Origin of the sequence: Pseudomonas sp. LA5 (assembly GCF_028640825.1) — a bacterium.
GTDB classification, from domain to species: Bacteria; Pseudomonadota; Gammaproteobacteria; order Pseudomonadales; family Pseudomonadaceae; genus Chryseomonas; species Chryseomonas aestiva.
Genome location: NZ_JAQYZY010000051.1, coordinates 164,520 through 343,141, shown reverse-complemented (window position 1 = coordinate 343,141; position 178,622 = coordinate 164,520). Strand labels below are relative to the sequence as shown.

The 178,622-nt window shown below is 67.6% G+C and carries 151 protein-coding genes, 2 tRNA genes and 3 pseudogenes (1 of these 156 only partly in view); 72 read left to right on the top strand and 84 right to left on the bottom strand.

The features are described 5' to 3' along the window. From PVZ72_RS19315 to PVZ72_RS19290, 6 genes are all read left to right on the top strand, one after another. Nucleotides 1-308, top strand: a 308-nt coding sequence (locus PVZ72_RS19315) for a hypothetical protein (RefSeq protein ID WP_273862502.1), incomplete at its 5' end; no start/stop codon positions are given. After that, on the top strand, nucleotides 290-790 hold the full coding sequence (locus tag PVZ72_RS19310) for a hypothetical protein (RefSeq protein WP_273862746.1): 501 nt from the start codon (nucleotides 290-292) through the stop codon (nucleotides 788-790). The genes PVZ72_RS19315 and PVZ72_RS19310, both read left to right, overlap by 19 nt. A 125-nt stretch (nucleotides 791-915) precedes the next feature. After that, nucleotides 916-1,560, top strand: coding sequence for a glycoside hydrolase family 19 protein (locus PVZ72_RS19305; RefSeq protein ID WP_273862745.1), 645 nt, complete (start codon nucleotides 916-918; stop codon nucleotides 1,558-1,560). 43 nt (nucleotides 1,561-1,603) lie between these two features. Then, a complete protein-coding gene (locus tag PVZ72_RS19300) occupies nucleotides 1,604-2,911 on the top strand; it encodes a hypothetical protein (RefSeq protein WP_273862744.1) in 1,308 nt (435 codons plus the stop codon). Continuing rightward, nucleotides 2,911-3,321 carry a hypothetical protein gene (locus PVZ72_RS19295; protein WP_273862743.1) on the top strand — a complete coding sequence of 137 codons (411 nt, stop codon included), beginning with the start codon at nucleotides 2,911-2,913 and terminating at the stop codon, nucleotides 3,319-3,321. Before PVZ72_RS19300 ends, PVZ72_RS19295 begins: the two co-directional genes overlap by 1 nt. Beyond that, a complete protein-coding gene (locus PVZ72_RS19290; RefSeq protein WP_273862742.1) occupies nucleotides 3,318-3,584 on the top strand; it encodes a hypothetical protein in 267 nt (88 codons plus the stop codon). The genes PVZ72_RS19295 and PVZ72_RS19290 overlap by 4 nt, the downstream gene beginning before the upstream one ends. On the opposite strand, the gene PVZ72_RS19285 is transcribed toward PVZ72_RS19290, so the two are convergent. Then, nucleotides 3,571-3,882, bottom strand: coding sequence for a hypothetical protein (locus tag PVZ72_RS19285; protein ID WP_273862741.1), 312 nt, complete (start codon nucleotides 3,880-3,882; stop codon nucleotides 3,571-3,573). The genes PVZ72_RS19290 and PVZ72_RS19285 overlap by 14 nt on opposite strands. Before the next feature lie 137 nt (nucleotides 3,883-4,019). Here PVZ72_RS19285 and PVZ72_RS19280 point away from each other — a divergent pair, with 137 nt between their 5' ends. After that, nucleotides 4,020-4,457 carry a hypothetical protein gene (locus PVZ72_RS19280; protein ID WP_273862740.1) on the top strand — a complete coding sequence of 146 codons (438 nt, stop codon included), beginning with the start codon at nucleotides 4,020-4,022 and terminating at the stop codon, nucleotides 4,455-4,457. 286 nt (nucleotides 4,458-4,743) lie between these two features. On the opposite strand, the gene PVZ72_RS19275 is transcribed toward PVZ72_RS19280, so the two are convergent. From PVZ72_RS19275 to PVZ72_RS19265, 3 genes are all read right to left on the bottom strand, one after another. Continuing rightward, entirely contained in the window at nucleotides 4,744-5,763 is a 1,020-nt protein-coding gene (locus PVZ72_RS19275) for a hypothetical protein (RefSeq protein ID WP_273862739.1), read from the bottom strand. A gap of 158 nt (nucleotides 5,764-5,921) precedes the next feature. Continuing rightward, on the bottom strand, nucleotides 5,922-7,187 hold the full coding sequence (locus tag PVZ72_RS19270) for a tyrosine-type recombinase/integrase (protein WP_273862738.1): 1,266 nt from the start codon (nucleotides 7,185-7,187) through the stop codon (nucleotides 5,922-5,924). Nucleotides 7,188-7,356: 169 nt separating this feature from the next. After that, nucleotides 7,357-7,441: transfer RNA gene (locus PVZ72_RS19265), tRNA-Leu, on the bottom strand. A 106-nt stretch (nucleotides 7,442-7,547) separates the two neighbouring features. On the opposite strand from PVZ72_RS19265, the gene queA reads away from it, so the two are divergent. From queA to PVZ72_RS19235, 6 genes are all read left to right on the top strand, one after another. Next, nucleotides 7,548-8,591, top strand: a complete 1,044-nt coding sequence (gene queA, locus PVZ72_RS19260; protein WP_273862737.1) for a tRNA preQ1(34) S-adenosylmethionine ribosyltransferase-isomerase QueA — start codon at nucleotides 7,548-7,550, stop codon at nucleotides 8,589-8,591. Nucleotides 8,592-8,601: 10 nt separating this feature from the next. Beyond that, entirely contained in the window at nucleotides 8,602-9,720 is a 1,119-nt protein-coding gene (tgt, locus tag PVZ72_RS19255; protein ID WP_051226203.1) for a tRNA guanosine(34) transglycosylase Tgt, read from the top strand. Nucleotides 9,721-9,867: 147 nt separating this feature from the next. Continuing rightward, nucleotides 9,868-10,212: a preprotein translocase subunit YajC gene (gene yajC / locus PVZ72_RS19250; RefSeq protein WP_007162951.1), complete on the top strand. Its 345-nt coding sequence runs from the start codon at nucleotides 9,868-9,870 to the stop codon at nucleotides 10,210-10,212. Between the two features lie 64 nt (nucleotides 10,213-10,276). Then, nucleotides 10,277-12,145 (top strand): protein translocase subunit SecD, encoded by a 1,869-nt coding sequence (gene secD, locus PVZ72_RS19245; RefSeq protein ID WP_187978577.1) that lies wholly within the window; start codon nucleotides 10,277-10,279, stop codon nucleotides 12,143-12,145. A gap of 10 nt (nucleotides 12,146-12,155) precedes the next feature. Next, nucleotides 12,156-13,061: a protein translocase subunit SecF gene (gene secF / locus PVZ72_RS19240; protein ID WP_187978578.1), complete on the top strand. Its 906-nt coding sequence runs from the start codon at nucleotides 12,156-12,158 to the stop codon at nucleotides 13,059-13,061. 59 nt (nucleotides 13,062-13,120) lie between these two features. Next, nucleotides 13,121-13,648, top strand: coding sequence for a glycine zipper 2TM domain-containing protein (locus PVZ72_RS19235; RefSeq protein ID WP_133863139.1), 528 nt, complete (start codon nucleotides 13,121-13,123; stop codon nucleotides 13,646-13,648). Between the two features lie 152 nt (nucleotides 13,649-13,800). On the opposite strand, the gene PVZ72_RS19230 is transcribed toward PVZ72_RS19235, so the two are convergent. From PVZ72_RS19230 to PVZ72_RS19200, 7 genes are all read right to left on the bottom strand, one after another. Beyond that, nucleotides 13,801-14,841: an acyltransferase family protein gene (locus PVZ72_RS19230; protein ID WP_133863140.1), complete on the bottom strand. Its 1,041-nt coding sequence runs from the start codon at nucleotides 14,839-14,841 to the stop codon at nucleotides 13,801-13,803. 286 nt (nucleotides 14,842-15,127) lie between these two features. Beyond that, a complete protein-coding gene (locus PVZ72_RS19225; protein ID WP_273862736.1) occupies nucleotides 15,128-15,673 on the bottom strand; it encodes a hypothetical protein in 546 nt (181 codons plus the stop codon). A 120-nt stretch (nucleotides 15,674-15,793) separates the two neighbouring features. Then, nucleotides 15,794-15,931: a hypothetical protein gene (locus tag PVZ72_RS19220; RefSeq protein ID WP_007159685.1), complete on the bottom strand. Its 138-nt coding sequence runs from the start codon at nucleotides 15,929-15,931 to the stop codon at nucleotides 15,794-15,796. Between the two features lie 64 nt (nucleotides 15,932-15,995). Then, nucleotides 15,996-17,351 (bottom strand): MATE family efflux transporter, encoded by a 1,356-nt coding sequence (locus PVZ72_RS19215; RefSeq protein ID WP_273862735.1) that lies wholly within the window; start codon nucleotides 17,349-17,351, stop codon nucleotides 15,996-15,998. 79 nt (nucleotides 17,352-17,430) lie between these two features. Continuing rightward, a complete protein-coding gene (pcp, locus tag PVZ72_RS19210; RefSeq protein WP_187978581.1) occupies nucleotides 17,431-18,069 on the bottom strand; it encodes a pyroglutamyl-peptidase I in 639 nt (212 codons plus the stop codon). A 6-nt stretch (nucleotides 18,070-18,075) separates the two neighbouring features. Further along, nucleotides 18,076-19,026, bottom strand: a complete 951-nt coding sequence (locus tag PVZ72_RS19205) for a DUF979 domain-containing protein (protein ID WP_133863144.1) — start codon at nucleotides 19,024-19,026, stop codon at nucleotides 18,076-18,078. Beyond that, nucleotides 19,023-19,730: a DUF969 domain-containing protein gene (locus tag PVZ72_RS19200; RefSeq protein ID WP_273862734.1), complete on the bottom strand. Its 708-nt coding sequence runs from the start codon at nucleotides 19,728-19,730 to the stop codon at nucleotides 19,023-19,025. The genes PVZ72_RS19205 and PVZ72_RS19200 overlap by 4 nt, the downstream gene beginning before the upstream one ends. 272 nt (nucleotides 19,731-20,002) lie before the next feature. Here PVZ72_RS19200 and PVZ72_RS19195 point away from each other — a divergent pair, with 272 nt between their 5' ends. The 6 genes from PVZ72_RS19195 (at nucleotide 20,003) to bfr (ending at nucleotide 25,037) form a co-directional block, all read left to right on the top strand. Next, nucleotides 20,003-20,923: a LysR family transcriptional regulator gene (locus PVZ72_RS19195; RefSeq protein ID WP_027597217.1), complete on the top strand. Its 921-nt coding sequence runs from the start codon at nucleotides 20,003-20,005 to the stop codon at nucleotides 20,921-20,923. A 105-nt stretch (nucleotides 20,924-21,028) separates the two neighbouring features. Beyond that, entirely contained in the window at nucleotides 21,029-21,775 is a 747-nt protein-coding gene (locus tag PVZ72_RS19190; protein ID WP_273862733.1) for a 5-oxoprolinase subunit PxpA, read from the top strand. Then, nucleotides 21,772-22,449 (top strand): 5-oxoprolinase subunit PxpB, encoded by a 678-nt coding sequence (gene pxpB / locus PVZ72_RS19185; protein WP_273862732.1) that lies wholly within the window; start codon nucleotides 21,772-21,774, stop codon nucleotides 22,447-22,449. The genes PVZ72_RS19190 and pxpB overlap by 4 nt, the downstream gene beginning before the upstream one ends. Continuing rightward, the gene (locus PVZ72_RS19180; protein WP_187978585.1) at nucleotides 22,446-23,378 is read left to right on the top strand and encodes a biotin-dependent carboxyltransferase family protein; all 933 of its coding nucleotides are present in this window, start codon (nucleotides 22,446-22,448) and stop codon (nucleotides 23,376-23,378) included. Before pxpB ends, PVZ72_RS19180 begins: the two co-directional genes overlap by 4 nt. 150 nt (nucleotides 23,379-23,528) lie before the next feature. Next, on the top strand, nucleotides 23,529-24,419 hold the full coding sequence (locus PVZ72_RS19175; RefSeq protein ID WP_017642530.1) for a PA4780 family RIO1-like protein kinase: 891 nt from the start codon (nucleotides 23,529-23,531) through the stop codon (nucleotides 24,417-24,419). A gap of 120 nt (nucleotides 24,420-24,539) precedes the next feature. Continuing rightward, nucleotides 24,540-25,037 (top strand): bacterioferritin, encoded by a 498-nt coding sequence (gene bfr, locus PVZ72_RS19170; RefSeq protein WP_007159675.1) that lies wholly within the window; start codon nucleotides 24,540-24,542, stop codon nucleotides 25,035-25,037. A 30-nt stretch (nucleotides 25,038-25,067) separates the two neighbouring features. On the opposite strand, the gene PVZ72_RS19165 is transcribed toward bfr, so the two are convergent. The 11 genes from PVZ72_RS19165 to PVZ72_RS19115 all read right to left on the bottom strand — a co-directional run bounded on the left by PVZ72_RS19165 (nucleotide 25,068) and on the right by PVZ72_RS19115 (nucleotide 45,705). Then, nucleotides 25,068-27,635, bottom strand: a complete 2,568-nt coding sequence (locus PVZ72_RS19165) for an ATP-binding protein (RefSeq protein ID WP_273862731.1) — start codon at nucleotides 27,633-27,635, stop codon at nucleotides 25,068-25,070. A 101-nt stretch (nucleotides 27,636-27,736) separates the two neighbouring features. Next, complete coding sequence (locus PVZ72_RS19160) at nucleotides 27,737-29,065, bottom strand: bifunctional DedA family/phosphatase PAP2 family protein (RefSeq protein WP_273862730.1); 1,329 nt, start codon at nucleotides 29,063-29,065, stop codon at nucleotides 27,737-27,739. A gap of 61 nt (nucleotides 29,066-29,126) precedes the next feature. Continuing rightward, nucleotides 29,127-30,272 (bottom strand): alginate O-acetyltransferase AlgX-related protein, encoded by a 1,146-nt coding sequence (locus PVZ72_RS19155; protein WP_273862729.1) that lies wholly within the window; start codon nucleotides 30,270-30,272, stop codon nucleotides 29,127-29,129. Nucleotides 30,273-30,282: 10 nt separating this feature from the next. After that, nucleotides 30,283-31,698, bottom strand: a complete 1,416-nt coding sequence (locus PVZ72_RS19150) for an MBOAT family O-acyltransferase (RefSeq protein WP_273862728.1) — start codon at nucleotides 31,696-31,698, stop codon at nucleotides 30,283-30,285. A gap of 13 nt (nucleotides 31,699-31,711) precedes the next feature. Then, nucleotides 31,712-32,362: an alginate O-acetyltransferase AlgF gene (locus tag PVZ72_RS19145; protein ID WP_273862727.1), complete on the bottom strand. Its 651-nt coding sequence runs from the start codon at nucleotides 32,360-32,362 to the stop codon at nucleotides 31,712-31,714. Then, nucleotides 32,359-33,024 (bottom strand): SGNH/GDSL hydrolase family protein, encoded by a 666-nt coding sequence (locus PVZ72_RS19140; protein WP_273862726.1) that lies wholly within the window; start codon nucleotides 33,022-33,024, stop codon nucleotides 32,359-32,361. Before PVZ72_RS19140 ends, PVZ72_RS19145 begins: the two co-directional genes overlap by 4 nt. 14 nt (nucleotides 33,025-33,038) lie before the next feature. Then, nucleotides 33,039-36,821, bottom strand: coding sequence for a cellulose biosynthesis protein BcsC (locus PVZ72_RS19135; protein WP_273862725.1), 3,783 nt, complete (start codon nucleotides 36,819-36,821; stop codon nucleotides 33,039-33,041). A gap of 3 nt (nucleotides 36,822-36,824) precedes the next feature. Next, nucleotides 36,825-39,059 (bottom strand): cellulose biosynthesis cyclic di-GMP-binding regulatory protein BcsB, encoded by a 2,235-nt coding sequence (gene bcsB, locus PVZ72_RS19130; protein WP_273862724.1) that lies wholly within the window; start codon nucleotides 39,057-39,059, stop codon nucleotides 36,825-36,827. Beyond that, nucleotides 39,056-41,254: a UDP-forming cellulose synthase catalytic subunit gene (bcsA, locus tag PVZ72_RS19125; protein WP_273862723.1), complete on the bottom strand. Its 2,199-nt coding sequence runs from the start codon at nucleotides 41,252-41,254 to the stop codon at nucleotides 39,056-39,058. Before bcsA ends, bcsB begins: the two co-directional genes overlap by 4 nt. Nucleotides 41,255-41,256: 2 nt before the next feature. Continuing rightward, nucleotides 41,257-42,324 (bottom strand): cellulose synthase operon protein YhjQ/BcsQ, encoded by a 1,068-nt coding sequence (locus tag PVZ72_RS19120; RefSeq protein WP_273862722.1) that lies wholly within the window; start codon nucleotides 42,322-42,324, stop codon nucleotides 41,257-41,259. A gap of 363 nt (nucleotides 42,325-42,687) precedes the next feature. After that, the gene (locus PVZ72_RS19115) at nucleotides 42,688-45,705 is read right to left on the bottom strand and encodes a cellulose biosynthesis protein BcsC (protein ID WP_187978589.1); all 3,018 of its coding nucleotides are present in this window, start codon (nucleotides 45,703-45,705) and stop codon (nucleotides 42,688-42,690) included. A gap of 251 nt (nucleotides 45,706-45,956) precedes the next feature. On the opposite strand from PVZ72_RS19115, the gene PVZ72_RS19110 reads away from it, so the two are divergent. The 12 genes from PVZ72_RS19110 to lipA all read left to right on the top strand — a co-directional run bounded on the left by PVZ72_RS19110 (nucleotide 45,957) and on the right by lipA (nucleotide 57,108). Beyond that, nucleotides 45,957-47,216, top strand: a complete 1,260-nt coding sequence (locus tag PVZ72_RS19110; RefSeq protein WP_273862721.1) for a glutamate-5-semialdehyde dehydrogenase — start codon at nucleotides 45,957-45,959, stop codon at nucleotides 47,214-47,216. Then, nucleotides 47,216-47,878, top strand: a complete 663-nt coding sequence (gene nadD / locus PVZ72_RS19105; RefSeq protein ID WP_017642517.1) for a nicotinate-nucleotide adenylyltransferase — start codon at nucleotides 47,216-47,218, stop codon at nucleotides 47,876-47,878. Before PVZ72_RS19110 ends, nadD begins: the two co-directional genes overlap by 1 nt. A 10-nt stretch (nucleotides 47,879-47,888) precedes the next feature. Next, nucleotides 47,889-48,239: a ribosome silencing factor gene (rsfS, locus tag PVZ72_RS19100; protein WP_007159669.1), complete on the top strand. Its 351-nt coding sequence runs from the start codon at nucleotides 47,889-47,891 to the stop codon at nucleotides 48,237-48,239. Nucleotides 48,240-48,244: 5 nt separating this feature from the next. Then, nucleotides 48,245-48,712 carry a 23S rRNA (pseudouridine(1915)-N(3))-methyltransferase RlmH gene (gene rlmH, locus PVZ72_RS19095; RefSeq protein ID WP_007159668.1) on the top strand — a complete coding sequence of 156 codons (468 nt, stop codon included), beginning with the start codon at nucleotides 48,245-48,247 and terminating at the stop codon, nucleotides 48,710-48,712. A 12-nt stretch (nucleotides 48,713-48,724) separates the two neighbouring features. Further along, nucleotides 48,725-50,632: a penicillin-binding protein 2 gene (mrdA, locus tag PVZ72_RS19090; protein WP_273862720.1), complete on the top strand. Its 1,908-nt coding sequence runs from the start codon at nucleotides 48,725-48,727 to the stop codon at nucleotides 50,630-50,632. A gap of 44 nt (nucleotides 50,633-50,676) precedes the next feature. Then, complete coding sequence (gene rodA / locus PVZ72_RS19085; RefSeq protein WP_133863160.1) at nucleotides 50,677-51,780, top strand: rod shape-determining protein RodA; 1,104 nt, start codon at nucleotides 50,677-50,679, stop codon at nucleotides 51,778-51,780. Nucleotides 51,781-51,819: 39 nt separating this feature from the next. After that, complete coding sequence (gene mltB / locus PVZ72_RS19080; RefSeq protein WP_443218257.1) at nucleotides 51,820-52,824, top strand: lytic murein transglycosylase B; 1,005 nt, start codon at nucleotides 51,820-51,822, stop codon at nucleotides 52,822-52,824. Beyond that, entirely contained in the window at nucleotides 52,824-53,813 is a 990-nt protein-coding gene (locus PVZ72_RS19075; protein ID WP_133863161.1) for a septal ring lytic transglycosylase RlpA family protein, read from the top strand. The genes mltB and PVZ72_RS19075 overlap by 1 nt, the downstream gene beginning before the upstream one ends. Before the next feature lie 126 nt (nucleotides 53,814-53,939). Next, nucleotides 53,940-55,100 carry a D-alanyl-D-alanine carboxypeptidase family protein gene (locus tag PVZ72_RS19070; protein WP_133863156.1) on the top strand — a complete coding sequence of 387 codons (1,161 nt, stop codon included), beginning with the start codon at nucleotides 53,940-53,942 and terminating at the stop codon, nucleotides 55,098-55,100. A gap of 73 nt (nucleotides 55,101-55,173) precedes the next feature. Continuing rightward, the gene (locus PVZ72_RS19065; protein ID WP_133863157.1) at nucleotides 55,174-55,449 is read left to right on the top strand and encodes a DUF493 domain-containing protein; all 276 of its coding nucleotides are present in this window, start codon (nucleotides 55,174-55,176) and stop codon (nucleotides 55,447-55,449) included. Beyond that, nucleotides 55,449-56,105, top strand: a complete 657-nt coding sequence (gene lipB / locus PVZ72_RS19060) for a lipoyl(octanoyl) transferase LipB (protein WP_183631280.1) — start codon at nucleotides 55,449-55,451, stop codon at nucleotides 56,103-56,105. The genes PVZ72_RS19065 and lipB overlap by 1 nt, the downstream gene beginning before the upstream one ends. Before the next feature lies 1 nt (nucleotide 56,106). Further along, nucleotides 56,107-57,108, top strand: coding sequence for a lipoyl synthase (gene lipA / locus PVZ72_RS19055; protein ID WP_187978593.1), 1,002 nt, complete (start codon nucleotides 56,107-56,109; stop codon nucleotides 57,106-57,108). Nucleotides 57,109-57,236: 128 nt separating this feature from the next. Here the strand turns inward: lipA and pgm are convergent, their stop codons facing one another. Both pgm and PVZ72_RS19045 read right to left on the bottom strand, forming a co-directional pair. Then, nucleotides 57,237-58,901: a phosphoglucomutase (alpha-D-glucose-1,6-bisphosphate-dependent) gene (pgm, locus tag PVZ72_RS19050; protein WP_133859970.1), complete on the bottom strand. Its 1,665-nt coding sequence runs from the start codon at nucleotides 58,899-58,901 to the stop codon at nucleotides 57,237-57,239. A 158-nt stretch (nucleotides 58,902-59,059) separates the two neighbouring features. After that, complete coding sequence (locus tag PVZ72_RS19045; RefSeq protein WP_273862718.1) at nucleotides 59,060-59,809, bottom strand: sulfite exporter TauE/SafE family protein; 750 nt, start codon at nucleotides 59,807-59,809, stop codon at nucleotides 59,060-59,062. A gap of 103 nt (nucleotides 59,810-59,912) precedes the next feature. Here PVZ72_RS19045 and PVZ72_RS19040 point away from each other — a divergent pair, with 103 nt between their 5' ends. Beyond that, entirely contained in the window at nucleotides 59,913-60,824 is a 912-nt protein-coding gene (locus tag PVZ72_RS19040) for a LysR family transcriptional regulator (RefSeq protein WP_273862717.1), read from the top strand. Nucleotides 60,825-60,867: 43 nt separating this feature from the next. Here PVZ72_RS19040 and PVZ72_RS19035 read toward each other — a convergent pair whose 3' ends face one another. The 5 genes from PVZ72_RS19035 to leuS all read right to left on the bottom strand — a co-directional run bounded on the left by PVZ72_RS19035 (nucleotide 60,868) and on the right by leuS (nucleotide 66,913). Then, nucleotides 60,868-62,190 (bottom strand): lytic murein transglycosylase, encoded by a 1,323-nt coding sequence (locus PVZ72_RS19035; RefSeq protein ID WP_273862716.1) that lies wholly within the window; start codon nucleotides 62,188-62,190, stop codon nucleotides 60,868-60,870. Nucleotides 62,191-62,274: 84 nt separating this feature from the next. Beyond that, the gene (gene arfA, locus PVZ72_RS19030) at nucleotides 62,275-62,436 is read right to left on the bottom strand and encodes an alternative ribosome rescue factor ArfA (protein WP_007159657.1); all 162 of its coding nucleotides are present in this window, start codon (nucleotides 62,434-62,436) and stop codon (nucleotides 62,275-62,277) included. Nucleotides 62,437-62,523: 87 nt separating this feature from the next. Next, the gene (gene holA / locus PVZ72_RS19025; RefSeq protein ID WP_187978598.1) at nucleotides 62,524-63,561 is read right to left on the bottom strand and encodes a DNA polymerase III subunit delta; all 1,038 of its coding nucleotides are present in this window, start codon (nucleotides 63,559-63,561) and stop codon (nucleotides 62,524-62,526) included. Between the two features lie 48 nt (nucleotides 63,562-63,609). Further along, the gene (locus tag PVZ72_RS19020) at nucleotides 63,610-64,224 is read right to left on the bottom strand and encodes an LPS-assembly lipoprotein LptE (protein ID WP_133859965.1); all 615 of its coding nucleotides are present in this window, start codon (nucleotides 64,222-64,224) and stop codon (nucleotides 63,610-63,612) included. Between the two features lie 25 nt (nucleotides 64,225-64,249). Further along, nucleotides 64,250-66,913: a leucine--tRNA ligase gene (gene leuS / locus PVZ72_RS19015; RefSeq protein WP_273862715.1), complete on the bottom strand. Its 2,664-nt coding sequence runs from the start codon at nucleotides 66,911-66,913 to the stop codon at nucleotides 64,250-64,252. A gap of 177 nt (nucleotides 66,914-67,090) precedes the next feature. Between leuS and PVZ72_RS19010 the strand changes: the two genes are divergently transcribed. After that, on the top strand, nucleotides 67,091-67,414 hold the full coding sequence (locus PVZ72_RS19010) for a hypothetical protein (RefSeq protein WP_273862714.1): 324 nt from the start codon (nucleotides 67,091-67,093) through the stop codon (nucleotides 67,412-67,414). A gap of 41 nt (nucleotides 67,415-67,455) precedes the next feature. Beyond that, nucleotides 67,456-68,217, top strand: coding sequence for a YdcF family protein (locus PVZ72_RS19005; RefSeq protein WP_187978601.1), 762 nt, complete (start codon nucleotides 67,456-67,458; stop codon nucleotides 68,215-68,217). Here PVZ72_RS19005 and lnt read toward each other — a convergent pair. From lnt to PVZ72_RS18975, 6 genes are all read right to left on the bottom strand, one after another. Beyond that, complete coding sequence (gene lnt / locus PVZ72_RS19000) at nucleotides 68,208-69,755, bottom strand: apolipoprotein N-acyltransferase (protein ID WP_273862713.1); 1,548 nt, start codon at nucleotides 69,753-69,755, stop codon at nucleotides 68,208-68,210. The genes PVZ72_RS19005 and lnt overlap by 10 nt on opposite strands. Before the next feature lie 294 nt (nucleotides 69,756-70,049). Then, nucleotides 70,050-70,886 (bottom strand): HlyC/CorC family transporter, encoded by an 837-nt coding sequence (locus PVZ72_RS18995; RefSeq protein WP_133859960.1) that lies wholly within the window; start codon nucleotides 70,884-70,886, stop codon nucleotides 70,050-70,052. A gap of 7 nt (nucleotides 70,887-70,893) precedes the next feature. Beyond that, the gene (gene ybeY / locus PVZ72_RS18990; RefSeq protein ID WP_158896205.1) at nucleotides 70,894-71,349 is read right to left on the bottom strand and encodes an rRNA maturation RNase YbeY; all 456 of its coding nucleotides are present in this window, start codon (nucleotides 71,347-71,349) and stop codon (nucleotides 70,894-70,896) included. Then, nucleotides 71,339-72,355, bottom strand: a complete 1,017-nt coding sequence (locus tag PVZ72_RS18985; RefSeq protein WP_273862712.1) for a PhoH family protein — start codon at nucleotides 72,353-72,355, stop codon at nucleotides 71,339-71,341. Before PVZ72_RS18985 ends, ybeY begins: the two co-directional genes overlap by 11 nt. 100 nt (nucleotides 72,356-72,455) lie before the next feature. Next, the gene (miaB, locus tag PVZ72_RS18980) at nucleotides 72,456-73,829 is read right to left on the bottom strand and encodes a tRNA (N6-isopentenyl adenosine(37)-C2)-methylthiotransferase MiaB (protein WP_093251001.1); all 1,374 of its coding nucleotides are present in this window, start codon (nucleotides 73,827-73,829) and stop codon (nucleotides 72,456-72,458) included. A gap of 86 nt (nucleotides 73,830-73,915) precedes the next feature. Further along, nucleotides 73,916-74,323, bottom strand: a complete 408-nt coding sequence (locus tag PVZ72_RS18975; RefSeq protein WP_273862753.1) for a Rid family hydrolase — start codon at nucleotides 74,321-74,323, stop codon at nucleotides 73,916-73,918. A 116-nt stretch (nucleotides 74,324-74,439) separates the two neighbouring features. Between PVZ72_RS18975 and PVZ72_RS18970 the strand changes: the two genes are divergently transcribed. Then, nucleotides 74,440-75,363, top strand: a complete 924-nt coding sequence (locus PVZ72_RS18970; RefSeq protein ID WP_273862711.1) for a LysR family transcriptional regulator — start codon at nucleotides 74,440-74,442, stop codon at nucleotides 75,361-75,363. Nucleotides 75,364-75,427: 64 nt separating this feature from the next. After that, entirely contained in the window at nucleotides 75,428-75,763 is a 336-nt protein-coding gene (locus PVZ72_RS18965) for a DUF1820 family protein (protein WP_007159644.1), read from the top strand. Between the two features lie 154 nt (nucleotides 75,764-75,917). Here PVZ72_RS18965 and PVZ72_RS18960 read toward each other — a convergent pair whose 3' ends face one another. The 4 genes from PVZ72_RS18960 to PVZ72_RS18945 form a co-directional block, all read right to left on the bottom strand. Further along, the gene (locus PVZ72_RS18960) at nucleotides 75,918-76,463 is read right to left on the bottom strand and encodes a tetratricopeptide repeat protein (protein ID WP_027597185.1); all 546 of its coding nucleotides are present in this window, start codon (nucleotides 76,461-76,463) and stop codon (nucleotides 75,918-75,920) included. Nucleotides 76,464-76,802: 339 nt separating this feature from the next. Beyond that, the gene (gene hemL / locus PVZ72_RS18955) at nucleotides 76,803-78,089 is read right to left on the bottom strand and encodes a glutamate-1-semialdehyde 2,1-aminomutase (protein WP_273862710.1); all 1,287 of its coding nucleotides are present in this window, start codon (nucleotides 78,087-78,089) and stop codon (nucleotides 76,803-76,805) included. A 20-nt stretch (nucleotides 78,090-78,109) separates the two neighbouring features. Next, entirely contained in the window at nucleotides 78,110-78,739 is a 630-nt protein-coding gene (gene thiE, locus PVZ72_RS18950) for a thiamine phosphate synthase (protein ID WP_273862709.1), read from the bottom strand. Further along, nucleotides 78,736-79,533 carry a hydroxymethylpyrimidine/phosphomethylpyrimidine kinase gene (locus PVZ72_RS18945; RefSeq protein WP_273862708.1) on the bottom strand — a complete coding sequence of 266 codons (798 nt, stop codon included), beginning with the start codon at nucleotides 79,531-79,533 and terminating at the stop codon, nucleotides 78,736-78,738. Before PVZ72_RS18945 ends, thiE begins: the two co-directional genes overlap by 4 nt. Before the next feature lie 180 nt (nucleotides 79,534-79,713). Between PVZ72_RS18945 and PVZ72_RS18940 the strand changes: the two genes are divergently transcribed. The 7 genes from PVZ72_RS18940 (at nucleotide 79,714) to PVZ72_RS18910 (ending at nucleotide 92,120) form a co-directional block, all read left to right on the top strand. Further along, complete coding sequence (locus PVZ72_RS18940) at nucleotides 79,714-81,447, top strand: ABC transporter ATP-binding protein (protein WP_133859952.1); 1,734 nt, start codon at nucleotides 79,714-79,716, stop codon at nucleotides 81,445-81,447. Beyond that, on the top strand, nucleotides 81,444-83,189 hold the full coding sequence (locus PVZ72_RS18935; protein WP_273862707.1) for an ABC transporter ATP-binding protein: 1,746 nt from the start codon (nucleotides 81,444-81,446) through the stop codon (nucleotides 83,187-83,189). The genes PVZ72_RS18940 and PVZ72_RS18935 overlap by 4 nt, the downstream gene beginning before the upstream one ends. Before the next feature lie 72 nt (nucleotides 83,190-83,261). Beyond that, complete coding sequence (amn, locus tag PVZ72_RS18930) at nucleotides 83,262-84,734, top strand: AMP nucleosidase (RefSeq protein ID WP_273862706.1); 1,473 nt, start codon at nucleotides 83,262-83,264, stop codon at nucleotides 84,732-84,734. A gap of 590 nt (nucleotides 84,735-85,324) precedes the next feature. Then, complete coding sequence (locus tag PVZ72_RS18925; RefSeq protein WP_158896225.1) at nucleotides 85,325-86,488, top strand: type III PLP-dependent enzyme; 1,164 nt, start codon at nucleotides 85,325-85,327, stop codon at nucleotides 86,486-86,488. Between the two features lie 181 nt (nucleotides 86,489-86,669). Continuing rightward, a complete protein-coding gene (locus PVZ72_RS18920; protein WP_273862705.1) occupies nucleotides 86,670-88,886 on the top strand; it encodes a TonB-dependent receptor in 2,217 nt (738 codons plus the stop codon). 61 nt (nucleotides 88,887-88,947) lie between these two features. After that, a complete protein-coding gene (locus tag PVZ72_RS18915; RefSeq protein ID WP_273862704.1) occupies nucleotides 88,948-89,631 on the top strand; it encodes a Fe2+-dependent dioxygenase in 684 nt (227 codons plus the stop codon). Continuing rightward, nucleotides 89,616-92,120, top strand: a complete 2,505-nt coding sequence (locus PVZ72_RS18910; protein WP_273862703.1) for a sulfite reductase flavoprotein subunit alpha — start codon at nucleotides 89,616-89,618, stop codon at nucleotides 92,118-92,120. Before PVZ72_RS18915 ends, PVZ72_RS18910 begins: the two co-directional genes overlap by 16 nt. An 8-nt stretch (nucleotides 92,121-92,128) precedes the next feature. Here the strand turns inward: PVZ72_RS18910 and PVZ72_RS18905 are convergent, their stop codons facing one another. The 3 genes from PVZ72_RS18905 to zapE form a co-directional block, all read right to left on the bottom strand. Beyond that, nucleotides 92,129-92,578, bottom strand: a complete 450-nt coding sequence (locus PVZ72_RS18905) for a DMT family transporter (RefSeq protein WP_241495391.1) — start codon at nucleotides 92,576-92,578, stop codon at nucleotides 92,129-92,131. 193 nt (nucleotides 92,579-92,771) lie between these two features. Then, nucleotides 92,772-93,635, bottom strand: coding sequence for an MBL fold metallo-hydrolase (locus PVZ72_RS18900; protein WP_273862702.1), 864 nt, complete (start codon nucleotides 93,633-93,635; stop codon nucleotides 92,772-92,774). Nucleotides 93,636-93,726: 91 nt separating this feature from the next. Beyond that, nucleotides 93,727-94,827 carry a cell division protein ZapE gene (zapE, locus tag PVZ72_RS18895; RefSeq protein WP_273862701.1) on the bottom strand — a complete coding sequence of 367 codons (1,101 nt, stop codon included), beginning with the start codon at nucleotides 94,825-94,827 and terminating at the stop codon, nucleotides 93,727-93,729. A 160-nt stretch (nucleotides 94,828-94,987) separates the two neighbouring features. Between zapE and PVZ72_RS18890 the strand changes: the two genes are divergently transcribed. Further along, nucleotides 94,988-96,208 carry a pyridoxal phosphate-dependent aminotransferase gene (locus PVZ72_RS18890; RefSeq protein ID WP_273862700.1) on the top strand — a complete coding sequence of 407 codons (1,221 nt, stop codon included), beginning with the start codon at nucleotides 94,988-94,990 and terminating at the stop codon, nucleotides 96,206-96,208. On the opposite strand, the gene PVZ72_RS18885 is transcribed toward PVZ72_RS18890, so the two are convergent. From PVZ72_RS18885 to PVZ72_RS18860, 6 genes are all read right to left on the bottom strand, one after another. Beyond that, nucleotides 96,209-96,991: a hypothetical protein gene (locus PVZ72_RS18885; protein WP_273862699.1), complete on the bottom strand. Its 783-nt coding sequence runs from the start codon at nucleotides 96,989-96,991 to the stop codon at nucleotides 96,209-96,211. Nucleotides 96,992-97,144: 153 nt separating this feature from the next. Further along, nucleotides 97,145-98,476, bottom strand: coding sequence for a sigma-54-dependent transcriptional regulator (locus PVZ72_RS18880; protein ID WP_273862698.1), 1,332 nt, complete (start codon nucleotides 98,474-98,476; stop codon nucleotides 97,145-97,147). After that, nucleotides 98,461-99,906: a sensor histidine kinase gene (locus PVZ72_RS18875; RefSeq protein WP_273862697.1), complete on the bottom strand. Its 1,446-nt coding sequence runs from the start codon at nucleotides 99,904-99,906 to the stop codon at nucleotides 98,461-98,463. Before PVZ72_RS18875 ends, PVZ72_RS18880 begins: the two co-directional genes overlap by 16 nt. A gap of 72 nt (nucleotides 99,907-99,978) precedes the next feature. Continuing rightward, nucleotides 99,979-101,130 (bottom strand): L-talarate/galactarate dehydratase, encoded by a 1,152-nt coding sequence (locus PVZ72_RS18870; protein ID WP_273862696.1) that lies wholly within the window; start codon nucleotides 101,128-101,130, stop codon nucleotides 99,979-99,981. A 22-nt stretch (nucleotides 101,131-101,152) separates the two neighbouring features. Next, a complete protein-coding gene (locus PVZ72_RS18865; protein ID WP_273862695.1) occupies nucleotides 101,153-102,508 on the bottom strand; it encodes an MFS transporter in 1,356 nt (451 codons plus the stop codon). 87 nt (nucleotides 102,509-102,595) lie between these two features. Further along, nucleotides 102,596-103,630 carry a LacI family DNA-binding transcriptional regulator gene (locus PVZ72_RS18860; protein ID WP_273862694.1) on the bottom strand — a complete coding sequence of 345 codons (1,035 nt, stop codon included), beginning with the start codon at nucleotides 103,628-103,630 and terminating at the stop codon, nucleotides 102,596-102,598. A 174-nt stretch (nucleotides 103,631-103,804) separates the two neighbouring features. Between PVZ72_RS18860 and PVZ72_RS18855 the strand changes: the two genes are divergently transcribed. Together PVZ72_RS18855 and PVZ72_RS18850 are read left to right on the top strand one after the other, a co-directional pair. Beyond that, the gene (locus tag PVZ72_RS18855; protein ID WP_273862752.1) at nucleotides 103,805-104,242 is read left to right on the top strand and encodes a LysE family translocator; all 438 of its coding nucleotides are present in this window, start codon (nucleotides 103,805-103,807) and stop codon (nucleotides 104,240-104,242) included. Beyond that, a pseudogene (locus PVZ72_RS18850) lies at nucleotides 104,128-104,682 on the top strand (choline transporter); the annotation flags it as partial. The gene PVZ72_RS18855 and the pseudogene PVZ72_RS18850, both read left to right, overlap by 115 nt. 194 nt (nucleotides 104,683-104,876) lie before the next feature. Here PVZ72_RS18850 and PVZ72_RS24320 read toward each other — a convergent pair. The 3 genes and pseudogenes from PVZ72_RS24320 to PVZ72_RS18840 all read right to left on the bottom strand — a co-directional run. After that, nucleotides 104,877-105,461: pseudogene (locus tag PVZ72_RS24320) on the bottom strand (methyl-accepting chemotaxis protein); the annotation flags it as partial. Nucleotides 105,462-105,737: 276 nt separating this feature from the next. After that, nucleotides 105,738-106,877 (bottom strand): annotated as a pseudogene (locus PVZ72_RS24315) (cache domain-containing protein); the annotation flags it as partial. 198 nt (nucleotides 106,878-107,075) lie between these two features. Then, the gene (locus tag PVZ72_RS18840; protein WP_273862693.1) at nucleotides 107,076-107,825 is read right to left on the bottom strand and encodes a carbon-nitrogen hydrolase family protein; all 750 of its coding nucleotides are present in this window, start codon (nucleotides 107,823-107,825) and stop codon (nucleotides 107,076-107,078) included. Between the two features lie 214 nt (nucleotides 107,826-108,039). On the opposite strand from PVZ72_RS18840, the gene PVZ72_RS18835 reads away from it, so the two are divergent. From PVZ72_RS18835 to dld, 3 genes are all read left to right on the top strand, one after another. Continuing rightward, complete coding sequence (locus PVZ72_RS18835; RefSeq protein WP_273862692.1) at nucleotides 108,040-109,176, top strand: iron-containing alcohol dehydrogenase; 1,137 nt, start codon at nucleotides 108,040-108,042, stop codon at nucleotides 109,174-109,176. Nucleotides 109,177-109,336: 160 nt separating this feature from the next. Continuing rightward, nucleotides 109,337-110,680 (top strand): MFS transporter, encoded by a 1,344-nt coding sequence (locus tag PVZ72_RS18830; protein WP_273862691.1) that lies wholly within the window; start codon nucleotides 109,337-109,339, stop codon nucleotides 110,678-110,680. A gap of 80 nt (nucleotides 110,681-110,760) precedes the next feature. Next, nucleotides 110,761-112,530 carry a D-lactate dehydrogenase gene (gene dld, locus PVZ72_RS18825; RefSeq protein WP_273862690.1) on the top strand — a complete coding sequence of 590 codons (1,770 nt, stop codon included), beginning with the start codon at nucleotides 110,761-110,763 and terminating at the stop codon, nucleotides 112,528-112,530. Nucleotides 112,531-112,548: 18 nt separating this feature from the next. On the opposite strand, the gene PVZ72_RS18820 is transcribed toward dld, so the two are convergent. The 3 genes from PVZ72_RS18820 to PVZ72_RS18810 form a co-directional block, all read right to left on the bottom strand. Continuing rightward, entirely contained in the window at nucleotides 112,549-113,487 is a 939-nt protein-coding gene (locus tag PVZ72_RS18820; RefSeq protein WP_273862689.1) for a LysR family transcriptional regulator, read from the bottom strand. Between the two features lie 456 nt (nucleotides 113,488-113,943). Further along, entirely contained in the window at nucleotides 113,944-116,223 is a 2,280-nt protein-coding gene (gene bglX / locus PVZ72_RS18815; RefSeq protein WP_187978629.1) for a beta-glucosidase BglX, read from the bottom strand. Between the two features lie 147 nt (nucleotides 116,224-116,370). After that, nucleotides 116,371-117,648 (bottom strand): glucarate dehydratase family protein, encoded by a 1,278-nt coding sequence (locus PVZ72_RS18810; RefSeq protein WP_273862688.1) that lies wholly within the window; start codon nucleotides 117,646-117,648, stop codon nucleotides 116,371-116,373. Nucleotides 117,649-117,830: 182 nt separating this feature from the next. Here PVZ72_RS18810 and PVZ72_RS18805 point away from each other — a divergent pair, with 182 nt between their 5' ends. Both PVZ72_RS18805 and PVZ72_RS18800 read left to right on the top strand, forming a co-directional pair. After that, nucleotides 117,831-119,492, top strand: a complete 1,662-nt coding sequence (locus PVZ72_RS18805; protein WP_273862687.1) for a VRR-NUC domain-containing protein — start codon at nucleotides 117,831-117,833, stop codon at nucleotides 119,490-119,492. Further along, entirely contained in the window at nucleotides 119,489-121,762 is a 2,274-nt protein-coding gene (locus tag PVZ72_RS18800) for an ATP-dependent DNA helicase (RefSeq protein ID WP_273862686.1), read from the top strand. Before PVZ72_RS18805 ends, PVZ72_RS18800 begins: the two co-directional genes overlap by 4 nt. Before the next feature lie 317 nt (nucleotides 121,763-122,079). Here the strand turns inward: PVZ72_RS18800 and PVZ72_RS18795 are convergent, their stop codons facing one another. Then, nucleotides 122,080-122,463: a glyoxalase superfamily protein gene (locus PVZ72_RS18795; protein WP_273862685.1), complete on the bottom strand. Its 384-nt coding sequence runs from the start codon at nucleotides 122,461-122,463 to the stop codon at nucleotides 122,080-122,082. A gap of 229 nt (nucleotides 122,464-122,692) precedes the next feature. On the opposite strand from PVZ72_RS18795, the gene PVZ72_RS18790 reads away from it, so the two are divergent. Continuing rightward, on the top strand, nucleotides 122,693-124,327 hold the full coding sequence (locus PVZ72_RS18790) for a glucan biosynthesis protein D (protein WP_187978633.1): 1,635 nt from the start codon (nucleotides 122,693-122,695) through the stop codon (nucleotides 124,325-124,327). 91 nt (nucleotides 124,328-124,418) lie between these two features. Here PVZ72_RS18790 and PVZ72_RS18785 read toward each other — a convergent pair whose 3' ends face one another. The 5 genes from PVZ72_RS18785 to PVZ72_RS18765 form a co-directional block, all read right to left on the bottom strand. Further along, on the bottom strand, nucleotides 124,419-125,153 hold the full coding sequence (locus PVZ72_RS18785; protein ID WP_133859920.1) for a GGDEF domain-containing protein: 735 nt from the start codon (nucleotides 125,151-125,153) through the stop codon (nucleotides 124,419-124,421). After that, nucleotides 125,150-125,539, bottom strand: coding sequence for a DUF1987 domain-containing protein (locus PVZ72_RS18780; protein WP_273862684.1), 390 nt, complete (start codon nucleotides 125,537-125,539; stop codon nucleotides 125,150-125,152). Before PVZ72_RS18780 ends, PVZ72_RS18785 begins: the two co-directional genes overlap by 4 nt. Nucleotides 125,540-125,558: 19 nt before the next feature. Further along, a complete protein-coding gene (locus PVZ72_RS18775; protein ID WP_273862683.1) occupies nucleotides 125,559-126,122 on the bottom strand; it encodes a SiaB family protein kinase in 564 nt (187 codons plus the stop codon). Between the two features lie 5 nt (nucleotides 126,123-126,127). Continuing rightward, complete coding sequence (locus tag PVZ72_RS18770; protein ID WP_187978636.1) at nucleotides 126,128-127,354, bottom strand: SpoIIE family protein phosphatase; 1,227 nt, start codon at nucleotides 127,352-127,354, stop codon at nucleotides 126,128-126,130. Nucleotides 127,355-127,468: 114 nt separating this feature from the next. Then, nucleotides 127,469-129,613, bottom strand: coding sequence for a polysaccharide biosynthesis tyrosine autokinase (locus PVZ72_RS18765; protein ID WP_273862682.1), 2,145 nt, complete (start codon nucleotides 129,611-129,613; stop codon nucleotides 127,469-127,471). A gap of 576 nt (nucleotides 129,614-130,189) precedes the next feature. Here PVZ72_RS18765 and PVZ72_RS18760 point away from each other — a divergent pair. Both PVZ72_RS18760 and PVZ72_RS18755 read left to right on the top strand, forming a co-directional pair. Then, the gene (locus tag PVZ72_RS18760; protein WP_273862681.1) at nucleotides 130,190-131,767 is read left to right on the top strand and encodes a hypothetical protein; all 1,578 of its coding nucleotides are present in this window, start codon (nucleotides 130,190-130,192) and stop codon (nucleotides 131,765-131,767) included. A gap of 37 nt (nucleotides 131,768-131,804) precedes the next feature. After that, a complete protein-coding gene (locus PVZ72_RS18755) occupies nucleotides 131,805-133,076 on the top strand; it encodes a hypothetical protein (protein ID WP_187978639.1) in 1,272 nt (423 codons plus the stop codon). Here PVZ72_RS18755 and PVZ72_RS18750 read toward each other — a convergent pair. Next, nucleotides 133,073-134,284, bottom strand: coding sequence for a YeeE/YedE family protein (locus PVZ72_RS18750; protein WP_443218256.1), 1,212 nt, complete (start codon nucleotides 134,282-134,284; stop codon nucleotides 133,073-133,075). The genes PVZ72_RS18755 and PVZ72_RS18750 overlap by 4 nt on opposite strands. Nucleotides 134,285-134,505: 221 nt before the next feature. Here PVZ72_RS18750 and PVZ72_RS18745 point away from each other — a divergent pair, with 221 nt between their 5' ends. Together PVZ72_RS18745 and PVZ72_RS18740 are read left to right on the top strand one after the other, a co-directional pair. Beyond that, nucleotides 134,506-135,609 (top strand): DUF1615 domain-containing protein, encoded by a 1,104-nt coding sequence (locus PVZ72_RS18745; protein ID WP_273862750.1) that lies wholly within the window; start codon nucleotides 134,506-134,508, stop codon nucleotides 135,607-135,609. A gap of 139 nt (nucleotides 135,610-135,748) precedes the next feature. After that, entirely contained in the window at nucleotides 135,749-136,102 is a 354-nt protein-coding gene (locus PVZ72_RS18740; RefSeq protein WP_133859912.1) for a hypothetical protein, read from the top strand. A 3-nt stretch (nucleotides 136,103-136,105) separates the two neighbouring features. On the opposite strand, the gene PVZ72_RS18735 is transcribed toward PVZ72_RS18740, so the two are convergent. The 4 genes from PVZ72_RS18735 to PVZ72_RS18720 form a co-directional block, all read right to left on the bottom strand. After that, nucleotides 136,106-137,185 carry an SMP-30/gluconolactonase/LRE family protein gene (locus PVZ72_RS18735; RefSeq protein ID WP_273862680.1) on the bottom strand — a complete coding sequence of 360 codons (1,080 nt, stop codon included), beginning with the start codon at nucleotides 137,183-137,185 and terminating at the stop codon, nucleotides 136,106-136,108. A 117-nt stretch (nucleotides 137,186-137,302) separates the two neighbouring features. Beyond that, complete coding sequence (locus PVZ72_RS18730; RefSeq protein WP_187978641.1) at nucleotides 137,303-138,550, bottom strand: GGDEF domain-containing response regulator; 1,248 nt, start codon at nucleotides 138,548-138,550, stop codon at nucleotides 137,303-137,305. Nucleotides 138,551-138,671: 121 nt separating this feature from the next. Continuing rightward, nucleotides 138,672-139,925, bottom strand: a complete 1,254-nt coding sequence (locus PVZ72_RS18725; protein WP_187978642.1) for a sensor domain-containing phosphodiesterase — start codon at nucleotides 139,923-139,925, stop codon at nucleotides 138,672-138,674. 83 nt (nucleotides 139,926-140,008) lie between these two features. Next, a complete protein-coding gene (locus PVZ72_RS18720; RefSeq protein ID WP_273862679.1) occupies nucleotides 140,009-141,766 on the bottom strand; it encodes a putative bifunctional diguanylate cyclase/phosphodiesterase in 1,758 nt (585 codons plus the stop codon). Nucleotides 141,767-141,999: 233 nt separating this feature from the next. Between PVZ72_RS18720 and PVZ72_RS18715 the strand changes: the two genes are divergently transcribed. Both PVZ72_RS18715 and PVZ72_RS18710 read left to right on the top strand, forming a co-directional pair. Then, complete coding sequence (locus tag PVZ72_RS18715) at nucleotides 142,000-142,737, top strand: haloacid dehalogenase type II (protein WP_273862678.1); 738 nt, start codon at nucleotides 142,000-142,002, stop codon at nucleotides 142,735-142,737. 13 nt (nucleotides 142,738-142,750) lie between these two features. After that, complete coding sequence (locus tag PVZ72_RS18710) at nucleotides 142,751-144,055, top strand: leucine-rich repeat-containing protein kinase family protein (protein ID WP_187978644.1); 1,305 nt, start codon at nucleotides 142,751-142,753, stop codon at nucleotides 144,053-144,055. On the opposite strand, the gene PVZ72_RS18705 is transcribed toward PVZ72_RS18710, so the two are convergent. The 3 genes from PVZ72_RS18705 to PVZ72_RS18695 all read right to left on the bottom strand — a co-directional run bounded on the left by PVZ72_RS18705 (nucleotide 144,052) and on the right by PVZ72_RS18695 (nucleotide 145,556). Then, nucleotides 144,052-144,756, bottom strand: a complete 705-nt coding sequence (locus PVZ72_RS18705; RefSeq protein ID WP_187978645.1) for an aspartate/glutamate racemase family protein — start codon at nucleotides 144,754-144,756, stop codon at nucleotides 144,052-144,054. The genes PVZ72_RS18710 and PVZ72_RS18705 overlap by 4 nt on opposite strands. Nucleotides 144,757-145,030: 274 nt before the next feature. After that, entirely contained in the window at nucleotides 145,031-145,303 is a 273-nt protein-coding gene (locus PVZ72_RS18700) for a BrnA antitoxin family protein (RefSeq protein WP_133859905.1), read from the bottom strand. After that, nucleotides 145,281-145,556 (bottom strand): BrnT family toxin, encoded by a 276-nt coding sequence (locus PVZ72_RS18695; protein WP_133859904.1) that lies wholly within the window; start codon nucleotides 145,554-145,556, stop codon nucleotides 145,281-145,283. The genes PVZ72_RS18700 and PVZ72_RS18695 overlap by 23 nt, the downstream gene beginning before the upstream one ends. A gap of 249 nt (nucleotides 145,557-145,805) precedes the next feature. On the opposite strand from PVZ72_RS18695, the gene PVZ72_RS18690 reads away from it, so the two are divergent. Next, entirely contained in the window at nucleotides 145,806-145,997 is a 192-nt protein-coding gene (locus PVZ72_RS18690) for a hypothetical protein (RefSeq protein ID WP_133859903.1), read from the top strand. 92 nt (nucleotides 145,998-146,089) lie between these two features. Here the strand turns inward: PVZ72_RS18690 and PVZ72_RS18685 are convergent, their stop codons facing one another. Next, nucleotides 146,090-146,896 carry an SDR family NAD(P)-dependent oxidoreductase gene (locus PVZ72_RS18685; RefSeq protein ID WP_187978646.1) on the bottom strand — a complete coding sequence of 269 codons (807 nt, stop codon included), beginning with the start codon at nucleotides 146,894-146,896 and terminating at the stop codon, nucleotides 146,090-146,092. A gap of 122 nt (nucleotides 146,897-147,018) precedes the next feature. Here PVZ72_RS18685 and PVZ72_RS18680 point away from each other — a divergent pair, with 122 nt between their 5' ends. Next, nucleotides 147,019-147,234, top strand: coding sequence for a DUF3820 family protein (locus tag PVZ72_RS18680; RefSeq protein WP_158892131.1), 216 nt, complete (start codon nucleotides 147,019-147,021; stop codon nucleotides 147,232-147,234). Here the strand turns inward: PVZ72_RS18680 and PVZ72_RS18675 are convergent. Together PVZ72_RS18675 and PVZ72_RS18670 are read right to left on the bottom strand one after the other, a co-directional pair. Continuing rightward, nucleotides 147,231-147,683 carry a GNAT family N-acetyltransferase gene (locus PVZ72_RS18675; protein WP_273862677.1) on the bottom strand — a complete coding sequence of 151 codons (453 nt, stop codon included), beginning with the start codon at nucleotides 147,681-147,683 and terminating at the stop codon, nucleotides 147,231-147,233. The genes PVZ72_RS18680 and PVZ72_RS18675 overlap by 4 nt on opposite strands. 2 nt (nucleotides 147,684-147,685) lie before the next feature. Further along, a complete protein-coding gene (locus PVZ72_RS18670) occupies nucleotides 147,686-147,910 on the bottom strand; it encodes a hypothetical protein (RefSeq protein WP_133859899.1) in 225 nt (74 codons plus the stop codon). 123 nt (nucleotides 147,911-148,033) lie between these two features. Here PVZ72_RS18670 and PVZ72_RS18665 point away from each other — a divergent pair, with 123 nt between their 5' ends. After that, a complete protein-coding gene (locus PVZ72_RS18665; protein WP_273862676.1) occupies nucleotides 148,034-148,447 on the top strand; it encodes a VOC family protein in 414 nt (137 codons plus the stop codon). A 31-nt stretch (nucleotides 148,448-148,478) separates the two neighbouring features. Here PVZ72_RS18665 and PVZ72_RS18660 read toward each other — a convergent pair whose 3' ends face one another. Further along, nucleotides 148,479-148,829: a 4a-hydroxytetrahydrobiopterin dehydratase gene (locus PVZ72_RS18660; protein ID WP_187978649.1), complete on the bottom strand. Its 351-nt coding sequence runs from the start codon at nucleotides 148,827-148,829 to the stop codon at nucleotides 148,479-148,481. Nucleotides 148,830-148,991: 162 nt separating this feature from the next. Between PVZ72_RS18660 and acs the strand changes: the two genes are divergently transcribed. Both acs and PVZ72_RS18650 read left to right on the top strand, forming a co-directional pair. Then, nucleotides 148,992-150,950 (top strand): acetate--CoA ligase, encoded by a 1,959-nt coding sequence (acs, locus tag PVZ72_RS18655; RefSeq protein ID WP_133859896.1) that lies wholly within the window; start codon nucleotides 148,992-148,994, stop codon nucleotides 150,948-150,950. A gap of 284 nt (nucleotides 150,951-151,234) precedes the next feature. Continuing rightward, entirely contained in the window at nucleotides 151,235-152,197 is a 963-nt protein-coding gene (locus tag PVZ72_RS18650; protein ID WP_133859895.1) for a GlxA family transcriptional regulator, read from the top strand. 19 nt (nucleotides 152,198-152,216) lie between these two features. On the opposite strand, the gene PVZ72_RS18645 is transcribed toward PVZ72_RS18650, so the two are convergent. The 3 genes from PVZ72_RS18645 to PVZ72_RS18635 form a co-directional block, all read right to left on the bottom strand. After that, on the bottom strand, nucleotides 152,217-154,781 hold the full coding sequence (locus tag PVZ72_RS18645) for a bifunctional diguanylate cyclase/phosphodiesterase (RefSeq protein ID WP_273862675.1): 2,565 nt from the start codon (nucleotides 154,779-154,781) through the stop codon (nucleotides 152,217-152,219). 176 nt (nucleotides 154,782-154,957) lie between these two features. Further along, complete coding sequence (locus PVZ72_RS18640) at nucleotides 154,958-155,638, bottom strand: hypothetical protein (RefSeq protein WP_133859893.1); 681 nt, start codon at nucleotides 155,636-155,638, stop codon at nucleotides 154,958-154,960. A gap of 59 nt (nucleotides 155,639-155,697) precedes the next feature. After that, nucleotides 155,698-156,297: a short chain dehydrogenase gene (locus tag PVZ72_RS18635; protein ID WP_273862674.1), complete on the bottom strand. Its 600-nt coding sequence runs from the start codon at nucleotides 156,295-156,297 to the stop codon at nucleotides 155,698-155,700. 97 nt (nucleotides 156,298-156,394) lie between these two features. Between PVZ72_RS18635 and PVZ72_RS18630 the strand changes: the two genes are divergently transcribed. Next, complete coding sequence (locus PVZ72_RS18630) at nucleotides 156,395-157,306, top strand: LysR family transcriptional regulator (protein WP_273862673.1); 912 nt, start codon at nucleotides 156,395-156,397, stop codon at nucleotides 157,304-157,306. A 445-nt stretch (nucleotides 157,307-157,751) separates the two neighbouring features. On the opposite strand, the gene PVZ72_RS18625 is transcribed toward PVZ72_RS18630, so the two are convergent. The 5 genes from PVZ72_RS18625 to PVZ72_RS18605 form a co-directional block, all read right to left on the bottom strand. Next, nucleotides 157,752-158,453: an ABC transporter ATP-binding protein gene (locus PVZ72_RS18625; protein ID WP_007159574.1), complete on the bottom strand. Its 702-nt coding sequence runs from the start codon at nucleotides 158,451-158,453 to the stop codon at nucleotides 157,752-157,754. An 11-nt stretch (nucleotides 158,454-158,464) separates the two neighbouring features. Then, nucleotides 158,465-159,232, bottom strand: coding sequence for a high-affinity branched-chain amino acid ABC transporter ATP-binding protein LivG (gene livG / locus PVZ72_RS18620; protein ID WP_133859890.1), 768 nt, complete (start codon nucleotides 159,230-159,232; stop codon nucleotides 158,465-158,467). Continuing rightward, nucleotides 159,229-160,485 (bottom strand): high-affinity branched-chain amino acid ABC transporter permease LivM, encoded by a 1,257-nt coding sequence (locus PVZ72_RS18615; RefSeq protein ID WP_187978653.1) that lies wholly within the window; start codon nucleotides 160,483-160,485, stop codon nucleotides 159,229-159,231. Before PVZ72_RS18615 ends, livG begins: the two co-directional genes overlap by 4 nt. Beyond that, nucleotides 160,482-161,405: a high-affinity branched-chain amino acid ABC transporter permease LivH gene (gene livH, locus PVZ72_RS18610; protein ID WP_007159571.1), complete on the bottom strand. Its 924-nt coding sequence runs from the start codon at nucleotides 161,403-161,405 to the stop codon at nucleotides 160,482-160,484. Before livH ends, PVZ72_RS18615 begins: the two co-directional genes overlap by 4 nt. A 114-nt stretch (nucleotides 161,406-161,519) precedes the next feature. Next, nucleotides 161,520-162,641, bottom strand: a complete 1,122-nt coding sequence (locus tag PVZ72_RS18605) for a branched-chain amino acid ABC transporter substrate-binding protein (protein ID WP_187978654.1) — start codon at nucleotides 162,639-162,641, stop codon at nucleotides 161,520-161,522. Between the two features lie 214 nt (nucleotides 162,642-162,855). Between PVZ72_RS18605 and PVZ72_RS18600 the strand changes: the two genes are divergently transcribed. Next, complete coding sequence (locus PVZ72_RS18600; protein WP_273862672.1) at nucleotides 162,856-163,164, top strand: DUF2288 domain-containing protein; 309 nt, start codon at nucleotides 162,856-162,858, stop codon at nucleotides 163,162-163,164. A 44-nt stretch (nucleotides 163,165-163,208) separates the two neighbouring features. Here PVZ72_RS18600 and PVZ72_RS18595 read toward each other — a convergent pair whose 3' ends face one another. Continuing rightward, nucleotides 163,209-164,195, bottom strand: coding sequence for an aldo/keto reductase (locus tag PVZ72_RS18595; protein ID WP_273862671.1), 987 nt, complete (start codon nucleotides 164,193-164,195; stop codon nucleotides 163,209-163,211). Between the two features lie 110 nt (nucleotides 164,196-164,305). Between PVZ72_RS18595 and PVZ72_RS18590 the strand changes: the two genes are divergently transcribed. The 3 genes from PVZ72_RS18590 (at nucleotide 164,306) to PVZ72_RS18580 (ending at nucleotide 167,301) form a co-directional block, all read left to right on the top strand. Beyond that, nucleotides 164,306-165,193, top strand: a complete 888-nt coding sequence (locus PVZ72_RS18590) for a LysR family transcriptional regulator (RefSeq protein WP_158892160.1) — start codon at nucleotides 164,306-164,308, stop codon at nucleotides 165,191-165,193. Nucleotides 165,194-165,282: 89 nt separating this feature from the next. After that, nucleotides 165,283-167,196: a selenocysteine-specific translation elongation factor gene (gene selB / locus PVZ72_RS18585; protein WP_273862670.1), complete on the top strand. Its 1,914-nt coding sequence runs from the start codon at nucleotides 165,283-165,285 to the stop codon at nucleotides 167,194-167,196. 9 nt (nucleotides 167,197-167,205) lie between these two features. Next, nucleotides 167,206-167,301, top strand: a tRNA-Sec gene (locus tag PVZ72_RS18580). A gap of 10 nt (nucleotides 167,302-167,311) precedes the next feature. Here PVZ72_RS18580 and PVZ72_RS18575 read toward each other — a convergent pair. After that, nucleotides 167,312-168,322, bottom strand: a complete 1,011-nt coding sequence (locus PVZ72_RS18575; RefSeq protein WP_187978659.1) for a hypothetical protein — start codon at nucleotides 168,320-168,322, stop codon at nucleotides 167,312-167,314. Between the two features lie 144 nt (nucleotides 168,323-168,466). Here PVZ72_RS18575 and PVZ72_RS18570 point away from each other — a divergent pair, with 144 nt between their 5' ends. Then, entirely contained in the window at nucleotides 168,467-169,075 is a 609-nt protein-coding gene (locus tag PVZ72_RS18570; protein ID WP_273862669.1) for a TetR/AcrR family transcriptional regulator, read from the top strand. A gap of 9 nt (nucleotides 169,076-169,084) precedes the next feature. On the opposite strand, the gene PVZ72_RS18565 is transcribed toward PVZ72_RS18570, so the two are convergent. Continuing rightward, entirely contained in the window at nucleotides 169,085-173,116 is a 4,032-nt protein-coding gene (locus tag PVZ72_RS18565) for a bifunctional nitrate reductase/sulfite reductase flavoprotein subunit alpha (protein ID WP_273862668.1), read from the bottom strand. Between the two features lie 582 nt (nucleotides 173,117-173,698). Between PVZ72_RS18565 and nirB the strand changes: the two genes are divergently transcribed. The 3 genes from nirB to PVZ72_RS18550 all read left to right on the top strand — a co-directional run bounded on the left by nirB (nucleotide 173,699) and on the right by PVZ72_RS18550 (nucleotide 177,098). Next, the gene (gene nirB / locus PVZ72_RS18560; RefSeq protein ID WP_273862667.1) at nucleotides 173,699-176,248 is read left to right on the top strand and encodes a nitrite reductase large subunit NirB; all 2,550 of its coding nucleotides are present in this window, start codon (nucleotides 173,699-173,701) and stop codon (nucleotides 176,246-176,248) included. A 2-nt stretch (nucleotides 176,249-176,250) separates the two neighbouring features. Beyond that, the gene (nirD, locus tag PVZ72_RS18555) at nucleotides 176,251-176,607 is read left to right on the top strand and encodes a nitrite reductase small subunit NirD (RefSeq protein ID WP_273862666.1); all 357 of its coding nucleotides are present in this window, start codon (nucleotides 176,251-176,253) and stop codon (nucleotides 176,605-176,607) included. Nucleotides 176,608-176,888: 281 nt separating this feature from the next. Continuing rightward, nucleotides 176,889-177,098 (top strand): hypothetical protein, encoded by a 210-nt coding sequence (locus PVZ72_RS18550; protein ID WP_133859878.1) that lies wholly within the window; start codon nucleotides 176,889-176,891, stop codon nucleotides 177,096-177,098. 4 nt (nucleotides 177,099-177,102) lie between these two features. Here the strand turns inward: PVZ72_RS18550 and PVZ72_RS18545 are convergent, their stop codons facing one another. Then, nucleotides 177,103-178,622: the 3' portion of a bifunctional diguanylate cyclase/phosphodiesterase gene (locus PVZ72_RS18545; protein WP_273862665.1), read on the bottom strand. The gene runs 1,015 nt beyond the window's last position; the window shows 1,520 of its 2,535 coding nt (coding positions 1,016-2,535); its start codon lies off the right edge, out of view — the gene reads right to left on this strand; its stop codon occupies nucleotides 177,103-177,105.

Sequence of the window (178,622 nt, the reverse complement as noted above, 5' to 3'; positions counted from 1 at the left end):
CGGTGGTGCAGAGCTACAACCCGACGTTCGAGATATCGACCTGGGACCGGCAGATGACCGAGGCCGAGAACTGGAGCAGGGCGCCGGCGGATGCCAAGCCCGCCACCCCATTCCTGACCTCAATGCACGAGCAGCGCCAGGCCTACGGCATCGGCGGCACCTTCGCCGACCTAGTGCAGGTGGTGCTGGAGTCCGGCCAGCTCTACTGCGGCAAGGCGGGGAAGGTGCTGGGCATCTGGCAGGGCGCGCGCTACGCCATCAGCGTCTCGGAGCATCCGGAGGACGTGGCATGGCAGTTCCCGAACTGATCCCTGAGGTAGGCAAGTTCGACCGGTACCCGCTGATGCGGCAGACGTCGCGCTGGGAGTGGGTGGTGGAGGAGGTGTTCTCCTTCCACGACCCGGTGGTGGGCGTGATCACCTGCCCGGCGCCATCGCCCACCGACCTGGCCAGCATTCGCTTCCTCAGGGAGGTGTTCCGCTGGGGCGCGATCATCGCCGTGGTGTTCGCCATCTTCAGCGCCGCGTTCGGCCTGCCGCTGGTGCTGGCCATCGTCGCCGCGGTGATCGCCCTGGTGGCGGTCCTGCTGTACGCCTATATCGCCGGCTACGGTAACCGCATGAGCGCCATGCACGACTTCCTGTACCGCTCCAAGCGCTTCCCGAAAGCGGTGTGCGACCAGATCCTATGGCGCATGGCCCGGACCGGGGAGGGCATGGCGCGCCCACGTGCGGCCGTCTTCTACCTGGGCCCGGTCCTGGGTGGCCAGCGGCGCTACGGCCGGCGCTAAATCCTCACGCTCGCGCGGAATGCCCCGCCGGATAGCGCCGCAATGACCTAAATCCTCGCGATCGTGAGGACACCTAATCCTATCAGCCCGCCACTGCGCGGGCTTTTTTATGCCTGGAGTTTCCCATGCTCATCACCGAGCACCAGCTGGTCGCCATCCTGCCCGGCGCGGCCAAGGTGGCGACCGTCTTCGTCCCGGCGCTGAACGCCGCCATGAATCGCTACGCCATCGAGCAAAACGCGCTGCGCATCTCTGCCTTCCTCGGCCAGTGCGGCCACGAGTCCGGCGAGCTGACCCGCCTGGTCGAGAACCTGAATTACAGCGCCCAGGGCCTGGCCAACACCTGGCCGAGCCGGTACGCCATCGACCCGCGCGCCAAGGAGCTGAAGCCGAACGAACTCGCCGCCCGCCTGGCCCGTCGCCCCGAGGCTATCGCGAACAACGCCTATGCCAACCGCAACGGCAACGGCCCGGAGTCCTCCGGCGACGGCTGGACCTATCGGGGCCGCGGCCTGGTGCAGGTCACCGGCCGGGCCAACTACGTCGCTGCCGGCACCGCCCTGGCGCTGGATCTCGTCCGCCGACCCGAGCTGCTGGAGCTGCCCTGGAACGCCTGCATGTCCGCTGCGCACTTCTGGTCGGCCAACGGCTTGAACCAGTTGGCCGACGCCCGGGACACGCTGGCCATCACCAAGAAGATCAACGGCGGTACCAAGGGCCTGGCCGAGCGAGCCGCGCTCACCGCCCGCGCCCTGGCCGTCCTCAGCTGATCCACCCACCCCGCTGCACCCACCGACAACAAGGACACGGACCATGCCCTATCCCCGCCGCTTGCCGCGTATTCTCGACCCGCTGTACGACCAGATGGAGGAGCGTGACAAGCTCGCCGGCTTGGCCACCACCGGTACCAACGTTCTCACCCGGGGCCTGTTCGGGCGCCTGCGGCAGCAGACCCTGACCGCCGTCACTACCTTCAACCTGCAGATCGAGCTGGAAGGCGAGTTCATGTCCTTCCGCGTAGGCATCCCCAATGTGTCCGCGACTCCCGTCACCGGCGTGAAGGTGTGCGTCGGTGTCTCCGCGGCGGTGCCGGCCGCCACCCACCTGGTGGCCATCGCGCCCGAGCAGGGCGAGTGGATCGATCTCACCTTCAACGGCGCGGCCACTGTGGACCTGGCGGCGCGCTCGGCTGAGGAAGTCTGGAGCGTCACCTGGTCCGATCCGGTGTTCCTGCCCAGCGTGGTGCGCACTGATGCCACCACCGGCCGCCCCCTGGTGCTGGTGCGCATGGAATACCCGGCCAACTCGGTCGCCTCGATGCCCTACAACAACCTCTACAACTGGCGCAGCACCGGCCCGCGCGTGTGCCGCTGCTCGAACCAGGAGGTGCAGGGCGTCACCAACAAGCCCGCCTTCACCCAGGCCAACGTCTACAGCAGCGGCGGCGATGAGAAGGCGGTGATTCCGCTGATCCAGTACATCACGGTCGCGCGTGGCCACCAGGTGCTGATCGGCGGCGACAGCATCCCCGAGGGCCTGGGCGGCAGCGTCCGCGACATGGGCGCCGTCCAGCGTGCCGTGCTGGCGCTGTCGACGCCTGACCGCCCCATCGAGTACGTGAACGCCGGGCTGCATGCCCAGGTGCCGGACGTCTACAGCCGCCTGGTGGTGTCCCTGCTGGCGGCGGTGCGGCCGACGATCCTGGCCTATGCGCCCTGGTCCATCAACGACGTGCCCAACGGCGGCATGACCGGAGCGGGCCTGCGCCGGCTGCGGGGATCCTTCGGGCGTGTCATGGATGGGCTGCGCACCACCGGCTTGCGGCCGATCATCTTCCTGCCCGAGGCTACCCCGGCCAACAGCGACAAGCGCCCGCATGGCGCCGGCGACCAGGCGCGCCGCGACTACAACGCGAACTGGCTGCCGCGCTGCACGGGCGCCATCGTGGTGAAGGGTACCGCCGCGGTGGTCACCGGCACCCGGGACGCCTCTGGCCAGGACCAGATCAAGGCTGGTATGACCGATCCGAACGATGGGGTGCACCTGCTCGACGCGGGCTACGACGCCCAGGCCGAGTTGTGGAAGCCCTACCTGTCCCTGGTGCAGGAGCGCCTGCAGTAATGGTCGTGCTCGAGCAGTACAGGGCGGCCGTGATCGCGGTCGTCGTTGTCGTCCTGCTCGGCCTGGGCGTAGTGATCGGCGGCGGGGTGGCCTACTGGCTCACCGCCGGCCACTACCGGCCCATCGTCGAAGGCCTGCGGGATGACGTGAAGACCTCTTCCAGCACTCTGGCGTCCTGCCGGACCACCAGCAGCACGCTGGAAGGGCAGGTAGGCCAGCAGAACCAGGCCCTGGCCGATCTGCGCCTGGCCGCCGAGATGCGCGCAAAGGACGCCGAGCCGATTCAGCAGCAGGCTGCCAAGGCCGCCGGCGAGGACTACCAGGCAGCCAATCGCCTGCAGCAGGAGCGCACCGGGGGCGACCCGGCAGCGGCCGCCGCGGCCATCATCGATAAGGAGCTGGGCCTATGAGGTGGATCATCGTCGGGATACTGGTCGCGCTGGCGGGGTGCGGCGCCCAGCCCGTTGCCGAGCCAGAGCCGCGCGTGGTGCGCGTAGATGTGCCGGTCCAGGTGCCGTGCCGAGTGAAGGCGCCGGCGGTACCGGCCTGGGCGGCGGAGGGGCTGCGCAAGGAGGACAGCCTGGAGGTGAAGGTTCGGGCGCTGCTGGCTGAGCGTCGGCAGCGGATCGGCTACGAGCGGGAGCTGGTGGCAGCAGTTGTCAGCTGCCAGTAGCTGGTTCTGGCCGCTCACCGAACTTGATTTCAAAGAGGCCGAGGTCGTCACCCTCAAGATGCACCAGGTCTCCGGAAAAACTACGTCCGCCCGCGTCAAGATGCACATAGCCTGGCAATTCTCGCCAGCCGATAGGCCCGGATTTCTCTATCGGGCTGCGCACCGAAACCGTATAGCCCTTGACGTCTGGCGCTCTGCTCAGGACGCCGTCGAACGTCAGGTAGATGGTAGAGCTCGGGCCAGACACCGAGCAGCGCTTGAGCTGCACGCTAATCTTGCCGGTATAGGGAAGCTGCATGGAAGCGATCCTCTAAGGCGTGTGAGCTGATGCTATCAATGATAGGCAGGGATGGGCGTCATACCGTTCGTCGGTGTCAAGCTTGCTGGAGCCATCTCGCCTAACTACTGTATGGAAAACCAGTATCGGGCTATGCCATGGAACAAGTCGACGAGTTCGGCAGCTTCGGGGGTGACGACTTCGACCCGGACTGCCTGGAGATGATCAGGAACCAGCGCGACCTCTACGTCGAGGAGATCGCGATCATGCGCGGTATCATGGGCCGCCTGCGGCAGAACCTGCTCACGGTGCTGGCTGAGCGCGATCAGCTGTGGACCGAGGTCCGCATCGTCCGGGGATTCAGTCAGCTCAGCGTCCAGAAGTGGATGGCCGGCGGCGGCGAGGGTGCCCCCGCGAGAGCCCTGCAGGAGATCGACGTGAAGTATCACGAGCTGCTGCTGGCGGTGAACGTCACCCAGAAGGAGAGCGAGCACCTGCGCCAGGAGCTGGCCACGGCCAGGGCGATGGCCATCGACGAGAAGATGGACGCCGATCGGCTGCGCAGCCAGGTCAGCTGGCTGCAGGGGAAAAGATAGAAATGAGATGGCTTGTGTAGCCGCTAGTGTCAGTGCAGAAAATGAAGGCATAAAAAAGCCGGCGCTAGGCCGGCTTTTTTATGACCGCGATCAGTGAATCTCGACAAGTCCATTTCGGTACGTCAAGACTCGCTCACCAGCGCTGGCAGAGGACTGACAATCCCGTTTCGTATCCTGAAACGAAGGAATCGAGCCACTTCGCTCAGCATAGGATGGGCTTTGTTGCACTCGGCCATCACGATCACGCTGGCTCTGGGAACCGATCTGACCCGAGGATTCGCGGTAGCTATAAGTCATGGGAGTAACCTGTGTGGTTATGAACCAGTTTAGGCTCGTTGAGCATGGTGAATTTTTCACCCCTCTTGAGCACCCCTACGTGGGTTCTTCCACCAACGGTTGCAACGCCGTTGGCGAATCTTTGCATTCCTGACTGCAAATTCACAAGAAGCTCTACCAAGTCGACCGCGTACTGGGTCGGTAAATTCCCGAAATCGATGCTGGCTTGTTGGTCCCCCCAAGGGAGATTGAGCGCAAGATCGGGGACTTGGGATGTGAAGCCTTCGGGAATAATTACACCCTGTGCTGCAAGCTCTTCAAGTAAATTTTGCGTTACGTTTCGTGTGTAAGCCGCGGATTGAGCCCTCATAACCCTTTCCACGGTCTGAGCCAGCTGCCCGTCAACCCCTACCAGCAAGCGCTCGACAAAATTGGACTGACCACCAAAGCACGTGCCTGAACGAGTGGGCCAGTTGAACTGCTCCTCAATCGTCGAGGTTTTGACGTAAACCTTGAATACCTGGCTTTTAGCATCTTCTGTGCCATAGCCACCAATGATGAAGTGTACATCGGCTTGGAATGGCATCTCGTCCGGGGTGATCTTGTCGAACTGGACCTGTTCTTCCCACAGCACCCGAACGTGGGCCAAAAAAGCCTCTGCGACAGCTCGAACGGTGCCGAAGGTTCTGTTCTCCGACGTGCAGAGCTTGCGGAACCTAGATGCTACCCCGGCGATTGTGACGCCTGAGAGGGTGGCCAAGCCGGCGGTGACAGCTGCTACCGAGGTGTCTTCGTCTTCATAAAGGCAGAACATTTTCTGTGCGCCGCCAAAGACGTTTGTTACCAGCGGCTCGATGTGAGCAGTCGAGACCACCTTGTGACCCATGGCATCGACCAGCTCATTGCCGTCTGCGTCACGCGCGAAACCAACGTTAGGCCGCAAGAAAATGGCCGGCTCTACCTGGCTGGACAGGCTGTCACAGCCAAGGACGATGGCGTCGAATGTAGCAATTGCGATGTTGATGGTCATTTCAGATCCAACTCTAGCCGACTTAGCATCCCTTCTATCGACCGATCGCAGCGTATGTTTAGCATTCGCGCGAGGGCGGCGAAGATTACACCAGCTGATTTTCTTTCGTGTGACTGAGCGCTGAACGGTCTGAAGAAGGGGATATGCAGGCGAGGCCGTTAAGCTCGCTGAAGGCTAACCCTCCTCGCAAAATCCTCGCGAAGCTCCGTGGTAGTGCCCTCAGCTAGCGAGTCGAGATAGTCGCTGTACCACTGCATCATCTCGCGGCGCTGCCGCAGGTACTGGGCCTTGTTGTAGACCCCAGAGACCCCTTCCTCCTTGTGCGCGAGCTGGACTTCCACGAAATCCTTGTGCCACTCGTGCTCTCTCAGCAGCGTACTGGCGGTGTGGCGCGTGCCATGGCCGACCAGCCTTCCTTTATATCCCACCAGGGCGAAGACGTTGCCGATGGTGTTCTCGCTGATCACCGGTGTCTTGGGGCCGACGCCAGGGAACAGGTAGCGCCCGTCGCCGGTGAAGCGCTGCAGCTCCTGCAACTGGGCGACCAGCTGGGTGCTGAGCGGCACCACGAAGTCCCGGCGCATTTTCATCTTGGCCGCCGGCACCGTCCATTCAGCCTTCGCCAGGTCCAGCTCTGTCCATTCCGCATAGCGCACCATGCCCGGGCGGCTGGCAGTCCGGATCGCCATCCAGGCGGCAGTCAGTGCGATGGTCCGGCTTCTGGATCCGCGCATGGCGTGCAGGAAGTCCGGCAGCTCGTGCTCCAGCAGGTGAGGGTATTGCTGGGTTTCCGGCGCCGGCGCGGCGATGACCAGCAGCTCGCTGGCCGGGTTGTTCTCGCACAGGCCCCGGGCAATTGCGTGACTGAATATCCGCTGAAGCCACCCGCGGACCTTCTTCGCGACGTTGTGGGCGTCCCGGGCTTCGATGCCGGCCTGTAGCCGGGCGCAGTCCTTCCGAGTCACCTCGTCGACCTGCAGGTGTCCCAGCGCTGGCAGGATGTCCTTGTCGAGGTAGGTGCGCATCTTCTCCAAGGTCGAAGCGGACAGGCCCTCGCGGGTCTTCTGCTCGTACCAGGTTTCTGCTGCCGTCCGGAACAAGTTCTGCTTCGCCTTCGCCTCGGCCGCCGCGGCTGTCGCCTTCTGGCCGACCGGGTCGATGCCCTGGTCGATCAGGTCAATGGCATCCCGGGCTTTCTCGCGGGCGCGCTTCGCCGACACCTCGGGGTAGCCGCCGAGGCCCATCCACGACCAGGCGCCGGTCTGCTTCTTGAACCTGAGCTCCCAGCGCTTCCGGCCGTTCGGCGAGACGACGAAGTAGAGGCGGTCAGTACCGTAGTTTTCCCGATACTCCTTGGCCTCCGGATCGAGCGAAGAGAGCACCGTGTCGGCCAGCGGCCGGCGCTTGATGTCCGTGCGTTTCATGTCGTCCTTGTATGGATTAGTTCGAGCAAAAACGGACCATACACAAGGCCATACAGCGCGACAAGATTCGTGCTGGTTTGAGGTGGTGCATGTTGGGATGTCAAAGCCGCTGGAGGTAGCGTCTTTGCTAGATTCGCGGACCATGCTGGCGCATGTGGAATCATTGGAATGGTGCCCCGGGGGAGACTCGAACTCCCACTCCTTTCGGAAACGGATTTTGAATCCGCCGCGTCTACCGGTTCCGCCACCGGGGCAATGGCGGCGGAGTATAGGGACGCGGGCAGGCCCGGTCAATCCAAAGTGCTTTGGTGAAAAAGGTCGCTTCCGGTAAGCTGTGCGGCCTTTCGAGATCTACCTGCCATGCACGTCGCCGACTTCCATTTCGACCTCCCCGAATCCCTCATCGCCCGTCATCCGCTGGCCGAGCGCCGCGGCAGTCGATTGCTGGTGCTCGACGGCCCCAGCGGTGAGCTGAGTCATCGCCACTTCGCCGATCTGCTGGGTTATCTGCGACCCGGCGACCTGATGGTGTTCAACGACACCCGGGTGATACCCGCGCGGCTGTTCGGCCAGAAGGCCAGCGGCGGCAAGCTGGAGGTCCTGGTGGAGCGGGTGCTGGACGAAGAGCGGGTGCTGGCCCATGTGCGCTCCAGCAAGTCGCCCAAGCCGGGCAGCCGCATCCTGATCGACGGCGGCGCCGAGGCCGAGATGGTGGCGCGCCACGAGGCGCTGTTCGAATTGAAATTCGCCGAGCCGGTGCTGCCGCTGCTGGAGCGGGTCGGCCACATGCCGCTGCCGCCCTATATCGACCGGCCCGACGAAGCCGAGGATCGCGAGCGCTACCAGACCGTCTATGCGCGCAATGCCGGCGCCGTGGCCGCGCCTACCGCCGGACTGCACTTCGACGAGCCGCTGCTGGACGCCATCCGCGCCAAGGGCGTGACGACCGCCTTCGTCACCCTACACGTCGGTGCCGGTACCTTCCAGCCGGTGCGGGTGGAAAAGATCGAAGACCACCACATGCACCGCGAGTGGCTGCAGGTCGACCAGGCCGTGGTGGATGCCGTGGCCGCCTGCCGCGCCCGTGGCGGCCGGGTGGTCGCGGTCGGCACCACCAGCGTGCGTTCGCTGGAGAGCGCCGCCCGTGACGGCGAGCTCAAGGCCTTCGCTGGCGAGACGGACATCTTTCTCTATCCCGGCCGGCCCTTCCACGTGGTCGATGCGCTGGTGACCAACTTCCACCTGCCCGAGTCGACCCTGCTGATGCTGGTGTCGGCCTTCGCCGGTTACCGCGAGACCATGGCCGCCTATGCCACGGCCGTGGCCGAGGGCTATCGCTTCTTCAGTTATGGCGACGCCATGTTCATCACCCGCAATCCCGGGGCCCAGGGCCCGGAGAGCTGATATGAGTTTCATGAATTTCGAATTGCTGGCCACCGAGGGCAAGGCCCGTCGCGGTCGCCTGACCTTTCCCCGCGGCGTGGTCGAGACCCCGGCCTTCATGCCGGTCGGTACCTACGGCACGGTCAAGGGCATGCTGCCCGACAGCGTCGCCGATATCGGTGCCCAGATCATCCTCGGCAACACCTTCCATCTCTGGCTACGGCCTGGGACCGAGGTGATCCAGCGCCATGGCGACCTGCACGACTTCATGCAGTGGCAGGGGCCGATCCTCACCGATTCCGGCGGCTTCCAGGTGTTCAGCCTGGGCGCGCTGCGCAAGATCAAGGAGGAGGGCGTCTACTTCGCCTCGCCGGTGGACGGCGCCAAGGTCTTCATGGGCCCCGAGGAATCCATGGCGGTGCAACGCGCCCTGGGCTCGGACATCGTGATGATCTTCGACGAGTGCACGCCCTATCCGGCGGACTTCGACACCGCGCGTCGTTCCATGGAACTGTCGCTGCGCTGGGCCAAGCGCTCCCGCGAAGCCCATGGCGACAATCCCTCGGCGCTGTTCGGCATCGTCCAGGGCGGCATGCACGAAGAACTGCGCCTGAGATCCCTGGAGGGGCTGGAAGGCATCGGCTTCGACGGCTATGCCATCGGCGGCCTGTCGGTGGGCGAGCCCAAGGAAGAGATGATCCGGGTGCTGGACTTCCTGCCACCGCACCTGCCGGCGGACAAGCCGCGCTACCTGATGGGCGTGGGCAAGCCGGAAGACCTGGTGGAAGGCGTACGCCGCGGCGTCGACATGTTCGACTGCGTGATGCCCACCCGCAACGCCCGCAACGGCCATCTGTTCATCGATACCGGCGTGCTCAAGCTGCGCAACGCCGTGCACCGTCACGACGAGACGCCGCTGGATCCCACCTGCGACTGTTACACCTGCAAACATTTCTCCCGGGCCTATCTGCACCATCTGGATAAATGCGGGGAAATGCTGGGGAGTATGCTGAATACGATCCACAACCTGCGGTATTACCAGCGCGTGATGGCCGGTTTGCGCCAGGCTATCCAAGAGGGTAAATTGGCCGACTTTGTGGACGCCTTCTATGCACGGCGCGGCCTGCCTACGCCGCCGCTCGACCGCTGAAAGCCCCTGTCCGATCGTCCAGGCGAAACGGCGCTCGCGCGTCCTTCGCCGGGTGCGTGACCGGGGTCCCGAGGCGGTCGGAACGGCTGCGAGCGACCCCCGGCATCTCTTCTTTTTCCGTCATCCAACTCTGCAAGGAGTAGTGCAATGAGTTTTCTGATTTCCACGGCCCAGGCCCAGGAAGCTGCCGCGCCGGCCGCCAACGCTGCACCGGGAGGTGAATACATTCAGTTCATCTTCCTGATCGGCTTCGTGGTGATCTTCTATTTCCTGATCTGGCGTCCCCAGGCCAAGCGCACCAAGGATCACAAGAACCTGATCGGCGGCCTGCAGAAGGGTGACGAAGTGGTGACCACCGGTGGTATCGCCGGCCGCATCAACAAGGTCACCGACGAGTTCGTGGTGCTGGAAGTGTCCGACAACGTCGAACTGAAATTCCAGAAGGGCGCCATCGCCGCGACCCTGCCGAAAGGCACCCTGAAGGCGCTCTGAGCCTTCCTCAATCTAGCTAACACCGGGGCGCGCAAGGCGCCCCGCCTTTATCTCGGGCGGTGTCATGCTCAACAAATATCCCCTCTGGAAGTACCTGCTGATCCTGGCCGTACTGGTCGTGGGCGCCATCTATTCGGTTCCTAATCTGTACCCCGACGATCCGGCCCTGCAGATCAGCGCTTCCAGCACCGAACGCGCGGTGACCCCCGCCGAGGTCCAGCGTGTAGACGCGGCCCTGGCGCAGGCGAAGCTCGCCGTGAAGTCCAGTGATCTCAACGCCAATGGCAGCCGGGTGCTGATCCGCCTGACGCGCGCCGATGATCAGCTGCCGGCCCAGGAAGTGGTCCGTCGTACCCTCGGCGACGACTTCGTGGTCGCCCTGAACCTGGCTCCTACCACGCCGCAGTGGCTGCGCAAGCTGGGCGCCAGCCCCATGAAGCTCGGCCTGGACCTGTCCGGCGGTGTGCACTTCCTGCTGGCGGTTGACATGGACAAGGCCGTGGATGCGCGCCTGAAGGTCTATGACAACGAGGTCAAGACCCTGCTGCGTCGCGAGAAGGTGCGCTATCGCAGCATGCCCGACCAGAACGGTGCCCTGCAGCTGGGCTTTACCGACGCCGCCGACCTGCAGCAGGCGCAGAGCCTGATCCGCAAGAACTACGCTGATTTCGAGCTGACCACCGATACCCGGGGCGACCTGCAGGTGCTGCGTCTGCAGCTGACCGAGGCCAAGTTGCGCGAGATCCGCAACTATGCCGTCACCCAGAACCTGACCACGGTGCGCAACCGGGTCAACGAACTGGGCGTGGCCGAGCCGCTGGTGCAGCGTCAGGGCGCCGACCGCATCGTGGTCGAGCTGCCGGGCGTGCAGGACACCGCCGAAGCCAAGCGCATCCTCGGCAAGACCGCCAACCTGGAATTCCGCCTGGCCGCCACCGCGGACACCCCGCGGGCCTCCACCGAGAGCTTCGAATTCCGCGAGCCCGGTCGCCCGGCGGTGCCGCTGGAGCGTAACGTCATCATCACCGGTGACCAGGTCACCGACGCCTCGGCCAGCTTCGACGAAAACGGCCGGCCCCAGGTCAACATCCGTCTGGATGGCCATGGCGGCGATCTGATCAACCGCGCTACTCGCAGCAACGTCGGCCGCAGCATGGCCGTGGTGTTCATCGAGCAGCGTCCGGTCACTCGCTACACCACCCAGACCGTGGATGGCGTGCAGAAGGAAGTGGCGGTGCCCGGCTTCGAGGAAGAGCGGCGCATCATCAGCCTGGCGACCATCCAGTCGGCCCTGGGCAACAGCTTCCGCATCACCGGCCTGAACGGTTCGGGCGAGGCCTCGGAACTGGCGCTGCTGCTGCGTGCCGGTGGCCTGGCCGCACCCATGTACTTCGCTGAAGAACGCACCCTCGGCCCGAGCCTGGGCGCCGACAACATCGAGAAGGGCATCGATGCCTCGCTGTGGGGCATGGTCTTCGTCTCGCTGTTCCTGATCGCCATCTACCGCTTCTTCGGGCTGCTGGCGACCATCGCCCTGGGCTTCAACATGGTCTTGCTGATGGCCTTGATGTCCATCCTGCATGCCACCCTGACCCTGCCGGGTATCGCCGGTATCGTCCTGACCATGGGCCAGGCGGTGGACGCCAACGTGCTGATCTTCTCGCGGATCCGCGAAGAGATCGCCAACGGCATGCCGATCCAGCGCGCTATCCATGAGGGCTTCAGTCGCGCCTTCACGGCGATCCTGGACTCCAACCTGACGACCCTGCTGGTGGGCGCCATCCTGTTCGCCATGGGCACCGGGCCGGTCAAGGGCTTCGCCGTGACCATGTCGCTGGGTATCTTCACCTCCCTGTTCACCGCCATCTTCGTGACCCGTGCCATGGTCAACCTGATTTATGGCGGCCGGAACGTCAAGAAGCTGTGGATTTGAGGACGCGGCGATGAAAAAGACCATCAACTTCATGGGCGTACGCAATATCGCGTTCGCCATCACCGCGCTCCTGACCGTTCTGGCGTTGTTCAGCTGGTTCTACAAGGGGCTGAACTTCGGCCTGGATTTCACCGGCGGTACCCTGATCGAGCTGCGCTACGAGCAGCCCGCCGACCTCGGCAAGATCCGTCAGGAATTGCAGGGCGCCGGCTTCGGAGAAGCCGTGGTGCAGAGTTTCGGCGCCACCACCGATGTGCTGGTACGGATGCCGGGTGACAACCCGCAGCTGGGTCAGCAGGTGACCGGCGCGCTGCAGAAGGCGAGCACCGAGCGCTTTTCCCTGACCCGCACCGAGTTCGTCGGTCCGCAGGTGGGCGCGGAGCTACGTGACCAGGGCGGCCTGGGCATGCTGCTGGCCCTGGGCGGGGTGCTGCTCTACGTGGCCTTCCGCTTCCAGTGGAAGTTCGCCGTGGGCGCCATCATTTCGCTGGTGCACGACGTGGTGGTGACCCTGGGTCTGTTGTCGTTCTTCCAGATCACCTTCGACCTGACGGTGCTGGCAGCGGTCCTGGCCATCATCGGCTACTCGCTCAATGACACCATCGTGGTGTTCGACCGGGTGCGGGAAAACTTCCGGGTGCTGCGCAAGGCCAGTCTGATCGAGAACATCAACGTCTCGACCACCCAGACCCTGCTGCGTACCCTGGCGACCTCGATCTCGACCCTGCTGGCCGTGGCGGCGCTGCTGTTCTTTGGCGGCGACAACCTGTTCGGCTTCTCGCTGGCGCTGTTCATCGGCGTGCTGGCCGGTACCTACTCGTCGATCTATATCGCCAACGTGGTGCTGATCTGGCTGGACCTGAAGAGCGAAGACCTGATCCCGCCGCAAGCCAAGGAACTCGACGAGCGCCCCTGATGTCCCAGGCATGGCAAAGGGCCAGGTGCCCGCTATGACAGAGTAGTCAGGAGGTTGTAGTGAACAAGTCGATGCTCGTAGGTACGGTTCTGGGAGCCATCGTCGCCACCGCAGGTGGCGCCGTGGCGTACAGTTTCGTCGACCGCGGGCCTCAGTACGCCGAGGTCGTCGCCGTCCAGCCGGTCAAGGAAACGGTCAAGACCCCGCGCGAGGTCTGCAAGGAGGTCGCGGTAACTCACCGTCGGCCGGTTCAGGACCAGCACCAGATCGCCGGGACCGCCGTAGGCGCGGTCGTCGGCGGTCTGCTGGGCAACCAGGTCGGCAACGGCAGCGGCAAGACCCTGGCGACCATCGCCGGTGCCGTTGGCGGTGGTTACGCCGGCAACAAGGGTCAGGAATACATGCAGAACCGCGACACCTACACCACCAGCCAGACCCGCTGCAGCACGGTCAATGATAGCAAGGACCAGGTGGTCGGCTATGACGTTAAGTACCTGCTGGATGGCAAGATCGGCCAGGTCCGCATGGACCACGAGCCGGGCAAGCAGCTGGAAGTGAAGAACGGCCAGGTGCTGGCCAGCCAGTGATCCGCGCCAGCGGCTGAAGTCCTCAGGGCTTCAGGCACAAAAAACCCGCTACCAGGCAACTGGTAGCGGGTTTTTTGTTGGCGCTCGCGCGGTGATTCGAGAGGGCTGTCGCTCCGGCCGGGCGCGCCGGGCGCCCTGGCCGGTGCCATCACTCAGACGGCGGGGCGGGGGGTTTCTGCTTTGGGCCGAAGCCACCGCCGGGCGGAGATCCACGCCGGCGCCTCGAACAGACCGTTGATGCCGCGCGCTTCCAGCAGCTTGGCGATGGCCACCGGCACCAGGATGCCGAAGGCGCAGCCGGCGACGATATGCAGCAGGCCGTCGTTGATATGCAGGCCCTTGCTCAGGATGATGCGGGCGCCGCTGCCGCTCAGTACGTGCATCACGTAGATCGGCATGGACAGCGCGCCCAGGGTGAGTACCCATTGCAGCGGCCGCTGCGCCAGCACCATGCAGGTGGCGCTGACGAAGACGATGCCGTTCAGCGCCAGCACCAGGGTGGCCAGGCCGCGATCGGTGTAGACCAGGCCCAGCAGGCCGTGGAACCAGTATTCGAGCACCACGAACAGCAGACCCGAACCCAGCATCACGCGGCCGGCCTGCTCCTCGATGGCCTGCTTGAAGTTGTTGAACCAGACACCGAAGGCGAAGAACACGAAGTTCTGCGCGGTGAAGGTGAAGAAGAAGTCTTCCGGGCCGGCGTTCTGGAACAGATAGACCAGGGCGCCAAAGGCGAACACGGCGAAGAAGGCCAGCGGCTTGGCCCAGCGATAGGCGAGCATGGCCAGGCAGAACACCAGGAACAGCGCATAGAGGAACCAGAACTGCTGGCGTGGCTCCCAGACCGTCAGAACTTCGCTGAAGCTCACGCCGCCGTTGGTGTAGCGCGACATCAGCGCCTCCACCGAACCCTGCAGCAGCGACCACACCAGGAAGGGATAGACGATGGTGTCGATCTTGTTCACCAGCAGGCCGCCGGTGCCGCGCTTGACGAAGGAGTTGTAGAAGAACAGGCCGGACAGGAAGAAGAACAGCGGCATGTGGAAGCTGTAGATGACGCTGTCCACCAGGCCGTGGAATTCGGCGTCCTGCAGGATGCCGGCGTTGAGCAGGCCGCGGACGACATGGCCATAGACGACCAGCACGATGCCTATGGCTTTCGCATAGTCGACCCAGAGATTGCGAGTGTTCATTGAATGATCCTTTTCAAAAGAGAACCTGTGCAGCTGAGGCCAAAGCACTGGGGCAAACGAAAGCAGGGACGCTGCGGCGCCAGGGCGCGCGTGGCGACAGGTTCGGTCATGGTAGGACTCCCGAAGGAACGACGTCCGTAAGTAGCCGGTTACAGGAAGGGGCTCCTTGCCCGCGTTCTGACCGTGGCTATCTGCCATTGTTCATGGCCTGTTTCCGGCGATGCGTGACCGGGACGACACTTTGGCCGCCCGAGGGGCAATTGTCCGACGAGCTGTAACCGGATGTTTAAAGGGAATCTTTGACGAACTGCAGCTGCTTCTCCTTGAGCAGGGGCTCGTAGCGCGGCGAGGTATAGATCAGCAGGACCTGCTTCTTGCGCGCCGCCTGGGCGCTGAACTTGTAGACGACGGTGTCGTGATCGAAGGCCAGATAGGCCTGGGCGTCGTCGTCCTGGTTCAGACGCTCGAAGGCGGCGGCCGACGACTGGGAGGAGGGTTTGCCGTACTTCTGGGTGAGGCCTTCGGCAATCAGGAAGGACTGCGCCAGGGGCGTGACGATGGACAGGCGCAGGAAGCGGCCATCGATGAAGAAGGCGCCGGCCTCGACCTTTTCACCGGCGAAGCCGAGGTCAGTGCATTCGAAATACTCGACGCCGACCACATCGATCTTGCGCGGCTGGAAGGTGCAGAGCTTTTTCGCCAGAAAGGCCTTCTGGTCAGTGCCGAAGGCAATGCCGGCGTAGCCGTCCACGGCCCTGGCCGGCGCGGGGACGAGCACCAGCAGCGCCAACAGGGGCGCAAGGAGAGGCGACAGGTAGGACCTGACGGTCATGGTGATCTGGATTCCCTTCACGAAGGCCCGCAGGCCCACTCAACCCGACGGATGCTAAGAGCTCCGCCGGGGCTTTGCCACCGCTGTCGACGGCTTTTGTCGAGGGGTTCAGGGTTGGCGTCAGGCGATGCCGGGCGGAATCTGATCCTTGCCGTAGTCCTTGAGCTTTTCCAGATTTTCCGGCTTCTGGTGCTCGGGGACGTCGTCGCCGTCGGCGGGGGTGTCCAGGGGTTCCTGATCGCGGGTGTCTTCGCTCATGGCAGCGCTCTCGGCAGGGGATGTCCGACTTTGAGGGGAGCGCCGCCCCGGCGGTTCCGCAGGATCAGCCGCCGCCGCCGTCGTCGCTGAGCCAGCCTTCGCGGCGGGCCAGGCGCCAGGCGAGCAGCGCGGAGATCAGGCCACGCAGCGCCATGAAAGCGAGAAAGGCCAGCCACAGGCCGTGATTGCCGAGGCCGCGCAGCAGGCCGCCGAGCGGCAGCGCCAGTAGCAGGGCCAGCAGCATCGAGTTGCGCATCTCCCGGGCGCGGGTGGCGCCGATGAAGAGGCCGTCCAGCAGGTAGCTGACCATGGCGATCAGCGGCAGCACGGCCAGATAGGGCAGGTAGGCGTGGGCCGCCTGGCGCACCTCGGCGATGTCGCTCTGCAGGGCGACGAACAGATCGCCGCCGAGGGCGAAAGCCAGGGCGAAGCCGAGGCTGGCCAGCAGCGACCAGCCGCCGGCGATCACCAGCACCCGGCGCAGAGTGGCGCCTTCGCGGGCGCCGAGGGCATGACCGGCCAGGGCCTCCACCGCATGGGCGAGGCCGTCGAGGGCGAAGGCGGTGACCAGCAGGCCATTGAGCAGCAGGGCGTTGACCGCCACCGTGGTCTCGCCCAGCTGGGCGCCCTGGGCGGCGAACAGCAGGAATACCGCCTGCAGCGCCAGGGAGCGAATGAAGATGTCGCGATTGACCGCCAGCAGCGGCCGCCAGCTGGCGAGGCGACGCAGCGCCAGGCGGTCGATCCGGCCGGGCCACAGCCGCAGACGGCGCAGCACCAGCCAGAGGCCGAGCAGCATGCCGCTCCATTCCGCCAGGACCGAAGCCAGCGCGATGCCCTGTACCCCGGCGCCGAGGCCGAGCACGAAGCCGGTCACCAGCAGCAGATTCAGGGCATTGGTGGTGAGCAGCAGCACCAGCGGCGTGCGCGCATCCTGGGTGCCGAGCAGCCAGCCGATCACCGCGTAGCTGAGCAGCGCGGCAGGCAGGCCGAGCAGGCGCAGGTGCAGGAAGCGCGCGGCCAGGTCGGCGAAGGCGGGATCCAGGCCGAGCCAGCCGAACAGCGGTTCCAGCGCCAGGCTGGCGGCCAGCAGCAGGAGCAGCGACAGGCCCAGCCCGAGAAGGCCGGCCTGCAGGAGAATCTGGCGCAGGGCGGCGCCATCGCGCCGCCCGCTGGCCTGGGCGGCGAAACCGGTGGTGCCCATGCGCAGGAAGCCGAGGATGCCGAGCAGGGCGGTGTAGAAGGCGCCGCCCATGGCCACCGCGGCGAGCTGGCGGGCTTCGGGCAGATGGCCGGCGATGGCGCTGTCGACCAGGGTCACCAGCGGCACGCTGAGATTGGACAGGATCATCGGCGCGGCCAGGGCCCAGACGCGACGGTGCAGCAGGGGATGACGCCAGTCGGCAAGCAGGGTGGACATGGGCTAATCGCAGCGGCGGCGGAGGGCGCATTGTAGGCCAGCCGGACCGGGTGGTCCTCCGCCGCCGCGCCTGCGGGTGTCAGTCCAGTTGCCCGCCACCTTCGCGCAGGTCCGCCTGGGTGGTCGCCGCGCAGGTCAGCGCCAGGCGCAGGCCGGCGACCAGGGTCTCCAGGGCCATGGACGGCGCCCCGGGCTGGTGTGCGGCCTGGGCCGGCAGGTAGGGGATGTGGATGAAGCCACCGCGTACCCCGCTGCCCTGCAGGCGATGCTGCAGGCCGTAGAAGACGTGGTTGCAGACGAAGGTGCCGGCGGTCTGGGACACCGCTGCGGGGATGCCGGCGTCGCGCAGGACCCGGGTCATGGCCTTGATCGGCAGGGTGCTGAAGTAGGCCGCGGGGCCGCCGGCCACCACCGGCTCGTCGATCGGCTGGCGCCCGGCATTGTCGGGAATGCGGGCATCGTCGACATTGATGGCGATGCGTTCCAGCGACAGCTCGGCTCGCCCGCCGGCCTGGCCGACCGCCACCACCAGGGTCGGGCGATGGCGGTCGAGCAGCTCATCCAGGACCCGGAGCGCCGCGCCGAATGCGGTCGGCAGCTGCGCCGCGACCACCGGTAGATCGCCGAGACATTCGCCATCCAGGCGGCGCACGGCTTCCCAGGAGGGGTTGAGGGCCTCGCCGCCAAAGGGGGCGAAACCGGTGAGCAACAGGGTCATGGGACCTCACATCAGCAGATAGAGCAGCACCACGTTGCAGGCCAGCACCGCCAGGGCGGTGGGGACCTGGGCCTTGATCACGGCGTTTTTGTCGTCCAGTTCCAGCAGGGCCGCCGGGACGATGTTGAAGTTGGCCGCCATGGGCGTCATCAGGGTGCCGCAGTAGCCGGAGAACATGCCGATGGCGGCCATCACCGCCGGATCGGCATGGTAGACACCCACCAGCACCGGCACGCCGATGCCGCCGGTCATCACCGGGAAGGCGGCGAAGCCGTTGCCCATGATGACGGTGAAGGCGGCCATGCCCACCACATAGACCACCACCGCCACCAGGCGCAGATCGAGGGCCACGTAGGCGGTGGCCAGATGCGCCACCGCCTTGCCGACGCCGGCATCGGTGAAGACCAGGCCGAGCATGGCCAGGGCCTGGGGCAGCACCAGCGACCAGCCCAGGGCATCGGTCAGGCGGCGCGACTCGCGCATCGCCTGGATCGGGGTGTCACGGGTCAGCCAGCAGGCCAGCGCCAGGGCCACCAGGGCGCCCAGGCCGAGGGAGACGAAGGTGACGTTCTTGGGATCGAGCAGTGGCAGGCCGGCGATCTGCACGTCCTTGAGCAGCACGCTGCCGATCACCGTCACCACGGGAATCGCCAGGGCCGGAATGAACAGGCGATTGCCCAGGCGGCCGGCGCTGGCACGGGTCTCGCGTTCCGGGCGCGTCACGTGGTGACCACTGCCCACCGCGCCGCAGCCGGCCAGCACCGCCATCAGCAGCACCCCGGCGCCCACCCAGGCCGGCGGCAGGCGATCGCCGATCAGGAAGACCAGGCTGAACAGGCTCCAGAACAGGCCGCTGGTCCAGCGCTTGGGATGCTGACGATCGGCCAGGGTCATGACCGCGGTCAGCGCCAGGATGGCGCCGGCCAGCCAGAACAGATACTGGATCGACAGGATCATGGCTGCACCTCCTTGCGCGCGGTCAGCTCGCGGTAGAGCTGGCGATCGAAGCGGTGCAGGCGCAGGGCATGGATGAAAAAGGCGCAGAGCGCCGTGGGAATGCCCCAGAGGGCAATGTGCAGGGGTTCGACATCGAGTCCGGCGCCGAGCAGAAAGGTGTGCATCAGGGCGATGGCGCCAAAGGCGACAAAGATGTCCTCGCCAAAGAACAGCCCGATGTTGTCGGTAGCGGCGCAAAAGGCCAGCAGCCGCTGGCGCAGGGCCTCGGGCAGGCGGCCGTGGATCTTTTCGGCGGTGCCTTCGGCCATGGGCGCCAGCAGCGGCCGCACCATCTGCGGATGGCCGCCGAGGCTGGTCAGCCCCAGGGCGGCGGTGGTCTCGCGGACGAAGAGATAGAAGATCAGCAGGCGGCCGACGGTGGCGTTGCGAAAACGCGCGATCCAGTTCTGCGCATGCAGGCGCAGGCCGTGGCGTTCGAGCAGGCCGATCACCGCCAGTGGCAGCAGGATGATCAGCGGCAGGGCGCGCGCCTTGATGAAGCCGGTGCCGATGGCGGCGAGCAGCGCCTCGGGGCTGAACTGGGCGGCGATCCCGGTGGCCACGGCGGCCAGGGCCACCACCAGCAGCGGATTGAATCTCAGCAGGAAGCCGACCACGATGACCAGCACGCCCAGCAGCGGCCAGAGGTTGACGGTGGTTTGCATGGGTGGATGTCTCCAGCGGGTCCACCGCGCTCCGGGCAGACGGTGCGGCGGACGGTAGGAAGCCGCGGACGGCTTCGGCTGATCCAGGCAGTGCCCCAGGCACGGCTCGTTATTGTTGTCAGGCGTCATGTGGCATAACGCCGGCTGGCATCTTTCGCCGCCGGTGGAGGTGGCGTCCAGCAAATAAAACTGTTCGCCGCCGATAGGGAAAAGCGGGGCAGACAAGGCCGCTGGTGGGGGTAAAGTGGCGGGATAGCCTTGTCGAGGTCCCCATGAACCTGCGCTTTCTCGATACCTTCGTCTGGGTCGCCCGGCTGGGCAGTTTCCGTCTGACGGCGGAAAAGCTGTCCACCACCCAGGCTGCCATCTCCAGTCGCATCGCCGTGCTGGAGAGCGAACTGGGCGTGCAGCTGTTCCTGCGCGATTCCCGCGGTGTGAGCCTGACCGCCGAGGGTCATCGGGTACTGGGCTACGCCGAGCGGATGCTGGCCACCCAGCGCGAGCTGCACGAGGCCCTGGGCCATGGCCAGACCCTGGAGGGCCGCCTGCGCATCGGCGTGATGGATACGGTGATCCACAGCTGGCTGGATCAGCTGATCGCCGCCGTCACCCAGACCTATCCGGCCATCGAGCTGGAACTGACCGCGGACACGGCGCTGAATCTGGCCGAGCAACTGGCGCGCGGGCAGCTCGACCTGATCTTCCAGACCGATCTGCTGCGCGCCGAGGGCATCCGCAATCTGCACCTCGCCAGCTATCCGGTGCGCTGGCTGGTGGCCAGTGACAGTCATCTGGCGCGACCCTACGCCAATCTGGCCGAACTGGCTGGCGAGCGCCTGATCACCTTTTCCCGCCATTCGCGACCGCACCAGGACATCCTCGGCCTCTTGCAGCGCGAGGGCATCGCCGAACCACGGGTCTGCTGCATCAACTCGGTGGCGGCCATCATCAAGCTGATGGGCGAGGGCTTCGGCATCGGCGCCCTGCCGCCGGCCCTGGTGATCGAGGAATTGGCCCGTGGCAGCCTGATGCCCTTGCCACTGGCCGGGCCGCCGCCCTTCGATGTCCAGGCCAGCTGGCATGGCGGCGCTGGCCTGGCGCTGAGCGAGGCGGTGGTGGCCCTGAGCCAGACGGTGGTAGCCGACTGGTGTACGCGGCTGGGCCCGGAGCGCGCCTTGCCGGTGCTGGTCTAGCCCGGGTGTTTCAACGGCTTCTTATCGCCAGCGCCCGGAATCTTTTGTTGGACAGCGGCGCCCCGGCTTTCCGACACTCCAGCTACTTCCTCAGAGGATCCTGTCATGTCCGCTCGCCTGCTCCTCAATTGCGATTCCGGTGAAAGCTACGGTGCCTGGTCCATGGGCGACGACGCCCATGCCATTCCCCTGGTCGACCAGGCCAACCTGGCCTGCGGCTTCCACGCCGCCGATCCCCTGACCATGCAGCGCGCCGTGACCCTGGCGGTGGCCAATGACGTGCAGATCGGCGCCCATCCGGCCTATCCCGATCTGGTGGGTTTCGGTCGGCGGCCCATGGCCTGCACCCCGGCCGAGGTGGAAGCCATGATCCTCTACCAGATCGGCGCCCTGGACGCCTTCTGTCGCGCCGCAGGCGTGCGCGTCGAGTACGTGAAGCCCCATGGCGCCCTCTACAACGCCCTGGTCAAGGATGATGCCCTGCTCACCGCCGCGCTCGCTGCCTGCGCCCGCTATCGCCAGGGGCTGCCGCTGATGGTGCTGGCCAAGGCCGACAATGACCGCGAGCGCCGACTGGCCGAAGCCGCCGGGGTGCCGTTGCTGCTGGAAGCCTTCGCCGATCGCGCCTATCTGGCCGACGGTTCCCTGGCGCCGCGTGGCCAGGTTGGCGCCGTTCACCATGACCCCGAGCGCATCCTGGCCCAGGCCGTCGCCATCGCCCGGGGTGAGGACTTTCCCGGCTTCAATGGCCAGCCCATGCGGCTGCAGGCCGACAGCCTCTGCGTGCATGGCGACAATGCCGAATCCCTGGCAGTGCTGCGTCGGCTGCGCGCCGCACTGGATGCCCTATGATCGTCGGCAAACCCTTTGGCGTCGCGGCGCTGCTGCTCGAGCTGGCCGAGCATCCCGACGCCGAGCTGCCCCCGCGTATCGCCCGCCTGGGCGAACGGATTCGCCAGCGCTTCGGCCTGGCGGTGACCGATCTGGTGGCGGGCTGGACCAGCCTGCTGGTGCACTACGATCCCCTGCAACTGACCCTGGTCGAGCTGCAGGCCGGCCTCGCCCCCCTGCTGGCCGACTGGCCGGGCGCCGCGCAGGCGGGCGAGGGCGGGCGTCTGCACCAGGTGCCGACGCTCTATGCCGGACCCGATCTGGCCGAGGTGGCCGAGCGCTGTGGCCTGAGCGCGGCCGAGGTCATTGGCCTCCACAGTGGGCGTGACTATCAGGTGGGCGCCATCGGCTTCATGCCGGGCTTCGCCTTTCTCGGCGAGCTGGACGAGCGCCTGGCGCTGCCCCGGCGCAGCACGCCGCGTACCAGCGTGCCCGCCGGCAGTCTGGCCATCGCCGAGCGCCAGACCGCGGTCTATCCGCAGGCCTCGCCGGGCGGCTGGAATCTCATCGGCCGCTGCCTGTGGACGGTCTTCGATGCCCAGGCCGAACCGCCGTGCCTGCTGGCGCCCGGGGATCGGGTGCGCTTCGTCCCGGTGGACGAAGCCGCCTTTCGCGCCCAGGGAGGTCAGCCATGAGCGGTCTCAAGGTCATCAAGTCCGGTCCCCTGACCCTGTTGCAGGACCTGGGGCGCCAGGGCTGGCAACACCTGGGCGTGGCGCCCTCGGGGCCCATGGACGGCCATGCCGCGCGCTGGGCCAATCGGCTGGTGGGCAATCCGGTAACGGCGCCGCTGCTGGAGATCGCCCTGGGCGGTGCCGAATTCGAAAGCGAGACCGACACCTGGCTGGCGCTGACCGGTGCGCCGCTGGACGCCCGGCTGGATGGCGAGCCGCTGCCGGCCTGGTCGTGCTTTCCGGTACAGGCCGGCGCGCGCTTGCGCCTGGGCTTCGCCCAGGCCGGACAGCGCGCCTACCTGGCCGCCGCCGGTGGCGGTTTCCAGGCGCCGGCGACCCTGGGCAGCGTGGCCAGCAATCGCCGCGAAGGCCTGGGCGGGCTGGAGGGCAGGGGCGCGCCGCTCGCGGCCGGTCAGCGGCTGACCTGTGCGGCGGTGAGCGAGCTGCATAGCCACGGCTGCGGTCCGGCTGCGCGCTTCGTGCCGGACTATCGCCAGGTGCCGACGTTGAGGGTGATCCTTGGCGGCGACGCCGAGGCCTTCGGACCGGCGCAGCAGCAGGCGCTGTTCACGCAACCCTGGCGGATCAGTCCGCAATCCGATCGCATGGGTATCCGCCTGGCTGGCGACGTACCCCTGGCGCCGCCCCGCCGCCAGTGGTCGTTGGGGGTGGTGACCGGTGCCATCCAGGTACCGCCCGACGGCCAGCCCATCGTGCTCATGGCCGATCGCCAGACCATGGGCGGCTATCCGCTGCTGGGCTTCATCCATCCACTGGACCTGGCGCGCCTGGCCCAGTGCCCGGCCCATCACGAGGTTCGCTTCGCCCCGGTGGAACTGGCCGTGGCCCAGGCCGAGTGGCGGCGTTTCCTGGCCTTCTTCGGGGGTTGAACACGCAGTCGGTCACGGCTGAGGAATCTTGTCCGCTTCGATGAGTCGCACGCTCAGGGGCGACGCCGACTTCCCTTTCTCGGCGTCTGGCTTGAAACTTGCCTCACACGTCCCCCTGTGACGACCGACAAGAAGGAGCTGGAACCGGCGATGAAAACTCCCAAACGCATCGAGCCGTTGATCGAGGACGGCTTGGTCGATGAGGTGATACGGCCCCTGATGAGTGGCAAGGAGGCGGCGGTCTACGTGGTGCGCTGCGGCAGCCAGGTGCGCTGCGCCAAGGTCTACAAGGAGGCCGACAAGCGCAGCTTCCGCCAGGCCGCCGAGTACCAGGAGGGGCGCAAGGTGCGTGGCAGTCGGGAAAACCGCGCCATGGCCAAGGGCTCCAAGTTCGGTCGGCGCGAGCGCGAGGACAACTGGCAGAACGCCGAGGTGACGGCGCTCTATCGCCTGGCCGACGCCGGGGTACGGGTACCCAAGCCCCACGACTTCCTCGACGGTGTGCTGCTGATGGACCTGGTCACCGACGGCAATGGCGAGGCCGCGCCGCGACTCAACGACGTGACCCTCACCGCCGAGGAAGCACTGCGCTATCACGAGCTGATGATCGGCCAGATCGTGCGCATGCTCTGCGCCGGACTGGTCCACGGTGACCTTTCCGAATTCAACGTGCTGCTGGCCGAGGACGGCCCGGTCATCATCGACCTGCCCCAGGCGGTGGACGCGGCCGGCAACAACCACGCCTTCCGCCTGCTGGCGCGGGATGTGGAGAACATGGCGCTCTACTTTGGCCGCTTCGCGCCTGAGTTGCGCACGACCCGCTATGCGCCGGAGATGTGGGCGCTGTTCGAGAAGGGCGAGTTGTTCGCCAATACCCGCCTGACCGGCGAGTTCGCCGAGCGCGAAGACCAGGCCGATGTCCATGCGGTGATGCGCGAGATCGAGGCGGCGCGGCGTGACGAGGAACGACGGCAGGCGGCGCGTCGCGAACAGGATGAGCCCAGTGTGCGCGAAGAGCCGCCACCGCCGTGGCTAAGCTGATCGTGAAGCAGAACGATTAGCGCTGCGATGAGACGAACGGCCCCAGTGGTCGGGCGATGAACGGCGTTCTCTGGGCGCCAGCGCGCTAAACTGGGCACTGAACAGCACAGGACTCTTTTCATGCAAGGCCATCCGGACGTCATCAACTACCTCAACCAGCTGCTGCGCGGCGAGCTGGCGGCACGCGACCAGTACTTCATCCATTCGCGGATGTACGAGGACTGGGGCCTGATGCGCCTGTATGAGCGGATCGGCCACGAGATGGAAGAGGAAACCCAGCACGCCGATGCGCTGCTGCGCCGCATCCTGTTCCTCGAAGGCACGCCGGACATGCGTCCCAATGCCATCACCGTCGGCCAGACCGTACCGGAAATGCTGCGCGCCGACCTGGCGCTGGAATACGAGGTACGGGAAGCCCTGGCCCAGGGCGTGGCCCTGTGCAACCAGCACAAGGACTTCGTCACCCGCGAGATCCTGGTGGTGCAGCTGGAAGACACCGAGGAAGATCATGCCTACTGGCTGGAGCAGCAGCTGGGCCTGATCGACAAGATCGGCCTGCAGAACTACCTGCAATCGCAGATGAAGGGCGGCACCACGCCCCATGGTGCCGGCCTCTAGCATCGGCTGAGCGACGCCGCCAGGCGTCGCTCAGGACGTGCGGGCGTCGCCCTCCGGTGCTCGCGGCAGATAGAGCGAGATGCAGGTCCCTATGCCAGGCGTGGTATCGACCTGGATCTGGCCACCCGACTGGTGCACGAAGCCATGCACCATGGACAGGCCCAATCCGGTGCCTTGACCCGGTGGCTTGGTGGTAAAGAAGGGATCGAAGATCCGTTCCAGGATCTCCGGCACGATGCCGCTACCGGTGTCGCTTACCTTGACCCGCACATAGTCTCCGGCAGGCAGATCGTCCGGTCGCTCGGGCGCGTCCTCGGGCAGATTGGCCGTGGACAACCGCAGCTGTCCTCCCTGGGGCATGGCATCCCGGGCATTGATCGCCAGGTTGAGCAGGGCGCTTTCCAGTTGCACCGCATCGATCACCGTGGACCACAGCGGTTCCGCTGGCTCGGCCTGGACGTCGATCGCCGGGCCGACGCTGCGGCGGATCAATTCCTCCATGGCCAGCATCAGCTCGTTGACGTCGGTGGGCTTGGGTTCCAGGGTCTGCCGCCGGGAAAAGGCCAGCAGCCGCTGGGTCAGGGAGGCGGCGCGTGCGGCATAGGCCTGGGCGCCACCGAGCAGCCGGTCGAGCTGGTCGGTACGCTGCTGCTGCAGACGGCGCTCGATCAGTTCCAGGCTGCCGATGATGCCGGCCAGCAGGTTGTTGAAGTCATGGGCGATGCCACCGGTCAACTGGCCGATGGCTTCCATCTTTTGCGCCTGATGCAGCGCCTGCTGCGCCTGGGTCAGCTCGGCGGTGCGCTCGATGACGCGCTGTTCGAGGGTCTCGTTGGCGGTACGCACCGCCTGGAACAACTGGGCCTGCTCGATGGCGATGGCCGCGCGAGCGGCCAGGGCCGCCATCAGTCGTTCGTGGCGAAGGCTGAAACGCCCTGGTTCGGCATGGCCGAAGAAGAGTCCACCCAGCACCGTCCCGTCACGGGCCACTACGGAGACGGCCAGATAGCTGCGCACCGGCGGGTGTCCGGGCGGCAGGCCCCGGTGCGGTGCGGACTGGCCATAGCGCGGATCGGTAGCCACATCGTCGGCTCGCACCACGCCCGCGTTCTCCAGGGTGGGGGCGAACATGGCCGTGGCGCCGGGCTCGCCAAGGCACTCGAAATCGACGCGCTCGGCACCGGATAGGGTGAAGAGACGCAGGGAGCCGCCGTCCTCGGCGGCCTGATGACTGAAATAGGCGCCGAAGCGGGCGCCCGTCAATTCCACCCCGGCATCGGTCACGGTCTGCACCAGATGCGCCAGATCCAGCTCGCTGGCCAGTTCCGTGTCGATGCGCTTGAGGGCTTCCAGGGTGCGGGTTTCCTCGCGCAACTCGGCTTCGGCCCGCTTGCGGTCGCTGATGTCGACCAGGAATTCGAAGGCGCTGCCATCAGGCAGGCGCTTGGCGGCCACGAGAGCCCAGCCGGTCGAGTCGTCGCGGCGTCGATAGCAACGCTCCTCGGGCGGCGCCTGAGCATCGGCGCGTGGCAGTCTCGGTGCCGGCCAGGCGATGCGCCCGGCAGCCAGGTCCGCGCGGTCATGGCCGCTCATGCGCAGGAAGGCGTCATTGGCATCGATCAGCCGCCCTTCGGCATCGAAGCAGAGGGCGCCCACCGTCTCGATTTCCAGGGCGGTGCGAAAGCGTCGTTCGCTGGCTTCCAGGGCAGCCCGGGCCAGATGGGCCTCGGTGACGTCCTGCCCCTGGCAGAAGATGCCGATCACCTGACCGGTTTCGTCGGTCAGGGGTTCGTAGATGAAATCCAGATACAGTGTGCGGACCGGCTCGCCCACGGTCTCCAGGCGCAGGGGCTGGTGCTCGGCGACAAAGCGGCGTCCGCTGCGATAGACCTGTTCGAGCCACTCGAGGTAGCCCTGACTCTGCAATTCGGGAAAGACTTCGCGCACCGTGAGGCCTTCGCGGGGCCGGCCATCGAACAGGCGGCTGTAGGCGACATTGACGAAGTCGAAGACGTGGTCCGGCCCGCGCACGATGGCGACGAAGCCGGGCGCCTGCTCGAACATCCGCCGCTGGCGCGCGGCCTCGGCGGCGCGCCGGCGCTCGTCGAGGATGCGCTGGGTGGTCTCGTGGCCCTGGTTGAAGATCCCGGCGATCTCGCCGCCCTCACCGCGAATCGCCGTGAAGCTGTAGTTCCAGTAGGTCTCGCTGGCCACGCCCTGGCGCACCATCGGCAGCAACTGGTCGAAGACCGAAAAGCCCTGGCCGCTGCTCAGGACCTGCTCGAACTGCGGTCCGACCACCGGCCAGATGTCCTGCCAGACCTCTTGGGCGGGACGTCCGAAGGCCCAGGGGTGGCGTTCCGCGGGAATCGGTACCCAGGCATCGTTGTAGAGCAGCAGCAGGTCGGGGCCCCAGTAGATGGCGGTGGGAAAGCTGGAGTTCAGGCAGATGCTCAGTGCCGAGCGCAGCGATTGCGGCCACTGCGACGGCGGGCCCAGGGGCGAATCCGACCAGTCGTGGGTGCGCAAGCGGGCACCCATCTCGCCGCCGCCGGCGAGAAAGTCCAGTTCGTTCCAGTCGGCAATCTGCGCTGCCATCTATCGAGCCTCCCCCGGCCACCTCTGCAATTCCAGGCGTTCAGACCACAAGAGAGGCGAAACTGCAGGACCCTGAGCGGATTTTTTGGCTAGCGGCGGCCTTACAGTCGGGGCGCATAGCGCTCGATGGCCGCTGGCAGGGCCCAGCCGGCGGCGAAGGCCAGCACCAGCACCACCAGTGGCAGCAGCACCCACCAGGTCCGCGTCGGAATCGGCTCCAGGCGATTGCCGCCGGTCTTCTGCAGCAGCGCCAGGCTCAGGCCGCAGAAGCCCCCGGCGAGCAGGGCACCGGCGAGGACGTCGGTGGGCCAGTGCACGCCCAGGTAGACGCGGCTGAGGGCGATGAGTACCGCTGGCAGGGCGGCGATCACCAGCCAGGCGAGGCGCCCGCGCGGACCGTAGCGGCGCCCGACGATGATGCCCAGGGTCAGGAAGAAGGCGAAGGAGGCCGAGCTGTGGCCGCTGGGCAGGCTGTAGGTGGTCAGCGGCTCGGCGAGCACGTCGGGGCGGGCGCGGGCCAGCAGGTTCTTCAACTGGCCGTTGGCCAGGGCGGTCCCCAGGGTGGTGCCCAGGGCGAACAGCAGCGGGCGCCACTGGCGGTAGGCGGCCAGCACCAGGATCAGCACGGCGGCCAGGATCAGCTGGGTGCGGAAATCGCCCATGCGGGTGATGACCACGGCGACCAGGTTGAGCCAGCCTTCGCGATGCTCCTGAACCAGCGCCATCAGGCCTTCGTCGAAGGCGCGCAGGTGGTGCCAGCCGAACAGCAGCGCCAGCAGCCCGGCCAGGCAGAGGGCGCCGCTGATCAGCGTGGTGCCGGCGCGCTCGCGCCAGGCGCCATGGGCCACCACCGTCAGCAGCACCGCCGCACCACCGAAGACGATGCCGGCCTGTTGCCAGAAGCCCTCCGGCAGCGGCAGGCGGAAGGCCGCGCCGGTCACCCAGCCCGGGCCGAGATAGGCGATGGACCAGCCGGCGGCGGCCACCAGGCTGACGCTGACGAATTTGACCAGGGGCATGTCGAGCATGCCGGCGATCAGCGGCAGCAGCGGGCGCAGCGGACCGATGAAACGACCCACCAGCAGACTGGCCACGCCGTATCTGTGGATGAAGCCCTCGGCCGAGCCGATCCATTCCGGATGGGTGCGCAGTCCGGGCAGGCGGCGGATGCCTTCATGGAAGCGCCGACCGATGAAATAGGACACCGCGTCGCCGAGGATGCCGCCGAGAAAGCCCAGCAGCAGGGTATCGAAGAGGTTGAGCGCGCCATTGCCGGCGGCGATGGCCACGGCGAACAGGATCACCGTGCCGGGTACCACCAGCCCGGCCAGGGCCAGGCACTCGAGAAAGGAGATGATGAAGATGGCCACGCCCAGCCACTGGTGGTGCTGGTTGATCCACTGGGTCAGGCCGTCTAGCAGTTCCGTCATCGAAAGGCTTCCTGGGGCTGGGGGTTGCGTCCTCAGACCCATTGGGAAAGCCTTGGTTGCCTCAAGGACGCGGATCGAGACGCAACGCCTCGGGGCCGGGGGATTGTAAATCGCGCTCGGGAATTTCCCAGACCAATAACTGTGGCGGGGTTTGTCGGAAGGCGGGACTGGCGAAGTAGTCGCGCGCCGCGCCGGCGAAATGCCCGCCGTCCTTGGCGAAGCGCCCGACGCTGGCGCCCAGGGCCTGCTCCAGGAACGGCAGGAAATTGGAATTGCGCGAGAAGGAAGTGCCGATCACCGCGACGTTGGGCAGGTCGCCATCGCCGAACAGGTCATCGCTGGCCTCGGCCGGGGCGCGGCTGTCGACCTGGGTCAGGCGCAGCACCTCGGGGGCGGTTTGCAGGCGTGGCGGCAGCCAGTCCAGGCCGGCCAGGCGCACCAGGTCTCCGGGGCGCGGTGCCGGCGCCAGCAGCGTGCGAGCGAATGTCCGTGCCGGGCTGGCCTGGAAGGGCAGCGCCTGGATGCGCAGCGCCAGGGCGCGGGCCGCGGCCTCGGCACCGGCCTCGTTCCAGTGGGTATCGGTGCGCAGGAAGGCGGCGCTGCCCAGGGGCGTGAGTGCCGTGGTCAGGTCGAGCACCGGCACGCGCGCGGCACTCAGCATCCGCGTCCAGTCGGCGACCCGGTTGGCGAAGGCAGCGGGGCGTCGCAGTCCGCACCGCTGGTCGGCGGCGATGCGACTCTTGTCCGGCACCACGGCGACCAGCAGCTGGATGTCCCGGGCGGCCAGTTGCTGGCGTAGCTCGATCACCGTCTGGGCGCGGGCCCGGGCATTGGCGTCGGCGTGGCGCGGGACCTCGAGTTCTTCGGCGAGAAACAGCCACCCGGGGCAACCCTGGCGCACCCGCGGTCCGCTGTCGCCCAGCAGCAGCCAGCTGGCGCCGCGTTCCAGGCGGGCGGCCGCTTCCGGCAGCGGCGCCTTGGCCAGCTCCTTGGCGATGTGGTGGGTGAGCTCGCCTTCGAGCAGGGCATGGCGATCCACCTGTTCCGGCCAGAGCGAGAGGCGATCGGTCAGCAGCGCCCAGGCGCAGGACAGCAGGCCGATCGCCAGGAACAGGGCGAAGACCACCCCGGCGAGCGGGGCCAGTCGCACGCTGCTGGCGCTGGGCGGCTGGGGTGCGGGTGAGGACGGCAGGGCGGGAGCGCTCATGGCGGCGGCCTCAGAACTGGAAGTAGAGGAAGGGCACGGCTTCGCGGCTGGCGATCAGCGCGAAACAGAGCAGGAAGCCGGCTACCGGCCAAAGGGCACCGACACCGCGCAGCAGGGCGCTACCGGGCAGACGCGCCTCGATGCGCGCCTGCCACAGCGGGGCCAGGACGCAGGCCACGCCCAGGGCGGCGGCCAGGCCGTGCACCGGTCTCAGGGTCACGGCCAGGGCATCGCCCAGGGCGAAGCCGTGCAGGCCGAACTGGCCGGCGTACATGGACAGCGCCGTGGCGAAGTCCGGCGCGCGGAACAGCGTCCAGGCCAGGGCCACGAACAGCAGGGTCAGGCCATGGGCCAGGAGCCGCGGCAGCGGGCGGCCGCCGAGTTCGTCCCAGAGGCGATCCAGGCACAGCGCCAGGCCGTGCAGCATGCCCCAGAGCAGGTAGTTCCAGCTGTCGCCGCCGTGCCAGAGACCGGCGATGGCCATGGTCACAAAGAGGTTGCGATAGGTGCGCCAGCGACCGCCGCGGTTGCCGCCCAGGGAGATGTAGAGGTAGTCGCGCAGCCAGCTGGACAGCGACAGGTGCCAGCGCCGCCAGAAGTCCTGGATGCTGCGGGCGAGATAGGGCCGGTTGAAGTTTTCCGGGAAGTGGAAACCCAGCATCAGGCCCAGGCCGATGGCCATGGCGCTGTAGCCGGCGAAGTCGAAGAACAGTTGCAGCGAATAGGCCAGGCAGCCGATCCAGGCGTCGGCGAAGGACGGCTGGTCAACGTGGAAGGCCACATCCACCAGTGGCGACAGGGTGTCGGCCACCAGCACCTTCATGCACATGCCGATCATGAAACGGCGCGCGCCGAGGGCGAAATTCTCGCGATTGAACCAGCGCTGGTTGAGTTCGCGGCGCACCCAGTCGTAGCGGATGATCGGCCCGGCGATGGAATGGCCGAACATGGAGATGTAGGTAGCGTAGTTGACGAAGCTGCGCTCCACCGGGACCACGTGACGATGGACATCCACCAGGTAGGAGATGGCCTGCAGCACGATGAAGGACAGTCCGGCCGGCAAGGCCACCTTCTGCCAGTCCAGCGGCAGGGCGCCGGCGCTCACCAGCACCTGGCTCCAGGTGGCGGCGACGATGTTGGCGTACTTGTACCAGCAGAGCACCGCCAGGTTGATCACGATCAGCCCGGCGAGCAGCCGCAGCCTTGCTCGCGAGCCTTCGCGCGCGCCATCCACCAGCAACCCGCCGACCCAGGCCAGCAAGGCCAGGGCCATGTGCAGCAGCAGGAACAGGGGACTCAGCCAGCCATAGAACAGCCAGCTGCCCACCAGCAGCACCCCGTTGCGCCCGCCGGGCCGCGCCAGGGCATAGACCAGCAGGAACAGCGGCAGGAAGAGGGTGAGGAATTCCAGCGAGGCGAAGACCATCGAGCGGCTGTCCTTAGTGGGCGATAGCGTCCTGGGTGGCGAGCAGCCGCGGACCGCTGGCGCCGGGCAGCAGCAGCACGCTGTAGCGCTCGCCGGCCTTGAGTTCGCCCAGGTCCAGCGCCTCGCCCGTGGCCTGGCCGGCACAGGTCAGCTGCACCTTGAGCGCCACGGCGTTGAGGCTGCGGCGCTGCAGGGTGCCGTCGACCACGTTCTTGAAGATCTCGGCATTGCGCCCGACCGCCTGCAGACCCGGGCTCGCGCACTGCGGATCCAGGCTGTAGAAGGCCAGCGAGGCCTTGAGGGCGTTGAAGTCGTCGGGTTGCTCGCGCACCAGGCGTTGCGCCAGCGGCGTGCCGGGCAGGACCACCAGGGTGGCGAATTCACCGGCGGCCACGGTCAGCTCAAGCGGCGCCTTGGCCGCGCCCTGGACCAGTTCGCCCTTGATCGTCTTGGTCGCCGGCACGGTCAGGTAGTCGGAGACCGGCTTGCCGGCCTCCAGCTGCAGCCGCGCGGCGGAGCCGGAGGCCTGCAGCGCCAGGGGCTGGCTGCCGGCGTTGACGAAGCGGAGGAAGGCCGAGTCTTCGCTGGGACCGGTGGGGTAGAGGGACACCTCGGCCTGGGCGATCCCGCCCACCAGCAGGCCGAGCAGCAGCAGGGCCTTCACTGGGCGGCTCCCTTGAGCTTGTCGGCGGGCAGCTTGTTGAGGGCGTCGACGATGGCCGAACTCCAGGACTTGTAGCCCGGACCGGTCAGGTGCTGGCCGTCGATGGTCGCCCATTGGCCGGGCTTGGCGAAGCTCAGCGAGTCGATGTAGCTGCAGGGCGCGACGTTGTTGGCGAGGAAGCCGGACATCAGCTTGACCCGATCGAAGGTCTTGCCGTACTTGCCGCCCTCGGTGCCCCAGGTCGGGCCGACCCAGGCGCAATGGGTCTTGGTCGCGGCGATGGCCTTGGTCAGGCTGGTGGTCTGCTGCCAGACCCAGGTCTTGGGAAAGCTGGGATTGGTGTAGCTGGCCATGGTGTCACCCATGACGATCAGTACCAGGTCGGGCTTGTCGGTGGCGATGAGTTCGTTGATCGGCTGGGTGGCGGCCTTGCCGCCGAGCACCACGGCCTTGTCGCCGTTGCGCCGCTCGGCGCCGCCACAGGTGCCGGGGGTGACCTTGAGCCAGTCGCCGGCGTTGCTCCCGCAGATACCCAGGGTATGCACCTTGGCGCCTTGCTGCACCAGGCTGTCCTGCAGCGCGCCGATCAGGTAGTCGGGGGTGGCCAGGTGGCTGTCGCCGATCATGAGAATGGTAAGGCCGGTAAGGAGGCTGGCTGCCATGGGAGCTCCGTGAATCAGTTGTCGTAGGGGGAACGATAGGGACTGACCGGCAGGGCGAGTGCACGGTCCTGGGGTTCCAGCGCATAGCGCAGATAGACGGCGCCATTGAGCTGTTGGAAATCGCGGCCGTTGTCGACGCCGAGGTTGCCGCCGACGAACAGCTGGCGCCCGAGCTGGTACTCGGTGGCGCCATGGAGGCTGTAGCCGAGACTGGTCTTGCTCTGGCCGCCATAGGCCGCCGGGGCGCCGAGCGCCTGGCTCGCCGCGGCCTGCAGCCGGGCGTCGGTCGGATAGAAATCGGCGCCGTCCTGCACGATGCGCTGCACGCCCACCGCGCCACGTAGCTGCCAGGTCCAGCGATCGGTACGCTGCGACCAGGTCAGGGGTACGCCCAGGGCGTAGAAGCGCTGGGGGCTGAAGTAGCCGCCATGGCCATAGGTGAAGAAGGCCTGGTTGTTGTCATAGGCGATGCCAGTGAGGGACAGACCCAGCGTCAGGCGGCTGTCTTCGCTGTTGATCAGATAGCGGTACAGCCCGGCACCCAGTTCGCCGCGGCTGTTGTCGGCGACATGATTGCCCAGCAGCCGGTACCAGGAGGCATAGGCATAGGCACCGAACTGGCTGTCGTCGTAGCCGAGCTGGCCGCGTACGCCATTGGCGGTCACGCCGCCCCATTGCTGGCCGGTACGGGTGTCTTCGCTGCCGGCGAAGGAGGTCAGGCTGTCGATCACCGCGCGGCGCGAGGCCGAGAGGGTATAGCGGCTGTTATCGGTCAGCGGCCGGTCCAGGCTCACCCCACCCACTGGCGTCGAATAGCGAAAGCCCAGTGGCGTGGTGCCGGCGTCGGCCTTGAGGCCGAGCTGCGGATCGCTGTAGGCCACCGCCAGGCCGACGCCGCTGTCGCTCTGGCTGCCCGGTGAACCCTCCGGCGCGGCCTGGGTGGCGGCCGGACCGCCCCCGAAGCGACTGCGGGCATCGCGGCCGACGCTGCCAGCGTTCAGGCTGACCGGGGTCACCCGCACGGCCAGGCGCACGTCGCCCAGCGGGAAGTCGATCTCCAGTGGCGCTTCCACGTCGGTGAGCTTGCCGAGGCCGCGCTCGTTATCGTTGCTGCGCACGGTCAGGCCCTGGGTGATCCGCGCGCTGCGCGTCTGCAGCAGGTCGTCGAGGGCGCGTTCGGCGGCGCTGTCGCGCGGGGCCTCGGCTACGTCCGCTGGCGGGGCGGTCTTGGCCGCCACCAGCAACTGGTCGGCGGTCGGCGGAATGGCCTGGCTGGCGAGCGTGGCGCTACCGCGTCGTGGACCGAAGGGATTGGCGGGTGCATCCGCCAGGGGGCGTGCGGTTTCGGCATCCCGGCGCTGCACGGCAACCACCTGACGCAGCAACTCGGTGGCCCGGCCTTCCCGGCCCAGCTGGCGATAGAGGCGGGCGGCATCGGTCAGCACCGCCACGTCGTCGGCGCCCAGGGCGACAGCGCGATCCAGGGCGCGTTCGGCAAAGGCGGTGTCTCGTGCGCGCACGGCGGCATCGGCCGCGCCCAGTTGCAGGCGGGGATTGTCGGGCGCGCGGCGCAGTAGCGGTTCATAGAGCCGTAGCGCCTTGTCGGCGTCGCCATTGGCGAGGTAGAGCCGCGCCAGGGCGGTGTTGACCAGATCGTCGTCCGGGCGCTGGGCAAGGGCCGGCGCCAGGGTGTCGTAGGCGGTCACCAGATCGCCACGCTCGCGCAGCTGGTCGGCCTGACGCACCCGGTAGCGATAGAGCAGGTCTTCATAGCCCTGGCGCTGGGCGGCGCTCAGGCGCTGACCCTGGAGCTCGTGCAGCAGGGCGTTGACCTCGTCGTCTGCGCCACTGCGCAGCAGCACCTCGCCATATTGCAGGCGCAAGGCGGGATCGGGCGTGTGCTCGCGGGCCAGGACATCGCGCAGCAGGCGCAGACCGCGCTCGACGTCGCCTGCTTCGGCATAGGCCGCCGCCAGGCCGCCCAGGGCCGCGGCGCGTTCGCCGGCCTGCGGTTCCAGGGTTGCCAGCTGGCGGCGCGCGGCTTGCTGCTGGCCGCGGCGGGCCAGGTCGCGGGCGGCGCTGACCTTGGCGTCGAAGTCGAGATCGGCGGCCAGGCCGTTCATGGCCGGGCTGCGCTGGGCAGACGGGATGCGACCGAGCAGCTCGCGCGCCGCCGCGGGATCGTTCTGCTCCAAGGCGAACAGGGCGCGTACATAGAGCGCCTCGGGACGCTGGGGATCCTTGGCCAGGCCGCTGTCCAGGGTCTGGCGGGCAGCCTGGGCCTGGCCCTGACGCAGCTGCAGACGGGCCAGGGCGAGCAGGGTCCAGACGTCGTCCGGATCGGCGCGCCGGGCGTCTTCCAGGGCGCGACGGGCGCCCTGGAGATCGCCACGGCCTTCGGCCAGCTTGGCTTCCTGCAGCGCCTGGGTGGCCTTTAGCCGATCCAGGTTGCCGAGCTTGGCGAGTTCAGCCGGAGTCAGGGTGTCGAGCAGGCGCAGGGCCTCGGCCGGACGCTCGCTCTCGGCCAGCAGGTCGATCAGGCCCCGGCGGGCTTCCAGATTGCGCGGATCCTGCTGCAGGATCCGCCGATAGCCGGCCTCGGCGGCGTCCAGCTGCCCGGTCTGGGCCTGCAGCCCGGCCAGGGCCAGCGGTGCTTCCGGACGCTTGGCGTCCAGTCGCAGCGCCTGCTCCACCCGGGCGCGAGCGGTAGTGAAGTCGTTGGCCTGCTGGGCCTGACGGGCCTGGACGAGCAGCGCCCAGTAGCGCACCTCGGCCAGCGGCGCCTGCCAGCGCGCACCGCCCGGTTGGCGGCTGGCGCGGCCCAAGAGGTCCTCTGCGTCGCTGAAGCGCTCCTGGCGCTGGCGGACGATACCCAGTCCGCCCAGGGCGTTGGCATCGTTGGGGGCCGTCTTGAGGCGTGCCTGGAAGGCGCTTTCGGCCGCGCCCAGTTCATTGCGCCGCAAGGCCTCGATGCCGCGCGCCAGTTGCGGATCAAGGCCGCCGCTGCGACTCAGGGTACGGCCCTTTTCCAGCTGGGCGCGCAACTCGGCGTCATCCGGATGCTGGCGCAGGTAGGCCTCGAACAGCGGTGCCTCGGCCGGATCGGGCGGACCGCTCCAGACCAGCGCCTGGCGCCAGTATTCGGCGGCTTCGCCACCGATGTCCTTGCGCGTGCTCAGCTCCGCCAGGGCCTGGATGCCACGGCTGCGACTGGCCGGAAAGCGCGCCAGGTGCTTGGCCTGGATCAGCATCAGCGCCGGATCGCTGGGTTGCAGCTTGCGCAGGCGCTCAATGCCCGGACCGGCTTCCTGCCAGCCATTGGGGGTGTAGGCGAGGATGTCGTAGTACTCGCGCGCCAGATCGCCCTGGGGCAGCCGACCGCCAAACAGCTGGCGATAGAGCGCCAGCGCCTGCACGGGTTTGTCTTCGCTGACGAGCTGGCGGGCATCCGCCAGGCGCTGGGGATTGTCGCCACTGGCCAGGGCGATGTCCTGCTCCAGTTGCAAGGCCTGCTGGGGCAAGGGTTTGAGGGCCTGCAGGCGGCGCAGATAGGCCTGGGCCGCAGGCAGCCGGTCAGCCTGCACCTCGATCAGCCCCAGGCCGTACAGCGCCTCGGGCTGCTGCGCATCCAGTTCAAGCAGCTTGTTCCAAGTCTCCTGGGCGCGGGGCGCGTTCTTGCGCGCCTGCCAGAAGTGACCCTGCTCGATGAGCAGCGCTTCGGGGGTGCCGGCCGCCAGGACCAGCGGTGGCAGCAGCAGACCGGTCAGCAGGGTAGCCAGCAGCGGTGCACGGGTCATGGTCTAGCGCTCCAGCCGCTGACGGGCACGGGCGCGCAGCGCCGCATACAGCAGGCCGGCCAGCAGGGCCACGCCCAGGGCGCTCAGGCCCAGCATCAACAGGGGATGACGCGCCAGCTGCCAGCGGACATAGAGCAGCGGCCCCAGGCTGCCGACGTGATAGGTCTCGTCGGCTACCAGGCTCTCCACCTGCTGGCCACGCACCATGGCCAGGCTGCCCTGCAACCCCTGGGCATAGTCCTCCCGGGTGGTGAGGGCGCGGCTGATGTCGGCCAGGCCCTCCGGGCGGGCGGCGACCAGGGCCACCACGCTGCGACCGCTCTTCAGCGGTGACTCGAAGCCGGCCACGAAGGCGCCACCGGCACCACCACTGGCGCTCAGCGCCGCGCGGCTGCGCTCCAGACTGATCTCGTTGTCACTGCTGAACCACTGGCGCACCTTGAACGCCAGGTCGGAAACCTCGAAGCGCTGGCCGTTGCCGGCGAAGCCGGCCGGCAACTGGGCGGCCCAGCGTTGCAGCAGCGGCTGGTCGGCGCCGCTGGCGATCAGCAGCAGGTCCTTGTCGGCCAGGCCCTCGACCTCGCCAGCGCGGGCCACCGTCACCGCGGCGGCGGGATAGCCGGTGGAACTGCCGAAGCGGCCGAGCACGTTCAGGTAGCTGTCGATCTCCGCCGCACTGGGCGCATCGGGCAGGATCACCGCGGTTTCGCTCAGATCCGCCAGGCGGGTGAAGGGAAAGCCGCTGTCCTTGAACACGCCCAGGTTGGGCAGGGCGATGAAGTGCCGATAGCCGGACAGGTCCAGGGTCGAGTCCGGTTCCAGGGTGCCGCGCATGTTGTCGATGATGACGTCGCGGCATTCACCCTGCTTGAGGTAGTCGTACATGAAGCGGAATTGCAGGCGGGCCTGCAGCGCCTCGCCCTCCAGTGGCAACCGCACCTCGGCCTCGCGGGGCAACTCCTCGTCCTTGATCAGACCCAGCAGCCCCTGGTCCAGGTGCTCCTGGGACGGCAGGGGGATGGACTGCACGAAGCGGTCGTTGAAGCTCACCAGCAGCGAGGAATTGGTCGCCACCGGCTGCGGGGTATAGCGGTATCTGAGGTGCAGCGGCAGCCCCTGGTTGCGCCAGAGGAACAGGTCCGGGGGCAGTCGCAGCGGCACGGTCACCGTCCCCGGAGCGTAACCGGAGACGCCGAGTTCCTTGGGCGTCGCCAGCTCGCCCAGACGCACCGGCCGGTCGCTCGGCAGCCAGTTGGGCGCATCGTAGGGCTTGCGCGGTTGCAGCGCCTGCAGGGTGTCGATGGTCATGCCCTGGCCGGACAGGGTCTGGTGACCCAGCGCCACGGCGCTCGCGGCGCGCTTGAGTTCGTTGGCATCACGCCCGGAGATCACCAGCAGCTGGCCCTGGGGATCGAAGGGGTTGACCAGGATGTCGACCCGGGCCGCCGCCGGTGCGGGCAGACTCAGGCCCAGGGTCTTGGCGCGCTCCTCGCTGGTGACCAGCACCACCGCGTTGCCCTTGGCCGGCAGGGCGCTCTGGCTGCTGGGGAAGCGGGCGCCGCGATAGCTCGCGAGGGCGCCGAACCAGGAGGTCAGGGTGCCGGCGGCCTCCAGGGTGCCGTTGTCCGCCGCACCGGCGATGACGAAGGGCAGCTCCAGCTGCCGGGCATCGCGGCGATCGAAGAAGGGCTGCGGCAGGCGCGCCAGGTCCGGTGCCAGGTCCAGGCGGCTGACCTGGATGTCCAGGCGGCTGCCATTGCTCACCTTGGCCCAGAGGCTGGAGTGCAGCGGGTCTTCGCACTGCATGGTGTAGTGGCCGATCAGCTGGATGCTCAGCCGGTTGAATTCGGTGATCAGGCGCGGCGGGATGTCCACCACCCGGGTCTGGGGCGTACCGGCGCCTTCCTTGGGCAGCGGAATGCTGGCGGCGACCTCGTCGTTGACCAGCACATTGAGCTGGGACAGCTCCGGCAGCAGCGCCGGGGAATAGGTGTAGTTCAGCGTCACCTTGGCGGCGCTGACGATCTCGTCGGCGCGGATGTCGAAGCCGACCCCGTCGCGGCTGTCGATGCCGCGCAGGTTGAAGGGATAGACCGCGCCGAGCTGCTTGAAGCTGTTGTCGTAGCCGCTGCCGGCCAGGGCTACGGCCACCGGGAGGGCGCTCTGGGCCAGGGCGATGGCGGGCGCGGTAGCCAGGGTGGCGAGCAGGAGCGGAGCGAGACGAAGCGACACGGTCATGGGCGGTCCAGGGAGGCGGAAGAGGAGGGCGCCGTGCGCCGGGAGGGTCGGCTCAGGCGCCAGACATTGCGATTGAGATCGGCGATGCCGCGCAGGCCGATCAGACTGACCTCGCGCAGCGAGCCCAGCAGGGAATCCGGGCGGTGATTGCCCCAGGCCTCGGCCCAGAGATCGGCGCGGGAAAAGGTCATGCGCACCAGCTCGCGCTGCTCGGTGACGCTGAGTTCGGCGAAGCGGGTGCCCACCGCGCCGGCGCGGCTGAAGGCCACGGTGGCCGGGAAGCGGCGGCTGCGACCGTTGCGGCTGAGTTCCACCTCCACCGCGCTGCCCTCGGGCAGGTGCAGGCCCGCGGGCAACTTCAGGCCGATGCCGCTCTGGGAGAAGTCCAGGGTGCTGCACTCCAGGCGGCTGCCATCGGCGAGGACCAGTCCGGCCGGCAGCGTGGCGGCCACCCGGGGTTCGGCGCGCACCTGGCGCGTCTCGCTCGCCACGGCTACCGCGGCACTGGCGATCACCAGGTTGTAGAGGGTCCAGACCAGGTTGATGGCGACCGTGGTCACCGCCTCGGGATCGCCGAAGAACAGCCGGCCGATGCCCACGCCCAGGCCGAGCAGATTGAGCGCCAGCAGCACGATGTAGGGGCGCGCCAGCTCCCAGTCGAAGTAGTCGCTGGCGATGATGCCGCCCTTGTCGGTGACGTTGAACTTGCCCAGCCGCGGGTTGATCAGCGCCAGCAGCGTGGGCCGGAGGATGTACCAGGCCAGCACCGTCTCGTAGACCTCGTTCCAGAAGGAGTGACGGAATTCGCCCTGGATACGCGAGTTGGTCAGGTTCGAGTGCAGCACATGGGGCAGCACGTAGCAGGTGATCAGCAGCGCCGAGGCGTGAAAGATCTGCGCACTGAACAGCAGATAGGCCAGCGGTGCGGTAAGGAACACCAGCCGCGGCAGGCCATAGAAGAAGTGCAGCATGGCGTTGAGGTAGCAGAGCCGCTGGCCGAGGGCGAGACCCTTGCCCAGCAGCGGATTGTCCATGCGAAAGATCTGCGCCATGCCGCGGGCCCAGCGGATGCGCTGGGCGATGTGGCGCGACAGGCTTTCGGTGGCCAGACCGGCGGCCTGGGGAATGCCCAGGTAGGCGGTGTTGTAGCCGAGCCGGTTGAGCTTGAGCGCGGTGTGGGCGTCCTCGGTCACCGTCTCGGTGGCCACGCCGCCGACCTCTTCCAGCATGGTGCGGCGGATCACCGCGCAGGAGCCGCAGAAGAAGGTGGCGTTCCACAGGTCGTTGCCATCCTGCACCAGGCCGTAGAACAGCTCGCCCTCGTTGGGCACGGTGCGAAAGGTCTTGAGATTCTTCTCGAAGGGATCCGGGGAAAAGAAGAAGTGCGGGGTCTGCAGCATGGCCAGCTGCGGGTCCTTGAGGAACCAGCCCAGGCAGACCTGCAGGAAGGAACGCGTCGGCACGTGGTCGGCATCGAAGATGGCGATGTATTCGCCGTCGGTGACCTTCAGCGCCGCATTGAGATTGCCGGCCTTGGCATGCTCGTTGTTCTCGCGCACCAGGTAGGAGACGCCGGCGGTCGCGCAGAAGTGGCGGAAGTCCTCGCGACGGCCGTCGTCGAGCACGTGCACCCGCAGCTTGTCGCGTGGCCAGTCGATGGCCTGGGCCGCCAGGATCGACAGCTTCACGATGCTCAGGGCTTCGTTGTAGGTGGGGATGAAAACGTCCACGGTGGGCCAGGTGGCCGGATCAGCCGGCAGCGGGACCGGGGTGCGGCGCAGCGGCCAGATGGTCTGCAGATAGCCGAACACCAGCACCGCCAGGGCATAGAGTTCGGCGGCCACCAGTCCGTAGCCGAGCACCATCTCCAGCGGCGTCTCGAAGCCCAGGGTGCTGGTCAGGCGCCAGTAGAGGTAGCGCAGTGACGCCAGCAGCGACAAGAGCACCAGCGCGATCACCGGCAGCCGCCCGGGCAGGCGGCGCAGCAGCAGGGCCGCGCCGAAGCAGCCGATGGCGAACAGGGCCTGCTCTTCCAGTGCCAGGGGCACGCTCACCAGCAGAACGCCCAGCAACGCGGCGGCTGTCCAGGCCAGCAGTTGCAGCCACAAAGGCGCCGCTGGCGGGGTGGACGTTGCCTCGGCAGCACGCGCCGCGCGGCGCTGGCGAACCTGTTCCAGGCGGTCGAGAACGCTCATGGCTAGGCGCGCGCGGCGTGCAGCGCGGGCGAGCGGCGATCGCCCAGCAATTCCTCGCCCAGCTCGGCCAGGCCGCGTGCCCAGGCATCCTGGACGCTGGCCAGGCCCTGGCCCAGCGCCAGGGCCTGTTCCAGGTCGGGGCTTTCCGGCAGAACACCCAGCAGGCGTTCGCCCCAGGAGTGCGCCACGATGGCGGCGATATCCTGGCTCAGGGGCCGGGCGGGATCGACCCGGTTGAGCAGGTGCAGCGGAGTGACCTGACCGCTGCAGCGCTGCCACTGGCGTTCGAGGCGCGGCAGACTGGCGTAGCCGGTCGCATCCGCGGTCGTTACCCCCAGGATCCGGGTGGCCAGGGCCATGGCCTGACGACTCAGAGGCGTCGAGCCGGTGGGGCAATCGAGGATCACCAGGGTATCGGCCGGGACGTCCAGCGCCTGCAGGCGTCGGGTCAGCCACTGGGTGTCGGTGGCCAGGGCCTGTTCCAGGGCCTGGAGATCCAGCTCGTCGGGAGCACCGAAGGGCACCAGGCGCAGGCGGTCGTCCACCGACAGACAGACGGAGAGCGGCGCCCTGATCGAGCCGGTGGTGGACGAAGCTTCCTGCAGCAACAGCGAAGACAGCACGTTCTGGCTATCCAGCTCTACCAGCAGCACCGGTTGACCGCTGCGGCTCAGCGTCTGGGCCAGCCCCGCGGCGATGACCGTCTTGCCCGTGCCGCCGCGCGCCGACATCAACGCCAGGACCGGATTGGCCAGTGGCGGCAGCGCGCGACTCAGCGCCTGATCCAGGGCGACGACCGCCTGGCTGGCCTGGCGGCTGCTATGCAGCTGCGCCAGCTCTCGCGACAGCGGAGGCAGGGCGCCCGGTTCCGCCTGGCTGGCCGCCTCGGCCATCGTGATGACCGGTTCGCCCTGGGCGCTCGGCACGATCTGTGGCTGCGGCTGTGGCTGCGACGCGGCCGGCGGGGTCGCTTCGTGCAGCGCCGGCTCGGCTGTTTCGAACTCATGGTAACGCTGGGGATCACCGCCGAAGGAGCGGAACAGATTGGCAATATCCAGCGAACGGACCATGGCGGATTCCGAAAAGGTGAAGGGTCTGGGCAGGTGCTTGACGTCAAAATTATGGCTAAAAGCCATCAGGTGTCATTTTTTGCGGATACTGTCACGCGGAGTTCGTGACGCACCAATTGAAAATGCGTATGCGGGCATTGAAGCGGAGCGAACGGATAGTCTCGCTTTTTAGCGCCGGTTCACTTCAATGTTTAGATCACCTCAAGCAGCCGTCAACGTCACGCCTGGCGCCGTGCGGACGAAAGGCGTGGCCCGGGGACGGGGCGGTCGCGGGGGCGACGAGCGTGGGGACGAGCGGTTGTTTCGGCGGCAACGGACCGCGTGCCGAGGCAAAAAAAGGCCCGCGGGTGCGGGCCTTTTTCCTTATTCCTCGTTGCGCGAGCGGTAGGGCTGCGGCCGCGAGAGTTGCGGTCGGCCTTCCTGCTCTTCGAAGAAGTAGCGCAGATAGAGGTTGCCGTTGACGTCGCGCTCGTCCTGGGAATTGTCCATGCCCAGGCGACCGCCCAGGGCGAACTGCCCGCTGAGGCGGTATTCGCCATTGGCGGAGAGGCTGTAGGCCACGCCGGTCTTGCTCTTGCTGCCGTATTGGCCTTCGCCGGCGGCTTCCGCGGCCGCCTGCAGGGCAGCGTCGTCCGGATAGCGATCCGCGGCGTCCTGGCGAATGGTCTGCACGCCCAGCATGCCCTGCACCTGATAGGCCCAGAGATCGCCCCGCTGTGCCCACACCAGGGGTACGCCGATGGCGAAGTAGCGCTGCGGGCTGAAGTAGCCGCCATGACCGTAGGTCAGGTGGTTCTGGTTGTTGTCATAGCCGATCGCGGTGGCCGAGAGGCCCACGGTGAACAGGCTGTCCGGGCCATTGCGCAGGTAGTAGTAGACGCCGGTGCCGATCTCGAAGCGGTCGTTGTCCTTGACGTCATGACCGGTCAGACGATGGGCCGCGCCGTAGATGTAGGAGCCGTAACGACCATCGTCGTATCTCAGCCGCGCCAGGCCGCCATTGGCGGTGACGCCGCCCCACTCCTGGCCGGTACGCGGATCGCGGATGCCGCCGTAGGACGCCAGGGAATCGGTCACCGAACGCCGCGACACGCTCAGGGCATAGAGCAGGTTCTCGCTGAGGCTGCTCAGCGGACGTTCCAGGGTCGCGCCGCCGACCACGGTGCTGTATCTCAGGCCCACCGGCGAGACGCCGATGTCGCCCTTGAGCCCGCGTCCGGCATCTTCCACGGCGATGGACGCCGCCACGCCGTTTTCCTTCTGGCTGCCATCGCTGCTGCTGTCGTTGATGCGGGTCGGGGTGACGCGCACGGCCAGGCGCTGGTCGCCGGCGGGGAAGGAAATCTCCAGCGGTGCGCTGACGGTGGTCTGGCGCGAACTGCCGCTGGGATCGTAGCTGCGTACGCTCAGACCCTGGGTGATGCGGATGCTGCGCTCGCGCTGCAGCTGGCCGAGGATCTGCTCGGTGGCCAGGCTGCTCGACAGGCTGCTGGTAGGTACCACGGACAGGTCGTTGAAGGGGTTGTTGGCAGCCTTCTGCGCCTGCAGCGGATCGCTCCAGGCGTAGTCGCCGCCGGCGGCGTTGCCACCCGCGGCGGCCGGAACGGCGGCCAGGGCGTCATCGCTGCGGGTCTGCCCGGGCAGGGTGGCGAAGGGATTGTCACTGGCGCCGGCGGCGCGGGCCGCGGACTCGCGATCCTTGCGCTCCACCTGCACCACTTGCTCCAGCAGGCCGGTCGCGGTGCCGGCCATGCCGATGTCGCGGTAGAGCAGGGCGGCGCGGCGCAGCACCAGGGGATCGCTCTGGCCGAGTTTGACCGCCTGGTCCAAGTACTGGCGGGCGGTGACGCTGTCCTGGGACTTGGCGGCGATTTCGGCGGCGCCCAGATAGAGCTCGGCGTCCTTCGGCTGGTCGCTGAGCACGTCGCGATAGAGCTGGCGGGCCTTCTGGGTGTCGCCGCTGGCCAGGTACATGCGTGCCAGGGCGGCCTGGGCGGCCTTGTCGTCGGGACGGGCCTTGAGCGCCGGCGCCAGGGTGTCGTAGGCGGCAGCCAGCTTGCCCTGGTCGGTGAGGCGATCGGCCTGACGAATGCGGTAGCGGGCGAGGAGGTCGTCGTACTGCTGCTTCTCGCCGCTGTCGAGCACCACCCCCTGCAGGTCGCGCAGGACATTGCCCACGGTCTGGTCCTGGTTCAGCTGCAGCTGGATGCTGGCGTAGTGCAGCTGCATGGCGGGTGCCGGGCGGGTATCGCCGGTGATCATCGGCTTGAGCAGGGCCAGGCCGTGCTCGGGATCGCCGGCGGTGGCGAAGGCTTCGGCCAGGTCGCCGATCAGATCCGGATTGCGGCCGGCGCGGGCTTCCAGGCGCTGCATCAGGCTGCGCGCTTCCTCGCGGCGACCCTGCTTGGCCAGGGCCACGGTTTCGGCCAGTTGTTCGTTGAAGGTGATGCGCGCGGCCAGGGCGTTCATGTCCGGCGAACGCTGCGCCTGGGGAATGCGCATCAGGGTCTGCATGGCGCGCGGGTATTCACCCAGCTCGTTGGACAGCAGGGCGCTGGCATAGAGCACCTCGGGGCGCTGGGCGCCATCCTTGACCAGGCTGTCCACCAGATCGCGGGCGGCGCGCGGCCGGCCCTGACGAACCTCCAGGCGGGCCTGGGCCAGGCGCAGCCAGGGATCTTCCGGGGCTTCCTTGCGCGCCTGTTCGAGCAGCCGCGAGGCGCCCTGCAGATCGCCCCGCGCTTCGGCGGCTTCGGCTTCCTGCATGGCTTGGCCGGCGCGCAGGCGATCCAGGCCCTTGATCGGGCTCTTGGCGCTCGGCTGCAGATTCTTGGTGAGTTGCAGGGCTTCTTCGGTGCGGCCCAGCTCGTTGAGCGCGGCGATGCGCCCATAGTAGGCGTCGACGTTGGCCGGCTCGCGCATCAGCACCTGGCGGTAGGTGGCCTCGGCCAGTTCCCATTGGCGTTTCTGGCTCTGGATGCCGGCGAGGAACAGCTGCGCCTCGACCGCTTCGGGCTTCAGCCGGATGGCTTCCACGCTGAGATCCCGCGCCTGGTCCAGCTCGCGTTTGTTCTCGGCCGCGTGGGCGCGTTCCAGCAGGTGATGGTAGCGCGCCTCGTCCAGCGCCGGCTGCCAGGTCTTGCCCCCTTTCTGCACGGCCTGGGTCAGCAACTGCTCGGCATCGGTCCAGCGCTGCTGCGCCAGGCGGGCACTGCCCAGCTTGCCCAGGGCATCCGGATCCTGGGGCGTCTTCTTCAGCTGGGCTTCCAGCGCCTGGACGGCGGCCGCGGTCGGCGCGGCGTCGGCAGCGGCGGCCCAGGTCGCGTCGGCATGGATCAGCAGGGCGAGCAGACCAAGGGACAAGGTGAGGTGCTTGGGCATGGTTCTTTCCGTGAAGGCTGGTAGGCGTCGCTGCAGCACCTGGCGCAGAGCTGGAACGATTTCGGCTATTAGGGAATAGCTGAACGCAAGCTGAACGGCAAATACAGCCGGGGATGATTCCCGACAGGCCGTGGCGAGTCAACCAAATAGCGCAGACGAATGCCACCGCCAGGCCCCCCGGCGCTGGCCGCGCAGGGCCCGGCGACGCTATACTCTGCGGCTTTCCCACCGTCTTCCGCAGGCCGCCGACCATGACCGAGTCCGTCTCCGCCTACATGACCCGTCTTGGCCAGGCTGCCCGTACTGCGTCGCGGGTCCTCGCTCGTACGTCCACCGGCCAGAAGAACCTGGCGCTGAACGCCATTGCAGATGCCTTGGGTGCCGATCGCGAAGCGCTGGTCGCCGCCAATGCCGAGGATGTCGCGGCCGCTACGGCTGCTGGACTCGAGTCGGCACTGCTTGATCGCCTGACGCTGACGCCGGCGCGGATCGACGCGATGATCAACGGCCTCAAGCAGGTTGCCGCCCTGCCGGATCCGGTAGGCGCCGTTCGTGACCTGAGCGCTCGGCCGTCCGGGATCCAGATTGGCAAGATGCGCGTGCCGCTGGGGGTCATCGGCATCATCTATGAATCCCGGCCCAACGTGACGATCGACGCGGCCAGTCTCTGCCTGAAATCGGGCAACGCAACCATCCTGCGCGGTGGTTCCGAAGCCATTCGCTCGAATCGCGCCATCGCCGCCTGCATTCAGAAAGGGCTGGCCGAGGTCGGCTTGCCCGCCGCTGCAGTCCAGGTAGTTGAGACCACCGACCGGGCTGCCGTCGGCGCCCTGATCACCATGCCCGAGTTCGTCGACGTCATCGTGCCGCGGGGTGGCAAGAATCTGATCGAGCGCATCAGCAACGATGCCCGCGTCCCGGTGATCAAGCACCTCGACGGAATCTGCCACGTCTATGTCGACGAGGCTGCTGACCTTGTCAAGGCCGAGTCCATTGCCTTCAACGCCAAGTGCTACCGCTATGGCATCTGCGGTGCCATGGAAACGCTGCTGGTCGATGCCAAGGTGGCCGAGGCCTTCCTGCCGGCCATGGCGCGCCGCTTCGAAGAGAGGGGCGTGGAGTTGCGGGGCTGCGAGCGTACGCGGGACCTGATCCAGGCCCTGCCCGCCACCGAGGCCGACTGGTCCACCGAATATCTGGCGCCCATCCTGTCCATCCGCATCGTCGATGGTCTGGACCGGGCGATCGAGCACATCAACCACTACGGCTCCCATCACACCGATGCGATCGTGACGGAAAGTCTCGGCCGTTCGCGGCGCTTCCTGGCCGAAGTCGATTCCAGTTCGGTCATGGTCAATGCGCCGACCTGTTTCGCCGATGGCTTCGAATACGGCCTGGGCGCCGAGATCGGCATTTCCACCGACAAGCTGCACGCCCGCGGGCCGGTGGGCCTGGAAGGGCTGACCAGCGAGAAATACGTGGTCTTCGGCGACGGTCACGTCCGTAGCTGATGAGCAGCCTGCCCACCCGCATCGGCCTGTTCGGCGGTACCTTCGATCCCGTGCACATCGGTCACCTGCGCGCCGCACTCGAGGTGGCCGAGGCCCTGGCGCTGGACGAACTGCGGCTGATCCCCAGCGCCCGGCCGCCCCATCGCGAGGCGCCCAGCGTCTCCGCCGAGGATCGCCTGGCGATGGTGCGACTGGCGGTGGCCGACGTCGCGACCCTGGTGGTCGATGACCGGGAACTGCGCCGGACGCGCCACTCCTATACCATAGAGACCCTGGAAAGCCTGCGCGCCGAACTCGGCGATGAGGTGCAGCTGTTGCTCATGCTGGGTTGGGACGCCTTCTGCGGCCTGCCGGGCTGGCACCGCTGGCGCGAATTGCTGGAGCTGTGCCACATCCTGGTCCTGCAACGACCCGACGCCGACAGCGAGCCCTGCCAGGAATTGCGCGATTTCCTGGCGGCGCGCAGTCAGCCCGATCCCCAGGCCCTGAAGGGACCGGGCGGGCAGATCACCTTTATCTGGCAGAACCCGCTCGCGGTGTCCGCCACCCAGATCCGCGGCCTCCTGGCCACCGGGAAGTCCATCCGCTTCCTGGTGCCCGATGCCGTGCTTGACTACATCCGGACGCACGGCCTCTATCCGGCGTCCTCCGAACCGAGGTAAGAGTTACACCATGCAAAGCGAACAACTCGTCCAGGTGGCCATCGCCGCCCTGGAAGACATGAAGGCCCAGGACATCATCTCCCTGGACGTCCGTGAGAAGACCAGCGTGACCGATATCATGGTCATCGCCAGCGGCACCTCCAGCCGCCACGTCAAGTCGCTGGCCGACAACGTGCTGGAAAAGGTCAAGCAGCAGGGCGTACGCCCGCTGGGCAGCGAAGGCTTGGAAGGCGGTGAATGGGCGTTGCTCGACCTCGGTGACGTGGTCGTCCACGTGATGCTGCCGACCACCCGCGAGTTCTATGACCTCGAGCGCCTCTGGCGCGGTGCCGAGCAGAGCCGCGCCGCCCACGGCGAATAACGCCGGTGCGCCTGCGTCTCATCGCCGTCGGCTCGCGCATGCCGCGCTGGGTCGAAGAGGGTTGGCACGAGTACGTCAAGCGTCTGCCACCGGAACTGCCGCTGGAACTCGTCGAGATCCCGCTGCAGACCCGTGGCAAGAACGCCGACGTCGCCCGGCTGATCCGCCAGGAGGGTGAGGCCATGCTGGCCAAGGTGCAACCGGGCGAACGCGTGGTGACCCTGGAGGTCACCGGCAAGCCCTGGAGCACCGAGCAACTGGCTGAAACACTCCAGCAGTGGCGCCTGGAAGCCCGCACCGTCAACCTCATGGTCGGCGGTCCCGAGGGTCTCGCGCCCGAGGTGCAGGCGCGCAGTGAACAGCGCTGGTCGCTCTCGCCGCTGACCCTGCCGCATCCGCTGGTGCGCATCCTCGTCGGTGAGCAGCTCTATCGCGCCTGGACCGTACTGGCCGGCCATCCGTATCACAAGTAGTCCGTACCTGCGATGTCGCAACCCATACGCCTCAAGGACCACGAGAAAGACGCCCAGCTCGTCCGCGCCCGCGTGACGGTCGGGGCGGTGCTCTTTCTCGTGCTCGCCTGCGTACTGGTGGCGCGCATGTACTACCTGCAGGTCATCCAGCACGACTACCACTCGACCCTGTCGGAAAACAACCGGGTCCATGTCCAGCCGATCCCGCCCACCCGTGGCCTGATCTACGACCGCAACGGCATCATCGTCGCCGACAACCGCCCCAGCTTCAGCCTGACCATCACCCGCGAGCGGGCCGACAACTGGCGGCAGACCCTCGATACCCTGGTGCAGGTGCTCGGCCTGACCGAGGAAGATCGCGAGCTGTTCGAGAAGCGCATGAAGCAGGGCCGGCGTCCCTTTGAGCCGGTGCCGGTGCTGTTCGAGCTGACCGAGGAGCAGATCGCCAAGATCGCCGTCAACCAGTTCCGCCTGCCCGGGGTCGAGGTGACAGCGCAACTGGTGCGTCATTATCCCATGGGCGAACATTTCGCCCATTCGGTGGGTTATGTCGGGCGGATCAACGAACAGGAGCTCAAGCGCCTGGATCCGGTCAACTACAGCGGCACCCACCACATCGGCAAGACCGGCGTGGAGCGCTTCTACGAGCCCGAGCTGCACGGCGAGGTGGGCTACGAAGAGGTGGAGACCAATGCCCGCGGCCGGGTGCTGCGGGTACTCAATCGCACCGACCCCAAGCCGGGCAAGGACATCGTCCTGACCATCGATTCACGCCTGCAGGCCGCCGCCGAAGCCGCCCTGGGTGGGCGCCGTGGCGCCATCGTCGCCATCCAGCCCAAGACCGGCGAGGTGCTGGCCATGGTCAGCCAGCCGAGCTACGACCCCAATCCCTTCGTCACCGGGATCAGCTTCAAGGAATATTCCGAGCTACGCGACTCCATCGATCGCCCGCTCTACAACCGGGTGCTGCGCGGCCTCTATCCACCCGGTTCGACCATCAAGCCGGCGGTGGCCATCGCCGGTCTCGACAGCGGCGCCACCACGCCCCAGGCGCGGGTCTTCGATCCGGGCTACTACGAGTTGCCCAACTACGATCACAAGTACCGCAACTGGAACCACGGCGGCGACGGCTACGTGGATCTGGACATGGCGCTGATGAGATCCAACGACACCTACTTCTACGATCTCGCCCACAAGATCGGCATCGATCGCCTCTCCGAGTACATGGGCAAGTTCGGTCTCGGCCAGAAGGTCTCCCTGGACATGTTCGAGGAGGCACCGGGCCTGATGCCCTCGCGCCAGTGGAAGCGTGCCACCCGCCGCCAGGCCTGGTTCCCCGGCGAGACGCTGATCCTCGGGATCGGCCAGGGCTACATGCAGACCACGCCACTGCAGCTGGCCCAGGTCACCACCCTGATCGCCAACCATGGCAAGTGGATCCGTCCGCACCTCGCCAGGACCCTCGATGGCCAGCCGCCGGTGGACAGCAATCCCATGCCCGACATCGAGCTCAGGGACCCGACCTACTGGGACAGGGCCGTCCACGGCATGGAAATGGTGGTGCAGAATCCGCGCGGCACCGCCCACAAGATCAATGTCGGCGCCCAGTACCGCATCGCCGGCAAGAGCGGTACCGCCCAGGTGGTCGCCATTCGCCAGAACGAGAAGTACAACTCGGCGGCGCTCAAGGAGCGGCACCGCGACCACGCCCTGTTCGTCGCCTTCGCCCCGGCCGACAATCCGCAGATCACCGTGGCGGTGATGGTCGAGAACGGCGAGTCGGGCAGCGGCGTGGCCGCCCCGGTGGTGCGCCAGGTACTGGATGCCTGGCTGCTTGATGACCAGGGCCATCTCAAGGCCGAGTACGCCAAGCCCAATACCGCCGCGGCCACCGCCGCCGCGACCAAGGTGCAGCCATGAGTCTTGCTCCCAACTTCGATCGCACCATCCCCGAAGGGGACGTGATGAAGCGGCGCGCCACCCTGCTGCAGCGCCTGCACATCGACGGGCCGCTGCTGATCCTGCTGCTGATGCTGGGGGCGACCGGGCTGTTCGTCCTCTATTCCGCGGGCGGGCGCAATCTCGACCTGCTGTTCAAGCAGGCCAGCTCCTTCGGCCTCGGGCTGGTGGCCATGGCCGTCGTCGCCCAGCTCGAACCGCGTTTCATGGCACGCTGGGTGCCCCTCGGCTACGTGATCGGCGTGGCCCTGCTGGTGGTGGTGGACGTCATGGGCCACAACGCCATGGGTGCCACCCGCTGGATCAACATTCCCGGGGTCATCCGCTTCCAGCCGTCGGAATTCATGAAGCTGCTGATGCCCATGATGATGGCCTGGTACCTGTCCAAGCGCAGCCTGCCGCCCAACTTCAAGCACAGCCTGATCAGCCTGTCGCTGGTGGTGGTGCCCTTCGTGCTGATCCTCGACCAGCCCGATCTCGGCACCGCCATGCTGGTGCTGGCCTCGGGTGGCTTCGTGCTGTTCGTCGGCGGCCTGCAGTGGCGCTGGCTGATCGGCGCGGTGAGCGCCGCGGTGCCCATGGCCGTGGCCATGTGGTTCTTTGTCCTGCACGATTACCAGAAGCGCCGGATCCTGACCTTCCTCGATCCAGAGATGGATCCGCTGGGCGCCGGCTGGAACATCATCCAGTCCAAGGCTGCCATCGGCTCGGGCGGGGTGTTCGGCAAGGGCTGGCTGCTGGGTACCCAGTCTCATCTGGATTTTTTGCCGGAAAGTCACACGGACTTTATCATTGCCGTCCTCGGCGAAGAGTTCGGCATGGTCGGCGTCTGCCTGCTGCTGGTGCTCTATCTGCTGCTGATCGGTCGCGGCCTGACCATCACGGTGCAGGCTCAGACGTTGTTCGGCAAGTTGCTCGCCGGCGGCGTGACCATGACCTTCTTCGTCTATGTCTTCGTCAACATCGGCATGGTCAGCGGGCTCTTGCCCGTGGTGGGCGTACCGCTGCCATTCATCAGCTATGGCGGCACCTCGGTGGTCACCTTGTTCACCGGGTTCGGAGTTTTGATGTCGATCCACACGCACCGCAAGTGGATCGCCCAGGTTTAACACGCAACAAAGAAGGGTTAGATGCCGACAATGGGATGGATGCGTCGCTGCCTGCTGAGCCTGGGGCTCGCGGGGGCGATGGGCGTGACGACCGGCGTCGTCGCGGGTGACTACGACGCGGCACCGCTGACGCGCGACTTCATCGCCGAGATGAGTCAGAGCTATGGCTTCGCCCCGGAACAGCTGCAGGCGCTGTTCGGCGAGGTCGAGCGCAAGCAGGCCATCCTCGACGCCATCTCGCGACCGGCCGAGCGGGTCAAGCCCTGGAGCGAATACCGGCCCATCTTCATCACCGATCGGCGCATCGCCCAGGGCGTCGACTTCTGGAAGGCCCACGAAGAAGCCCTGGCCCGCGCCGAGCGCGAATACGACGTGCCGGCCCAGTTCATCGTCGCCATCATCGGCGTGGAAACCTTCTACGGTCGCAACACCGGCAACTACCGGGTGCTGGACGCGCTCTCGACCCTGGCCTTCGACTATCCGCCCCGCGCGCCCTTCTTCCGCAGCCAACTGCGCGAATTCCTGCTATTGGCCCGCGAACAGCAGGTTGATCCGCTTAGCCTCACCGGTTCCTATGCCGGCGCCATGGGCCTGCCGCAATTCATGCCGGGCAGCTTCCGCGCCTATGCGGTGGACTTCGACGGCGACGGCCACATCAACATCTGGTCCGATCCCACCGACGCCATCGGCAGCGTGGCCAACTACTTCAAGCGCCACGGCTGGTCCGGTCGCGGACCGACCGCCATCCGCGCCCAGGTCAGTGGCGAGCGGGTGGAGGAGGGCGTGGTGGCCGGGATCGAGCCGGTCAAGAGCGTCGCCGAGCTGCGCGCCCTCGGCTGGAACGCCCAAGACCCTGCCCTGCGTGACGATTTGCGTGTAACCTCGTTCCGCCTCGACGGAGACAAGGGACCGGAGTACTGGATGGGCCTGCCCAATTTCTACGCCATTACCCGATACAACCGCAGCGTCATGTACGCCATGGCGGTGACCGATCTGGCGAACGCCATCGCCGAGCGCCATGCCGCGGAGGGTGCCAGGCCGTGATGCGCCTGACTGCCCTGGCGCGCCTGGCCGGTTGCCTGGGCGTCGGCCTGCTGCTGGTGAGCTGCTCCAGCCAGGCGCCCAAGCCGACCAGCAAGGGCGTGGCCGGGCCGGGCGGCTACCTGCGTCCGCACCGTGACGGCGCGCCCTGGTGGGACGTGGACGTCAGCCGGATTCCCGACGCCGTGCCCATGCCCTACAACGGGCCGCTGAAGAACAATCCCTACACCGTGCTGGGCAAGACCTATTTCCCGCTGACCGATTCGCGCAACTACCGCGTGACCGGCACCGCCTCCTGGTACGGCACCAAGTTCCACGGTCAGGCCACCGCCAACGGCGAGACCTACGACCTCTACGGCATGACCGCGGCGCACAAGACCCTGCCGCTGCCCAGCTATGTGCGGGTCACCAACCTGGACAACGGCCGCAGCGTGATCCTGCGCGTCAACGACCGCGGTCCCTTCTATTCCGACCGGGTCATCGATCTGTCCTTCGCCGCCGCCAAGAAGCTCGGCTATGCCGAGATCGGCACCGCCCGGGTCAGCGTCGAAGGCATAGATCCGCAGCAGTACTGGGCCCAGCGTGGCCAGGCGGTGCCCATGGTGCTGGCCCAGCCGCGCCAGGCACCGGTGGCCCAGAAGACCACCGAGACGCAGACCTTCGGCGCCATCGAGACCTATACGCCACCGGTCAACCAGCATGCCGAACCGGTGACGCCCGCAGCCGTCGACGCAAAAAAAAACGTTTCTGCCCCAGCCGCTGGGCTCTATCTGCAGGTGGCGGCCTTCGCCAATCCGGACGCTGCGGAATTGCTCAAGGACAAGCTCAGCGACCTGACCGGTGCCCCGGTGTTCATCAGTTCGACGGTGCGCAACCAGCAGACCTTGCATCGGGTCCGCCTCGGACCGGTCCAGCCGGCTGAGGTCTCCCAGCTCCAGAACAGCGTACGCGTGGCCCGCCTGGGTCAGGCGTCTCTCGTGCAACCGGATTGAAGCAGGGATGCTTCATGACGCCCAGTCGCCGGCCCCAGCCGTCGTGATCCGCCTTGCGCGGATCGACGTGGACCGAGCGGTCTGGGTCCGCTGCTCCTGCCATACCCCAACCTTTCAGAGATTCGGATGACAATCGCAAAACTCGCTCGACGCCTGCTCCTCCTAGTAACGATCGCCTGTGTCCCGGCCGTCTGGGCGGCCGAGACAATGGTTCCGGCAGCGCCCCAGCTGGCCGCCAAGGCCTGGATTCTCATGGATGCCAACAGCGGCGCCGTGCTCACCGAATCCAACTCCGACCAGCGCCTGCCGCCGGCCAGCCTGACCAAGCTGATGACCGCCTACATCGCCACCCTGGAAATCAACCGGGGGCGCATCAAGGAATCGGACATGGTCACCGTCAGCGAGCACGCCTGGCGTACCGGCGGTTCGCGGATGTTCATCAAGGTCGGCACCCAGGTGTCGGTCGGTGACCTGCTGCACGGCATCATCATCCAGTCCGGCAACGACGCCAGCGTCGCCCTGGCCGAGCACATCGCCGGCAGCGAAGACGCCTTCGCCGACATGATGAACACCACCGCGCAGAAGCTGGGCATGCAGAACACCCACTTCATGGACGCCACCGGCCTGCCGGACCCGAATCACTATTCCTCGGCCCATGACATGGCCATCCTGGCGCGCGCCATCATCAATGCCGATGCCCAGCACTACGCCATCTATTCCCAGAAGGAATTCTTCTGGAACAACATCAAGCAGCCCAACCGCAACCTGCTGCTGTGGCGCGACAAGACCGTCGACGGCCTGAAGACCGGCCACACCGACGAAGCCGGCTACTGCCTGGTGGCCTCGGCCGTGCGCGATGGCATGCGCCTGGTCGCCGTGGTGTTCGGCACCAACAGCGAACAGGCCCGCGCCGCCGAGACCCAGAAGCTGCTGACCTACGGTTTCCGCTTCTTCGAAACCCAGTCCTTCTACAAGAAGGGCACCGAGCTGGCCAAGGCGCCGGTATGGAAGGGGGACACCCGCGAAGTCCAGGCCGGTCTGGCCAACGACCTGACCATGACCCTGCCGCGCGGCCAGGCCAAGAAGCTGCACGCCGAGATGGTGCTCAATCCGCAGCTGATCGCACCCATCGCCCAGGGCCAGGTGATCGGCAAGGTCGAGGTGAAGCTGGATGACAAGGTGGTGCACACCGCCGACCTGGTTGCCCTGCAGCCGGTCGAGGAGGGTGGCCTCTTCCGTCGCCTGTGGGATAGCATTCGCCTGTTCTTCTACGGCTTGTTCAACTGATCCGTCACCCTGCAAAGGCCCGCATCCGCGGGCCTTTCACCCCCTGCCGACAGCGATCGGCCTGGAAGTCCGCATGACCGAAGACGTTCAACCCCCAAAGATCGAATTTCCCTGCCCGCGCTATCCCATCAAGGTGATCGGCGATGCCGGTGCCGACTTCGCCGAGCTGGTGCTCGACATCGTCCAGCGCCATGCACCGGATCTGGAGCGCGACACCCTGGTGACCCGCGACAGTCGTAACGGCCGTTTCCTCTCCGTACAGGTGCTCATCACCGCCACCGGCGTGGATCAGCTGCAGGCCATCCACCAGGATCTGCGCGCCACCGGCCGCGTGCACATGGTGATCTGATGAGCACTCCCGCCCCGGCCAGCCTGGGCGTGCGCCGCTGGGGCCTGCGGCCCTACGAGGCGACCCTGGAGGCCATGCGCCGCTTCACCGACGAGCGCGGCCCCGCGACCCCCGACGAACTCTGGCTGCTGCAGCACCCCGCGGTGTTCACCCAGGGGCAGGCCGGCAAGCCCGAGCACCTGCTCGCCGTGGGTGACATTCCGGTGGTGCAGGTCGATCGCGGCGGCCAGGTCACGTACCATGGTCCCGGTCAGCTCATCGCCTATGTGCTGCTGGATGTTCGCCGCAAGGGCCTGGGCGTGCGAGAATTGGTCAGTGCCATGGAAGACAGCCTGATCGCACTGCTCGCCGACTGGGGCGTGCAGGCCGCGGCCCGGGCCGATGCGCCGGGTGTCTATGTGGATGGCGCCAAGATCGCCTCCCTGGGCCTGCGCATCCGCAATGGCCGGTCCTTCCACGGCCTGGCGCTCAACGTTGACATGGATCTGGCACCCTTCCGCCGGATCAACCCCTGCGGTTATGCCGGCCTGGCCATGACCCAGCTCCGCGATCTGGTGACCGGGCCACTAGCTTTCGACGAGGTCCGCGAGTCTCTGGTCCGTCACCTGAGTCTGCGCCTGGGCTACCCCGAACCGATCACCCTGGAATCGGATTGACATGACCACTACAGTACAAGACAGCGTCCAGACCCTTACCCCGCCCGCCCGCCCCAGCAAGGTGGAAGCCGGCGTCAAGCTGCGCGGCGCCGAAAAGGTCGCACGCATCCCGGTAAAGATCATTCCCACCGAGGAGCTGCCGCGCAAGCCGGACTGGATCCGCGTGCGCATCCCGGTCACCCCCGAGGTCGAGCGCATCAAGCAGCTGCTGCGCAAGCACAAGCTGCACAGTGTCTGCGAAGAGGCCTCCTGCCCCAACCTGGGCGAGTGCTTCTCCGGTGGCACCGCCACCTTCATGATCATGGGTGACATCTGCACCCGTCGCTGCCCCTTCTGCGACGTCGGCCATGGCCGACCGAAGCCGCTGGACGTGGACGAGCCGAAGAACCTGGCGGTGGCCATCGCCGACCTGGGTCTGAAGTACGTGGTCATCACCTCGGTGGACCGCGACGACCTGCGCGACGGCGGTGCCCAGCACTTCGTCGACTGCCTGCGCGAGATCCGCAAGCTGACCCCCGGCATCCAGCTGGAGACCCTGGTGCCGGACTATCGCGGTCGCATGGACGTCGCCCTGGCCATCACCGAGCAGGAGCCGCCGGATGTCTTCAACCACAACCTGGAGACCGTGCCGCGCCTGTACAAGGCGGCGCGCCCGGGTTCGGACTTCGAGTGGTCGCTGGACCTGCTGCAGAACTTCAAGAAGCGCGTGCCCCACGTGCCGACCAAGTCCGGCCTGATGCTGGGCCTGGGCGAGACCGACGAGGAAGTCATCGAGGTCATGCAGCGCATGCGCGAGCACGAGATCGACATGCTGACCCTCGGCCAGTACCTGCAGCCTTCGCGCAACCACCTGCCGGTGCAGCGTTTCGTCCATCCGGATACTTTCGCCTGGTTTGCCGAGGAAGGCGCCAGGATGGGCTTCAAGAACGTGGCCTCGGGTCCGCTGGTGCGTTCCTCGTACCATGCCGACCAGCAGGCGCACGGCGCCAAGAAGATCAGCTGATCCTTGCGTCGCAATGGAAAAAGGGCAGCCACTGGCTGCCCTTTTTTGTGGATAGACACCTTCACCCCCGCCAATCCGTTCTCAGCGCCCTCTCCCTGGGGAGAGGGTTGGGGTGAGGGCGCGCGCCGTCAGCCGCGCAGCACGCCATCCACCAGCGCCTTGGCTTCTTCCTGGATGCGACCCAGGTGGGCTTCGCCCTCGAAGCTCTCGGCGTAGATCTTGTAGACGTCCTCGGTACCCGAAGGACGGGCGGCGAACCAGCCGTTCTCGGTGACCACCTTGAGGCCACCGATGGCGGCGCCGTTGCCGGGTGCCTCGGTAAGGATGGCGGTGATCGGCTGGCCGGCCAGCTCCTTGGCGGTGACCTGGGCGGCGGACAGCTTGCCGAGGCGGGCCTTCTGCTCGCGGTCGGCGGCGGCGTCGATGCGCTGGTAGACCGGGGCGCCGAAGCGTTCGGTCAGCGCCTGGTAGCGCTCGCCCGGGTCCTTGCCGGTCACGGCGGTGATTTCCGCGGCCAGCAGGCCGAGGATGAGGCCGTCCTTGTCGGTGGACCAGGCGCCGCCGGCCTTGCGCAGGAAGGACGCGCCGGCGGATTCCTCGCCACCGAAGCCCAGGCTGCCGTCCAGCAGGCCATCGACGAACCACTTGAAGCCTACCGGCACTTCCACCACCTGGCGGCCGATGCCCTGGGCGACGCGGTCGATCATCGAAGAGGACACCAGGGTCTTGCCGATGCCGGCCTGCGGGCTCCACTGCGGACGGTGGGTGAAGAGGTATTCGATGGCCACCGCCAGGTAGTGGTTGGGATTGAGCAGGCCCACCGAGCGGGCGACGATGCCGTGACGGTCATGGTCGGTGTCGCAGGCGAAGGAGACGTCGAATCTGTCCTTGTTCTCGATCAGGCCGGCCATGGCGTGGGGCGAGCTGCAGTCCATGCGGATCTTGCCGTCCCAATCCAGGCGCATGAAGCGGAAGGTCTGGTCGACGCGGGTGGACAGCACCTCCAGCGGCAGGCCATAGCGCTCGGCGATGCGCGGCCAGTAGTGCACCCCGGCGCCGCCGAGGGGATCGACGCCAAAGGTCAGCCCGGAGCCGCGGATGGCATCCAGGTCGATGACCTGGCCCAGGCCGCCGACATAGCTGTCGAGGAAGTCGAACTTATGGGTGGTGGCCGCCTTGAGTGCCTGGCGGTAATCCATCCGCCTGACGCCGTCGAGACCGGCCACCAGCAGGGCATTGGCGCGGTCCTGAATACTCTTGGTGACGTTGGTGTCGGCCGGGCCGCCATTGGTGGGGTTGTACTTGAAGCCGCCGTCGGCCGGCGGATTGTGCGACGGGGTGATGACGATGCCATCGGCCAGGCCCGAGCTGCGGCCGGCGTTGTATTCGAGGATGGCGTTGGACAGCGCCGGGGTGGGCGTATAGCCCGGCTCGCCGTTGGTCTCGGCGCAGCCGGCGTCGATGCGCACTTCCACGCCGTTGGCGGCGAGCACTTCCAGGGCGGAGATGAAGGCCGGCTCGGACAGCGCATGGGTGTCCATGCCCATGAACAGCGGGCCGTCGACGCCCTGGGCCTTACGGTATTCGCAGATGGCCTGGGTGATGGCGAGGATGTGCCATTCGTTGAAGCTGCCCTTGAGCGAGGAACCGCGGTGCCCGGAGGTGCCAAAGGCGACCTGCTGACCCGGATCGCTGGGATCGGGGCGATCGCTGTAGTAGCGTGCCACCAGGCGCGGCAGGTGGGTCAGGGTATTCTCGTCGGGGAGGCGTCCTGCGTTGGGAGCGAGCGTCATGAAAGCGTCCTGTATACGTCGGAAAGAGGCAGCGGTCAGGCACAAGGCCGGGTCGAAGGGGCGCCGTGGCACGGCGACCCTTCAATTACGCCCATAGACCCTGCTGCCCGTCGAAGGTGCAGCCTACACCGGCTGTACCTGACAGCACTGTGACGGATTCAGCCAAGATAGCCCAGGCGCAGCAGATAATGCAGGACGGCGTAGGCTCCCAATAGCAGCAATCCAGCAAAGAACAGCCGGCGGAACAGGCGCTCATCGAGACGCTGACGCACGCGCTGGCCCAGTCCCATGCCCAGGAGGGCCGGGAGCAGCAACAGGCTGGAAGTACCCAGGCGCTCGACCGCCAGTCCGTTCTGCCACCAGAGGCCCACCAGCAGGGCCAGGGTGGCGACGGTAAAGCTCAGCCCCAGGGCCTCGATCAGCTGTTCCTTGTCCAGCGCCAGACTCTGCAGATAGGGCACCGCCGGCAGCACGAAGACGCCGGTCATGCCGGTGATCAGACCCGTGACTAAACCCGCCAGCGGAGCGACCTTCCCTTCATGACGACCGGGCGCGGGCAGGCGCCAGCCCGTCCAGCCGATCAGGCCGTAGGCGACCAGCACCGCACCGAGCGCGGCGGCGAGTCCGGCGCCATCGCTCCCGGTCAGCAGCGGGATGCTGAGCAGGGTGCTCGGCACCAGGGCCAGTTGCAGCGGCAACAGGCGTTTGAACGTCTGCCGGGGCGAAGGACCGGCGCAGAATTGCCAGACATTGGTGAGCAGGGAGGGGATCAGCAGCAGGGCGGCGGCTTCGGCTGGCGTCATCAGCAGGGCCAGCAGACTCATGGCGACGGTGGGCAGGCCCAGGCCCAGCACGCCCTTGGTCAGACCGGCGAGCACGAAAATCAGGGTACAGAGCAGCAGGGTCATGGTCGCCTCCTCGGGTAGAGGCGTTACCATGGATTTCAGGACCGCAGGTGAGAAGCCGGGATTGACGAAGGCTGCCTACGGTCGGCACAGAGGCTCTCCGGCGATGCGCTACGACCTGCTCGACCTGCGTCTGTTTCTCCACGTCGTGGCAGCGCGCAGCATCACCCTGGGCGCCGAACGGAGCCACCTGGCGCTGCCTTCCGCCAGTGGCCGCATCAAGGCCCTGGAAGACAGCCTGGGAACGCTGCTGCTGATCCGCCACGCGCGTGGCGTACGCCCCACGCCGGCTGGCGTGACCCTGGAGCGCCATGCCCGGGCGATCCTGTCGCGGCTGGAGGAAATGGACCAGGACCTGGCTGGCGCGGTGGCGGACAGCCGGACACGGGTGCGGCTGTTGGGCAACGGCGCCGCGGTGATGGAGCATCTGGATGACCCCCTGGCCGCTTTTCTCCAGGCGCAGCCCAGGGTGGACGTGGAGGTCGAGGAGCTGCCCAGCTCACGCATAGTGCTGGCGCTCCGCGAAGGTCGCGCCGACCTGGGAATCTTCGTGGCGGCGCCGGGTTTGGAGGATCTGCAGATTCGGCCCTTTCGCGACGATCCCCTGGTGCTGGTCGCTGCGCCGGGTAGCCTGCCTTTGCCGGATGGGGAGGCGGTCGATTTCGCGCGACTGCTCGAGCAGCCCTTCGTCGGCCTGTCTCGCGGCAATGCCCTGCAGCTCCATGTAGAAGCCCAGGCGGCGCAGTGGGGCCGGGAGCTGGCGATCCGCATTCGGGTACCGAGTCCGATCCAGGCCTGCGCTCTGGTCGCCCGCGGCTTGGGCCTGGCGATCCTGCCGGCCGCCAGTCTGGTCCGGACAGGACCGGGCGTGGCGCTGGTCAGCCACCCGCTGCGCGATGCCTGGGCGCGTCGCGAACTGGTGGTGGGCTGCCGGGACGGCAACGAGCTGTCGCCGGCGGCGGCAGCCTTGCTGGAGGTGCTGGTGGAGACCGGAAGGGAGGGTGTCGACGCAGGCTGATCGGCGACCCGGTCTCGGTTGAGACACGGGTCGCCAGCGGGCGTCAGCCGCGCAGTTTATCCAGCAGCTGATGATTGGGATAGCCGTCGGCCGGCCAGCCCTGGGACTGCTGGTAGGCGCGGATGGCCTTGCGGGTATTGGCGCCGATGATGCCGTCGGCGCTGCCCGGATCCAGGCCCAGCGCGGCCAGGCGCTGCTGCAGTTCGACGCGCTCGCTGCGGCTCAGCGGCAGATCGTCGGTGGGCCAGTTGCCGGCGATCTGGCCGGCGTCGCGATAGCGCTCCGAGAGCAGCGCCACGCCCAGGGCATAGGAGCTGGAGTTGTTGTACTTGAGGATGGTGCGGAAATTGTTGAACACCAGGAAGGCCGGGCCGCGATGGCCGGCGGGCAGCAGCAGCGAAGCGCTGTCGCTCGGCTGGGCGGCCGGTTGCGGCAGGCCGAGGCCCTGGATGCCCAGGGCGTTCCACTCGGCCAGGCTCTTGCGCACGCCCATGTCGGCCAGGCTGTAGTCGAAGTTGGCCGGCACCCGGACCTCGTAGCCCCAGGGCTTGCCGTCCTGCCAGCCGGAGGCCTTGAGGTAGTTGGCGGTGGAGGCCAGGGCATCGGCGGTGGAGCCCCAGATGTCGCGGCGACCGTCGCCGTCGAAGTCCACCGCGTACTGGTCGTAGGTGGTGGGGATGAACTGGGTCTGGCCCATGGCGCCGGCCCAGGAGCCGATCATGCGGTCGGCGGTGACGTCACCGTGCTGCAGGATGCCGAGGGCGGCGATGAGCTGGTCCTGGGCGAAGTCCGGGCGGCGACCTTCGTAGGCGAGGGTGGCCAGGGAGCGGATGACGCCCTTGTTACCCATGTTGTTGCCGTAGTTGCTCTCCATGCCCCAGAAGGCGACCAGGCGCGCCGGCTCGATGCCGTAGCGGGCTTCCAGGGAGGCCAGCAGCCCGGCCTGCTGGATCAGCAGACTCTTGCCATTGCGCACCCGCAGAGGCGAGACGGCGGATTCCAGGTATTCCCAGACCGGCTTGGTGAATTCCGGCTGGCTGCGATCGGCGGCGATCACCGCCGGGTCGGGTTGCACGCCAATGAAGGCCTGGTCGAAGGTGGCGGCGGATATGCCCCGGCCCAGGGCCAGGGCGCGGAAACGGCTACGCCACTGCTCGAAGCTTTCCTCCGGTTGCGGCATGGCCTCGGCCGCCGAAGCGGGGGCGTTCGCCGCGGGTGCGGGTTTGGACGAGGAGGGCGAAGAGGGCGCCGCGGTGGGCGTCGTCGGAGTCTGGGCGCAGGCGGCCAGGGCGGCGGTCAGCAGGGTGACCAGGGTTCCGGCGAGGAGGCCGCCGGTCTTGAATCCGCGGGTTTTCCCGAATTGCATCTGTCTCCACCGGACGTCTAGGCAGGAAGGCTCACCTTAGCACGGCCCGGGTCCCGACGTCTGTCAGGCGTCTGCACGCGGCTTTCAGGCGGCCAGAAAGACCGAAGCCTTCTCGTCTTGCAACGAGAAGGCTTCGCGGCGGTAGCTGCCTTTGCCCTTGGCGGGCTTTTCCTGGCGGGCGCGATAACGGGGATCGCTGACGAGGACCTTGGCCTTGTTGGGGCCGCGGCTGTATTTCTTGGCCATGGTGCGGGCTCCGAGTGATGGGGGTTCCCCCTTGATGGGGACGCGCCAGTCTATTGCAAGGGCCGTGAATTACCAGGCCCGCCAGCGCTAGGACCTGGGCAGGGTCAGTCGCTTGCCGGCGAGCGTTAGCGCCAGGCTGGCCAGGGTCAGCCAGACCTCGCCGGGCGCCTGGCCCTTGATCTGTTCGTCGGCGACCTGGGCCTCGCGCAGCAGGGCTTCCAGTCGGCGGGCACCCTGGCGCTGCAGGGCGCGGCTGACCAGTGGACGACGCTTGTCCCATACCGGTGGCTTGACCTGAGTGAAGGCGCGTTCCAGCGGCGTGCCGCTTTCCTGCAGATGGGCCAGGTTGGCCAGCAGGCGCAGTTCCCGGGCCAGGGCCCAGAGCACCACGGCTGCTTCCACGCCTTCGCCGCGCAGGCCTTCGAGAATGCGCAGGGCGTGCTCCGCATCGCCGGCCAGGGCGGCGTCCAGCAGGCCGAAGACGTCGTAGCGGGCACTGTCGGCCACCGAGGCGCGTACGGTCTCGGCATCTACCTGGGAGCCTTCGATGAGCAGGCGGAGCTTTTCGATCTCCTGCGCCGCGGCCAGCAGGTTGCCTTCCACCCGCTCGGCGATCAGCTCGACGGCTTCGGGCGTGGCGGCCAGCCCCAGGCGCGACAGGCGCTGGTTGATCCACTGCGGTAACTGCGCCAGTTCCACCGGCCAGATCTGCACGAATTGCGCCTGCGGGTGCTCCAGCAGGGCCTTGGCCCACTTGGTCTTCTGCGCGGCGGCGTCCAGGCGCGGCAGGCTGATCAGCAGCAGAGTGTCCTCGGCCGGGCGGGCGAGGTAGTCGAGCAGGGCGGCGGAGCCCTTGTCGCCGGGCTTGCCGGTGGGCAGGCGCAATTCGAGGATGCGTTTCTGGGCAAACAGGGAAAGGCTGGCGCCGGCCTCGTAGAGGCGGCCCCAGTCGAAGCCGGCATCGACGTCGAAGACCTCGCGCTCGTCGAAAGCCTGGGCGCGAGCCGCGCCGCGAATGGCGTCGCTGGCTTCCTGGCAGAGCAGGGGCTCATCGCCACTGACCGCATAGACGGCGGCCAGCGAGCCCTGGAGCTGCTTACCGAGCTGGTTGGCGTTGAGTTTCATGCTGAACCGGAATGGCAAACCGGAGCCTTGCGGCTCCGGGTGCGGCGCTTAGCGCGCGGGGGTGGGGATGTCGATCGGCGACTGCTGCGGCGGGGCGGACTCGCGGGCACGGCGGTCGGCGTCGGCCTTGGCGGCGGCACGGGCATCGGCGTCGCGCTGCAGCTTCTCCAGGCGCTCCGGTGTCAGGGCCTGCAGGCGGGCGGCCAGCTGCTGCACCAGTTCGCGGCGCATCTCGCGACGCAGCTGGTCCTTCTGCTGCTCGGAACCGACGATGTTGTTCTGGTCGGTCACGTAGTAGCGCTGGGTTTCCAGGTAGTCGCTGACCAGCACCGCCTGGTTCTTGCCGACGATGGTATAGGGCTGACGGGTGGTCAGCTCGACCTCGGCACTGCGGGCGCCGCTGGTGTAGCTGGCGGTGCGCTCGCTCTGGGCTTCGCCGCCCAGATCCAGGGTGTAGGGCGCGCCCGAGCTGATCCGCACATGGGCGTCCTCGAGCATGTCGCGCACGTCCTTGACGGTCTGGCCATAGGCGTCGCGCGCCGTCAGGTTCAGCTCGTTCACGGTCAGGCGGGTTTCGCCGGTGCCACGCAGCTGGAAGCCGCAGGCGGTCAGCAGGGTCGCCAGGCCGACTACCGCAAGGCCGGGGAGAATCCGTTTCTTCATCTGTTGTCTGCTCCGTTCGCGTGTCTTAGTTGGCGACGATGTTGACCAGTTTACCCGGGACCACGACCACCTTGCGGATGGTCAGGCCCTCGGTGAAGCGTGCCACGTTCTCGTTGGCGCGGGCGGCGGCCTCGATGGCCTCGCGGCTGGCATCGGCCGGTACTTCGATCTGGCCGCGCAGCTTGCCGTTCACCTGGATGACGATCTGCAGACTGTCCTGCACCAGGGCGCTTTCGTCCACCTGCGGCCAGTGGGCGTCGATGACCGCATCGCTGTGGCCCAGCTGCTGCCAGAGACCGTGGGCGATGTGCGGGGTGATGGGGGCCAGCAGCAGGGTGACGGCCTCCAGGCCCTCCTGCAGCAGACGGCGATCGGTGTCGCTGTCCTGGGCGGCCTTTTCCAGCACGTTCATCAGGGTCATGACCGCGGCGATGGCGGTGTTGAACTTGTGGTGCTGACCGATATCCTGGCTGGCCTGGCGGATGGCCAGGTGGATGGCGCGACGCACCTCCTTCTGGGCCGGTGACAGCTCGCCGAGGGCGCCGGCGCTCGGCAGGCCCTGGGTGACGTGGGCCTGGGCCAGACGCCAGACGCGGCGCAGGAAGCGGCTCGCGCCCTCGACGCCGGAATCGGACCATTCCAGACTCATGTCCGGCGGCGAGGCGAACATCATGAACAGCCGGCAGGTGTCGGCGCCGTACTGGTCGATCATCGCCTGGGGATCGACGCCGTTGTTCTTCGACTTGGACATCTTCTCGACGCCGCCGATTTCCACCGGCTGGCCGTCGCTCTTCAGGCGCGCGCCGATCACCTTGGCCTTGGCATCGCGCTCCACCTCGACATCGGCCGGGTTGAACCAGTCCTTGCTGCCGTTGGGCAGGGTGCGGTAGTAGGTCTCGGCCACCACCATGCCCTGGGTCAGCAGATTCTCGAAGGGTTCGTCGGAATCGATCAGGCCCTGGTCGCGCATCAGCTTGTGGAAGAAGCGCGAATAGAGCAGGTGCAGGATGGCGTGCTCGATGCCGCCGATGTACTGGTCGACGGGCAGCCAGTAGTTGGCCTCTTCCTTGTCCAGCATGCCGCCGGTGAAATTCGGCGAGGCATAGCGGGCGAAGTACCAGGAGCTTTCGACGAAGGTGTCCATGGTGTCGGTCTCGCGACGGGCCGGCTGGCCGTTGCGCGGATCGACGGTCTCGTAGAATTCCGGCATGCGCGCCAGGGGCGAGCCGGCGCCGTCCGGCACCACGTCCTCGGGCAGCACCACCGGCAGCAGGTCGGCCGGGACGGGGATGTCGATGCCGTCGTCACCGTGGATGATCGGGATCGGGCAGCCCCAGTAGCGCTGGCGGCTGATGCCCCAGTCGCGCAGGCGGAACTGGGTGCGCGGCTGACCCAGGCCCTTGGCCTGCAGATCGGCGCCGATGGCGTCGAAGGCGGCGTCGTAGGCGAGGTTGTCATAGGCGCCGGAATTGATCAGGAAGCCTTCCTTGCTGCCGTACCAGTCCTTCCACTGCACCGGGTCGAACTGGTAGCGCTCGTATTCCGCGGGGCTGAAGTCGTCCGGATTGGCCAGCACGCGAGTGGCCTCTGCGGTATCCACCACCTGGACGATGGGCAACTGGTACTTGTTGGCGAATTCGAAGTCACGCTCGTCGTGACCGGGCACGGCCATGACCGCGCCATCGCCGTAGTGCATCAGCACATAGTTGGCGACCCACACCGGCAGGCGCGCGTCGGTCAGCGGATGGCGGACGAACAGGCCGGTGTCCAGGCCCTTCTTCTCCTGGGTGGCGATGTCGGCTTCGGCGACGCCGCCGCGCTTGCACTCGTCGATGAAGGCCTGCAGCTCGGCGTTGCCCTGGGCGGCCTGGGTGGCCAGCGGGTGTTCGGCGGCCACGGCGACATAGGTGGCGCCGAGCAGGGTGTCGGGGCGGGTGGTGAAGACCTTCAGGGTGCCTTCGGCGCCGATGCTGTCCTGGTCATAGGGGAATTGCACCTCCATGCCGCGGGACTTGCCGATCCAGTTGCGCTGCATGGTCTTGACCTGCTCGGGCCAGCCGGGCAGGCCGTCGAGGGAGGTCAGCAACTCTTCCGCATAGTCGGTGATGCGGAAGTAGTACATGGGGATCTCGCGCTTCTCGATCAGCGCACCACTGCGCCAGCCGCGGCCGTCGATGACCTGCTCGTTGGCCAGTACGGTCTGGTCCACCGGGTCCCAGTTCACCGTACCGTTCTTGCGATAGATGATGCCCTTCTCGAACAGCTGGGTGAACAGCCACTGCTCCCAGCGATAGTAGTCGGGCTTGCAGGTGGTGACCTCGCGGGACCAGTCGATCGCCAGGCCCAGGCTCTGCAGCTGGGACTTCATGTAGGCGATGTTCTCGTAGGTCCACTTGGCCGGGGCCACGCCGTTCTTCATGGCGGCGTTTTCCGCGGGCATGCCGAAGGCGTCCCAGCCCATGGGCTGCAGGACGTTCTTGCCCAGCATCCGCTGGTAGCGGGCAATGACGTCACCGATGGTGTAGTTGCGCACGTGCCCCATGTGCAGCTTGCCGCTGGGGTAGGGGAACATCGACAGGCAGTAGAACTTCTCCTGGCCCGGGCGCATGGTGGCCTTGAAGGACAGATTCTGGTCCCAGAAGGACTGGGCGGCGGCTTCTATTTCGCGGGGCTGATAGTGTTCGTGCATGGGCGTGTCGAGGGCTGCAGAGGCGTTTGATCGAGCCGCCAAGCATACATGACCCCCCGAGCGCGGGGAAATGTCCCGGTCCGCCGCTTGTTTCGCACTCTGGGGGAGGCAGGGTTGGAAGGGCCGTACTAGGCTGTTCAAACGTCCGTTCAATTACCCGGGAGGATGATCGCCATCATGGGAAAGTTTCGACGCGAGTCCGAAAAGCTGCCCGTCGACGTGCGCCTGCAACGGCGCCTGGCGCTGGCGCTGGATGAGGCGGTGACCCAGGAACGCCTCTATGACAGTGCCAACGGGGAAGTCGAGGTGCAGGGCCTGAGTCCGGCCGAATATGCCTTGGTCAAGCGTTGGCTGGCGCGCCATCAGGCAGCCGATGCCGCCCTGGCCTGTTGCCTGGGCTGTGGCCGGGTCCAGCCGGCGGGGGCCTTCTGTACCCAGTGTCAGGGTCGACAACTGCAGGTCGAGGGTTCTTCTGCCCCGGTTGGCGCTCCCCTACACTAGGCGCCGCCGCGACCCGGAGGTCGCCCCCGACCGGAGGGACCATGGGTCTGCGCTATTTCTTCAAGCAACTGCTGCTGCCACCGGGCGGCCTGCTGCTGCTCCTGCTACTGGGCTGGTGGTTGCGCCGGCGTTATCCGCGCCTGGGCCTGGCCTGTTTCCTGGGTGGTCTGCTGGGCCTCTGGGCCAGCACCCTGCCGGTCGTGGTGGAGACGGGTGGGCGCCTGCTGGAGCGCGATGCCGCGCTGCCCGAGGCGCGCTGGGCGACGCTTGCCCAGCAGGCCGACGCCATCGTGGTGCTGGGTGCCGGTCGCGAAGTGGACGATCCGGGCTGGGCGGGCGATGCCGCCAGCCATCTGGCCGTGGAGCGGCTGCGCTATGCGGCGCGGCTGGCCAAGGCCAGCGGCCTGCCGGTGCTGATCACCGGGGGCTCGCCCCATGACCGCCCACTAAGCGAGGCGGCGCTGATGACCGAGGTGATGGAGCGCGACCTGGGGGTGCCGGTGCGCTGGCAGGAAGGCGCCAGTCGCACCACCTGGGAAAACGCCACCCTGAGTGCGCCGCTGCTGCGCGAGGCCGGGGTGAAACGGGTGGTGCTGGTGACCCAGGCCTATCACATGGCCCGTTCGCGCTGGTGTTTCGAACGGCAGGGCCTGCAGGTGGTGGCCGCGCCCATGGGCTTCATCGGTATCGCCAATGCCCGGCCCTTCGGTGGCTGGCTGCCGGAGGCCAAGGCGGTCGAGCAGACCGCCCAGTTGCTCAACGAGGCCGCCGGGCTGCTGCTCTATCCGCTCGCCTATCGCTGAGTCACCACCAGCGGCGCCTCTTCCGGACGATCCTGCCGACGCAGCAGCAGGCCCCACAGCAGCACCAGGGCGGAAAAGATCGCCAGTGGCCAGAGGCGGTAGTGCAGATAGGGCGTCAGGCCATCCATGGGTACCACGCTGCCTTGTAGCACGCCGACCTGGAAGGCCGGGATCTGCCGGCTGATGCGACCGAAGGGGTCGACCAGGGCGGTGATGCCATCGTTGGTGACCCGCACCAGCCAGCGACCGCTTTCCAGGGCCCGCATCTGCGCCATCTGCAGGTGCTGCTGCGGACCGATGGACTTGCCGAACCAGGTGTCGTTGCTGATGGTGAGCAGCAGCTGACTCTGGGCCGCCATGCTGGCGACGAATTCCGGATAGACCACCTCGTAGCAGATATAGGGCGCCACGCGATAGCCCTTCACCAGCAGCGGCTCCTGCTGCTCGGGACCGCGGACGAAGTCGGACATGGGCAGATCGAAGAAGCCGATCAGGCCACGCAGGTATTCCTGCAGCGGCACGTATTCGCCGAAGGGCACCAGCTTCTGCTTGTAGTAGGTGCCAGAGCCATTGCCGACCGCGGTGATGCTGTTGAAGTAACGCGAATCGCCGTCGGCGTCGCGTTCGCGGGCGGGCAGGCCGGTCACCAGGGCGCCGCCATGGGCCGCCACCTGGGCACCTTCGGCGGCAAGGAAGTCACTGACGTATTCGCGCAGCACGGGAATGGCGTTTTCCGGCCAGACCACCAGGTCGGCGTCGGTCTGCTCGGCGGTGCGGTCGCGATAGAGCGCCAGGGTGGCGCGGGCGTGGTCGGGATTCCACTTGAGTTCCTGGGCGATGTTGCCCTGGACCCCGGCGACCTTGAGCGGCGCGCCCGCAGGTTGGGTCCAGACCTGGCCCTTGAAGACATCGCCGGCGACCCAGGGCAGGGCCACCAGCACCAGGCTCGCGACCAGGGCGAGCGGCCGCATGATCAGGCGTGGGGCGTTGACCAGCAGCGCCGCGGTAAAGGCCAGCGCGGCCGAGATCAGCCAGACGCCGCCCAGCGGTGCCAGGCCCTGCAGGGGGCCGCTGAGCTGGCTGTAACCCAGCAGCAGCCAGGGAAAGCCGGTGAGCGCCCAGCTGCGGAACAGCTCCAGGGCGAACCACAGGCCGGCAAAGGTCAGGGCGTCGCCCAGGGGCGCCTGGTTGCGTCTCAGGCACAGTGCCCAGAGCCCGGCGGGCAGGGCGAAGAACAGGGCGATGCCGGCGCAGAAGCCTACGGTGAGAAACAGCGCCAGGGGCACCGGCGCGGCACCGTAGGTGTGGATGCTGACGTAGATCCAGCTGGTGCCGGCGAGAAAGGCGCCGAAGCCGTAGCACCAGCCGCGCAGCAGGGCGCCCCAGGCACCGAGACCCTTGAGGCCCAGGTAGAAGAGAGCGACGGACAGCAGTGCCAGTGGCCAGATGGTGAAAGGGGCCAGCGCCAGGGGCGTGAGGGCACCAGCGAAGAGCGCGAGAAGGTTGCCCTTCCAGCCGGGTTGAGAGATCCAGCGCATCGAAAATCCTTGGTCCGATCGAGGCTGCGCAAGCTTACTCGTCGCCGCGAGGGAGTGCCAAAGGCGTGTGCGGGGGAGCGAGCTGGATCGCAGTTGGAGAGGGGGATGGAGCTTGTCGCGGCGCGAGCGTCCCGTAGGTTGGGTTGAGACGGCTCCCTCGTCGAAGCCCAACGGTATCGACCTCGAAGCAAGGCCTGTTGGGCTTCGCTGCGCTCAACCCAACCTACGGAGGGCCGTAGGTTGAGACCGACCCTCGCCCCAGCTCTCTCCCGGAGGGAGAGGGGGCAAGAGCGGCTAGCGGTTGACCGGGGTGACGCGCAGCAGGTGGATGCGGCGGCCGTCGGCGTTGAGCACGCGGAAGCGGAAGTCGTCGATCACCGTTTCCTCGTTGCGCTTGGGCAGGTGACCCAGGCGATTCATCACCAGGCCACCGGCGGTGTCGGCCTCGGCATCGGCGAAACGGGTCTCCAGGGTCTCGTTGAGCGTCTCTATGGGGGTGAGCGCCTTGACCACGAAGTCGCCGTTGGGCAACGACTTGATGAAGCTCTCTTCCTCCACGTCGTGCTCGTCCTCGATCTCGCCGACGATCTGTTCCAGCACGTCCTCGATGGTCACCAGGCCGGCGACGCCGCCGTATTCGTCCACCACGATGGCCATGTGGCTGTGGGTCGAGCGAAATTCCCGCAGCAGCACGTTGAGGCGCTTGGATTCGGGCACGAAGGTGGCCGGGCGCAAGGCCGTCTTGAAGTCGAAGACCCGCGCCTGGTCCAGCAGCAGCGGCAGCAGGTCCTTGGCCAGCAGCAGGCCGAGCACGTCGTCGGGGCCGTCGCCGATCACCGGATAGCGGGAATGCGCCGCCTCGATCACCGCCGGCAGGAATTCCGCCGGGGTCTGCTGGGCGCGGATGCTGATGATCTGCGAGCGCGGCACCATGATGTCGCGCACCTGCAGGTCGGCCACCGAGATGGCGCCCTCGACGATGGACAGCACTTCGCTGTCGAGCACCTTGTTCTCATGCGCCTCGCGCAGCAGTTCCAGCAGTTCCTGGCGACTCTTGGGTTCATGGGCAAAGGCCTGGACGATGCGTTCCAGCCAGGAACGATGCCCAGTGCCTGATCGATCTTCGTTCATGTGTCTGTCATTCACCGTAGGGATCGGGGTAGCCCAGTTCAGCGAGCAATTGGCGTTCCAGTTCTTCCATCTCCTCGGCTTCGTCATCGTCCAGATGATCGTAGCCGAGCAGGTGCAGGCAGCCGTGGATGACCAGGTGCGCCCAGTGCGCCGCGGCGGGCTTGCCTTGCTCGGCGGCCTCGCGGGCCACCACGGGGGCGCAGATCACCAGATCGCCGAGCAGGGGGATGTCGAGGAATTCGTCCGGCACGTCGGCCGGAAAGGACAGCACGTTGGTGGCGTAGTCCTTGTGCCGCCAGGTGCGATTCAGCTCGCGGCCTTCGTCTTCGTCCACCAGGCGGATGGTGAGTTCCGAGTCGCCCTGGCGGGCGCGCAGGGCCAGTTCACACCAGCGGCGTAAGTCCGGCTCCTCGGGGAGGTCGGCCGCCTCGCTGGCGACCTGGACGTCCAGCTCAATCGCCATGGCGATCCTCTCCCTGAGCACGCGGCCTGTCCTGCAGCGCCTCGAAGCGGTCGTAGGCCTCGACGATGCGCTGTACCAGCGGGTGGCGCACCACGTCCTTGGATTCGAAGTGGGTGAAGCCGATGCCGGGCACGTCGCGGAGGACCTCGATGACGTGCTTGAGGCCCGACTTGGTGCCGCGCGGCAGGTCGACCTGGGTGACGTCACCGGTGATCACCGCGGTGGAGCCGAAGCCGATCCGGGTCAGGAACATCTTCATCTGCTCGAGGGTGGTGTTCTGACTTTCGTCGAGAATGATGAAGCTATTGTTGAGGGTGCGCCCGCGCATGTAGGCCAGCGGCGCGACCTCGATGACCTGGCGCTCGATGAGCTTGGCCACCTGCTCGAAGCCGAGCATCTCGTAGAGGGCGTCGTACAGCGGGCGCAGGTAGGGGTCGATCTTCTGCGCCAGGTCGCCGGGCAGGAAGCCGAGCTTCTCGCCGGCTTCCACCGCCGGGCGCACCAGCAGGATGCGACGGATCTGCTCGCGCTCCAGGGCGTCCACGGCGCAGGCCACGGCCAGATAGGTCTTGCCGGTACCGGCCGGGCCTATGCCGAAATTGATGTCGTGATCGAGGATCGACTTGACGTAGCGCTGCTGGTTGGCGCCACGCGGGCGGATCATGCCCTTCTTGGTGCGCAGGGCCACGCTGGTGTCGCCACCGCTGCGGTGCTCTTCCTGGAGGGCTTCCAGGCCGGATTCCTGCAGATAGAGGTGGACCAGTTCCGGGGCCACCGCGGTGCCGCTGGCGGTCTCGCGATAGAGGCGCTGCAGGAGGTTCTGGGCCGCGCGGGTGCGCTCGGGATCGCCGACCAGTTCGAACTGGTTGCCGCGATTGCGGATCTCGATGCCGAGGCGGCGTTCGAGCTGGCGCAGATTTTCATCGAGCTGGCCGCACAGGTTGGCGAAACGGTCGGCATCGAAGGGTTCGAGGGTGAAATGCTGGAGCGTCTGGGGGGTATTCAAGGTGTGCTGGGAAACCCTTTGGATTGGCTTTACGAAATCTTGACGTAGCTTGAGAGTAACCTGCGTCGCGCCCTTGGCAAAGGGCGCGTGCGACCATCCATCAGGCCAGCGCGACGGCGACGGGCGGGCGCGCACCGCTGGCGACGGGGGCCAGCAGGGTGCCGCGCAGGGAGTGCGGCAGGGCCTCGTCGATGTGCACCTGGACGAACTGGCCGATCAGGCTGGCATCGCTGCAGCGGAAGTTGACGATGCGGTTGTTCTCGGTGCGGCCCTGCAGCATGCCGGGATCGCGCTTGGAGAAATCGCTGACCAGGATCGTCTGGACGCTGCCGGCCATGCGCCGGCTGATCTCGAAGCCCTGCTGGTGGATGCGCGTCTGCAGGATCTGCAGGCGCTGCTTCTTGAGCTCGTCGGGGGTGTCGTCGACCAGATCGGCCGCCGGGGTGCCGGGGCGGGCGCTGTAGATGAAGGAGAAGGAGAAGTCGAAACCGACGTCCTCGATCAGCTTCATGGTCTGTTCGAAGTCTTTCTCGGTCTCGCCGGGGAAGCCGACGATGAAGTCCGAGCTGATGCAGATGTCGGGTACCGCCGCCTTGAGCCGGCGGATGCGCGACTTGTATTCCAGCGCCGTGTGGTTGCGCTTCATGGCCGCCAGGATGCGATCCGAACCGGCCTGCACCGGCAGGTGGACGAATTTCACCAGCTCCGGGATCTCGGCGTGGGCCTGGATCAGGGCGTCGGAGAATTCCAGCGGGTGCGAGGTGGTGTAGCGGATGCGGTCGATGCCGTCCACCGCCGCCACCACATAGAGCAGTTCGGCGAAGTCGGCGATGCGCCCGTCGCCGGTGGCGCCACGATAGCCGTTGACGTTCTGGCCCAGCAGAGTCACCTCGCGCACGCCGTGCTCGGCGAGGTGGATGATCTCGGCGAGGACGTCGTCCAGCGGCCGGCTGACCTCTTCGCCACGGGTATAGGGCACCACGCAGAAGGTGCAGTACTTGCTGCAGCCTTCCATGATGGAGACGAAGGCGCTGGGTCCGTCGATGCGCGGCTCGGGCAGGCGGTCGAACTTCTCGATCTCGGGGAAGGAGATGTCCACCTGGGGCGCCCGGGTGGTGCGCGCGGCGTCGATCATCTCCGGCAGGCGATGCAGGGTCTGGGGCCCGAAGACCACGTCGACATAGGGGGCGCGGTCACGGATGGCAGCGCCTTCCTGGCTGGCCACGCAGCCGCCGACGCCGATCACCAGGTCGGGATTCTCCAGCTTGAGTTCGCGCCAGCGACCGAGCTGGGAAAACACCTTTTCCTGCGCCTTCTCGCGGATCGAGCAGGTGTTGAGCAGGATGACGTCGGCCTCGGCCGGATTCTGGGTGACTTCCAGCGGCTCCCGTTCGCCGAGCAGGTCGACCATGCGCGACGAATCGTATTCGTTCATCTGGCAGCCATGGGTTTCGATATAGAGCTTCTTGGACATGCGCGGCAGGGAGTCGGTGGCGAGTGGACCGCGCATTATAATGATGGCCTTCCGCACGGGGAAGAGCCGCCCGGAAGGCGGTCGGCCTAGGCCTGGGCAGCGCCCTCCGGCAGCCGGGCGATGACCTTGATCTCGAAGCGAAAGCCGGCCAGCCAGGTGGCGCCGACCGCGGTCACCGTCGGGTAGGGCGCCGTGCCCCAGTGCTCCAGCAGCACCGGCCAGATCCGTTCGAAGCTGGCTTCGGCATCGACCATGAACAGGGTGACGTCCACCACGTCGGCAAAGGCGGCGCCGGCCGCGGCAAGGACGGCGTCGAGATTGGTGAAGGCCAGGCGGACCTGGTCTTCCAGCTCCGGCTCGGGCGAACCGTCGGCGCGGCTGCCGACCTGCCCCGAGACGAAGAGAAAGCCGTTGGAACGGATGGCCGGCGAATAGCGGTGCTGTTCGTAGAGGGCGTGGCGCTGGGCGGGAAAGACGACGTCGCGGGTCATGATGGGGCTCCGTTAGGGATCGCTGGAGCCACCTTAGGCGCCGTCCGCCAGGGGATAAACCCGGCCAGGCGGTCAGCATTGTTTGTACAATCCAAACAATCCCCTGTTCAGGAATCGGCATGGATCTGTTCGCCACGATGCAGACCTTCGTGCGGGTGGTGGAAGCCGGCAGCTTCACCCGCGCGGCCGAGACCCTCGGCCATAGCCGCACCCGCGTCACCCAGCAGGTGCAGCAGCTGGAAGCGCACCTGCAGGTGCGCCTGCTCAATCGCACCACCCGGCAGGTGCAGGTCACCGCCGACGGCGCGGCCTATTACGACCGCTGCCTGGGCGTGCTGGCGGCGGTGGACGATGCCGAGACGGGGCTTTCGGTGGCCACCCGCACGCCCCGTGGCCGCCTGCGGGTGGACGTGCCCAGTCCGCTGGCGCGGCTGATCCTGATCCCGGCCCTGCCGGACTTCTTCCAGCGCTATCCGGACATCCAGCTGGAGCTGGGTGTCAGCGATCGCCAGGTGGATCTGATCGGCGACAACGTCGATTGCGTGATCCGCGGCGGGCGCATCCGCGAGCAGTATCTGGTGGCCCGGCCGCTCGGCGCGCTGCGGCTGGGTTGCTATGCCGCGCCGGCCTACCTTGCCACCCAGGGCACGCCGGTTCATCCCGCCGAGCTGGCCGAGACGCCACACCGGGTGGTGCGGTTTCTCTGGGGGGCGGGCAAGGGCTTTCCCTACGCCCTGCAACGAGGTGCCGAGCGTCTGGAGCTGCAGAGCCGGCACAGCCTGGAGGTGGACGACGGCAACGCCTGCCTGGCGGCGGGGCAGGCCGGCCTCGGGGTGGTCTGCCTGCCGCATTACCTGGCGGCAGCGGCCATCGCCCGTGGCGAACTGGTCAGGCTGTTCGCGGACTGGCAGGTGGCGCCCATGCCGCTGTATCTGGCCTTCGCGCCCAATCGTCACGTCAGCGCCAAGTTGCGGGTCTTCATCGACTGGGTGAGCGCGCTGGTCGCCGAGCGGGCCTGGCTGGAAACCCCAGGCGACGGCTGACGGGAGTCGAGGCCGGCGTGCTATGCTCGCCGCCCTCTTTTCACCGTCGAAACCCGCCGCCGCCATGAGCTCATCCCCCAGCAAGCCGGCCATCTACAAGGTCATCTTCGTCAACCAGGGCCAGGTCTTCGAGATCTACGCCAAGCAGATCTTCCAGAGCGATCTCTGGGGCTTCCTGGAGATCGAGGAGCTGGTGTTCGGCGAGCGCACCCAGGTGGTGGTGGATCCGAGCGAGGAAAAGCTCAAGGCGCAATTCGAAGGCGTGGTGCGCAGCTTCGTGCCCATGCACTCGATCATCCGCATCGACGAGGTGGAGCGCCTGGGCCAGCCCAAGATCAGCGAAGCCAAGGGCGGCACCAACGTCATGCCGTTTCCCATGCCCATGCCCGACAAGCCCTGAGAGCCTGCCCAAAGTCCGCTGCGCGTCGGCCAAATGGCGTTGAAAATGGCTTCGGAATGCTCATTTACTACTTGTAAACTCCGCTTCCTCAGCCATTTCCGCCTTGTTTGTCTCTAGCTCGCAAGACTTTGAACAGGCTCTGCCGGGCTCGCCGTCAGTTCTGCGGCGGCTGGAAGGGATTGAGGTTGCCCGCGGTCTGCATGTCCTGCAGATAGTCGCGAAAGATCTGGCCCAGCACCTGGGTGGCCATCTCCAACTCGTCCCGGCGCATCTGGGCGCTGACCAGGTCGGCGGTGTCCATGGCTTCGTCGTTGCCATTGATGGCGGCCATCTTCAGCACGATGTAGGCCTGGATGTTGTTGGGCGGTACGCCCTCGCCGCGAAAGAACATGTTGCCGAGGCGATTCTGCGCATCGGCATTGCCCTTGAGCGAGGCCTGCTCGAACCACTGGCGCGCCTGGTTGAGATCCTTGGGCGTCTGCTTGCCTTCGTAGTAAAAGTCGCCGAGTTCGTACTGCGCCTGGGAATCGCCGTCGTGGGCGATCTGCTGGCAGCGGGCGATCGCCTGCGCCAGGGCTTCGTTGGCCAGATTCAGGTTGCAACGGCTGGTGCTGGGGACGAGCAGCGAATTGCCTCCGGCCAGGGCGACCAGGGGCATCAGAATCAGGGCTGCGCACAGGGTACGACCAGCGCGGTGCATGAAGCGCCTCCACAAGCGAGGCAGGTTCGGAGAACCCGGTCGGCGAAACGCGCCGACATCTCATTATGGGTCAAGCCGACGCACGCTTTCAAAACCTTTACGCGCAACGGCGGAACTTTTTTACCTGTGACGCCGGCCACTCAACTAGGTGTGAGGCCGGCAGGGCAGAGAGGTTCCGCAAGCGGGACGAATGACACCTAGGCTTTGCCTGAAAAGGCCTGTGCTCGCCCAGGCTTCGTTAAAATTCGTTCGGAATGCTCATTTACCACTCGTAAACTCCGCTTCCTCACGAATTTTTGTCTTGCCTGACCTTCGCTCGGCGACTTTTCAGCCAAAGCCCTAGTCCTTGAAGGTGGCGAAGGCGCGCTCGGCGGCGTCCAGGGTGATGCGCAATTCCTCGTCGCCGTGGGCGATGGAGGTGAAGCCGGCTTCGAAGGCGCTGGGCGCCAGGTAGACGCCACCGTCCAGCATCAGGTGGAAGAAGCGCTTGAACCTCTCGCTGTCGCTGGCCATGACATCGCTGAAGGTGACGATGTCTTCGGCGCCGCTGAAGTAGAGGCCGAACATCCCGCCCGCCTGGGTGGTGACGAAGGGCACACCGGCGGCATCGGCGCGGTCCTGCAGGCCCTGCAGCATCCGCGTGGTGTAGTCGGTCAGCTCGGCGTGGAAGCCGGGACGGCGGATCAGTTGCAGGGTGGTGAGGCCGGCGGCCATCGCCAGCGGATTGCCCGACAGGGTGCCGGCCTGGTAGACCGGGCCGAGCGGGGCGATCTTTTCCATGATCTCGCGCTTGCCGCCAAAGCAGCCCACCGGCATGCCGCCGCCGACGATCTTGCCGAAGGTGGTCAGGTCCGGACAAATGCCGTAGTGCGCCTGGGCGCCGCCCAGCGCGACGCGGAAGCCGGTCATGACCTCGTCGAAGATCAGCACCACGCCGTAGCGGTCGCAGAGGTGGCGCAGCCCTTCCAGGAAGCCTGGCGCGGGCGGTACGCAGTTCATGTTGCCGGCCACCGGCTCGACGATGATGCAGGCGATCTGGTCGCCGACGTTCGCCAGGGTTTCTTCCACTTCGCCCAGGTCGTTGTAGGCCAGGGTCAGGGTGTGCTGCGCGAAGGCCGCCGGGACGCCGGGTGAGCTGGGCACGCCCAGGGTCAGGGCGCCGGAGCCGGCCTTGACCAGCAGGCTGTCGGAGTGGCCGTGGTAGCAGCCCTCGAACTTGATGATGGTGTCGCGCCCGGTGTAGCCGCGCGCCAGGCGGATGGCGCTCATGGTGGCCTCGGTGCCGGAGCTGACCATGCGCACCATTTCCATGGACGGCACGATCTCGCAGATGAGGTCGGCCATGGTGGTTTCCAGGGCGGTCGGCGCGCCATAGGAGAGGCCGTGTTCCAGCTGGCGGCGCACGGCATCGAGCACGTCCGGATGGCTGTGGCCGAGGATCATCGGACCCCAGGAACCGACGTAGTCGACATAGCGCTTGTCATCCTCGTCGACGATGTAGGCGCCCTGGGCGTGCTTGAAGAACAGCGGCGTGCCGCCGACGCTCTTGAAGGCGCGGACCGGCGAGTTGACGCCACCGGGGATGTGGCGCTGGGCTTGGTCGAAGAGTTGCGCGGAGCGGGACATAGAGGTCTCCTTGAACGGGATCAGGCCGCGAACAGCCGGGCGAAGGCGCGCGCGCGGCGCTCCACCTCGCCCGCGTTGGCGGCGGCAAATAGACTGTGGACGACGGCGAGCAGATCGACGCCGTGGGCGAGCAGGTGCGGGGCGTTGTCCAGGGTGACACCGCCGATGGCGCAGACGGGCAGGGCGAAGCGGCGGCGGGCCTGGTCGAGCAATTCCAGGGGCGCTGGCGGGGCATCCGGCTTGGTGCTGGAGGCGAAGAACCGGCCGAAGGCCAGGTAGCTGACACCAGCCTGGACTGCAGCCTCGGCCAGTTGCAGGCTGGCGTGACAGGTGCCGCCGAGAATCGCCTCCGCGCCCAGTGCGGCGCGGGCCGCGACCAGGGAGCCGTCTTGCTGGCCCAGGTGCAGGCCGACGCCCAGCTGGCGGGCCAGGGCGAGGTCGTCATTGATGATCAGGTTGGCGCCATGCTGCTGGCAGAGCTCGGCCAGGGCGGCGGCTTCGTCCTGGCGGCGGCTGGCGTCGCCTGACTTGTCGCGGTACTGCACCAGCCGGGCTCCGCCCTGCAGCGCGGCTTCGACATAGGGCAGCAGGCGACCCTCGGCGAGCAGGGCGCTGTCGGTGATGGCATAGAGGCCGCGCAGCGGGCTCATGAGCAGAAATCCAGCGGCAGGCGGCGCGGCACGTACTGGCCGCGCCCGGGGCGTTCGGCGTCTCTCAGGGTGCGCCAGGTGTAGTCCAGGGCGCTGCGCACCGCACTGGGCAGGGCTTCGCCCAGCGCCAGGCGCCCGGCCAGGGTGCTGGCCAGGGTGCAGCCGGAGCCGTGGTAGCTGCCGGGCAGGCGCTGGCAGACGTGGGTCTCGCAGCCACCGGCACGGTCATAGAGGCGGTTGTGCACCTCGTGCTCCTCGCCATGACCGCCGGTGATCAGCAGGTGGGCGCAGAAGGGCAGCAGGCGCTCGGCGCACTCCTCTGGAGTGCCTTCGGGCAACTCGGCGAGGATGCGTGCCTCGGGCAGGTTGGGGGTGGCGATGGTGGCGCGCGGCAGCAGCCGCTCGCGGATGGCGTAGCCGACCTCGTCCTTGCCCAAGGCGCCGCCGCCACCGGCGCGCAGCACCGGATCGCAGACCAGGGGGACGCCGGGCAGGGACTCCATGATCTCCAGCACCGTCTCGACCATCTCCACCGAACCGAGCATGCCCAGCTTGACCGCCGCCACCGGCAGGTCGGCGATGATCGCCCGCGCCTGGGCCAGCACCCACTCGCGATCCAGCACCCGGAAGTCATGCACGTCGACGGTGTCCTGCACGGTCAGGGCAGTGACCGCCGGGGCGGCATGGCAACCCTGGGCGAGCAGGGCTTCGATGTCGGCCTGCAGCCCGGCGCCGCCACTCGGATCGTGGCCGGACAGGCAGAGGACGACAGGACGTTGGGGTTCGAGGGTCATGGGCGTCAGCCTAGCAAAGGGAAAAAGGGGCGCAGCGGCCGGGTGCCGCAGGGAGTGGCACCCTACAACGACCTTGCGCCCTGCGCCACCCGTTGACATGGGACCCGGATCGGGACGAAGGAACTCCGCGGCCGGTTGGGTAGCCGATATACTGCACCTTTGCTCGGGTAAGGCGGTTCTATGGCGTTGTGGCGGTTGTTGCGTGATTTCTTCCTGCGCCAACGGCGTGCCTACGGGACTGCCATCCTCTGCCTGCTGGGCGTCGGCCTGCTCAACCTGACGCTGCCCTGGTGGATCGGCAAGGCCATCGACGCCCTGCGCGCCGGCGAGCTGGATCAGACCGGCCTGCTCTGGCGCGTCGCCCTGATCGTGGCGGTCGGCTGTGGCCTCTATGTGCTCCGCTATCAGTGGCGGGTGCGCCTGTTCGGCACCTCCTACCAGGTCGGCGTGGAGCTGCGCGACGCCTTCTTCGCCAAGCTGGCGCGGCTGGACCCCGGCTTCTTCCAGTCCAGTCGCACCGGTGACCTGCTGGCCCGCGCCACCCAGGACATCGACGCCGTGGAGACCGCGGCCGGCGAAGGGGTGCTGGCCAGTTTCGATGGCATGCTGACCCTGCTGCTGGTGCTGCTGGCCATGTTCATCGGCATCGACGCGCCCCTGGCCGCCCTGGCGCTGTTGCCCTTTCCCTTCATGGCCTGGGGTTTCTATCGCGTGGCGCGGCGGGTGCAGCAGCGCTTCGGCCTGGCGCTGGCCGGCTTTTCCGCCCTCAACGACCGCACCCAGGAAGCCTTGAGCGGCCTGCGCATGCTGCGCCAGCATGCCTTGATCGAAGCCGAGCTGGACGACTTCGACGCCCGCGCCCGCAGCGTGGCCAAGGCCGACTACCAGGTGCAGCGCACCGAGGCGCGCTACGAGCCGATCATCTTCGTCGCCCTGAGTCTTGCCACCCTGCTGACCCTGGTCATGGGCAGCTGGCGCTATCTCGACGGCCACATTACCCTCGGCCAGCTGACCAGCTTCAGCCTCTATCTGGTGCAGCTGATCTGGCCGATGTTCGCCATCGGCTGGTGCTTCAACCTGCTGCAGCGCGGCGAGGCCGGGGCCCGCCGGCTGGAAGAGGTGTTCGCCGTCACCGAGCGCATTCGCGACGAGGGCACCCGGACGCCGCCGGACCAGGCCGATCTGTCGGTCTATATTCCGGCCTTCACCTATCCCCAGGCGCGTCAGCCAGCCTTGCAGGACGTGGTCATCGACCTGCCCGCCGGCGATACCCTGGGCATCGTCGGTGCCACCGGCAGCGGCAAGAGCACCCTGCTGCGCCTGCTGCTGCGCCAGTTTCCGCTGGAGCAGGGCAGCATCCGCCTGGGCGGGGTGCCGCTGGAGGAGTATCGGCTGGGCGACCTGCGCGCCCAGTTCGCCTATGTGCCCCAGGATCCCTTCCTGTTCGCCCGCACCCTGGGCGAGAACGTCGCCCTCAGTCGTCCCGATGCCACCGCCGGGGAGATCCGCGAAGCCCTGGACGCCGCCGCCTTTGCCACCGATCTGGCGGCGCTGCCGCACGGGCTGGATACGCCGGTGGGCGAGCGCGGCCTGACCCTCTCCGGTGGTCAGCGCCAACGGGTGGCCCTGGCGCGGGCGTTGCTCTCGCCCGCGCCCATCCTGCTGCTGGACGACACCCTCTCGGCGGTGGATACCGCCACCGAAGCCCGCTTGCTCAAGACGCTGGCCGGGCTGCAGGGACGTACCACCCTGATCGTCAGCCACCGTCTCTCGGCCGTACAGCACGCCGACGAGATCATCGTGCTCGACCAGGGCAGCCTGGTGGAGCGGGGTCGCCATGGCGAGCTGCTCGCCGCCGGGGGGCTCTATGCCCGACTGTGGAATCTTCAACAGGCGGAGGAGGCCAGCCAATGACCAGGACGCGCGTGCTTTCCCTGCTGCTCAAGCCGGTACTGGCCAATCCGCGCAAGCTGGCCGGCACCCTGGCGATCCTGGTCGTGGCCACGCTGTTCGACGTGCTGGGGCCCTGGCTGACCAAGCACTACCTCGACAACTACCTGGTGCCCCACGACCTGCGCCTCTGGCCGCTGGTGGGCCTGGTCGCCGCCTATGTGGTTTCCCAGGGCCTGGCCGCCTATGGCCGCTATCTGCAATCGCTGAGATTCGCCGAGATCGCCATGGACGTGGTGCTCCTGCAGCGGCGCCGGCTGTTCCGCCATGTGCTGAGCCTGCCGCAGAGCTTCCACGATCGTACCGCCACCGGCGAACTGGTGGCGCGCGTCACCAACGACACCGATGCCCTGCGCGAACTCTATGTGGCCTTCCTCGGCAACATGGTCGGCAACATCGTGCTGCTGATCGGCATCCTGGTGGCCATGGCGCTGCTCGACGTACGCCTGATGGCCATCGCCGTGCTGCTGATCCCGGCCGCGGTGCTGATCGTCTGGGCCTACCAGCGATACAGCGGGGCGGCGGCCATGGAGGTGCGGATGCTGCGCGCCGAGCAGAGCGCCCGCCTGGGCGAGGCCATCGGCGGCATGGGTCTTCTGCAGGCCTTCAACCAGACCGAGCGCTTCCGCCAGGATTTCCAGCGCCTCAACCAGGCCCAGTACGGCGCGCGCATGCGCACCATCCGCGTCTCCGGGTTGCTGCTGCGCTCGGCGCTGGACCTGGTCAGCGTGGCGGTGCTGGCGGTGCTGCTGCTGGTCTACGGGATGGGCCATCTGCAGGGCGGCGCCGAGATCGGTGTGCTCTATGCCTTCGTCACCTACCTGGGGCGGGTGACCGAGCCGCTGATGGACATCACCCAGAGATTCAACCTGTTCCAGCAGGCCACGGTGGCCGGCACCCGGCTGCTGCACCTGCTGGAAGAGAAGCCGGCATTGAGTGGCGAAGATGACCGGCCCATCGCGACCGCGCACTTCCACCTCGACGCGGTGCGTTTTCGCCATGCCGGCGCGGGTCACGACACCCTGCACGGCATCGACCTGGACATCGCTCCGGGCACCTTTCTCGGTATCGTCGGCCCCACCGGCAGCGGCAAGTCGACGCTGCTCGACCTGCTCGCCGGACTGCAACCGGTCACCGGCGGCCACCTCTGCCTGGACGGTCGCGAACTGGGCACGCTGACCCCGGAAGTGCTGGGCGCCGCCCTGGCCAGCGTGCCCCAGGAGCCCTTCATCCGTTCCACCAGTCTCAGGGACAACCTGCTGCTGGGCAGCCAGGTGTCGGATGCGCGGCTGCGCGAGGCCCTGGCTGCCGCCCATATGGACGACCTGGTGGCGCGGTTGCCGGAAGGCCTGGATACCCTGCTGGGCGAGCGTGGCTTCACCCTGTCCACCGGCGAGCGGCAGCTGCTGGCGCTGGCCCGGGCGCTGTTGCGCGAACCCAAGGTCCTGCTGCTCGACGAGGCCACCGCCAGCATTGACAGCGCCACCGAGGCACGGCTGCAGGGGGCGCTGGACGAGTTGCGTGGCCAGGTCACGCTGATCGTGGTGGCGCACCGGTTGTCCACCATCCGCCATGCCGATCGCATCCTGGTGCTGCGTGATGGCCGCAAAGTGGAGGAGGGCAGTCACGAGGCCTTGCTGCAGCGGCCCGACGGCCACTATCGCCGGCTGTGGGAGCAGCACGCCCAGGGTGACAAACCCCTATGAGCCGTCACAGCCGTTGTCACCCAGGGGTGTTAGGGTGTCAGCTATAGCCAGCGCCCCAACAAGGAAACCTGCATGACCTCCGTATCCGAGGATTTCACCGCCGTTGCCACCGCCAGCGAGGCGGTCGACCGTCTTGCGGCTCTGCACGACGAGGCCACCCAGGCCCTGGGTGCCGCCCTCAAGCGCTATCTCAAGGATCGCGTCGAACCCAGCGCCGCCGAGCGCGAGCTGTTCCGCTACCCCGAGATCCGCATCCGCTATCGTGCTCCCGGCGTGCCGCCGGCCACCACCCGCGCCTATGCCAAGATCCAGCTGCCCGGCACCTATGTGGCCACCGTGACCCATCCGGCGGCCTTTCGCGGCTATCTGCTGGAGCAGCTCGAGCCGCTGATGCGCGACTACGACCTCCAGGTTGAGATCGGTCGCAGTCGCCAGGACATCCCCTATCCCTATGTGGTGGAGCAGGGCGACGAACTGGCCGGCAGCGGCGTGACCGCCGCCGAGCTGGCGCGGGTCTTCCCCAGCACCGATCTCTCCGCCGCCCACGACGACATCGCCGACGGCCACTACGACTGGGAGCGCATCGATCCGCTGCCGCTGGCCCTGTTCGATGCCGCCCGCACCGACTTCTCGCTGAGACGCATCGTCCACTACACCGGCAGCGACTGGCGCCACGTGCAGCCCTGGATCCTGCTGACCAACTACCATCGCTACGTCGACCAGTTCATCCAGCACGGCCTGGAACAGCTGCGCAGCGATCCGCGCTTCGAGCGCCTGGTGCTGCCGGGCAACGTCATCATCGAACGCGACATGGACCCCACCGAGGCCCAGGCGGTCATCGCCGCCATCGCCTGGCACCGCTTCCAGATGCCGGCCTACCACCTGATCGCCGGTGACGGCCATGGCGTCACCCTGGTCAACATCGGCGTCGGCCCGTCCAACGCCAAGAACATCACCGATCACCTGGCGGTGCTGCGTCCGCACTGCTGGCTGATGATCGGCCACTGTGGCGGCCTGCGGCAGTCGCAGACCATCGGCGACTACGTGCTGGCCCACGCCTACATGAGACGCGACGGCATCCTCGACCGCGTCGTGCCACCGCACATCCCCATCCCGGCGCTGGCCGAGGTGCAGGTGGCGTTGCAGGAAGCCGCCGCCAATGTCACCGGCGAACGCGGGGAGGCGCTCAAGCGTCGCCTGCGCACCGGCACCGTGCTGACCTACGACGACCGCAACTGGGAGCTGCGCTGGGCCCAGGAACGCCCGCTGATCAACCTGGCGCGCGCGGTGGCGGTGGACATGGAGAGCGGCACCATCGCCGCCCAGGGCTATCGCCTGCGGGTGCCCTACGGCACCCTGCTGTGCGTGTCCGACAAGCCCCTGCACAGCGAGATCAAGCTGCCGGGCTCGGCCAACGCCTTCTATGCCCGCGCGGTGAGCCAGCACCTGGCCATCGGCATCGCTGCCCTGGACCAGCTGCGCACCCAGCTCGACTCCCTGCACTCGCGCAAGCTGCGCAGCTTCGACGAGCCGCCGTTCCGCTAAGGCGCTGGGGTTGGGCGGGTTGGGCTTCGCTGCGCTCAACCCAACCTACGGCGAGGCGCCTGAATCGAAGGTGGCCTGGCATCGCTCGGATGACCCCCTCTCCCCCTGGGAGAGGGTTGAGGTGAGGGTGCACTTAGGCACCGAACGCCCCAGTGGAAAAGGCTGCGCCGTTTTCCACGCTACGGTGCCATGCCCGCGATGGCGCAACTCCATCGCCAACGCCCGACGATGACGTCGTCCGGCCTCCCCATTTCTCCCTGTCATCGCTCCCCAGGAACATCTCGGCGCCTGCTCCGGTCGGTTGCAGGAGAGGGGTGAGTCCGCACGCGTCACCGTTCGGTAAAGATCATGGATTTAACATTGATCTTCAGGGCGTCTGGCCCTAAAGTTCGCGCCCGAACGTCCATGCTGGAAACGATCCATCCGGCTCAAGTACCGACGACGAGACAGCGAGGTCAACGCCAGTACGCGTTGACCTTTTTGCTTTCGGCGATGTGCCTTGGGAAGTAGGCGAACCAAAGTGGGGAAACGGATTAGGCGTTCAGAACACCCCCTCCTTCAATTTGTTCTGCCCATCGGGAGTCCGACGCATGTCCATCAAGGTCGAAGATTACTATTCTCGCGAAACCTTCCAGAAGATGAAGGCCTTCGCCGACCAGCAGGAAACCCCCTTCGTCGTCATCGACACCGCCACCATCGGCCGGGCCTATGACGATCTCGTTGGCAACTTCCCGTTCGCCAAGATCTATTACGCGGTCAAGGCCAACCCGGCCATCGAGATCACCGAGCTGCTGCGCGACAAGGGCTCGAACTTCGACATCGCCTCCATCTACGAGCTGGACAAGGTGCTGTCCACCGGTGTCGAGCCGGAGCGCATCAGCTACGGCAACACCATCAAGAAATCCAAGGACATCCGCTACTTCTACGAGAAGGGCGTGCGCATGTTCGCCACCGACTCCGAGGCTGACCTGCGCAACATCGCCAAGGCCGCCCCGGGCTCGCGCATCTATGTGCGGATCCTCACCGAAGGCTCCAACTCCGCCGACTGGCCGCTGTCGCGCAAGTTCGGCTGCCAGCCCGACATGGCCCTGGACCTGCTGATCCTGGCCCGTCAGCTGGGCCTGGAGCCCTATGGCATCTCCTTCCACGTCGGCAGCCAGCAGCGCGACATCGACGTCTGGGACGCCGCCATCGCCAAGGTCAAGGTGATCTTCGAGCGCCTCAAGGAAGAGGACGGCATCACCCTGAAGATGATCAACATGGGCGGTGGCTTCCCGGCCAACTACATCCATCGCACCAACAGCCTGGAGACTTATGCCGAGGAGATCATCCGCTTCCTCAAGGAAGACTTCGGCGACGAGCTGCCGGAAATCATCCTCGAGCCGGGCCGCTCGCTGATCTCCAACGCCGGCATCCTGGTCAGCGAAGTGGTGCTGGTGGCGCGCAAGTCGCGTACCGCCGTCGAGCGCTGGGTCTACACCGACGTGGGCAAGTTCTCCGGCCTGATCGAAACCATGGACGAATCCATCAAGTTCCCGATCTGGACCGAGAAGAAGGGCGAGATGGAAGAAGTCGTTATCGCCGGTCCTACCTGTGACAGCGCCGACATCATGTACGAGCACTACAAGTACGGCCTGCCGCTGAACCTGGCCAGCGGTGACCGCCTGTACTGGCTGTCCACCGGTGCCTACACCACCAGCTACAGCGCGGTGGAATTCAACGGCTTCCCGCCGCTGAAGGCCTTTTACCTCTAAGGGCTTTCCGCGTCGATCGAGCCCGCGTCCCGTCAGGGACGCGGGCTTTTTCATGGCTGGTGAAAAGCGCTGTGTCAGACGCTTTTCCGGATTGTTAAGAATAATTTACATTCGCTATGGATTTGATAATCGTTTGCAAATAGAATCGCGCCGCATTCACATAAGGAGGCGGCTCGCCATCATGTCCAAGGAAATGTCCTCGCTGTCCCAGCGTCGTCTGCTGGTTTCTACCTTCAGTGTCGCCGTCGCTTCGCTGTCCCTCGGGGCGCAGGCCCAGGGCGCCAAGGAGCCGGTGACCCGACTGGAAAGTCTGACCATCGAAGGTCAGGCGCAGCAGGAAGGCTTCAAGGCCGAGCAGTCCGCCTCGCGCAAGTACACCGCGCCCCTGCTGGACACCCCGCAGACCGTGACGGTGGTGCCGGCGCAGGTCATCCAGGATCAGCAGGCTCTGAGTCTGAGATCGGTGCTGTCCAACGTGTCCGGCATCACCTTCAACGCCGGCGAGGGTGGTGGCGGCTCCGGCGACAGCATCAATATCCGCGGCTTCAGCGCCAACTCGAACATCCAGATCGATGGCCTGCGCGACAGCACCCAGACCAACCGCACCGACACCTTCAACCTGGAATCGGTCGAGGTCATCAAGGGCCCCAATTCGGTGTTCGGCGGCGCCGGCACCACCGGTGGCTCCATCAACCTGATCAGCAAGAAGCCCCAGGAGCGCCAGTTCACCCGCATCGGCGCGGGCCTCGGCACCGACAGCTATCGCCGCCTGACCCTGGACACCAACCAGCCGCTGCAGGGCGTGGGCACCGACAGCGCCTTCCGGCTGAACCTGATGGCCCACGAGAACGATGTGCCCGGCCGCGACCAGATTGATCGCGAGCGCTGGGGCATCGCGCCGTCGCTGGCCCTGGGCCTGTCGGACGATACCCGCCTGACCCTGAGCTACTTCCACCAGACCGACAACAACCAGCCCGACTACGGGGTGCCGGCGCTCAACGGCAAGCGCCTGGGCGGGGTGGATCGCGATGCCTATTTCGGCTTCCAGAACATCGACAAGGAAGACATCAACAACAATGTCTTCACCGTGGAGCTGGAGCATCGCTTCAACGACAACCTGAGTCTGCAGAACCTGACCCGCTACAGCCGCATCGAGCGCGACGTGGTGATCTCGGCGTCCCACGTCAACCTGGGTGGCGTCGCCGCGGGCCGCTATCGCCCGGCCGGTCCCCAGGGCTATGGCCGCGACGTGACCTCGGAGATGTGGATCAACCAGACCAACCTGACCGGCAACGTCGACACCTTCGGCCTGGGGCATTCCTTCGTCCTGGGCGCCGAGTTCTCCCGCGAGGACTACGACCGCGACACCTACAGCTATGGCCTGACCTTCCCCGCTGCCGGCTACTCCCTGGCCGCGCCGCCGGAGCGCTATGACGGCGCCACCGACAAGCAGACCTCGGCCATCGCCAACAACGTGCTGATCGACAAGGCGCTCTATGCCTTCGACACCATCGCCCTCAACGACTACTGGGATCTGAACCTGGGTCTGCGCTACGACTGGTTCGACGGCGACAGCGATACCACCCCGGTTGCCAACGGCGTGCGCGGCAGCAAGACCCGCCTGAGTGCCGATGACGCCAAGCTGAGCGGGCGCGCCGGCCTGGTGTTCAAGCCGGCGCCGAACGGCCGGGTCTACGTGGCCTATGGCACCTCCTTCAATCCCTCGGCGGAAAGTCTGACCTCCACCGGCGCCGGTCTGAGCGCGGCCAACCAGGATCTGGGTCCGGAAAAGAACAAGACCTGGGAACTGGGCACCAAGTGGGAATTCCTCGACAAGCGCCTGGAGCTGGACGGCGCCCTGTTCCGCGTCGAGAAGAGCAATGCCCGGGAGACCCTGGCCGATGGCAGCACCGCCCTGGCCGGCAAGCAGCGCGTGCAGGGCATCGAACTGGGCGCCACCGGGCGGATCACCCCGCAGTGGAATGTCTACGCCAACTTCACCTTCCTCGACAGCGAGACGCTCAAGGCCGCCGACACCCTGGACGGGCGCAATCGCGAAGGCCAGGCCCTGGCCAACACCCCGCCGCGTTCGCTCAATCTCTGGACCACCTATGAGCTGCCGGCCGGTTGGCGGGTGGGCTATGGCGCCCGCTATGTCAGCGAGCGCAACGTCACCTCCAGCAACGACGGCGCCAAGCTCGACGACTACTGGCTGCACAACGCCATGGTCGGCTATCGCGTCAATCGCAACGTCGACCTGCAACTCAACGTCAACAACGTCTTCGACAAGGACTATGTGGAGCGGGTGCGCTCGCAACTGGGCGTGAGCACGAGATCGTCGGCCATCGAATACGGCGATGCCCGTTCCGCCATCCTGACCGCGACCTACAGCTTCTGAGGTCGCCTGCAGCAACCGAAGCCCTGCCTGCGCAGGGCTTTCGGCGTTAGAGGGAATCACCATGATGATCAGCGTTCCGGGCGTGCTGACGCCCGAGCAGGTAGGGGAGTGCCGCCAGCGGCTGGAGGCGGCGGCCTGGGCCGATGGCCGACACACGGCCGGTTTCCAGTCGGCCATGGCCAAGGACAATCTGCAGCTGCCGGCGGACGAGCCGGCGGCGCGCGCGGTGGGCGAGCTGATCCAGCAGGCGCTGGCGCGGCATCCGCTGTTCGTCGCCGCGGCGCTGCCGGCACGGGTGTTTCCGCCGCTGTTCAATCGCTACCAGGGCGGCCAGTCCTTTGGCCTGCACGTGGACAATGCCCTGCGGCCGCTGCCGGATGGCAGCGGCTACCTGCGCACCGATCTGTCGGCCACGCTGTTCTTCTGCGAGCCGGACGAATACGACGGGGGCGAACTGGTGGTGGAAGACACCTATGGCGCCCACAGCGTCAAGCTGGCGGCCGGCGATCTGATCCTCTATCCGGCCAGCAGCCTGCACCGGGTGCTGCCGGTCACCCGAGGCGCGCGGCTGTGTTCCTTCTTCTGGATCCAGAGCCTGGTGCGCGATGCCGGTCAGCGCAGCCAGCTGTTCGAACTCGACCAGGGTATCCAGCGGGCGGCCGCCGAGCTGGGGCAGGGCCATGAGGCCTGCCTGCAGCTGACCGGCGTCTATCACAACCTCCTGCGCCAATGGGCTCAGCCCTGATCCGCAGGGGCCTCTTCCAGCTGCACAGCCTGCTCGGCCTGGCCGCAGGTCTGGTGCTGGTGGTGCTGGGCGTGACGGGGGCGCTCTACAGCTTCCAGCTGGAATTGCTGGAGCTGCTCAATCCGCCGCCGACCGCCGCGACGCCGGATCGGCGTCCGCTGACGCTGCCGGAAGTGCGGCAGCGCCTCGTGCCGCCGGACCGGGAGTTGAGCTTCGTTTCCAGCATGGCGGGGGAAGGCTACGGTCTGCTCGGCCTGGCACCGGCGAAGGGTCAGGGGCGTCCCGAGGTGCAGCTGTTCGATCGCTACACGGGCGAGGTACTAACGGCGCCCCGCGGCCAGGGGTTCTTTCGCCTGATCCTGGACCTGCACCGCTCCCTGGCCCTGGGACCGGTGGGCAAGGCTCTGACCGGCGCCGCCACCCTGATCCTGCTGGTGCTCTGCCTGTCCGGCCTCTACCTGCGCTGGCCGCGCCAGGTTCGGCGCTGGCGCACCTGGCTGACCCTGGACTGGGGCCGTCAGGGGCGCAGTTTCCATTGGGACCTGCACGCCGTGGCCGGCACCTGGTGCCTGCTGCTCTATCTGCTGGCGGCGCTGACCGGCCTCTACTGGTCGTACGGCTGGTACCGTGAGGCCGGCGAGCGCCTGCTGGGCGCCGCCCCGGAGCCCCGGATCTCGGGGGTGGTGGCGCGCCAGGACGTGGACCTGGACGCGCTCTGGCGAAGCTTTCGGCAGGAGACCGGCGGACGGGTGGAGGGCTACGGCCTGCTGCTGCCCAATCCGGCGCGCAAGGTCAGCCATCTCACCCTCTGGTACCTGCCCGACGATGCCGAGCATGTCCGTGCCCTCAATCGCATCGTCTTCGACGGCGCGGGGCGGGTGCTCGATCATCGCCGCTATCGCGAGCAGCCGCTGGGCGCTCGGTTGCTGCTCAGCGTCTATGCCCTGCATTCGGGCGAATACTTCGGCCTGGCGGGGCGGGTGGCCCTGCTGCTCGCCAGCCTGGCCATGCCGCTGTTCATAGTGACCGGGCTCTGGCTCTATCTGGATCGCCGGCGCAAACGCCGCCAGGCGCGCCAGGCGCAAAGCGGGCTGACACCCGCCGCGGCGGGCGCCGCCGACTGGCTGATCGGCTACGCCAGCCAGAGTGGCCAGGGCGAGGCGCTGGCCTGGCAGGCCGCCAGCCAGTTGCAGGCGGCGGGACTGAGCGCCGAGGTGGTCGCGCTGGGGCGGCTCTCGGTCGAGCGACTGCAGCGGGCCACCCAGGCGCTGTTCGTGGTCGCCACCCACGGCGACGGCGAGGCCCCGGATGCCGCGCGCGGCTTCGAGCGACGCCTGCTGACCCAGGCAGCCGCGCTGCCGGGCCTGAACTATGGGCTGCTGGCCCTGGGCGACCGTCGCTATCCGGCCTACTGCGCCTTCGCCCAACGGCTGGATGCCTGGCTGGGTGGGCAGGGCGCCCGGCCGCTGTTCGCCCCGGTGGAGGTGGACAATGGCGACGCCCAGGCACTTGCGCTTTGGCAGGCTCAGCTCCAGGCCCTGGGCGCCGCGCGTGCCGAGGCACCGCCCGAGCGTCCGCTGCAGTCCTGGCAACTGGCGTCGGTGCAGCGGCTCAATGCCGGCAGCCCCGGTGGAGCGGTCTTCGAGCTGCAGCTGTTGCCACCGCCCGGGAGCAGCTGGGCACCCGGCGATATTCTCGAGATCGCGCCACGCCAGCGTGCCGAACGGGTGGCGGCCTGGCTGTCGTCCCTGGGTCTGGCTGCGGACAGTGTGGTGACGCGCGAGGGCTTCACCCAGACCTTGGCCGTGGCCCTGGAAACCCTGCTGCTGCCGGAAGACCAGACCGCGCTGCGGGGGCTGGACGCCCAGGCCCTGCTCGACACCTTGAAGCCCCTCGCCGTTCGCCAGTACTCGATCGCCTCGCTGCCCGGCGAAGGGCCGTTGCGGCTGCTGGTGCGCCAGGCGCGCCAGGCGGATGGCCGCCTGGGCATCGCCTCCGGTTGGCTGACCACGGCGCTGCAGCCGGGTGACGTCGTGGAGGCGCGGCTCCGCGTCCATCCCGGCTTCCGACCACCGCTGGACGAGCGCCCGCTGATCCTGATCGCCGCCGGGACCGGCCTCGCGGGTGTACGCCCGCTGCTGGCGGCCCGTATCGCTGCCGGGCACAGGCGCAACTGGCTGCTCTTTGGCGAACGCACGGCAGCGCACGATGATTTCTACGGCACTGAATTGCAGGCCTGGCAGGCACGGGGCGAACTGGCCGGGCTGGACCGGGTGTTCTCGCGGGACGGCGACGGCTATGTGCAGGACCGCCTGCGGGCGCAGCGCGAAAGGCTGCCGGACTGGTTGGCGGCCGATGCCGTGATCATGGTCTGCGGCAGCCTGCCGGGCCTGGGGCGCGGCGTCCAGACCACGCTGCAGGCGCTGCTTGGCGAGGCCGAGGTCCAGCGCCTGATCGATCAAGACCGCTACCGCCGCGATCTCTATTAGGCCTGGACCTAGGCGCGGGCGATGCACCAGACGCCGGCACCGATCAGCACCACGCCGGCCAGCTTGCCGAGGGTCACCGGATCCTGGCGAAAGCCGGCCCAGCCGAAGTGATCCAGGCTCAGCGACATGGCCAGCTGCCCGGCGATCACCAGCGCCATGAACAGGGTGGCGCCGATGCGCGGACCGGCGAAGGCGGCCATGGCGATAAAGAACATCCCCAGCAGGCCGCCGCACCAGTGCCACCAGTGCAGTTCGCGCAGGGCACCCAGGGTGGGGACGCCACGCTGCCAGAGGGTCAGGCCCAGCAGGGCGAGCAGGCCGACCATGAAGGAAATGGACGCCGCGGCGAAGACGCTGCCGAGGTGCCGGGCCAGTTGGCCGTTGATGCCGGCTTGCAGCGGCAGGCAGGCACCGGCGATGAAGGGCAGGACGAGCAGCCACCAGACGGGCATCGACAGGACTCCAGGTGAAAGGGGGCGCGCAGTATGCCCCAGGGTAGGGCGAAACAGTCGTGGGGACGATTTCCGGTAGCTGTCCCTGACGCCTGTACTCAGCCGAAGGCCCCAGCAGGGGCCGTGTCAGCGCGGATTCAGGAATGATCGCTGGACCCGACGAGGAGGGCTGGGCGAGGGTGGCCCTGCCGCCCACTGCCTAGAAACCGTCGATGGGAATCTTCAGGTAACGGCGGCCATTGGCCTCGGCCGGCGGCAGGGTGCCGGCGCGGATATTCACCTGGATGGCCGGCAGGATCAGCGTCGGCATGGACAGGGTGGCGTCGCGGCGGGTACGCAGGGCGACGAAAGCGTCTTCGTCCACGCCATCGCGGACGTGGACGTTGAGGGCGCGCTCTTCACCCACGGTGGTCTCGTGGCGCGCTTCGCGGCCGGCGGGCGGATAGTCGTGGCACAGATAGAGGCGGGTGGCCTCGGGCAGGGTCAGCAGCCGGCGGATCGAACGATAGAGATCGCGGGCGCTGCCGCCGGGGAAGTCGCAACGCGCCGAGCCGACATCGGGCATGAACAGGGTGTCGCCGACGAAGACATGGTCTTCCTCCACCTGGTAGGCCATGTCGGCCGGGGTGTGGCCGGGCACGTGCAGGGCGCGGGCGCTCAGGGCACCGATATGGAAGACCTCGTCGGGCTGGAACAGGTGATCGAACTGGGAGCCGTCGAGGCGAAACTCCGGCTCCAGGTTGAAGACGTCCTTGAAGGCGCCCTGGACGCGGCGGATGCCTTCGCCGATGGCGATGCGGCCGCCCAGCTGCCGGCGCAGATAGGGCGCGGCGGAGAGGTGGTCGGCGTGGGCATGGGTCTCCAGCAGCCACTCCACGGTCAGCCCCTGGTCGCGCACGAAGCGGGCGACGCGATCCGCCGACAGGGTGGCGGTGCGGCCCGAATGCGGATCGTAGTCCAGCACCGAGTCGACGATGGCGCAGCGGCTGCCGGGTGCCTCGTAGATCACATAGGTGAAGGTGGACGTGGTGGCGTCGAAGAAGGGTTCGATGCGCGGAGTCATGACCGGGCCTCGTGAAGAGATGGGATGTCCCACCTTAACACGGGGCTCCGCCGCTCCGCGGCGTGCCTCGTCGCCGCAGGTCCGACCCGGCCTAGTAGCGCGCCTGCTGCATCTCCCTCAGGCGACTCAGGGTGCGGCGGAAGGGGAATTCCAGAAAGCCGCGGGTGTACAGCTGTTCCAGGGGTACGGCGGCATCCAGGTAGAGCGGGCGGCGGCGGTCGTAGGCTTCGTCGACCAGGGCGATGAAGCGGCGCACGGCGTCATCCTGGGGTGCCAGGCGGGGCAGTTCGCGGTCGCCGGCGAGGACCCGCGTCGCGCCGTCTTCGGTGCCGCGGGCGATCCGGCCCGCGCGGGGATCGCCGGACAGGCAGGGGACGTTGCCCAGCAACAGGGCGGGGAAGCGGGTACAGAGATCGATGTAGTCGGTGGTGGCCCAGGCGCCCTGGCAGAGCACGGCGAAGTCCAGCCAGATCGCGCTGGAGGCCCGCTGCACCACGGGCAGGGGGCGCTCGCCGAGGATCAGGGGCGCGGTCGTCACGGCTTCCCCCGGGGTGAGGCGGGCAAAGGTCGTGGCGAGGGCGGTGGGATCGTCCACCCAGAAGCGCGGTTCGGCTTGGCCTTCGTGCAGGCGGTGGTCCTGGCCGCCGTCCACCTCCAGCACGTCCAGTCGCGCCTGCAGCGCGGCGATGGCGGGCAGCAGGCGCTCGCGATTGAAGCCGCCGGCATAGAGCTGCTCGGGCGGCTGGTTGGAGGTGACCACCAGCACCAGGCCCTGGTCCAGCAGGGCGCGCAACAGGCCGCCCACCAGGATGGCGTCGCCGATGTCGCTGACGAAGAGTTCGTCGAAGCACAGCACCCGCACCTCGGCAGCCAGTTCCCGGGCCAGCACCTGCAGGGGATCGCGGGTGCCGCTGAGCTGGAACTGCCGCTGGTGCACCCAGCGCATGAAGTGATGGAAGTGCTGGCGGCGGGCGGGCACCGGCAGGCTGGTGTGGAACAGGTCCAGCAGCCAGGTCTTGCCACGCCCGACCGGGCCCCAGAGATAGAGACCGCGTGCCGGACGCCCGGCCAGCAGGTCGGCGTGACAGGCTTCCAGCTGGCGCGCAGCGCCTTCCTGGGCGACATCGGGCAGGCGGTCGCCCTGGGCCAGGGCGTGGCGGTAGGCGGCGAGGGGCGAGCGGGCATTGGACATGGTCGCCACTCTAGCGCCCGTGCGTCCAGCAGACCATGCCCCGGCGGAATGACGTGAGTCCTTTATAGCGTTTGAAGGCCGGCCGCGGCGGTTCGATAGTGCGAGACGACCCTGCCGGACGCCGCCGGCACCCGCTTTCATCTCTGCCTGGAGCCCTGTCATGGCCGCCGATTCCACCCTGCACCTCGCCCACTGCCTTGCCTCCGTGGGCGTCTCCGAGATCCTCAAGATCACCGAGCGGGCCAACGCCCTGCGCCGCCAGGGCGCCGATCTGCTGGTGCTGGGTGCGGGCGAGCCGGATTTCGATACCCCGGAGCACATCAAGGAAGCGGCGATCCAGGCCATCCGCGCCGGCCAGACCAAGTACACGGTGCTCGACGGCAGTCCGGCGCTCAAGGAGGCCATCCGCCGCAAATTCGCGCGGGAGAACGACCTGGTGTTCGCCCAGGACGAGGTGACCGCCTCGGCCGGTGCCAAGCAGGTGATCTTCAACGCCATGATGGCGACCCTGGACGCGGGTGACGAGGTGATCATCCCCGCGCCCTTCTGGGTGACCTATGCCGACATCGTCACCATCCTCGGCGGCACGCCGGTGGTGCTGCCGTGCCGTGAGGAGGATGGCTTCCGCCTGACTGCCGCGGCCCTGGAGGCGGCCATCACTCCGCGCACCCGCTGGGTGATGCTCAACTCGCCGTCCAACCCCTCGGGGGCGGCCTATGGCGAGGAACACTATCGCCCGCTGCTGGAGGTGCTGCTGCGCCATCCGCAGGTCTGGCTGATGGTCGACGACATGTACGAGCACATCCTCTACGACGGCTTTCGCTTCGTCACCCCGGCAGCGCTGGAGCCACGGCTGCGCGAGCGGACCCTGACCATCAACGGCGTCTCCAAGGCCTATGCCATGACCGGTTGGCGGCTGGGCTATGCCGGTGGACCCAAGGCGCTGATCCAGGCCATGGCCAGTGTGCAGAGCCAGGTGACCTCCTGCCCCTGCTCGGTCAGCCAGGCCGCGGCCATCGCCGCCCTGGATGGGCCGCAGGACATCGTGCGCGAGCGCTGCGAGCTGTTCCGCCAGCGGCGGGATCTGGTGGTGGATGCCTTGAACGCGGTGCCGGGTCTGTCGGCGAGGCGGCCCGAGGGGGCCTTCTATGTCTACGCCAGTTGCGCGGGGATAGTGGGTCGGCGGACGCCGGGCGGGGAGGTGATCGACAGCGACACGGCCTTTGCCCGCTACCTCATGGATGAGGGCGGGGTGGCGGTGGTGCCAGGCTCGGCCTTTGGCCTGGCGCCTTACTTCCGGGTTTCCTACGCCACCTCGCACGAGGTGCTGGAGGAAGCCTGCCGCCGGATCGCCGAAGCGACCCGGCGGCTGCTGGCCTGATCAGCCGGCCGGCGGAGCGGGGGGCGCCGGCGGTTGGTCACCCGGGGCGACCGGCTGGCCGCCGGGGGGCGGGGGCGGCGGCAGACGACCGGGACCGCGGGGTGCCGGCGGGGTGTCCAGGGTCTGCAGCGAGTTGGCGTCGGCGCCCAGGGCGCTGACCCGGAAGGCACGCCCCTGGGCATTGGCCACCAGCTCGCCGCGCACGGCCACGTTCTGACCCGGCTTGAGCAGCGCCTGCAGGCGCAGGGCTTCATGGGGCGGCAGGCGCAGGGCGGTACCGTCCTGCAGCAGGGCGCCGTTCACGTCGCCACGGGGACCGTGCAGCAGCTGGACGATCTGGCCCTGGAGGCTGTCACCATCGCGCTCGGCGCCAGGTGCCGGGGGCGCCGGCGGACGGCGACCGCCCACGCGATCCGGGCCTTCATCGGTGACCGTCTTGCCGGTCTGGACATTGGTCAGGGAGACCGCCTGGACCAGTGGCAGGCTGGCGGCGCGCAGGCCGGCGACGTTGATGCTGTCACCCGGCTTGAAGGTGGCGGCCAGTTGCTCGGACAGGTGCGGCGGGGTGTTGACCTCGGTGCCGTCGGCCAGGATCAGGCCATCGATATCGCCGCGGGGATTGAGCAGGAACTGCTTGAGCTGGCCCTGCTGGGTGGGAATCTGGGCGCTGGCCGCGGTGGTGGTGGCGGTGCTGCCGGCGGGTGCGGTCTGTGCCAGGACGAGGCCGCTGACGGACAGCAGGGCGAAGGTCCCGATCACGAGGGTTTGGGTCTTGGTAGGCATGGATGACTCCTGCGGTGGTTGACGATCAGGCTGTTGCAGGGCCTGTGCCAACTTTTATTTTTTAGATAAATCAATAGTTTGCGAATTTCAGTGGCCATCCGGGCCAGGCATTGCGTCCGGCTGGCGGACATACCTGTCGGCAAAGCGGACAGCCTAGGCGTCGTCTGCGCCGACACCCAGGCCCAGCCGACTCAGCTTGGTATAGAGCAGCTGGCGATGGATACCCAGGCGGCGGGCCGCTTCGGCGCGATTGCCATTGCTGCGCTGCAGGGCGCGCTCGATCAGCAGGCGTTCCAGGCGCGCGGTGGCCTCGGCCAGGGTCTCCTCCGGCCAGCTGGCGTCGATGGCTAACTCATCCGGCGTCTCGCCCTGCAGGAAGGCCAGGTCGGCGGCGACGATGCGCTCGCCCTGGGCCAGGGTCGCGGCGCGCTGGATGGCGTTGCGCAATTCCCGCACGTTGCCGGGCCAGGAGTGGCGCAGCAGCAGGGCGGCGGCATCGTCCGCCAGCACGCGACCGCTGGCGGCGAGGAAGTGCTCGGCCAGCGGCAGGATGTCGGCCCGCCGCTCGCGCAGGGCCGGCAGGTGGATGGGCACCACGTGCAGGCGATAGAAGAGGTCCTCGCGGAAGTCGCCACTGGCGACACGCTGGGCCAGGTCGCGGTGGGTGGCCGCTACCAGCCGTACGTCCAGCCGTACCGGTGCGCCACCCACCGGCGTCACCTCGCGTTCCTGCAGGGCGCGGAGGATCTTGGCCTGCATCGGCAGCGGCATGTCGCCGATCTCGTCGAGAAAGAGGGTGCCGCCCTGGGCTTCGCGAAAGGCACCGAGGCGATTGGCGGTGGCCCCGCTGAAGGCGCCGCGCACATGGCCGAAGAGTTCGCTTTCCAGCAGGTCCGGCGGGATGGCGGCGCAGTTGACCGCCACGAAGGGCGCCCCGCGTCGCTTGCCGTGCTCGTGGATGGCGCGCGCCACCAGTTCCTTGCCGGTGCCGGTCTCGCCGGTGACCAGCACCGTGGCCTCGCTGTCCACCAGGCGGCCGATGGTCTTCTGCACCTGGCGCAGGGCGTCGCTGCCGCCCACCAGCGTATGGCCTTCGACCGCGGTCGGCGGCACGCTGGCCGGGCCGCGCTGGGCGGTCATCCCGGCCAGTACCCGGATCAGTTCTTCGCGGCCGATGGGCTTGGTGAGGTGGTCGAAGGCGCCCAGGCGCATGGCCTCGATGGTGTTGCCGGCGCTGGCGAAGGCGGTCAGCACCGTGACCGCCGGCGGCTCGGGGCGGGCGCGAATGCGGGCCAGCACCTCCAGGCCATCCAGCCCGGGCATGCGCAGGTCGAGCAGCACGGCGTCCACCGGTTCCTGCGCCAGGCGCTGCAGGCCCGCTTCGCCCCCGTCGGCCTGCAGCACCCGGTAGCCCTGGTCCGCGGCGGTTTCCGCCAGGGCGTCGCGCAGAGCGGCGTCGTCATCGATGATCAGCAGGGTTGGCATGGCAGGAGGATCTCGAAGCGAGTGGGGACGGAGGGTTCGATCAGGCGCGCCTCGCCGCCGTGGGCGCGGGCGGTCTCGCGGACCAGGGCCAGGCCCAGGCCGGTGCCTTCGGGGCGACCGGTGACGAAGGGCTCGAAGAGCTGGCCGCGCAACTCGGCAGGTGGTCCCTGGCCTGCGTCTTCCACCGCCAGCACCAGCCAGTCGCCACGGCGGCTGGCGTCGAGACGGATCTCGCTGGCGGCCGGGGCGGCCTGCAGGGCGTTGAGCAGCAGGTTGTCCAAGGCGCGGGCCAGGGCGTCGCGATCGAAATAGCCCTGCTCGACGGCCACCCTGGCGGTCAGGCGGATGCCGCGCTGGGCGGCCTGGTCTTCGTGACCGGCCAGCACCTCGCGGCAGAAGACCGGCAATTCGATGGCGGTCGGTTGCAGGTGCAGCGGCTGGGTGAGGTCGAGCAGGCGGCGCAGCAGGCGGTCGAGGCGGGTGACCTGCAGCAGGATGGCGTCCAGCGCGCGCTGCTGACGGCCGCTGTCGCCGGCCAGGGCGTTCTCGGCCTTGAGGCGCATGGCGGCCAGCGGATTGCGGATCTCGTGGGCGACCCCGGCGGCCACCCGACCGAGGGCGGCCAGCCGTTCACTGGCGTGGACCTGGGTGGTCAGCCGCTGGGCCTCGTCCCGTGCCTGGGTCAGGCGCTGCCCGGCCTGGTTGAGCGCCGCCAGCACCCGATCCAGCTCGCGTTCGCCGGTGAGGGCGAGGGTGGGCAGGTCGTGGCTGGCGCTGGCGCCCAGATCGCGCTCGACCCGCGCGACATGCCGCGACCACTGCCAGGTGAGTCGACCGAGCAGCAGGGTGGCGGCGAGCATGGCCAGCAGCAGCAGGCCCAGGCCCAGTTTCAGCTGGCGCTGACCGCTGCCCTCGGCGAAGGTCAGGCGGGTCAGGGTCCAGGCGGCGAGATCGGGGATGGGGCCGGACAGCGGGCAGGCGGCGACCAGCACCGTGGCGCCGTCCGCGCTGAAGCTGTCGCTCAGGCTGCGCGCCTCGGCCAGGGTCGCGGCGGAGAGATCGGCCAGGTGCTGGCGTTCGGCGGCGGTCAGGGGGAAGGGACTGGCATCGGCCAGGAGCCCCGCCTGCTCCTGCCAGAGACCGCCGGCCATGCCGCGATAACGCAGCAGGGCGACACTGGCCACGCCGCCGAGACTGCGCTGCAGGGACGGATCGGCGAGGCCAGCGGTAGGGCCGGACCAGCCATTGCTGTAGAAACGATAGCTGCTGGCGATGGCCTGGCAGGCTTGCTCGGCTTCCACCGTGGCCTGGCCGAGCTGGGCGCTTTCCGACTGGCGCAGCAGCAGGATCATCAGCCAGCCGACCCCGACGGCCATGCCGCCGAGCATCAGCAGCAGGGCAATCAGACGACTGCGCAGCGATCCGAACATGGGCTTTCTCTTCCAGGCCTTGGCCTGGATAGAGTGCCACACCCTGGCGGAGTTCGAGTGCCAGCGCGGGGGTCAGGCGAGCCGGCCGAATTCCGCTTCCTGCGCCGTCCAGCCGGGTACCCGCTCGCTCAGGGACAGCCCGAGACCCGGACGGGTCGGTACCTGCATCCGCCCGTCACGGGTTTCCAGGCGTTCGTTGAACAGCGGCTCCAGCCATTCGAAGTGTTCCACCCAGGGCTCGGTGGGATAGGTGGCGGCCAGGTGCACGTGCAATTCCATGGCGAAGTGCGGTGCCAGCATCACGCCGGCCTGCTCGGCCAGGGCGGCCACCTTGAGGAAGGGCGTGATGCCACCGACCCGTGGCGCGTCGGGCATCAGGAAGTCGGCACCGCGCAGGCGGATGAATTCCTGGTGCTCGGCGATGCTGGTCAGCATCTCGCCAGTGGCGATAGGGGTGTCGAAGGCCGCGGCCAGGGCGGCGTGGCCCTCGGCGTCGTAGCAGTCCAGCGGCTCTTCGATCCAGATCAGGTTGAATTCCTCGAAGCGCCGGCACATACGCTGGGCGGTGGGTCGGTCCCATTGCTGGTTGGCGTCGACCATCAGCGGGAAGCTGTCGCCCAGGTGGCGGCGCACGCGGGCGACGCGCTCAAGGTCCAGGGCGCAGTCGGGCTGGCCGACCTTGAGCTTGATGCCGCCGATGCCTTTTTCCCGGGAGAGGTCGGTGTTCACCAACAACTGCTCCAGCGGCGTATGCAGGAAGCCGCCGGAGGTGTTGTAGCAGCGCACCGAGTCGCGCTGAGCACCCAGCAGGCGTGCCAGGGAGAGGTTGGCGCGACGGGCCTTGAGGTCCCAGAGGGCCACGTCGAAGGCGCCGATGGCCTGGGTAGCGAGACCGCTGCGACCTACCGAGGCGCCGGCCCAGCAGAGCTTGGTCCAGAGCTTCTGGATGTCGCTGGGATTCTCGTCGAGCAGCACCGGGGCAATTTCATGGGCGTGGGCGAACTGGCCGGGGCCACCGGCGCGCTTGGAATAGCTGAAGCCCAGGCCGCGCTGGCCGTCGCGGGTTTCGATCTCGACGAAGAGGATGGCGATCTCGGTCATCGGCTTCTGCCGGCCGGTGAGCACCTTGGCGTCGCTGATGGGGGTGGCCAGCGGCAGGAACACGGAAGCCAGGCGGACCCAGACGATGCGGTCCTGGTCGGCGCTGTAGGCGTTATCGGACATGGGGATGCTCTAGGGTGAGGAATCAGGGACGGGTGGCAGGCAGGGCGTCGGCGATGGCGGCTGGCTCGTCATTGAGTTCGCCGAGGTCCAGGCGCTTGAGCGGGCCGACGATGACCAGGTAGGAGAAGGCGCCGAGCAGGCCCATGGCGGCGACGTAGGTGAGGGCCACGTCAAAGGAGCCGAGCTGGTTGATCATCAGGCCGATGGCCAGCGGGGTGACGATGCTGGCGATGTTGCCGCAGAGGTTGAAGAGGGCGCCGCTCACGCCCATGGCGCGCTTGGGCGAGACATCGCCGACGATGCACCAGCCGAGGTTGCCCACGCCCTTGGCGAAGAAGGCGATGGACATCACCAGGGTGACCAGGACGATGGACTGGGTGTAGTTGGCCACCACGATGCTGCTGGAAAGCAGCAGGCCGACGATGATCGGCGTCTTGCGCGCGGCGGTGAGGCTGTAGCCGCGGCGCAGCATGCCGTCCGACCAGAGTCCGCCGAGAACGCCGCCCAGGCAGCCGGCCACCGGCGGGATGGCGGCGATCAGGCCGACCTTGAGCATCGTCAGCCCCTTGGCCTCGACCAGGTAGGTGGGAAACCAGGTGAGAAAGAACCAGGTGATGGTGGTCAGGCAGAATCGTCCCAGGTAGATGCCCAGCATCATGCGATTGCCGCTGATAGCCTTGAAGGTGCGCCAGCTGAAGGGCGCCCGGGTGTCGCCCAGATCGGGCAGGCCGCCACCGGCTTCGATATGGTCCAGCTCGCTCTGGCTGACGCGCCTGTCGTGCCGGGGCTCCTGCACGGTGGCGAACCACAGCAGGCCGATGAGGATGCCGGCGCCGCCGGTCCAGAAGAACACGTGCTCCCAGCCGAACTGGTTGAGCAGGATCACCATCAGTGGCGTGAACACCGCCAGGGCGAAGTACTGCGCCGACTGGAAGATGGCGGTGGCCAGGCCGCGTTCCTGGCGCGGGAACCACATCACCGTGAGGCGGTTGTTGGCCGGAAAGGCCGGCGACTCGGCCACGCCCATGAGAAAGCGCAGCACGAACAGCGCCAGCAGCGCCGAGGAGAAGAATTCGACGTAGCCCTGCAGGAAGGTCAGTACCGACCAGAGAATCAGGCTGGCGCCCAGCACCAGCCGCGAGCCGAAGCGATCGAGCACGATGCCGCCGGGAATCTGCATGGCGGTGTAGGCCCAGCCGAAGGCCGAGAAGGCCAGACCCATGGCCACGGCGTCGAAACCGAGGTCGTGACGCAGGGCCGGCGCGGCGATGGAGAGGGTGGCGCGGTCGACGTAGTTGAATACCGTCACCAGAAAGATCATCGCCAGGACGAGATAGCGAACGCGAGTGCGCCGCGACGGCTCAGGGGAAGTGCGCATTGTTATTGTCCTTTTCAGCGGGCAAAGCCGGCGGCGAGGCCGGCACCTGCGGGAGGACGCTAAGCTGATTACGCAATCATTCAAGCGTCAGCGCGTACTCTCGCGCATGACCAGTTCGAAGCCGGTATCCCGTTGCCGCGGCGCCTCGGCGCCCGCCAGACGGGCGAGCAGGGCCGTGGCGGCATGGGTGCCCATCGCGGCGCCGCGCACGTCCACGGTGCTCAGTGCCGGGATCAGATGGGCGGCGCTGGCCAGGTTGCCGAAGCCCATCACGGCCAGCTTTTCCGGTATTTGCAAGCCGCGGGCATGGGCTTCGGCCAGCACCCCGTGGGCGAGGGTGTCGGAGCTGCAGACCACCACCTCAGGACGAATTCCAGCCTCGAGCAGGCGGGCCAGGCCCTGGCGACCCAGTGCCGGGGTGGCCGGCGGCGGCAGGCTGACATCGGCTGGCGCGGCCAGTCCGTGGATGGCCAGTTCGTCACGGAAGGCATCGCGACGCAGCCGTCCGCGGGGATCGTCCAGGGTCAGGCTGGCGAAGTGGCGATAGCCGCGCGCCAGCAGCTCCCGGGCGACGGCCTGGCCCACCGCGACATGGGAAAAGCCCACCAGCATGTCCAGCGGTCGCTCACCCTGGTCCCAGCACTCCACCAGCGGAATGCCGGCCTGTGACAGGCGCAGTCGGCTGGCGGCCGTGTGCAGGGTGCCGGTCAGCACCATGGCGTCGGGGCGGCGGCGCAGCAAGGCGTCCAGCAGCCGCTCCTCGCGTTCGGCGGAATAGTCGGTCAGGCCCAGCAGGGTCTGGTGGCCGGCCTCGGTCAGGGTCTGCATGAGCGCCTGCACGGTGTCGGCGAAGATGGAGTTGACGATGGTGGGCACCAGGATGGCGATCAGCCGACTCTCCAGGGGCGCGCTGCCGGTAGTAAGCATGGCCGGCTGGTAGCCGCTCTCGCGCACCGCGCGAAAGACCTTTTCGCGCAGCGCCGGCCGGACGATCTCCGGCTGGTTGAGGGTGCGCGAAACGGTGATCGGCGAGACCCCGGCCAGGCGGGCCACGTCCTTTAGGGTCGGTGGCTTGCCAGTGGGACGACCAGGCCAGGACGGGGCGTTGCGATCACCGGACAAGGGCGACTCCGCGACAGGACAGGGAATGGCCGATTCTGCCGAGTCATACGATGACTCTCAAGGTGAACGAGCCACAGACGTACAAGCCAGCACCACACGTGCTGGCTAGCCTGGGTCTCCTTCTCGAAGCCTGACAGGTGTCCCTTGGAAATCGTCCTCTATGCCCTGAGCGTCATGTACAGCCCCGGTCCGGTCAACGCCCTGGGGCTGAACGCCGGTCTGCGTGGCCAGGCCCGGCGGGCGCTGGGTTTCTATGCCGGGGTGGGCTGCGCCATGCTGCTCCTGTTTCTGGCCCTGGGCTATGCCGGTGCGGTCCTGGTCTCGGGGGCGCTGCTGCCGTGGCTGGCGCTCCTGGGCGGTGGCTATTGCCTGTATCTCGGCTATCTCATTGCCCGGGCCGCGCCGCCGACGGCGGCGGGAGAGGAGGAGGGCGCCGCAACGCGGCTGACCTTCGCCCGCGGCTTCCTGATCCAGGGGCTCAATCCCAAGGGCTGGCCGCCACCATCGCCAGTGCGCTGCCGTTCACCATCGCGTTGCTGTTCAGCATGCGCGGACTGCTCAAGGCACTCAAGCTGGACGCCACCAAGCGCGGTCTGCGTCATCAGGCGCTGAGCATCTCGCCACCCACCATGAGATCGCCCGGGGGCTGGCAGCGCCGGCTGCGCGGTCTGGCGATGTTCCCGCGACGCAGTCATGTGGTGCGCTTCATCGGCGAGGTGGCCAAGCCGGCCTGCCTGGCGGTGGCTGAGGAATGGCGCAAGCAGGGTTATATCTGCAGCGTCGAAGACCGTGACGATGGCGGCGTACGCCTGAGGGTCGGCCCGGCCGATCAGCCGGAGTTCGTCTACCAGGTAAGACCCCACGCCTATGCCATGCCCAGTTTCGTCATGGGCAGCGAGCCGAACGAGGAGCGCAAGTACTTCCGCGCCCAGGTCTATCTGCGCGAGGGTGGCCAGGACCATGACGTCATGGGCTGGTCGCGCGAGGACGTCATCGGCGACATCCTCGATCAGTACGAACGCCACATGCATTTCCTGCATCTGGTGGGCTGAGAACCTGTCCACGATCTGCTGCGCGTCGGCCAAACTGCGTTGAAAATGCCTTCGGAATGCTCATTTACCACTCGTAAACTCCGCTTCCTCAGGCATTTTCGCCTTGTTTGTCTCTAGCTCGCGAGATCGTGAACAGGTTCTGAAACGAAAAAGCCGGGCGCAGTGCCCGGCTTTTTCATGGTGCGGCGTCCGGGTCACTTCACCCGGAAGCGCCGGACCACCGCGATCAGCTGCTCGTTGGACGACTGCACCGCCGCGGTGCTCTCGGCGGTGCGCTGCCCGCTGGTGACCAGATCGTCGACGATATGGCGTACGGCGACCATGTTCTGGTTGATCTCACCGGCCACCGCGCTCTGCTCCTCGGCGGCCGCGGCGATCTGGGTCGACAGGTCGCTGATGCGCACCACCGAACCGCTCATCTCGTCCAGGCCGTCGGTGACCTCACGGGTCTTCTCGGCGGTGCTCTGGCAACTGGTCTTGGTCACTTCCATGGCCGCGACCGCGGAACTCACGCCCTGCTGCAAGCGGCTGAGCATCTCGTTGATCTCGGCGGTGCTCTGCTGGGTGCGCCCGGCCAGGGCGCGCACCTCGTCAGCCACTACCGCGAAGCCACGCCCCTGCTCGCCGGCCCGGGCCGCCTCGATGGCGGCGTTGAGCGCCAGCAGGTTGGTCTGGCCGGCGATCTCGCCGATCACCCCAAGGACATCGTTGATGCGCTGGGCATCGCTCTGCATGGCCTGCACCTTGAGGGTGGCGTCTTCCACCTGGTCGACCAGGGCGAACACGCTGGCGGAGGCCTGCTGAACCACGGCGCGCGAGCGCTCGGCCTGGCCGTTGGCGGCCTGGGTGAGGGAGGCGGTATCGCTGGCACTGCGGGCCACGGAGTCGGAGGTGGCACTCATCTCGGTGATGGCCGTCACCGCCTGGTCGGTTTCGCTGGCATGGCGGGCCAGGATGGCACCGTTTTGCTGGGCCTGGCCGTGCAGTTGCTTGAGGCCGGTGTCGATGCGGTCGGTGGCGTCGCCCACCTCGCCGATCAGTCGCTGCAGATAGCCGATGAAGCCGTTGACCGCGCCGGCCACCGCATCCACCTCGTCCTTGCCGTGCACCGGGATGCGTCGGGTCAGGTCGGCATCGCCTGCCGAGAGGGATTCGATGTTGCGTTGCAGCAGACCCAGGCGACCCATCAGCTTGCCGAGCGCCAGCACCATGATGCCCACCAGCAGCAGGACCAGCGGCAGCTGGATCGCCGCCAGGGTCTTGAGGATGCCGGTGTTGGTCGCCGCGATGAGCGAGGTGGGCAGCGCCGTGGCCAGCAGCCAGGGCGTGCCGGCCAGCGGGCGCAGGAAGAAGGTGTGGGGCGTGCCGTGCTCGTCGACATAGGTGTCGCGCACCACCGCCTCGCCCTTGAGCTTGCCGAGGTTCTGCTGGATGGCGGCGACGAAGGGCGAACGGGCGGCATAGGCCGAGACGTTGTTCAGGATCTGCGAATCGCCGAGTTCGCTGAGGTTGCTGAGGATCTTGCCGTCGGCCTCGACGATCATCATGTCGGTGTCGTCGAGTTCCTTGCGCAGGCTGTCCACCAGGGGATTGAAGAAGCCCAGGGTGAGGTCGATGGTCGAGACGCCAAAGGCCTTGCCGTCGCGCTGGATGGCCATGGCGCAGTTGGTGCGCGGCTCGGCGCTGGCGGCGTCCTTGTAGGCGGCGGCCCAGACGCACTGGCCGGCGGGCCCCTTGAGGCCGGCCTGGAACCAGGGCTGCTCCCAGTAGTTGAGCGACTCGGGGGAGTTCCAGTGGGTGTTGACGATCAGCTTGCCGCCGGCATCGCGGTGATAGAAGGTGCTGAACTTGTCGCGCCCCTGCTCGCGCTGGTTGGGCAGCGGCCAGATGCCGCCGCCGAATACCTTGGCATCGCCGTACTGGTCCACCAGGCCGGGCAGTACCCGGTCGATGGCGGCGCTGTCCAGCAGCGGCACGGTCTGGGTGATGGAGCGCTGCTGCGCCTGGATCTGGTTGAGTTCGCGATAGATGCGGGTGCCCACCTCGTTGACGCGGGTCAGCACGGCGGATTCACCGGCGGCGACCAGGTCCGGGGTCACCCATAGGCGGATGCCGATGACGGTGGCCGCGAGCGTCGCGCCGATGAAGCCCAGGAAGATCAGGGTGTAGCGGGTCCGAATGGTGTTCAAGGCCATGGTGTCGCTCCTGCGGTTACAGCGTCTTTCACGCTGCGAAAGGCATCCTTGGCGGTGTTCTGAACAAGGGTGTCAGAGCCTTATCGGCGTGCGATGTGTGACCTTTAGTCGCAGAAGGGTCGGGATATCAACTCGCCATCCCGGTCGCGACGTGACCTGCTAGCCGCTTTTTAGTCAGAGGACTGCGCCATGCAGCGATCAGGATCGCAAGGCGCTTAGCTCGCCCTGCCAGGCGCCCGCGTGCCGGCGGACGATCACCAGGCAGGAGCCGTCTCCTGGCGCCGCGACCAGGCACTGGCCATCGGCCTGCCAGAAGGCACTGCGACCCACGCAGGCATAGCCGCCGGTGGGCCCGCCGTGGTTGGCCATGAGCACGGCCATGTTCAGCCGCCGGGCATGGCCGGCCAGCAATGCGCTGTCGGCGGGATAGCCGGTCGGACCTATCACTGCCGAGGCCAGGTAGAGATCGGCGCCCTGGGCGCGAGCGGCATCGGCATGGGCCGGGTGATTGCTGTCGGCGCAGATGGCCAGGGCGGCCTTTACGTCCCGTACCTCCAGCAAATCCCCGCCGTTACCGGGGACGAAGGGCGGTGTCTCGCCCGGATGCAGGTATTGCTTGGTGTGGACGCGACAGCGGCCATCGGCGCCGAGGATCAGCGCACCGATCTGCAGCCCCGTCGGACCCTGGATCGGCGCCCCGACCACGGCCGTGAGCCCGGCCACGCGGCAGGCCTCGCGCAGGGGCCGCAGGCGTGCATCGGCACCGTCCAGCGTCAGCGCTGCCGCCAGGGTCGGTTCATAGCCGGTCAGGGACAGTTCCGGAAACAGCAGGAGCTCCACCCCGGCGTCGGCCGCCGCGGCGATGAAGTCGAGATGACTGCGCAGATTGGCGGCGAGATCGCCGGCGATCGAAACGGACTGGGCGGCGGCCAGGGTAAGGGTGGGCATCGAGACTCCAGAGCAAGCGGCAGCGACTGGGCGATCCGGACCCGTTCACCGCGGGTGTTGGGGCGTCCAGCTGGGGGGCACGATAGCTCCGTGCTACCCGAATACGCTGGGTTGCCTCCCGGTTATACCGCTATCGCTACCTCTCAGTATTTGGCGCGTAAGCGCCTCGCTATAGTCGGGACGTCTATCAATTTCAAGAATAACAGGACGGGTCATGGCGATAATCAACTATGTAACGGAGATCCGCTTCGGCGCCGGCTGTGCGGCCGAACTGGCCGAGGTCAACGCGCGGCTGGGCTTCCAGCGACCGCTGATCGTCACCGACCGGGGCGTGGTGGCAGCCGGTCTCATCGAGCAGCTGATGGCGCTCAATCCCCTGGCCGCCTATCAGGTGTTCGACGCCACCCCGGCCAATCCCACCGAGGCCGCCACCCGCGAGGGCGTCGCCTGTTTTCGGGACGCGGAATGCGACGGCATCATCGCCGTCGGTGGTGGATCGCCCATCGACCTGGCCAAGGCCATCGCCGTGTCCGCGCGCCATCCGGGACCGCTGAAACAGTTCGCCGTCATCGAGGGCGGCCTGGCGCGCATTACCGCGGCGACGGTGCCCATCGTGGCCATTCCGACCACCGCCGGCACCGGCAGCGAGGTGGGACGTGGGGCCATCATCATTCTCGATGATGGCCGCAAGGTCGGCATCCTCTCGCCCCATGTCATCCCGCGGGTGGCCATCTGCGACCCCCTGCTGACGCTCAGCCTGCCGCCGCACCTGACCGCCGCCACGGGCATGGACGCGGTGGCCCACTGTATCGAGACCTTTCTCTCGCCCGGCTTCAATCCGCCGGCCGAGGGCATCGCGCTGGACGGCCTGCGCCGGGCCTGGCGCCATCTGGAACTGGCGTTCAACGAACCAGACAATCTGGAAGCCCGTACCCAGATGCTCAGCGCCTCGCTGCAGGGGGCGCTGGCCTTCCAGAAGGGGCTGGGCTGCGTGCACAGCCTGAGTCACTCGCTGGGTGGCATCGATCCGCGGCTGCACCATGGCACCCTCAACGCGGTCCTGCTGCCGGCCGTGGTGGCCTTCAACCGGAGCGCGGAATCGGTGATCCGCGACGAGAAACTCGAACGCCTGGCGCAGGCCATGCAACTGCCGGCGCAGCTGTCGGTGGAGCAGGCGCTGGCGCACAAGGCCGAAGCCCTGCGGCTGCCGACGGGACTGGCGCAGATGGGCGTCGACCCGGGACTCATCCCGCGCATCGTTAGCGGCGCCCTGGCCGATCACAGCCACAAGACCAATCCCCGGGAAGCCTCGGCGGAGGACTATGCCCAACTGATCAGGGCCTCGCTCTGAGGCCCTGTCGTCCGTAGCGGAAAGCCCTTCCGCTGCAGCGTCGTCCGCCGTCCTGCCTTGCGCCCCGACTCGTTCCGGGCGGGCAATGGGCTGCGGATGACCGACGACTGCCCTGCAACACCCTCGCGACAATCACAACAATTAAAGGACGCGAAACATCATGGCCCATCCCAGTACCACCGCATCCCCGGTGCCGTTCGATCCGCTCTACCGCAAGGTCGCCTGGCGCGTGTTGCCCCTGCTGCTGCTCGGCTACATCATCGCCTATCTCGATCGGGTCAATGTCGGCTTCGCCAAGCTCGCCATGCTCAGCGACCTCGGCCTGTCCGACGCGGCCTATGGCCTGGGCGCCGGCATCTTCTTCATCGGCTACTTCATCTTCGAAGTCCCCAGCAACCTGATGCTGCATCGCGTCGGCGCCAAGCTGTGGATCGCGCGCATCATGATCACCTGGGGCCTGGTCTCGTCGCTGATGGCCTTCACCGGGCCCATCGCCCAGTGGCTGGGCATCAGCCATGAGCTGACCTTCTACGGCCTGAGGTTCCTGCTCGGCGTCTGCGAGGCGGGCTTCTTCCCCGGGGTCATCCTCTACCTGACCTACTGGTTTCCCTCGGCGCTGCACAGCCGCATGATGGCCATCGTCATCCTCGGCAACCCGGTGTCCTTCATCTTCGGTGGTCCGCTCAGCGGCGCCATCATGTACTACATGGGCGGCAGCAGCCTGCTGGCCGGCTGGCAGTGGATGTTCGTCATCGAGGCCGTACCGGCCGTGGTGGTTGGGGTGGTGGTGCTCTGCCTGCTGGATAACGGCATCCAGGATGCCAAGTGGCTGAACGTGCAGGAAAAGGCCGAGCTCACCCGGCGCCTCGCCGTGGAGGCCGCGGAAAAGCCCCGCATCGCCCTGAAGCGCCTGTATGCCCTGCCCATCATCTGGCTGCTGACCGGCATCTACGTCCTGCTGATGCTCGGCAACTACGGCATCAATTTCTGGGTGCCGACCATCATCAGGAACGCCGGGGTGGCCTCGGTCCTGGACATCGGCCTCATCACCGCCATCGCCTATGTGTTCGGCGCGCTGACCATGGTCTGGATCACCCGTCAGGCCCAGCGCACGGGTAACCAGCGCGCCTATGGCGCCCTGATGTCGGTGCTGGCCGGTATCGGCCTGATCCTCTGCGCGGCCTTTCCCCAGCACCTCCTGCTGATGATCCTGGGGGTCGCCTTCGCCGTGGGTGGCAGCCTGAGCGCCATCGCGCTGTTCTGGGGGCTGCCCGGCGCCTTCCTGCAGGGCGCCGCGGCCGCGGCCGGCATCGCCATCATCAACTCCTTCGGCAACCTGGGCGGCTTCGCCGGCCCCTATCTGCTGGGCCTGCTGACCACCCTGTTCGGCTCGGCGCAAGGGGGGCTGATGCTGCTCGGGGGTTGCCTGCTGGTGTGCGCGGCGCTGATGCTGTGGGTGACCCGACGCCCCGGTCAGTCGACCACCGGGCTGCTGGCCGAGTAGCCACGCCGGGATAGCCGCGCATTTTCGAGCGGAAGCGACCGCCGTTCGCTTCCGCTTTCCTTGTCAGTGAAGAGGACGTCATGGATCTGGTCAGCGAGTTGCAAACCATCGTCGGGCGGCGCCATGTCCTGCAGGGCGACGCCGCGACCCGACGCTTCCGCCTGGGAATCCGCTATGGCGGCGGAGCGGTGCTCGCCGTGGTCCAGCCCGGCACCCTGCTGGAGATGTGGCGGGTGCTGCAGCGTTGCCACGGCGCCGGGACCATCATCATCTGTCAGGCGGCCAACACCGGTCTGACCGGCGGCTCCACCCCGGTGGCCGAGGGCTACGACCGGCCGGTGGTGCTGATCAACACCCTGCGCCTGACCCGCCTGGTCCTGCTGCGCCAGGGCGAGCAGGTGCTGTCCCAGCCAGGCGTGACCCTGAGCCAGTTGGAGACGACGCTGAAACCCCTGGGGCGCGAGCCCCATTCGGTGATCGGCTCGACCTGCATCGGCGCCTCCGTCACCGGTGGCGTCTGCAACAATTCCGGCGGCTCGCTGATCCGTCGCGGACCGGCCTTTACCCAGCTGTCGCTGTTCGCCCGCATCGACGAGGCCGGGCAACTGCAACTGGTCAACCATCTGGGCCTGGCGCTGGGCGACACCCCCGAGGAGATCCTCACCCGGCTCGACGAGGGCCGCTTCGACGACAGCGTCGTGCAGGACCCGGTCGGGGCCATGGCCTCCGATCGCGAATACGCCCGCCATGTCCGCGACGTGACCTCGGCCACCCCGGCCCGCTACAACGCCGATCCGCGGCGGCTGTACGAGGCGTCGGGCTCGGCGGGCAAGCTCGCCGTGTTCGCCCTGCGCCTGGATACCTTTGCCGCCGATCGCAATACCCGGGTGTTCTACATCGGTTCCAATCGAGCGGCTGACCTGGAAGCCATCCGCCGGCACATCCTGGTCAATTTCGCCTCTCTGCCGATTGCCGGCGAGTACATGCACCGCACGGCCTATGAGCTCAGTCGCACCTACGGCAAGGATCTGTTCCTGTTCATCCAGCGTTGCGGTGCGCAGCGGGTACCCCAGGCCTTTGCCTGGAAGACCCGCTTCGATGCCCTGAGCGAACGCCTGGGCCTGGGCGCCCAGCTCGGCGACCGACTCCTGCAACGCCTCGCCGCGCCGCTGCCCGAGCATCTGCCAGCGCGGCTCAACGCGTTCGCCGAGCGCTTCGAGCATCACCTGCTGCTCAAGATGGGCGAAGAGGGCATCGACGAGGCGCGCGCCTATCTGCAGGCCTGGCTGCCCAGCGCGGACGCGGACTTCATCGAGTGCGACGCGGAAGAGGGCAACGCCGCCTTCCTCAATCGCTTCGCGGTCGGCAATGCCATCAACCGCTACCGCGCGGTGCACCGGGACAGCGTGAAAGACATCCTCGCCCTGGATATCGCCCTGCCGCGCAACACCCAGGACTGGTTCGAGACCCTGCCGCCGGAGCTGGCGGAGCAGATTGAGGTGACCATGTATTGCGGGCACTTCTTCTGCCACGTGCTGCACCAGGAGTACCTGGTGAAGAAGGGGCACGACTGCGCGGCGCTCAAGCGTCGCCTGCTGGACCTGCTGGATGCCCGCGGCGCCCGCTATCCGGCCGAGCACAATGTCGGCCACCTCTACGCCGCGGCGCCGGAACTGGAGCGGCACTATCGCCAGCTCGATCCGACCAACGCCTTCAATCCCGGCATCGGGCAGCTGACGCGGCGCCATCGCTGGCAGGAGGACTGCTGCGCGGAGCACTCCAGCGACGCCATCGCCGCGGCGGCGAAGGCGGCCCGAGCGGCGCCTGCGGAGACGAGTCGCACGTCCTGAACGGGAGTGCCGGGCGGCTCAGTTTTCCTGCTGGATCGCGTAGAGCGATTCCACCAGCAGCGCGAACGCCGGATTCTGCTGAGCGCTGCGCCGCGAGACCAGCTCATAGGGTTCGCTAGGGGACCTGAGCTGCAGCGGCAGGCGACTGACCAGGCCATGCTGGCAGACATAGTCCGCCACCTCGACCGAGACCAGCGCCACCAGCCGCGGATCGCGGCTCAACAGTGACAGGGTGGTCAGCGCCGAGGTGGTCTCGATCAGGTGCAGGGGAAAGGGTAGCTGCGCCTCGAAGAACTCGTGTTCCAGGGTGCGCCTCATGGGCATGTTGGCCCGATAGACCACCCAGCGACTGTCGGAAAGATCCTGCAGCTCGACCCGTTCGCGCCGGGCGGCCGGATGGGAGGCGTGGGCGATGACCGCGAGGGACTCGTCCTTGATGACCAGGGTATCGTAGCTTTCCGGCCGCTCGCTCACCGACAGGCGACAGATGGCCGCGTCCAGCCGTCCCTGGTCGATCAGACCGAGCAGGGTCGTGCTGGTGTCCTCCACCACCTCGATGGACAGCCGCGGCTGCAATTCCAGCAGCCGCGAGATGGCATGGGTGAGCAGGGGCACGGCGCCCATTATGGTGCCGATGGCCAGCTTGCCGCCCGAGCCGCTGGCGATGGCGTGCAGCTCATGGCGCAGATTGTCCAGGTCGGCCTGGATCAGGCGGGCGAAGCGAATGGCGCAGGTGCCCGCCGGGGTCGGCAGCAGGCCGCGGTTGGTGCGCAAGAACAATTCCACTCCCAGGGTGGACTCCAGCTCCTTGAGCGCCTTGCTGGCGCCTGGCTGCGTGAGCCCCAGGCCTTCCGCGGCGTTGAGCAGTGAACCCTTTTCCGCCAGGGCGATGAGCAGGCGCAGCTGCTTGGCGTGCAGGCGCGACATGATGGTGTTGAGGCTGGCGAGATTCTTCATTGACTGAACGTTATACCGCAGTGGCTGCGATCACATCCTCAACAATAAACAGCGGGTACGAGGTCTGACCCGATTCGTTGGGCTTCGGCGATAGAACCGCCTCAACCCAACCTACGGGGCTGTGTAGGTTGGGTTGAGCGCCAGCGAAGCCCAACGGACCGGCGTCAAGGCGCGCATCCGGTCCCTCACCCCAACCCTCTCCCGGAGGGAGAGGGGGCGGCAAAGGCGCGAAGGGAGGCAGCGGCACTGAGAGGCACGCTTTTACCCTCCCGAAGGGAGAGGTTAGCGTTCAAGGCGCGCAGGGAGGCAGGACGGTATCAGGGGGCACGCTTCTACCCCTCTCCCTTTGGGAGAGGGTTGGGGTGAGGGCGTAAGGGAGGCGGGGCGGTATCAGCAGGATGCCGGCTTCTACCCCCTCTCCCTCTGGGAGAGGGTTGGGGTGAGGGATGATCCCCATTAGAGCAGTGTAAAACTCCCCTCGCGCACCCGCTCCGAATCCAGGCCGACCATCACCTTGAATTCGCCCGGTTCCGAGACCAGCTTGAGGTCGTTGTTGTAGAAGCGCAGGTCCGCCTCGGTGATGGGGAAGTCCAGCTCGCGGCTTTCGCCCGGTTGCAGCATCACCTTCTGGAAGCCCTTGAGCTCCTTGACCGGTCGCGCCAGGGAGGCGGTCACGTCGTGCAGGTAGAGCTGCACGACGGTGGCGCCGGCGCGGGTGCCGGTGTTCTTGACCGTGACCTTGGCAGTCAGGGTGTCGCCCTTCTTCAGGGTGGCGCTGGACAGCTGCGGCGCCGAGACGTCGAAGGTGGTGTAGCTCAGGCCGTAACCGAAGGGGTAGAGCGGGCCGTTGACGATGTCGAAGTAGCGCGAGGTGTACTTGTTCGGCTTGGCCGCATCGAAGGGGCGACCGCTGCTCAGGTGGTTGTAGTACAGCGGCACCTGGCCCACTTCGCGGGGAAAGGTCATGGTCAGCTTGCCGGAGGGGTTGTGGTCGCCAAACAGCACATCGGCCACGGCGTTGCCGCCCTCGGTGCCGGGGAACCAGGCTTCCAGCAGCGCACTGGCCTGCTCCTGTTCCCATTCCAGCGCCAGCGGGCGGCCGTTCATCAGCACCAGCACCAGCGGCTTGCCGGTGGCCTTGAGCGCCTTGATCAGCTCGCGCTGGGTGTCGGGCACGCTGATGCGGGCGCGGCTGGAGGCCTCGTGGGCCATGCCCTGGGATTCGCCGACCACGGCCACCACCACCTCGGCCTGGCGCGCGGTGGCCACGGCTTCGGCGATCAGCTCGCTGGCACTGCGCGGATCCACCGCGACCGCCGGTTCGTAGGAGTTGAGGTAGGCCAGCACATCGCGGTCGTCCAGCAGGTTGGCGCCCTTGGCATAGAGCACCTTGCCCTGACCGGCCACGGCGTTTTCCAGGCCGCGGCGGATGGAGACGGCCTGGGCGGCCACGCCGGCGGCGGACCAGTTGCCCATGACGTCGCGTGGACTGTCGGCCAGCGGACCGACCACCGCCAGGGTGGCGCCCTTGCGCAGCGGCAGCACGGCCTTTTCGTTCTTCAGCAGCACCAGGCTCTCGCGGGCCACCTGGCGCGCCTCGGCGCGGTGCAGGCGCGATTCGGCGTTGGTGTCGACCGGATCCTGGCCCTGCAGGCGGCGATAGGGATCGTCGAACAGGCCCAGGCGGTACTTGGTCAGCAGCATGTCGCGCACGGCCTGATCGATCTCGGCCTGGGTCACCTTGCCGGCGGCCAGCAGGGCGGGCAGCTGCTTGCCATAGACGTCGTCGTGCATGTTCAGCTCGACGCCGGCCTTGAGCGCCTGCTCGGCGGCGTCGCGGGTATCCCTGGCCACGCCGTGCAGCACCAGTTCGTTGATGGCGCCGTGATCGCTGATCAACAGACCCTGGTAGTTCCAGTCCTTGCGCAAGAGGTCCTGCAGCAGCCAGCGATTGGCCGTGGCCGGCACGCCATTGATGCTGTTCAGGGCCACCATCACCGCCCCGGCACCGGCCTCGGCGGCGGCGCGATAGGGTGGCAGGTAGTCCTGCATGAGCCGCTGCGGACTCATGTCGACGTTGCTGTAGTCACGTCCGGCTTCCACGGCGCCATAGCCGCCGAAGTGCTTGATGCTGGCCATCAGGCTGTCGGGGGCGCGCAGGTCGTCACCCTGGTAGGCGTGCACCAGGGTGGCGCCGATGCGCGAGGTCAGCCAGGTGTCTTCGCCGAAGGTTTCCGAGGCACGGCCCCAGCGCGGTTCGCGGGTCACGTCGACGGTGGGGGAAAAGGTCAGGTCGAGGCCATCGGCTGCCGCTTCCAGGGCGGAGATGCGCCCGCTGGTGGCGATGGCGTCGAGATTCCAGGTACTGGCCAGGCCCAGGTTGATGGGGAAGATGGTGCGCATGCCGTGGATGACGTCATAGGCATAGAACAGCGGAATCTTCAGCCGGCTGTGCACGACCTGGTCCTGCATCTGGCGGATGTCGGGGCGGGTCACGGTGTTGAACATGGCGCCCACCTTGCCGGCGCGGATGTCCGCCATGATGGCTTCCTTGGGATAGTCCGGCCCGACGCTCACCAGGTTGAGCTGGCCGATCTTTTCCTCCAGGGTCATCTTCGCCAGCAGGGCGTCGACATAGGCGCGCGCCGGATCCTGGTTCTGCGCCGGGGCGAGGGTGGCGCTGACCGCCAGTCCCAGGCCGAGCATGAGTGCGGTGAGGCGTGGTGCGTTCAACATCGTCCCCAATTCCCTGTGCGTACTTTCTCGTTGTTCTTGAGCACCCTTGTGCCGAGGGGATTGTACAGCCGCGACGCCGGGAAGCGGAGCCGTTGACGGCCGGCGGCAAGGCCGGTCGTCAGGGGCGTGGGAGCGGGGGGCGAAGAGCTAGAAACGCGGCTTGCGGGTTTCCCAGTCCGGCTGGTACTTGCGCATCTGGCGCACGTCGTCGCGGCTGCGGATGTCGATGGCGAGGAATTGCTCGTGCAACTTGGCGAGCTGGTCCTGATCCAGCTCCACGCCCAGGCCGGGGGCGTCGCTGATTGCCACGCAGCCATTGCGGATCGGCAGCTTGCCGCCCTGGATGACCTCTTCGTCCTCTTCCTGCCAGGGATAGTGGGTGTCGCAGGCATAGGCCAGGTTGGGTACCGCGGCGGCCACGTGGGTCATGGCCATGAGGCTGATGCCCAGGTGCGAGTTGGAGTGCATGGAAACGCCCAGGCCGAAGGTGTCGCACATCCGCGCGAGGATCTGGGTGTCCCTGAGGCCACCCCAGTAGTGGTGGTCGGCGAGCACGATCTGCACGCTGTTCTGGGCCACGCTGCGGCGGAATTCGTCGAAGTCGGTGACCACCATGTTGGTGGCCAGGGGGATGCCGGTGCGCCGGTGCAGTTCGGCCATGCCGTCGAGGCCCGGGGTCGGATCCTCGTAGTACTGCAGGTCGTCCTTCAGCACCTCGGCGATGCGCAGGGACGTTTCCAGCGACCAGTTGCCGTTGGGGTCGATACGCAACGGCGCCTCGGGAAAGGCCTGGCGCAGCGCCTTGATGCAGGCCGCTTCGTGATCCGGGCCAAGCAGAGTGCCGGCCTTGAGCTTGATGCTCTGGAAGCCGTTCTCCTCGATCATCCGCGCCGCCTGGGCCACCACCTGCTCGGGGCTGATGGCTTCGCCCCAGCGATCGGGCTTGTAGGGCGCATCGATATGCTCGGCGTACTTGAGGAACAGGTAGGCGCTGAAGGGCACCTCGCGGCGGACCGCACCGCCCAGCAGCTCGACCAGGGGAATGCCCAGGGAGCGTGCCTGCAGATCGAGGAAGGCTACTTCGAAGGCGGAATAGGCGTTGGCCGCCTGCTTGCTCGGATGGGAGCCGGGTGCCAGCTCGGCACCGGCCACCACGCCACTGGCGAGGCTGGCGACGGTCGTCACCACCCGCGCACGCAGACCATTGAGGTCCCAGGCGGAGAGCCCGACCAGGCTGCTTTCCATGGCCTTGAGTACCGCCAGCACCGGGGCGTCGCCATAGCTCTCGCCGAGACCGATGTGGCCGTTGTCGCCTTCTACCTCGATGATGGATCTCAGCGCATAGGGTTCATGGATGCCGCTGGCGTTGAGCAGCGGGGCATCGCGAAAGGCGATGGGGGTGACGGTGATCCGTTTGATCTTCACGCTCAGACTCCTGGACTTGTCATTGTGGTGGTCTTTGTCAGTCATCGTATGACTAGCGGTCGGGATCTTCAACCGAAAGAAGTGCCAAGATCCTGATGGCATGACCGCATATCGCATCGGGGTTGCCCGCTCCGGGCGGGGCTGGATAAATAGCCAGCCGCCACCTCATTCGTCCGTTTCGCATGAAAGCTCCGCTCGAAGATCCCTTCTACTATCTGCACAACTTCCAGCGGGTACTGGACTGGGTCGCCCTGCGCTATCCCGACCTGCTCGACGACCGCGAGCAGGCCTTCATCGCCGCCTTCGCCGACCTGCCGCAGCCTTCGCGGGCCCTGCTGGTGCGCCTGGTGATGCGCAAGGGCGAGGTGTTCCGCGCCAGCAAGCTGGTCTATGGCGAGATCGGCTGCCCCCGCGCCGCGGCGACCCCCCTGGTGGGTCTCGGCTGGCTGCTGGCCGATCCGGAATTGCACCTGATCGAACTCTTCGCCCTGCTGCGCAAGGAAGAACTGCTCGGCTGTTTCGGCGCCCGCCTGCCCAAGGCCGGCCGCAAGGAAGACTGGCTGGCGCGCCTGGAAGCCGAACAGGCCACGCCCCTGGCCTTCAGCGGCTGGGCCGGCACCGTGCCCGAGCTGGTGGAGGAGGGCGTCTGGCGGCTGACGCTGATGGATCTCTGCGATCGCCTGCGTCTGCTGTTCTTTGGCAACCTGCACCAGGACTGGACCGACTTCGTGCTGGCCGACCTGGGAATCTTCCAGTACGAGACGGTGGCCTTCAGCGCCGAATCCCGCGCCTTCGGTCAGCGCCAGGAGGTGGATGCCTATCTGCACATCCAGCGCTGCCGGCAGGCGCTGCGCGACGGGCTGCCGGCCGCCGAGCTGCTGCCGCTGCTGCCCGCCGAGCGCTTCGCCAACACCTGGCTGGAGTTGCGCCGCGGCAAGCTGCTCCACGAACTGGCGCAGCACCACGAACGCCTCGGCGAACTGGCCCAGGCGCAGGCGCTCTACGCCGCCTCGGCGCATCCCGAGTCGCGCATCCGCGCCCTGCGCATGCTCGAACGGCTGGAGGACTGGTCCGCCGCCCAGGCGCTGGCGGAAGCCATTGTCGCCGCGCCGGCCCATGACGCCGAACGCCAGCAGGTGGCGCGCATCCTGCCGCGGCTGGTGCGCAAGCAGGGTGGGCCGCCCAACAGGCGCCGCCCGGCCAGTCCGGTGGAGCGCCTCGATTTCGAACTGGTCAACGACGGCCTGCGCCGGGTCGAGTGGCTGGTGCGCGAGCACCTGGGCCGCGACGAGGCGCCGGTGCACTATGTGGAAAACACCCTGCTCACCAGCCTGTTCGGGCTGCTGTGCTGGGACGCCATCTTCCTGGCCATCCCCGGCGCCTTCTTTCACCCCTATCAGCGCGAGCCGGCCGACCTGCGCCTGCCGGGCTTTCGCGAGCGACGGGCCGAGGCCTTCGCCACCTGCCTGGCGCGGCTGGACGACGGCTCCTATCCAGCGGTGATCCGCGAACGCTTCGCCAGCAAGCGCGGCCTGGCCTCGCCCTTCGTCGCCTGGGGCATCTTGAGCAGCGACTTGCTCGACCAGGCCCTGGCCTGCCTGCCGGCGCGTCATTTGCGGCTGTGCTTCGAGCGGCTGCTGGAAGATCCGGAAAACAATCGCACCGGCTTGCCCGACCTGATCCAGTTCTGGCCGGCGGACGGCCGCTACCGGATGATCGAGGTCAAGGGCCCCGGCGACCGCCTGCAGGACAACCAGCGCCGCTGGCTGGACTTCTTCGCCGCCCATGACATCCCGGTCAGCGTCTGCCACGTGCAGTGGCAGGTGGCCGCGACCTCCGCATGAGCTATCGCATCGCCGTTCGCGCCCTCTGCGAATTCACCGCCAAGGCCGGCGACCTGGATCTCAGGTTCACCCCGTCGCCCACCGCCCTGGAAGGCATCGAAGGCCACCAGCGGGTGGCGGCGCGGCGCGGTCCCGGCTATGAGTGCGAGGTCAGCCTGCAGGGCGATTTCGAGGATCTGCAGGTGCGTGGTCGCGCCGACGGCTTCGATGCCGCTGCCAATCGCCTGGAGGAGATCAAGACCCACAGGGGCAGCCTGGAACGCCAGCCGGGCAACCATCGCCACCTGCACTGGGCCCAGGCCAAGGTCTATGGGCATCTGCTCTGCCAGAGCCGCGCGCTGGCGGAGCTGACCCTGGCGCTGGTCTATTTCGATATCGGCACGGGCGCCGAGACCGTCTTCACCGAGCAGTGGACGGCCGCGGACCTGGCCGCGCATTTCGAGCTGCAGTGTTCGCACTTTCTCGCCTGGGCGCGCCAGGAACTGGCCCATCGCGCCGCGCGCGATACGGCGCTGGCGACCCTGGCCTTTCCCCATCCCGACTTTCGCCACGGCCAGCGGCTCCTGGCGGAGGCCGTCTACAAGGCCGCCAGCGTCGGCTGCTGCCTGCTGGCCCAGGCGCCCACCGGCATCGGCAAGACGGTGGGCACCCTGTTCCCGCTGCTCAAGGCCATGCCGCGGCAGAACCTGGACCGGCTGTTCTTCCTGGCCGCCAAGACCCCTGGCCGCGCCCTGGCCCTGCACGGTCTCGATACCCTGGACGCGCCGGTGCGGGTGCTGGAGCTGGTGGCGCGGGACAAGGCCTGCGAGCACCCGGAGCTGGCCTGCCATGGCGAGTCCTGTCCGCTGGCCCGTGGCTTCTATGACCGGCTGCCGGCCGCGCGCACCGCGGCCCTGGCCGAACCCACGCAACTGACCCGGGCACGGGTGCGGGAGACGGCCCTGGCCCATCAGGTCTGCCCCTACTACCTGGCCCAGGAACTGGCGCGCTGGAGCGACGTGGTGGTGGGCGACTACAACTACTATTTCGACGGCAGCGCCATGCTCCATGCCCTGGCCCAGACCCAGGAGTGGCGGGTCGGGGTGCTGGTGGACGAAGCCCACAACCTGCTCGACCGCGCCCGTGGCATGTACAGCGCCAGTCTCGACCAGCGTCGCCTGGCGGCGGGCAAGGCGGTGGCGCCGCCGGCCATCGCCAAGGGCTTGCAGACGCTCAATCGCGAATGGAATCGCCTGCACAAGGAACAGCAGGTCGACTACCAGGTGCAGGCGGAATTGCCCGCTGCCTTCCTGACCGCCCTGCAACGGGTGGTGGGTCTGCTCACCGAGCATTTCGGCGAATCCGGGCAGCCACCGGCGCCGGAGCTGCAGACGCTGTTCTTCGACCTGCTGCAGTTCATGCGCCTGGGCGAGACCTTTGGCGATCACTCGCTGTTCGACGTCACCCTGCTCAAGGGCCGCGGCAAGGCGCAGTCGCAACTCAATCTGCGCAACCTGGTGCCGGCGCCCTTCGTCGGTCCGCGGCTGGCGGCGGCGCACAGCTGCACCCTGTTCTCGGCCACCCTGATTCCCCAGCATTTTCACCGCGACCTGCTCGGGGTCCCGGCCGGCAGTGCCTGGGTCGATGTCGCCTCGCCCTTCGCCGCCGAGCAGCTGGAGGTGCGCCTGGTGCGGCTCTCCACCCGCTACGCCGACCGCGCCGCCTCCCGCGCACCCATCGCCGCCCTGATCGCCGGTCGCTATCGCCAGCGACCGGGCAACTACCTGGCCTTCTTCAGCAGCTTCGACTACCTCGACCAGGTGGCCGAGGCCCTCGCCGAACTGGACCCCGACGTGCCCCAGTGGCGCCAGTCCCGCGGCATGGACGAGGCCGCGCGCCAGGCCTTTCTCGAGCGCTTCCAGGCCGACGGCCGCGGCATCGGTTTCGCCGTGCTCGGCGGCAGCTTCGGCGAGGGCATCGACCTTCCCGGTGACCGCCTGATCGGCGCCTTCGTCGCCACCCTGGGCCTGCCCCAGCTCAATCCGGTCAATGAACAGCTGCGCCAGCGCCTGCAGCGGCGTTTCGGCGACGGCTATCGCTACGCCTACCTCTATCCGGGCCTGCAAAAGGTCATCCAGGCCGCCGGCCGGGTGATCCGCACCGTGCAGGACCGCGGCTGCCTCTACCTCATCGACGACCGATTCACCCAGCCCGAGGTCAGGGCGCTGCTGCCGACCTGGTGGCAGGTGGAGGAGGGCGCGGTGCCCACGGGCGAACCTGCGCCCGCTTGAAGGCTACCGTGGTCATGGCCGCCCGCCGATGCAACTGATCCTATGGCACTCCGGTGTTTTGTTGATCGCGGCCATGGGCCGCTCCTACGATTACATCGAGCCTGTAGGAGCAACTGCCTTAGCCGTTATAGGGGTGCACCAGTTGTAGAGCCGTAGCGTGGAAAACGGCGCAGCCTTTTCCACTGGGGACTTCGTGGCGAGGGCGCCCCCACCCCAACCCTCTCCCGAGGGGAGAGGGAGCCATCCACGCAGGCGGTCATCTCCATCATCGAGCCTGTAGGAGCGGCCCATGGCCGCGATCACCGTACAGCCGTCGCTTAGGCCTCCGGCGTCTCCTCGCAAAACCTCAATCTGTTGCCAAAGGGATCGGCGATCTCCATCACCAGGCCCCAGGGCAAGGCCTCGATGCCCGGGCGGGCGAAGGCATAGTTCCTGGCCAGCAACTCGGCCTGGAAGGCGCGGATGCCGGTCATTCGGACGAAGACCGTCGAGCCCGGGCAGGCGTCGCCGTGGTGACCGGACAGGTGGAGGCGCAGGCCGGCGCGCTCGACTTCGGCGTAGAGCGGCAATCCCGGCTCGAAGCGATGCTCCCAGACCAGGCGGAAACCCAGGAAGTGGCAGTAGAATTCACGCGCCTTTTCGTCATCGAAGATGCGCAGGATGGGGCTGGGTTGCCCGAAGGTGATGGCGGCATTGGCCATGAGTGGTCTCCAGGGGCGCGAGAGGAATGTCGATGATGCCCATTCCACCGCGTCCGGCAACCCGAAGTGTGATCCGGAAAGCTTTGGTAACCGCTCTGGCAGGCCAGAGCGTGCGCTAGGCGGCAGTTCACCGGTGCGATGGCGAACCTATCCGGGTATCGTGCATTCTTTTCCTTTCTGGCGGTTCGGCTGGACCGAATCTTTCATCCTTTGTGACCAAGGTTGATCCATGCAGCGTAGACACCTGCTCAAAGCGTCCCTGGCCCTGGCGGCCTACACCGGCATTCCCTCCACCGGGCTGTTCGCCCTCCAGGCCTTTGCCAATCCGGCCAATGGCGATGGCCAGGCCTTCGATTTCGACTGGCTCAAGCAGCACGCCAAGGAGCTGGCCGGCCAGGCCTACCAGCCCACCGCCCAGAAACTGCCCGACACCCTGGCGAACATGACGCCCCAGCAGTTCAATGCCATCGGCTACGATGCCCAGCATTCGCTCTGGCACGACCTCAAGGGCCAACTGGACATACAGTTCTTCCATGTCGGCATGGGCTTCAAGACGCCGGTACGGATGTATTCGGTGGACCCCAAGACCAACGAGGCCAAGGAAGTCCACTTCCGCCCCGAGTTGTTCAACTACAACGACAGCGGCGTCGACAAGAGCCAGCTCAAGGGCGACCTGGGCTTTGCCGGCTTCAAGCTGTTCAAGGCGCCGCACCTGGCCCAGTACGACATCGTCTCCTTCCTCGGCGCCAGCTACTTCCGCGCCGTGGACAAGACCCGCCAGTACGGCCTCTCGGCCCGCGGCCTGGCCATCGACACCTATGCCGATCGGCCCGAGGAATTCCCCGACTTCACCAAGTTCTGGTTCGTCACCCCGAACAAGAACAGCACCCGTTTCGTGGTCTATGCGCTGCTGGATTCGCCCAGCGCCACCGGGGCCTATCGCTTCGACATCGACTGCCTGAACGACCGGGTGGTGATGGACGTGGACGCCAACGTCAACGCCCGCCGCGACATCAAGCAGCTGGGCATCGCGCCCATGACCAGCATGTTCGGCTGCGGCACCCACGAGCGCCAGACCTGCAATACCTACCATCCGCAGATCCACGACTCCGACCGCCTGGCCATGTGGAAGGGCAACGGCGAGTGGATCTGCCGCCCGCTGAACAATCCGCCCAAGCTGCAGTTCAACGCCTTCAAGGACGACAGTCCCAAGGGCTTCGGCCTGGTGCAGACCGATCACGAATTCGAAAGCTACCAGGACGTCATGGTCCGCTACGATCGCCGGCCGAGTCTGTGGGTCGAGCCCACCTCCGCCTGGGGCGAGGGTGCCATCCAGCTGCTGGAGATCCCCACCACCGGCGAGACCCTGGACAACATCGTGGCCTTCTGGGCGCCGGCCGAAACCATCACCGCCGGCAAGTCGCTGCACTATGGCTACAAGCTGCACTGGAGTGCGCTGCCGCCGGTAAGCACGCCGCTGGCGCGGGTCAATGCCACCCGCTCCGGGATCGGCGGCTTCCCCGAGGGCTGGGCGCCTGGTGAGCACTGGCCCAAGGTCTGGGCACGGCGCTTCGCCATCGATTTCAACGGCGGCGGTCTGTCGTTCCTGCCCGAGGGTACCGGCATCGAGCCGGTGGTGACCGTCACCGACGGCAAGGTGCAGGATTTCCACGTGCTCAAGATCGACGAGATCGGCGGCTACCGGGTGATCTTCGACTGGTACCCCACCAGCGACAAGGCCGATCCGGTGCAGATGCGCGCCTTCATCCGCACCCAGGACCGCGCCCTGAGCGAAACCTGGCTGTACCAGTACTTCCCGCCGGCCGCCGACCAGCGCCGTTATCCGGACTGGAAGCAGTCCTAAGCGACGGCTGGGAAAAAGCCGCTGTGCCTCTCCGGCACAGCGGCTTTTTTATGCCCGGAGCAAGGGCGCAGGGCCTGACAGGTCGCGGTGATCAGTCGGCCAGCACCACCTGATTGCGCCCTGCGCGCTTGGCCCGGTAGAGGGCCGCATCGGCCAGGCCGTAGGCGAGCTCGAAGTCGGTGCCCGGCTGGTTGATGCTGAGGCCGAAGCTGGCCGTCACCGGCGCCGTGCCGGTCGCCTCCCGGGCGATGCGCAGGCGCAGGCATTCGGTCATGGCCAGGGCCTCGTCCCGTGCCAGGGTCGGCAGCAGCACGGTGAATTCCTCGCCGCCCACCCGACCGACGATGGCCGGCGCCTGGACCAGCTCCTGCAGGCAGCGGGCGATGGCCTGGATCACTCGATCGCCGGCGGGATGGCCGAAGTCGTCGTTGATGCGTTTGAAGTGATCGATGTCCAGCACGATCATGGCGCCGCCCCGCTGTCGCAGCGCCTGGCCGGCCTGGTCGATCACCGCGCCGCGATTGAGCATCCCGGTGAGGGCGTCGTGGGTGGCGCGGTATTCCAGCTGCTGGCTGAGGGTCTGCAACTGCTGGTTGAGGGCGTTCATCTCGCGTTCGGCGCGATCGCTGCGGGCAATCAGCCGGCGGGTCTCGCGCATCAGGCGTTCGAAATGCAGCGTCAGGTCGCCCAGGGCGGCGCGGTAGCGTTCGGCATCGGCGTCGTCGGCCACATAGAGGGCGCGCGCCGCCTGCAGCACCCCGGCTTCCTGCTCGAACAGGTCGGGACCCGCTTCAACCGGGCTGCAGCGCCTGACGCTGGCGGTCATGCCGGCAGCTCGGGATGCTCGACGAACGTCAGCGCCTGGAAGTCCAGTCGCAGCTCTTCGCCGAATTCCTGGATGGTCTCGTCCTCGGCATCGTAGTACCAGTGCAACTCCACCTGGTTGCCGGCCTGGGCCGCCTGGTCCAGGGCGTCGAACAGGGTGAACAGCATCTTGGTGCTGGAGCTGTTGAAGTAGGCCAGGGCTACGTGCACCCGGATGTTGGCGTCCTGGCACTGGTCGAGATAGGCCCGCAGCGACTCGATCACCGGCAGGTAGAAGGCCGCGGCGTTTTCCGGAAAGGATTCGCCCTTGAGCCAGAGTTCGTCCTCGGCAAAACGGAAGTCCACTTCCGGAGAGGTGGCGGTGGGCGCGATGAACACGGTGTCCATACGAGGTCGGAGTCCCATGTCAGATGATGGCTTTTAGGCAGAACAGGGTGGTGCCCGGCGTCTGCGTGGAGGGATGGAAGGCGAATTCCAGGGGTGCGCTGGCATCGCGCGCCATGGTCAGGAAGCCGAGGCCGGCGCCCTTGCTGTCGGCCGGGGTCTCGGCGCGCAGGGATTCGCGATAGGCCTGCTTGATCTGCTCCAGGGACATGCTGCACAGCGGCTCGAGCCGTGCGCGCAGGGCGTCCACCTTGTCGCTGACGATGGGATTGGCACAGAGCATCTGGTAGTTGCCGTCCTGGCGGGTGATACAGACCGAACCCTGACCCAGCTTGGCGTCCGCCAGGGCGTCCGGGGGCAGGGCATCGGCGGAATAGTGCAGGACGTTCTGTGACAGTTCGATGAACGAGGAAAACAGCTTGCGCCGGGTGGCGCTGCTGATCCCTTCGAATTCCAGTTGCAGCTTCACCACCTCGGCCATGGCGGCGACGATGCCATGGGAGAAATAGCCACGGTGATAGAAGATCACGTGCTGCTGCTGGGCGATTTCGAGAAAGGCGCCGTTCGCGGGAAAGGAAGCGGTCATGTCGGTCAGGCCACGCGGATGCAGAGAAAGGTGAGGTCATCGCGACGCAGTTCGTCGCCCTGCCAGCGGGCGAGGTCCGCGCTGAGCTGTGCGCAGAAGGCCGCGGTGGGCGCCGTGCGCGACTCGCTCAGCCGGGCCAGGGCGCGGCGCTTGCCGAAGGAGGTGCGCCGCGGACCGCCGATCTGGTCGATCAGGCCATCGGTGGTGGCGAACAGCAGGCTGCCCGGTTGCAGCGGCAGGGTGGTGGCCGGCCAGCACTGGTCGAGCGGGCTGTCGGCGTAGCCGATGCCCAGGCGCAGCGGCGCCAGGGTCAGGACCTCCGCGGCGTCGGGTGCCAGGAGGTGGAGGGGCATGCGGGCGCCGGCGTAGGTCAGGCTGTGGCTGTGTCTATCCACCCAGAAACAGGCCAGGTCCAGGCCGTCGTTGGATTCGGAGATGCCGCCGGACTGTCCCAGCATCGCCTTGACGCTGCCGTTGATCGCCGCCAGCAGCGCCGAGGGATCGCGCGGTCCCAGCTGTTGCAGGGCCTGGGTCAGGGACGCCGAGGCGATCAGGGTCATGAAGGCGCCGGGCACGCCGTGGCCGGTGCAGTCGGCGATGGCGCCGAACCAGCCGTCCTCGTGCTGGGCGAAGTGATAGAAGTCGCCGCCGACCACGTCGCGCGGCTGCCAGACCAGGGTGGCGTCCTGCTCCATCACCGCCAGGGCCTCGCGCGAGCTGCGCAGCATGGCGCGCTGGATGACGCTGGCATACTCGATGCTGTGCATGATCTGGCGATTCTTCTCGGCCTGCAGGTCCGCGACCATGCGCATCAGCTGCACACCCAGGCCGAGTCCGACGAAGCGACCCTCGCGGGTGACGATGAAGCCGTCGGCCAGGGCCTTTTCGCCCACCTCGACGGTGCGCCGGGTCAGCTCCTCGATGGACAGGGCGGCGTCCACCACCAGCGGCTCCTTGTCCATGAAGGCGATGCAGCTCTTGCGATCGTAGACTTCGCGGTGATACGGCTTGCTCATCTGCGAGAGAAAGATGTCGCGGTTGATCAGCCCGATCGGCCGGTCGTGCTCGATCACCGCGAGACTGGTGATCTCGCGGCGCTCGTTGAACAGCTCCATGACCATGGCGTTGGTGTGCTCGGCCTCGACCGCGGGCCACTGGGTGCAGAGGTCGAGGGCGCAGCCCTGGCTGGGACGGGAAGAGGTACGCGAGGAGGACAGGGGAGCGGACGACATCGATACGAATCCGTTCTCGGAAGGTCGATGCAGCCTAGGGGCTCCGTATTGAGCTTTGATGACAGAAGCTGGCCAGACGCCAGCACGGAGTGGCGCCCGGTCAGGGGGATGGCGTCAGCCGGTCAGGATGCCCAGGGCGGCGCGGGTGAAGGGCGGGGGTGGCACGGCGTTGAGCACCGCACCCTGCAGCTGCAGACCGCTGTGGGCGAACTGGCGCTGGGTCGCCTCGATTTCCTTGGCGGTGTTGCAACCGTAGCGCGACACCAGCAGGCAGGTGCCGGCCTGGGCGGCCAGCAGCACGGCATCGGTCACCGCCAGCACCGGCGGGGTGTCGAGGATGACCAACTCGTAGTCCTGCTGCAGACCGCGCAGCAGTTCGGTACAGCGCGCACTCATCAGCAATTCGGCCGGATTCGGCGGACGGATGCCCCCCACCAGGCAGTCCAGGCCGGGTATCGCCGAGGGCTGGATCGCCTGCTCGGGCGTCGCCAGTCCCGCCAGCACCTCGGCGAGGCCCGGGCGGCGGGCCAGCTGCAGGCGCCGGTGCAGGCGCCCGCGCCGCAGGTCGGCATCCACCAGCAGCACCCGCGTTCCACCTTCGGCCAACACCCGCGCCAGTTGCACGGCCACCGATGACTTGCCGGCGGCGGGGCTGGCACTGGTGATCAGCAGCAGATCGTTGCGCGCCTCGGTACGGGCGAAGGCCAGGCTGGTCCGCAGGATCCGCAGGGCTTCCTGGTAGCCACTGTCGAGCGAGGTCTGCAGCGGCCCGCCGACCTGGCGACTCGACGCCAGCGGCAGTTGCGCCAGCACCGGCAGGCCGAGGTCTTCCAGGCCCTCGGCGTCTTCGATACCGCGCTCGAGACTGGCGCGCAGATAGACCCAGGCGGCACCGGCCAGGCAGCCGAAGAGCAGGGCGCTGAGGATCAGCAGGGGCTTCTTGGGATAGACCGGGGCGATCTGGGTGTAGGCGCTGTCGATGATGCGCACATCGCTCACCGTGCCGGCGCGCACCACCGACAATTCCTGGATGCGCTTGCTGATCAGTGCATAGACCTTGTCCGCCGCCTCCACGTCGCGCTGCAGGCGCAGCACCTCCTGCTGGGTCTGCGGCAACTTGGCCAGGCGCTGCTGCAGGGCCTGACGCTCGCCGTTGAGCACCTGGCGGCGCGCCAGCAGGCCCTGGTAGAGCGGATGGGTGGGAGTGAAGCGCAGGGCCAGGCCCAGGCGCTCCATTTCCAGGGCCGATAGCTGGGCGTCGAGCTCCACCGCCTGGTTCAGCAGGCTGCGTCCCTCCGCGCCGATGGCGATGGAGCCCCGTTGCCGCTGGTAGCGGTCCAGGGCCTGGCGACCTGCAGTCAGGCGCTGGTTCACCTGCGGCAGTTCCTGGCGCAGGAAGGCCAGCTGCTGGGTGGATTCATCGGCGTTGCGGGTCACGTCCTGGCGCACATAGGCCTCGGTGATGCCGCGCAGGATGCGTTGCGCCCTGAGCGGATCGGTGTCCTGCAGCTGGATCGAGAGGATGCCCGAGCGCTTGCCGCGCTCGCTGACCATGAGCCGTTCCTGCAGCGCCTGGATGGTCACGCCACGACGCTGCTTGACCAGGATGAATTCGGTGCCCGGATAGGCGTGCAGCTGGGCGATGTCCAGGCGCAGCTCGCCGGCGCTGGCCGGCTCGCCCAGCCGACCCTCCAGCAGCCGCTTGCCCTGGGCATCGCTCAGCAGGAAGCGATCCGGGGCCTCGGCGGTGAGGGTGAGTGGCTGGCCATAGAGGGCATCGGGCACGCTCAGGCTGGCGATGGTCAGCTGCTCGCCGCCCCAGCCGAACTGCTTGAGGCCGAACAGCGGCGGGGCGACGGCCTCACCGGCTCGCTCGTGACGCCGGGCCAGCCAGTCGCCCAGCAGCGGCAGGCGCCGCGGGGTGACGCTCAGGTCCAGGCCCTCGGCGTCCACGACCTCGCCGACCACCCGCCGCGAGGTGAGCAGCTGCATTTCGGTGATGGCTTCCGGCGGTGGCATGGGCCGGCCATTGTCAGATTCGTCCAGACGCACGATGCCGCGCTGGTATTCGATCTGCACCGTCGCCACCGCCTGATAGCGCGGCGCGGCCAGCTGGGTATAGGCCACGCCCAGCAGGGTGCAGAGGGCGATGCAGACGAGCAGGCTGCGGCGATGGCGCCAGAGTGCGGCGCAGTAGCGGGCGAAGCCGATGTCCGCCGCCTGGGTGGCAGCGGGTAGCGAGTGATGCGACTGGTCCATGCAGGAGCGGGCCTTGGGCAGGTACGGAGGAGGACAGCCGTCGCGGCCGCGCGCTGTCGAGGAGACACCGCGCGGCGAACCGGGGGCGAAATCGTCACGCCAGGCAGGGCACAGCTTGGAACACCAGGTGCTGGATCAGGGATCCGCACCTTGTCGGCTGGAGTGCTGCGTCGACTCTAAGCGAAAGCAAAAGCCAAAAATGTGACACTCCATGCAGAACGTGACAGATGCCCGCTTGGCAGTCTCAAGGTGCTAAGGCAGTCTTCTTCGCGACCTGTCGTGTCTCCGGACGACAAGCCCTGGCTCGCGCCGGGTTTTCCGGAGCCGCTGGTGCCCTGCCGAGGCTGGCGGGCGCACCCGGGTATCAGATGCAAACGCCGCTGCCTCCCGGCAACGGCGTGTTCCTGACGGCTTCTTGAATGTAGTCAGCGGTTGAAGCCCGGTTACCCGCCCATGCGCCGCTTGGCCTGCGTGGGCGGTCTTGCACCGGCTGTACCAGGCCTGCGGAAGATGGCGCCTGGTTCTTCACTGCCCTGGACGGCGTTCTCGACTGCATGGCTGTCAGGAGACAGGACAATGAGCGTGGTATCTGACGTTACCCATCCCGGGGTCCGGGTGGGACGGTGGCCGTTCTGGCTGGGCGGTCTGGCGGTCGGCCTGCTGTTATTGCTGGCCCTGCTGTGGCGCCTGCCGGATTTCCGCGACGGCACCGGGGCGCAGAATCTCGAAGCCAGCTATCACGTCCTGCTCAGCCTCAATGCCCTGGACGAGTCCGGCGTGGCCCGGCACTGGTGGTTGCCCACGGTGACCCTGGGTGGCAGTCACGACAAGCAGGTGTCCTGGGGCGCGACCATTCCCACCCACAGCGGCGACTATGTCTACACCAGCTTCAGCAGCTACGGCTTCCTCGCGCCCTATTTCGGTCTCAAGGCCGCGGGTCTGACGCCTTCGCTGCACAGCCTCGCGCTGTTCAACGCCGCCCTTGGCGCCCTGACCGCGCTATTGCTGTTCCGCCTGCTCTACCTGGTGCTGCGCAGCCATGGCGCCAGCCGCGGCCTGGCCGCCACGAGCGCGGTGCTGGGCTGCCTGATCGCGATCTTCAGCCGCGAGGCGCTGCTCTCCCAGGGCCTGCTCTACTGGGTGCAGAGTTTCTACCAGGTGCTGCTGCTGGCCAGTCTGCTGACCTTCTTCCACTACCTGCGGGCGCCGGCTGGCCAGCGCAATCGCCTGGGCTGGCTGCTGGCCGGCCTGGTCTGCTTCGGCGCCCTGACCGAATGGACCGGCTACGTCTTTGGCGGTGGGCTGGTCGCGCTGTTCTGGTTGCAGCACCGGCACCTGCCGGAAGGCCGGCGGATGGCCTGGCGCCTGGCCTTCGCCACGGCGCTGGCCGGCCTGCTGGTGCTGCTGCACTACAGCCTGGCGGCGGGCCTGTTGCCGACGCTCAAGGCCTTTGCCCGGCGCTTTCTCGCCCGCAGTCCGAACAATGCCCACCTGGCCGATTTCTTCACCGGCTACGGACTGTCCTTCGGCCTGTTCCTGGCCGCGGTGGCCATCGCCCTGGGGGTGCTGCTCTGGAAACGCAAGTCGCTGAACTGGCCGCGCAGCACCGCGCTGCTGCTGATCGCCGCCAGCGTGCCGCTGCTGGAGAATCTGCTGCTGCTGCAGCACGCCACCCAATTTTCCTTCGATCGCCTCAAGTTCATCTTTCCCGCCGCGCTGCTGCTCGGCCTGGCCTTCCTGGCCCTGAAGACCCCAGGGCGTGCGGTGCTCGCCGTGGTGCTGGTGGCCGCGGCCCTGCAGAACGGCCAGACCTATCGCCAGGACCTCGCCGGCTATGCCGGCTGGGGCGCCATCGACCGGCAGAACCAGGCGCTGGTGAGCCTGGTGAAAGGCCAGGTCGCGCTGGACTGCACCCTCATCGCCACCGACATGACGGTGCGCGGCTACGCCAACCTGCTGTTCCACCGCAGCATCCACGAATTGCAGCGCCAGCCGCTGGACTACCACGGCGAGCCGGGCGCCTGCGGCGGGCTCTATCTGGAAGGCCGGGAATTCCGCGTCGACCTGCCGGAATACACCCGCGCCCGCCTGAGTCTGGCGGACGGCCGCCAGCTGACCTACGCCAAGGTCGAGGGTGACTGGCGCCTGCAATGAACGCCCTATCCATGAACACGCTGCGAGGAAACCGGGCATGCCGGGTACGCTGATCAATCGACTGAGTTTTCTGGCCCTGGGTGGCCTGATGGTCCTGCAGTTCGGCGTCTTCGAACAGAGTCCGACCAACCCGGTGGGCATCCGCTACGTGGGCGAGCTGTACCTGGCGATCTGCCTGGGTTTCTTCGCGCTCTTCACCCTGAGCACCTGGCATCGGCCGCAGCGCGACTACCGGCTGCTGATGGGCTTCTGCCTGTTTTCCACGGCGATGTTCGTCGGCCTGCCGGCGGTGTTCGCCCAGCTGTTCTGGGGCCAGCCGCTGGTCTACGGCCTCATCGAGGAGCGGCGCGTGCTCTACTGCTTCAGCGCCTTCCTGGTCCTGTACCTGGCCAAGCGACTGAATGCCGTGCAGTTCGAGAATCTGATCATCCTTGTCGGACTGCTCTCGGCACTGCTGTGCTGGCTGTCCTACTTCAAGATGCTGCCGGACCTGCGCGACGAGGTGAAGGACCTCAGCCGCCCCGGACGGGCCTCCACGGGGGCGGGCGCCATCTTCTTCGGCTACTTCATCTGCATCTACTTCGCCGGTCGCGGGCGTTCCTTCATCGACGGGCAGTTGCGGCCCAAGTTGAGGCACGGCCTGCTGGCGCTGTTCTTCCTGGCGACCATCGTGGTGGTGTTGCAGACCCGCCAGCTGATCGTGGTCTGCCTGGTGTTCACCATCCTCGCCCTGCGCGCGCGCCTGGTCGGACCGGCGCTGTTCGGCGCCATCATCATCGCGCCGCTGATCCTCTATCCACACCTGCTGGAAACCCTCGGCTTCAACCTGGATTTCTATGCGCGCTCGGTGCAGGAAGGCCCCACCGACAACGTCCGGGAAACCACCATTTCCCAGATCATCAACCACCTGCAGCTGTACAACGGCCTGCCCAGCGGCAGCCTCAGCCTGATGTGGAACGATGGCTTCAAGCCGATCTTCGGCGACTACTTCTTCCTCTCCGATGTCGGCATCTTCGGCACCGTGTTCCGCTTCGGCTTCCTGTCGATCCTGGTGATTCCCATCGGCCTGGCGGTCCACTACCTGGTGGCGCGCAAGCTGAGCCGCGACCTGGAATTCACCCTGGCGGTGTTTCTCGCCTTCATGACCATCTGGCCGCTGCAGGGATTGTTCGAATACCAGGGCACCGCGGCCCTGCTCTTTGTCATGCAGGCGCTGAAGACCTACCACGGCGCGCCCCAGTACGGGGTGGTGAGCCTGCCGGAGCGACCGGGGGCGCTGCCGCCCGGTCGCCAGGTCCTGCCGGTCTAGCAGCCGGTCAGGCGTTCGACGCGGCGTTCGCCGGGAAAGAAGAGGGGACGCAAGCGCACGCCCAGGCTGTTGCCGAAAAAGGCGGCCACCAGCCACAGCCAGCCATGCAGGCTGCCCGAGGCGATGCCGCTGAAGTAGGCGCCGATGTTGCAGCCATAGGCCAGCCGCGCGCCGTAGCCCAGCAGCAGGCCACCGAGCACCGCCGCCACCAGCGACCGCGCGGGGATGCGCAGGCTGGGGGCGAAGCGCCCGGCGAGGCCCGCGGCGGCCAGGGCGCCCAGCATGATGCCGAGATTCATCACGCTGGTGACGTCGAACCAGAAGGGCTCGGCCAGCGCCCGGGCATTGGCCGGTTGCTGCCAGAAGGCCCAGGCGGAGACGTCCAGCCCGAGCAGACCGGCACCCTTGGCGCCCCAGAGGGCGAAGGCCGAGGTGACGCCCCAGGGGCGACCGGCCAGGGCCAGGGTGACGAAGTTCAGTATCGCCAGGGCGATGGCGCCCCAGACCAGCGGCCAGTTGCCGCGCAGCAGGCGTGCCGCGCCCTGGTGTTCGCCGGGGACCGTGGCTTCCAGTCTGCCGTGGCGACGGCGCTCCAGCACCACCGAGATCCAGGCGATCAGGGCGAAGGCCGCCAGGCTGACCAGGATGCCGGGCAGCACGCCCAGGCTGGTCACCAGGGAGGTGGGCGGCAGGCTGGGCAGGGCGAACCACCAGCCCAGGTGCTGGGTGGCGATCAGCGAACCGATGACGAAGAACAGCAGGGTCACCAGCATCCGCGCATTGCCGCCGCCGGCGGTGAACAGGGTGCCGGAGGCGCAGCCACCGCCCAGTTGCATGCCGATGCCGAACAGAAAGGCGCCGATCACCACCGAGGTGGACAGCGGCGAGACATTGCCGCGCACCGCCTCGCCGAACAGACTGCCGGCGCCGAGGGCGGGAAAGAACAGCAGCACCGCCAGGGCCAGCATCACCATCTGGGCGCGCAGGCCGGCACCGCGACGGTCGAGGATGAACACCCGCCAGGCCGAGGTGAAGCCGAAGGCGGCGTGGTAGAGGGTCAGGCCCAGGGCGCCGCCGAGCAGTAGCAGCAGGGCCTGACGACCGCCCACGGCCTGGTTGAGAAAGACCATGCCCACGGCCAGCAGGCAGGTCGCCCACAGGGCCGCCCATGGCAGGCGAGGAGAGGAGAGCGTAGAGGTCTGCTGCATCATGGTTCCGGTAGCTTCGAACTAAAGTCCGACTATTTTAGTGGGACTTGTTCGGGAATCCCAGCGGACATCCGCTGCTGGTTGAATGAAAAGGTTACATCGATATAACCAGAGGTTATTGGCCGGGCATTACAGCCATTTGCTCGGCGTTGTGGTCAAAGCGGCCAAAGGAATCTTCCGGAGTTACCGTGTCCGCTGCTGTCGCCCTGTCCGCTTCCGGTTTGCCCACCCTGTCGCGGCTGCGCGGCTGGACTGCCCTCGTCGCTGCACTGGTCCTGGCCGGTTGCAGCCTGACGCCGACCTCCCAGGGGCCCACGCGCTCGCCGGCCGAGGTGCGCGCCGAGTTGCTGCGGCTGTTGCCCGCCAGCGTGGCGGATCGGCAGGGCTGGGCCAGCGATATCCAGACCGCCTTCAGCGCCCAGGGTCTCGAGCCGTCGACGGACAACCTCTGCGCGGTGCTGGCGGTGGCGGAGCAGGAATCCACCTACCAGGCCGATCCGCCGGTGCCGGGGCTGGGGCGGATCGCCCGGGAGGAGATCGATAGACGCGCGGCGCGGGCCTATGTCCCCCAACTGCTGGTGCGCACCGCGCTCAACCTCAAGTCGCCCAGCGGCAAGACCTACGCCCAGCGCCTGGACAGTGCCCGTACCGAGCGCGAGCTGAGTCTGATCTTCGAGGACTTCATCGCCATGGTGCCCCTGGGCGGCCAGCTGTTCGGGCGCTTCAATCCGGTACGCACCGGCGGACCCATGCAGGTCAGCATCGACTTCGCCGAGGCCCATGCCCGCGGCTATCCCTATGACCGCGACGGGTCCATCCGCCACGAGGTGTTCAGCCGCCGGGGTGGTCTCTATTTCGGCACCGCGCACCTGCTCGGCTATCCGGCGGACTATTCCACGCCGCTGTATCGCTTCGCCGATTTCAACTCCGGCTGGTACGCCAGTCGCAATGCCGCCTTCCAGAGCGCGGTGAGCCAGGCTACGGGGGTGAAGCTGGCGCTGGATGGCGATCTGGTGGTGCCCGGCTCGCGCACCCAGGGCGAGACCGAGCGCGCGGTCAATCGCCTGGCGCCGGCCCTGGGCATGAGCGACATCGCCATCCGCCATGACCTGGAGGCGGGTGAGTCCGAGGACTTCGCCAAGACCGATCTCTATGCCAAGGTCTATGCCCTGGCCGAGCGCAAGGCCGGTCGCAGCCTGCCGCGCGCCATGCTGCCGGGCATCACCCTGGAAAGCCCCAAGATCACCCGGACCCTGACCACCGCCTGGTTCGCCCAGCGGGTGGAGGAACGTTGGCAGCGCTGCCGGGGCCGTGCCTCGCGCTGAGCGGGCAGGGGGCCGAACGGCGTTTTCCAGGTGACGAGGGTCGGGCCCGGGGATGGCAATTGGCCAGACTATTCGCCTACCATGGGGAGATGAAGCGGCCTCGCGCCGTGCGGTTCTGGTGTAGTCCCTAGAGGTCCAGATGACCGATATCCCCGGCTCCCGGTTGACGCTGATCGTCGACCAGCCCACCCCCACGGCCCGCCATCGGCTGCCGCCCCGCGAACAGGCCAAGGCCCTGCGCCTGCTGCGCACCCTGGGCCTCGAAGCCGATACCCCGCCGGAACTGGTGCTGGCCTGGCTGGAGCGCCGCGATGGCGGCTGCTCGCTGCCGGAAGCGGCGCGCCAGATCGGCCTGGGCAACTGGCTGGGGATCACCACCAGCCTGGCCGATCTCACCCAGAATCTGGCGCGCTTTGAAGCGGCCTACGCCCTGGACAGCGTGCTCGACTCCCTGAACGTCCTGGTCGAGCAATCGCCGCCGGAGTCCCGCTAGCCGCTAGAGGCCGGCACCGCGGATGTTGACGTAGAGGCTGTAGAGCGAGTGGGAGCCGGCCATGAACAGCCGGTTGCCTTCCGGGCCGCCAAAGCACAGGTTGGGGCAGCGTTCCGGCAGGTGGATGTGGCCCAGCGCCTTGCCGCTGGGATCGAACACCCGCACGCCATCGAGGGCTTCGGGCTTGGCCGCCGGCGCGCCACTGCTGCCCCAGCCGCACCAGAGATTGCCCGCCACGTCGCACTTGATGCCATCCAGGGCGCCGTATTCCAGCGCCTCGATGTGCTTGCGGCGCTCGCCCAGGCTGCCGTCGTCCTTGACCGTATAGGCCCACACCAGGCGATTGGGCTTGGCGCGGCCCTCGACCACATAGAGCAGCTTCTCGTCCGGCGAGAAGGCCAGGCCGTTGGGACCGTTGAGATCGCCGATCACCCGGGTCACCGCCAGACTCTCGCCGTCGATGCGATAGACCCCGTCGGGCTGCTCGGTCTTGACCCGATGGCCCTCGTAGTCGCTGTTGGCCTGGAACGGCGGATCGCTGAACCAGATGGAGCCGTCACCCTTGACCACCACGTCGTTGGGCGAGTTGAAGGGCTTGCCTTCGAAGTTATCGGCCAGCACCGTGAGGCGCCCGTCGTGCTCGGTGCGGGTGACCCGCCGGCCGAGACCGTGGGTGGTCGAGCCTTCACAGGCGATCAGCCGACCCTGACGGTCGCGGGTCAGGCCGTTGGCGAAATTCGACTGGGCGCGATAGGTGTCCAGCCGGCCGCTGACCTCATCCCAGCGCACGATGCGGTTGTTGGGGATGTCGCTCATCAGCAGGTAGTTGCCGTCGCCGATCCATACCGGCCCTTCGGCCCAGCGCAGACCGGTGGCCAGGCGCTCGACGCTGGCGTTGAACAGCCGCAATTCCAGGAAGCGGTCGTCGAGGATCTCGATCAGCGGATCGGGATAGCGTTGGCTCAGGGGTTCGGCGGCGCGGGCGAGGGTGGGTAGCGCGAGAGCCGCGCTGCAGACCAGGCCGCCCTGAAGCAGACGACGACGCGACAGCGGCCGGGCGAGCCCCGGGGAAGAGTCATGCATGGTGCAGGTCCTTGATTGTTATTGTTCAGACGAGGCTATGCGGATCGACCTGCGGCAGCAGACCAATCGTATGACATCATATGTCTTGTGACGCAGGGCGCCAACCCGGGATCCGCGCTACTCGGCGTCCAGCACCAGGCAGGTACGGCCACGGCCCTGGCGCTTGGCCTGATAGAGGCGCCGGTCGGCTTCGTGCAGAAAGCCTTCGAGGTCATTGGCGAGGCCACTGAAGACCCCAGCGCTGAACGACAGTGGCGGGGCGCCGGGGGCATAGGTCTGGGCGTGGCAGTAGCGGCGCAGCAGGTCCAGCGCCTGCAGCAGCTGCTCCGGGGGCAGGCGGCTGACCAGGGCGAATTCCTCGCCGCCGAGGCGGCCGGTCAGGTCCTGGGGCAGGGTGCGAGCCAGTGCCTGGGCAAAGACCACCAAGGCGCTGTCACCGCTGGCGTGGCCGTGCTCGTCGTTGATGCGCTTGAAGTGATCCAGGTCGAGCATGGCCACGCTCAGCGAGTGGCCCTCGCGTTCGGCCTGGCGGAACAGCTCTTGGGCCTGATCCTGGAAGGCGCGCCTGTTGCGCAGTCCGGTAAGGGAATCGTACTGGGCGGCATGGGTGAGGGCGCGCATGAGGTCCCGCCGCTCCAGGGTCGAGACCACCCGGCAGTTGAGCTCCTCGGGGCAGAAGGGCTTGCGCAGGAAATCGTCGGCGCCCTGCTTGATGAACTTGGCGCTGAGCGAGCCCTTTTCGTCGGCCGACAGGCCGATGATGCTGAGGTCGTGGCGGCGCAGCTTCTGCCGCAGCAGCTGCACCAGTTCGAAGCCGCTGAGACCGGGCATGCTGTGGTCCACCACCAGCAGATCGATGTCCGGCTGCTCCTGCAGCAGGCGCAGGGCCTCGTTGCCGTCGCAGGCGTCCAGCAGCTGGTAGCGGTGTGGCGTCAGCACGTGGCGGATGTAGTTGCGGGTGGCGTCGGAGTCCTCGGCGATGAGGATCTTGACCGCGGTGTTGCTGTCCAGCCGGCGCAGCAGCCGGAAGGCAAATTCGTAGGAGTACTGGCTTTCCTTGAGCACGTAGTCGACCACGCCCTTGGTCAGCAGATCATCGCGCCGGCGTTCGTCGTAGGAGCCGCTGAGAACGATGCAGGGCAGGCGATAGCGCAGCACCAGATCGACGCTTTCGCCATTGGGCGCATCGGGCAGGTTGAGGTCCACCAGGGCGGCAAAGAACAGATTGGCCGAGGTTTCCAGCATCAGCTCGGCTTCGGCCAGGGTGGCACAGAATACCGGCTCGAAATCGCGCTGCTGACGAAAGAGGTGCGCCAGAATCTTGAGGACCATGGGGCTGTCTTCGATGACCAGGATGGAGCGCACCGGTAACTCCTGCAGGACAAGGATCGGCCGAGAGCCGGCCTGGCGTCAGATGAAGCGATCATTCGCCTAGGCGTATCGGCCAAAGGATCGGCGACTTGAATGGTCGCCGATCCTTGGCGTTTCAGCTGTCCGGCAGGCCTTCCAGGGGGCGCTGCCGGGGCAGGCGCAGGGCGTCGTCGCGCGGCAGCGGACGGCTCAGCAGGTTGCCCTGTACCTTGTCCACCTGCAGTGCCTTGAGCGTCGCCAGTTCGGCGAGGGTTTCCACGCCCTCGGCGATCACCTCCTTGCGGGTCTCGCGGGCGAAGGCAATGATCGCCGAAGCCAGCGCCCGGCGTTCGGCGTCGCTGTCGATGTCACGGACCAGACTCATGTCCAGCTTGATCATGTCCGGCCGCAGCCTGAGGATGTGCCTCAGGCTCGAATAGCCGGCGCCGGCATCGTCGATGGCCAGGCGCACGCCCTGGGCCCGTAGCGGTTGCAGCTGGGCATGGAGGGCGGCGTAGTCGTCGACCTCGGCGTGCTCGGTGATTTCCAGCACCAGCCGGCCCGGCGGATTGCCCGCCAGCAGCGCGGGCAGGCGGCCGGCCAGGATGGTCTGCGGTGAACAGTTCATGGTCAGGTAGGTATCGTCCGGCAGGCTCTGCAACCCTTGCAGTGCATAGCGCATGGCGCTTTCTTCGAGTTCGTCGCCCAGGCCCACCGCCGTGGCCTCGGAAAACCACAGATCCGGACTGCGCTGCGGCGGGCAATGGAAGCGCGACAGGGATTCCCAGCCAGCGATACGCAGATCGGCGAGATGATAGATCGGCTGGTAGACGATGCTGGGTTGGTGGGCGGCCACCGCCCCCTGGATGCGCTCGCGCATCTCCACCTGGCCGCGGCGGCTGGAGACGTCCAGGCTGAGGCGATCGGCCACCAGCTCGGCGAAGGTCCGCACCAGTTCCAGGTCTCGGGGACTGAGGGTTGGATCGGGCTGGTACTTGAAGCAGCAGAAGGTGCCATAGAGCTCGCCGTCGTTGAGTCGCACGGGCACGCTCAGGTGCGCGCCGATGGGCACGGCGCGGGTCTCCGGAATCAGCCGGGTGGCGCCGACGGCCCGGGTGTCGGGGATGAGTTCGGGGAGATGGCCGGTGACCACCTGCTGGCAATAGCCCTGGCTGAGCGGCAGGGCATCGCCGGCCTTGATCGGCGCATCGGGCACGGCATCGACATTGCGAAAGACCCGGTCCTGCTGGCGAAATTCGGCCAGGAAGGCCACGTCCATGTTCAGATGGGTACGCAGCGCGTGCAGCACCTTGTCGATGCAGCCCTGGCTGCTCAGGTTGCCGGTATCCAGGCCAACCACGTCCAACAACTCGGTACCTGATTCCCTCATGTCCTCACTCCCGGGAAACTGCGACCTGAACCAGTGTAGAGCCTGGAATGAATTTGTCAGTCAAATGACCTCATCCGTTCGGCTTAACCCTGTTCGGCGTACCAGGCCTCGAAGGCGGGCAGGGCCATGGGGCGGGCCAGCAGATAGCCCTGAACCTCGTCGCAGCCGGCTTCCTGCAGGAAGGCCAATACCTCTGGCGTCTCTATCCCCTCGGCAACGCTGCGATAGCCGAGTTTGCCGATCAGCGCCAGCAGCGCCCTGACCACCTCCTGCTTGCGCGGATCCTGGGGCAGGTCGTGGATCAGCGAGCGGTCGAGCTTGACGCTGGTGACCGGCAATTCGTAGAGATAGGCGAAGTTGCTGTAGCCGCTGCCGAAGTCGTCGATGGCGATCTCCACACCCAGCTCGCGCAGGGCATGCAGCTGGGCGATGGCCTCCGGATTGCGTCTGAGCCATTCGCCTTCGGTGATCTCCACCTCCAGCCGGCGGGGATCGACGCCCTCGCGCCGGCAGGTTTCGCGCAGCAGTTCGACCAGGTCGCCCTCGTCGAAATCCCGTGGCGACAGGTTGAGCGACAGTCGCCCCTGATAGCGATTGTCCCAGTGCGCCAGCTGGCTGACGGCGGTACGGATCACCCAGCGGGTGACGCTGTGGATCAGGGCGGTCTTCTCTATCGCCGGAATGAAGTCGCCGGGCGCGATGGGGCCGAGTTGCGGGTGGGTCCAGCGTAACAGGGCTTCGGCGCTGCGCAGTCGGCGTCCGGGCAGGGCCAGGCGTGGCTGGAAGGCCAGGCTGAAGTCGCCGCGCTCCAGGGACTCGGGAATCTGCCGGACCAGCTGGAAGATGCGCTGGAAGGCCTCGTCCTGCGGACGCTCGTAGACGACCCAGTGACGACTGCTCAGCGTCGCCTGATCGACCGCCACCATGGCCTTGCGCAGCAGGTCACGGACTTCGCCCGAGTCGAGCAGGAAGGGCACCACACCGGCCTTGACCGGTGGATCGATGGGAATGCGGTCGGCCTGGACCGGCATCCGCAACTGGGCGATGAGCGCATCGAGCAGCGGCGGATAATCGCAGTCCTCCGGCAGCAGGAAGGCAAATCTCTTGGTGTCCACGTGATAGACCTTGGCCAGGCCGTTCAGGGCATCGCACAGGCGCAGGGCCAGGCTGCGCAGGAAGGTCTCGAAGGGCCACATGCCCTGGGCCAGGATCAGCTGCTCCTTCCAGTGGGTCTCCAGCGGATCCACCAGCACCAGCAGGCGCCCCTCGTCGGGCTGGAATTCGGCCAACTGAGCGACATCGGCCTGGAACTGCTGACGATTGGGCAGGCCGCTGACCGGATCGCGACGGCGCAGGTGCTGGCGCAGGGCGATGAGCCTCATCACCTGGGCGGCGAAATCGTCCAGGCGCTTGCGTTCCGCGGTCGTCAGTTCGCGCGGCTGGCTGTCGAGGATGCACAGACTGCCGATGGCATAACCGCCCTCGGTGACCAGGGTCGAGCCGGCATAGAAGCGCACATGGGGTGCGCGGACCACCAGGGGGTTATGGCTGAAGCGGGTATCGCAGCAGGCATCGTTGATCTCCATCCGGCCATTCTCGGCCCGGATGGTGTGGGCGCAGAAGGCGTCCTCGATGGGCATCTGCGCCAGGTCGAAGCCAACGCGGGCCTTGAACCACTGACGGTCGCGGTCCACCAGACTGATCAGCGCGGTCGGCACATTGAAGCTGCTGGCGACCAGCTCGCAGAGTCGATCAAATTCCTCCGCCGGCGCCGAATCCAGCAGCTCCAGGGCGTGCAGGGCGTTGAGGCGGTCATCTTCGTACTTCAGTGAATCGGCCATCAGGCTATCTCGGGAATGTCGATGAGCCTTGTGCGAGCAACAAGCACATCCTGGAAGAACTGCCGCCACCCGAGCCAGGCGGGTGCAGCAAACGAGAGGCAGGTCTGTGGAGGTATCGGCAAAAAATCGTAAGACTTTAGCCGTTTCGTCTCGCCTGCCAGTCTGGAACCTTAGCGCGGCTGCACGTCGGGTGCGAGCCCTGGTCGAAGAGGTATCCCTGCCGAGTAGCGACCATGACCCTGACCTGCCTGTTCGACATCAACGAAACCGTGCTCGACCTGTCCGCGCTGGATGGCCTGTTCACCGAGCTGTTCGGTGACCCCCGGAGCCGCACGCTGTGGTTCGCCCAGACCCTGCAGAACGCCATGACCGCCGAGCTCTGTGGCCGGCACGCGCCCTTCGAGGCCCAGGGCCAGGCGGCGCTGGAGATGATCGGCGCACGACTCGGACGGACGCTGACGGCCGCTGACAGACAGCGTGTGGCCAAGGCCCTGCAGGCGCTGCCCGCCCACGCCGATGTCCGAGCCGAGCTCGATTTCGCCCGGGCGCAGGGGGTGCGTTGCATCGCCTTTTCCAACAACGCGCGCGCCGCCACCCAGGCGCAGCTGGCCTACGCCGGCCTGAGCGACGCCTTCGCCGGCATCCTCTCGGCCGAAGACGCCGGTGCCAGCAAACCCGCCACGGCGGCCTATCGCCAGGCCGCCGTCAGCCTGGATCAGCCGGCCGAACAGCTGTGGCTGGTCGCCGTCCATGCCTGGGACATCGCCGGCGCCCAGGCGGCCGGTTTCAAAGGTGCCCTGTTGCAGCGGCAGGCCGAGCAGGTGGCCAACCCCCTTGCGCCGCCCGCGGTGACCGCCGGCACCCTGCAAGAGGCAGTGGCGCGCATTCTGGCGCACGAGGGCCGCAGCCAGCGGCCCGGCGTGCTAACGTCCGCGCCATCACCGGCGGGTGCCGGGTTTTCAAGACAGTGAGAGTCGCTTTCCCATGACGGATACCCTTGCCCGGCTGCGCGCCGGCGAACTGGCCGGGGCCACGCGCCTGACCCTGCGTGCCGACCTGACCGAATTCCCCGAAGAGATCTTCAGCCTGGCCGACAGCCTGGAAATCCTCGACCTGTCGGGCAATCGGCTGACCCGCCTGCCCGCCGACCTGGGCCGGCTGCACCGCTTACGCATTCTCTTCTGCTCGGGCAATCCCTTCACCGAATTGCCCGAGGTGCTCGGCACGCTACCCAGGCTGGAAATGATCGGCTTCAAGGCCTGCCAGCTGGAGCGGGTGAGCGCTGCGGCCCTGCCGCCGCGCCTGCGCTGGCTGATCCTCACCGACAACCGCATCGCCGAGCTACCCGCCGCCCTGGGTGAGCGCCCCGCCTTGCAGAAACTGATGCTGGCCGGCAACCAGTTGCAGAGCCTGCCGCCGTCCATGGCCGACCTGCACCAGCTGGAACTGCTGCGGCTGTCGGCGAATCGCTTCGCGGCGCTGCCCCCGGCCATCCTCGATCTGCCGCGGCTGACCTGGCTGGCCTATGGCGACAATCCCCTGGGGGCCGAGCGCGAGCGCGCGGTGCGCACCCAGGCGGCGCGGCAACAACGCATCGCCTGGAGCGACCTGGTGCTGGGCGAGCGGCTGGGGGAGGGCGCCTCCGGCATCATCCATCAGGCGCGCTGGCAGTCGCCCACGGGGCCGCGCGAGGTCGCCGTCAAGCTGTTCAAGGGCAGCATGACCAGCGATGGAACCCCGGAAAGCGAAAGCGCCGCCAGCCTCAGTGCCGGCACCCATCCCTGGCTGATCGGCGCCCTCGGTGATCTGGCCGAGCATCCCGAGCAGCGCAGTGGCCTGGTGCTGGAGCTGGTGGAGCCGGCCTTCGGCAACCTGGCCGGTCCGCCGAGCTTCACCACCTGCAGCCGTGACGTCTATCCGGAAGACACCCGCTTCACCGCCCGCGCCGTGCGCAGCATGGCGGGCGGCATGGCCAGCGCCCTGGCGCACCTGCACGGGCATGGCCTGGTCCACGGCGACTTCTATGCCCACAACATCCTCTGGGACGGTGGCGCGCGCTGCCTGCTGGGCGACTTCGGCGGCGCCTCGCTGCTGCCCGAGGACCGGACGCAGGCCGCGCGGCTGCAACGCTTCGAAAGTCGCGCCTTCGGTATCCTGCTGGAGGAGTGGCTGACGCGTTGCAGCGAGCCCGTGGATCCGGCGCTGGCGGCCCTGGCCGCGCAGTGCCAGCAGCCCACGCTCGATGCGCGTCCGCTGCTGGCCGAGGTGGCGCAGCGGCTGCACGGCTAGCCCTGGGTCTCGTCCAGCGCCCAGTCCACGGCGGCCAGGGCGTGCAGTCGCGTGGTGTCGAACAGCGGCACCGCGCTGTCGCCCTGGTCCACCAGCAGCATGATCTCGGTGCAGCCGAGCACGATGCCCTCGGCGCCCTGGGCGACCAGCTCGGCGATGATCGCGCGATAGGCTGCCCGCGATTCGGGGCGCACCTCGCCACGTACCAGCTCGTCATAGATGATGCGGTGCACGATCTGGCGCGCGGCCGCGTCAGGCACCACCACTTCCAGGCCGAAGCGCTCGGTCAGCCGCTCGCGATAGAAAGCCTGCTCCATGGTGAAGGCGGTGCCCAGCAGGCCGACGGTCCGCAGGCCCCGGGCGCGGATCGCCGCACCCGTGGGGTCGGCGATGTGCAGCAGCGGCAAGGTCGTGGCCGCCTCGATCTCCGCCGCCAGGCAGTGCATGGTGTTGGTACAGAGCACCAGCGCCTCGGCACCACCGGCGGCCAGTTGCCGCGCATGGTCCTGCAAGCGCTGACCCAGCGCCGTCCAGTCGCCGGCATGCTGCAGCGCGGCGATCTCGGCGAAATCCACCGACAGCAGCAGGCAGGCCGCCGAATGACTGCCGCCCAGCCGGCGCCGGACCTCTTCGTTGAGGATGCGATAGTAGTGCGCCGAGCTTTCCCAGCTCATGCCGCCCAGCAGGCCCAGGGTGCGCATGGTCGTTCTCATAGTGATTGGCGAACGGGCATCTTGGCGTCTGTTTAAGCGGTGCGTGAGGATCAGTAGGCCGGAGATCGAGCAGTACAGTGAGCGGCCTGGTAAGCCGCAAAAAAGTCGAGGGGGATCGGCGGGTGGTTTCCCGATGGAGCTGTGGCGGATGCTGACCCGAGGCCTTGAACGGCAGGTCAGGAAAAGCAGATAGGGAGCGCCCGACTCCTGGTTCGTCCAGGCAGAAGATGAACGCCCAGGGTCATGGCAAGGTGGCGCGCGCTCAGGATGGCGAATGTGTTTTCAGCCAATCCTTGAGCGCGGCATCCATGCGGGTCTGCCAGCCTGAACCCGTCGCGCGGAAGGCGTCGACAACGTGCGGGGAAAGCCGAATGGTGATGCGCTCCTTGGTGACGCTGGCTTGGGGGCGGCCACGACGCAGCTTGGCTTGCAAGGTCACCGGCAATGCACCGATGCGCACCGATTGCTCGACTTTTTCGTCGGTCCACTCCGGGTTTTCCACGTCGATCAATTCAGGATTGAGTGGCTTGCTCATAGCGTTTTACCTCGCGATTGTTTGCCTTGCGGAAGCTGATGACCCGGATGCCAGTGGCGGTTTCGGTGAACACCACGGCGTGCACCCGGCGCGCAATCAGGCCCAGGGCCGAATACCGTACTTCCGGATAGATCCTCCGGTCATCGACCCAGATCAGCGCCGTTTCGAAGTCGAAGTTGGCAACCCCTTCGAAGCTCAGTCCACGAGCGGCGATGTTGGCGATGTTCTTGGCCGGATCGAAGCTTATGTCCATGATTTATTGTATGTACATTAATTGAGGCCGGCAAGACGTCCTTGTACAGCGGATCCCACGGTAGGTGAGGCGGTCTGCCGCTAACGTCGACGAGCCTGGAGGAGGTGGCCTCGATAGCCGTCGAACATGGCTGACATCGTCCGCTCCAGCGCCTGGATACGAGCCCTGATGTCATCAGTGCCCGTGGCACACCCCACGTGCGCAAGCTACGCTTCGAGAGGCCACTCCCGGCCCTTGGAGGTGATCGTCATGCTCAAAGCTCTGTTCGCCGCGGTAGCCCTGACCCTCTTCGCAGCCGCCAGCGTCCAGGCGGCACCCTGCCGGGATGCCCACGGCAAGTTCGTCAAATGCGACACCACCAAGACCAAGGCCGCGCAATGCAAGGATGCCAAGGGCAAGTTCGCCAAGTGCGGTACGCCCGGAGCCACGCCGGTCAACTAGAGGCGGCCAGCCGGACGTCAGGCAGGGTCTTGGTCATGACGCCTCGCCTGACGTCGCCACCTGCGCCTGCCAGCGCCCCGGCGCAAGGGCCGCTAGTCCTTTTCCGCCGACCCCGGCTCCGACCAGGCGCGATGGCGCTCGGCCTTCTGCGCCTCGCTTTCCACCCGATTGAGCACCTCGCCCTCGTGCTGGACTTCGGGGCCGCCGCCATAGACATGGTCGAGGCCCTGCATCAGCGCGGCGTAGCCTTGGGCGGCCACCTGCACCGGATCGTTCTTGGGCCCGGCGCCGACGCTGGTGTCGTCTTCGCCGGCGCGGTGGAAGAAGTTGGTGTCGGTCTGGCCGGGCATGAGTACCGTGAGGGTCACGCCACTGTCCTTGAGTTCGTTGCGCAGGGCGAAGGCGAAGGAGTTGATGAAGGCCTTGGAAGCACCGTAGACGGCCTCGAAGGGAATCGGCGCCGTGGCCGAGATGGACGACGTGAAGAGCACCCGGCCACGGCCGGCGGCGACCATCTCCGGCAACACTAGCTTGGCCAGGTGCACGGTGGACATGACATTGAGCTGGATCAGCGCCATCTCGTCTTCCAGCCGCGTCTGGCCGACGAAGGCGCCGCCCAGGCCGACCCCGGCGTTGAGTACCACGACGTCCAGCGGCCGCCCCTGGCGGCGCAGGAATCTATAGGTCTCTTCCACGCCCACGGCGGTGCGCAGGTCAGCCGCATGACTCCAGACCTTGACTCCCAGGGCGCGCAATTCACGCTCGGCGGCGTCAAGGCCGTCGCCGCGGGAAACCAGCAGCAGATCATGGCCATGGCGGGCCAGCTGCTTGGCCAGTTCGAAGCCGATGCCGCTGGAGGCACCGGTAACGGCGGCCAGTGGCCGGGTAACATTGCTCATGCTGAAATCCTCTGCAGACCTGGTGTAGCTGGGATCGTCGCGGAGAGCTGGTGCTCCCCGCGGCCGACGGTTGACCCCTGACGGCATGGCATAATCGCCAGGCCGTGTAGAGGAGACAAGCGATGCAACCCGCGGATCTGGACGCCCTGGTGACCTGGACCATGCCCTATGGCAAGTACGCCGGCCGCCTGCTGGCCGACCTGCCGGGCCACTACCTCAACTGGTTCGCCCGCAGCGGCTTTCCACCTGGCGAGCTGGGCCGGTTATTGGCGCTGATGCAGGAGATCGACCACAACGGCCTCAAGCCGCTGCTCGATCCGCTGCGCCGCCGGCGCTAGTCCGCCAGGCGACGCATGTCGATATGGGGAATTCCGTCCTCGTCGTACACCGCTGAGCAGGGCGTGAAGCCATAGCGGCCATAGTAGGCCTGCAGATGAGCCTGGGCGGAGAGAAACAGCGAGCGCCCGGGCCAGCGCTCGGCGCAGACGCGCAGGGCTTCCGCCAGCAGCAGGTGCCCCAGCCCGCCGCCGCGGCCCTCGGGGGCGACGATCACCCGGCCGATCACCACGTCCTCGCGTACTGCCCCGAGCAGGCGCAGGTAGGCGTGCAACTGGTCGTCACGCCAGCCGAACAGGTGCCAGACATCCGCTGCCAGATCCAGGCCATCGGCGTCGGGATAGATGCACTGCTGCTCCACCACGAACACCCGGGCGCGCAGCACCAGGGCGGCATAGAGCTCGGCGGTGGTCAGCGCTGGCGCGGCGCGGCAGCTCCACTGGAGGGTCATGGTCAGTCCTTGCGGCGGCCGGACAGCATGCGGAAGCGGTTGCGGTTGAGCAGCACGTAGCCGGTCAGCTGCAATCCCGCTGCGAACAGCAGGCTGCGCATGGCACCGGGTTCGGTGGGACGCGGACCCTGGTAGAGGCCATAGAGGGAGAAGGCCACGCCCAGCAGGCCAAGGATGAAGAAGACCAGGCCGATCTTGGTCAGGCGGGGGAGGTTGCGCAGATTCATGGGCATATCGTCAGAGGCGAAGGCCGCCACGCTAACCGTCCGCGCCGGGCTTGTCGAGCCGATAGGCAGGCGCGACGGACTGGTCTAACGTGGCTTGATGACCCCTGCAGCGGGAGAGCGTCCATGTTCAGCCATGTACAGCTAGGTGCGCGCGATCTGGAGCGCCTGATCGAATTCTACGACAGCGTCTTGCACGAACTCGGGCTGGTGCGCATGCCGGCGGAAGACGACGGTGGCCCGCCCGGGTGTGGCTGGCAGCGGCCGGGGCGGGAGTGGCCGCAATTCTATGTGCAGCTGCCGTTCAACGGCCTGTCGGCCTCCTGGGGCAATGGCGTCCAGGTGAGCTTTGCCGCGCCTAGTCCCGCGGCCGTGGAGGGGGCCTGGCATCGCGCCCTGCAACTGGGCGGCAGCGACGAGGGTGCGCCGGGCATCCGAGCGGGCTACGGACCGGACTTCTATGCCGCCTATTGCCGGGACCCGGAGGGCAACAAGCTGTGTTTCGTCCACGCCGAGGGATTGGCCGCCGCCTGCGACTAGCGTGTGGTCCGGCGATCCGGCGATCCGATGGTCAGACGTTGGCCGCCAGGGCGACTGCGTCGGTACGGGCGGCCATGATGAAGTCGTTGCGGTGCAGGCCGCCGATGTTGTGCGTCCACCAGCTCACCGTCACCGCGCCCCATTCGGTGAGCAGGGCCGGGTGATGGTCCTCGTCCTGGGCCTCGCGGCCGACGCGGTTGGTGAAGTCCAGGGCCTCGAGGAAGTTGCCGAAGGCATAGCGGCGTTCCAGCCGCGCAATCCCCTCGCGTTCCACCAGCGTCCAGCCGGGGACGGCCTTGAGCAATTCGCTGCTGGCGGCCGCGCTCAGGGCCGGCTCGCTGGAGCGGCAGGGGACGCAATGAGAGTGGGCGAGATCGGCCATGGGGCGCTCCTTGGGAAAGAAAGTCACGAAAGGGCAAGGGTAACAGACCCGCCGGTCAGCTCCCGGCGCCCCGTCCGACCATGGTCGAATGGTCCGAAACCGGTGCGCACCGTACAACGGAAGGCAACAAGAACAACAGTTTCCCGCCGAGGAGATCGTCCCATGAGTGCCGCCTTCTACCCGGTCCGCGCGGAAGTCGCTTCCCGGACCCTGACCGATGAAGTCACCTATCGCCGGCTGTACCAGCAGTCCATCCTCAACCCCGATGGCTTCTGGCGCGAGCAGGCCCAGCGCCTGGATTGGATCAAGCCCTTCAGCCGGGTCAAGCAGACCTCCTTCGACGATCATCGCGTCGACATCCAGTGGTTCGCCGATGGCACCCTGAACGCCTCCTACAATTGCCTGGATCGCCACCTGGAAACCCGCGGCGACCAGACCGCCATCATCTGGGAAGGCGACGATCCGGCCGACAGCCGCCACATCACCTACCGCGAACTGCATCGCGAGGTCTGCCAGTTGGCCAACGCCCTACGCGGCCAGGACATCCACCGCGGCGACGTGGTGACCATTTACATGCCGATGATTCCCGAGGCCGTGGTGGCCATGCTGGCCTGCGCCCGCATCGGCGCGGTGCACTCGGTGGTGTTCGGCGGCTTCTCCCCCGAATCCCTGGCCGGCCGCATCAGCGACTGCCAGTCCAAGCTGGTCATCACCGCCGACGAAGGCGTGCGCGGCGGTCGCAAGATCCCGCTCAAGGCCAACGTCGACGAGGCCCTGACCAATCCGGCCACCTATTCGGTGCGCAAGGTGATCGTCTGCAAGCGCACCGGCGCCGACATCGCCTGGCACCGCCACCGCGACGTCTGGTACGAGGACATCACCTCGGTGGCGCCGGAACATTGCGAGCCCAAGGAGATGTCCGCCGAGGCGCCGCTGTTCATCCTCTATACCTCCGGTTCCACCGGCAAGCCCAAGGGCATCCTGCACACCACCGGCGGCTACCTGACCTATGCCGCCCTGACCCACGAGCGGGTCTTCGACTATCGCCCCGGCGAGGTCTACTGGTGCACCGCCGACGTCGGCTGGATCACCGGCCACAGCTACATCGTCTACGGCCCGCTGGCCAATGGCGCCACCACCCTGCTGTTCGAGGGCGTGCCCAACTACCCGGACGTTACCCGCATGGGCCAGGTGGTGGACAAGCACCAGGTCAACGTCCTCTACACCGCCCCCACCGCCATCCGCGCCATGATGGCCCAGGGCGATGCGGCCATGCGCGGCGTCGACGGCAGCAGCCTGCGCCTGCTCGGTTCGGTGGGCGAGCCCATCAACCCCGAGGCCTGGCACTGGTACTACAAGACCGTGGGCCAGGAGCGCTGCCCCATTGTCGACACCTGGTGGCAGACCGAGACCGGTGGCATCCTCATCAGCCCGCTGCCGGGCGCCATCGGCCAGAAGCCCGGTTCGGCGACCCGTCCCTTCTTCGGCATCCAGCCGGCGCTGGTGGACAACGAGGGCAACCTGCTCGACGGCGCCGTGGAAGGCAACCTGGTGATCCTCGATTCCTGGCCGGGCCAGTCGCGCTCCATCTATGGCGATCACGATCGCTTCGTCGACACCTACTTCAAGACCTTCAAGGGCATGTACTTCACCGGCGACGGCGCCCGCCGCGACGAGGACGGCTACTACTGGATCACCGGTCGCGTCGACGACGTGCTCAACGTCTCCGGCCACCGCATGGGCACCGCCGAGATCGAGAGCGCCCTGGTGGCCCATCCCAAGGTGGCCGAGGCCGCGGTGGTGGGCATGCCCCACGACCTCAAGGGCCAGGGCATCTATGTCTACGTCACCCTCAACCAGGGCGAGGAGGGCAACGAAGCCCTGCGCCAGGAGCTCAAGCAGTGGGTGCGCAAGGAAATCGGCCCCATCGCCACCCCCGATGTGATCCAGTGGGCGCCGGGTCTGCCCAAGACCCGCTCCGGCAAGATCATGCGGCGGATCCTGCGCAAGATCGCCGTGGGTGAATACGACTCGCTCGGTGACATCTCCACCCTGGCCGATCCGGGCGTGGTGCAGCATCTGGTCGGGACCCATCAGCAGATGAGCCAGGCCGTCGCCTGATCCAGCGGCCTCAGCGACCGCCCGCTATCGTCCAGGTAGCGGGCGGTTTCCTTTTTGGCGGTCCTGTAAGGACGTGTCGCCAGGGTAGAAGCCGCCGCCGTTGCGCTGGCGCTAGAATCGCGCCAGCCGGCGGGCCGCAGGGCACTCCGGTCCGCTACCCGGGGCAAAGGCCGGGACAGGGGCAGCGCTCCGGCGTACCATGCGTGCCACCCCACAAGGGTTTCATGGCGCGCGGGCCCCGGATTGGTCGCCCCCGCCGCTCTCGACAGGAAGCCAGACGTTAGATGACCATCCGCATCGCCTTTCTGCTGTGGCCCGACGTTCGTCCGCTGACCGTGGGCCTGGTCGAGGAAGCGCTGGAACTCGCCTCGCGCCATTCGAGCGATACGCCCTACGAGGTGCGCTTTCTGCAGGCCGGCAGCGAGTTGCAGCCGCGACTGCCGGGTGGCCACTGGGAAGGGCAGCTGGAACGCCTGGATCGGCTCTTCGTGCTGGCCGACGAACCCTCGCCGCCGCTGCCGCCACCGCTGGTCGCGGCCCTGCGCCAGACCGCCCGGGCCGGTGTGGTGATGGGCGGTTTTTCCGCTGGCGTGCACATCCTCGCCCAGCTCGGGCTGCTCGACGGTCATCGCGCCGCCGTGCATTGGCGCTGGCTGGAGGAATTCAGCGAGCAATTTCCCAAGGTCATCGCCACCCACCACCTCTACGAGTGGGACCGCGATCGCCTGACCGCCTGTGGCGGCCTGGCCATCCTCGATCTGCTGCTGGCCATGATCGGCCGTGACCGCGACGCCGAGCAGGCCGGCACCATCGCCGAGGAGCTGATCGTCGAGCGGCTGCGCGAAGGCAGCGAGCGACAGCGCATTCCGCTGAAGAATCGGCTGGGGTCGAGTCATCCCAAGCTGACCCAGGCGGTGATGCTGATGGAGGCCAACATCGAAGAGCCCCTCACCACCGACGAGATCGCCCAGCACGTCTGCGTCTCCCGCCGGCAGCTGGAGCGGATCTTCAAGCAATACCTGGCCCGTGTACCCAGCCAGTACTACCTGGAGTTGCGGCTGAACCGGGCGCGCAAGATGCTCACCCAGACCAGCAAGTCGATCATCCAGATCGGCCTGTCCTGCGGCTTCTCGTCGGGGCCGCATTTCTCCAGCGCCTATCGCAACTTCTTTGGCGTCACCCCCCGCGACGACCGCAACCAGCGGCGTGGCGCGGCGGGCGAGGGCAGCATGGTGGCCGAGCGCTAGGCGCCGAGCCCCTGCCGATTCAGCTCAGCGACTCGGTCGCCAGTTCGTCCAGCCAGGCGCCCAGCTGGTCGGCCGGCAGGGGCGCGCCGCAATGGAAGCCCTGGATCTCGTCCGCCGGCAGGTGCTGCAGCTGGCGCAGGTGCTCGGCGTCTTCCACCCCCTTGAGGGTCACCCTTAGCCCCAGCGAGCGGCCGAGATCGATCATGGCCCGCACCAGGGCGCTGTCTTCCGGCGCCTGATGGTGGCGGGCGATGAGGCTGCGATCCAGGCGGATGCCGTCCAGCGGATAGCGGCGCAGATAGGCCAGGGAGCAGAGGCCGGAACCGAAGTCGTCCAGGCACAGGCGTACGCCCAGGCCCTTGAGCGCGCCCAGGGTGTTGGCCACGTCTGCGGCCGGATCCAGCAGGGTGCGTTCGGTGAGTTCCAGCTCCAGGCGCGACGCCGCCAGGCCGCTCTGGTAGAGCGCCTCGGCCACGGTCTGCACCGGATCTTCGTTGGCGTGGAATTGCTGCGGCGACAGATTGACCGACACCGAGAGTCGTTCCGGCCAGCCCTGGGCATCGTGGCAGGCGGTCTCCAGCACCCAGCGTCCCAGGCGCTGGCCGAGGCCGGCGTCCTCGGCCAGGGTCAGGAAGTCCAGCGGCTCCAGCAGCCCCTGGGTCGGATGCTCCCAGCGCACCAGCGCCTCGAAGCCACGCAGGCTGCCATCGGCCAGACAACGCCGCGGCTGGTAGTAGAGGCTGAGACGGTCATCGCGCAGGGCCTGGCGCAGGTCCTGCTCCAGCTGCCGGCGCAATAGCACCTGTTCGTTCATGGCCGGCTCGTGGAAGCGCCAGGTGCCGCGGCCAGCGGCCTTGGCCTGGTAGAGGGCGATATCGGCCAGGCGCAGCAGTTCCGCCGGGATGTCGGTATCCCGCGGCGCCAGGGCCACGCCCAGGCTGCTGCCGATGAAGACCCGCTGCTGGCCGAGGCGGAAGGGTTGGCGCAACTGCTCCACCAGCCGTCGACAGAGGTCGGCGATGGCGCCCGGGTCGCGATCGCCGCTGAGCACCACGCAGAATTCATCGCCGCCCAGGCGGGCCACCAGATCGGTGGCGGTCACGTTCTGCCGCAGACGCTGCGCCGCTTCCTGCAGGACCTGATCGCCGGCGGCATGGCCGAGGGCGTCGTTGACCGTCTTGAATCTATCCAGGTCCAGGCTGATCAGCGCCAGGGGCCGCGGCTCCGGTCCTTCCAGGTGGGTGGCGAGAAACTGGTGCAGGCGATGGCGATTGGGCAGGCCGGTCAGGGGGTCGTGCCAGGACAGGTGCTGGACCTGGGCCAGGGCCTCGATCTCGTCGGTGAGGTCGGTGACGGTGCCGCGATAGCCACCCTCGGGAATGGCCCGGGCGGCGACCCGACAGGTGCGTTCGCGGCCGTTGCCGTCCAGGTAGTGACAGACCAGCGGCGGCCGCGGCTTGCGGTCGTGCGCCTGGCCGGCGAGCCAGTGCGCCAGGGTGTCGGCATGGGGCGTCAGGAGTTCGTTGAGCGGTCGCCCCAGCCAGCGGTTGGTGGCTTCCCCGGTGACTTCGGCGAAGCGATCCGAGACATAGACCAGGCGCAGGGTGGCGTCGACCTCCCACAGCCAGTCCGAGGTGGCCTCGGCGATGTCGCGGAAGCGCCGCTCACCGATGGCCAGTTCGCTGCGACTGGCCAGCAGGTCATCGTACTGGGCATCCAGCTGGCGCATCGACAGCAGCGCCTGGCGAAACAGCCAGATCAGCCCCAGCAGCAGGATCAGCACCCCACCGCCGAACAGCGGCAGGGTCTGCTGCATCAGCCACAATCCCGGTCGCGGCGGGCGCCAGGTCAGCTGATAGCCGGAGCCGGGCAGTTGCCAGCTGGCACGGCTGCCAGCCGGGTCGGTGGTGATGCTCAGCGGCGGCAGGTTGTTGGCTTCGCTCAGGGCGGCCAGCCGGGCGGGACTCAGCACATTGACGAAGACCAGCACCGAGGCCGGCGCCTCCTGGGGGCGGACGCCGGCATGATCGCCCGGGGTGATGGCGGCGGCGGCCACCAGCGCCGGCATCCCGGCCACGGTCAGCACACCGGACACGCTGCCGGCGCGGGCGTCGGCGCTGCGTGCCGCTGCCAGCAGGCCGGCGATGTCGCCCTGCAGCCAGGGCGTAGCGGGATCGGCCAGTTGGCCATTGAGCAGGCGATAGCGGGGGCGGTCCTGGCCGTCGAATACCAGCACCCCTTCGTAGCCATAGACGCGGTACAGCGATTCGCCGAGGTTGCCCTGGTCGTAGGCCCAGTCGGGGTCCAGTTCCTGATGCAGGCGGCGATAGGCCTCGTCCCATTTGCTGTAGTCGATCAGGTTGCGGGCGACCTCTTCGTCGAGGCGGGTAAAGGTGCGACCGATCGCGCGTTCGGTGTGCTGGGCGACGGTGGCATCCTGGCGCACGGCATTGTCGACCAGCAGATAGCAACCCAGGCCGATAAGGCCGAGGAGCAGTACGCAGAGCGCCGGGAACAGCCGCAGGAGGACGGTATGGCCCCGCCGACGCGGTAAGGCGCTGCGGGACGCGGGAGATGTTGGCATGCCTGGACCCTGGCTGGATGAGCGTTCCTGTGGCTTCGCCCGGCGCGACCCGGAGGTGGCCAAGCGAAGCGGATGAAGCCTTGCCGTCGCTAGACTAGCCCCTGGGGGCGCACGACGCTAAACGTAAAGCGGAAGATGCCAAGGGGATCGCGCTAAGCATCGCGCGAACGCCCGACTTAGGTGGGGTTGCCGGCACCACCGTAGAAGGCGCAGCCCTGCCAGGTCTGGCCATTGATGCGCAATTCGGCCTGCAGCGACTGCACGGTGCCGGTCCGGCCATCCACGCAGCGCCGGGGATTGATCCACAGCTCGACCTTCTCGCCATTGGCCTCGGTGGACAGGGCGCGCATGCCGCCGGGCAATTCTTCCTGCACGAAGGGCAGGGCGCGGCGCTGTTGGCCGGCGGTACTGACCAGCATGCCCTGGTTGCTGACCTGGACGCTCCAGTCCGGTCCATGGCCACCGGCATTCATGGCGGTACGCTTGAAGTTGGGATCGCTGCAGCCCGGACCGCTGTACTGCACGCGGTAGACGTCGGTGACGGCGAACACGCCCTGGGCGCCATCGCGACCGCCGGACTTGAGCTTGCCGCGCAGATCGGCGAATAGCGAAGCGGCACCGCTGTCGGCGGCCAGTTCATGGGCATCGCGCAGGATGGCGGTGTTGTTGGCGTCGGTGACGTCGAAGAAGCGCTGTTCCTGGCAGGGGCGGAACAGCAGCTGGTCACCGTTCCAGCGCAGATCGCCCTGCAGGCGCTCGCCGCCCGGTGCACGCGGGGTGTCGTCGCTCTGGAACAGGCTGCAGCCGCCGAGGAGGCCGAGCAGGGCAAGGGGAAAGATGGCACGCGGCGCAGGCATCGCAGGACTCCGACTGAGGTGGGCACACGTTACTCAGACAGCGCCGCGAGCTCAAGGACTTACCAGACGCGATAAGTCTTGCCGGTTTCCCGCCCTTCCACGCTGCGTTCGTAGGCCAGGGTAGCCTCGGCCCCCGATACCGCCTTGAAGCCGCGGAAGAAATCGCCGTAGTGCCCCAGCGATTCCTCCAGCACCGTCGGACTCACGGCATTGATCCGCTGACCCCGCGGCAGCTCGATGGCCGCGCCGCGGACGAAGCCCTCCAGGGCGGCATTGACCATGGCCGCCGAGCTGCCCTGAGCGATGGGCTGTTCGCTGAGGATGCCGGTGGTCAGGGTAAAGGAGGCACCCTCGGCCGCCTGGGTCTGGCCCAGCAGCACCAGGTTGACCTGGCCCATCAGCTTGTCCTGCAGGCCCTTCTGATAGGCCTCGGGCGTCATCTCGGTGAAGGGGGCGAAGGTCACCGACCCCACCGCGCTGACCAGGGCGTCGAAGCGCCCGACCTGGGCGAACAGGGCGCGGATGGAATCCGCTTGGGTGATGTCGACCTGCAGATCGCCGGATTGGCGGCCAACGCGGATCAGCTCGTGGCGGCTACCCAGGCGTTCGGCGATGGCGCTGCCCAGGGTACCGCTGGCACCGACGAGGATGATTTTCATGAGGCGACTCCGTGAAGGGAAGGAGTCTCCAGCCTAGAATGGCGCATTGCTCTGATAAATCACCTGAATGGCAATCCAGTGTTTCCCGGAGGAAACGATGCAGGACGATTTCGCCGATCTCGCCGCCTTCGCCATCCTCTGTGAAAGCGGCAGCTTCACCCGCGCCGCCGAGCGCCTGGGCTGCAGCAAGGGGCAACTGTCGAAGCGCATCCGGGCGCTGGAGGTACGCCTGGAGACCCGCCTGCTGCACCGTACCACCCGACGTCTCGATCCCACCCCTGCCGGACGCGCCCTGCTGCCCGAGGCGCAGGCCCTGGTGCGCCAGCGCGAGCGGGCCCTGCAGAGCGTGGCCCGCCTGCAGGAGGAGGCAGCCGGGCCGGTACGCCTGACCGTGCCGGTGTCCCTGGGCTACACCTTTTTCGAGGTGCTGCTGGCCTGTCGCGCCACCCATCCCGCCATCCAGCTGGACCTGGTGCTGGACAACGGCTATCGCGACCTGGTGGCCGAGGGTTTCGACCTGGCGATTCGCGCCCGGCTGGACCCGGACGAACGTCTGGTCGCGCGACCGCTGTTCGCCATGCAGGAGGTGACCTGCGCGGCACCCGCCTATCTGGCCGGGCGCGAGGTCCCCCAGGCGCCCGAGGAGCTGCTCGGCCACCGCTGCCTGGTCAACAGCCACTATGCCAAGGGAGAGGTCTGGCTCTATCACCGCGAGCACCGACTCGACCGCGTGCAGGTAATCCCCAGCCTGGCCTGCAATCACTACAGCCTGCTCAAGCAGGCGGCCCTGGCCGGGCAGGGTATCGCCCGGCTGCCCTCGTTCATGGTGCACGAAGAGCTGGCCAGTGGCGCCCTGGTCTGGCTGCTCAGGGACTGGCGCACCCCCAGCCAGCCGCTGTTTCTGGGGCATCCCTACCAGGGTGGCCTGCCCAAGCGAACACGGGTGGTGGCGGAGGCCCTGAGCGACTGGTTCGAGCGTAGTCGGCAGCGCCTGGAGGCGTTGGGGTAGCGGAGCCGATGAGCTGAACGCTGGTGCGGATAGCCCCCTCTCCCCGCAGGAGAGGGCTGGGGTGAGGGCACCCTTCGCGAGGACGCCCCGGTGGAAAAGGCTGCGCCGTTTTCCACGCTACGGTGCTGTTGGGCTTCGACGATGGAGCCGTCTCAACCCAACCTACGTGGCGCACGGATAGCCCCCTCTCCCTGCGGGAGAGGGCTGGGGTGAGGGCACTCTTCGCCAGGAAGTCCCAGTGGAAAAGGCTGCGCCGTTTTCCACGCTACGGTGCTGTTGGGCTTCGATGGAGCCAACCTACGTGGCGCACAGATAGCTCCCTCTCCCCGCGGGAGAGGGCTGGGGAGAGGGCACTCTTCGCCAGGAAGCCCCGGTGGAAAAGGCTGCGCCGTTTTCCACGCTACGGTGCTGTTGGTCGAGGCATGTGGGGTGGCGACGGGGTGACTCAACCGCCCAGATAGGCCTTGCGCACGTCCGGGTTGGCCAGCAGCTCGGCGCCGCTGTCCTGCATGACGATGCGGCCGTTCTCCAGCACGTAGCCGCGGTCGGCCAGTTTGAGCGCCTGGTTGGCGTTCTGCTCGACCAGGAACACTGTCACCCCATCCTGGCGCAGCTGTTCGATGATCTCGAAGATCTGCTGGATGATGATGGGCGCCAGGCCCAGCGACGGCTCGTCGAGCAGCAGCAGGCGCGGCTCGCTCATCATCGCCCGGCCGATGGCGAGCATCTGCTGCTCGCCGCCGGACATGGTGCCGGCGCGCTGGGCATAGCGCTCCTTGAGGCGCGGGAAGAGGCCGAGGACCTTCTCCAGCTGGCGGTCGTAGGCGTGCTTGTCGGTGAAGAAGCCGCCCATGGCCAGGTTCTCCTCCACGGTCAGGCGGGCGAATACCCGGCGACCCTCGGGCACCACGGCGATGCCCTTGCGCATGATCTGCGCGGTTTCCTGGCCGACCAGCTCCTCGCCTTCGTAGCGGATGCTGCCGCCGTGGGCCCGCGGGGTACCGCAGAGGGTCATCAGCAGGGTGGACTTGCCGGCCCCGTTGGCACCGATCAGAGTGACGATCTCGCCCCGGTTCACCTGCACGCTGACGCCATGCAGCGCCTGGATCTTGCCGTAGAAGGTGGAGACGTTGTCGAACTGCAGCATGGTGGTCTCCATCAGGATTCGCCCAGGTAGGCCTTGATCACGTCGGGGTTGTTGCGGATCTGCTCCGGCGTCCCGTCGGCCAGGGGGGTACCCTGGTTGATCACCACGATGTGGTCGGAAATGCTCATCACCAGGTGCATGTCGTGCTCGATCAGGAGCACGGTCACGCCGTGCTCGGCGCGCAGCAGGGCGATGAGCGCCTTGAGGTCCTCGGTCTCGCGCGGGTTGAGGCCGGCGGCCGGCTCGTCGAGCATGAGGATCTGCGGGCGGGTCATCATGCAGCGGGCGATTTCCAGGCGGCGCTGCTGGCCGTAGGCGAGGTTGCCGGCGTTGCGGTTGGCGAATTCGGTGAGGTTGACCTGCTCCAGCCAGAAGCGCGCATAGTCCATGGCCTCGGCTTCGCTCTTGCGAAAGGCCGGGGTCTTGAACAGCCCGGCCAGGAAGCCGGTGTTGAGGTGGCGGTGCTGGGCCACCAGCAGGTTCTCCACCGCGGTCATTTCCTTGAACAGGCGGACGTTCTGGAAGGTGCGCACCACGCCCTTGCGGGCGATCTTGTGCCCGGGCAGTCCCTGGATGGCTTCGCCATTGAGCAGGATCTCGCCGCCGCTGGGCCGGTAGAAGCCGGTCAGGCAGTTGAACACCGTGGTCTTGCCGGCGCCATTGGGGCCGATCAGCGAGACCACCTGGCCCTGTTCCACGCGGATGTTGACGCCGTTGACGGCCAGCAGGCCGCCGAATCTCATGGATAGGCCGGAGACATCGAGAAGGGCTTGGCTCATTTGTGCAACTCCAGGTGCGGGCGTTGCATCGGGAGCAGGCCTTGCGGACGCCAGATCATCATCACGACCATCAGCAGGCCGAACATCAACATGCGGTATTCGCTGAATTCGCGCATCAGCTCCGGCAGCAGGATCATCACGATGGCCGCGAGGATCACGCCGAGCTGGGAGCCCATGCCGCCCAGCACCACGATGGCCAGGATGATGGCCGATTCGATGAAGGTGAAGGATTCCGGCGACACCAGGCCCTGGCGCGCGGCGAAGAAGCTGCCGGCGAAACCGGCGAAGCAGGCGCCCAGGGTAAAGGCCGAGAGCTTGATCAGCGTGGGGTTCAGGCCCAGGGCGCGGCAGGCGATCTCGTCTTCGCGCAGGGCTTCCCAGGCGCGGCCGATGGGCATGCGCAGGAGGCGGTTGATCACGAACAGGGTCAGCAGCACCAGCAACAGGGCGATCAGGTAGAGGAAGATCACCTTGTATTCGGAGTTGTAGGGAATGCCGAAATACTCGTGGAAGGGCGTCATGCCCTCCGGGGCCCGGCGTTCGAAGGTCAGGCCGAACAGGGTCGGTTTTTCGATGCCGCTGATGCCATTGGGGCCGCCGGTCCACTGGGTGAGGTTGCGCAGGAGGATGCGGATGATCTCGCCGAAGCCCAGGGTGACGATGGCCAGGTAGTCGCCGCGCAGGCGCAGCACCGGGAAGCCGAGCAGGAAGCCGAACAGCGCCGCCATCAGCCCCGCCAGCGGCAGGCAGACCCAGAAGCCCAGGCCGTAGTAGTGGGAGAGCATGGCGTAGGTGTAGGCGCCGACGGCATAGAAGCCGACGTAGCCCAGGTCGAGCAGACCGGCCAGCCCCACCACGATGTTCAGGCCGAGGCCGAGCATCACGTAGATGAGGATCAGGGTGGCGATGTCCACCGCGCCGCGCGAGCCGTAGAAGGGCCACACCAGGGCGATCAGCACCAGGCCGAGGATCACCCAGCGCTGGGTCTTGGGTTCGGTGAGCTTGGTGCCCAGGCCGGTGGCCGGCAGCTGCAGGCCGCCATTGCGGCGCCAGCCGGCGGTGAGCGGGTCACGCACCAGTTGCCAGACGAACATCAGCACCGCGGCCAGGGCCACGATCCAGAGGGTGCGCGGCGGGGCGCCGTGCACTTCCAGGTTGACGCCCACCGTCTCCAGCTTGAGGCCGAGGATGGGATAGGCGACGGCCAGCACCAGCAGGGCGCTGAAGAAGGCGGTTCGCAGACGGGCACTCATACCTTTTCCACCTCCGGGCGACCGAGGATGCCGGTGGGGCGGAACAGCAGCACCAGCACCAGCAGGCTGAAGGCCACCACGTCCTTGTACTGGTCACCGAAGACGTCGGCGCCAAAGGCCTCGGCCACGCCCAGCACCAGGCCGCCGAGCATGGCGCCGGGGATGCTGCCGATGCCGCCGAGCACGGCGGCGGTGAAGGCCTTGATACCGGCCAGGAAGCCCAGACTCGGATTGATCACGCCGTACTGGATGCCCAGCAGCACCGCGGCCACGGCGGCGAGGGTGGCACCGATGACGAAGGTCAGGGCGATGATGCCGTTGGTGTTGATGCCCAGCAGGTTCGCCATCTTGATGTCCTCGGCGCAGGCGCGGCAGGCGCGGCCCAGGCGGGAGCGGGAGATGAACCAGGTGAGGCCGAACATGGTGAGCAGGGTGACGATGAAGATCAGCACCTGCACATAGGAGATCACCACGCCGTTCATGGCGTCGGTGCCGATGATGAAGTTGCCCGGCAGCAGGTTGGGGATCGACTTGTCCTTGGAATCCTGGGCCAGCAGCACCCAGTTCTGCAGGAAGATCGACATGCCGATCGCCGAGATCAGCGGGATCAGCCGGTTACCGCCACGCAGGGGGCGATAGGCGATGCGTTCGATGCTGTAGCCGTAGGCACTGGCGATGATGATGCTGGCGCCAAAGGCGGCGAGCATGACGATGGGCAGGCTGTGGATACCCAGCATGGCCAGGCCGGCGATGGCGATGAAGGCCACGTAGGAGCCGATCATGTACACCTCGCCATGGGCGAAGTTGATCATGCCGATGATGCCGTAGACCATGGTGTAGCCGATGGCGATCAGCGCATAGGTGCTGCCGACCGTGAGGCCGTTCACCAGCTGTTGCAGGTAGTGGTAGAACTCGGGCATGGGTGTCTCCAGGGGACCTTGGTGCACTTCTGGTGCGGGTCCCAGGCCTCGGATGGAGGCGGATAAACGAAGCCCACCGCCGTTGGCGGTGGGCTCCGGTGTTACAGGCAGGGCTTACTTGGCTTCAGTCTTGGTGCCGTCGGCGTGCCATTCGTAGACCACGAACTCGAAGTTCTTCAGGTCGCCTTTCTCGTCGAACGCCAACTCACCGGTGGGGGTGTTGAAGGTGTTGCTGCGCAGTGCCTTGGCCACGTCCTCGGGCTTCTCGTCGCCCGCCTTCTCGATGCCTTCGGCGATGACCTGCACGGCGGCGTAGGAGGGGAACACGAAGGGACCGCTCGCATCCTGCTTCTTGTCCTTGAACGCCTGCACCAGGGCCTGGTTCTTGGGATCCTGGTCGAAGGAGCGCGGCAGGGTGACCAGCAGGCCTTCGGAGGCCTTGCCGGCGATGGCGGAGATGGAGCTGTTGCCCACGCCTTCCGGACCCATGAACTTGGCGGTCAGGCCCTTCTCGGCCGCCTGACGCAGGATCAGGCCCAGCTCGGGGTGGTAGCCGCCGTAGTAGACGAAGTCGACGTTGGCCTGCTTGAGCTTGGCGATCAGCGAGGAGAAATCCTTGTCGCCGGAGTTGATGCCCTCGAACACGGCGACCTTGACGCCGGCCTTGTCCAGGGTCTGCTTGACCGCGGTGGCGATGCCTTCGCCGTACTGCTGCTTGTCGTGGATGACCGCGACGATCTTCGGCTTGACGTGCTCGACGATGAACTTGCCGGCGGTCGGGCCCTGCATGTTGTCCAGGCCGATGGTGCGGAAGATCAGCTTGTAGCCACGGCTGGTGATGTCGGGGCTGGTGGCCGCCGGGGTCACCATCAGGATGCCTTCGTCCTCATAGATGTCGGAGGCGGGCTGGGTGGAGCTGGAGCAGAGGTGGCCGACAACGAACTTGACGCCATCGTTGACGATCTTGTTGGCAACCGCCACGGCCTGCTTGGGATCGCAGGCGTCGTCGTAGATCACGCCTTCGAGCTGCTTGCCCTTGACGCCGCCGGCCTTGTTGATCTGCTCGATGGCCATCTGGGCACCAATGAACTCCATGTCACCGTACTGGGCGACCGGACCGGTCTTGGGGCCGGCCAGACCGATCTTCAGGGTGTCGGCTGCCAGGGTGTGGCTGGCCATGCCGGCCAGGGCCAGGGCCGCGACCAGGCGGGAGAAACGCAGAGTTGCCTTTTTCATGAGTGCTCCACTCGGAATGCTTTTATTAATGAGGCAGTTGGAAGCGAAAATGTGCCGATTTTGTTCTTTATGACGCGCCGCGCAGTTTAATCACCGTCTGTTCGTCTTGGAAAGCTGGCGACGACAACTTGTCGGATCTGTGGCCCGTGCGTCCGGGCGCTCGGCAAGCGGGGAGGGCAACGGTAGAATCCGCCCTTTTCGCGAGGCCCGCACCATGACCGATCACGCAACGCGCTACGCCACCCTGCTCGGGCAGACCGCCGCCATCGGCTGGGAAGAATTGCAACCGCATTTTGCGCGGGGCGTGCTGCTGGAAGTGGCGCCCGAGCTGGACCTGATCGAAGCGGCCATCGCCGTGACCCAGGACGAGGCCGCCCGGGTGGATCTGTGGCTGCAGCAGGGCCAGCTGGCCAAGGTCGACGAAGACCGCGCAAGGCGCCGGCTGGAAGCGCCCGAGGTGCCCCTGTGGGCGGTGGTGGTGGCGCCCTGGGTGCTGATGCAGGAGCGTCCGGCCGAGCGCTGAAACGCAAGGGCCCGCGCAAGGCGGGCCGTTGTTGACGGGGTGGCTCAGCGTTCGCTGTCGAGATCGCGCAGCTGGTGTTCGCCGTAGCGATCGCCAGCCACGGCGTCCGGTGGCAGCAGGCGTTCCAGTTCGGCGCGATCCGCAGCGCTCAGCGTCACCTCCAGCGCCCCGAGGGATTCGTCGAGCTGACCGCGGCGGCGGGCACCGACCAGCGGCACGATGTCGTCGCCCTGGGCGGCGACCCAGGCCACCGCCAGTCGGGCCGGGGTGGTGCCCCGGTGTTCGGCGAACTGCTTGAGGCCTGCCACCAGCGCCAGGTTTTTCTCCACGTTGCCCGGCTGGAAGCGCGGACTATGAGCGCGGAAGTCGCCGCTGCCCGAGGGTTGGCGCCAGTGACCGCTGAGCAGGCCACGGGAGAGCACGCCATAGGCGGTGATGCCGATGCCCAGGTCGCGGCAGGTTGGCAGGATCTCCGCCTCGATGCCGCGCGAGACCAGCGAATACTCGATCTGCAGGTCGCAGACCGGATGTACCGCGGCGGCCCGCCGCAGGGTCTGGGCGCCCACCTCGGAAAGGCCGATATGGCGGATGTAGCCGGCCTGCACCAGCTCGGCGAGGGCGCCCATGGTGTCCTCGATGGGCACCTGGCGATCCAGCCGTGCCGGGCGATAGATGTCGATGTGGTCCACACCCAGGCGCTTGAGGCTGTAGGCGACGAAATTCTTGATCGCCGCCGGCCGGGTGTCGTAGCCCAGCCACTCGCCGCCCGGACCGCGCAGGGCGCCGAACTTGACGCTGATCAGCGCCTGGTCGCGTCGACCGCGCAGGGCTTCGCCCAGGAGCAGTTCGTTGTGGCCCATGCCATAGAAGTCACCGGTGTCGAACAGGGTGACGCCGCGTTCGAGGGCCGCCTGGACCGTGGCGATGGCCTCGCCACGGTCGGCGCTGCCATAGAGATCGGACATGCCCATGCAGCCCAGACCAAGGCTCGATACTAGGGGGCCCTGCTGGCCCAAGCGACGCTGTTGCATGAGGGATTCCTCGTCAGGTAGATGAGGCTTCACTCTAGCCAGGATGACGCTGTGCGATAATCCGGTCTCGACACAACGACCTGTTCGCTCAGCCGTACAATGGAGGCGCCTTGAATCTGGATGACCTGGCGGCCTTCGCCGCCGTGGCCGAGGCCCGCAGCTTTCGTGGCGCCGCCTATGTGCGCGGTGTGGCGGCGTCTTCGCTGAGCGATGCGGTGCGGCGGCTGGAGCGGGAACTGGATGTCCGGCTGCTGCACCGCACCACCCGCAGCGTGACGCCCACCGCGGCCGGCCAGCGTCTGCTGGAGCGCCTCACCCCCGCGCTGCGCGAGGTGCGCGGCGCGCTGGACGCCATCAATGCCGAGGGCGAGAGTCCGGTGGGGAGCCTGAGACTCAATGTGCCCACCATCGTCGCCCGCGTGCTGCTGCCGCCGCTGATCGGCCCCTTCCTGGCCCGGCATCCGGGCATTCGCCTGGAGGTGGTGGCCGAGGACCGGCTGATCGACGTGCTCGCCGCGGGTTTCGATGCCGGCGTGCGCTACGACGAGCACCTGGAAGCGGACATGATCAGCGTGCGACTGGGCCCGGTCACCCAGAGATTCGCCGTGGCCGGAACCCCTGCCTACCTGGAACGGCACGGCGTACCGGCACACCCCGCCGACCTGGTCCGGCATTCCTGCATCGGGCATCGCTTCGCCAGCGGCCTGGTGGCGCAGTGGAGCTTCGAGCGCGGCAGCGAGGTCAGCAACGTCACGCCGGGCAGTCGCCTGCTGGCCTCGGCGCTCGACCTGGAGCTGCAAGCCGCCCTCGACGGCGTCGGCCTGATCTATTCCTTCGCCGACTATCTGGCCGAGCCCCTGGCCGACGGTCGCCTGGTGGAAGTGCTGGCGGACTGGTCCACGTCCTTTCCCGGTCCGCGGCTCTACTATGCGGATCGCCGCCAGCTGCCGGCCCCGCTGCGGGCCTTCGTGGCCTTCTTGCGCGAGCGTCACGGCTAGGCGATCGCGCGGGGCGCCGCTACCCTGAGCGCCAGTCCGCCGCCTGGAGCCGCCATGACGTCCCTGTTCATCCGCCTGGTACCGTGCCCATGATCATCGGCACCGCCGGTCACATCGACCATGGCAAGACCGCCCTGATCCAGGCCCTCACCGGGGTCGCCGGTGACCGCCGCCGCGAGGAGCAGGCGCGCGGCATCACCATCGACCTGGGCTATGTCTATGCCGATCTGGGCGACGGCGGTCTCACCGGTTTCATCGACGTCCCCGGTCACGAGCGCTTCGTGCACAACATGCTGGCGGGCGCCAGCGGCCTGGATCTAGCCCTGCTGGTGGTGGCAGCCGACGACGGCGTCATGCCGCAGACCCGCGAGCACCTGGCGATCCTCGAATTGCTCGGCATTCCCCGGCTGCTGGTGGCCCTGACCAAGGCCGATCGGGTGGATGCCGAGCGACTGGCCCAGGTGCGTCAGGACGTCAGTGCGCTGCTGGCCGCCGGCCCCTTTGCCGGAGCGCCGCTGTATCCGGTGGCCAGCCCCAGCGGCGTGGGCATCCCCGAATTGCGCGCCGCCTTGCTCGCGGCCCTGGGCCAGGTGCGCCAGCGCAACGCCCGCGGCGGCTTTCGCCTGGCGGTGGACCGGGTGTTCAGCGTCGCCGGGGCCGGAGTGGTGGTCACCGGTACCGCCTTTGCCGGCCAGGTGGCCGTCGGCGACGAACTCATCCTCACCCCGCGCGGCCAGCGCCTGCGGGTGCGGGGGCTGCATGCCCAGAACCGCGCGGCGGAAACCGCCCAGGCCGGCCAGCGGGTGTCTCTCAATCTCGCCGGTGAGCGGCTGAGCACCGACAGCCTCGCCCGCGGTGACTGGCTGGTGGCCGAGGCGCTGCATGCGCCCACCACCCGGATCGACGTGGAACTGCGCCTGCTGCCCGGCGAGGCGCGCAACCTGGCGCACTGGACGCCGGTGCACGTGCACCTGGGCGCCCAGGATCTCACCGGTCGCGTCACCCTGCTGGAAGGCGACAGCCTCGCCCCGGGCGCCACGACCCTGGCGCAGCTGGTGCTCAATGCGCCGCTGCACGGGGTGCATGGCGATCGCCTGGTGCTGCGCGACCAGTCCGCCCAGCGCACCCTGGGCGGCGCCCGGCTGCTCGATCCCTTCGCCCCGGCGCGCCATCGCCGTACGCCCCAGCGCCTGGCCCAACTCCAGGCCCTGCGTCGGGGCGGTCTGGAGGAGGCGCTGCCCGAACTCCTGGCCCAGGCCGACGGCGGTCTCGATCCACGGCTGCTGGCGCGGCAGTTCAACCGCCCCGAAGGCGACTGGCAATTGCCCGCCGACACCCTGAGGGTGGAAACGCGGGTCGGCCCGCGGCTTTTCGCGGCGGCGCTGTGGCAGGCGGCGCTCGAGCGCCTGGGCGCGGCGCTGGCGACCTTTCACCAGGAACAACCCGACGAGCTGGGTCCCGATCGGGATCGCCTCCGCCGCATCGCCGCGCCGGAACTGGAGCGGGCAGTCTATTTGGCCCTGCTGGAGACGGCCCTGGCCGAGGGGCGATTGCAGAGCAGCGGTCCCTGGCTGCACCTGCCCGATCACCGGGTTCGCCTCACCGAGGCGGAGGAGGGGCTCAAGACCCGCCTCTGGCCGCTGCTGGAGGCCCAACGCTTCGATCCGCCCTGGACTCGTGATCTGGCCAGGAGTCTGGATCAGCCCGAGGCCGAGGTGCGGCTGCTGCTGCGCAAGCTGGCCCGGCTGGGGGAACTGACCCAGGTGGTCAGGGATCTCTTCTATCCCCAGGCGAGTCTGGAAGCCGCGGCCGGCGAGGCATTGCGCCTGGAGCGCGAAGCGGGGATCATTCGCGCCGCGGCCTTTCGCGATGCCCTCGGCATCGGTCGCAAGCGCAGCATCCAGATCCTCGAATGCCTGGATCGCATCGGTTTCACCCGTCGCTTCGGCGACGAGCGCCGGGTCCGCCCGGACAGCGCCTGGGCCCGCGCGGCCGAGGGCTAGCGCAACAGAGGAAGGCAATCACGCCCGGTGGCGTGGCCGGGCTTCAAACCCGGTTGGGGACGGCAGCCGTTCCCGGGTGGGTTCGACTCCCACTGCCTTCCGCCATTTCCCGCCGTCAGTGCCCATCCGTCTGGTGATGGATCACCGCGCCCTCCCGTTGCAACTCCTGCAGAAACCACTCGGCCGCCCAGAGGTGTTCGGGCATATAGAGACCCGCCGGCAGGGGTTCACCGCCCGCCAGGCCCAGCACCCGCTCCAGCGACAGCACCAGCCCGAGGGCGGTCAGCGAGGCCTGCCCCTGGTTGAATTCCAGCACGGCGCGTGCGCCGGTGGTCTGGCCGTCCCTTTCACCGCTCACCCTGACCGCGATCTCGGCCGCTGTTTCCGCGCCCCGCCGCCGGCTGGAGGACTCGCCCATGGCGATGTCGAAGCGGAGCTCCGGGGCGGCGGTGGCGGCCCGGAGACTGAGCAGATCGATGGAGCCGAAGGCCGTGGCGGCCAGCGTGCGACCGTCCAGCGCCGTGACGCTGCCCTGCAGGTCGGCACCGCTCAGCCAGGCGCGGCGTCCATGATGGAAGGCCAGGGCAGCGGGTGCCGTGCTGTGCACCCGCTCCATGTCCTCCCAGGCCAGGGGACCGGCCGGGTCCGCCTCATCCAGCAAGACCTCTATACCGATGGCCGCGACCCGGGTGAAGCGGCGGGCGAGATCGAGTGCCAGCGCCAGGGCGGCACCCGAAGCCCAGTGGCTGGACAGCACCAGGGCATGGGCGGCGGGGCGGTGCATGAACTGGGCGACCTCCGGCCCCAGTTCGGTGACGCCGGTGTTGGCATTGAGATAGGGGATGCCCAGGTGCTGGGCGAGGCGCAAGCCGTGCAGGGCCTGATCCGGTGCCAGCATGATCATGGCTGCCGGGGTGAGCGCGGGGTCCAGTCCCAGCCCCGGCTGGTCGAGATCCAGGCGCACCGCCCGGGCCTGGCTGGCGGCCTGGGCGACATCCTCGGCCGTGGCGAGGTTGCGGCCGCCGACCAGCAGCGGCCAGTCAGGCTGGCGCTGGCGGAACCAGTGGACGGCCTGGCGGCCTACCGTGCCCGAACCGCCGGCAAAGAGTATGGGTTGCAGTGGCATGATGCTGTCCTCTTCGTTGCAGTGCTGAGGTTCCGGAGACCGCACAGCCGATTGCCACGGGCTGTTCTCCGCATTAACCTACCATGTGTAGGTTCCAGTTCAGGATTAACCTACCTTTAGTAGGTTTGCAAGAAGACGTGACCAATGGCAGCGCGATCCATCCCTGAAAAACCGGTCTCCGAAGGGACCGGACGGCGTCTCTCCAAGGCAGCCCGGCGTCAGCAATTGCTGGACACGGCGCGGGTCATCGTTCGGGAAGAAGGTGCGGATCGCCTGACCCTGGGCTATCTGGCCGTGCAGGCGGGCGTCTCCAAACCGGTCGTCTACGAGCATTTCGGTACCCGCTCGGGGCTGCTCATCGAGCTCTATCGCTGGCTCGATCTGGCGCAGATGGATGCCTTTCGCCAGGCCATGACCGCCCGGCAGCAGGGCGCCGAAGAAGCCACCGCGGCGCTGGCCGAGGGCTACATCCGCTGCGTGACCGACATGCAGGGTGAAGTCGGCGTAGTGGCGGCGGCGCTGGCGGGGAGCGAGGAAAAGACCGCGGTGTACCAGGAGTTGCTGGAACATGGCACCCAGATGGTGACGGCGGTGCTCACGCCGCACAGCAAAAGATCCACCGCGGAGTTGCAGGTGTCCTGCATCGGTCTGGTCGGCGCCGGCGAGGCCCTGGCCGCGGCCGTGGTGCGCGGGGCGCTGGGCGAGCGCGAGGCCATCGAGGCCTTCACCCGCCTGGTGCGCGCGGTGCTGTAGCCGGCGGCGCTAGTAGACGTCCTTCAGATAGCGCTTCTGTTCGCTCATCCCGCGCAGGTACTCGCTGGCGGCCTCGTCGCTGAGATGGCCATGGGTCGCCACCACCTGGCGCAGGGCCTGGTCGACGTCCTTGGCCATGCGGCTGGCGTCGCCGCAGACATAGACGCGGGCGCCGTCCTGCAGCCAGCGCCAGACGTCGGCACCGCGTTCGCGCAGCCGATCCTGCACATAGATCTTTTCGGCCTGGTCGCGGGAGAAGGCCAGGCTCAGTTCGTTCAGCAGGCCATCGCGCTGGAAGGCTTCCAGTTCGTCGCGGTAGTAGAAGTCGTGGGCGGCGTGCTGCTCGCCAAAGAACAGCCAGTTGCGGCCCTGGTCGCCCCGGGTGCGGCGCTCGTGAAGAAAGCCGCGGAAGGGCGCGATGCCGGTGCCGGGGCCGATCATGATCAGCGGGACGTCGCCCTGGTCCGGCAGGCGGAAATGGCGCGAAGGCTGGATATGCACCTTGGTGGCGGCCTCGCCCAGGCGGTCGGCGAGAAAGCTGGAGGCCACGCCCTTGCGCTTACCGTAGCGCACCGCCGAGACGGTGAGGTGCACTTGGCCGGCATGGGCCAGGGGGCTGGAGGCGATGGAGTAGAGGCGCGGCTGCAGGCGCTTGAGGCTGCCGAGCAACTCGCGGGCGTCGTGGCAGGCGGGAAAGCGGGCCAGTACATCGGCCAGTTGCCGGCCCCAGAGCCAGCGCTTGAGTTCGTCCCGGTCGCCCAGCAGGGCGCGGCACTCGGCACTGCCGCTGCGCTCGGCGATCAGCGCCAGGGTCTCGGGGTTGGGGCGGGCGATCTCGTAGTGTTCGCTCAGCGCCTGGCGCAGCGACAGCTCGCCGACCTTGGCCACCGCGACCGGTTGTTCGCCGTCCAGTCCGGCGAGGGCGAGGACCTCCTCGACCAGCTCCGGGCAGTTGCGCGCCCTCACGCTCAGGGCGTCGCCAGCCTCGTAGGCCAGCGGTTGCTGGGTCTCGAAACCGAATAGCCGCACCTCCTTGTTGGACCCGGCACTGTTGAGTCTCTGGTTGATGACCAGCCGCGCGGACACCGCCGTCGGGCGGCTGGTCGTGGCTGAACTGGCGATAGGCACGTGCTCGGCCTGAGGTGCCAGTTGCGCCTGCAGGGCGGTCAGCCAGGCGTCGGCGCCGTCGAGGCCATCGGCGTCGCAGTCCAGGCGCGGACAGAGGCGCCGGGCGCCGAGGTCGGCCAGGCGGGCGTCGAGGCGCTGGCCATGGCCGCAGAATTGCTCGTAGGTGGAATCGCCCAGGGCCAGCACGGCGTAGTCCAGTTCGGCCAGGGAGGCGTCGAGGCGATTGAGGCCCTGCCAGAAGGCCTGGCCATTGTCCGGCGCTTCGCCATCGCCAAAGGTGCTGCTCACCAGCAGGACGCGGCGGGCACCGGTCAGGCGTTCCACGGCATAGGCGGCCATGTCGTGCAGTTCCACGCTGAGACCTGCCTGGCACAGGCGGGCGACGCAGTGCTCGGCCAGGGCTTCGGCGTTACCGGTCTGGGAGGCCCAGAGCACCACCAGATCGGCCGGCGCGGTGGGGGCCATGGCCAGGCCGGCGGGCTGGCTTTCCGGCAGGCGGCTGAACAACCCGGCGAGCAGGCCGTCGAGCCAGAGGCGGGTGTCGGCGGCCAGCGGCGCCTGGGCCGGCAGGCAGGGCACGCCCTGGGTCGCGCCGTCGCGCAGGCCGTCCATGAAGCCGGCCAGGTAGGTGCGTTCGGCCGCGCTGAGCTGGGGCCGTACCGCAGTCGCGACCCCGGTGAGCTCGGCCAGCCGCGCCAGGGCAGGCAGCCGGGCGCTCTCCGTGACAGGCTCGTCGGCCGGCAGCTGGCGATGGGGAATGGTGGCGACGCGGGTCAGGCGCACCGCGCAGACCTTGAGTTCCGGTTGCAGCGAGAGCGGATCGACGGCGTCGCTGGTGACGGCGTTGATGGCCAGGTCGCTGCCCTGGACGTCGGCCCAGTGAAAGGGCGCGAAGCAGTTGCCGGGCTGGACCCGGTCGCTGACGGTCACCGGCAGCACCGCGCGGCCGCGGCGTGAGGTGATCTCCAGGCGGTCGCCCTGCGCCAGGCCCAAAGCCTCGGCATCCTGGGGATGCACTTCCACGAAGGGCGCCGGATTGAGGCGGTTCAGGGCGGCGATCTTGCCGGTCTTGGTGAGCGTATGCCACTGGTGCTGCAGACGCCCGGTGTTGAGCACGAAGGGGTAGTCGGCATCGGGCAGCTCGGCCGGGTCCAGGTGCGGGCGGGCGAAGAATTGCGCCTTGCCGCTGGGGGTGGCGAAGTTGAGCGCGGTCGGTTCGCCGGTTTCGTCCAGGCGCAGGGTCTGGCTGCGGCCGTCGTTGCGATAGCGGATCGGCTGGCGCGGATCGCTCTCTGCGCTGGGGCAGGGCCATTGCAGCGGCGTCTCGCGCAGCCGGGCATGGCTGGCGCCGCGGATGTCGTAGCCGGTCTGGGGGTTGTGGAATTGCCGGATCTCGTCGAACACCTCGGCGGCCGAGGCGTAGCTGAAGTGTTCGCCATAGCCCAGGGCGCAGGCCACGTCGGCGATGATCCGCCAGTCGGCGCGGGCCGCGCCGGGCGGGGTGACGGCCTGGGGTGCCAGGGTCAGGTTGCGCTCGGAATTGATCATGACCCCGTCGGCCTCGGCCCAGAGCGCGGCGGGCAGGAGGATGTCGGCGTAGCTGTTGGTCTCGGTGTCGAGAAAGGCGTCCTGGGTGATCACCAGTTCGGCGGCCTGCAACCCGCGGATGACCGTCTCGCGATTGGCCACGCTGGCCACCGGGTTGGTGCAGATGATCCAGCAGGCCTTTACGGTGCCGGCGGCCAGGTCCTCGAACAGGGCGACGGTGCCCTGGCCCAGGCGGGTATGCAGGGTGCCTTCGGGGATGCCCCAGGCCCGCTCGACGAAGGTGCGGTCGGCGGCGGACAGCAGGCTGCGCTGGCCGGGCAGGCCGGGCCCCATGTAGCCCATCTCGCGCCCGCCCATGGCATTGGGCTGGCCGGTCAGGGAAAAGGGACCGCTGCCGGGGCGGCAGATCTTGCCGGTGGCCAGGTGCAGGTTGCACAGGGCATTGGTGCTCCAGGTGCCGTGGGTGCTCTGGTTCAGGCCCATGGTCCAGAGGCTGGTCCATTCGCCGGCCTCGCCGATCCAGCGCGCGGCGGTGCGGATGTCCGCCTCGGTCAGCCCGGTCCCCGCGGCCACCCGTGCCGGACTGTAGTCGGCAAGAAACTCGGGCATGGCCGCCCAACCTTCGGTATGGGCGGCGATAAAGGCTTCGTCTACATGGCCCTCGGCGTGCAGCAGATGCAGCAGGCCGTTGAGCAGCAGCAGATCGGTGCCCGGACGCAGTTGCAGGAAGAGATCGGCCTTCTCGGCGGTGGCGGTGCGCCGCGGATCTATCACGATCAGCTTGGCGCCGCGCTTGACCCGATCCAGCAGCCGCAGAAAGAGGATGGGATGACAGTCGGCCATGTTGGCGCCGCTGACCAGGAAGAGGTCGGCGCGATCGAGGTCGTCATAGGAGCCGGGCGGACCGTCGGCGCCGAGGGACAGCTTGTAACCGGTGCCGGCACTGGCCATGCACAGGCGGGAATTGGATTCGAGCTGGTTGGTGCCGATGAAACCCCGCGCCAGCTTGCTCGCCAGGTACTGGGCTTCCAGCGACAGCTGCCCGGACACATAGAAGGCGATGGCGTCGGGTCCGTCGCGGTCGAGGATGGCGCGCAGGCGTTCGGCGGTGGCGGCGATGGCCTGCTCCAGCCCGGTCTGCACCGGTTCGTGGGAACGGTCGTGGCGGACATAGGCCTGCTCCATGCGTCCGCTGTCCACCAGCGCCTGGTGGCTGGTGCTGCCCTTGGTGCAGAGCCGACCGCGATTGGCGGGGTGGTCGCGATCGCCGCTGACCTTGGTGATCCGACCGTCTTCCACCTGCATGACGATCCCGCAGCCGACGCCGCAGTAGGGGCAGACGCTCTTGATGTGGGTAGTGGCCATGGCAAGGATCCTTCGAAAACCAGAAAGCGAAAAGGCGCCGGTCGCGCTCCCCGGAGGGAGGCGAACACGGCGCCTTTGTCGTGAAAGGAAGCGATCGGCGTTGACCGCTCCATGCTGAGGATTTAGCAAGGCTCGCGCCAGCTTGGCCCGGCGCGCGCGGGGGGCGCATTCCTACTGCTCTGGCGGGGTGCCGGTGGCGCTGGCCGAGGCCACGGCGGTGGGGGTCGCCATGCGCCGTGACGGGGCAGGCCGGCCCGCTCTTGCACCGTTGTGGTTCTGCTCGGCGGGCGTTCGGACAGCCTCCGGCAAGCCACTCGGCAGGCCGCAGCCCGCGCCAGCGGCGGATCTTCGGGCGATCAGGCGGAACTGGCACAGCCGATGCAAAAGCCCTGACAGACCCGCACATTCGGGTCGCCCGGTCGATCAACGGCGATCGACAGCCACCGCAGGCGACGGGCATGGAGCAGAGCCAAGGGCTCCTCCCTACCAGAACAGGCAAAGGCGCCTGAGACCGCAAGGTTTCAGGCGCCTTTTTATTTGCCGCGAATCAACCTGATTGGCCTCGGCCGGGGGATAGCCTCCATGAACAGCATCGTGACCCGCAAAGAACGCCTGATCGTCGTCGGCAACGGCATGGTCGGCCATCACCTCGTCGAGCAGCTGCTGGCGGCCGGCGCCCTGGACCACTACGAGATCCATGTCTTCGGCGAAGAGCGTCAGCGCGCCTATGACCGGGTCCATCTCTCCGAGTACTTCGCCGGTCGCGACGCCGAATCCCTGGCCATGAGCGAAGCCGGCCTCTATGCCGTGCCCGGCCTGGTGCTGCACCTGGGCTGCGCGGTGACCGCCATCGACCGCGAGCAGCGCGAGGTACTGACGCCCGAGGGTGCCTTTGGCTACGACCGCCTGGTACTGGCCACCGGCTCCTATCCCTTCGTGCCGCCCATCGAGGGCGCCGAAGGCGACTCGCGCCTGGTCTATCGCACCCTGGACGACCTGGACACCATCCGCCTGGCCGCCGCCAGGGCGCGCCGCGGCGTGGTGGTGGGCGGCGGCCTGCTCGGCCTGGAAGCGGCCAATGCGCTGAAATCCCTGGGTCTGGAGGCCCATGTGGTGGAATTCGCCCCGCGGCTGATGCCGGTGCAGCTGGATGACCTCGGCGGCGCCGCGCTCAGGCAGCGCATCGAGGACCTGGGCGTGGGCGTGCATCTGTCCAAGGCCACCCAGAACATCACCGCCGGCAGCGAGTATCGCTACCGCATGAACTTCGCCGGCGAGGATTTCCTCGAGACCGACCTGATCCTGTTTTCCGCCGGCATCCGGCCCCAGGACGCCCTGGCCCGCAACTGCGGCCTGGAACTCGGCGCCCGCGGCGGGGTGGCGGTGGACAACGGCTGCCTGACCAGCGATCCCTTCATCCATGCCATCGGCGAATGCGCCGCCTGGAACGGCAGCATCTTCGGCTTGGTCGCCCCGGGCTACCAGATGGCGCGCCTGGTGGCCGCCACCCTCTGCCATGGCCAGGCCACGCCCTTCACCGGCGCCGACATGTCCACCAAGCTCAAGCTGCTGGGCGTGGACGTGGGCTCCATCGGCGATGCCCACGGCGCCACCCCCGGGGCGCGCAGCTATCGCTACATCGACGAAGCCAGCGCCAGCTACCGCCGCCTGGTGGTCTCCGCCGACGGCAAGCACGTCCTCGGCGCCGTGCTGGTGGGCGACAACAGCTACTACGACACCCTGCTGCAATACGCCCAGAACGGCATCCCGCTGCCCCAGGATCCGGCCAGCCTGATCATGCCGGTGGGCGAGGGCGCCCCGACCCTGGGCGCCGATGCCCTGCCGGCCACAGCGACCCTCTGCTCCTGCCACAACGTCACCAAGGGCGCGGTCTGCGCCGCCATCGACGCCGGCTGCACCGACCTCGCCGGCATCAAGAGCTGCACCAAGGCCGCCACCGGTTGCGGCGGCTGCGCGGCACTGGTCAAGCAGGTGTTCGAGCACGAGCTGATCGCCCGCGGCGTCGAGGTCGACAAGAGTCTCTGCGAACACTTCGCCCACACCCGCCAGGAGCTCTATCACCTGGTGCGGGTTGAAGGCATCCAGAGTTTCGACGAGCTCCTGGCGCGCCACGGCCGCGGCCAGCATGGTTGCGACATCTGCAAGCCGGCGGTAGCCAACGTCCTGGCCTCCTGTTGGAACGCCCCCATTACCGATCCGCACCTGGTGCCGCTGCAGGACACCAACGACACCTTCATGGCCAACATGCAGAAGAACGGTACCTATTCGGTGGTACCGCGCATCCCGGGCGGCGAGATCAGCCCGGAAGGCCTGATCGCCATCGGCCAGGTGGCGAAGAAATACGATCTCTACACCAAGATCACCGGCGGCCAGCGCATCGACCTCTTTGGCGCCCAGTTGCACGAGCTGCCGGACATCTGGGGCGAGCTGATCGCCGCCGGCTTCGAAACCGGCCATGCCTACGGCAAGTCCACCCGCACGGTGAAGAGCTGCGTGGGCAGTACCTGGTGCCGCTACGGGGTGCAGGACAGCGTCAAGATGGCGCTGGACATCGAGCACCGCTACAAGGGCCTGCGCGCGCCGCACAAGCTCAAGTTCGCCGTCAGCGGCTGCACCCGCGAATGCGCCGAGGCGCAAAGCAAGGACATCGGCGTGATCGCCACCGAGAACGGCTGGAATCTCTATGTCTGCGGCAATGGCGGCATGCGCCCGCGCCACGCCGAGCTGTTCGCCACCGACCTGGATGACGAAACCCTGATCCGCTACATCGACCGGCTGCTGATGTTCTACATCCGCACCGCCGACCGTCTGCAGCGCACCTCGGTGTGGCGCGAGTCGCTGGAGGGCGGGCTGGACTACCTCAAGCAGGTGATCATCGAGGACAGCCTGGGCCTGGGCGCCGAACTGGAAGCCCAGATGCAGCTGGTGGTAGATCGCTACGAATGCGAATGGGCCAACGCCCTGAACGATCCCGACAAGCTCAAGCGCTTCCGTACCTTCGTCAACCAGCGCGGCAACGACCCGGACATCCACTTCGTCAAGGAACGCGGCCAGCGCCGGCCGGCTCGCCATGGCGAACTGCACCTGATCAACCTGACCGAGGAAGCCTGACCATGACCCAGACCAATACCGCCCGCGCCCTGGAGCCCCGCTGGCAACCCCTGTGCAGCCTGGCCGACCTGGTGCCCCAGTCCGGTGTGGTGGCCCTGCACGAGGGTGAGCAGGTAGCGCTGTTCTACCTGCCGGAGACCGAGCAGAAGGTCTTTGCCGTGGGCAATCGCGATCCCAAGTCCGGCGCCAACGTCATCGGCCGCGGCATCGTCGGCCAGCTGGGCGCGGATCTGGTGATCGCCTCGCCGCTGTACAAGCAGCACTTCCGGCTGGCGGACGGCGGCTGCCTGGAGTATCCCGAGCAGGCCCTGCCCATCTGGACGGTACGACTGAATGGCGAGCGAGTGGAGATCGCCTGAGGCGGCTTAGCCCTCACCCCAACTCTCTCCCGGAGGGAGAGGGGGCGGTCCGGAGTGGGGCGGGGCTTCGGGCGTAACCCGTACAGCGCCTAGCCTGGACAACGGCGCCGGCTTGTCCGGGTTCCCCGCCGAATACCGCTATCCCCATTGTTGCAGCTGCCGCAGTGCAGCTTTGCGCAATCGGGACCTGCGCCGGGCGGCGAAATGACTGCCGGGGGACGATACTCAAGGAGCGGGGACGCTGTCTGCCGATCCTGGTCATCGTCCCGCCGGAGGTCACCATGCGCCTGACAAGAACAATTCGCTCCGCGCTGTTCATCGCCCTGCTCTCGGCCCTGGCCGCTATCGCCCTGTTGGAGGGCTGGCGCGCGCAACCGGTGGGCGAACTCACCCTGCGCGCCGATCCGGTCTGTACCCACGGATATGCACCCTATGGCTGCTATCCGGTTCCGGCCCGAGGCGGCGATCTGGGGTGGCTGGAGCGCCTCTAGGTCGTCAACCCGCCTGCAGGTCGGTTGCCAGCAGCGCTGCCAGCTCGCGGTCAGTCAAAGAGGGACCGACCAGGGCCCCTTGGACCTCATCGCAATGCTGCGCCTGCAGCCAGGCCAACTGGCCGGGCGTCTCCACGCCCGTTGCCGTCACCCTGAGGCCCAGGGTTCGTCCCAGGCCAATCAGAGCCTGGACGATGGCGGCATCGACCTGCTGATCTTCCAGGTGCGCGACCAGTCGGCTATCCAGGCTGATGCCATCCAGCACGGGGTGGCGCAGCGCCTCCAGGGCGCTTGAACCTCGGCCGAAGTCGGCCAGACTCAGGCGCACGCCCAGCGCCTTGAGCGGCATCAACATCGGGGCGCTGTCTGCCTGCAACAGCGCCTCGGACAGTTGCAGCTCCAGGCGTTCCGCTGCCAGGCCGCTCGTCTGCAAGGCGCGGGCGACCGCCGCCACCAGGGCCTCGCCATCGGCGAACGGACGTGCGGACAGATTGATGATCAGCCGCAGTGGCGCGGGCCAGGTCGCGGCAGCGTGACAGGCGTTGTCCAGCAACCAGAATTCCAGGGGAACGCTGAGTCCGGTCTCCTCGGCCAGGGGCAGGAGGACCTCCGGCGGTAGCAGGCCGCGCTGCGGGTGGGCCCAGTGCAGCCGGACCTCGATGGCGCTCAGCCGACCCTCGGCGGCGCTCCGCCGGGGCAGGTAACCCAGGCGCAGCTGGTCGAGCGCCAGCGCCTGGCGCAGCTCCTGTTCCAGGTCACGCCGCTGGCTGAGCTGGGCGTCCATCGCCGGGGCATGGAAGCACCAGCCGTTGCGGCCCGCGGCCTTGGCCTGGTACAGCGCGATATCCGCCAGGCGCAGCAGGTCCTCGACCTGGCTGGCCTGCTCCGGCGCCTGGGCGATGCCGATGCTGGTGCCGACGCTGACCGACTGTTCCTCCAGCAGGATGGGTCGGCCGATGGCATTCACCAGCCGCGCACAGATCTGGTCGACGGTTGCCACATCCAGGTGACCGAGCAGCACCACGATGAATTCGTCGCCGCCCAGGCGCGCCACCAGGCCGCCAGGTCTCAGACTGGCCTGCAGACGCCGGGCGATTTCCTGCAGCACCCGATCGCCGGCGGCGTGGCCGAGGCTGTCGTTGACCGGCTTGAAACGATCCAGGTCCAGGCTGAGCAGCGTCAGCGGGGTCCTGGCTTGCGTCAACTTGCGCGCCAGATAGTGCTGCAATTGCAGGCGATTGGCCAGGCCGGTCAGGCTGTCGTGTTGCGACAGGTGTTCGATTTCCGCCTGGGCATTGACCGCGGCGGTGATGTCACTGGCGGTGCCGCGAAAGCCAGCGTCCTTGGGCAGCGGTCGGGCGGTGATCTCGCAGACCCGGGAGTGACCCAGGCGGTCGCGATAATGGCAGCGCAGCACCTGGCGCTCGTCGAGCTGGCGAGCATTGCCCTGGAGCCAGGCAGCGAGCGGGGTCGTCTCGCTGCTGAACAGCTCCGCCAGCGGCCGCCCGAGCCAACTGCCGGGCG

Excerpts from the sequence above, each read along its gene's own strand:
- PVZ72_RS19275 (WP_273862739.1), bottom strand. The coding sequence starts at position 5,763 with ATGACCATCAACATCGCAATTGCTACATTCGACGCCATCGTCCTTGGC.
- PVZ72_RS18595 (WP_273862671.1), bottom strand. The coding sequence starts at position 164,195 with ATGCAACAGCGTCGCTTGGGCCAGCAGGGCCCCCTAGTATCGAGCCTT.
- PVZ72_RS19180 (WP_187978585.1), top strand. The coding sequence starts at position 22,446 with ATGAGCGGTCTCAAGGTCATCAAGTCCGGTCCCCTGACCCTGTTGCAG.
- rodA (WP_133863160.1), top strand. The coding sequence starts at position 50,677 with ATGAAGCGGCGCGCCACCCTGCTGCAGCGCCTGCACATCGACGGGCCG.
- PVZ72_RS18645 (WP_273862675.1), bottom strand. The coding sequence starts at position 154,781 with ATGCCAACATCTCCCGCGTCCCGCAGCGCCTTACCGCGTCGGCGGGGC.
- PVZ72_RS18755 (WP_187978639.1), top strand. The coding sequence starts at position 131,805 with ATGCCGGGTACGCTGATCAATCGACTGAGTTTTCTGGCCCTGGGTGGC.
- queA (WP_273862737.1), top strand. The coding sequence starts at position 7,548 with ATGCACGTCGCCGACTTCCATTTCGACCTCCCCGAATCCCTCATCGCC.
- PVZ72_RS19005 (WP_187978601.1), top strand. The coding sequence starts at position 67,456 with ATGGGTCTGCGCTATTTCTTCAAGCAACTGCTGCTGCCACCGGGCGGC.
- PVZ72_RS18650 (WP_133859895.1), top strand. The coding sequence starts at position 151,235 with ATGACCATCCGCATCGCCTTTCTGCTGTGGCCCGACGTTCGTCCGCTG.
- PVZ72_RS18785 (WP_133859920.1), bottom strand. The coding sequence starts at position 125,153 with ATGACCGCCAGCGTCAGGCGCTGCAGCCCGGTTGAAGCGGGTCCCGAC.
- PVZ72_RS18605 (WP_187978654.1), bottom strand. The coding sequence starts at position 162,641 with ATGAAAAAGGCAACTCTGCGTTTCTCCCGCCTGGTCGCGGCCCTGGCC.
- PVZ72_RS19175 (WP_017642530.1), top strand. The coding sequence starts at position 23,529 with ATGAAAACTCCCAAACGCATCGAGCCGTTGATCGAGGACGGCTTGGTC.
- PVZ72_RS18925 (WP_158896225.1), top strand. The coding sequence starts at position 85,325 with ATGTCCATCAAGGTCGAAGATTACTATTCTCGCGAAACCTTCCAGAAG.
- pgm (WP_133859970.1), bottom strand. The coding sequence starts at position 58,901 with ATGACGCTCGCTCCCAACGCAGGACGCCTCCCCGACGAGAATACCCTG.
- PVZ72_RS19195 (WP_027597217.1), top strand. The coding sequence starts at position 20,003 with ATGAACCTGCGCTTTCTCGATACCTTCGTCTGGGTCGCCCGGCTGGGC.
- rsfS (WP_007159669.1), top strand. The coding sequence starts at position 47,889 with ATGCAAAGCGAACAACTCGTCCAGGTGGCCATCGCCGCCCTGGAAGAC.
- ybeY (WP_158896205.1), bottom strand. The coding sequence starts at position 71,349 with ATGGCGATTGAGCTGGACGTCCAGGTCGCCAGCGAGGCGGCCGACCTC.
- PVZ72_RS18855 (WP_273862752.1), top strand. The coding sequence starts at position 103,805 with ATGTACAGCCCCGGTCCGGTCAACGCCCTGGGGCTGAACGCCGGTCTG.
- acs (WP_133859896.1), top strand. The coding sequence starts at position 148,992 with ATGAGTGCCGCCTTCTACCCGGTCCGCGCGGAAGTCGCTTCCCGGACC.
- nadD (WP_017642517.1), top strand. The coding sequence starts at position 47,216 with ATGAGCAGCCTGCCCACCCGCATCGGCCTGTTCGGCGGTACCTTCGAT.
- PVZ72_RS18830 (WP_273862691.1), top strand. The coding sequence starts at position 109,337 with ATGGCCCATCCCAGTACCACCGCATCCCCGGTGCCGTTCGATCCGCTC.
- PVZ72_RS19310 (WP_273862746.1), top strand. The coding sequence starts at position 290 with ATGGCAGTTCCCGAACTGATCCCTGAGGTAGGCAAGTTCGACCGGTAC.
- PVZ72_RS18760 (WP_273862681.1), top strand. The coding sequence starts at position 130,190 with ATGAGCGTGGTATCTGACGTTACCCATCCCGGGGTCCGGGTGGGACGG.
- PVZ72_RS18695 (WP_133859904.1), bottom strand. The coding sequence starts at position 145,556 with ATGGACATAAGCTTCGATCCGGCCAAGAACATCGCCAACATCGCCGCT.
- PVZ72_RS18970 (WP_273862711.1), top strand. The coding sequence starts at position 74,440 with ATGGATCTGTTCGCCACGATGCAGACCTTCGTGCGGGTGGTGGAAGCC.
- PVZ72_RS18625 (WP_007159574.1), bottom strand. The coding sequence starts at position 158,453 with ATGCTGCAGTTCGACAACGTCTCCACCTTCTACGGCAAGATCCAGGCG.
- PVZ72_RS19205 (WP_133863144.1), bottom strand. The coding sequence starts at position 19,026 with ATGATCCTGTCGATCCAGTATCTGTTCTGGCTGGCCGGCGCCATCCTG.
- PVZ72_RS18615 (WP_187978653.1), bottom strand. The coding sequence starts at position 160,485 with ATGAGTGCCCGTCTGCGAACCGCCTTCTTCAGCGCCCTGCTGGTGCTG.
- PVZ72_RS18725 (WP_187978642.1), bottom strand. The coding sequence starts at position 139,925 with ATGAGGGAATCAGGTACCGAGTTGTTGGACGTGGTTGGCCTGGATACC.
- PVZ72_RS18630 (WP_273862673.1), top strand. The coding sequence starts at position 156,395 with ATGCAGGACGATTTCGCCGATCTCGCCGCCTTCGCCATCCTCTGTGAA.
- PVZ72_RS19110 (WP_273862721.1), top strand. The coding sequence starts at position 45,957 with ATGACCGAGTCCGTCTCCGCCTACATGACCCGTCTTGGCCAGGCTGCC.
- PVZ72_RS19290 (WP_273862742.1), top strand. The coding sequence starts at position 3,318 with ATGAGGTGGATCATCGTCGGGATACTGGTCGCGCTGGCGGGGTGCGGC.
- PVZ72_RS19165 (WP_273862731.1), bottom strand. The coding sequence starts at position 27,635 with ATGGCAGCGCAGATTGCCGACTGGAACGAACTGGACTTTCTCGCCGGC.
- PVZ72_RS18880 (WP_273862698.1), bottom strand. The coding sequence starts at position 98,476 with ATGCCAACCCTGCTGATCATCGATGACGACGCCGCTCTGCGCGACGCC.
- PVZ72_RS18570 (WP_273862669.1), top strand. The coding sequence starts at position 168,467 with ATGGCAGCGCGATCCATCCCTGAAAAACCGGTCTCCGAAGGGACCGGA.
- lipB (WP_183631280.1), top strand. The coding sequence starts at position 55,449 with ATGAGCACTCCCGCCCCGGCCAGCCTGGGCGTGCGCCGCTGGGGCCTG.
- livH (WP_007159571.1), bottom strand. The coding sequence starts at position 161,405 with ATGCCCGAGTTCTACCACTACCTGCAACAGCTGGTGAACGGCCTCACG.
- leuS (WP_273862715.1), bottom strand. The coding sequence starts at position 66,913 with ATGCACGAACACTATCAGCCCCGCGAAATAGAAGCCGCCGCCCAGTCC.
- PVZ72_RS18670 (WP_133859899.1), bottom strand. The coding sequence starts at position 147,910 with ATGAATCTGCGCAACCTCCCCCGCCTGACCAAGATCGGCCTGGTCTTC.
- PVZ72_RS18705 (WP_187978645.1), bottom strand. The coding sequence starts at position 144,756 with ATGCGCACCCTGGGCCTGCTGGGCGGCATGAGCTGGGAAAGCTCGGCG.
- PVZ72_RS18795 (WP_273862685.1), bottom strand. The coding sequence starts at position 122,463 with ATGGCCAATGCCGCCATCACCTTCGGGCAACCCAGCCCCATCCTGCGC.
- secD (WP_187978577.1), top strand. The coding sequence starts at position 10,277 with ATGCTCAACAAATATCCCCTCTGGAAGTACCTGCTGATCCTGGCCGTA.
- PVZ72_RS19305 (WP_273862745.1), top strand. The coding sequence starts at position 916 with ATGCTCATCACCGAGCACCAGCTGGTCGCCATCCTGCCCGGCGCGGCC.
- mltB (WP_443218257.1), top strand. The coding sequence starts at position 51,820 with ATGCGTCGCTGCCTGCTGAGCCTGGGGCTCGCGGGGGCGATGGGCGTG.
- PVZ72_RS19285 (WP_273862741.1), bottom strand. The coding sequence starts at position 3,882 with ATGCAGCTTCCCTATACCGGCAAGATTAGCGTGCAGCTCAAGCGCTGC.
- PVZ72_RS19010 (WP_273862714.1), top strand. The coding sequence starts at position 67,091 with ATGGGAAAGTTTCGACGCGAGTCCGAAAAGCTGCCCGTCGACGTGCGC.
- PVZ72_RS18960 (WP_027597185.1), bottom strand. The coding sequence starts at position 76,463 with ATGCACCGCGCTGGTCGTACCCTGTGCGCAGCCCTGATTCTGATGCCC.
- PVZ72_RS18870 (WP_273862696.1), bottom strand. The coding sequence starts at position 101,130 with ATGTCCGATAACGCCTACAGCGCCGACCAGGACCGCATCGTCTGGGTC.
- PVZ72_RS19295 (WP_273862743.1), top strand. The coding sequence starts at position 2,911 with ATGGTCGTGCTCGAGCAGTACAGGGCGGCCGTGATCGCGGTCGTCGTT.
- PVZ72_RS19300 (WP_273862744.1), top strand. The coding sequence starts at position 1,604 with ATGCCCTATCCCCGCCGCTTGCCGCGTATTCTCGACCCGCTGTACGAC.
- PVZ72_RS19225 (WP_273862736.1), bottom strand. The coding sequence starts at position 15,673 with ATGACCGTCAGGTCCTACCTGTCGCCTCTCCTTGCGCCCCTGTTGGCG.
- bcsA (WP_273862723.1), bottom strand. The coding sequence starts at position 41,254 with ATGAGCGTTCTCGACCGCCTGGAACAGGTTCGCCAGCGCCGCGCGGCG.
- PVZ72_RS18635 (WP_273862674.1), bottom strand. The coding sequence starts at position 156,297 with ATGAAAATCATCCTCGTCGGTGCCAGCGGTACCCTGGGCAGCGCCATC.
- PVZ72_RS18835 (WP_273862692.1), top strand. The coding sequence starts at position 108,040 with ATGGCGATAATCAACTATGTAACGGAGATCCGCTTCGGCGCCGGCTGT.
- PVZ72_RS18665 (WP_273862676.1), top strand. The coding sequence starts at position 148,034 with ATGTTCAGCCATGTACAGCTAGGTGCGCGCGATCTGGAGCGCCTGATC.
- PVZ72_RS18550 (WP_133859878.1), top strand. The coding sequence starts at position 176,889 with ATGCGCCTGACAAGAACAATTCGCTCCGCGCTGTTCATCGCCCTGCTC.
- mrdA (WP_273862720.1), top strand. The coding sequence starts at position 48,725 with ATGTCGCAACCCATACGCCTCAAGGACCACGAGAAAGACGCCCAGCTC.
- PVZ72_RS19230 (WP_133863140.1), bottom strand. The coding sequence starts at position 14,841 with ATGAACACTCGCAATCTCTGGGTCGACTATGCGAAAGCCATAGGCATC.
- PVZ72_RS19190 (WP_273862733.1), top strand. The coding sequence starts at position 21,029 with ATGTCCGCTCGCCTGCTCCTCAATTGCGATTCCGGTGAAAGCTACGGT.
- PVZ72_RS19065 (WP_133863157.1), top strand. The coding sequence starts at position 55,174 with ATGACCGAAGACGTTCAACCCCCAAAGATCGAATTTCCCTGCCCGCGC.
- PVZ72_RS18565 (WP_273862668.1), bottom strand. The coding sequence starts at position 173,116 with ATGGCCACTACCCACATCAAGAGCGTCTGCCCCTACTGCGGCGTCGGC.
- PVZ72_RS18675 (WP_273862677.1), bottom strand. The coding sequence starts at position 147,683 with ATGACCCTCCAGTGGAGCTGCCGCGCCGCGCCAGCGCTGACCACCGCC.
- PVZ72_RS18740 (WP_133859912.1), top strand. The coding sequence starts at position 135,749 with ATGACCGATATCCCCGGCTCCCGGTTGACGCTGATCGTCGACCAGCCC.
- PVZ72_RS19220 (WP_007159685.1), bottom strand. The coding sequence starts at position 15,931 with ATGAGCGAAGACACCCGCGATCAGGAACCCCTGGACACCCCCGCCGAC.
- PVZ72_RS18710 (WP_187978644.1), top strand. The coding sequence starts at position 142,751 with ATGACGGATACCCTTGCCCGGCTGCGCGCCGGCGAACTGGCCGGGGCC.
- PVZ72_RS18640 (WP_133859893.1), bottom strand. The coding sequence starts at position 155,638 with ATGCCTGCGCCGCGTGCCATCTTTCCCCTTGCCCTGCTCGGCCTCCTC.
- PVZ72_RS19070 (WP_133863156.1), top strand. The coding sequence starts at position 53,940 with ATGACAATCGCAAAACTCGCTCGACGCCTGCTCCTCCTAGTAACGATC.
- PVZ72_RS19040 (WP_273862717.1), top strand. The coding sequence starts at position 59,913 with ATGCGCTACGACCTGCTCGACCTGCGTCTGTTTCTCCACGTCGTGGCA.
- dld (WP_273862690.1), top strand. The coding sequence starts at position 110,761 with ATGGATCTGGTCAGCGAGTTGCAAACCATCGTCGGGCGGCGCCATGTC.
- PVZ72_RS18820 (WP_273862689.1), bottom strand. The coding sequence starts at position 113,487 with ATGAAGAATCTCGCCAGCCTCAACACCATCATGTCGCGCCTGCACGCC.
- lipA (WP_187978593.1), top strand. The coding sequence starts at position 56,107 with ATGACCACTACAGTACAAGACAGCGTCCAGACCCTTACCCCGCCCGCC.
- PVZ72_RS18780 (WP_273862684.1), bottom strand. The coding sequence starts at position 125,539 with ATGGACACCGTGTTCATCGCGCCCACCGCCACCTCTCCGGAAGTGGAC.
- nirD (WP_273862666.1), top strand. The coding sequence starts at position 176,251 with ATGACCCAGACCAATACCGCCCGCGCCCTGGAGCCCCGCTGGCAACCC.
- PVZ72_RS18890 (WP_273862700.1), top strand. The coding sequence starts at position 94,988 with ATGGCCGCCGATTCCACCCTGCACCTCGCCCACTGCCTTGCCTCCGTG.
- PVZ72_RS18750 (WP_443218256.1), bottom strand. The coding sequence starts at position 134,284 with ATGCAGCAGACCTCTACGCTCTCCTCTCCTCGCCTGCCATGGGCGGCC.
- secF (WP_187978578.1), top strand. The coding sequence starts at position 12,156 with ATGAAAAAGACCATCAACTTCATGGGCGTACGCAATATCGCGTTCGCC.
- PVZ72_RS18840 (WP_273862693.1), bottom strand. The coding sequence starts at position 107,825 with ATGCCCACCCTTACCCTGGCCGCCGCCCAGTCCGTTTCGATCGCCGGC.
- PVZ72_RS18935 (WP_273862707.1), top strand. The coding sequence starts at position 81,444 with ATGACCAGGACGCGCGTGCTTTCCCTGCTGCTCAAGCCGGTACTGGCC.
- PVZ72_RS18800 (WP_273862686.1), top strand. The coding sequence starts at position 119,489 with ATGAGCTATCGCATCGCCGTTCGCGCCCTCTGCGAATTCACCGCCAAG.
- PVZ72_RS19045 (WP_273862718.1), bottom strand. The coding sequence starts at position 59,809 with ATGACCCTGCTGCTCTGTACCCTGATTTTCGTGCTCGCCGGTCTGACC.
- PVZ72_RS18770 (WP_187978636.1), bottom strand. The coding sequence starts at position 127,354 with ATGTCGTCCGCTCCCCTGTCCTCCTCGCGTACCTCTTCCCGTCCCAGC.
- tgt (WP_051226203.1), top strand. The coding sequence starts at position 8,602 with ATGAATTTCGAATTGCTGGCCACCGAGGGCAAGGCCCGTCGCGGTCGC.
- PVZ72_RS18885 (WP_273862699.1), bottom strand. The coding sequence starts at position 96,991 with ATGCCTACCAAGACCCAAACCCTCGTGATCGGGACCTTCGCCCTGCTG.
- PVZ72_RS19140 (WP_273862726.1), bottom strand. The coding sequence starts at position 33,024 with ATGGCAGCCAGCCTCCTTACCGGCCTTACCATTCTCATGATCGGCGAC.
- lnt (WP_273862713.1), bottom strand. The coding sequence starts at position 69,755 with ATGCGCTGGATCTCTCAACCCGGCTGGAAGGGCAACCTTCTCGCGCTC.
- amn (WP_273862706.1), top strand. The coding sequence starts at position 83,262 with ATGACCTCCGTATCCGAGGATTTCACCGCCGTTGCCACCGCCAGCGAG.
- PVZ72_RS18965 (WP_007159644.1), top strand. The coding sequence starts at position 75,428 with ATGAGCTCATCCCCCAGCAAGCCGGCCATCTACAAGGTCATCTTCGTC.
- PVZ72_RS19215 (WP_273862735.1), bottom strand. The coding sequence starts at position 17,351 with ATGTCCACCCTGCTTGCCGACTGGCGTCATCCCCTGCTGCACCGTCGC.
- bglX (WP_187978629.1), bottom strand. The coding sequence starts at position 116,223 with ATGTTGAACGCACCACGCCTCACCGCACTCATGCTCGGCCTGGGACTG.
- PVZ72_RS18685 (WP_187978646.1), bottom strand. The coding sequence starts at position 146,896 with ATGAGCAATGTTACCCGGCCACTGGCCGCCGTTACCGGTGCCTCCAGC.
- PVZ72_RS18945 (WP_273862708.1), bottom strand. The coding sequence starts at position 79,533 with ATGACCCTCGAACCCCAACGTCCTGTCGTCCTCTGCCTGTCCGGCCAC.
- PVZ72_RS18690 (WP_133859903.1), top strand. The coding sequence starts at position 145,806 with ATGCTCAAAGCTCTGTTCGCCGCGGTAGCCCTGACCCTCTTCGCAGCC.
- PVZ72_RS18915 (WP_273862704.1), top strand. The coding sequence starts at position 88,948 with ATGATGATCAGCGTTCCGGGCGTGCTGACGCCCGAGCAGGTAGGGGAG.
- PVZ72_RS18715 (WP_273862678.1), top strand. The coding sequence starts at position 142,000 with ATGACCCTGACCTGCCTGTTCGACATCAACGAAACCGTGCTCGACCTG.
- PVZ72_RS19035 (WP_273862716.1), bottom strand. The coding sequence starts at position 62,190 with ATGCAATTCGGGAAAACCCGCGGATTCAAGACCGGCGGCCTCCTCGCC.
- yajC (WP_007162951.1), top strand. The coding sequence starts at position 9,868 with ATGAGTTTTCTGATTTCCACGGCCCAGGCCCAGGAAGCTGCCGCGCCG.
- PVZ72_RS19200 (WP_273862734.1), bottom strand. The coding sequence starts at position 19,730 with ATGCAAACCACCGTCAACCTCTGGCCGCTGCTGGGCGTGCTGGTCATC.
- PVZ72_RS19135 (WP_273862725.1), bottom strand. The coding sequence starts at position 36,821 with ATGACCCGTGCACCGCTGCTGGCTACCCTGCTGACCGGTCTGCTGCTG.
- PVZ72_RS19075 (WP_133863161.1), top strand. The coding sequence starts at position 52,824 with ATGCGCCTGACTGCCCTGGCGCGCCTGGCCGGTTGCCTGGGCGTCGGC.
- PVZ72_RS18700 (WP_133859905.1), bottom strand. The coding sequence starts at position 145,303 with ATGAGCAAGCCACTCAATCCTGAATTGATCGACGTGGAAAACCCGGAG.
- bcsB (WP_273862724.1), bottom strand. The coding sequence starts at position 39,059 with ATGACCGTGTCGCTTCGTCTCGCTCCGCTCCTGCTCGCCACCCTGGCT.
- PVZ72_RS18805 (WP_273862687.1), top strand. The coding sequence starts at position 117,831 with ATGAAAGCTCCGCTCGAAGATCCCTTCTACTATCTGCACAACTTCCAG.
- PVZ72_RS19160 (WP_273862730.1), bottom strand. The coding sequence starts at position 29,065 with ATGACGGAACTGCTAGACGGCCTGACCCAGTGGATCAACCAGCACCAC.
- PVZ72_RS18790 (WP_187978633.1), top strand. The coding sequence starts at position 122,693 with ATGCAGCGTAGACACCTGCTCAAAGCGTCCCTGGCCCTGGCGGCCTAC.
- PVZ72_RS19280 (WP_273862740.1), top strand. The coding sequence starts at position 4,020 with ATGGAACAAGTCGACGAGTTCGGCAGCTTCGGGGGTGACGACTTCGAC.
- zapE (WP_273862701.1), bottom strand. The coding sequence starts at position 94,827 with ATGTCCAATGCCCGCTCGCCCCTCGCCGCCTACCGCCACGCCCTGGCC.
- PVZ72_RS18600 (WP_273862672.1), top strand. The coding sequence starts at position 162,856 with ATGACCGATCACGCAACGCGCTACGCCACCCTGCTCGGGCAGACCGCC.
- PVZ72_RS18660 (WP_187978649.1), bottom strand. The coding sequence starts at position 148,829 with ATGGCCGATCTCGCCCACTCTCATTGCGTCCCCTGCCGCTCCAGCGAG.
- selB (WP_273862670.1), top strand. The coding sequence starts at position 165,283 with ATGATCATCGGCACCGCCGGTCACATCGACCATGGCAAGACCGCCCTG.
- holA (WP_187978598.1), bottom strand. The coding sequence starts at position 63,561 with ATGAAACTCAACGCCAACCAGCTCGGTAAGCAGCTCCAGGGCTCGCTG.
- thiE (WP_273862709.1), bottom strand. The coding sequence starts at position 78,739 with ATGAGCCCGCTGCGCGGCCTCTATGCCATCACCGACAGCGCCCTGCTC.
- PVZ72_RS19150 (WP_273862728.1), bottom strand. The coding sequence starts at position 31,698 with ATGGTCTTCGCCTCGCTGGAATTCCTCACCCTCTTCCTGCCGCTGTTC.
- livG (WP_133859890.1), bottom strand. The coding sequence starts at position 159,232 with ATGAGCCAAGCCCTTCTCGATGTCTCCGGCCTATCCATGAGATTCGGC.
- PVZ72_RS19115 (WP_187978589.1), bottom strand. The coding sequence starts at position 45,705 with ATGCCCAAGCACCTCACCTTGTCCCTTGGTCTGCTCGCCCTGCTGATC.
- PVZ72_RS18765 (WP_273862682.1), bottom strand. The coding sequence starts at position 129,613 with ATGGACCAGTCGCATCACTCGCTACCCGCTGCCACCCAGGCGGCGGAC.
- PVZ72_RS18865 (WP_273862695.1), bottom strand. The coding sequence starts at position 102,508 with ATGCGCACTTCCCCTGAGCCGTCGCGGCGCACTCGCGTTCGCTATCTC.
- PVZ72_RS19270 (WP_273862738.1), bottom strand. The coding sequence starts at position 7,187 with ATGAAACGCACGGACATCAAGCGCCGGCCGCTGGCCGACACGGTGCTC.
- PVZ72_RS18680 (WP_158892131.1), top strand. The coding sequence starts at position 147,019 with ATGCAACCCGCGGATCTGGACGCCCTGGTGACCTGGACCATGCCCTAT.
- hemL (WP_273862710.1), bottom strand. The coding sequence starts at position 78,089 with ATGTCCCGCTCCGCGCAACTCTTCGACCAAGCCCAGCGCCACATCCCC.
- miaB (WP_093251001.1), bottom strand. The coding sequence starts at position 73,829 with ATGTCCAAGAAGCTCTATATCGAAACCCATGGCTGCCAGATGAACGAA.
- PVZ72_RS18875 (WP_273862697.1), bottom strand. The coding sequence starts at position 99,906 with ATGTTCGGATCGCTGCGCAGTCGTCTGATTGCCCTGCTGCTGATGCTC.
- bfr (WP_007159675.1), top strand. The coding sequence starts at position 24,540 with ATGCAAGGCCATCCGGACGTCATCAACTACCTCAACCAGCTGCTGCGC.
- pcp (WP_187978581.1), bottom strand. The coding sequence starts at position 18,069 with ATGACCCTGTTGCTCACCGGTTTCGCCCCCTTTGGCGGCGAGGCCCTC.
- PVZ72_RS18920 (WP_273862705.1), top strand. The coding sequence starts at position 86,670 with ATGTCCAAGGAAATGTCCTCGCTGTCCCAGCGTCGTCTGCTGGTTTCT.
- pxpB (WP_273862732.1), top strand. The coding sequence starts at position 21,772 with ATGATCGTCGGCAAACCCTTTGGCGTCGCGGCGCTGCTGCTCGAGCTG.
- PVZ72_RS18775 (WP_273862683.1), bottom strand. The coding sequence starts at position 126,122 with ATGACCGCTTCCTTTCCCGCGAACGGCGCCTTTCTCGAAATCGCCCAG.
- PVZ72_RS19020 (WP_133859965.1), bottom strand. The coding sequence starts at position 64,224 with ATGAAGAAACGGATTCTCCCCGGCCTTGCGGTAGTCGGCCTGGCGACC.
- PVZ72_RS18940 (WP_133859952.1), top strand. The coding sequence starts at position 79,714 with ATGGCGTTGTGGCGGTTGTTGCGTGATTTCTTCCTGCGCCAACGGCGT.
- PVZ72_RS19155 (WP_273862729.1), bottom strand. The coding sequence starts at position 30,272 with ATGAGCGCTCCCGCCCTGCCGTCCTCACCCGCACCCCAGCCGCCCAGC.
- PVZ72_RS18735 (WP_273862680.1), bottom strand. The coding sequence starts at position 137,185 with ATGCATGACTCTTCCCCGGGGCTCGCCCGGCCGCTGTCGCGTCGTCGT.
- nirB (WP_273862667.1), top strand. The coding sequence starts at position 173,699 with ATGAACAGCATCGTGACCCGCAAAGAACGCCTGATCGTCGTCGGCAAC.
- PVZ72_RS18995 (WP_133859960.1), bottom strand. The coding sequence starts at position 70,886 with ATGAACGAAGATCGATCAGGCACTGGGCATCGTTCCTGGCTGGAACGC.
- PVZ72_RS18910 (WP_273862703.1), top strand. The coding sequence starts at position 89,616 with ATGGGCTCAGCCCTGATCCGCAGGGGCCTCTTCCAGCTGCACAGCCTG.
- PVZ72_RS18900 (WP_273862702.1), bottom strand. The coding sequence starts at position 93,635 with ATGACTCCGCGCATCGAACCCTTCTTCGACGCCACCACGTCCACCTTC.
- arfA (WP_007159657.1), bottom strand. The coding sequence starts at position 62,436 with ATGGCCAAGAAATACAGCCGCGGCCCCAACAAGGCCAAGGTCCTCGTC.
- PVZ72_RS18720 (WP_273862679.1), bottom strand. The coding sequence starts at position 141,766 with ATGGCCGATTCACTGAAGTACGAAGATGACCGCCTCAACGCCCTGCAC.
- PVZ72_RS18575 (WP_187978659.1), bottom strand. The coding sequence starts at position 168,322 with ATGCCACTGCAACCCATACTCTTTGCCGGCGGTTCGGGCACGGTAGGC.
- PVZ72_RS19120 (WP_273862722.1), bottom strand. The coding sequence starts at position 42,324 with ATGGTCCGTTCGCTGGATATTGCCAATCTGTTCCGCTCCTTCGGCGGT.